This window comes from Streptomyces sp. NEAU-174 (assembly GCF_052665095.1).
In genome coordinates this window covers 625974-813577 of the sequence record NZ_JBQTCE010000001.1, presented here as the reverse complement: position 1 = coordinate 813577, position 187604 = coordinate 625974, and the positions used below count along the sequence as shown (strand labels likewise).

Below are 187604 nucleotides of genomic sequence, written 5' to 3'. Positions count from 1 at the left end.
TTAGGGCGGAGGGGAGGGGAAGGGGGGGGGGGGTGGCGTACAGAAGGGGTAGAAACACGACCCGCTGTTTGCCCAAGGGCGGTATCGGTGCAATCTCGGCACGGATACGATGCGATCAGTAGGGCGGATCCATGTGGAGGCGCCGCATGTGGAGGGCAGGGCCATGCGATCGGTGAGCCGCACCGGACTGTTGGCCACAGGATTGGGCCTGGGAGCTGTCGGCGGTTTCGTCGGCAGTCTGCTCAGGGAGCGTAGTGCGCTGTCAGCCGCCCGTGGTGCGGCTGGCCACGGAAGTGAAGGACTGGCTTCATGGGGCGTCGGCTCGTACCGCTCACGCTGGACAACCTCCCGGACATCCCCAAGCGCTGCCGCGCCTGTGTCTTCTGGGAGCTCGATCCGGTCAGCGGCGAAGCAGCCGTAAGGGCTGGCCGGCCGGAGCTGGAGAAGGAGGCATGGATCTCCGCCGTGCTGCTGGAGTGGGGTTCCTGCGGCCGGGTGGTCTATGTCGATGAGGTCCCGGTGGGCTTTGTGCTGTACGCGCCTCCGGCGTATGTGCCGCGCTCCACGGCCTTCCCGACCAGTCCGGTCGCGGCGGATGCCGTCCAGCTGATGACGGCATGGCTGATGCCCGGATACCAGGGTCAGGGGCTGGGTCGGGTGATGGTACAGACCGTCGCCAAGGATCTGATCCGCCGGGGGTTCAAGGCGGTGGAGGCGTTCGGGGACGCCACCTGGAAGGAACCGGCGTGTGTGCTGCCCGCCGATCATCTGCTGGCCGTGGGCTTCAAGACCGTACGGCCGCATCCGCGCTACCCCCGGCTGAGGCTGGAGCTGAGGACGACGATCTCCTGGAAGGAGGATGTCGAGCTGGCGCTGGACCGGCTGCTCGGCGCCGTCCAGAAGGAGCCCGCGCTTCGGCCGCTGTAGCGGTTCCACGTGAAACACGAAGGGGCTGCCCCGATGGGCAGCCCCTTCGTGTATGAGGGCGACGCGTGGCGTGCTCAGCCGATGAAGTCCGACAGGTCGCGCTCGATGGCGGCCTTGGGCTTGGCGCCGACGATGGTCTTGGCGACCTCGCCGCCCTGGTACACATTGAGCGTCGGGATGGACATCACGCCGTACTTGGCGGCCGTCGCCGGGTTCTCGTCGATGTTGAGCTTGGCGATGACGATCTTGTCGGGGTGCTCGGCCGCGATGGCCTCCAGGGAGGGGGCGATCTGGCGGCACGGACCGCACCAGGCGGCCCAGAAGTCGACGAGTACCGGCTTGTCGCTCTTGAGGACCTTCTCCTCGAAGTCGGCGTCCGTCACGGTGACCGTGGCACCGGCCATGGCAATCTCCTTAGTGAGTTGGTGCAGAGGTGGGAAGCGGAGTCAGACGGTGGCGTCGCCCTGGCCCAGCGAGGCGAGGTACCGCTCGGCGTCCAGTGCCGCCGAGCAACCGGTGCCGGCCGCGGTGATCGCCTGACGGTAGGTGTGGTCCACGACATCGCCGGCGGCGAAGACACCGGGCAGGTTGGTCCGGGTGGTGGGCGCCTCCACCTTCAGGTATCCGTCGTCGTCCAGGGCCAGCTGGCCCTTGAACAGCTCGGTGCGCGGGTCGTGGCCGATCGCGATGAACAGCCCGGTGACCGGCAGCTCGGAGGTCTCGTCCTTCTTGACGTCGCGGATCGTGAGACCGGAGAGCTTGCCGTCGCCGTGGATCTCCTCGACCACGCTGTCCCAGATGAACGAGATCTTCGGGTCGGCGAAGGCCCGCTCCTGCATCGCCTTGCTGGCGCGCAGGGTGTCCCGGCGGTGGACCACCGTGACCGACTTGGCGAACCGCGACAGGAAGGTCGCCTCCTCCAGGGCCGTGTCACCGCCGCCGATGACGGCGATGTCCTGGTCCTTGAAGAAGAACCCGTCACAGGTGGCACACCAGGAGACACCGCGGCCGGAGAGCTCGTCCTCGCGCGGCAGCCCCAGCTTGCGGTGCTGAGAGCCGGTGGTCACGATGACGGTCTTGGCCCGGTGGACCGTACCGGCGGAGTCGGTGACGGTCTTGATCTGCTCGCTGAGGTCGACCGCGGTGACGTCGTCCGGAATGAGCTCGGCGCCGAAGCGCTCGGCCTGGGCCCGCATGTTGTCCATCAGGTCGGGGCCCATGATCCCGTCCCGGAAGCCCGGGAAGTTCTCCACATCGGTGGTGTTCATCAGGGCGCCACCCGCGGTCACGGAGCCTTCGAAGACCAGCGGCTTCAAGGAAGCGCGGGCGGTGTAGAGCGCGGCCGTATAGCCCGCGGGCCCGGAACCGATGATGATCACGTTGCGGACGTCGCTCACGGATGTCTTCCTTGTCTCTGCCGACTGCCGGACTGCTGACTGGGTGGGCGGCTCCGGGTTCCCCCGGAATTCCGCTGCCATCCCACCCAACGGATCCTACGGGTCAGGCATTCCCGAGCGCTGTCAGGCAGGGCCTCGGCGTGCGGAGTGCCTCAGTACCGCGGGTAGGTCCGGGTCACCAGGAGCTCCCCGGGAGTCGTCGGGGACGCGGAGACACAGGACGCGTCGATCACAAAGGCGTCGACGCGCGAGCTGTCGGAGGGGTGCGGGAGGACGACGATATAGGCGCTCTGGCCGTCGTAGGTGTCCTGCTGCGCCGCGAGAGCGGGCTCCTTGCGGCCGGTGCCGCTCTGTACGCAGGAGGGCACCTGAGGGTCGTCGTCGGCGCGCAGTGGCACATCGGGCGAGTTGCCCTGCCCGGTGACGCCGTTCGACGCGGTGGACTTCCGGTCGGCGAGCAGTTCGTGCACGCGGTCCTTGAGCGTGCCCGAGGAGAGGGTGGACTTCGCGGTGGAGCTCTGGCTGGCGTGCGCCTGGGGGTCGCTGTCGTTGTGGTCGCCGGAGGAGCCGCTCTGGAGGAAGAAGGATCCGATGCCGATCACCGCGGCGGCGCATGCGCCGCCGAGGACGGCCTTGCGCCAGCGGCGGGCGCGGCCGGGGCGGGTGCCGGGCCCGGTGGATCCTCGTCCAGGCCCGGTGGCCCCACGCGGGCGCCCGGCGGGCCGGTCCGCCGCGATGGACGGCTTGGCCGTGGGTTCCACGGTGTCGGAGTCGGGGTCGCTGGAGGCGGCATCGGCCGTTTCACGTGAAACAGGCGTGGGCGCGGCGTCCGGATCCGGAGTTTCACGTGAAACATCGCCCACGCGCTCGGGGGCGGTCGCGTCGAGAAGCGCTTCGGCGGCCAGTGCCGCGTCAATGCGGCCCGCGACGTCGGCGGGCATCCGTACCGGTCCTGGGAGCGTCCCGAGCAGGGAGCGGATCTCGTCCAGGGACTCCCATACGTCCGTACAGAGCACGCAGCTCGCGAGGTGAGTGCGCACATCGACGGCGCGGGACGGAGAGAGCAGACCCTCGGTGAGTGCGGAGATCTCCGCGACTTCAGGGTGCTCTTCCGTGTCCGTCGAGGATGTCACGCTCGCCCACCTCCGCCCTTCACGGCATCTGTGTCGTTCGGTCCTGCCGTCGGTGGGACGGACGTCCCCTGCGTCCGGTTCCTTCCCATGCCCGAGGGTGAGCTACCCCTCCCACTGGGGTGGAGATGTGAGAGGAGTGGCAGCAGTCGTGCGCGGCCCCGGGCGCAGCGGCTCTTCACGGTGCCGGTGGGAACGTCCAGGACCTTCGCCGCCTCCGCGACGGGGTAGCCCTGCATATCGACCAGCACCAGCGCCGCGCGCTGCTCGGGAGGGAGGGTGCGCAGCGCCTGGAGCAGTTCGCGGTGGAGATCGCCGCGCTCGGCGGGGGCGGCGGCCGACTCATGGGGTTCCAGGAGTTGCTCGAGCCGCTCGGTGTCGTCGACGGGGGAGGTGCGACGGGAGGCGGCCTTGCGGGCCCGGTCCAGACAGGCGTTGACCGTGATGCGGTGCAGCCACGTGGTCACGGCGGACTGGCCCCGGAACGTGTGGGCGGCGCGATAGGCGGAGACGAGCGCGTCCTGGACCGCGTCGGCCGCTTCCTCGCGGTCGCCGAGGGTGCGCAGCGCCACCGCCCAGAGTCTGTCGCGGTGGCGCCGCACTATCTCGCTGAAGGCGTCCGGGTCGCCGTCGACGTGCCGGGCGAGGAGCTCGCCGTCGCTCGCTCCGCCGATGGTGGCGTCGTCCAACGTTGAGCCCCCTGCCCGATCAGCCGGCTCAGCCGGTGAACTTCACTTCGGTGATGGCCTGCTTGTAGCCGGGGTCGCTGTACGTGTCACCGGGCGCTTGGGGCATCGCGGTCATCCACAGGACGACATACCGGGCCGATTCCGGGCGGTTCACGGTGAGCTTGGCCGTGGTGCCCGAGGTCGTGGTTGTTGCGAGCTTCCTCATGGAACTCAACGGCGCGGAGGAGGAAAGCGAGTCCGCCGCGTACAGCGACACCGTGGTGTGATCGCCCCCATACTTCAGCCCGAGGGTGGCCGTCTTGGGCTTGTGTCCCGCACCAAGGTCGTACACCAAGCCCACACCCTTCTTGAAGGCCGGGTTGAGATCGGGGCCTTCGTCGTAGCTCTTGCTGCGCCACACCGTGTCTGGGTCGTCGTCGTAGGTCAAGGGCACCTGATTGGTGTGCTGGGGATTCCCGTCGGGGTAGTACTCCGCGGCGCCCTGGATCTTCATCGGTTTGCTGCCAACCTTTGCGCCCTTGCCGTCGTCCTTCTCACTGGTGGACTTGCCCGGGCTGGACTTGTTCTCCTCCTTGAGGAGGGTGTCCGCGAGCTGCCAGCTGCCGAGGCCGAGAGCGGCGATCAGAAGGGCGGAGACGGTCCACTTGAGGGCCTTGCCCGTGCGGCTCTGGAGCGGCGGCGGAGGCGGCACGGGAGCGGCCGGAGGGGCCGGGTGCGCGGTGCCGCCGCGGTTCGGCTGCTGGCCGTACACACCCTGCTGGTACGTCGTGCGCTGGTACGCCGGGGAAGGGGTGAACGCGGGCTCCGGCGGCCGGATGCGCGGCATCGCCGCCACGGCCTTGGCCAGCTCCTCGGGGGTGGTGCAGGGCTGGTCCTGACGGGAGGCGGTGGCCCCGTCGTTGACCAGCGCGCGCATCGCGAGCTCGGACAGTCCGCGGTGCACTCCGGCACGGACCTGGTCGGGGGCGATCAGGCCCACGCCCTTGGGCAGCCCGGAGAGGCCGTAGGCATCGGCCTCGTACGGCCAGCGCTGAGTGAGCGCCGCGTACAGCAGCGCGCCGATCGCCTCGGTGTCGGTGCGCTGGGGGTGGTCGACGCTGATACCACGCAGGGCGGCCATGACGGCCAGTCCGCGGATGCGGTACTGACCGGACTCGGTGCGCAGTACGGAGCCGGGGTTCAGCCGCAGATGGGCCAGGCCCTCGCGGTGGGCGGCGGCCATGGCCTGGGAGACCTGGCTGACCAGTTGGTACGCGTCGTGCGGCTCGAGCGGCCCGGCGGCCAGCACGGCGGTGAGTTCGGTGGCGTCGGGAAGCCACTCATGGACGACATAGACGAGATCGTTCTCCTCGACGGCATCGAGGACCTGGACGAAGCGGGGATCGCCCAGCAGGGCCGCCGAACGGGCGGCGGCGAGCACCGACCTGGCACGCGGATGGTCCGCGGGCACGACGTGCACCCCGACGGCACGCCGCAGTTTCTCGTCCACGGCACGCCAACTGCTGAATCCGTCCAGACGGGTGACGCACTCCTCCAGACGGTAGCGTCTGGCCAGCTTGTGACCGCTGTGCAGTTCCAGGGGGTTCGTTTCGGCCGCGGCGCCCGTATCGTCGGTGACCGCGGCCTCTGTCCCCTTGCCGACCTTCTGTTTCGTCCCCGCCCCGTCGGCCGTGGCCTTACCCGCCTCGGCGGTCAGCGGCTCCTCTCCACCGCTGTCGGCCACGTCGACGGCAGCCGTGCTCCGTTCCGCCACCGTCGTTCCTGCCTCCCCATCCGTTGCGCCTACTCCGAGCCAAGACAATTGTGCCCACAGTCCGCCGCTATGCACGACACACGGTGGCGGACGATGGTTGTGCTCAATGATCAGCGTCCGAGTCGTCCGCGCACCATACCGACCATGGCCGTCAGCTCATCAACGCGCATCCGTTTCGCAGCAATGTAGAAGACCGCGATAAGAACGAGACCGCCGCCCAGCAAAGCCGCTACGGAGCCGACGACGCCCATTCCGAGGGTCTGCATGATGGTGTAGGCCGAGCCGCCGCCCAGGAGGGCGGCGGGGATGCTGGCGCCGACGAGGCGGGTGTAGGTGCGCACGACGCGGGGGCCGTCCAGATCGCCGCCCAGCCGGTTGCGCAGCCGCTTCCAGGCCACACCCACGCCGATGGCGTAGGCCAGGCCGTAGGCGGCCGCCATACCGGCGACGGCCCAGCGGGCGGGGAGCAGGAGATAGGCGAGCCCGGATCCGGCGGCGTTGACCGCTGCGACGATGACGGTGTTGTAGAAGGGCGTGCGGGTGTCCTCGTAGGCGTAGAAGCCACGGAGGACGACGTACTGCACGGAGAACGGAATGAGCCCGAGACCGAACGCCATGAGGATGTAGCCCATGGCTTGGGCCGTCTCGGTGCCCGAGGTCCCGAACAACAGGGTGCAGAGAGGGATGCCGAGCGCGATGAAGCCGAAGGCGAGGGGGACGATGGCGACGGCGGAGGTGCGCAGACCCTGCGAGATGTCGTCGCGGACCGCTCCGGGCTCGCCGTCGTGGGCCGCCCGCGAGAGCCTGGGCAGCAGAGCCGCCATTACCGAGACGGTGATGATGGCTTGGGGCATGTTCCAGATCAGCTGAGCGCTCGTGTAGCCGACGTAGCTCGCTCCTGGGTGTCCCCCGTTGTCGGCTTCCGTGCCGGCCGCGGTGGCGAGCTGGGTCACCACGATGTTGCCCGCCTGGTTGGCGAGCACGAACAGCACGGTCCACTTGGCCAGCTTGGCGGCCTTGCCGAGGCCGTGGCCGCGCCAGTCGAAGCGCGGCCGGAAGCGGAAACCAGCCGCCCGGAGGTAGGGGAACATCGACAGGGCCTGGACAGCGAGGCCGAGGAGTGTGCCGATGCCCAGCAGCCGGATGCCCTCCGGCGTAATGGTCGTGACACCCATGTTGGAGTTGCTGGAGGTGCCGAACACCCAGATGAAGAGGCCGAAAGTGGCGATGACGACAATGTTGTTGAGGACTGGGGTCCACATCATCGCACCGAACTTGCCCCGGGCGTTGAGGATCTGACCGACCACGACGTGCACACCCATGAAGAAGATGGTGGGTAGGCAGTAGCGGGCGAAGGTGACCGCCACCTCGTTGGAGGGGGGATCGCTGGCGATGTCTGCGGAGAGCATCCGGATCAGCGTCGGGGCCGCGAACACCGAAACCGCGACGAGGCTGCCGAGCGCGACCATCGTCAGCGTGAGCAGACGATTGGCGTAGGCAACTCCACCGTCGTCGTCCTCCTTCATCGCGCGCACGAGCTGCGGGACGAAGACCGAGTTCAGACCGCCGCCGACCGTGAGGAAGTAGATCATCGCGGGTAGCTGATAGGCGACCTGGTAAGCCTGGCCGAGGCTGGCGGCGCCGAGTCCCGCGACGATCACCATCTGACGGAGGAAGCCGGTCAGGCGGGAGACCAAGGTGCCCGCGGCCATCAGCGCGCTGGACTGGAGCAGACCGGCCGCCCGGCCCCCTGAGGGCTTCTTCGGCTCGGGCTCGGCCGTGGGGGCGGTCACCACCGGGGCGGCCACCGTGGGGGCGGCGGCCGTCGCGCCGGGGGGCTCGGATCTGGGCGGTCCGGGGAGCGGCGCCTGCCCCTGAGCGGGCGCCTGGCCCTGCGGGTAGTTCTGCGGCGGGCCCTGCGGGTAGCCCTGGCCCTGGCCGGACCGGGGCTCATAGGGCTGCTGATCGCGGTAGAGGTGCGCGAAGGCGTCCCGCTGCGGCTGCTCCCCCGCCCCGTAGGCGTCGCCGGCTCCCGGATAGCCCTGGCCCGCCTGATCGGCCGTGTACGGCTGCTGTACGGCGCCCTGGTGGCCGGCGGCGGCCTCGGGGGACCAGGCGCGCGGGTCGGGGCCCTGCGGCGCGGGGGGCTGCTGGTAGTACTGCTGCTGGTAGCCGTCCTGCTGCGGGGCGTGGGAGGAGCGCCGGTCGTACAGGGGGTCCGTCAGCGGATCGTGGGCGTACCGATCCTGCGTCGGATACGGGTAGGGCGTGAAGCTGCCCGTCGCGTACGAGTCGTCCAGGTAGGGATCCGGGGCGTAGTACTGCTGGCCGTACGACTGGCGTGGATCGGCCGGGGGCGCCTGCTGGGCGTCGCCCAGATACGGATCCCGCTGGTGCGGTTCCTGTCCGTAAGGGTCGTGGGGGCCGTGAGGGGACGGCTGTGGCGGCGGTGGCACTCGGCCATCACCGTCATACGGCGCGTTCATCGCTACCCCACCTCATCGTCCACTGCGGCCCACCGGCCCCGGCATTGCTCAATGGTCCACTTTCTCACCCGAGCCGGACGGGCCAGCGCTTTGCGATCCGGTGTCCGGCGCCGGGTCACTCGGCTGCTCGGGCACGAGGGCGTGTGCGGGGTCACACCGGTCGGTCTCCGGGGCCTCGCCGTCGTCCTCATCATCCTGCCCGTGCGCCTCCTCGGCGTCTTCCCCGTCCCCGCCGTCCTCACCGCTCCTGGCGGCCGCGCGCTTGCGCTGGACATAGATCCGGACACCGGCGAGGACCAGCAGCAGCACACCGCCGGCGATCACCAGAATCACGGTGGACGTGATTTCGGTGACATTCACCTCGAACAGCATCTCGTCGCCGTACGGCTGGCCGTCCGGTGTGTAGAGCTGCGCCGAGACCCACACCGGGCCGTTCGCGTTGGCCGTGGTGCCGAACTTCACGGACTGGCTGTGGCCGCCCTCCACATTGACCAGCTGGGGGTCGCTGACCTCCAGCCGGTTGCCCTGCTGGGAGCGCAGGACGAGCCGCAGGTCGACGCTCTGCACCAGGTTGTTCTGGACGGTCACCGGGACGGTCGCGCTGCGCCCGGAGAGGGTCATGTCCGTCTTCGGGACCAGGCGCACCTTCTTGGTGAGCCCGGAGAGATAGGTCTGCACATCGTGCCGGAAGCCGGTCGCGTTCTGCGCCTCGCTGCGCCACGAGGTCGACATCTCGCGCCTGATCGCGTTCCCGAAGGGGGTGACCACCCGGTATTTGGCGGTCAGGATCGGCTCGAAATTGTCCAGGGTCTTCTGGGTCTTCTGGATCCGGTCGAACGCCTCGGTGGGCAGCTCCCGTGCGCGCAGCGACCGGGGGTACGAGCGGGTGCTCGGCACCCGCTGGGTGGCGCTCGGGTCGGGCTTGGCCTTCGCGGCCTGTCCCAGGCTCAGCGGCTGCGTCCACTGCCCGGAGAGGCCCTCCATGGCCGCCGCCATCGCCTGCGCCTGGCTGGTGGTGGGCGTCCGCTGGGGGGCGACCACGATGCTGCGCTGCCTGTCCGGCGCCTGGAGGTTGATCATCTGGCTCTGGGCCAGGAAGCGCTGGATGGCGAGGGTGGAGTTCTCCGCCTTGGACATGTCGCCGGTGAAGGCCGTCGACAGCCGCGCGTCGGCGACCACCGCCGTGTTGCCGCCGCCGATCTGGCGGGCCGCGGTCGGGGTGTAGGAGAGCCCGCCGGTCTCGCGCAGGCTGTCGCTGCGGGCGATCACGTTGTGGGCGCCCGCGGAGGAGGCGACGTCCACGATCGAGGAGTCGACCGCGCCCTCGACGGGCCAGGCGAAGTCCGTGCGCGGCCGTACCCCGAGGATGGTCTCCACGGTCGTCGAGGCGAGCTCGGTGGAGCCCTGGAGGTGGCTGAGGGCGCCGGTGACGTTCTTACCGCGGTGGGCGAGCGAGGCGAGGTCGGGGTCGGCGAACGGCAGCGCGACCACCTGCTTGCCCTCCACGGCCTTCTGGAGGGCGTCCAGCCACTGCTTGGCGACGGTCTGGCCGCGGCCCGCCCTGGTCCCGTTGCCCGAGGGGTTTTGGACCTCGTACTTCTTGGTCATGGCGTCGACCGTGGCGAGCAGGTCGGGGTCGATCACCCAGGTGATGGGGAGGTTCTTCCCCAGGGCGACCATCTGCTGAAGCCGGCCGCCCGGGGCCAGCTCCTTGGTCAGGCGGTCGTCCCGGAAGATCGGGGTGCGGTCCTCGTCGTTGTCCGTGCGGGCGGTCACATGGGTGGCGGAGATCAGCGGCCACAGATAGGTGAGCTGGGACTTCTTCTGGGACGGGCCCGACTGCCAGGGCAGGAAGGTTCGCTCGATGCCCAGCACCTGCGGCCAGGGCTGATGGGAGGTGCCACCGGTGAGCGATACGCCGAGCTGATAGACGCCGTTCTCCCCCAGGTCCAGCTGATCCACCGGTATGGAGAGGGAGAAGTCGCGGCTGGTGCCGGCCGCCAGCTTGCCGATCTTCTTGGCGTATTTGCCGTCGAGCTCGGTGCCGTCGAGCCCCTCCGTATAGCCGGTGCGGTGGGCCGTGGTGTCGATCGCGCTGCGGCCGCTCATGGTCGGGCCGACACGGAGGCCCACCCGCGCCCCCGAGACGGTGCCCTTGGTGTCGTTGGTGACGGTGCCACTGACGGTGAGGGTGTCGCTCTTCTTCGGCGCGGTGGGGGTCAGTGAGGTGATGGAGACGTCCACCGATCGCGAGCCCGTGGCCTTGCTCTCGGCGTGGGCGGCGGGTGCCGCCGGAATCTGTGTCAGGCCCGCGAGCATCGGCGCCGCGGCCAGCAGGGCCGCCGTGCGCCGCAACCATCGCCGGGCACGAGCGGAAGTTGTCCCCCGGAGGTCTGCCGCATCGGCCACGCGCTCGCCCGTCCCTTGTCGTCAGTAGGTCGTCAGTGGTCGTCGCAATGTGCGTCCACGAAATGGTAACGATGCCCGCTGTGACGAAGTGCTGCGGACGGCTCCACAAGATCGTTACGCAGTGGTGGCCGCATTGGGGGTGGAGTCTCGGGGGCGCACGGCCACGTACCCTGTTCTGTTGTGCCGAACGCCAACAATGACAGCCGATCCCCGCAGTCGACCAACGAGCTCAGCCAGGTGCAGCGCCGCGCCGTGGGCGAACTCCTGCGGGTCTCTCCCGTTGCCGACGATCTTGCCCGTCGCTTCCAGCAGGCCGGTTTCCGCCTGGCCCTGGTCGGCGGCTCGGTACGGGACGCGCTGCTCGGCCGGCTCGGTAACGATCTGGATTTCACGACGGACGCGCGGCCGGATGAGGTACTGAAGATCGTACGGCCCTGGGCGGACGCGGTCTGGGACGTCGGCATCGCCTTCGGTACGGTCGGCTGCCGAAAGGGCATGTCGCCGGGAAGCGGGTCGGAGCAGAGCTTCCAGATCGAAATCACGACTTATCGGTCAGAAGCCTATGACCGGACATCTCGGAAGCCGGAGGTGTCCTACGGCGACTCCATCGAGGAGGACCTGGTCCGTCGGGACTTCACGGTCAACGCGATGGCGGTCGCCCTTCCGCAGAAGGAGTTCATCGACCCGCACCACGGTCTGGAGGACCTCGCCGCCCGGGTGCTGCGCACTCCGGGGACGCCCGAGGAGTCCTTCTCCGACGATCCGCTGCGGATGATGCGTGCCGCGCGCTTCGCCGCGCAGCTGGACTTCGAGGTGGCACCCGAGGTCGTCGCCGCGATGACGGCGATGGCCGAGCGCATCGACATCGTCTCGGCGGAGCGGGTGCGTGATGAGCTCAACAAGCTCGTCCTGGCCGATCACCCCCGCAAGGGGCTGCGGCTGCTGGTGGAGACAGGGCTCGCCGACCGCATCCTGCCGGAGCTCCCGGCGCTGCGCCTGGAGCGCGATGAGCACCACCGCCACAAGGATGTCTACGAGCACTCGCTGACGGTGCTGGACCAGGCCATCGACCTGGAGACCGAGGGCCCCGATCTGACGCTGCGGCTGGCCGCGCTGCTGCATGACATCGGCAAGCCCAAGACGCGCCGCTTCGAGAAGGACGGCCGGGTCTCCTTCCACCACCACGAGGTGGTGGGGGCCAAGATGACCAAGTACCGGATGACGAGGCTCAAGTACTCCAACGAGCTGATCAAGGATGTCTCCCGCCTGGTCGAGCTGCATCTGCGCTTCCACGGCTATGGCACGGGGGAATGGACCGACTCCGCGGTCCGCCGCTATGTCCGTGACGCCGGGCCGCTGCTGGACCGGCTGCACAAGCTGACCCGCTCGGACTGCACCACGCGCAATCGACGGAAGGCGGTGGCGCTCTCGCGTGCGTACGACGGCCTCGAGGAGCGCATCGCCCGGCTCCAGGAGCAGGAAGAACTGGATGCGATCCGCCCGGATCTGGACGGCAACGAGATCATGAAGATCCTCGGCATTCCCCCGGGGCCGCAGGTCGGCAAGGCGTACAAGCATCTGCTGGAGCTGCGGCTGGAGCACGGCCCCATGGATCGGGACACCGCGATCGCCGCGCTCCAGGAGTGGTGGGAAGCCCAGTCGGAGGGCTGAGCCCCTCACGTTTTGGGGCCCAGTCGGAGGACGGAGCCCCTCACGTTTCACGTGAAACATCGACCCGCTTGGCGCCCTGCCGGTCATGTTTCACGTGAAACCTCACCAGGGCCGCGGTGGCCGCGTAGAGCAACGCCACAGAGATCAGCAGTGCGGCCGATGTGCCGTCCGGTGGCAGTATCACCGCGGCGACCGCCGCGGCTCCCACGAAGGCGACATTGAACAGCACGTCGTAGAGGGAGAAGATCCGCCCGCGGAAGTCATCGGCGATGGCAGACTGCACCACGGTGTCGGTGGCGATCTTCGCGCCCTGGGTGATCAACCCGAGCACGAACGCGGCGATCAGCATGGGAGCGGGCTCGAAGGGCAGTCCGAGCCCCGGTTCCAGGAGGGCCGCGCTCCCCGCGCACACCATCACCCAGGAGAGTCGGCCGTCCGGCCGGGAGGGCGTACGGGCGGCGAGCCGGGCCACCGCCCATGGCGTGATCACCGCCGCCGCGAAGAAGCCCGCGCCCGAGACGCCGACGGCCAGCCCCAGCAGCGCCAGCCCCTGGGACTCGGTGTCGGCCCATGCGTAGCGGCAGAGCATCAGCACCGTCACCGTGAGCGCGCCGTAGCAGAAGCGCATCAGCGTCATCGCGGTCAGCGCCACGGTGGGATCCCGGCGCTCCAGCAGATGGCGTACGCCCGCGACCAGACCCCGTGCGGTGCTCATCAGGGCCGCCGAGAGACGGGGCTGAAGGGCCGCGGGATCCGGCCCCAGCAGACCCGGTGCCATCAGCAGGGCCGTGAGCCCGGCGATGAGATAGAGCACGGCGCCCACCAGGACGACCAGCGCGTCCGATGAGGTGCCTCCCGGGCCCGACAGCCGGACGATGAAGGCGAGGCTGCCGCCGGCCGTGGCGGCGAGCGTTCCGGCCGTGGGCGAGAGGGAGTTGGCCATGACCAGACGCTCCTGGCTGTCCACGACCCGGGGCAGGGCCGCCGAAAGACCGGCCAGTACGAAGCGGTTGACGGCCGTCACCGACAGGGCCGAGACATAGAAGAGCCACTCCGGCACCTGGCCCAGCACCAGTACGGCGGTTCCGGCGGCCAGTCCCGAGCGCAGCAGATTGCCGTAGAGCAGCACCTGCCGCCGGCGCCAGCGGTCCAGCAGCACCCCGGCGAAGGGACCGAGCAGGGAGTAGGGGAGCAGCAGGACGGCCATGGCGGAGGCGATGGCCGCGGCGGAGGTCTCCTTCTCCGGGGAGAAGACCACATAGGTGGCGAGCGCCACCTGATAGACGCCATCGGCCGACTGGGACAGCAGCCGGATGGCCAGAAGGCGGCGGAAGTCCCGCAGTTGCAGCAGTACGCGGAGATCACGCACAACAGGCATGGCGTCAGCCTCACACACCACACGGGCCTCCGGGTGTATTACCCGGAGGCCCGTGATCACGCGGCGGGAATCAGCGCATGGCGCTTCAGCGCTCGACCTCGCCCTTGATGAACTTCTCCACGTTCTCCCGCGCCTCGTTGTCGAAGTACTGCACCGGAGGCGACTTCATGAAGTACGAGGAGGCCGAGAGGATCGGGCCGCCGATGCCGCGGTCCTTGGCGATCTTCGCGGCGCGCAGCGCGTCGATGATGACACCCGCGGAGTTCGGGGAGTCCCACACCTCGAGCTTGTACTCCAGGTTCAGCGGGACATCGCCGAACGCGCGGCCCTCCAGGCGGACATACGCCCACTTGCGGTCGTCCAGCCAGGCCACGAAGTCCGAGGGGCCGATGTGAACGTTGTCGGCGCCCAGGTCGCGGTCGGGGATCTGGGAGGTGACGGCCTGGGTCTTGGAGATCTTCTTGGACTCCAGACGCTCCCGCTCGAGCATGTTCTTGAAGTCCATGTTGCCGCCGACGTTCAGCTGCATGGTGCGGTCCAGGATGACGCCCCGGTCCTCGAACAGCTTGGCCATCACGCGGTGCGTGATGGTCGCGCCGACCTGCGACTTGATGTCGTCACCGACGATCGGCACCCCGGCCTCGGTGAACTTGTCCGCCCACTCCTTGGTACCGGCGATGAAGACCGGGAGCGCGTTGACGAAGGCGACCTTCGCGTCGATGGCGCACTGGGCGTAGTACTTGGCGGCGTCCTCGGAGCCGACCGGGAGGTAGCAGACCAGAACGTCGACCTGCTTGTCCTTGAGGACCTGGACGACGTCGACCGGGGCCTCGTCGGACTCGTCGATGGTCTGGCGGTAGTACTTGCCGAGTCCGTCGAGCGTGTGGCCGCGCTGGACCGTGACACCGGCCGTCGGCACGTCGCAGATCTTGATGGTGTTGTTCTCGCTGGCGCCGATGGCGTCCGCGAGGTCCAGGCCGACCTTCTTCGCGTCCACGTCGAAGGCGGCCACGAACTCCACGTCCTTCACGTGGTAGTCGCCGAACTGCACGTGCATCAGACCCGGCACGCGGGTGTCCGGGTCGGCGTCCTTGTAGTACTCGACGCCCTGCACCAGCGAGGCGGCGCAGTTGCCCACACCGACGATGGCTACACGAACCGAACCCATTCCGGTTGCTCCCTGTGTGTACTGGACGAGGCCCCGCGGATGCCGGGCCTCACTTGGCGGTGTCATCGGACGGATCCGGCCGGGAACCACCCCGGTGCCGGGGCGGGCCGTCCGCATCTTCTGACTGGTCCTGCGGTGGCGGCCGGCCCTCGTCCCGCTCGGTCGTCCGGTCCTGCCCGGCGGTGCCGTCGCGCCGATCGCGCCCGGCCCGCTCGCTCTCGATCAGCTCGTTCAGCCAGCGCACCTCGCGCTCCACCGACTCCATCCCGTGCCGCTGGAGCTCGAGGGTGTAGTCGTCCAGGCGCTCGCGGGTGCGGGCCATGGCGGCGCGCATCTTGTCCAGGCGCTCCTCCAGGCGGCTGCGCCGCCCCTCCAGCACCCGCATCCGAACGTCTCGTGACGTCTGGCCGAAGAAGGCGAAGCGGACGCCGAAGTGCTCGTCCTCCCAGGCGTCCGGCCCGGTGTGGGTGAGCAGCTCCTCGAACCGCTCCTTTCCCGCGGCCGTGAGCCGGTAGACGATCTTCGCCCGGCGGCCGGAGAGAGGTGCCGCGAGAGCGTCCTGGGAGGTGCTGCCGGATTCCTCGATCAACCAGCCGTTGCCGACCAGCGTCTTGAGGCAGGGATAGAGGCTGCCGTAGCTGAACGCGCGGAACACCCCGAGTGAGGTGTTGAGCCGCTTCCGCAGCTCATATCCGTGCATCGGTGACTCGCGCAGCAGGCCGAGAACGGCGAACTCCAGGACGCCAGAGCGTCTGCTCATTCCCCGCCTCTCCTCTCCTCCGGCCCCGCTATGTCGAGCTGATGTATCGACTCGATACATCCAGACGATAGAACCCTGCTCGGGAAGGGACAAGAGGGACCACGGTGAACGCCGTCACATCACCAATTCGAGACACTCAATCTGACGGTTATGGAGCGAAGGTGGCGGCTGGGCGGGTTTTGACCGTGCGTACTCTGTTCGCCATGCAGACCTATGGGAACCAAGTGACGCCGCGATGCGTCCTCGTCCCGGATGCAGTGCGTCCGGTTGCCTGGTGCGACCGGATCGCACATTGGGGGGACCGGAAGCCATCTGCCGCTTTCAGGCGATAGCGCCTGCCCGAGGAGAAGTCGTTCCATGAGCGAGCACCGTCGCAAGCCGCCGCAACCCCAAGGCGGCGGACGAGCAGCGGCCCGGCGAGCCGGACAGCAGTCGTCCGGGCGCCGCGCAGCACCGACGCACAACGCCGCAGCCGGGTCGGACGCCACCCCGCAGGGGGAAGAGCGCCCTTACGGCGGCCGCGCGGCGGCCCGCCGTGCCGCCCAACGCAGTGGTGGCCGTAGACGAGGATCCGATCCGAGCGCGGCCGGCGCGGGCCCCGGCGGTCGCGGAGGCGGCCGGCGGGGGACCGGCGGCGGCCGTGGACGCGGTCCGGGGGGCGATGGGACCCCCGGCAAGAAACGCTTCATCGACTACCCGCGCAGCGGGCGGTCGGGCTTCCGGCGCTGGGTTCCGTCCTGGAGGCTGGTGACGGGCACCTTCATCTTCTTCTTCGCGGTGCTGCTCGGCGCCGTCGGCATAGGTCTGTGGCTGGTGGAGGTGCCGACCGCCCAGGCCGCGTCCCAGACCCAGAAGAACGTCTACTACTGGGCGGACGGCAAGCAGATGGTGGTCTCCGGCGGTGGTGACCTCAACCGCCAGATCGTCCCCCTCAGCAAGATCCCGAAGTCCATGCAGAACGCGGTGATCTCCGCGGAGAACGCCAGCTTCTACGACGACAGCGGCGTCGACCCGATGGGTATCGCCCGCGCGGTCGTCAACATGGCGAAGGGTGGAGCGACCCAGAGTGGTTCGACCATCACCCAGCAGTTCGTGAAGAACACCTACCTCGACCAGTCACAGACGCTCACGCGTAAGGTCAAGGAGCTGTTCATCTCCATAAAGGTGGGCGCGACCAAGGACAAGGACTACATCCTCGGGAGCTATCTGAACACCGCGTACTACGGACGCGGTGCCTACGGCTGCCAGGCGGCGGCGCGCGCCTACTTCGACCGGGACTGCTCGAAGCTGACGCCCAGCCAGAGCGCCTTCCTGGCCTCGACGCTCAACGGCCCCAACCTCTACGACCCCAACGGCGGCTATGGCGCCGCCGCCACCAAGGAGGCCAACACCAAGCGCGCCAAGCAGCGCTGGGAGTGGACCCTGCGGCGTGAGGTCGCCGTGCACAGGATGAGCAGGACCGAGGCCCAGAAGTGGATCGCCAAGGGCTTCCCGATGCCGCAGAACCCCAAGGTGGCCACGAACAAGCAGGGCCAGATCGGCTACCTCACCGACCTCGCCGACAACTACATCATCGCCAACACCGGCATCAGCAAGTCAAAACTGGACAAGGGTGGCTATCAGATCCACACCACCTTCGACCGGAAGAAGATCAGTGAGCTGACCCGGGCGGTCGAGAAGGTCTCCAAGGAGAACATCAAGCCGAAGCAGCGCGTCGAGGACAAGCACGTCCAGTTCGGCGGCGCCTCGGTGGAGCCCAAGACGGGCAAGATCCTGGCCATCTACGGCGGCAAGAACGCGCTGGAGCACTACCGCAACAACGCCGACTACACCGGTGTCCAGGTGGGCTCGACCTTCAAGCCCTTCGTGATGGCCGCCGCGATGACCAATGGCGCCCGCGATCCGAAGGGCCCACGGGACCAACCCGATTCCGAGCGCACCCTCGTCTCGCCGAGCAGTGTCTACAACGGCGACAACAAGGTGACCCTGCGGGACTACGACGGAACCGTCTGGCACGACAAGGACGGCAAGGAGTGGCACCAGCGGAACGACGGTGACGAGGACAAGGGCCCGATCAGCCTGCGCACCGCGATGCAGTATTCGGTGAACACCCCGTTCATCCAGCTGGGCATGGACGTCGGCACCGACAAGGTGCGGGACGCGGCCCTGGCCGCGGGCCTCAACAAGGAGCAGCTGTCGTCGATCACCCCGACGTTCTCGCTCGGCACCTCCGCACCCAGCGCCATCCGGCTCGCCGGGGCGTACGCCACCTTCGCGGCCAGCGGTCAGCAGGCCGAGCCGTACTCGGTGGAGCGGGTCGAGGACAAGAACGGCACCGTCTACGACCACAAGCAGGACGCCGAGGTCAAGCGGGCGTTCGACTCGAACGTGGCGAACAACGTCACCGACGTCCTGGAGAACGTGGTCCAGCGCGGCACCGGCACCTCGGCCAAGATCGGCCGTCCGGCCGCGGGCAAGACCGGAACCACCGACGAGAACAAGTCGGCCTGGTTCTCCGGCTACACCCCGCAGCTGTCCACGGCGATCGGCATGTGGCGGGTGGACGACCAGGCCAAGAGCCAGAAGTTCCTGTCCATGCGCGGTGTGGGCGGCCAGAAGACGATCCACGGTGCGTCGTTCCCGGCGGAGATCTGGGCCGACTACATGCGCGGTGCCCTGAAGGGCGTGCCCGTCAAGGACTTCCCAGCGGCCACTCCGATCGGCCAGAAGGTCTTCGGCGAGGACGCCAGCCCGAGCCCGACCCCGACGACGGACAAGCCGTCCGAGTCCCCGTCGGAGTCGCCTTCGGAATCTCCGTCGGAGTCCCCCTCGGAGTCGCCGTCCGGCAGCCCGACCCCGACCGGCACCTGTGACCCGCTGGACCTGAACTGCAACGACAACGGCGGTAACGGCAACGGCGGCAACCAGAACGGCGGCGCGAACGGCGGTCCGGGAGGTCCGTCCACGTCGCCGACCACGGAGGACCCGGGTGACCCCGGTGGCATATTCGGCGGCCCGACCGGGGGCCGCAGGGAGGAATAGCCGGCGGTCCCGTACGACCCGTTCACCCCTCGTCGGCCGCGCCGGAGCGAACCCGCTCCGGCGCGGCCGACGCCGTTCCAGGCCCTGGACGGCTCTCTGCGCCTCTGGTACGCCTCCCCCCGCCTCAGGGCCCGGCCGGGCGTCCGCGGCGCGCTCAGCGGCCGCTGAGGCGGTCCTGACTCCTCCGGAGTGGCTCGTACGGCAGGATGGGGGCCATGAGCGTGCGCGAGGACCCACAGGCCCAGCCCGTCAGGCCGACCGCCGAGGACCCGGTGGCCGCGTCCGGCAGCGAGCTGATCGGTGGGCCGACCGGGCGCCGGGCCCTGCTCGGCACGAGCTGGTGGACCCCGGTGCGGATCGTGGCGATCATCGCCATCGGCATGTTCGCCCTGGGCATGGTGCAGAAGCTGCCGTGCTACGACGGAGGCTGGTTCTACGGGGCCACCGCCCAGTACACCCACGCCTGCTACTCCGACATACCGCACCTCTACAACGGCCGCGGCTTCGCCCTCGATCTCGTCCCGTACTTCAACCGGATACCGGACAACGTCTCGGGCGGGATGCAGTACCTGGAGTATCCGGTCCTCACCGGCCTCTTCATGGAGGTCGCCTCCTGGATGACCCCGCACGGCGGCTCCATCCAGGACCGCGAGCAGATCTACTGGCTGGTCAACGCGGGCATGCTCATGGTCTGCACCGCGGTCATCGCGGTCTGTGTGGCCCGTACGCACCGCCGCCGCCCCTGGGACGCGCTGCTGGTCGCCCTCGCCCCGGCCTTCGCGCTCACGGCCACCATCAACTGGGACCTGTTCGCCGTCGCCCTTACGGCCGCCGCCCTGCTGATGTGGTCCCGCAGCCGGCCGCTGGCCGCCGGTGTGCTGCTGGGGCTCGCGACGGCCGCCAAGCTCTATCCCGGGCTGCTGCTCGGCGCGCTGCTGGTGCTCTGCCTGCGGGCGGGGCGGCTGCGGGCCTTCTGGACGGCCGCGGGCGGGGCTCTTGCCGCCTGGCTCGTGGTGAACCTGCCCGTGATGGTCAGCACGCAGGGCGGTGTGCACATCCGCGAAGGCTGGAAGACGTTCTACACCTTCAGCCAGGAGCGCCCGGTGGACTTCGGCTCCGTGTGGCTGATCATCTCCCAGCGCACCGGGAACTCCCTGGAGGACGTCAATACCTACGGGACCGTGCTGATGGCCCTGGCCTGCCTCGGGGTGGCGGTGCTCGCCCTGTGCGCCCCGCGCCGTCCGCGCCTGGCCCAGCTGTCCTTTCTGATCGTCGCGGCGTTCGTGCTCACCAACAAGGTCTACTCACCGCAGTACGTGCTGTGGCTGATCCCGCTGGCCGCACTGGCCAGGCCGCGCTGGCGGGACTTCCTGGTCTGGCAGGCGTGCGAGGTCATGTACTTCCTGGGGATCTGGATGTACCTCGCGTACACGGGCAGCGGCGACCAGCACCGGGGGCTGCCCGCGGAGGGCTATCAGCTGGCGATCGCCGTGCATCTGCTGGGGACGCTGTATCTGTGCGCCCTGATCATCCGGGACGCGCTGGTGCCGGAGCGGGACCCGGTGCGCCGGGACGGGTCGGACGACCCCGGAGGAGGCGTGCTGGACCGGGCCCCGGACGCGTTCGTGCTGGGAGAGGCGCGGCGCGCGTCCCGGTACGAGGGCGCGGCGCTGGTGGACTGGGGCGTCCACCGGGAGTGAGCCCCGGGCCGGAACCTCTCCCGGCGGTGCGGAGCCCCTCCCGGAGGCGTGGGGTCAGCGGTCGAAAAGCCGGTCGAACTGCGTCGTGGTGTGCCGCAGATGCGCCACCAGCTCATCCCCCACCTGGGGCGCCTGGACATCGCTGGGCACGAACAGAATGGACACCTGCATATGCGGCGGCTCGGCGAACCACCGCTGCTTGCCCGCCCACACGAACGGCGAGAGATTGCGGTTGACGGTCGCCAGACCGGCGCGGGCGACCCCCTTCGCGCGGGGCATCACCCCGTGCAGCGCCTTGGGCGCCTCCAGGCCGACGCCGTGGGAGGTGCCGCCCGCGACCACGACCAGATGGCCGTCGGAGGCGGCCTTCTGCTGGCGGTAGCCGAAGCGGTCGCCCTTCGAGACCCGGGTGACGTCGAGCACCGAGCCCCGGTACTCCGTCGAGTCATGATCGCCCAGCCACAGCCGGGTGCCGATCCGCGCCCGGAAGCGGGTCTGCGGGAACTGCTGCTGAAGCCGGGCCAGTTCCTCGGCCTTGAGGTGGCTGACGAACATGGTGTGCAGCGGCAGCCGCGCCGCCCGCAGCCGGTCCATCCAGGCGATGACCTCCTCGACCGCGTCCAGGCCGTCGGTGCGGTCGAGCGGGAGGTGGATGGCGAACCCCTCCAGCCGGACGTTCTCTATCGCGGCGTGCAGCTTGGGCAGGTCCTCCTCGGTGACGCCGTGCCGCTTCATGCTGCTCATGACCTCGATGACCACGCGCGCGTTCACCAGGCCGTAGACGCCGTCGACCGACGAGACCGAACGGATCACCCGGTCCGGCAGCGGCACCGGCTCCTCACCGCGGCGGAAGGGGGTGAGGACGAGCAGGTCACCGCTGAAGAAGTCCTTCATCCGGGCGGCCTCGTACGTGGTTCCGACCGCGAGGATGTCGCTGCCGAAGCGGGCGGCTTCCTCGGCCAGCCGCTCATGGCCGAAGCCGTAGCCGTTGCCTTTGCAGACCGGGACTATCCCCGGGAACTGCTGGATCACCGTTTGCTGATGCGCCCGCCAGCGAGCGGTGTCGACGTAGAGGGTGAGCGCCATTGACCGGTCCCGGAACCTTTCTCGTAGCCGCGGTGTATTGGAGGTATGGGAGACAGCGAATCGTGGTCAGCGGCGCGACATGTAGATGTCGAGCGCCTTGTGCAGGAGCTTGTTGAGCGGGAAGTCCCACTCGCCGAGGTATTCGGCAGCCTGCCCGCCGGTGCCCACCTTGAACTGGATCAGGCCGAAGAGATGGTCCGTCTCATCGAGGGAGTCGCTGATGCCGCGCAGGTCATAAACGGTCGCGCCCAGTGCGTAGGCGTCGCGGAGCATCCGCCACTGCATCGCGTTCGAGGGCCGGACCTCGCGCTTGTGGTTGGCGGAGGCGCCGTAGGAGTACCAGACATGGCCGCCGACGATCAGCATCGTGGCGGCGGCCACGGCCTCGTTCTCGTGCATCGCGAAGTACAGCCGCATCCGGTTGGGGTCCTCGGTGTTGAGGGCCGTCCACATGCGCTGGAAGTAGCTGAGCGGGCGGGGCCGGAAGTGGTCGCGCTCCGCGGTGATCTCATAGAGCCGCTGCCACTCGGCAAGATGCTCGTAGCCGCCCTGGACGACCTCGACACCGGCCTTCTCGGCCTTCTTGATGTTGCGGCGCCACAGCTGGTTGAAGCCCTTGTGGACATCCTCCAGGGAGCGGTTCTCCAGCGGCACCTGGAAGACGTACCGCGGCTGGACGTCACCGAAGCCGGCCCCGCCGTCCTCGCCCTGCTGCCAGCCCATGCGCCGCAGCCGCTCGGCCACCTCGAAGGCGCGCGGCTCGATAAAGGTGGCCTCGACATCGCGCAGCCGCTTGACGTCGGGGTTCTGGATGCCGGACTTGATCGCGGCGGAATCCCAGCGGCGGATGATGACCGGCGGGCCCATCTTCACGGAGAAGGCGCCCTGCTGCTTCAGATGCGCGAGCATCGGGCGCAGCCAGTCCTCGAGGTTGGGGGCGTACCAGTTGATGACCGGGCCCTCGGGGAGATAGGCGAGATAGCGCTTGATCTTGGGCAGCTGACGGTAGAGGACGAGACCGGCGCCGACGAGCTGACCCGTGGCGTCGAACCAGCCGAGGTTCTCCGAGCGCCACTCCGACTTGACGTCAGCCCATGCAGGCACCTGCATGTGGCTTGCCGCCGGCAGGCTCTGGATGTACGCCAGATGCTGCTCTCGGCTGATCGTCCTCAGGGTCAGGCTCATGTGGGGCGCTCCTCGGCAGGTTTGTCCCCAGGGTCGGGGCTCCGGCTCTCGCGCCGAAGCCTACTGCGACCGGGACACGCCCCGTTCGGGCCCGGGGAGAACCGGGCTCCGCGCGGGCTCAGCCCAGCACGCCGCCGAAGAGCCCGCCATGTGCCATGCCGAGATAGAAGCCGACCGCGGCTGCACCGAGCCCGATGATCAGCAGGAACCGCTCACCGGTGGTCACCGACCTCAGCTGGCCCCAGGCCCCGCTGATCATCCCGATCAGTCCGACCCAGGAGCTGACCAGGTGGAGGTGGGGGAAATGAGCCGTGACAAAGGCGATCACGCCGATCACCACGGTCGCCACGGCGACCGTGTTCTCTACGGGATGCGACTTGCCGTCGGTGTCCAGGAAGGTGAACAAGCCGTGGTGGGATCGTGCTGCCTGTGCCATGGGGCACCTCCAGGTAGGCACATAGAGCAAGGCGGCGAAGTGTTACGCCGCTCACACCCGATGTGTACAGATTGCGGGCCAAGACGCCCGGATTTCAAGCGGGCGGCAGGAGCCGGGTACTGTGTACCGTCCGCGGTGGTGTCTGTACTGACGCCGAAGCGGATACGCATCACGACCCTCCTGCCACGGAACGACCGTGGCCGCTGAGTCCAAAGGAGGTGGGTTCCACATGCGTCACTACGAGGTGATGGTCATCCTCGACCCCGATCTCGAGGAGCGCGCTGTCTCCCCGCTGATCGAGAACTTCCTTTCCGTCGTCCGTGAGGGCAACGGCAAGGTCGAGAAGGTCGACACCTGGGGCCGTCGTCGTCTCTCGTACGAGATCAAGAAGAAGCCCGAGGGCATCTACTCGGTCATCGACTTGCAGGCCGAGCCCGCGGTCGTCAAGGAGCTCGACCGCCAGCTGAACCTGAACGAGTCGGTCCTCCGGACCAAGGTCCTCCGTCCCGAGACCCACTGACCGCATAAGCGTTCAGCGGTCATCGGGGCCGAATCGCAACGAGTAGCAAGCAGCCCAGCAGTACCCGCCGAGAGGTTCCCCCAATGGCAGGCGAGACCGTCATTACGGTCGTCGGCAATCTCGTCGACGACCCCGAGCTGCGTTTCACCCCGTCCGGTGCGGCGGTCGCGAAGTTCCGCGTCGCGTCCACTCCCCGTACCTTCGACCGGCAGACCAACGAGTGGAAGGACGGCGAGAGCCTCTTCCTCACGTGCTCGGTGTGGCGGCAGGCCGCGGAGAACGTGGCCGAGTCCCTTCAGCGCGGCATGCGCGTCATCGTGCAGGGCCGTCTGAAGCAGCGGTCCTATGAGGACCGCGAGGGGATCAAGCGCACGGTCTATGAGCTGGATGTCGACGAGGTCGGCGCCAGCCTGCGCAACGCCACAGCCAAGGTCACCAAGACCACCGGTCGCGGTGGTCAGGGTGGTTACGGCGGCGGTGGCGGTGGTGGCCAGGGCGGTGGTGGCTGGGGCGGTGGCCCCAGCGGCGGCGGCCAGCAGCAGGGCGGCGGCGCTCCGGCCGACGACCCGTGGGCGACCGGCGCTCCGGCCGGCGGCCAGGGCGGCGGTGGTGGTGGCTGGGGCGGCGGCTCCGGCAACTCCGGGGGCTACTCGGACGAGCCGCCCTTCTAGGCCCGAGGCGTTGTTTCACGTGAAACAGCGCGCGGTCTGGTCAGGGCGACCAGCACACACTTCTTGATCACACTGGAGAGAGACAATGGCGAAGCCGCCTGCTCGCAAGCCTAAGAAGAAGGTTTGCGTGTTCTGCAAGGAGAAGATCTCCTACGTCGACTACAAGGACACGAACCTGCTGCGGAAGTTCATCTCCGACCGCGGCAAGATCCGTGCCCGCCGGGTCACCGGCAACTGCACCCAGCACCAGCGTGACGTCGCCACGGCCGTGAAGAACAGCCGTGAGATGGCGCTGCTGCCCTACACCTCCACCGCGCGATAAGGGAAGGGGACTGACTCATGAAGATCATCCTCACCCACGAGGTCTCCGGCCTCGGCACTGCCGGTGACGTCGTGGACGTCAAGGACGGTTACGCCCGTAACTACCTGGTCCCGCGTGGTCTGGCGCTCCGCTGGACCAAGGGCGGCGAGAAGGACGTCGAGCAGATCCGCCGCGGTCGTCGCATCCGCGAGATCGCCACGATCGAGCAGGCCAACGAGGTCAAGGCTCAGCTCGAGGGCGTCAAGGTGCGCCTGAAGACCCGTGCCGGCGACGCCGGTCGGCTGTTCGGCTCCGTCACCCCGGCCGACATCGCTTCGGCGATCAAGGACGCGGGTGGCCCGGAGGTGGACAAGCGTCGCATCGAGGTGCAGTCCCCGATCAAGACCCTGGGCGCGCACCAGGTCTCGGTCCGGCTGCACGCCGAGGTTGCCGCCAAGGTCGGCGTCGAGGTCATCGCCGCCTGACGACGGCCGTGACGGTCGCCGCAGGCACCGTGCACAGTGCACCGGAGGGCCGCACCCCTGTGGGGGGTGCGGCCCTCCGCCATGTCGGCCCTCCGCCGGTCGGCTTTCCGTCGTGTCGGTCTTCCGCTGGTCGGCCTTCCGTCGCGTTGCCCTCCCCCGCGCCGGGGGTCGGCCGGGCGGACGTGGGCTCAGCCTCGTACCGCGCCGGTGACGATCCAGCGGCCGGAGCGGGTGCGCAGCCACAGGGTCGCCATCCGGACCGACATCATCAGCGCCATGGTGCACCACAGCGCGGTCAGGCCCCCGCCGAGCGAGGGCACCAGCAGCGCCACCGGGGCGAAGACGGCCAGGGTGGCGATCATCGCCCAGGCCAGATACGGCCCGTCGCCCGCGCCCATCAGCACGCCGTCGAGGACGAAGACCACGCCCGAGACCGGCTGGATGAGGGCCGTGACCAGCAGGGCGGGCAGCAGGGCGTCCCGTACCGCGGAATCGGTGGTGAACAGGGGAATGAACAGCGGCCGGGAGGCGACCACCAGCAGGCCCAGCGCCACGCCCGAGGCGATGCCCCACCGCACCATGCGACGGCAGGCGGCCTGGGCCCCCTCCTCGTCGCCGGCGCCCAGATAGCGTCCGATGATCGCCTGTCCCGCGATGGCGATGGCGTCCAGGGCGAACGCCAGCAGGCTCCACAGGGTGAGCACGATCTGATGGGCGGCGATATCGGTGTCGCCGAGGCGGGCCGCCACGGCCGTCGCGATCAGCATCACGGCGCGCAGCGAGAGCGTACGGATCAGCAGCGGTGCCCCGGCATGGGCGCAGGCCCTGATCCCCGCGGCATCGGGCCGCAGCGAGGTGCCATGGCGCCGCGCGCCCCGGATGACCACGGCGAGGTAGACGGCGGCCATGGCGTTCTGGGCGATCACCGTGCCCCAGGCCGAGCCCGCGATGCCGAGCCCGGCCCCGTAGACCAGGGTGGCGTTCAGCGCGGCGTTGGCGCCGAAGCCGCCGATGGCGACGTACAGCGGGGTGCGGGTGTCCTGGAGGCCGCGCAGCACACCGGTGGCGGCGAGCACCACCAGCATCGCGGGGATGCCGAGGGTGCTGATCCGCAGATAGGTGATGGCGTAGGGCGCGGCGGTGTCCGAGGCGCCGAAGAGGTCGACCAGGCCGGGGGCGGTGGGAAGGGCCACGGCGATGACGGCGGCGCCGAGCAGCAGGGCCAGCCAGATGCCGTCCATGCCCTGCCGTATCGCCCCGGCGAGGTCGCCCGCGCCGACCCGGCGGGCCACCGCCGCGGTGGTGGCGTAGGCGAGGAAGACGAAGATGTTGACCGCGGTGGTGAGGAGGGCCGCGGCGACGCCCAGACCGGCCAGCTGGGCGGTGCCCAGATGGCCGACGACGGCACTGTCGACCATGACGAAGAGGGGTTCCGCCACGAGTGCGCCGAAGGCGGGAAGCGCGAGTGCGATGATCTCGCGGTCGTGGTGGCGCGGGGTGTTCCGCACGCTCGTGGGGGCCTGTGTCATGAAGGCAATGTAATCGTCCACAGGTAAGAGACACAAGCTGCTGCTGGTCCTTACAAGGCGGCGCGCGGGACGATCTTCTCTGCGCCCTTTGTCGTGATCTTGCGCTGGGGGCGGAAGTTTTTCTTCTGCACAGCCACTGGATAGAGAAACCGCAGGTCAGGCGTGGATTCTCAAGGTGATTGTGTGTTTGTCCACAGCACTGTCCCCCGGCCCGTGCACAGGTTCGCGCGACTTACCCACAGGATGGATCCCATCATCCACATGCCCTGTGGATAACCAAGTTGGCTGGCGGTCCAGACGGGCCTAACGTGGTCCGGCGCCCGCCACTCGATCCGGCCCTGGAAACCCCAGACTTCGATGCGCCGTGTCCGGAAAGCCGGCCGCTCAGTTGTGTCATAGCCGTGCCGTAAGAAGGACGGGCACGGCGAGGTTCGCTTCGCGGACGGGAGGAGGTGGCGGGGTGAGCGTGCCCGAGCCCATGGACGACCCATGGGCGGACTCCGGCCCGTCCGACCGGTTCCCGTCCCCCCGCTTCCGCCGCGGTGAGGGCGGCGGCCGGGGCCGCGACGGCCAGGATCGCGACGGGGGCGGTGGCTCCCCCTGGGAGGGCTCCGGCTTCGAGCGCGTTCCGCCCCAGGACCTCGACGCCGAGCAGTCCGTCCTCGGCGGCATGCTGCTCTCCAAGGACGCCATCGCCGATGTGGTGGAGGTCCTCAAGGGCAATGACTTCTACCGGCCCGCCCATGAGACCGTCTACCAGGCCATCCTGGACCTCTATGCCAAGGGCGAGCCGGCCGACCCGATCACCGTCGCCGCCGAGCTGACCAAGCGCGGCGAGATCGCCCGGGTCGGCGGCGCCTCCTATCTCCACACCCTCGTTCAGTCGGTCCCCACCGCCGCCAACGCGGAGTACTACGCGGAGATCGTCCACGAGCGCGCCGTGCTGCGCCGCCTCGTCGAGGCCGGCACCCGCATCACCCAGATGGGATACGCGGCGGACGGGGACGTCGATGAGATCGTCAACAACGCCCAGGCCGAGATCTACGCCGTCACCGAGCAGCGCACCAGCGAGGACTACCTGCCGCTCGGCGACATCATGGAGGGCGCGCTCGACGAGATCGAGGCGATCGGCTCGCGCAGCGGACAGATGTCCGGCGTGCCCACTGGCTTCACCGACCTGGACTCGCTGACGAACGGGCTGCACCCGGGCCAGATGATCGTCATCGCCGCCCGCCCCGCGATGGGCAAGTCCACCCTGGCCCTCGACTTCGCGCGCGCCTGCTCCATCAAGCACGCCATGCCGAGCGTCATCTTCTCCCTGGAGATGGGCCGCAACGAGATCGCCATGCGTCTGCTCTCCGCCGAGGCCCGAGTGGCGCTCCACCACATGCGCTCCGGCAGCATGACCGACGAGGACTGGACCCGGCTGGCCCGCCGGATGCCGGACGTCTCCCAGGCCCCGCTCTACATCGACGACTCCCCGAACCTGTCGATGATGGAGATCCGCGCCAAGTGCCGCCGCCTCAAGCAGCGCAACGACCTCCAACTGGTCGTCATCGACTACCTCCAGCTGATGCAGTCCGGCGGCGCCCGGCGCCCCGAGAGCCGTCAGCAGGAGGTCTCGGACATGTCGCGAAACCTGAAGCTGCTGGCCAAGGAGCTGGAAGTGCCGGTCATCGCGCTCTCCCAGCTCAACCGAGGCCCCGAGCAGCGCACGGACAAGAAGCCGATGGTCTCGGACCTCCGAGAGAGTGGATCCATCGAGCAGGACGCCGACATGGTCATCCTGCTCCACCGCGAGGACGCCTACGAGAAGGAGTCGCCGCGCGCGGGCGAGGCGGACCTGATCGTGGCCAAGCACCGTAACGGCCCGACGGCCACGATCACGGTCGCCTTCCAGGGCCACTACTCCCGCTTCGTGGACATGGCCCAGACCTGACAGCCGCTGCTGTGGGGTCTCAAATCCAGCCTCATCATCGCGACTTCCCGAGCACGTCAGGCTCCACCAGAGGACTCGGTGTACGCGTTCCAGATTCCGGTTACGGCGGTTTCGCGGACATATTCCGTGAAGTCGCGGGGCGGTCGGCCGAGAATTCGCGCGCAGCGCCGCTTTCAAGCGAGCCCGTGGGATGAGTCCGCAGCGCTATCGCGCCCACGCCCGCGATCGTCCTTGACGTCGGAACGTGGCTGCCCGGCCCGCGCTTTGCTGTTCTCGCAAAGAAGTTTGTCAGGTTGCCCCGGGGCGGGGGAGGTTGGTGGGTATGGACAGACAGTTCTGGGACGACATGTACGGCAGTCGTGATCAGCTCTTCAGCGGCGGGCCCAACGGGGTGCTCGTCAGTGAGGTCGCCGAGCTGTCGCCTGGGCAGGCGCTCGATGTGGGGTGCGGGGAGGGCGGCGACGCGATCTGGCTGGCTCGGCGGGGGTGGCAGGTGACCGCGGTGGACATCTCCCGGGTCGCCCTGGAGCGCGCCGCCGCGGCGGGCGCGGACCTCGCGGGCCGGGTGGCGTGGACGCGGGCCGATCTGACCAGCAGGCGGCCCCCGGCCGCGGCGTTCGACCTGGTGTCGGTCCAGTACTTTCCGCTCAGGCGCCGGCCGGATCACGCCGCGCTGCGTGGGCTGCTGGACGCCGTCGCGCCCGGGGGCACGCTGCTGTTCGCCACGCATGACCTCGCCGATCTGAGCCCGCGCCCGGAGCAGGACTTCGACCCCCGGGACTACTACCAGCCCGACGACATCGCGGGAGTGCTCGACGACGACTGGGCGGTTGTGGTCAACGAGACCCGTCCACGCACCGCTCCCGCCCCCGCCGGCACCCACCACACCCATGACACCGTGCTGCGAGCGCGACGGCTGCGATGAGCGGCGGCCGGGTCGCGGTGGCGGTTGGCGGTGGCCGGGGCCGGTCAGGGCTGGAGCTGGTGGCCCAGGGCCGTCGCCTTCTCCACGCGCCGGGCGAGGACCTCCTCATGACGGTCCGCCATCTGCCGCAGCGCGTCCTTGCGGTCGCGCTTGGAGAGCCGGTCGATGTAGAGGTGCCCCGAGAGATGGTCCGCCTCGTGCTGTAGACACCGGGCGAAGTAGCCGGTGCCCTCGATCACCAGCGGGTTGCCGTCCTTGTCGACGCCGCGGACCACGGTGCGGTCGGTGCGCGGTACGTCCATCCGCGCGCCCGGTACGGACAGACAGCCCTCGGTCTCCTCGATGAGCTGCCGGTGGGCCGGGTCGGGCTGGTCCAGGACGGGGTTGATGATGTGGCCGATGTGCCGTACGCCGTGGTCGTCCGGGCAGTCGTAGACGAACAGCCGCAGATCGACGTCGACCTGATTGGCGGCCAGCCCGGCGCCCTCCGCGATGTACATGGTGAGGAACATGTCGTCGATGAGGGCGCTCAGCTCGGGCGTGCCGAACTCGGTCACCTCGCGGCAGGAGCGGCGCAGCACCTCCTCACCGACCTCGGTGATCCGGCGCGGGGAGCCGCGCTCGGCCTCGGGAGACAGCGCCGGATAGGAGTCGACGGGTTTTCCCTGCACCAGGACGCGCACCGCTGACCTCACCACTTCCGCCCCCACTGCCCACCGCCCGATGGCCGCTCACGGCCGCTGAGGCCGCCCCCGCTTATGGTCATGTCCGGCCAACGTAGCAGGGGCGGTTCGGCCGCGGCTCCGGTGCGCGTCAGATCGCGTCAGGTACGGGGGCAGGACACGGGGTCAGAGCGCTTCGCCGAGCTCCTCCAGCAGCCGCCGCTTGCTGCGGGCCCCGACCAGCGACCGCACCGGCTCGCCCGACCGGAACAGCATCAGGGTCGGCATCGAGAGCACCCCGTACGCGTTGGTGGTGGACGGGTTCTCGTCCACGTCCAGGGACACCACCTTCAGCCGGTGGCCCTCCTCCTGGGCGATCTCCGCCAGCACCGGCGCGATCATCCGGCACGGGGGGCACCACGAGGCGGTGAACTTCACCAGCACCGGCAGCTCGGCCGCCAGCACCTCCTCGGCGAAGGTGGCGTCCGTGACCGTGGCCACTCCCCCGGTGTGTGTCAGTGCCATGTCATATCTCCCTTGGCGTCTTGGTCGTGCGTGTGGAGCTGTCGCGGTTACGGCGCGCTCAGGGGCCGGGTGGTGTCAGCTCGCAGCGCGGCTCCGGGGCCCCTTCGGGCGCCGTCGCCGCGGCCTCCAGCTCCGCGCGGGCCCGCTCCGCCTGGACGAGCTGTGTCCCGACCCGCTCCCGGATGGCGCTCAGCCGGGCGATGCACTCGTCCAGCTCGGCGAGCTTGCGCCGGTAGACGTCCAGCGAGGCGGGGCAGGAGTCACCGGCCGGATGGCCGGAGCGCAGGCACTCGACGAACGGGCGCGTCTCCTCCAGCTCGAAGCCGAAGTCCCGCAGCGTGCGGATCTGCTGGAGCAGCCGCAGGTCCTCCTCGTCGTACGACCGGTAACCATTGCCGGTGCGGCGCGCGGGCAGCAGCCCGAGCGACTCGTAATAGCGCAGGGTGCGGGTGGTCGTACCCGCCCGTTCGGCCAGCTCTCCGATCCGCATGACCTGACGGTAGACCTTGACCCTGGCGTAAAGGCCAGAGCGCGGTGCGGGGCTGGGGGCCGCGGCCGCCGGCCGATGACTGACCGTTGTCGGACCCTCGCCGTAGAGTGCCGATATGAGCACACCCGACGTGGATGAGTTCGCCGAGCCGCTGCCCACCACCCGCCGTGCCCTGCTGCGGCGCCTTGCCCGCGGCCAGGCCGAGGGCCGTGCCCCGTCCCTGGTGGGGGCCGTGGTGCGGGAGGGTCAGCTGGTGTGGACGGGTGCGCGCGGCTCTGTGGACGGATCCGCGCCGGACGCCGACATCCAGTACCGCATCGGCTCCTTGACCAAGACCTTTGTGGCGGTGCTGGTGATGCGGTTGCGGGACGAGGGGCTGCTGGACCTCGGCGATCCGCTGGCCAAGCATCTGGACGTACCGGAGGCCGAGGGCGCCACCGTGGCCCAGCTCCTCGCCCACACCTCGGGCCTCGCCGCCGAGGCCCGCGGCCCGTGGTGGGAGCGCACGCCCGGGGCGCTGCGGCCCGAGACCGCCGATATCTTCGGCGAGCGCCCGCTGATCCACCCCGCGGGCCGCCGTCACCACTACTCCAACCCCGGTTTCGCGCTGCTCGGCGCGCTGGTCGAGCGGCTGCGCGGAGCGCCCTGGGGCGAGGTGCTCGCGCAGGAGGTGCTGGAGCCGTTGGGGATGGGGCGTACGTCGCTCGAGCCGCGGGCGCCGCACGCCGGGGGGTGGGCCGTGCACCCCTGGGCGGATGTGCTGCTGCCCGAACCGGCCGAGGACACAGGGCGAATGGGCCCGGCCGGACAGCTCTGGTCGACCGCCGGGGATCTGGCCCGCTTCGCCGCCTTCCTGCTGGACGGGGACGGGCGGGTGCTCGGCGCGGAGTCGCTCGCCGAGATGCGGGCGCCCGCCGTCGCCCCGGAGGCGGGGGACTGGGACGGCGGCTATGGCCTGGGGACGCAGCTCGTCCGGCACGGCGGGAGGTTCCTTTACGGCCACACCGGCTCCATGCCCGGCTTCCTGGCCTCGCTGTGGGTGAGCGCCGAGGAGCGGCTGGCCGGGATCGCGCTGGCCAACACCACCTCGGGGCCGGCCATCGGCGCCATCGCCGCCGACCTCATACGGATCGTGGCGGAGCACGAGCCCCGTATTCCCGAGCCCTGGCGGCCGCTGACCGAGGCCGATCCGGCGCTGCTGGCGCTGACCGGACCCTGGTACTGGGGCCCGCGCGCCTACCACCTGCGGCTGCGCGCGGACCGCGGACTGGAGCTGGCCCCGGCCACCGGGGGAGGCCGGGCCTCCCGCTTCAGGGCCGAGCCGGACGGCACCTGGACGGGGCTCGACGGGTATTACGCGGGGGAGACGCTGCGGGTGGTCGAGGGGGAGGGCGGCGCCCCGGCCCATCTGGACCTGGGCACCTTCGTGTTCACCCGGGAGCCCTACGCCCCGGGAGACGTGGTGCCCGGCGGGGTCGACCCGGAGGGCTGGCGCGCGCTCTGAGGGAGAGGTGGCGCGCGCTCCGAGGGGGCGGGGCGGGCGGGGCGGGAGCGGGGTGCCGTGTCCGGCGAGGAGTTCCGGCGGCGTGTTCCGGCGGGGTGCTGAGGATCCGGCGGCCATAGCCTGACCCTGCCAGTGGTACGCACGGCTGGGGGCTGGGTCGGCGGTGCGGCGGGCGGCAGGTTGGTCTCCGATCCCATCCGCCCCTCCCCCAGGAGCCCCGCCGTGCGCCCGTCCACGCTTCGTCTCAGCGCCTCCCTGCTCGCCCTCACCACCGTCATGGCCGCCTCCGTGGGCGCCTCCGGGACGGCCACTGCCCGGCCCGGCGGTCCGGCGGCCGGCCGGGACCGGACGGGGACCGTCTGGTCGGCCGGGTGGGCCGCCCCCGTGCAGCGCCCCAGCTCGGGCTTCGAGAAGAACTGGGCCGAGACCGGCTTCGCCGAGCGCACGGCCCAGACCCTGCGTCAGGTCGTCCGGGTCACCGGCGGCGGCACGGCCGCCCGGATCAGGTTGTCGAACCGCTACGGCACCGCCCCGCTCCGGATCACGGGCGCGACCATCGCCCGTACCGCGCACGGCGCCGCCGTCCACGGCGCGAGCCTGCGCACGCTGACCTTCGGGCACCGGCGTTCGGTGGAGATCGGGGCGGGCGGGGAGACGGTGAGCGACGCGGCCCCGCTGCGCGTGGCGGCCCGTCAGCCGGTCACGGTCACGCTGTACTTCGACCGCCCGACCGGCCCCGCCACCTTCCACGCCCAGGCGTACGCCCGCAGCTTCCGCGCGGACGGCGACCACCGCGCCGACCGCGCCGGGGCGGCCTTCACCGAGACCACCCACTCCTGGTACTACCTCTCGGATGTCGAGGTCACCGGCGGCCCCCGGCGGCCGGGGGCGGTGGTGGCCTTCGGCGACTCGATCACCGACGGCTTCGGCTCGACCTACGACGCCGACCACCGCTGGCCGGACCTGCTGGCCGGGCGCCTCGCGGCAGCGGGCACCCCGCGTCCCGTCCTCAACTCCGGGATCGGCGGCAATCTGCTGCTGCACGACTCGGCCTGGTACGGGGAGAGGGCGGGCGCCCGCTTCCGGCGCGATGTCCTGGACAAGCCGGGCGTACGGTCGGTGATCCTGCTCGAGGGGCTCAACGACATCGGCTTCAGCGAGGTCGAGCTGCCCACCTACAAGCCCAATCCGCAGGTGTCGGCCGATGAGGTGATCGCCGGTTACCGGGAGCTGATCGCTCTCGCCCACTCCCGTGGGATCAAGGTCATCGGCGGGACGATCCTCCCGTTCAAGGGCGCCGAGTACCACACCCCGCGCTCGGAGGCGAAGCGCACCGCGATCAACGAGTGGATCCGCACCTCGGGCGCCTTCGACGCGGTCGTCGACTTCGCCGAGGTCATGGCCGCGCCGTCCGATCCACTGCGGCTGAACCCGGCGTACGACTCGGGCGACTTCAAGCACCCGAACGACGCGGGCTACCGGCGGATGGCCGAGGCCGTCGACCTCGCGACCCTGTGAGACCGCCGACGGGGAGGTGAGACCGGGTCAGTTCAGGCCGGCGGCAGTTCAGGCCAGCGGCAGTTTGAAGCCGATGTGGCTGGCCTCGAAGCCGAGCCGCTCGTAGAAGCGGTGGGCGTCGATACGGGTCGCGTCCGAGGTGAGCTGCACCAGCGCGCATCCCTCGCGGCGCGACTCCTCGACGGCCCATTCGATCAGCTGGGTGCCGAGCCCGCCGCCGCGCTCCTCGGAGTGGATCCGGACGCCCTCGATGATCGAGCGCGTGGCGCCGCGCCGCGACAGCCCGGGGATCACGGTCAGCTGGAGGGTGCCGACGGTGCGGCCCTCCCGGACCGCGACGACCAGCCGCTGCTGGGGATCCGACTCCAGCCGCTCGAAGGCGGCGCGGTACGGGGCCAGGTCGTCCGGGGACTCCCGGCCGGCGCCGAGCGGGTCGTCCGCCAGCAGGGCCACGATCGCCGGGATGTCATCGACGGTCGCGCGCCGTATCTCGAAGTCGCTCATGCGGTGGAGCCTACGCCGGGGCCCGCGAGCCACGGACGGCGGCGACGGGCCCACGGCGCACCGGGGAGCAGCGCGTTCCGGGAGCAGCGCGTCCGGCCCGTCAGCCCGTCCGGCCCGTCAGCTCGTCCGGCCCATCAGCCCGTCCGGCCCGTCAGCACGTGGTGCCGGTCAGACCCTCGACAGCGGCGACGAGGGGTGCCAGTTCCGGCCGCTTGGCGGCCTCTGCGAGGGCCTCGCGCAGCGCGGTGTCATGCGTCGGCCGCGCCTCCTCCAGGAGCTTCAGCCCCTCGTCGCTGACGTTGGTGTAGATGCCGCGGCGGTCGCCGGGGCAGATGTAGCGGGAGAGCAGACCGCGGTCCTCAAGCCGGGTGACCAGCCGGGTCGTGGCGCTCTGGCTGAGTACGACGGAGTCGGCGAGCTGCTTCATCTGTAGATGTCCGCCGTCGCCGTCGTGCTGCCCGCTGAGTACGTTGAGCACGGAGAATTCGCGGACGCTCAGATCGTGCCCGGCCTGCAACGCACGCTCGATATGCGTCTCGATCCGGCCGTGCAGGGAGGACAGGGCGCACCAGCCCTGGGCCAGGGCCTGTTCTGCGGGCGGGGCGACGGCGCCGTGCGGTTCGTCCGGCATGGAACCCCTCCTTGGTGGGTGAGCGGATTCCAGGATAGTCCAGGGATGAAAAAGACCGCGTATGCAATTATCGGCGCTTTGTCGCCCGCAGTCGCCGTCCCCTGGCGGTCAGCCCCCAGGGCTTGATCACCGAGATCGCGGTGAGAAAGGTATAGACGCCCAGGCTGACCGACGGCGCCAGGATCAGATCCGTGGTCGCCCCGACCGCCCGCCCCGCCACCACATCGGCCATCGCGGAGTCGACCCGGGCGCGCAGCGCGAGCGCCGTGGCGGCGGTGGTGATCATCGTCAGCCAGAACTTCACATACACCCACCGGTGGCGCGCCAGCCCCCAGGGCGTCCCCAGCGACAGCACGATCCCGCTGACCAGCGACAGCAGGCTGATCGGGATCAGCAGCCAGTCGCCCAGCACATTCATGGACCGGTAGGCCGCCCCGGCCTCCTCGGCCGAGCCGGCCGTGGCGCCGGTGATGCCCAGGGCCAGCACCCCGAGGGTCAGCCCGAGCCATCCGACGGAGACGACGACATGAACGACGAGGAAGCCCCGGCGCGCGGGGCGGGTGAGTTGCCGCATGCCCTCACCGTGGCGGCGCCACGGCCCCCGGGGCGTCTGACGGCGGGAGTATCCGCGCGTACTCCCATCGGCGCGGGCGCGGCGGTGCGACGGCTCCGGGCCGGTGCGACGGCTCCGGGGTGGGCCGTCGGTGCGGGGCCGGGGAGGTGATGGCCGGAAGGTGCATCTACGCTCGGCCGGTATGACCAGACTGCATCTGTTCGATCTGGACGGGACGCTCATCCACGGCTCGGCCGCCGCGATCGAGATCTCCCGGCAGCTCGGTCTGGAGCGGGAGATCGCCGCGCTGGAGCGGGCGTTCGCGGGCGGGGAGCTGACGACGGCCCAGTTCGCGGAGCGGGCCTGTGCGCTGTGGGAGGCGCTGACGGAGGAGCATGTGGCGGCGGCGTTCGAGGGGGCGCCGTGGCTGGCCGGGATCCGTGAGGTGTGGGCGGACATCCGGGCGCGGGGCGAGCGCTGTGCGGTGATTTCGCTCTCGCCGGGCTTCTTCGTGTCGCGGCTGCTGGAGTGGGGCGCGGACGCCACGTACGGCTCGACGTGGCCCGCCGTACCGTTCCGGGAGCCGGTGGATCCGGCGGGGATCCTGACCCCGGCCGCGAAGGTCCGGATCGCCGATGAACTCTGTACGAAGTTCGGCTTGACCAGGGATCACTGCGTGGCTTACGGGGATTCCCTCTCGGACGCCGAACTGTTCACCGTGGTGCCGGTCTCGGTCGCCGTGAACGCCGACCACCATGTGAGCGAAATCGCATCCCACGCCTATACCGGTCGTGATCTCCGAGAGGCATACGAATTGATGGGTAACCGCTTGTAACTATCGGTAATTACATGAGTTGGTGGGTGTAACAGATGTGGGGCACTTGGGGCTTGTGAATTCATCCGGGGCCGGTAGGGTCGGGTCCGGTTCCGTGCGGCGTGCTGTAACGGGGTCAGAACGGGCATCCCAGGCCAACCAGCATAACGGGAACACAGTTCCCGTTTCCCGGACTTCGGGGTATGCGCCCGGTGCGGGGAACGAGCATGGCATGCTGCCCGGAAGAGAGTCGCAGAGAAGGTCGGCACGACCATTCTCGCTTGAACCAGTGCACCAGGACGGGGAATTGCGGGCACATTCCGGCAGCGGAAGTGCGAAGACCGACAGAAAGATGTTCGAGGCGAGGCAACCATGGACGCTCCGACCACCACATCGTCGGCCGGCAGCGACGGCTCCGGCGGAAACAGTGGCGACTGGGGCTGGTTCACCCCGAGCAGGAAACCGGCCGACGACCGCAGGGCCCCGGACCAGCAGAGCGAAGAGCGCGCGCCCAGCCGCCCGGTGAACCCGATACGGCCCGTCGGTACCGAAGCCGACCGCCGTGCGCCCGCGGAGCCGGCCCCCGTGCCCGGCCCGGGAGCGGGCGACCGCCGTACGGACGGCCGCCCCGACGACCGCCGTACGGACCGCCGCCCGGACGACCGCCGCCCCGACGACCGCCGGGCCCCCGACCCCGCGGAGCACCGCCCTGCCGCCCCCGGCCCTGCCCCTGCCGCCCCCGGCCCCGCCGCCCGCGGGCGCGAGGAGCATCAGCGCCCCGACGAGGTGGCCCCGGCCCCGCAGGACGTCCGGCCCGGCCCCGACTCGCCGTTCGCCGTCCCCGAGACCGCCTCGCCCGACGCGATCCTGCTGCGCCGCACCATGGCCGAGGTCGAGCCCATCAGCGACAAGGTCACCTCGTACTTCTACGCGCTGCTCTTCGTCCAGCACCCCGAGCTGCGGCCGCTCTTCCCCGCCGCGATGGACGCCCAGCGCGACCGGCTGTTCAAGGCGATCCTCACCGCCGCCCGGCTCATCGACGACCCCGACATCCTCACCGAGTTCCTCTCCCGGCTCGGCCGCGGCCACCGCAAGTACGGCACCCAACCCGAGCACTACCCCGCCGTCGGCGAGTGCCTGATCGGCGCGCTCACCCGCTACGCCGTCACCACCTGGAGCGACGAGGCCGAGGCCGCCTGGGTGCGCGCCTACACCCAGATCTCCCAGATCATGATCGACTCGGCCGCCGAGGACGAGCTGATCGCCCCCGCGTGGTGGCAGGCCGAGGTGGTCGGGCATGAGCTGCGCACCAACGACATCGCCGTGATCACCGTCCGCCCGGACCAGCCGTACCCCTTTCTGGCGGGCCAGTACACCTCACTGGAAACGCCCTGGTGGCCGCGGGTGTGGCGGCACTATTCATTCGCCGCCGCGCCACGCTCCGACGGGCTGCTCTCCTTCCATGTGAAGGCCGTCCCGGCCGGATGGGTGTCCTCCGCGCTGGTGCACCGGGCCCGCCCCGGCGATGTGATCCGCCTCGGGCCCCCCGCCGGTTCCATGACGGTCGACCACGCCAGCGACAACGGGCTGCTCTGCCTCGGCGGCGGCACCGGTATCGCGCCGATCAAGGCGCTGGTCGAGGACGTCGCCGACCACGGCCGCAACCGTCCGGTCGAGGTCTTCTACGGCGCCCGCAGCGATCACGATCTGTACGACATCGACACCATGCTGCGGCTGGCCCAGAAGCATCCGTGGCTCGCGGTCCGTCCCGTCGTCTCCGACGGCCCGACCAACGGCCTCAGCGGTCGGCTGCCCGACGCCGTGCGGCAGTACGGCCCGTGGAACGCGTTCGACGCCTATCTCTCCGGGCCGCCCGGGATGATCCGCAGCGGTGTCGACGCCCTGATGGGCATCGGCATTCCGTCGCACCGCATCCGGCACGACTCCATCGAGGAACTCGCCGCGGCCGCGGAATAGGACGCGGGCACGGACGGCATACGACGAAACACCAACACTAGGCAGGCATTCCGGCGATTCCGGACGGCGAATCAGGACGGGGACGAGAACCGTGGACAGTGCGGAGCACCTGGACGACCGCGCGTGGCGTCCCGGGAGCGACGGCGAACACCATCTACAGCGGCGACTGGGCACCGTCGGCCGCGCCGACCGCTTCTACGACGATCAGGTGCTGGATCACCTGAATGTCCGGATGCGGGAGTTCATCGAGCGCCAGGAAATGTTCTTCCTGGCCACCTCCGACCGGCACGGGGAGTGCGACAGCACGTTCCGGGCCGGTCCGCCCGGCTTTCTGAGAGTGCTCGACACGCGCACGCTGGCCTATCCCGAATACCGGGGAAACGGCGTCCTGGCCAGCCTCGGCAATATCCAGGAGAACCCCCACCTGGGCATTCTCATGGTCGACTTCTTCCGGGACCGGATCGGGCTGCATGTGAACGGCCGGGCCCGGGTGGTGGAGGACGCCGAGATGCGCGCGGCACACCACGGGCTGCCGGTGGACCCGGTGCCGGGGCGGCGCGCGGTGGTGTGGGTCGAGGTGACCGTCGAGGAGGCGTACATCCACTGCGCCAAGCACATTCCGCACCTCCAGAAGGTCCCGGCGCAGCGGCGCACCGGCGGTGGCGACGCCGCCCGGAGCCGGGGGGCCTCCGGTGACCAGGCCCTGGAGCACGACCGGGAGCGGGACTGGGGGACGGACGACGTCAAGCGGAAGGGCGGCGACTTCTTCGGCGCCGCGGCGGAGGCGCGCGAGGGCCGCAGGGTCCCGCCCGCGCCGCCTGCGCCGCCTGCTTCGTCTGCTCCTCCTGTACCGCCTGCTCCGTCCGCGTCTCCTGCCCCGCCCGTTCCGTATGCCCCTCCTGCCCAGCCCGCTCCGGCTGCCCCGCCCGTCTCTCGGCCCTCCTGGGCGGTGGATCTGCCGGGCCAGGCCGCCCGGCCTCTTCCGGCCGTTCAGGCGGAGCTGGAGGTCTCGGTCCCTCAGGCTCCGGCTGCCCCGGCTGCCCCGGACCCTCAGCCCCTGACAGACTCGGACACTCAGGTTCTGGCCATCCCCCCTGCCCCGCCCACATCACCGGTCTCGTGGCCGGTGGGCCTGCCTGCCCAGACCGCCCCGACGGCCCCGGCTGCTCAGGGCGTCCTGGGCGCCCTGAGGCCTCAGGCTCCGGCCGCCGAACCGGCGCCACAGCCCCAGCCGATCGCGCGGCCCGAACCGGCGGCGCAAGCCGACGCGGTGGCCGACCCCGCTCCGCGGGCCGCTGAGCCCTCCGTCGTGCGTGATCTCAGCCCGGCCATCCGGCCGCCGGTCCGGCCCGACGCGGGGCCCGAGGACTGGCGGGAGGAGGCCGAGCGGGTGCTGGCCGAGGCGCGTCAGCGGGCGGCCCGGAAGACCCAGCAGCCGTTCAGCGGCTGGTTCCGTTAGGTCCTGCCCCGATAGAGGCCAGCGATAGAGGTCAGCCCTGTCGGCCCTGTTCGCGACGATCCGTCCGGCAGGGCTTCGCCTCGCTCAGCCGAGGTCGTCCGCGAGCAGGGCCAGCACGCCCTCGATGTTGGCGTCGAGATACGCCCGCAGCGAGGGCGGCACCACCTCGACCGAGGCGATCCCCTCGCGGGTGAACGGGATGCTCACCACCTCGTACTCCCCGCACGGCTCGTCCACCTCCGGGCCGTGCCGCCGGGTGAGGTCCATCGAGGCGAGTCTGCACACGAAGAAGTGCTGCACCTTCACACCGGCACCGGCACCAGCACCAGCACCGGCCGCGCCCGCACCCTCAGCACCCGCTGCGCCCTCAGCGCTCCCATCGGGATGCGGGACGGTGTCGACGAAGGCGGGCACCACATCCGTCACCTTCGCGCCCAGCTCCTCGTCCACCTCGCGGTACAGGGCCTCGACGACGGTCGCGTCCTCGGGCTCCATCCCGCCGCCCGGAGTGATCCAGTACGGCGCCTGGCCGGGCTTGGTGCGCTTGATCAGGATCATGCGCGGCGCGGTGTCGCCCTCGAGGAGAATGGCGCGGGCGGTGCGCTTGACCACGGGTCGTTCGGTCATGCAGGACATCTGCCGCACCCGTGGTCCCGCGAAACCACTTACTCACCAATCGACAGCCGCGCGCAACAGCCACTCGTGCGCCCGCGCGATATGCGGCAGCGCGAGTGCCCCGGTCCGCACCACCAGGAAATAGGTGCGCAGCGGCGGCACCGGCGGGTTGAGCAGCGCCACCACCTCCCCGGCGTCCAGCGCGTCCATGCACAGATAGCGCGGCAGAACGCCGAGCCCCGCGCCCTGCGCGACGCAGGCGAGCACCGCGCGCAGATCGGGCGCGATGATCGTCCCGGCGGTGACCGGCCGGGTGTCGAAGACGGCCGACCAGTAGCGGGTGACCAGCGGCAGGCTCTCGTGCACCTCGACGACGGGCAGCGCCTCCAGCGCCCGTACGCCCTTGACCTGGAGCACCGCTGGGCCGCCGAGCCGGGCGGCCCAGCGCGGGGCCGCGACCAGCACATGCTCCTCGTCGCACAGCGGGGTGGCGGCCAGCAGCCGCCCCCGGGGCCGGGCGGTGGTGATGGCCAGCTCGTGATGGCCGGCGCCCAGCCCCTCGAACAGCTCCTCGGCGCTGCCGAAGGCGCAGCGCACCGCCAGCCCCTGGGTGACCAGGGTGGTCAGCGCGGGCAGGGCGCGCAGCGCGGTGAACTCCGGAGGGCCCGCGAGATGCAGGGTGCGCAGCGCCGAGCGGTCGTCCAGACCCGCCTCGGCGATCTCCACCAGGGCGTCGAGATGCGGTGCGGCCTTGTGGGCGAGTTCGTCCCCGACGGTGGTGGGGACGACGCCGCGCGCCGTACGGAGGAACAGGGGGCGGCCGAGCTGCCGCTCCAGGGTGCGTATCTGGCCGGTGACGGCGGGCTGGGAGAGCCCGAGCAGTCCGGCGGCGCGGGTGAAGGACCCCGCGCGGTGAACCGCGACAAAGGTGCGTAAGAGGGCCAGATCCATGCGGTTCCCCTCGCCTCGTCGAGCCCCGAACGCATGCCAACTATAAATATGCCGATAGGTCCATGTCGCTACTGTGATTGGACACTGACGCTGAGTCAACTAGCCTTGTTCGAGCGGTTCTCCACGAGAAGAACCGGGGCGTCTCAAGCCACGAGGGGGGAGGCTTGAGACGCCCGCACAGGCATACCCGGCCGCTTTCAGCCACCCGCCCCGGTGCTCGCCGTGCCCGAAGACGTATCTGCGCCCGATGGCGTGTCCGCGCCCGATGGCGTGTCCGCGCCCGATGCCGCGTCCGTGTCGGGGGCCGAGTCGGATGCCGTGTCGAGCGCCCGCAGCACATCGGCGATCAGATCGTCCGCGTCCTCCGCGCCCACCGAGAACCGGATGAAACCCTCGGGGACCGCGTCGCCGCCCCACCGTCCGCGCCGCTCGGCCGTGGAGCGCACCCCGCCGAAGCTGGTGGCGTCGTCCACCAGCCGCAGCGCGGTCAGAAAGCGCTCCGCGTGGTCCTTGTCCGGGAGGGTGAAAGAGACCACACAGCCGAAGCGCCCGCCGCGCATCTGCCCGGCCGCCACCCGGTGGGAGGGATCGGTCGGCAGACCGGGGTGGCGCAGCCCGGTGACCTCGGGGCGGTCGCGCAGCGCCTCGGCGAGGGCCAGGGCGGTCGCCGCCTGGCGGTCGACGCGCAGTTGGAGGGTGGCCAGGGAGCGGTGGGCGAGCCATGCCTCCATGGGGCCGGGGATCGCGCCCACCGTTTTGCGCCAGGCCCGCACCTCGGCGGCGAGCCGTGGATCGTGGCAGGTCACATAGCCGAGCAGCACATCGCCATGGCCGGTGAGCGCCTTGGTGCCGCTCGCCACGGCGAAGTCCGCGCCGAGCTCCAGCGGGCGCTGGCCGAGCGGGGTGGCCAGGGTGTTGTCGACGGCGACCAGCGCGCCCCTGGCGTGCGCGGCCTCGGCGAGCCGGCGGATGTCGCAGACGTCCAGTCCGGGATTGGACGGGGTTTCCAGCCACAGCAGCTTCGTCCGCTGGCCCAGGGCGTCCAGGTCATCCAGAGGTCCCAGCTGGGCGTCCTCGCCGGTCGGGGCGGTGCGCACGGTGACCCCGTACCCCGTCAGCCGCTCGATCAGTGCCGGGAGCAGCTGATAGCCGTCGGACGGCAGGACGGCCGCGTCGCCCTGGCGCAGCTGGGACAGCAGTACGGCCGAGATCGCGCCCATCCCGGACGAGAAGGCGACCGTCTCGGCGTCGGTGCCCGGCGACTCCAGCTCGCTGATCGCCCGCTCCAGCAGGGACCAGGTGGGGTTGGCGTCCCGGCCGTAGGTGTAGGGGCCGACGGCGTCGCCGGGGAGGTGGTAGTGGGCGGCGAAGACCGGGCCCGGCAGCGTCGGCTCGTACGCCTCGGCCTCGGGCAGTCCGGCCCGTACGGTGCGGGTACCGTCGCCGGTCATACGGACTCCTTCCCCGCGCCCGGGCCGTCGGCGGCCGACGCGTTCTCGACGGTGGCGCTCTCCGAGGCCTTCCCCGAGGCGTCGATGGCCTCGGCGACCGCGTCCAGCAGCCCGCCGCTCGCGGCCTCGATCATCTCCAGGCACTCCTCGAAGTCGTCCAGCCCGCCGAAGTAGGGGTCCGGCACGTCGAGGCCGCCCAGCGCGTCGTGGTCCGCGTCCGGGTCGTAACTCCGCAGCAGCCGCACCTTCGCGGCGTCGTGCGGGGTCGGCGCGAGCGCGCGCAGCTCGTGCAGATGGCCGCTGTCCAGGGCGATCACCAGATCGAGGCGATCGAACCACTCGGCCCGGAACTGGCGCGCGATGTGATCCTGCTCATAGTCGTGGGCGGTCAGTACGTCGATGGCGCGGCGGTCGGCCCCGTCGCCCTCGTGCCAGGGTCCGGTGCCCGCGCTGTCCACCTCGAGGCGGCCGTCCAGCCCGGCCTCCACGGCATGGGCGCGGAAGACGGATTCGGCCATCGGCGAGCGGCATATGTTGCCGGTGCAGACAAAGCAGACACGGTAGGGCGACGGGTCTCTCATGCCTTCCATCATCTCCGGCCGTGATCAGTCCTTGTCATCGGGCAGTACGACATGCAGGGCCCACGCGACTATGGAGACGATCAGGCCACCGAGCACCGCCGTGCCGAAGCCGTCGACCTCGAAGCTCAGGTCCAGCTTTCCGGCCAGCCAGGAGGTCAACAACAGCATCAGGGCGTTGATCACCAGCGTGATCAGCCCGAGGGTCAGGATGAACAGCGGGAAGGCCAGCAGCTTGACGATCGGCTTGACCACCACGTTCACCACGCCGAAGACCAGCGCCACGAGAATGAGGGAGAGCGCTTGGCGGCCGGTGTTGTCACCGGTCAGCGTGATGTCCTTGAGCAGCCAGATGGCGACGCCGAGGGCGCCGGCGTTCGCGATCGTCTTGACGAGAAAATTCTTCATGGTTGAGATCGTCGCAGACAGGCCCCGGCGCAGGCAGGGGCACCGTAGGCATGGGTCAGGCAGGGGTGGAGAGGCGAATGAAGGCGTTCCGGCTGGATGAGCTGGAGGCGGAGCGCGCCGCGAACGACGGCGCGTATTTGCAGTTCCTGCGGGAGCGGAACATGTCCGTGGGGCTGTACGCGCTGAACGCGGGCCAGCCCGACCCGCAGTCGCCGCACGGCCAGGACGAGGTGTACGTCGTGATGAGCGGCCGGGCGTCGGTCACGGTGGGGATGGAGACGACACAGGTGGCGCGGGGCAGTGTGGTGTACGTCCCGGCGGGCACGCCGCACAAGTTCCACCACATCACCGAGGACCTGAGGGTGCTGGTGGTGTTCTCGCCGCCGGAGGGCTGAGACCGTCCCGGGGCTTGATGCCGCCGGTGCCGGCGAGCCGATCCCGGTCGACGGCTTGTCCATCGCGGAGCCGATGTGTGGCCGGCCGGTCCCGTAGGGGTCCGGTCAGGGGAGGACGGGGGGCGCGGGCCGCCCGCGCGCCGCCGTCCCGTCCTAGCATCGACGGCAGGGAAGAGACCGGCCGTCGGCGTCCGGACCCACGGCTCGGAGAGAAAGCAGGGAGTCACGTGACCACGAAGGGGATATTCCAGGGCTTGCCGTGGTGGGTGACCTGGATCGCGATACCGGTCCTCGTCCTCGCCGTGTTCGGCGGCCTGATCATGAGCGTGATCGGGTTCGTGGTGGGCCTCGTCTTCAAGGCGCTGCTGCTGGTGGTGCTGATCGCCGGGCTGATCTACGTCGTACGGAAGTTCACTTCCTGACCCGCCGCGCGGCGCCCGCCGCGTCACCCGGGGCCTGACGCGTCACCCGGCGCCCGCCGCGTCCCCGCAGGCCCCGAGGCCCCTTCCGCGCGCGGATACGCCGCGCGAGGGATACCGCCGGGGCGGGAGCACCGCCCGGCGCCACCCCTGCCGTTACAGTGCGAGTCCTCGGCGTTCTTCCTTCGGCGTCCGCCTCGCAACAACCCCCCGGGGGTGCCTGTTGACGACAGCGATCTTCGATACGGCCGGTGCGCCGGCCCCGATCTCCCGCCCACCGGGCCCGCGCCGTCCGCGCCGCCCGGCCCCATGGGTCTCCGCACGGCAACACTGGCCATTTTCGTTCCCTCACACGAGGCAAACCGACTCCGCACCGCAATCGAGTCGCTACGCTCCAGAGTCGGCGAAGCGCAAACAACCCGGGGCGGCGAACGATGCGTGAGATGCGTGACACAGTTCAGGCGGAAGTGACGATGACCTTCCTGGTCTCGCAGGATCTCTCCTTCCGGATCCCGGTCGAGCTGTCCTACGACAGCAGCGACCCCTATGCCGTCGAGATCACCTTCCATTTGCCCGGTGACGCGCCCGTGAGCTGGGCCTTCGCACGGGAGCTGCTGCTGGACGGGTTGAGCAAACCCACCGGCGAGGGGGATGTGCGGATCGCCCCCGCCTCCCCCGAGGGGCTTTCGGACGTCTTCATCAGACTCCAAGTGGGTTGTGAACGGGCTCTGTTCCGGGCCGGGGCCGCTCCGCTGGTGGCCTTCCTCGACCGGACGGACCGAGTGGTGCCTTTCGGCCAGGAGCCGGCGGCCTGTGACCCGGTCGGCGACCTCGACGCCGAGCTCCACCGCATCCTGGCCGAGGACCGGTACGCGGGCTGAGAGCCGGATGCGCGGCGGGCCGAGGCCCGGTGCTGTGTCACGGCCGAGCTGACGGGTGGCGCGCCCGTCGCCTCAGCGCCCGGTTGCCTCAGCGCCCCTTCGCCCGGCGGCGCCGCCCGCGTCCGCCCCGGCCGGTCCGGGCCGCCTGTGGAGCCTGGGCCGCCTGTGGCGCCTGGGCGCCGCCCGCGACGGCCACCCGCTCCGCGCCGCCGTCCGCCGCCGGGGTGCGGTCCGCCGAGACCACGAGCACCGCCAGCGCGGTGGTCACCGGCACCGAGGCGACGAGCCCGATGCTGCCCACCAGCGTCCGTACGATCTCCTCCGCGACGATCTCGCTCGTGGCGACCGTGCCCACCCCGCTGTCCGCGATGGAGAACAGCAGCAGCAGTGGAAGCGACGCGCCCGCGTACGCCAGCACCAGGGTGTTCACGACGGAGGCGATGTGGTCCCGCCCGATCCGCATCGCCGCTCCGTAGAGCTTGCGCCGGGACGTGGTCGGGTCCGCGTCCCTCAGCTCCCACACCGCCGAGGTCTGGGTGACCGTCACATCGTCCAGCACGCCCAGCGAGCCGATGATCACGCCTGCGAGCAGCAGTCCTTGTATCTCGATGTTCGGATAGAGGCCGTGCACCAGCCCGGTCTGGTCGTCCGTGTTGCCGGTCAGGCTCGCCCAGCCGATGAACAGCGAGCCCAGCACCCCGATCAGCAGCAGTGACACCAGTGTGCCGAGCACGGCGACCGACGTACGCGCCGTCAGCCCATGGCACATGTACAGCGCGAGAAGCATGATCGCGCTGCCCCCGACGACCGCGACCACCAGCGGATTGGAACCCTGGAGTATCGCCGGGAGGATGAACAGCGTCAGCACCCCGAAGCTGATCGCCAGCGCCACCAGCGCGAACACCCCGCGCAGCCGCCCCACCACCACGACGGCGAGCGCGAACAGCCCCGCCAACAGCGCCATCGGCATCGACCGGTCGACGTCGGACACGGAGTACTGGAGTTCCTTGGGTGCCTTGGGGGCGTACGCCAGCTTCAGCTCCTGCCCGGCGCTGAGGTGGCGCGAGGCGTTGGGCTGGACGATTTCGGGGAAGGTGCGGCCTTTGTCCTTGCCCGAGGTGACCTCGATCGTGGCCTTCTCGCAGACGCTCTTCTTCCCGCCCTGCCCGGAGGGCCCGGAGCCCCCGCCCTGCCCGGGAGCGCCGTTCTGGGCGGCGCCGTCCTGGCCCGGCTCGGTGGGCGCCTGCGGCTGGGCGTTCACATCGGCGCAGTTCACCTCCTCGATCTTCACCACCCGTCCGGACACGGTCGTCTGGTCGAAGCCGAGACCGCTGCGGCCGTGCGCCTTGTGGTCGGGCGTGCCGCCCGGCCAGAGCACGATCAGACCGGCCACGACGGCGACGGTGAACGGGATGAGCACCGCCGCGATGATCTTGCGGAGGCGTGCGGAGACAGGGGTGGCGGGGCCATGGCCGTGGGAGTGGCCATGGGAATGGCCGTGGCCCTGTGCCTGCTCGGAGGGGTGGGGCTGCTCGGGCGGGTGGTCCTGCTGGATGGCGGTCACGGTCGCATCATCGCAAGAGATGTGGGCCCCCTGTTCAGCGCTGTGGATAAACCGTTAGCGTGGTGACGAACCTTTGCAATCGCGGGAGCTCGGAGCACCGGGCTGAGAGGGCGCTGACGTTGATCGCTGCGCCGACCGCTGAACCTGTTACCGGGTAATGCCGGCGTAGGGAGTGGGTCTCATGACTCAGCAGGATGCACTATCGCGCGCCGAGACGGCCGAATTCGGCTGGCATAAGGGATATGTCACGGGTTCGCGCCCGGACCTCCAGGTCCCGGTCCGCCGCGTGCACCTCACCAATGGCCAGGATGTGACGCTGTACGACACCTCCGGCCCGTACACCGACCCCACCATCGAGACGGATGTCCGCCGCGGCCTGGCGCCGCTGCGGCAGAACTGGATCGTCGCCCGCGGCGACACCGAGGAGTACGCGGGGCGTCCCGTCCGCCCGGAGGACGACGGGATCAAGCACACCGCGCCCCGCGGGGGACTGCGCAACCTCGACGCGGTCTTCCCCGGCCGTCCGCGCCAGCCGCGGCGCGGCCGCCCGGGCGCCCCCGTGACCCAACTCGCCTATGCGCGGCGGGGCGAGATCACGGCGGAGATGGAGTACGTGGCGATCCGCGAGAACGTCTCCCCCGAGGTGGTCCGGGAGGAGATCGCGGCCGGCCGCGCCGTCCTGCCGGCCAATGTGAACCACCCGGAGATCGAGCCGATGATCATCGGCAAGCGGTTCCTGGTGAAGGTCAACGCCAACATCGGCAACTCCGCCGTCACCTCCTCCATCGAGGAGGAGGTCGAGAAGATGACCTGGGCGACCCGCTGGGGCGCCGACACGGTCATGGACCTCTCGACCGGCCGCAACATCCACACCACCCGCGAATGGGTGCTGCGCAACTCCCCGGTCCCCATCGGCACCGTGCCGCTCTATCAGGCGCTGGAGAAGGTCGACGGCAGGGCCGAGGAGCTGACCTGGGAGATCTACAAGGACACGGTCATCGAACAGGCCGAGCAGGGCGTCGACTACATGACCGTCCACGCCGGCGTCCGGCTGCCGTACGTCCCGCTGACCGCCCGCCGCAAGACCGGCATCGTCTCGCGCGGCGGCTCCATCATGGCGGCGTGGTGCCTCGCCCACCACCAGGAGTCCTTCCTCTACACCCACTTCGAGGAGCTGTGCGAGATCCTCGCGGCGTACGACGTCACCTACTCGCTCGGCGACGGACTGCGCCCGGGGTCGATCGCCGACGCCAACGACGAGGCGCAGTTCGCGGAGTTGCGCACTCTCGGCGAGCTCAACCGCATCGCCAAGGAGCACGGCGTCCAGACGATGATCGAGGGTCCGGGCCATGTCCCGATGCACAAGATCAAGGAGAACGTCGACCTTCAGCAGGAGGTCTGCGAGGAGGCCCCGTTCTACACCCTGGGCCCCCTCACCACCGACATCGCCCCCGCCTATGACCACATCACCTCGGGCATCGGCGCCGCGATGATCGCCTGGTGGGGCACGGCGATGCTCTGCTACGTCACCCCCAAGGAGCACCTGGGCCTGCCGGACCGCGATGACGTCAAGACCGGCGTCATCACCTACAAGATCGCCGCCCACGCGGCCGACCTGGCCAAGGGCCATCCGGACGCCCAGGCATGGGACGACGCGCTCTCCGACGCGCGCTTCGAATTCCGCTGGGAGGACCAGTTCAACCTGGCCCTCGACCCGGACACGGCCCGCTCCTTCCACGACCAGACCCTCCCGGCGGAACCGGCCAAGACGGCACACTTCTGCTCGATGTGCGGGCCCAAGTTCTGCTCGATGAAGATCTCCCAGGACATCCGCCGCGAACACGGCGGCGCGATGGACGCAGTGGAGGCGGAGGCAGAGGCCGGTATGGCCCAGAAGTCCAAGGAGTTCGCCGAGGCGGGCAACCGCGTGTATCTGCCGATCGCGGACTGAGGCGCGGACGCGTAGGCCGAAATCGCGGGTGGAACCCGGCAAAACAGCGCCCGCGGAGTGAACCAGGCGATACGCTGCGGGGCGGGTCCGAAGCCGCAACTTGGATTTGCGACTTCGGACCCCTTCCCGTGCGGCTACGCGGGCGGAAGCTCAGCCACGTAGACCGGGTTGCCGCTGTCCGTCATTCCGCTCTGACGGATGCAGCGATGCTTCTGGAGAAAGCGCAGACAGTCGTGCACCCGCTGCCGGGTGAGCCCCGTCTTGGCCGAGAGCGTCTCCAGCGAGTGGCCGACCTGCCCGGCTTCGGCCAGTGTGGGGAGGATGTAGACGGCCACCGCCCACACATCCTCGGTGATGCTCAGCCGGGCCTTCCACTGTGCGAACAGGTCCTCCGTCCTGAGCCTCAGCTCCCGCTTGTCCGCCTCGGGCTCCGCGCCCGGTCGGCAGCCCAGAGCGTCGAGGATCTGTGACCAGGCCTGCTCGGACCGGTGCAGGGAATCCAGCACCTCCGTATGGAAGCGTTCGGTCCGCATCTCCAGTCGGACGATCGCGTCCATGAGCTCGCTCGGTGGAGCGGGGCGCGAGACCTCGGAGACCTCCAGCGCGTATGAGCCCTCGCGCTGGACGGTGGCGATCACTCTGGACACCCACTGTTTGAAGGGCAGGCACGCGGGCTTGGTGCAGCCGTTCACCAGGAGGATAAGTCCTTCGAGATCGACGAGCTGCAAGTCTCGGCGCCACTCCCTACCTGCGGGAATGCTGAGACTGTGACTTCCAGTCACAGTCTCAAGAGACTCTCGCCGCTCCTCCGGCACATGGTCCAGCAGAGCCTTTCGCGTCGTGGTGTAGCCGAGCTCGCGGCACACATCGGCAGCGGGGAACCAGTGCTCTCCGTTGGGCAAGGTCAACCTTCGGACCCGGGCCCCCGTGGCCGCGTAGACGAAGTCGTTGACGTCCATGGCGTCGTGCCGGGCAGACGGGCCCGGCGGTGTGCTGTGTTTGCGCATCGCGCATCACCTCCACTGACGGACGCTAAACATCACCGCCCATCAATTCCCCCGAATAGGCGGAAGTTCGCTCGATCGGTGGGTAATCCACCAATTCGATGGCGAACCAGGCGCCTGACGGTGACGTGATCGTCTTCGGCGACGGTCGGTTGTCGGTGATGCGGTTCTGGACCACCGAAGCTCCCGGCCGGACGGCTGGGTCTGGCAGGACGAGCGCAATACCCCGGGAACGGGGCAGTAGTCCTGGCCCGTGAAGAACGGTGCGGACGCGGCGGCTGCCCAGTGACGCAAGCTGCGGCAGTTGTGGCGCACCAAGGGCCGGGGTTGTTGAGCTTCCGCTGTGTTTCACGTGAAACGTGCCCTCGAGTGCGGCTCGTCTGCTGGGGCCGGGGTGGATTCATGTGGTGAGTACGGCGACGACCCGGTTGGTCATCTCCTCCTGTGTGGTCAGTGGTGTCGGGGTGTAGGACAGGGCGAAGCGGAGGCCCAGGTCGCGGGTGGCGAACATGCGGGTGCGGTAGCCGGCGGTCTCGCCGGTCTTGCCCCAGAGCGTCATGCCGTTCACGGTGGCCGTCTGGAGGCCCAGGCTGTAGCGGGCGGGGCTGCCGTCCAGCATGCGTACGGAGTCCGGGGGCAGGGTGAAGAGCTTGTCCAGGGCGTGGGGCGGCAGCAACGCGCCGGAGAACAGGGCGTGCTGGAAGCGGAACAGGTCGTCGAGGGTCGAGACCAGCTCGCCTTCGCCCCAGGCGGAGGACTGGTTGTATACGGTGACATCGCACAGTGAGCCGTCGGTCATCCGTAGATAGCCGTGCACATGCGGGCTATGGAGGCGGGGGTCCTGGCCCGGCAGCAGAGTTCTGGTGAGGCCCAGCGGATGCAGGACGCGGGACGCGATGGCCTGGCCGTAGGGGTGGGCGGTCAGCTTCTCGATGAGCAGGGCGAGCAGCACGTAGTTGATGCCGCGGTACTCCTGTTTGGTGCCCGGAGCGAACTTGAGCGGATCATGCGTCACCGTCTCGACCCACTCCCGCGGTGTCCACCGGTCCCATCGGTGCCGCAGGACTGCTTCCGGGGTGCTGTCGTCCGGGATTCCCCGGTGGTCGGGGAGCCCGCTGGTGTGGTTGAGCAGCTGGGCCACGGTGATGCGGCGGGCGAAGGCGGCGGGCAGCAGGTCCGGGACGTAGCGCCCGATGGGGGCGTCGAGCTCCACCCGACCTTCGGCCCACAGCTGGAGGACCACGGTGGCCACGAACGCCTTGGTGACGCTGCCCGCGCGGAACTGGTCGTCCGGGCGCACGGGCCGTCCGCTGTCGATGTCGGCCGTCCCTGCCGTGCCGTACCAGCCGTCTCCCCGGCGGTCGACGCGCAGTTGGGCCGAGGTGGCGGGCGGGTGGGAGAGATCGCTGATCGCGGCCTGGAGGGCGGCGTCGTCGGACGTGGCGCTCGACGCGGTGGTCCTCGTCGTCGCGCGGGCGCCGGTGCTCCCGGCCACGGCCAGCAGCGTTCCGGCCGCGCAACCGCCCATGAGGGTACGTCGGGTCAAGGAAGTCATGGTCAGCCATGCTGCCGAGGTCGCCGCGCCCGGCCATCCGGGATGACCCGCACCCGTACCCCTACCGCACCCGCACGGTGCCCGGACCCGCACCCGCACCCAGGCCCGGATCCTGGCTAGTCCGGCTGGTGCTCCGGACCGCCGTAGTCGGGGCTGGTGTAGTCCGGGCTGCTGTAGCGGGGGCGGGCCTTGGGGCCTTCGCCGTCGGTGCTGAAGCCGGGGCGGCTGTAGCCGAGGTGGGGCGTGCGGCTGATCGCCTCGGGGTTGATCGGGACGTACGCGGAGGGGGACGGGGCCGAGGGGTTGGCCAGGGCCTCGCGGAGGAACGGCAGGATGCCGCGCTCCAGCAGGGCATCGCGCCAGACCTCTCTGGCGCGGTCCACCTCCTCCAGCCGCTCGCTGCGCGCCTCGCCGCGGATCGCGCTGGAGCCGTTGCGCAGTGCGGCCAGGAGGAGTCCGACCGCGGCGATCAGGATGGCCGCGGCGGTCAGCGCGGCGAAGAACCAGCCCGCGGTGATCATCGGCTGGGCGATGGAGGGGGCCGGGTCGAGGACGTTGAGGACGTAGCCGACGATGAGGAAGATGATCGCGGCGGTGCCGGCGAGCACCGGGGCCAGCACCGCGAGCATGGCGACGAGCCCAGCCCCCGCGGCGTCCTGCATCGCACCGGCGAGCCCCACCGTGCCGTCCGGCTGCTCGCGCTCGCCCACGTCCCCGGCGAGCGGGAAGAGCGGCGCGGGCTCGCGCAGTTTGGCGCGTGCCTCGCGGTAGATCTGGTACTCGTCGGCCGCGCATGCCGCTATCGCGGCCGATGCCCCGAGCGCCATCGTGCGCAGCTGCTCGGCAGTGAGCCGCTGCCCGAGACCGCTGAGGTCCGGGCGACGGTCCGCGGTGCGCAGTGCCTCGTCGAGAACCCGCTCGAACTCCGGGCGGTCCTCGGTCAGCAGGTGCGGAGCGCTTTTCATGGTGCATCCCCCGATGCTCCGTAGGGCCGTGACGACCGGCTTTCGCCGGGCAGTCGGGCGGAAACGGAGGAGAGCCTGCGACGGATAAGCCGATGGTAGAGCCGATCCGGCGCGGGGTGACAGCAAGTTTCCCGAATTGCTCCCGCGCCGGTGAAACTCTCTATCTGCCCCGGACAGCGTCCGCTGAATCCTCAGTTCGGCAGGGGAAGTTGAACGACCAGCAGTTTTCCGGCCATCGTGATGCCGCCGTCCATGGCCACGGCGAGATTGTCCGCGTAGACATGCGGGCCCTCGACCGCGGGCGCGCCGCCGTCCTCGCCGTCCTCGGAGCCGACCTCGCCGAGCAGATACGGGATCGGGCTGTGGCCGTGGACGATGCGCTCCCCGCCGTAGGTGTCGAGCAATTCGCGGGCCGCCGTGGGCCCGGCGTCCTCGTCGCGGAAGGCGAACCGCTTGGTGAATTTGCGGAACAGGTCCCAGCACTCGTCGGCGTCGCTGCGCTGAAGCGTCTCGGTGACGGTGTCGTTGACGGCCTCGATCGAGTCGCCGTACTCCAGATAGGCGGTGGTGTCGGAGTGGACCAGCAGATGGCCGTCCTCCTCCGCCATCGCGTCCAGCCGGGACATCCACTGGAGGTGGTGGTCCTCGAGCCGCTCCATATCGCTGCGCTGGCCGCCGTTGAGCAGCCAGGCCGCCTGGAAGGATGCCGTTCCGGCACCGGAGTTGACCGGCGTGTCGCCGAACCGCTTGGCGCCGATCAGCAGCAGCTCGTGATTGCCCATCAGCGCCTTGCAGTAGCCGCCCGCGGCGGCGGCCTCGGCGGAGAGCTGCATGACCAGGTCGATGACGCCGATGCCGTCCGGGCCGCGGTCGGTGAAGTCGCCGAGGAACCACAACCGGGCGTTCCCCGCCGACCAGTTGCCCTTGGCGTCGATCAGGCCCTCGGCGGCGAGCGCCTCGCGCAGCTCCTCGTGGTAGCCGTGGACATCGCCCACGACGTACAGCGGGCCGGGGCCCTCGTCCTGGGCCAGCGGGCCGTCCTCGGGCTCGGGCACCGGGGTGAGCGCCACGGTGGGGCGGTCCTGCGGCGGGACGAGCTGGGTGTCCTTGAGGGTGTGCCCCGGGCCCAGGATCGGGAGCCGCTCGGTCGGGGTGTAATCGGCGGGCAGGGGCGCGGGCGTATCCGGCGCGGGCGCCCCGGGCGCCGGTACGCCAGGGACGGGTGCGCCGGGAGCGGGCGCTGCCGGAGCCGGTGCGCCGGGCGCCGGCCCCTCCGGCGCGGGCACGGGCGCGGGCTCCGGCACGGGCGCGGCGGTGCCCGGCGCGGCGGGCACGGACCCGGGCTCCACGGCTCCGGGCGCGACCAAGCCGGGCGGGGTGTACGCCCCGTACGCGGGCACAGGAGGGATCGCAGCCGTGGTCCCTGCCGTGGCTTCCAGACCGGCCCCCTGAGTCATCGACCCCTCCACCATCACGCCGCCGTGCCACCTTGTGGACCTTGCCTGGTCGACGGCGGTCCGCGGTGTCGTCCGCCCATCATAGGAATGACCGTGAGGGCTTGTGACGCACCAGGGTGCCGTCAATCGCAGCTCGCTCCTGCTTCGTCGGACTTTTATCCCGGATTGGCCCAGTAGGGGAAGCCCATTGGCCTCAGGTCCTCCTCGGGTCATCCTTGAGTCGCCCTCAGGTCAGCCTCCAGCTCGGCTGCGCGGGGCGCTGACCGTCGTACGCGGCGGACGGCGCTGTGAGGACGTCCGCACCATCAATTCGGTGGGTATGACCTGCTCAACGGGCTGGTCGGTGTCAAGGCCCTCGATGGCGTCGATGAGCAACTGGACGACCGCCGTGCCGATCCGGCGGGGTTTGAGTGAGAGGGTCGTGATGGGCGGCTCGGTGGTGCGGTAGACGGTCGATTCGCTACAGCACACCAGTAGCAGATCGTCGGGGACCCGCAGTCCGTAGCGGCGGGCGGCGGCGAGCAGATCGGTGCCGTTGGGGTCGAAGAGGCCGTAGACCGCGTCGGGGCGGTCGGGGCGCGCGAGCAGCCGGTCGGCGGCGACGGCACCGGCACAAGGGTCGTGGGCCGGGTACGCCTCATAGACCGGATCCTGTCCCACCCGTTCGCACCACTGGAGGTACGCCGTGGTGGACAGCCGGGTGTAGGTGTCGGTGGAGGTCCCGGTGAGCAGTCCGATCCGGCGGGCGCCGGCCTCGGCGAGATGGTCGAGCAGTCCCAGCACCGCCGCCTCGTGGTCGTTGTCGACCCAGGCGGTGACGGGCAGGGCGCCGGCGGGGCGGCCGTCGCTGACGACGGGGATGCCCTGGCGCAAGAGCTCGGTGACGACCGGATCGTGGTCGGAGGGGTCGATCACCACGGTGCCGTCGAGGGCGACGTTGGACCACACGTCGTGGCGGGAGGTGGCGGGGAGGATGACGAGGGCGTAGCCGCGGGCCAGCGCGGCGGAGGTGGCGGCCCGCGCCATCTCGGCGAAGTAGGCGAACTCGGTGAAGGTGAAAGGTTCATCCCCGTACGTGGTCACGGTCAGGCCGATGAGGCCGGACTTGCCGGTACGGAGCGTGCGGGCCGCTGCGGACGGGCGATAGCCCAGCCGCTCGGCGACCTCGCGGACATGGCGGCGGGTGGCCTCCGGGAGCCGGCCCTTGCCGTTGAGCGCGTCGGAGACGGTCGTGATGGAGACCCCGGCGGCGGCGGCCACGTCCCGGATGCCCGCCCGCCCTAACCGGCGGCCGGCCGACCGGCTCACCTGGTGCTTCCCTGCTGCTGTCATGGCCAGCCGATAGTAGGGCGCGGGTGGGCGGGTTGCGCGATTCCGCCATCGGTATTCGGAAGGCACGTTTCTGCATGAGCGCCTTCCCCAATTCCCTTGGAAGTGAAGCCAGTTGGGGGTTCAACTGGGCCTCTGATCGCCCCTGGCATATCCATGCCTGGTGATTGATACATGTCTCGAAGAGGTCTCAACTCACCTGCACGGGTGATGCGCGCCACGGCGCTCGCCACCGGCGCGCGGGGAAAAGCGGGGCGCTCCCCCCGGCGGGCACGCGGGCGCCGGGGGCGGGTACGCGGCGGCGCCCGGCGGGTACGCGAGACGGGGGAATCCTCATAAGGTGTGCAGTATTGCCGTGTGCGAACGCTGTGCACGGCCCGGGACAGGATGGGTCGAGGAGGACTGTCGGTGACCGAGAAGAGCCCCAAGCTGCGCGCCGCGCTGGACGGCATTCCGACGTACAAGCCCGGTAAGCCGGCGGCCGCGGGCGGCCCCCAGGCCTTCAAGCTCTCCTCCAACGAGAACCCCTATCCGCCGCTGGCCGGGGTGCTGGAGACCGCCGCGAACGCCGCCGCCTCCTTCAACCGCTATCCGGACCTCGCCTGCACCGCGCTGATCGCCGAGCTGGCGAGCCGCTTCGACGTACCGCTGGAGCATCTGGCCACCGGGACCGGCTCGGTCGGCGTGGCCCAGCAGCTGGTCCAGTCCACGGCGGGGCCGGGCGACGAGGTGATCTACGCCTGGCGGTCCTTCGAGGCATATCCGATCATCACTCAGATCGCCGGCGCGACGTCGGTGCGGGTCCCGCTGAACGACGCCGAGGAGCACGACCTGGAGGCGATGGCGGACGCCATCACCGACCGCACCCGGCTGATTTTCGTCTGTAACCCCAACAATCCGACCAGCACCGTGGTGCGCCGGGCCGCGCTGGAGCGGTTCCTGGAGCGGGTGCCGTCCGATGTGCTGGTGGTGCTGGACGAGGCGTACATCGAGTTCATCCGGGACGAAGCGGTCCCCAACGGGATCGATCTCTATCGGGACCGGCCGAATGTGTGTGTGCTGCGCACCTTCTCCAAGGCGTACGGCCTGGCCGGGCTGCGGGTCGGCTTCGCGATCGCCCATGAGCCGGTGGCGGCGGCGCTGCGCAAGACCGCGGTGCCGTTCGGCGTCAGCCAGCTCGCCCAGGACGCCGCGGTGGCCTCGCTGCGCAGCGAGGACGCGCTGCGGGAGCGGGTGGACGCGCTGGTCACCGAGCGGGGCCGGGTGTGGGAGGCGCTGACCGCCCAGGGGTGGACGGTCCCGGACTCCCAGGCGAACTTCGTCTGGCTGCGGCTGGGGGAGCGCACCGCCGACTTCGGAGCGGCGTGCGAGGCGGCGGGTGTGGTGGTCCGTCCCTTCCCGGGTGAGGGGGTGCGGGTGACCATCGGCGAGCGCGAGGCGAACGAGATCTTCCTGCGGACGGCGGAGGAGTACCGCAAGGAGCTCTGAGGGCCCCGTCGGCAAGGGCCCCGTCGGCAAGGCCCCATGGGCAAGGGGCCCAACGGCCCCTCCGAGAGGTGCGCAGGATACCCATACGTGCCCCATTCGCCCCCTACCACCCCCGGTGGGAGGGGGCGAAGCCATGTGCGTATCATTGCTTGTGAATGTGAATACGTTCACAAGCTCGCTCCGCGGGCAGGCACGACCGTAAGGAGAGATTCAGGTGAATCTGGCTCTGGCGCCGGAGACGCTGGCCCGATGGCAGTTCGGCATCACGACCGTCTACCACTTCCTCTTCGTGCCGCTGACGATCTCTCTCGCCGCGATCACGGCGGGTCTGGAGACGGCCTGGGTCCGCACGGGCAAGGAGAAGTACTTCCACGCCACCAAGTTCTGGGGGAAGCTCTTCCTGATCAACATCGCGATGGGTGTGGTCACCGGCATCGTGCAGGAGTTCCAGTTCGGCATGAACTGGTCGGACTACTCCCGCTTCGTCGGTGATGTCTTCGGCGCTCCGCTCGCGATGGAGGCCCTGCTGGCCTTCTTCTTCGAGTCCACCTTCATAGGTCTGTGGATCTTCGGCTGGGACAAGCTGCCCAAGAAGATCCACTGCGCCTGCATCTGGATCGTCTCGCTCGGCACGATCCTCTCGTCGTACTTCATCCTGGCCGCCAACTCCTGGATGCAGCACCCGACCGGCTACACCATCGACAAGGCCACCGGAAAGGCCCAGCTGACCGACATCTGGGCGGTGCTGACCCAGAACACCACCCTGGTCGTGGTCTTCCACACACTGACCGCGGCCTTCCTCACCGGTGCCGCCTTCATCATCGGGATCTCCTCCTTCCATCTGCTGCGGGCCAAGCGCCGCCAGGAGCGCGGCGAGGAGCTGGGCGAGCGGCGGAAGAAGCAGATCGGGGCGATGCGGGCCTCGCTGCGGGTGGGTCTGGTGGTCGCGGTGATCGCGGGGCTCTCCACGGCGATCAGCGGTGACCAGCTCGGCAAGGTCATGTTCGAGCAGCAGCCGATGAAGATGGCGGCGGCCGAGGCCCTCTGGGACACCCAGGCGCCCGCGCCCTTCTCGGTCTTCGCCGTCGGCGATGTCAGCAAGGGGCACAACAGCGTCGAGCTGGAGGTCCCCGGGGTGCTCTCCTTCCTGGCGCACAGCAACTTCACCGACTCCGTCCCCGGTATCAACGACATCGCCCAGCGGGAGGCCGACGCGTACGGCGGTCAGCCCGATGACTACATCCCCAGCATCTTCATGACCTTCTGGGGCTTCCGGCTGATGATCGGCTTCGGGATGACCTCGTTCGTCGCCGGGCTGATCGGGCTGTGGACGACCCGCCGCAAGCGGTGGCTGGCGCCCGCGTTCCGCACCGGCGAGTACGAGGTGCCCCGGCTCATGCTCACCAAGAAGCGCGAGATGAGCCCGCTGCTGTCCACCTGGTCCTGGCGGATCGGCATCCTCACCATGGGCTTTCCGCTGATCGCCAACTCCTTTGGCTGGATCTTCACCGAGATGGGCCGGCAGCCGTGGGTGGTCTACGGGCTGATGAAGACCGCCGACGCGGTCTCCCCCGGCGTCAGCCGGGCCGAGGTGCTGATCTCGCTCGGCGTCTTCACGCTGCTGTACGGGGTGCTCGCGGTGATCGAGGTGCGGCTGCTGACCAAGTACGCCAAGGCCGGACCGGACACCGACGAGAAGCCGCCCGCCAAGGACCCGAAGCTGCGGCTGCCGTCGAGCGGCCCGGGGGGCCGGGGCGGTCCGGGGGGTCCTGACAGTCCGGACGGCGGGGCCTCCGCCGAGGACGAGGACGCCGACAAGCCGCTGACCTTCGCGTACTGACGGCCGGAGAGGATCATGCACCTTCACGACTTCTGGTTCCTGCTGATCGCCTTCCTGTGGACGGGCTACTTCTTCCTGGAGGGCTTCGACTTCGGCATCGGCGTACTGACCAAGCTGCTCGCCCGCGACCGCACCGAGCGCCGGGTCCTGATCAACACGATCGGGCCGGTGTGGGACGGCAACGAGGTCTGGCTGATCACGGCGGCCGGGGCGACCTTCGCCGCGTTCCCCGACTGGTACGCGGCGCTCTTCAGCGGCTTCTATCTGCCGCTGCTGGCCATCCTGGTCTGCCTGATCCTGCGCGGTGTCGCCTTCGAGTACCGGCACAAGCGCCCCGAGGACCGCTGGCAGCGCAACTGGGAGCATGCGATCTTCTGGTGCTCGCTGTTGCCCGCGTTCCTCTGGGGAGCGATCTTCGCCAATCTGGTGCACGGGGTGCCGATCGGCCGGGACGGCAACTACGCGGGCGGTCTGTCGGATCTGCTCACGCCGTACGCCCTGCTGGGCGGTGCGGTCACGCTGGTGCTGTTCACCTTCCACGGCGCCGTCTTCGCCGCGCTCAAGACGGACGGGGACATCCGGACGCGGGCGCGCCGGTGCGCGGCCCGGCTCGGGCCGGCCACCGTCGTGGTCGCGGTGCCGTTCCTGCTCTGGACGCAGGGCGACAGCGGGAACGTCCGGAGCCTGGTGGCGGTCGTCATCGCCGTCGTGGCGCTGGCCGCGGCGCTGATCATGAACCAGCGGGGGCGTGAGGGCTGGGCGTTCGGGCTGTCCGGGGTGGCCATCGCGGCGGCCGTCGGGATGCTCTTCCTGGCGCTCTTCCCCGACGTCATGCCCTCCTCGCTGGACCCGGCGTGGAGCCTGACGGCGGCGAACGCCGCCTCCAGCCCTTATCCGCTCAAGATCATGACATGGGTCGGCGTCATCATGATGCCGCTGATCATGGCCTACCAGGCGTGGACGTACTGGGTCTTCCGTAAGCGCATCGGCACCCGGCACATCCCCGCCGCCCACTGACACGGGTGCGGTGTTTCACGTGAAACCAATCGATCCTCGGCTGCTGCGGTACGCACGGGCCACCCGCTTCTTCCTCGCCGCCTCCGTGGCGCTGGGCCTGGCCGGAGCGGGGCTGGTCATCGCGCAGGCGATGCTGATCGCCGAGATCGTGGTGGGCGCCTTCCAGCGGGGCGACGGCGTGACGGCGCTGACGCTTCCGCTGGGGCTGCTGGCGCTGGTCGCCGTCGGCCGGGCGGTCGTCTCCTGGCTGACCGAGCTGGCTGCCCATCGGGCCGGTGCGGCGGTCAAGTCGGAGCTGCGGCTGCGGCTGCTGGAGCGGGCCGTACGGCTGGGGCCGAGCTGGCTGGACTCCCAGCGGACCGGTGAACTCACCACCCTCGCCACCCGTGGCATCGATGCGCTGGACGACTACTTCGCGCGCTATCTGCCCCAGTTGGGGCTGGCCGTGGTGGTGCCGGTGGCGGTGCTCGCCCGGATCGTCACCGCGGACTGGATCTCCGCGCTGATCATCGTCGTCACGCTGCCGCTGATTCCGCTGTTCATGATGCTCATCGGCTGGGCCACCCAGTCCCGGATGGACCGTCAGTGGCGGCTGCTGTCCCGGCTGTCCGGGCACTTCCTCGATGTCGTGGCCGGACTGCCCACCCTCAAGGTCTTCGGCCGGGCCAAGGCCCAGGCCGCCTCGATCCGCGCGATCACGGGCGACTACCGGCGGGCCACGCTCAAGACGCTGCGGCTGGCCTTTCTGTCCTCCCTGGCCCTGGAGCTGCTCTCCACGGTGTCGGTCGCGCTGGTCGCGGTCGACATCGGGATGCGGCTGGTGCACGGCGAGATGGACCTCTTCACCGGGCTGGTGGTGCTGGTCCTCGCCCCCGAGGCGTATCTGCCGCTGCGGCAGGTGGGCGCGCAGTACCACGCGGCGGCGGAGGGGCTGACGGCGGCGGACGAGGTCTTCGAGGTGCTGGAGCGCGAGCCCTCGGGGGCGGGCGGCTCGCCCGCCCCCGACGCCCGGGGTGCCGGGCTGGCGCTGGACGGGCTGGTGGTCCGCCACCCCGGACGCACCGAACCGTCCCTCGCCCGGACCTCGTGCGAGATCCGCCCCGGGGAGACGGTCGCCGTCGTGGGCCCCAGCGGCGCCGGGAAGTCGACCCTGCTGAACGCCGTGCTGGGCTTCGCGGCGCCGCACGAGGGCCGGGTGCTGATCGGGGACCGGGACCTGGCCTCCCTGGACCCCGAGAGCTGGCGGCGTCAGATCGCCTGGGTGCCCCAGCACCCGTACCTCTTCGCCGGGACGATCGCGGAGAACGTCCGGCTGGCCCGGCCGGACGCCGACGGCGAGGCGGTGCGGGCCGCACTGCGGGACGCGGACGCGCTGGGTTTCGTCTCCGCGCTGCCGGACGGGATCGAGACCCGGCTGGGCGAGATGGGCGCCGGGCTCTCCGCGGGCCAGCGGCAGCGGATCGCCCTGGCCCGCGCCTTCCTGGCCGACCGCCCGGTGCTCCTCCTGGATGAGCCGACGGCGAACCTGGACGGCGAGACGGAGGCGTCTGTCGTCGAGGCGGTGCGCCGGCTCGCCGAGGGCCGCACGGTCCTCCTGGTCGTCCACCGCCCGGCGCTGCTGCCGCTGGCTGATCGGGTGCTGCGTTTGCCGGGGGCGGGGTTGGGTTCCGGGCCGGGTTCGGGGGCGGGTTCGGGCCGGGGGGCCGGGGACGCCGCTCCTGGTGGGCCGGCCGCCCTGCCTGCGATGGGGCGTGCGTTGGCGGTGGGCGGCGTCCGCCCGGGGCCGACGGTCGCTCTCCGGTCCGCGCACGACGGGGACGGCGTCCGTCGGTCCGTCGCGTATGCGGACAGGCCTCTGGGTGCCGAGGCGCGCGCCTCCGCGTCAGGGGTGGGTGCGGAGGCGCGGTCCGGCTCCGGGGCGGGCGGTTCTGGTGGGCTGTCCCCGCTGCCCGTGGATCAGCCTGCCTCGGTGGTGGACGTCGCGCGCGCGGCCGGGCGCCCGCGCGCGGGGGCGCGCGAGTCCACGCAGGAGGCGGCCGCGGGCGTGGAGCGGACGCCCGCCGCGCATGAGCCGACGGCGGACGCCGGAGCCGGTGGGCTGTTGGGCGAGGTGCGGTACGGGCCGGACGGTACGGGCTTGAGCGCGTCGGGTGGCCCGGCGGCGTCGCATGGCGTGGCCGTGTCGCACGGCTCGGCCGTGCCGTATGGCTCGGCCACGCGTCCCCGCCGGGGCGCTTTGGCGCGGGTGCGCGGGGCCGCGCGCGGGAGTCGGGGGCGGTTCGGGCTGGCGTTGTTGCTCGGGAGCCTCGCTCTGCTGAGTGCCGTCGGGCTGATGGCCGTCTCCGGGTGGCTGATCTCGCGGGCCGCGCAGCAGCCCCCGGTGCTCTATCTGATGGTGGCGGTCACCGCGACCCGGGCGTTCGGGATCGGCCGGGCCGTCTTCCGCTACGCCGAGCGCCTGGTCTCGCACGACGCCGTGCTGCGGGTGCTGGCCGAGCTGAGGGTCGCCGTCTACCGGAGGCTGGAGCGGCTGGCGCCCGCCGGGCTCGGCCGGACGCGCCGCGGCGATCTGCTCTCCCGGCTGGTGGCCGATGTGGACACCGTGCAGGACTACTTCCTGCGCTGGCTGCTGCCGGTCGGCACCGCGCTGACCGTCGGCGCGGCCTCGGTGGGCTTCCTCACCTGGGTGCTGCCCGAGGCCGGGGCCGTGCTGGCGGCGGGGCTGCTGGTGGCGGGGGTCGTGGTGCCCGCTGTGTCCGGGGCGCTCGCGCGGCGCGCGGAGCGGCGGCTGGCACCGGCGCGCGGTGCCCTGTCGGCGCAGGTCGTGGATCTGCTCGCGGGGGCCGCCGAGCTGACCGTCGCGGGCGCGCTGCCGCGCCGGCTGGACGCGGTGCGCCGGGCCGACGGGGTGCTCACCCGGATCGCCCGGCGGACGGCGGCCGCCGCCGGTACGGGTGCCGGGCTGTCAGCGCTGGTCTGCGGTCTTACCGTGGCGGCCGCGGCGTGGGTGGGGGTACCGGCCGTGGCGGACGGCCGGATCCACGGGGTGTGGCTGGCGGTCGTGGTGCTGACCCCGCTCGCCGCCTTCGAGGCCGTCGCGGGGCTGCCGCTCGCGGTGCAGCACCGGCAGCGGGTGCGGCGGGCCGCGGAGCGGGTGTACGAGGTGCTGGACGAGCCGCTGCCGGTGCGCGAGCCGGACGAGGCGGGGCGGGAGCCGGACGAGGTGGGGCGCGAGACGGATGAGGCGGGGCGCGAGGAGGCGCCGAGCGCGCCGTATCCGCTGGTGCTGCGCGGGATCACCGCCCGCCACCCGGGTCAGTCCGTCCCCGCCCTGGACGGGTTCGGGCTGGAGCTGCGCCCGGGCCGCCGGGTCGCGGTCGTCGGCCCGTCGGGGGCGGGCAAGACCACCCTCGCCCAGGTGCTGCTCCGCTTCCTGGACACCGAGGGCGGTACGTACACCCTGGCGGGCCGGAACGCTGCCGCCCTGGACGGGGACGCGGTACGGCGGCTGGTCGGCCTCTGCGCCCAGGACGCCCATGTCTTCGACAGCTCGCTGCGCGAGAACCTGCGGCTGGCGCGCCCCGGCGCGAGCGACGACGAGCTGCGCGCGGCGCTGGCCGCGGCCCGGCTGCTGGACTGGGTGGACGGGCTGCCGGACGGCCTGGACACGATGGTCGGCGAGCAGGGCGCACGGCTGTCCGGCGGTCAGCGGCAGCGGCTGGCACTGGCCCGGGCGCTGCTGGCGGACTTCCCGGTGCTGGTCCTGGACGAGCCCGCCGAGCACCTGGACCTGCCCACGGCCGACGCCCTGACGGCCGACTTGCTGTCGGCGACCCGGGGGCGCACCACCGTCCTGATCACCCACCGGCTGGCGGGCCTGGACGCGGTGGACGAGGTGATCGTCCTCGATGGCGGACGCGCCGTCCAGCGCGGGACGTACGCGGAACTTGCCTCGGTCGCGGGTCCGTTCCGCCGGATGCTGGAGCGCGAGGCGGTGGAGGGCGGAGTCCTGGTGGGTGCGGGGTAGCGGGGCGCCTGCGGCGGGCTGCTCCCCTCCCCGCCCCTTCCCACAACTGGGGCTCCGCCCCAGTCCCCGGCGGTCCAGGGGCGAAGCCGCATATCGACGCTGCGGGAAGAGGCGGTGAGGGGAGCAAGATCCGCTGGACCCTCGGTAGGGCCCGTCCGGCGGATCCTCGCGGGGCGCTCACGACAGGGCGTTTACCTGCGGGATTCATTAGGCTCGACGCATGGCGGCCGCTGCCCCCTCCCCCGATCCCCTGGATGTGGCCGCGGAGGCGACCCGCGGTCTGCGGGGGCTGTCCACCGAGCTCACGGCGCGGCTGCCGCGACTGCTGGAGGCTATGCGCTCGCTCGGCACCGGGCCGGACGCGCACACCGTCCTCGACCGGATCGTCCGTACCGCGGCCGAGCTGGTGGGCGCGCGCCGTGCCGCGATCGGGGTGCACCACAGCGACGGCGACGCCGCCGCGGGCCAGGGGCTGGCCGATGTGGTCACGTACGGCGTGACAGAGGCCGACCGGGAGCGGTGCGCGGAACTGCTCGCCGACGCACGCCGCACCGGAAAGCCCTCGGCCGCCGAGCCGCCCGGCCCGTCCCAGCAGTCGGGCTCGTATCTCACCGTTCCGCTGCGCGTCGGTGAGGAGATCTTCGGCATCCTCTGCCTCGCCGAGAAGCGGGACGGCGGTCCGTTCACCGAATCCGATCGGCATCTGGTCGAGGTGCTGGCGACCGAGGCGGGGATCGCCATCGGGCACACCCGCGTCCAGGGGGCCACCCGGCAGCGCGAGCGCTGGATCGAGGGGTCGGTGGCCGTCACCCAGGCGGTGCTGTCCGGCGGCGCCGGGGATGGACCGGCCGTGGTCGCCGAGAAGGCCCGGGAGCTCGCGGACGCGGCGGTGGGGATCGTGCTGCTGCCGGAGGACGGCGGTGACGGGCTGAAGGCCGTGGCGGTGGCCGCCGATGAGCGGTCCGGGCTGCTCGGCGCGGTGCTTCCGGCCCGCTCCCCGGCCGTGCCGAGGCTGCTGGCCGGGCAGCCGGTCCTCATCGAGGACCCGGCCGCCGACCCGCTGCTCGGCACCGGCGTCCCCGGGCGCTACGGACCGAGCATGATGGTGCCGCTGAGCAGCGGGGACCGGGTGCTCGGCGTGCTGGCCACCGCGCGGGAGCGCGACGCCGACCCGTTCACCGCGGCCGAGCGCACCCTGGCCGCCCAGTTCGCGGCGCAGGCGGCGGTCGCGCTGGTGCTCGCCGAGGCGCAGCGCGACCGGGAGCGGCTCGCGGTCCTCGAGGAGCGCGACCGGATCGCCCGCGACCTCCACGACCTCGTCGTCCAGCGGCTCTTCGCGACCGGGATGCTGCTGGAGAGCGCGGAGCGCCAGTCGGACGCGCCGGAGGTACGGGAGCGGATCGAGCGGGCCGTCGAAGAACTGGGCGCCACCATTCAGGAGGTACGGACGGCGATCTTCGCGTTGCAGCAGACCCCGCCCGAGACGCCACCCGGGCTGCGCGGCCGGGTGCTGCGGGAGGTCAGGGCCGCCGCCGTGCCGCTGGGCTTCCAGCCGTCGCTGACCTTCTTGGGCCCGGTGGACGACCTGGTCGTGTCGGTGACCGGCGCCCATCTCGTCGCGGCGCTGCGCGAATCGCTGTCCAACGCGTTCCGGCATGCCAGGGCCGAGCGGATCGAGGTGGTCGTGGACACCACCGCCCGGCTCGCGGACGGGCGCCCGGCGGTCCGGCTGACCGTCGCGGACGACGGGGTGGGCGTGCCCGCGGACGGTCGGCGCAGTGGTCTGGCCAACCTGGTACGGCGGGCCGAGGCGCTGGGCGGATCGAGCACCTTCGGCCCCGGCCTCGGGGAGGACGGCCGCGGCACGACAGTGGCGTGGGAGGCACCCCTGCCGAGCGAGGACGCCTGACGGCCGTTACCGAGTGAGGGGCCTGAGGCGCCACTGGCGGGGCCGGGGGGCCTCATGCCCGCCAACCGTGAGAGGTCTGGGGCCTGTTGCCGAGCGAAGGTGCTTTACGGACCGCTGCCGGGCCGGGGGCCTGACCGGCCGGGGCCTGACCGGGCGGTGGCCGGGCCAAGGGCTCGACACGGCGCTGGGCCGGTGACAGGGCGTCGTGGCGCGGGGGTTGTCGCCCGCCCGGCCCAACCGCTCACCTACGCGGTCCAACTATCGGCTTGTCAGAGTGCGGATCACTTTAACCGTGGGTGAGATGAGGCTCGCGGGCCGCTCGGTCCTTCGTATCCCTTCGCACTCCGCGACAGCTTGTTGGCCCGACGCGGGGAAGGAAGTCATGACGTGAACAGCCAGAGCCCTACTCCTCATCGTTCCCGGGCGCGCCGCCGGGTCCTCTTCGCCTCCGTCGCGACGGCGGCGGCTCTGTCCAGCCAGCTGCTGACCATGTCGCCCGCCGCCTCGGCGGATGACCCCGCCGGGTTCGGCCGTCCCAAGCCGCCCAAGCCGCCGACCGTTCTCCACGGGGTGCAGGAGTTCACCGCGGACGGCACCTTCACGCCGCCCCCGGGAGTCACCTCGGTGCACATCCAGGCTTGGGGTGCGGGCGGTGGCGGTGGCGGCGGTGGTGGCGGCAGCAGCGCCGCCGTGGGCGGCACTGGCGGTGGCGGCGGGTCCGGCGGCTTCACCTGGTGCGTCATCTCGGTCGTGCCGTTCGCCACCTACACGGTGGACCTGGGTACCGGCGGCACCGCCGGTACCGGTGGTCCCGGTGGCACCACGACCGGCACCGCGGGTACGACCGGCGGCAACGGCACCTCGACGACCCTGGCCTCCACCAGCGGTAACCAGCTCACCGCCACGGGTGGCACCGGCGGTGGCGGCGGTGGCGGCGCCACGACCGCCCCGGGTACGCCGGGCGCCGGCGGTATCGGCGGCACGGGTAGTAGCTGCAACAGCATCTACGCGGTCAACCGGACCGGCGAGAACGGCGAGTCCGGCGCGCTCGGCGGCGAGGGCGGCGACGCGGTCGACGGCATCGTGCAGCTGCCCCCGACGAACACCAGCGAGGGCGGTAACGGCGGCGCCGGCGGCGGCGCGGGCGGTGGCACCGCCCCGGGCGGCACGGGCAGCAACGGCACCGCGGGCGGCAACGGGTACGCCGTCATCTTCTGGTAAGCCGACTCCGGTCGGACACGAACGCCCCCGGCCCCGCGGCCGGGGGCGTTCGCGGTGCCGTCCCGGCTATCCGGCCAGCATCCGCTCTATGACGACGGCGACGCCGTCCTCGGTGTTGGCGCCCGTGCGGTGGGTGGTCGCGGCGAGCACATCCGGATGGGCGTTGGCCATCGCGTACGAGGTGCCCGCCCACATCAGCATCTCCAGGTCGTTGGGCATGTCCCCGAACGCCACGACCTCCGAGGCCGAGATCCCGCGCTCGGTACAGCACCGGGCCAGGGTGCTGGCCTTGCTGACCCCGAGACCGCTGACCTCCAGCAGGGCGGACGGGCTGGAGCGGGTGAAGTCGCCGTGGGTCCCGGCCACCGAGCGCGCCAGCTGGAGGAAGTCGTCCGGCGTCAGCTCGGGGTGGTGGGCGAGCAGCTTGAGGACCGGCATGTCGGCGTGCGCGAAACCGTCGTGGAGCAGCTTCTCGGCGGGCGCGACGATCGCGCCCGGGTCGAGGTGGAAGGGCGGGTACCGCGGTTCGTAGAAGATCCCGCCGCTGCGTTCGACCGCGAAGGACGTGCCCGGGGCCGCCTCGCGCAGCGCCTCCACGATGGCGAGGGCCCGGTCGGTGGCGAGCGGACGGACCTCGATCGGCAGCCCGCCCTGGTGCAGATCGACGACGGCGGCGCCATTGGCGCAGATCGCCAGGCCGTGGCCGTGCACATGGGCGCTGACGACGTCCATCCAGCGGGCCGGACGGCCGGTGACGAAGAACACCTCGATGCCCGCCCGCTCGGCCGCCGCGAGCGCCGCCACGGTGCGGTCGGAGACCGTCTTGTCGTCCCGCAGCAGGGTGCCGTCGAGGTCGGTGGCGATCAGCCGGGGCCGGGCCGGGGCGGGGCGGAAACGCTCTGGGGCCGGGGTGTTCGGCCGGTCGGTCGCAGGAGTCACGGCAACCATCCTCCCGCATATGCCGCTCATCGGTGAGGGCACGGTGCTCGGGTGGGCCCGCCCAAGCGTCCCGTCGGTACGGCCCGGAGCGGCGTCGGGTACGGCTCGGTACGGCGTCGGATGCGGCGTCGGTACGGCTCGGTGCGGCGTTGTCACACCCACCGCATAGGCTCGCGGTATGCGAGTGAGCACCGTGATCCTGCCCATCCACCGCTGGTCCGAGGGCGGCCGGACGACATGGCAGCGCGCCGAGGAGCTGGGTTTCCACGCCGCGTACACCTATGACCACCTGTCCTGGCGCAGCTTCCGCGACGGCCCCTGGTTCGGGGCGGTGCCCACGCTGACGGCGGCCGCCGCGGCGACCTCGCGGCTGCGCCTGGGCACCCTCGTCACCTCCCCGAACTTCCGGCATCCGGTGACCCTGGCCAAGGAGCTGATCACGCTGGACGACGTGTCCGGCGGGCGGATCACCCTCGGCATCGGCGCGGGCGGCTCCGGCTTCGACGCGACGACGCTGCTGCGCGGCGGCGAGGAGCCGTGGTCGCCCCGGGAGCGGGCGGACCGGTTCGGCGAGTTCGTCGAGCTGCTCGACCGGCTGCTGACGCATGACGTGGTGACGTACGAGGGCACGCACTACAGCGCGTACGAGGCGCGCGACATCCCCGGCTGTGTGCAGCGGCCGCGGCTGCCGTTCGCGGTGGCCGCCACCGGTCCGCGCGGGCTGCGGCTCGCGGCGCGGCACGGCCAGGCGTGGGTGACCACGGGCGATCCGAAGATCTCCGAGACGGGCACCCCGGCCGATTCGCTGGCCGCCATCGGCGGTCAGATCGACCGGCTGGGCAAGGCGTGCGCGGAGGCCGGGCGGGACGCCGACGACCTCGACAAGATCTTCCTCACCGGCTTCACCCCGGACGGCACAGGGCCGCTGAGCTCGGTGGACGCCTTTGTGGACTTCGCCGGACGCCATGCCGAGCTGGGCATCGAGGAGATCGTGCTGCACTGGCCGATCCCCGACTCGATCTTCGCGGCCGACCTCGGGGTCTTCGAGAAGATTGCCACGGAGGGCGCGGCCCAGATAGCGGGGTAAGCGGTACAGCTCGCCGTACAAGCCGCATAGCCATACAAGCCGCATAGCCGTACAAGCTGCGTAAAGGACGCCGGCGCGCGGCGCGGATCGCCCGATAAGCGGCAGAATCGGGTATAGAGCCTTTGGCGTCGCGTCACTGGGGAGGCATCCCATGCCGCATACCCGCTATGCCCCGGACCGTGGGCTGACCACGCGCATGGTCACGACGATGTTCTTCATCGGGCTGCTCTATGTGGTCTTCATCGGCGTGCTGCTCGCCCTGTTCAAGGGCGCCTGGCCGCTGATCGTGATCCTCGCGGGAGGGCTGTTCGTGGCGCAGTTCTGGTTCAGCGACCGGATCGCGGCGTTCAGCATGGGCGCCCGGGAGGTCACCCCGCAGCAGGCCCCCGAGCTGCACGGTGCGGTGGACCGGCTGTGCGCGCTCGCGGACATGCCCAAGCCCCGGGTGGCCATCGCCGACACCGATGTGCCGAACGCCTTCGCCACCGGCCGCAATCAGCGCAACGCCCTGGTGTGCGCCACCACGGGCCTGCTGCGGCGGCTGGAGCCGGAGGAGCTGGAGGGCGTGCTCGCCCATGAGCTGTCGCATGTGGCGCACCGCGACGTGGCGGTCATGACCATCGCCTCCTTCCTTGGGGTGCTGGCGGGCATCATGACCCGCGCGGCGCTGTGGGGCGGGCTCAGCCGTGGCAGCCGTAACAACAACGTGGGCATCGCGGTGCTGCTCATCCCGCTGATCAGCGCCGTGGTCTACGCGATCAGCTTCCTGCTGACCCGGCTGCTGTCCCGCTACCGCGAGCTGTCCGCCGACCGCGCCGGCGCGCTGCTGACCGGGCGGCCCTCGGCGCTCGCCGCCGCGCTCACCAAGGTGACGGGGCAGATGGCCCGGATCCCGACCCGGGACCTGCGCAAGGTCGAGCCGTACAACGCGTTCTTCTTCGCGCCCGCGCTCTCCGGCGAGAGCGTCAGCCGGCTGTTCTCCTCGCATCCGACGCTGGAGCGGCGGCTCGACCAGCTCGCCCGCATCTCCACCCAGCTGGGCCAGGCGGGAAGGGGCTGAGGCATGAGGCTGCTGGACGCCATCCTGGGCCGCAGCAAACCGGTGCGCCCCGACCTCGACCGGCTCTTCGGGCTCCCGGGGGCCGCGGTCAGCCTGGAGGCGGGGGCCGGGTTCACCCCGACCGGCCGGGGCTCGGTCTGCTTCGCGAGCGTGGAGGGCGGCGCCTTCTCTCAGCTCCAGCGCGATGTGCGGGAGCTGCTGGACGCGGACACGGAGCGGGGCGGGGTGCCCGTGGAGTTCAGCCAGGACGCGTACGGCTACACCTGGCTGCTGGCCCGGCAGCGGCCGGACGATGTGGCCTCTCTCGTCAACGATCTGCACGCGGTCAATTCGCTGCTCCAGGACGGGGGGTTCGGCCCCCAGCTGCTGTGCTCGCTGATCGGCTTCCAGGACGCGGCGGGGCGTTCGCTCGCGCTCGTGTACCTCTACAAGCGCGGCACCTTCTACCCCTTCGCGCCGCTGCCGGGCGCCGCGGAGAAGCGGGACAACGCGCTGGAGCTCCAGATACGGGCGCTGCTCGGGGACGATCTGCGGATCGAGGAGGACCTGAGCCGCTGGTTCCCGGTCTGGGGCGCACCAGGTCTCTGACGGTCCCGTTCCCGGCCGGACAGCGAGCGGTCCCGTTCCCGGCGGACGGCCCATCAGGCATAGGACCGGCCTCGCAGGGCACGCAGGGTCAAATGAGTTACTTGCGCGGATTCCTGCCGTGGATCGCCCTCGCGATCGTGTCCACGCTGGGCTGGCAGTGGGGCGCCCTGGCCGGGCTGGTGCTGGGGGCCGCGATGCTGATCCGGGCCCGTAAGGCGGGCCTGGCCGCCGACGCCCTCATCCTCGAGTGCAGCACGGTGGCCTTCTTCACCGCGCTGACGACCTTCGCCTTCGCCCGCCCCGACAGCGGGCTCAAGGACTACGTCGGCGCGCTGGCGCTGAGCTGGCTTGCCGTCACCGCCTGGACGACCCTCGCCGTCGGGCGGCCCTTCACCACCGGTATCGCCCGGCGCCAGGCGCCGCCCGAGGTCTGGGACACCTACGCGTTCCGGCACATCAATGTGGTGATCACCCGGGCCTGGTCCATCGCCTTCACCCTCTCCGCCGCGGCCATGGTCGTGGTCGTCTCCGCCGGTCTGGGCGTGGTGGCGGCGCTGGCGGCGCAGTTCGCCGGGTTCGTCCTTCCGGCCCTGTTCACCGCGTGGTACCCAGGATGGGCACGGTCCCGGCTGACCCCCGCGGCACATCGGGCATAAGCCCCCGGATCGGCTGTGGATACCCTTGGTAACCCCCTCCGGTCGGGGCCTGCCCCCTACGGGCGCGTCAGACCCGAGGACGAGGCGAATCCCACCGTCTGGAGTGACGCCGCCTGTGTCTCACACCACTACCGTCGAACGCGTGACTGTGATCGCCACCGAAAGTCTGAGCAAGCGGTTCCCCCGCGTCACCGCGCTCGACCGGCTGTCCGTCGACATCGCACCAGGGGTCACCGGCCTGGTGGGTGCCAACGGCGCCGGTAAGTCCACGCTGATCAAGATCCTGCTCGGGTTGTCCCCCGCCAGCGAGGGGCGCGCTTCCGTGCTCGGCCTCGATGTGGCGAAGGACGGCAGCGCCATTCGCGAAAGCGTCGGCTACATGCCCGAGCACGACTGTCTGCCGCCCGATGTCTCGGCGACCGAGTTCGTCGTCCACATGGCGCGCATGTCCGGGCTGCCACCCTCCGCGGCCCGCGAGCGCACGGCCGACACCCTGCGCCACGTCGGGCTGTACGAGGAGCGGTACCGCCCCATGGGCGGCTATTCCACGGGCATGAAGCAGCGGGTCAAGCTCGCCCAGGCCCTGGTGCACGACCCGCGCCTGGTGCTGCTGGACGAGCCGACCAACGGCCTCGACCCGGTCGGCCGCGACGAGATGCTCGGGCTGATCCGCCGCGTGCACACGGACTTCGGCATCTCGGTCCTGGTCACCTCGCATCTGCTCGGCGAGCTGGAGCGCACCTGCGACCACGTCGTGGTCATCGACGGCGGCAAGCTGCTCCGCTCCAGCTCCACCAGCGACTTCACCCAGGCCACGGCCTCGCTCGCGGTCGAGGTGACCGACACCGCCGACCACCCGGACGGCACCACGGCGCTGCGCACCGCGCTCGACCGGGCGGGGCTCACCGTCCAGCCCGCCGGCCGTGGCGCCGACGGGTCGCCCGGCTCCGACCATGTGCTGCTGGTCGACGTCGCGGGCGAGGAGACGTACGACACGGTCCGCGACACCATCGCCGACCTCGGCCTCGGACTGGTCCGCATGGAGCAGCGCCGCCACCGCATCGCGGAGATCTTCCGGTCCGACGACGAGGACGCGAACGCCGCGGAGACCGGGAACGCCACGGAGGCCGCGAACACCGCGAACGCCGCCGCAAGCGCACACGGGAAGGGAGGTGCCGTCGATGCCGCCTGAGACCGTGGCCCCGCAGCGCGCCGACGTCATTCACAACATCGGCTACCGCCACTACGAGGGCCCGCGCCTCGGCCGCGCCTACGCCCGCCGCTCGCTCTTCTCCCAGAGCCTGCGCGGCGCCTACGGCCTCGGTCGCTCGGCCAAGTCCAAGGTCGCGCCGATGCTGCTGTTCGCCGTGATGTGCATGCCAGCCGCGATCATCGTCGCGGTGGCCATCGCCACCAGCGCGGACGAGCTGCCCGTCAAGTACACCCGCTACGCGATCATGCTTCAGGCCGTCATCGGCCTCTACACCGCCTCCCAGGCGCCGCAGTCCGTCTCCCGGGACCTCCGCTTCAAGACGGTCCCGCTCTACTTCTCGCGGCCCATCGAAACGGTGGACTACGTGGTGGCCAAGTTCGCCGCCATGGCCTCCGCGCTGTTCATCCTCACCGGCGCGCCCCTGCTGATCCTCTACGCCGGGGCACTGCTCGCCAAGCTGGACTTCGCCGATCAGACGAAGGGCTTCGCACAAGGACTGGTCTCCGTGGCTCTGCTCTCGCTCCTCTTCGCCGGCATCAGCCTGGTCGTCGCCGCGCTCACCCCGCGCCGCGGCTTCGGCGTCGCCGCCGTCATCGCCCTGCTGACCATCTCCTACGGCGCGGTGTCCGCCGTCCAGGCCATCGCCTGGGACCAGGGCAACACCGGCCCGGTGAGCTGGATCGGGCTGTTCTCGCCGATCACCATCATCGACGGGGTGCAGACGGCGTTCCTCGGTGCCACCTCCTCCTTCCCCGGCGGGGTCGGCCCGGGCACCGGGACCGGGCTCGTCTACGTCCTCGTTCTCCTCGGCCTGATCGCCGGCTCGTACGGGCTGCTGATGCGCCGCTACCGAAAGGTCGGCCTGTGACCACGATCGCCATCGACAACGTCTCCCGCTGGTTCGGGAACGTCGTGGCCGTCAACGACGTGACCATGGACATCGGCCCCGGTGTCACCGGGCTCCTCGGCCCCAACGGCGCCGGCAAGTCCACCCTCATCAACATGATGGGCGGCTTCCTGGCCCCCTCCACCGGGTCGGTGACCCTCGACGGCGCCCCGATCTGGCGCAATGAGCAGGCGTACCGCCACATCGGGCTCGTCCCCGAGCGGGAGGCGATGTACGACTTCCTCACCGGCCGTGAGTTCGTGATCGCCAACGCCGAGCTGCACGGGCTGCCCGATCCCCGCGCCGCCGCCCGTAAGGCGCTCGACACCGTCGAGATGGACTACGCGGGCTCCCGGAAGATCGCCACGTACAGCAAGGGCATGCGCCAGCGCGTGAAGATGGCCTCCGCGCTGGTGCACGAGCCGTCGGTGCTCCTCCTGGACGAGCCGTTCAACGGCATGGACCCCCGGCAGCGGATGCAGCTGATGGATCTGCTGCGGCGGATGGGCGCCGAGGGCCGCACCGTGCTGTTCTCCTCGCACATCCTCGAGGAGGTCGAGCAGCTGGCGGCGCACATCGAGGTGATCGTCGCGGGGCGGCACGCCGCCTCCGGCGACTTCCGCAAGATCCGCCGGCTGATGACGGACCGTCCACACCGCTATCTCGTACGGTCCAGCGACGACCGCGCGCTCGCGGCCGCCCTGATCGCCGACCCGTCGACCACCGGTATCGAGGTCGACGCGAGCACCGGCGTCGACGGCGGGCTGCACATCCAGGCGGTGGACTTCGCCCGCTTCACCGAACTGCTGCCCCGCGTCGCCCGTGACCAGGGCATCCGGCTCCTCACGGTCTCGCCATCCGACGAGTCCCTGGAGAGCGTCTTCTCCTACCTCGTCGCGGCCTGAAAGGAGCCCACAGCGATGTCCTCGCTCTACCACCCCACCGTCGCGCGGCTCACCTACCGGGCCCTGCTCGGCCGCCGCCGTGCGCTGATCCTCTTCACCCTCCCCGGTCTGCTGCTGATCATCTCGCTCGCCGTACGGCTGCTGACCGGCGCGGACGACGACACGGCCGACGCGATCCTCGGCGGCTTCGCGATGGCCACCATGGTCCCGCTGATCGGCGTGATCGCCGGTACGGGCGCGATCGGCCCGGAGATCGACGACGGCTCGGTCATCTATCTGCTGGCCAAGCCGGTGAAGCGGCCGACGATCATCATTACCAAACTGATCGTGGCGATCGGCGTCACCGTCGCCTTCTCCGCGATCCCCACCCTGCTCGCGGGCTTCGTGCTGAACGGCAACGCGAACCAGCTGGCCGTCGGCTACGCCGTCGCCGCCGCCGTGGCCTCCGTCGCCTACAGCGCGGTCTTCCTGCTGCTGGGCACCGTGACCCGGCACGCGGTGATCGCGGGGCTGGTCTACGCCCTGGTCTGGGAGACCTTCTTCGGCAGCCTGGTCGCCGGGGCCCGCAAGCTCAGCGTGCAGCAGTGGGCGCTGGCGCTCGCGCAGAAGGTCGCGGACGGCGATGTGATCACGTCGGACGTCGGCCTGGCGACCGGCGTCATCCTGCTGCTGGCCGTGACCGTGGCCGCGACCTGGTACGCGGGTCGCAAGCTGCGCACGCTGACGCTCGCGGGAGAGGAGTGACCACGGAGTGACCACCCGCGCGAGGTGATTCCCGCGGGGCCGCCAAGTGTTCCGTACACGCCTTACGGTCGCCATCGCGCCGGGACGGCGGAGCGGCCGCCGGTGGTCTCCGCGGTGGCGGCGGCCGTCGTGACGGCCGCCGCCGCGGTGTGCGGGAGGGACCTTCCGGACCGCTCAGGCGCGGATCTTGCGGTCGCGGCCCGCGCCCAGGCCCAGCAGCGCCAGCGCCCCGCACACCGCCAGCATCAGCGTGAGCGGCAGCGCCCAGCCGCCGGTGGTCTGGTGCACCGCGCCGAGCGCCAGCGGACCCACTGCGGCCAGCAGATAGCCCCAGGTCTGCGCCATGCCGGACAGCCGCGCCGAGGTATGGGCGTCCCCGGTCCGCAGCACCATCATGGTCAGCGCGAGCCCCACGGACCCGCCCTGGCCGACGCCGATCAGCGCCGCCCACACCCACGCCCCGGCGGCGGGAGCCACCAGCAGGCCCGCGATACCGGCACCCATCAGCGCCGCGACGGCGACGGCCAGCGTCCGCTGGGAGCGCATCCGCCCGGCGAGGGTGGGCACCACGAACGAACCGACCATCTGCAACATGGTGCTGAACGCGAACACCAGCCCGGCCGCGCTCTTGCTCATACCGTGGTCGGTGAAGATCGTCGGCATCCAGGCGATGCAGACGTACGCGATCGACGACTGCAACCCCATGAACAGCGTGACCTGCCAGGCCAGCGCGGAGCGCCCCAGCCTCGGCTCCGCCCCCGACGTCGTCCTTACGGGCGTCCTTACCGGTGTCGCCGCGGGCTCGCCGTGGTGCGTGCCACGCCGCGCGAGCACCGTCTGCGGTATCCAGACCAGCGCCGCGACCGCCGCCAGCAGCGACCAGGAGGCGAGCGAACCCCGCCAGCCGCCGAGCGCGTTCTCCAGCGGCACGGCGGAGGCGGCGGAGACCGTCGCGCCGCCGATCATCGAGGTGGTGTAGAGCGCGGTCATTCCGGCGGCCCGGTGCGGGAAGTCCCGCTTGACCAGGCCCGGCATCAGCACATTGAGGAACGCGATCCCGCTGCCGACGAGGGCGCCCCCGGCGAAGAGCGCCATCACGGGCGGCGCCACCCGCAGCAGTATGCCGCCGAGCAGCAGCACCAGCGCGCTCAGCAGCACCGCCTCGGTGCCCCGGCGCCGGGCGAGCCGGGGCGCGAAGGGCGAGGCCAGGCCCATGAAGATCAGCGGAATGGTGGTCACCAGGCTGCCCGTGGTCGCGGACAGCCCGAAGTGGCCGCTGATCTCGCCGAGGAGCGGGGAGACCCCGGCGAGCGCGGCCCGCATGTTGAGCGACGCCAGCACGATGCCGATCAGGAGAAGCGCCGGGTGGGCCCGCAGGGTACGCCGCGCGGCGGTCACCTCGGGGGTCGGCCGCAGATCCGTCTCGGCGTCCACGAGCAGGGGCTCGGCCTCCGGGCCTGGGGTGTGCGGGCGTGGCAAGAAGAACTCCGTTCACGTAGTGATGAGATGAGGCGGCCGGGCGCCATGACACCCGCCGGGAGGGGCCTCAGCCGGTGGCGAGCAGCGCCTCGATGGCGCGTTTCGGCGCCTCCAGCAGCGCCCGGGCCGCCGCCTCGGCGGCCGCCGGGTCACCGGAGGCGATCGCGTCGACCAGGGCACGGTGGTCGGCGGGGACGATGCTCGGCACCTCGCGGTCGCCGAGCGAGGCCACCAGCGAGTCCCGCACCGAGCTGCTGAACCAGCCGTAGGTCGCGCTCAGCGCGGCATTGTGCGCGGCGTCCACCACGGCGGTGTGGAACTCCAGGTCATGCGCGGCGTGCAGCTCATGGTGGCCGACGGCGGGCCGCTCCCCGCCCGGCACGAACGCCTCGAGCGACTCCAGCGCCGCCCGCATCCGCCGCAGATCGGCGGGGCTGTGCCGGAGCGCGGCCAGCCGCGCGCCCTCCGCCTCCAGCGCGATCCGCAGCTCCAGCACATCCCGGATCCCGGCGCGCCGCACATCCCGCATGACCTCGGAAGGGTCGGTTGTGGACACCACGAAGGTGCCCTCGCCCTGCCGGGACTGCAACATCCCCGCGTGCACGAGGACGCGGACCGCCTCGCGGACCGTGTTCCGGCCGACCTGGAGCTGCTCGGCGAGGGCATGCTCGGTGGGCACACGGTCCCCGACCCGCCACTCACCCTCGGTGAGCTGCGCGCGCAACTGCTCCACCACGGTGTCGACCAGCGACCGCCGCCCCGCCGCCCGCAACGCCATCCCTCTCGGCTCCCTCACGTGGATTCACCCGGTTGCCCAGTCATCCTACAACTCGGCACCCGGAAGCCCGGTGGGCAGGCGCCCCGCCCACCGGGCTCCTCCGGTCCGCTCCCCGCGCCGCCGCTTGACGCGCCGTGCCCGCCGCTGAGCCGCCTCGGCCCGGACGTCGGCCCCAACGCCGCGAGGGGCGGGCGCCGTCGGGCGCCCGCCCCTCGTTTCGCACGCCGCCCCCCGGCTCATACGTGGACCGGCTCCGGCGGGGACTTCTCAGGGGTCGGCTTCCGGGGTGTGCCGCCGGGGCCGCCGCGGACGACGGTGAGGACCAGCAGGCCCGCCGCCAGGGCCGCGATGCCCGCGATGACGCAGATGCGGTCGAGACCGGCCGCGAACGACTCGTGGACCAGGGCGCGCGCCGCGTCCGCCCGGGCCGGGGGTGCGGCGGCGATCACGGCGTCGGCGTGGCCGCCGCTGATGGCCTCGGCGGCCTGCCCGGCCGCCCGGGCCGGGACGGTGTCGCTGCCGTCCACCATGTCCCGTACCCGCGTCGCGAACACCGTGCCCAGGACGGCGATCCCCAGCGCATAGCCCATTTGCCGGAAGGTGTTCACCGCGCCGCTGGCCATGCCCGCACGCTCCGGCGGGGCCGAGCCGAGGGCCGCCGAGACCAGTACCGGCATGGCCAGGCCGATCCCCAGACCGGCCAGGGCCAGGCCGGGGACGAAGGCGGTCCAGTCCGCGTCCGGGGTCACCATCGCCGCGTTGACCAGCGCGCCCGCGCCCACCAGCAGCAGTCCGCCGCCGAGCGCCCGCCCGGGGGCGACCTTGTTCAGCAGCCGTCCGCCCGCCGCGCCGACGACCAGCGAGACGCCCGCCATCGGCGTCACCGCGAGCCCCGCCCGCACCGGGCTCATCCCCAGCACCGACTGGAGCCACAGCCCGGCGTAGGTGAGGTACGGGAAGGCGGCCGCCTGGAGCAGCAGGGCCGCCGCCATCAGCACCGCGAACGTCGGGCGGCGCATCAGACCCAGGTCCAGCAGCGGCTGCCGCTTCCCGCGCTCCAGCAGGACGAAGGCGAGCAGCGCGACCGCCGCCGCCACCAGCGCGGTGACCGTGCCGGTGTCGGCCCAGCCCTCCTCTCCGCCCCGCATCAGCCCGTACGTCAGCGCCCCGGCGCACACCGTGAAGGAGGCGGCGCCCGGCCAGTCGATGCGCACCCCCGCCGCGCCGCGCGACTCCTCGATGGAGCGGACCGTGATCCACACCGCGATCGCCGTCAGCGGCAGATTGACCAGGAAGATCGCGCGCCAGTCGACATACTCGGTCAGCACCCCGCCCAGCACCGGGCCGACCGCCGCGGCCGCCCCGCTCGTACCGCCCCACACGCCGAAGGCGATTCCGCGGTCGCGTCCTGAGTACGTGGCCATCAGCAGCGGGGTGTTGGTGGCGAACATGGCCGCGGCCCCCACCCCCTGCACGGCGCGGGCCGCGATCAGCACCCCGGCGTCCGGGGCCAGACCGCAGACCAGGGAGGAGATCGCGAACACCGCGAGGCCGACGAGATACAGCCGCCGCCGTCCGAAGAGGTCCGCCGCCGATCCGGCCACCATCAGCAGCGCGGCCAGCGCCAGCGCGTAGATGTCCATCACCCACTGGAGAGAGGTGAAGGACGCGTCCAGCCCCCGCGCCACCTGGGGCAGCGCGGTGTTCACGATCGTGACGTCTATCAGCAGCATGAAGTTGCCGAGGGTGATGGCGGCGAGCGGCCACCATGATCTGCGCATGACTGACTCCGGGATCCGGCACATTCCGACAAAGGGATGCGGGGCCGGCCCCGAGGGCGGTACCCGCGGCTCCTACGGTCGCCCCGGCCCGGCCGTTTCTCCCAACCGGGCCCCGATCCGGCGGCGATATCCGACAGCCACTAGTTTGGTGCGGTGGAATCCGACGCGTACGACGACCTGGACCGGGCGCTGGTGCACGCCCTCCAGCTCGACGGCCGGGCCCCCTTCAGCCGACTGGCCGAGGTGCTGGGCGTCTCCGACCAGACCGTGGCCCGCCGCTACACCCGGCTGCGGACGACCGGAGCGATCCGGGTGCTGGGGCTCACCGACCCGGCGGCGGTCGGCGACGTGGTCTGGATGGTCCGGGTGCGGTGCCTGCCGGACGCCGCCCTGCCGGTGGCCGAGGCGATGGCCCGGCGGCCGGACACCTCCTGGGTGCATGTGCTCTCCGACGGCACCGAGGTCGCCGCGTCGACACGGGCGGCGTCCGACCAGGACAGCGACGCCCTGCTGCTGCGCAAACTCCCGCAGACCCCACGGGTGGTGGGGGTGAGCGCGCACTGCGTGCTGCATGAGTTCTTCGGCGGCGAGCAGGGCCTGGTCAACAAGTCCGAGGCGCTGACGGCCGAGCAGATCGCGCGGCTGCGCACGCCCGCCCCGGACCGGTCGAAGGGTCCGCGCGGACCGGTGAGCGCGGGGGACCGCAAGCTGCTGGACGTCCTCGCGGGGGACGGGCGGGCGCCGCTGGCCGAACTGGCCGCCGCCACCGGCTGGTCGCAGTCGACGGTGCGCCGCCGGCTGGCCGATCTGCGCGCCGACGGCACCCTGTACTTCGATGTCGACTACTCCCACCGGCTGTTCAGCCAGGGCGTCACCACCGCGATATGGCTGTCGGTACGGCCGTCGGAGCTCGCCGCCACCGGGCAGACGCTCGCGAACCACCCCGAGGTGGCGTTCGCATGTGCGACCACCGGAACGAAGAATCTGCTGGCGACCGTGGTCTGCGCCGATGTCCCGGCCCTCTACACCTATCTGACCACCCGTATCGCCGAGCTGACCTCCGTACGGGACATGGAGACCACCCCGATCCTCCGCCGGGTCAAGGGCCCGGGGCCGCTGCTCACCCCTCCCTCCCGGGTGCCCCGGCGACCCTCCTGAACAGCCCGTTCCGCGGCGGTAGTTGGAGGAAACTCCGAAACTCAGGTGGTTGAACTCTGTTCATCTCTACGTCGATGTAGATCTTGACGGTTGTCAGGGACCTGGCGAACTCTTGGTGTGCGCTGGATCACACTCGCGCCGCCCCCTCCCTTCGCCACGAGCTTTTGAGGGGGTGTCAGAAGTAAAAACGGAGGGAACCCGAATGCGTCGCCTCGTCACGAGTCTCGCCGCCACCGCCGTCACCGCGGCGGCCACCGTCGCCCTGGCCGCGCCCGCCCAGGCGGTCCCCGCGGACAAGCAGCAGGTCCTCGCCAGCTGGACCCAGACCAGCGCCAGCAGCTACAACACCTGGCTCGCGGCGCGGAACAACCAGGGTGCCTGGGCCTCCTACCAGTTCGACTGGTCCACCGACTATTGCAGCAGCTCCCCCGACAACCCGTTCGGCTTCCCCTTTCAGACCGCCTGCGCCCGGCATGACTTCGGCTACCGCAACCACAAGGCGATGGGCATCTTCGACGCCAACAAGGCGCGCATCGACAGCGCCTTCTACGAGGACCTGAAGCGGGTGTGCAACGCCTACAGCGGTGCCACCAAGACGTCGTGCGACGGCACGGCCTGGACGTACTACCAGGCGGTCAAGGTCTTCGGCTGACGATCCCCGCCGCACGCTGACGATCCCCGCTGCCGAGCCCGGATGCCGGGCGGTCCGCCGAGGCGGCCGCACCGGCGTCCGGCCGGTTCAGCCGCTCGCCGCCGCCGCCGGGAAGAGCCGCTCCAGCACCACGGCGATGCCGTCCTCCGCGTTGGACGCGGTGATCTCGTCGGCGACGGCCTTGAGGTCCTGGTGCGCGTTCGCCATCGCGACCGCGTGCTTCGCCCAGCCGAACATCGCGATGTCATTGGGCATGTCGCCGAAGGCGATCGCGTCGTCGGCGGTCATCCCCAGCCGGCGCGCGGCCAGCGACAGGCCCGTGGCCTTCGTCAGCCCCAGCGGCAGCAGCTCCACCAGCCCGGTGCCGGCCATCGTCACCCCGACCAGCCCCCCGGCGGCCGTCCGGGCGGCGTCCGCGAGCGCGTCGTCGCCCAGCTCGGCGTGCTGGATGTAGAGCTTGCTGATGGGCTGCGACCACAGCTCGGCCGGCTCCGTGAACGGCACCAGGGACATCCCGTCGTGGTCCATCCGGTACCCCTCGCCGAAGAGCACCTCGCCGTCCAGCCCGTCGCGGGCCGCGGCCAGGAACAGCGGGCCGATCTCCGCCTCGATCTTCTCCAGCGCCAGCAGCGCCACCTGCCGGTCCAGCGTCACGGAGGTCAGCAGCCGGTGCTCGCCCGCGTGGTAGACCTGTGCGCCCTGGCCGCACACCGCGAGCCCCTCGTAGCCGAGGTCGTCGAGTATGTGCCGGGCCACCGGGACGGTCCGCCCGGTGACCACGATGTGCGCGGCGCCCGCCGCGGTGGCCGCGGCGAGCGCGTCCCGGGTCCGCGCCGAGACGGTGTGGTCGGGGCGCAGCAGCGTCCCGTCGAGATCGGTCGCGACCAGGCGGTACGGAAGACCGTCGGGGTACGGACGACCGTCGCCGTACGGAAGCTCGTCGCGGTACGGAAGCTCGTCGCGGTACGGAAGCTCGTCGCCGCCGCTCACCGGGCGACCGGTTCCAGGACCTCGCGTCCACCGAGGAACGGCCGCAGCACCTCGGGCACCCGCACCGAGCCGTCGGCCCGCTGGTGGTTCTCGAGGATCGCGACGATGGTCCGGGTGATCGCGCACAGCGTGCCGTTGAGCGTGGCCAGCGGACGGACCCGCTTGCCCTCGCGCATCCGGATCGACAGCCGACGCGACTGGAACTCGGTGGTGTTGGAGGTCGAGGTCAGCTCGCGGTACTTGCCCTGCGTCGGGATCCACGCCTCGCAGTCGAACTTCCGCGTCGCCGACGAGCCCAGGTCACCCGAGGCCAGGTCGACCACCCGGAACGGCAGCTCCAGCGAGGTCAGCCACTGCTTCTCCCACTCCAGCAGCCGCTGGTGCTCGGCCTCGGCCTCCTCCGGCGTCGTGTAGACGAACATCTCGACCTTGTCGAACTGGTGAACCCGGAAGATGCCCCGGGTGTCCTTGCCGTACGACCCCGCCTCGCGGCGGAAGCAGGAGGAGAACCCGGCGTAGCGCCGCGGCAGCTGGTCCGCCTCCAGGATCTCGTCCATGTGGTACGCGGCCAGCGGCACCTCGGAGGTGCCCACCAGGAAGAGGTCGTCCTTGTCGAGGTGGTAGACGTCCTCGGCGGCCTGGCCGAGGAAGCCGGTGCCCTCCATGGCCTTCGGCTTGACCAGCGCCGGGGTGAGCATCGGGGTGAAGCCCGCCGCGGTGGCCTGCGCCATCGCCGCGTTCACCAGCGCGAACTCCAGCAGGGCGCCGATGCCGGTCAGGTAGTAGAAGCGGGAGCCGGAGACCTTGGCGCCGCGCTCGGTGTCGATCGCGCCGAGCAGCTCGCCGAGCTCCAGGTGGTCCTTGGGCGCGAAGCCCTCGGCCTCGAAGTCGCGCGGGGTGCCGATGGTCTCCAGGACGGCGAAGTCGTCTTCGCCGCCGACCGGGACCTCGGGGTGCACCAGATTGCCCAGCTGGAGCAGGAGCCGCTGGGTCTCCTCGGCGGCCACGTCCTGCTCGGCGTCGGCCGCCTTGACGGCGGCGGAGAGCTCGCCCGCCTTCTTCAGCAGCTCGGCCTTCTCGTCACCGGAGGCCTTGGGGATGAGCTTGCCGAGCGCCTTCTGCTCGGCACGCAGCTCGTCGAAGCGGACACTGGAGGACCTGCGCCGCTCGTCGGCGGTCAGGAGCGCGTCGACGATGCCGACGTCCTCTCCACGAGCGCGCTGGGAGGCGCGCACACGATCGGGGTCCTCACGGAGCAGGCGAAGGTCAATCACCCCCCCAGGTTACCGGTGTGACCTCGGGTGCTCGACGCGATATTCCTTTGCGTCCGGTTTTGCCCCCTTTTGGGCCTGTGGGTAAACCGGGGAATTCCTGTGACGGTCGCCGTCAAGGAATGCATCCGCAATCCCCGAAAAGGGGCAAAGAGGCGGCGCCGAGTCGACCTTCTTCCCTTGTGCACAGGGTGAGTTGGAGGTTGGTTGTCCACAGGTGTGGGGGGAATCCCCGAAGTTATCCACAGGCTGTGTGTGAGATCTGTGGATGTCGCAGTGATCGTTAAGGCCGCCCAGATGCTCGGCGATGGATTCCCCTGTCAAACCGCGTTCACACACTCCACAAGAGAGGAATCCCTCACTCCAAAGAGTTGGTCGAGCGAATTGAGGTGACAAGTGAGCGATGTCCGATGATGGCGATCAATGCGAAGAGGGTCGTGATATGCCCGTTGTGCCGGATTGGGGATGTCGACTTATCCCCAGCGTGGACCATCAGCCTGTGGATAACTTTTCCGCAGCGATTGTGTTGACGAGCTCAGGTCCGGCCGTCCTGGCAGCGGGCCAGCCACTCCGCCGCCTCCGTGAACGCCTCGTCCGACGTCCCGTGCCGCAGCGGTGCCATGTCCTCGGCCGTCACACCCGCCCGGGGGTACGAGCCCAGGAACCGCACCTTCGGGCAGATCCGCCTCAGCCCCATCAGGGCCGAGCCCACCCGCCGGTCGGTGATGTGCCCCTCACAGTCCACCGAGAAGCAGTAGCGGCCGATGCCCTCGCCGGTCGGGCGCGATTCGATACGCATCATGTTGACCCCGCGCGCGGAGAACTCCTGGAGCAGCTCGAGCAGCGCGCCCGGGTGGTCGTCACCGAGCCAGATCACCACGGAGGTCTTGTCCGCGCCCGTCCGGGCGGCGGGCCGGGCGGGGCGTCCGGCCAGCACAAAGCGGGTCATCGCGTTCTGCGCGTCATGGATGTCGGTGACCAGCGGCTCCAGACCGTACCTGGACGCCGCGAACTCGCCCGCGAACGCCGCGTCGTACCGCCCCTCCTGCACCAGCCGCGCCCCGTCCGCGTTCGAGGCGGCCGACTCCCACACGGCGTCCGGGAGGTTCGCCGCCAGCCAGTTGCGCACCTGGGGCTGGGCCACCGGATGCCCGGTCACCGTCTTGATGTCGGTGAGCGCGGTGCCCGGCCGCACCAGCAGCGCGAAGCTGATCGACAGCAGCACCTCGCGGTAGATCATCAGCGGTTCGCCGGTGGCGAGTTCGTCGAGGGTCGCGGTGACCCCGCCCTCGACCGAGTTCTCGATGGGCACCAGGGCGGCCGCCGCGGCTCCGGAGCGCACCGCGTCGAGCGCCACCGGCACGGAGACCATCGGCACCAGCTCCCGGGTGGCGGCCTCCGGCATGGACCGCAGCGCGGCCTCGGTGAAGGTGCCCTCGGGGCCGAGGTAGGCATAGCGGCTGGCCGACATCACGGTCGCTCCCTGTGATCAGACGAGACCGCCACGATACCCGCGTCGGCACGGGCCGCCGACCCGCATGGTGGACACCCGTATGGACGCCCGTATGGACACCCGCATGGACGCCCCTTGGACGCGATGCCCCGGGGCGGCTCGTCCCCTTTCCTATGCCTCCAAGAGTGCCTGACCCACGTACTCCCCCGGGGCGCAGCCCGGAGGCACCGCGAACAGCGCGCTGGCCTCGTGCCGCAGGAACCGCGACAGATCGTCGCCCAGGTCCAGCTTCCGCTGCACCGGCACGAACCCCTTCATCGGATCCGCCTGCCAGGCGATGAAAAGCAACCCGGCGTCCGGCGCCCCGTCGTCGCGGAAGCCGTCGTGGTACGAGAAGGGCCTGCGCAGCATCGCGGCGCCCTGGTTGGACGCGGGCGCCGCGACCCGTACGTGGGCAGCGCCCGCGATGGCCAGCGCACCGTTCTCATCGACCTTGTCGAGCTGAACCGGGGTGGTCTCGGTGCCGCCGGACAGCGGGGCGCCGTCGGACTTACGGCGGCCGACCACCTTCTCCTGCCGCTCCAGGGAGAGGTGGTCCCAGGAGTCCAGCAGCATCCGGACGCGCCGGACGACCGCGTAGGAACCGCCCGCCATCCACGCGGGCTCGCCCTTATCCGGTACGAAGATCCGCCGCTCGAAGTCGTCGTCGGTCGGCTTGGGGTTGTTGGTGCCGTCGATCTGGCCCATGAGGTTGCGGGTGGTCATGGGGTGGCCGGTGGCGCCGGGGGACCGGTTGAAGCCGCTCATCTGCCAGCGCAGCCGGGCCGTGTCGGCGGCCTCGCGCTGTAGGGCGCGCAGCGCGTGGAAGGCGACCAGCGCGTCATTGGCGGCGATCTGGATCCACAGATCGCCGTTGCTGCGCTTGGGGTCGAGCGCGTCGGAGACGAAGTCGGGAAGCGGGGCGAGTGCCTCCGGCAGCTGGTCCTCGACTCCCGCCTTGCCGAAGAAGGTCCGGCCGAAGCCGAAGGTGACCGTAAGGGACGAGGGACCGGCGTCGAGCGCGATCCCCGTGTCGTCCGGTGGGGCCTCGCCCGCCATCAGCTCCTTCGCCGTCCGCGACCAGCGGCGCAGCAGTGCGGCGGCCGCCTTACGGTTCGCACCGGGCGCCAGGTCGAAGGCGAGGAGATGGCCGTGGGCCTGGAGCGGGGTGGTGATGCCCGCCTGGCGCCTGCCGTGGAAGGGCACGGCGGTCGAGCCCAGCGAGCTGAGGGGCGCGGGTGCCTCCCGCGTCGCCTCGGACGCGTAGGCTCCGGCGGCTCCGCCGGCGACCAGTCCGGCCGCTCCGGCGGCGCCCGCCGAGCCCAGCAGACGCCGCCGGGAGATGCCGGACGAGGGTGCTTGCTCTGTGGTCATTGAGCGACTTTCACGTTCCTGGTCTCCGTCACCTGGTCGATGTCGGAGGTACGTACGGTAAGGGAGAGCTGCCAGGTGCCCGCCATGGGGAGCTGGACGGTCTTGGCGCTCCAGTGGCCGGTCGAGAGGCGCTCGAGCGGGATGCGCAGCGGCCCGATTCCCTTGCCCTTGAGCGTCAGCGACAGCTTGACCTCGGGCACGTCCACGGGACGGTCCGCCAGGTCGGTGGTGAAGACGTGCAGCGCGTTGTCACCCGGCAGGGCGGGTTCGATCATCACCACGGCCTTGCCACGGCCGCTCTTGGGACCCGTGTTGTAGGGGATCAGCACGCTCACCGGGTCGACGTTCAGCCGGTCGACGGGTTTCGTGGCCCGGGCGCCGGCCTGCTCGGTTTCGGCCCGGCCGGGCTGGGTGCCGCTGAGCACGGTGGCCACCGCGAGCAGCGCTACGGCCACGATGGTCTCGGCGAGTACCGAACGGCGCAGCCCGCTGCGCTCGCGGTCGGCGTCGCGCTCCCGCAGGGTGGCGGTCTTGTCCTTGGCGGCCCGCTGACGGGCGAGCTGGGCGCTGCGTACGGGGTCGCCGTCTGCTGCGCCGGTACCGGAGTCGCCGCCGGGTCGCCCGTCCCCGGACTCGGTTCCGGCGTCGGCCAGGGTGTCGGCGGGCGTGTCGGCACGGGTGTCGACGGCCGCGTCGGCCGCACCGGTGCGGACCGGCCGCGCGGCCTGCACCGCCGCCTTGGCCCCGGCCTTGGTCTCGTCGGCCGTGGCCGTGGCCGCGACATCGGCCTCGGCACCGCTCCCCGCCTCGGCCTCCGCGTCCGCCTGGGCCCCCGCGCCCGCCTCGGCCTCCGCGTCTGCTTCCGCGTCTGCTTCCGCGTCCGCTTCCGCCCCGGCCGCCTCCGTGGCATCCGTAAGGCGCCCGGTCCAGCGGCGCGAGACGGCGGCGATGCCCACGAGCACCGTCACCAGACCGACCTTGACCAGCAGCCATCGCCCGTACTCGGTGTCGGTCAGCGCGCCCCACGAGCCCACCTGACGCCACGACTGGTACAGCCCGGTGACCACCAGGGCGACGACCGAGCCGAAGGCCAGCCGCGAGAAGCGGCGCACGGCCGCCCGTTCGATCGGCTCGCCCGCCCGGAGCGTCACCGCGAGCGAGGCCAGACCGCCCAGCCAGACCCCGACCGCGATCAGATGGATCACGTCCACCGGCATGGCCAGCTGCCGTTGCAGGCCCACCGAGGCGTGCTCGGCCATCGCCCAGGTCGCGGCGAGGCCCACGGCCATCACCGTGCCGCCGAAGCCGAGCCCGAAGGCGAGGTCCTGGCGGCGCCGCGCGTCCGCCTCCCCCTCCCCGGTGCGCCGGGTGTACGAGCCGAAGAGGACGGCCAGGAACACCGCCGCCGCGCCGAGCAGCAGCAGCCGGGACAGCAGCGCCGCGCCCGGCTTGGTGGACAGCACATCACCCAGCCTGCCGAGGTCGAGGATCCCGCCGATCCCCTCGCCGTCGGTGTACGGCCCGCGCAGCAGCAACAGCAGCAGGCTGGCCGTGAAGACCGTCACCCAGCCGCCCACGGCGATCTTCCGCACCGGGCGCGAGGACCGGCAGAGCCCGGCGAACACACAGCCGCCCACGAGTGCCGCGAAACCGCCGTAGGCGGCGTACCGGCCGATCCCGTAGAGCGTGCTGACGGTGGAGTCGGACGCCTCGCCCGTGGGCACCTTCGCCTTGGTCTTGGACGGGGCGCCGATGGAGAAGGTGAAGGCGCCGCTCACCGGGTGGCTGTCCTCGGAGACCGCCTTCCACGCCACCGTGTAGGTGCCGTCCGGCAGTCCGGAGTGCAGCCCGGCGGCGGCCGTCGACGACTTGCCGTCGACATGGGCGGTCTTCCCGGTGTCCACGCGCTTGCCCTTGGGGTCGAGCACGCGCACCGAGTCGCCGGAGAGCAGCACGCCCTCCGAGAAGTTCAGCGTGACCTCCCTGGGAGCGGTCTTCACCACCGAGCCGTCGGCGGGGTCGGTCGAGGTGAGCGCGGCATGCGCGGACGCGGGGCTCGCGCCCACGCTCAGCGCGCACAGCAGCGCGGCGAGCAAGGTGCCGCAGATCGCCATCAGCCGCCGGGTGGTCGCGGTGGTCCGGGTGGGAGTCGCGGTGGGCCCGGTGGGGGCCAGGGAGGTCAGCGAGGGCATCGGGCGTCAGTCCTTGGGGCGGTACGTCGTCGGCTCGACCGGGACTTTGATCTCGATGGGGTCGGAGGTGGCGAAGTGAAGGGTGAAGCTGACCCTCTCACCGACCTTCGGCCGGTGGGTGAGATTTGTCAGCATCAGATGATCTCCGCCGCTGGTCAGCTCGAGGCGGCCGTCGGCGGGGACATCGAGCGAGCTCACCTGCTTCATCCGGTTGCCCTTGGTGGTGTGCAGGGTGACCTCGGAGGCGAGCGGGGTGGTGACGGACGTGAGCTCGTCGGCGCCGCCACCGGCGTTCCGTACGGCCAGGTAGCCCGCCGCCATGTCGTCCATGGGCGGCTGCGAAACGTAGGCGCCGCTCACGGACAGCTTCGGGGCGCCCTTGTGGCCCGCGTGGTCCCCGCCGTCCCCGCCGCCGCCGTCCTCGCTCCCGCAGGCGGCGAGCGTGGCGGACAGGCCGACGGTGAGGACCACGGCGGCCGCCTTACGGATGCCGGGGCCCGCCGCCGTCACGGGTTCCGTCCCTCGACGATCTTCGGCAGATCCTTGGCGTAACGATCCGCCGTGGCCTCCGTCGTGTAGATCCAGTGGCCCTTGTCGTCCTTGGGCGAGAAGCCGATCACCTCGGCGCCGTGGCTGACGGTGACGCTGCCGTCCTTCTCCTTCTTCGGCTTCTCGATGTAGATGCCCAGCGGCCGCGCGGCGGCCTCGATGGTGTTGAAGTCGCCGGTGAGGCCGACGAAATCGGTGCCGCCCTGGGCGTCCAGCCAGGAGCGGATCCGCTTGGGGGTGTCCCGGGCGGGGTCGGTGCTGACGAAGACGACCCGCAGCTTCTCCCGCTCGGCCTTGGGGAGCTTCTTCACGGCGATGCCGACGTTGCTCATGGTCAGCGGGCAGACGTCCGGGCAGTGGGTGTAGCCGAAGAAGAGCAGGGTGGGCCGGCCCTTGGTCTCCTTCAGCAGGTCGTACTTCTTGCCGTCGGTGCCGGTGAGGACGAGGTCCGGCTTGGCCTTCGCCTGGTCGAGGACGATGGCCTGCCCCGACCGCTGGCCGCCCTTGACCTCGGCGGCGGCGTTGTCGCCCTTGCCCCCGTCGTCCGAGCCGCCACAGGCGCTGAGGGTGAGCGTGGCGGCGGCGACGAGCGCGGTGGCCAGGATTTTGGTGCGCATGGAGCTGTTCTCCAAAGAGGGGAGGGGTGGATCGGTGGCGCGCGGGGGCGGCGGGCGTGGGGGCCCGCCGCCCCGCCGGGATCACGCGGTCGGTTCAGGACCCGTGGTCACCGGCGGTACACGCATGCGGAGGAGTGGACGGTGGTCAGGCGGAACGGCGGCGGCTGGCGACCACGCCGAAGACGACACCGGCAGCGCCGATGACGATGCCCGCGATGCCCAGCACCCGGGCGGTGGTGTCGCTGCCGCTCTCGTCGTCCGAGGTGTCCTTGGAGGCGGAATTCTCCGCTCCGGCCTGCTCGGAGTCCTTGTCCTGGCCGGATGCCGCGGCGGCGCCATCGCCGTCCGAGCCCTCGGCCGGGGCGACCAGCTTGAGCACCGGAGCCGGGTTCTCGGGCTCGGCGGCGCCCTCCTTGGGCTCCTCGATCCAGCGCACGACCTCCTTGTTGTCGTACGTCTGGAGGGCCTTGAAGGCGAGCTGGTCGGCGTCGTCGGGCAGCTGGCCGACCGAGAGCGGGAACTGCTGGAACATCCCCGGCTCGATCTTGCCGCCGGTCCAGGTGACCTTGGTGACCGCCTCGCTGATCTTCTCGCCGTGCATCTCCATGGGCTTGGGGAGCTTGGACTTGGTGACCTTGACGTCCCAGCCGGGCACCGGCTGGGGCATCACCGAGGCGAGCGGGTGGTCGGCGGGGAGGGTCACCTCGAGCTTGACGGTGGAGGAGTCGTCACGCTCGTTGGGCACCTTGAAGTTGATGGTGCTGTAGCCGCCCTTCTCGGCCTGGCCGGGCTGCACGCTCACGTGCGCGAAGGCCGGGCCCGCGGTGAGCAGCACCAGGCCGCCCGCGGTCAGGGCTCCGAGGACCGGCAGACGGCGGAGACGCATGGCGTTCATGTCAACACTCCAGGAACAGGAATGATCAGATGGGTGGGCGCGCGTGCGGCGACGTCACGGCCGCCCTCCGGTCCCGCTGGAGGAGCGTCGCGTCGGTCAGGCCGCGAGGTCGCAGACCGGCGGTCCCCGCCTGATCACGCTGTGCTGGAGGACGAGGGCCGTCGTCCCGCCCTCGTCCCGCTCGGCCGTGCGCGGACGGCATGGCCGACCGTAAGGCGCCTGCGAAGGGGCCAGGAGCACCCGTACGAGCCTCAGGGCGGCGCGCAGCGCCCGTACGAGCGCGGCCTCCGCGACTCCCCGGGCCCCGTCCACCGACAGCCGTACCGCCCGCCATACGGCCATCTCGCCCCGGCGCAGCAGCCAGCCGATGGCCAGCGCGGCGAGCAGATGGCCCAGGGTCATGGGCAGCGACGGCAGCAGGCTCTCCATCCCGGCCGCCTGCCCCGCCGGGGCGGTGGACGCCGGCATGGCGTGCGGGCCGCCGTGCGCGGCGGACGGGTCGATGCCCGCGTGGGTGACGATCCGATGGGCCGTCGCGGCGTCGAGCCGTCCGGGGCCCGACGCGCACAGCAGCCTGGCGGCCAGGCCGATCACATGGCCCTGGGCGGCGTCGGCCCGATGGGCGGCCTCCTCGGCCGCCGCGGCCCGGTCCTGTCCGAGCGCGAAGAGCGCGTGCAGCGCCAGCTGCCCGACGGCCAGCACGGCCGCGATCCCGGGCAGCGACCGCTCCCGCCCGGCCAGGGACAGCGCGACGGTGAACATCGCCGCGCAGCCCACGCCCAGCGTCCACAGCGGCACGGTGGCGCAGGAGCCCAGCACGTGCCCCGTCGCGGACAGCACGACGCAGACCGCGGTGAACACCGCGGCCCGCAGCATTCGCAGATCGGCGCCGGCACGGGCGACAGGGGAAGCCATGGCCGCGCCATCATCCCACTGGGTGGACGCGTTCCCTACGGCGGGTGGGGCGTACCGGCGCACACCGGGACAGGCCCATACACCGGTTCGCGCATCGAGCGCGTCCGCTGAATGAGCGGAGTCACGTCAATAACACGCTTACGGACCATGGACCCAGGCAATACGTAACGGTATGTCGAGCCGCGGCCGGGAGGCTGGAGCATGAGCATCTGGTGGTCACTCCATTTGCCCCGCGAGGCGGCGAGCGTTCCGCTCGCACGACGACTGCTCCTCGGCACCATGGAGACGGCCGGAGTGGATCCGGAGATCTCCTACGATCTGTCGGTCGCCCTCTCCGAGGCGTGTGCCAATGCGGTGGAGCACGGGGGTCGCGACGGCACGGGCGGGGATTATCGAGTCACGGCCTATATCGACGGCGACACCTGCCGTATCGAGGTCACCGATTCCGGTCCCGGCTTCGCCGGACGCGGCACCGTCCGCCGCGAGGCCCGCACTCGGAACGAGCGGCGTCCGGCGGGCGCGCCGAGACCACAGCAGCCGCGCAGTCCGGCCCCGCCACAGGCGGAGCACGGACGGGGGCTCTTTCTCATCGAGGCCCTCACCGACCATGTCCGCTACCGCGACCGTCCGGGCCGCGGCGGGGTGGTGGTGAGCTTCGACAAGATTCTCAAGTGGCGTGAAGGAGCGCTGCTGAGGGCGTCATAACCGCCCCAAATATCAGGGAAGTCTTTCCGGGCGGCCCGACGTCAGGTGGTCGCCTCGGCCTCAGGGGCCCTCGGCCTCAGGGGCCGTCTGTTCGGGCGGCAGGGCGCGGCACAGCGCGTCCAGCGCCCCCGCGAACGAGTGCTCGGGCGGGGTCGCGTAGCCCACCACGAGCCCGTCGCGATGCGGTGTGGTGGCGTCCGGATGGCGGTAGCCGCCGAGGCCTTCGAGCGCCAGCCCCTGCCAGGCGGCGGCGCGCAGCGCGGCCCGCTCGGTGCCGGGCGGCAGTTCCAGTACCGCGTGCAGACCGGCCGCGATCCCCGAGACGCGGATATGGGGCGCGCGTTCGGCGAGGGCGGCGACGAGCTGATCCCGCCGACGGCGGTACTGCTGGCGCATACGGCGCACATGGCGGTCGTACCCGCCCGATTCGATGAAGTCCGCGAGGGTCAGCTGGTCGAGGACGCCGGTCCATCCCTCGCGCTCCCCCTTGGCCGCCAGCAGGCCGTCGACCAGGTGGTCCGGCAGCACCATCCAGCCCAGCCGCAGCGCCGGGGAGAGGCTCTTGCTGACCGAGCCGAGGTAGAGCACCCGGTCGGGGTCGAGGCCCTGGACGGCGCCCACCGGAGTGCGGTCGTAGCGGAATTCCCCGTCGTAGTCGTCCTCCAGCACCAGACCGCCGCTCTCCCGCGCCCAGGCGACGGCCGCGGCCCGCCGCTCGGGGTGCAGCGGACCGCCGGTGGGGAACTGGTGGGCGGGGGTGAGCAGGGCCGCCCGTACGCCGTCGAGGTCGGCCAGTGCGTCCGTAAGGGCGCCATCGGCGTCCAGGGGGAGCGGGACCGTACGGATCCCGGCGGATCTCAGCAGCGAGCGGTGGAAGTCCAGGCCGTAGGACTCGACGGCCATCCGGGGCCGCAGCAGCCGGGTGCCGCTCAGCAGCCGCACCGCGTGCGCGAAGCCCGCGCAGACGACGATCCGCTCGGGGTCGGTGCGTACGCCGCGGACGCGGGCGAGGTAGTCGGCCAGGGCGCGGCGCAGCTCCGGGCGGCCGCGCGGATCGCCGGGGCCGAACGCCTCGTGGGGCGCGGCGGTCAGGGCGCGGCGGGCCGAGGCGAGCCAGGCGGTGCGGGGGAAGGAGGCGGCGTCCGGCTGGCCCTGGAGCAGGTTGTGCACCGGGTGCGGGGCGGGCCGGGGCCCGCGGCGGCCGCCGGTCGCCCCGGACGGCCGCCCGCCGTGCTCCCGGCCGGGAGCACGGCGCCGGGGCGGGGGCGACGCGGGCCGGGGCGCCACCCGGGTCCCGGAGCCCTGGCGGGCGGTGAGCCAGCCCTCGGCGACCAACTCGGCGTAGGCGTCGGCGACCGTGTTCCGGGCGATGCCCAGGTCGACGGCGAGCGAACGGTAAGGCGGCAGCCGGGTGTCCGGGGCGAGCCGCCCGTCGCGGATGGCCTCGCGCAGCGCGGCCATCAGGGCGGTTCTGCGGCTGCCCGCGCGGGTCAGCTCCAGATGGAGGTCACTGCCGAGGATCTCCGCCGAATTGACCCATGAATCCGCCATGGAAATGCACCCTACAGAGGGTCGCTTAGCGGCCTAATTTCATTCCCATGACGACTTCGACACCGACACAGACGGCGACCACACAGACGGCCCCGACGACGGCGCGGCAGACGACCGGACGGGTCGACTTCGCGAAGGCCGCCCCCAAGGCGTTCAAGGCGCTGATCAACCTGGACGCGGCCGCCCGCGAGGGCCTGGACCCGGCCCTGGTGGAGCTGGTGCAGATCCGCTCCTCCCAGCTCAACCACTGCGCCTACTGCCTCCATATGCACACCACCGACGCCCATGAGGCGGGCGAGAGCAAGGAGCGCATCGCCCTGGTGGGGGTCTGGGAGGAGGCCGGGGAGGCCGGGTTCTACACCGAGAAGGAGCAGGCCGCCCTGGCGCTCACCGAAGCGGTCACGCTGCTGCCCGGCGGCGTCCCGGACGAGGTCTACGAGCGGGCCGCCCGGCACTTCGAGGAGCGGGAGCTGGCCCAGCTCATCGCCCTCATCTTCACGATCAACTCCTGGAACCGGATCGCGGTGACCACCCGCAAGGTGCCGGGGCGGAACTGAGCGCGCAACCGTGGGGAGCGGCGCCGCCGCTCCCCACGGGACTCACACGATCGGGTGATGAGCCGCCGCCGGATGGCTGTCCTCAGCCGGTGAGGCGGGCCATCCACGCCTCGACGTCATCGGCGGTACGCGGCAGCGCGGCCGACAGCACGCGGTTGCCGTCCTCCGTCACCAGGATGTCGTCCTCGATCCGGACGCCGATGCCCCGGTACTCCTCCGGCACGGTCAGGTCGTCGGGCTGGAAGTACAGCCCCGGCTCGACCGTGAGGCACATACCGGGCTCCAGGGTGCCGTCCACATAGGTCTCGGTGCGGGCCACGGCGCAGTCGTGGACGTCCATGCCGAGCATGTGGCCGGTGCCGTGCAGCGTCCAGCGGCGCTGTAGCCCCAGCTCCAGCACCCGCTCCACCGGGCCCTCGACCAGGCCCCACTCGACGAGCTTGGTGGCGAGGACGTGCTGGGCGGCGTCGTGGAAGTCGCGGTACTTCGCACCCGGCCGGACCGCGGCGATGCCCGCCTCCTGGGCCTCGTAGACCGCCTCGTAGACCTTGCGCTGAAGCGGGCTGTAGGTGCCGTTCACCGGCAGGGTGCGGGTCACATCGGCGGTGTAGAGGGTGGTGGTCTCCACGCCCGCGTCCAGCAGGAGCAGATCGCCGGAGCGCACCGGGCCGTCGTTGCGCACCCAGTGCAGGGTGGTGGCGTGCGGGCCCGCGGCGGCGATGGTGCCGTAGCCGACGTCGTTGCCCTCGACCCGGGCCCGAAGGAAGAACGTTCCTTCGATATAGCGCTCCGATGTCGCCCGCGCCTTGTCCAGAACCTTGACGACGTCCTCGAAGCCGCGGACCGTCGAGTCGACGGCCGCCTGTAGCTGCCCGATCTCGAACTCGTCCTTGACCAGGCGCTGCTCGCTGAGGAAGACCCGCAGCTCCTCGTCGCGCTCACCGGTGACCTTGTCGGTCAGGGCGGCCTCCAGCCCGGCGTCGTGACCGCGCACGATACGGACCGGGCCGGTGGCGTCCCGGAGCTCGTCGGCGAGCTTGCGGACGTCCCTGGCGGGCAGGCCCAGCCGCTTCTCGGCCTCCGTGAGGCTGAGCCGGCGGCCGACCCACAGCTCGCCCTGGCCGTCCAGCCAGAACTCGCCGTTCTCCCGGTCGGAGCGCGGCAGCAGATAGAGCGTCGCGGTGTGGCCGCCGCCCGCCTCGGGCTCCAGCACCAGGACCCCGTCCTCGGTCTGGTCGCCGGTGAGGTACGCGTACTCGGTCGAGGCGCGGAAACTGTAGTCCGTGTCGTTGGAGCGCGTGCGGAGATTGCCCGCGGGGACGACCAGGCGGTCGCCCGGGAAGCGCGCGGAGAGCGCGGCGCGGCGGCGGGCGGTGTGCGGAGCCTGCGCGAGGGGCTCCAGGTCGTGCTGCTCGGTGTCCGCCCAGCCGGACTGCATGTTCGCGGCGAGCTCGTCGGAAACGCCTGGGTACAGGCCGTTCTTCCGCTGCTTGATGGGCTCCTCGCCTTCCGGGGTCTCCGGGGCTTCGGAAGTGGGCTCCTCGGTCACGTCTTCCTCCTCGAACTGGACCCCTCCCATCGTATGTGCGGGGCCAGACGGCGGGGAGGGCCCGAGGTACCGGGCGACCACGGCTCCAGCGGGGGCGTGGTCGCGCTCGAGCCGCGGCCGTGAGCACCCGTAAGTGCCCGTAAGGGGGCCACGGTGTCCATAAGGAGGTCACAGTGTCCGTAAGGGGGCCACGGTGGCCGTAAGGGGGCCACGCGTCAGTCGAAGTGCGCCACGAGCAGGACGAGGTCCTCGGTGCCGTCCGCCGAGGGCCGCCCCACGGAGGCCGCAGGACCGTCGGGAAGCACCGTACGGAGCACATGGTCGGCGAAGGCGTCCGGGTCGCCGCGGACGCCCTTGGGAGCGCTCGCCGCGGCCGTGTGCAGCCGGGCGAAGGCCCGGTCCATCGGCTCCCCGGTGCGGTGGAGCAGCCCGTCGCTGTAGAAGAGGAGGGTCTCTCCGGAGGACGGTGCGACCTCCACGCTGGGCGCCTCCCAGCACGAGAGCATCCCCAGCGGCGCGGACAGGGTGGTCTCCACGAACTCGGTGCGCCGCTCCCCGGTGAGCAGCGGCGGGCAGTGCCCGGCCCCGGCCAGCACCACCTTGCGCGTGCCGGGCTCGCAGTAGGCGAAGAGGGCGGTCGCCGAGCGGGCGGGCTCGGTGAGCCGCAGCAGCAGCTCCAGGTCGGACAGCACGGCGACCGGGTCCTCGCCCTCCATCACCGCGTACGCCCGCAGCGAGGCCCGCAGCCGCCCCATCGCGACCACGGCGCTCGGCCCGGAGCCGGAGACCCCGCCCACCGAGAGCCCGAGCGCCCCGTCCGGCAGCGGCAGCGCGTCGTACCAGTCCCCGCCGCCGTGCGGGCCGGGGTGGTGGCGGACGGCCAGGCGCACCCCGGGGACGCGGGGCAGCCGGGTGGGCAGCAGCTCCTCCTGGACGGTCGCGACGGCGGCGCGGGCACGGGAGAGCTCGATCAGCCGGACGATGTGGGCGGCGGCGTACTGGCAGTACAGGCCCACGAGATGGCGCTGGCGCTCCGCGGGCTCGGCGGGTTCGTCGTAGAGCCAGGCGGCTCCGCCGAGCCGCCCGGAGGGGCCGCCGGCGCCCATGGCGGCCGTAAGGCCGGACGAGGGCGTGGCGGCCGGTGCGGTATCGCGCCCCTGGCCGGTGCCGGGGACGCTCGGGGCGTCGGCGACGCTCGTCGTTCCGGCCACGCTCGTCGTTCCGGATCCGGGGACGCCGGGGCCGCCCGGGGCGCCGGGGGCCGGGTGGTCGCCCGCGTCCGCCGGGGTGCCGGTGCCGGTGCCGGTGCCGGTGCCGGACCCGTCCGCGCCGGGGGCGGGCGCGGGGATGGCGGAAAGGCCGGGTGTGGTGCACGGGGTGGCGCGGAACGGGTCCAGCGGTACGGCGTAGCTCGCGGAGAAGCCCAGCCGCGCGGCCACCTCGCGATGGCGCGGGTCGAGGTCGGCCTCACTGGCGATATCGGGGTGGGTCACATCGGCGCGCCGCTCGCCGCCCGCCTCGGGCAGCCCGTCCAGGAGTTGGCCGGCGGAGGCGGAGCCGCGCGGGATGGTCTCGATCTGGCCGAGGTCGGCGTGGCCGAGACCGAGCCCCACGGTGATCACCGGGCCGAGCCCGTCGGCCGGTTCGAGCGCCACCAGTCCGCGCCGGGCGCCGACCAGGGACGCGCCCGCGCGCAGCAATTCGCGCAGCGCCTCGTCGAGGGAGCCGGTCCGGACCAGCCGCTCGGTGAGCTCATGAAGGGTGGTGAGGTCCGAGACCCAGCCCGCGAGCCGGTCCTGGACGCCGGAGTTGGGCGCGGCCAGGGGTGGTGTGACGGGGTCGGCAGTTTGCGTGGGCGAGGGGAGGGAAGGATCGATTCCAGCCACTTTCGGCGCGTGGGGCGCGTTCATGGCCCGCTGCCTTCACCCGCCGGGTCCGGCTCGCTCAATAGCATCGCAAACCCCCTGTCGTGCTGCGCCGCTACTGTGCCGCTACTGTCTCCAGATGTACACGGAGCGCAGATGCGATGTCCAGCATTGTCCCGGTGGTCTTGTTGGTGTCTGGGGGGAATTGAACTTGGCCGAAAAAAAGTCGTTAGGCTGTCCCTTCGAGGTCGACTGACGTCGTTCGACAGCGCGTCGTCTCCACCGCGGCGGGTACACATCGGAGAGGGGCAGGGGCAGTTCGGATCGCCCCGGAACCCCGCGGCCGGTCCAGGCGTCATAGACCACAACGGCCGCGCCCCATCCCCGAGTGGCGAGGAAGGCACCAACCGGACGGCAAGCGCCATGCGCGCGCCACCCCTCGCCACGTTCCACGCTCGGCCTGCCGCGTGATGCGCTGCCTTGTACGCGCAGTGACTTGTGATCCACCTGCTGTGACGGGCCGAACGATGCCGGACAGCGCCACGTAAGTCCAAGTGAAGTGCCATCTGAAGTGCGATGTAGTGCGACGGACAGCCCTCGGCGTTAACGGAAAGGAACGAGCGCTCATGCGCGAGATCCTCGGAAGGCGACGCAAGTTCTCGCTGCGGCGCGGCGCGCGGTCGCCGCTGCTGCGCGCGGCGCTCACCTGCGCCACCGAGTGGCAGTGGCCCGTGGTCCCTGGCGTCGGGCTCCGGTCCGGCGGCGGACGGCCGCGCGTATGCGGCTGCCCCGACCCGGAATGTGCGGTTCCGGGTGGACATCCGTTCGACCCTGTTCTCCTTGCCGCCACCACGGACGAGCGCATGGTGCGCTGGTGGTGGGGCAACCGGCCCTCCGCGCCCCTCCTGCTGGCCACCGGCGGCCACGCGCCCTGCGCGGTGAGCCTGCCCGCGGTCGCCGGGGCGCGGGCGCTGACGGTCTTCGACCGGGCGGGCGTACGGCTCGGCCCGGTGGTCGCCACGCCCACCCGCTGGTCGCTGCTGGTGGAGCCGTACTCCCTCGAAGACCTCGGCGAGCTGCTGAACCAGCAGGACTGGGTGCCCAGCTCGCTGCGGTTCCACGGCGAGGGCGGCTATGTGGTGCTGCCGCCGTCGCAGACCGGCTCCGGGCGGGTGCGCTGGGAGCGGCCGCCGCTGCGCCGCTCCGGGCGGCCCTGGCTGCCCCAGGTGGCCACGGTGGTGACCGCCTTGGTCGAGGCCAGCACCAGCGCGCCCGACGGAGGCAGTCGGCTCGCCTACTGAGGCGGGCCCCGGGTGCGGGGGTTCGGGGGCCGCTGAGCGCGGCGGACCGCTGAGCGCGACGCTCGCGGGTGTGTGAGGGCTCGGAGGCCCGAGTGTGAGAGCTCGGAAGCCCGGGTGTGTGAGGGCCCGGAGACCGGGGAGGCGACTTCCTGGGCTCCGGGCCCGTACTTCTTCCGGTACTTCTTCTCGCTTCTTCCGGTACTTCTTCCCGCGAGGGCGTGTGCCGCGCACCGTGGGCGGGCTCCGGAGCAACTTCCTTGCCGCCGCGGGCGTTTGGTCCGTACCTGTCCCGCCGTCCCGCGCCGCCGTCCGGACGCGGACATGGAAGCGCCCGGTCGCTGGCGACGGGGGATGCACCAGCGACCGGGCTTTTAGAACCGTAACAAGAGATCGGCCGATAGCAAATTCGATCGCGGATTTCCGGACGTCGATTTGCAGGGCGTAACAGTGAGTTGTGAGCGGCGTCACGTGCCCCTGCGGCGCCCTCCGGCCGTCCCGGGGACGTCAGCTCAGCGTCACCTGACGGTTGGTGAGACCGCCCCGGGCGCGCCGCTGCTCAGGTGTCAGCGGGGCGTCGGAGGCGAGCGCCTCCGCGAGCCGTTCGGCGAGGTCCACGGCCGGCTTCTCCGTGTCCTCGGCGGTCATCCCGCGTGGCAGATCCCACACCGGCACCGTGAGCCCATGGGCCCGGAAGGAGCCCACCAGCCGGGTGTTCTCGCCGAGCGAGGAGGCACCCGCGGCGTGCAGCCGGGCGAGCGCGTCCAGCAGCTTCTCCTCGGAGTGGGACATCACCCAGCGCAGGTGGTTCTTCTCCGGCGTCTCGCACCAGTAGGCCGCCTCCACGCCGGTGAGCCGGGCGGTGGGGATCGCGGCCGCGTTGGCCCGTTCCAGGGACGCGGCGACCTCTCCGGTCGCGTTCGCGGCGTCCTCGAGCCAGAACTCGAACCCCTCGTGCAGAGTCGGCGAGAAAGTGCCCTTCGGGTCGAGCAGATCCTGGAGCCGCGGACCGTCGCCCGGAGCCCGCTCGGCGGCCACCGGGGTGCCCGGCTCGGCGGTCAGCGCGCGGCGCAGGGTGTCGGCCAGGTCGCGGCTGATGTCGCCGGAGGGCGTGTCGTTCTGGAGGCCGAGCAGCACGGTGCCGTTGTCGCGGCGCAGCGCGGGCCACGCCATGGGCAGCACGGTCGCCAGGGTGACCGACGGAACCCCCTCGGGCAGCCCCTCGGCGAGGGTCAGCTCGACGGTCGCGGCGGGCACCAGCTCGCGCAGGGCCACCCAGTCGCATTCGCCGGGGAGCCCCTCGAAGGGGCGCTGTACCAGCTCGGTGACGGCGTGTGCGGCTTCCCTGCCGTGACAGGCTTTGTAGCGACGGCCCGAGCCGCACGGGCAGGGCTCCCGCGCGCCCACCACAGGGATCTCGCCGTTGGCGACCCGTGGGCCTGTGGCCTTCGTCTGGGGGCGGCGCTTCTTGGCCATGGTGAGGCTGTCTCCCGATCGTGCGGCTCAGGGCTTGCTCGTACGCCCGTGACGGTCTGCGTACGGCCGCGGTGATGCTCTCCTTACGGCGCGTACGACTGGTACGGGCGCGAGCCTAGCCCTTTGGCCGAACCGCGTCGGCTCCCTGCGCCGCGTCGGCTACGCGAGCTCGTCCAGATCGGCGAAGTCCAGCTCGCGATCGAAATCGGGGTCGATGTTCGCCTCGATATTCGAGCCGAGGCCGGGGGCCAGATCCGAGCCGAGGTCGGCGCTCAGGTCGCCGTCGAGATCCGAGCCGAGATCCGAGCTGAGGTTCGGACCGAGGCCCGGGCCGACGTTCGGGCCGAGATCCGGGCCGACGTTCGGGCCGAGATTCGCGTCGAGACCGGCCTCGAGATGCGCGTCGAGGCCCGGACGCAGCCCGGAAGCCAGCTCCGCACCCAGGGTGGGGCCCAGCTCGGGGGAGAGATCCGAGGGAATCGTGACGCGGCGGGCGAATTCGTCATCGGGCGGGAGAAGAGCCCATACGGTGACTTCGCCGATCTCGTCCCGCACGCCCCATTCCTCGGCCAGCGACATGATGATATTCAGCCCGCGGCCGCCGCGTGCGGTCACCGACGGGTTGGCCGGAAGTGGCCTTGTGGGTCCGCCGCCATCCGTCACCTCGACCGTCAGCCGGTCGTCCTCGTCGACGGTCCATGCAGCCCGGACCGTGCCGCCACCATGGTCGGAACGCCAAGGGCGGCCATGTCGCCATGCGTTGCTGAGCAGTTCTGAAAGGATCAATACAGCGTCGTCTATGACCGAATCCGATACCCCAGTCCTGCTCAAATCGAGGCGCATCCGCTGTCTTGCCGCGCGGACGCCCGCAGGACCATGGGGTACGGCCATGGTCGACGACTTCGGCACCTGCCGTGCCACCACCAACGCCACCCCCGAGACCTCCTTAGCCCCACGCCACGGGTTGAATGCCCCGCGGTGCTGGAGCGGAAACCGGCCAAGTGGCATCGCGTGACGCACTCGTCACGATCGAATACGTACCGAACGCGCCGGTGCACGCCTTGTAATGCCCATTATGAGCGTCCGAGTTGGGACAGTACCTGTTTGGGGCGATTGGTGATCAGCGCGTCAACGCCCAGGCGGACGCACAATTCGACGTCCTCCGGTTCATCGACGGTCCAGACGTGCACTCGGTGCCCCTCGCGCTGTAGCCGCGCCACATAGCCGGGGTGGTTCCGTACGATCCGGATGCTCGGCCCCGCGATCCGCACCCCGGGCGGCAGCTGCCCGTCCCGGTGGCGCGGCAGAATGAACTGCATCAGGTAGACGGTCGGGATGGCGGGGGCTCCGCTGCGGATCCGGTGCAGGGAGCGCGCTGAGAAGCTCATCACACGGATGGGTGAACGTTCGCCGGGTGGCGGCGCGTCCAGGCCGAAGCGGCGCAGCAGCCCGAGCAGCCGGTCCTCCACCTGGCCCGCCCACCGGGTGGGATGCTTGGTTTCGATCGCCAGTTCGATTCGGCGTCCGGCGTCCGCGACGAACCCCAGGAGCCGTTCCAGGGTGAGGACGGAGGTGCTGTCCCGGCTGTCGCGGTCCGGCTCCTCCCTGTCGGTGGCCCGGCCCTTCCAGGAGCCGAAGTCCAGAGTCGCCAGATCGGACAGCTCCAGCGCCGAGACCGCGCCCCGGCCGTTGGAGGTGCGGTCGATGCGGCGGTCGTGCACACAGACGAGATGGCCGTCGGCGGTCAGCCGGACATCGCACTCCAGGGCGTCGGCACCATCCTCGATTGCCTTACGGTAAGCGGCCAGGGTGTGCTCCGGGGCATCCTCGGAGGCCCCGCGGTGAGCGACGACGGAGACGATGTGCGGCCCGGGGCGGCCGTCCCGGGCAGGGCGCGCATAGGTCACCGCGTTATGGTGCCACCGCCCGGTGTGAGCCGTTGGACTCGGCCCCTCCGTTCGTTCGCACGGAATGGCGGTAGGGCGAAATGTCCGGGATAAAGGGTGGTAGTCCGCGGGGCTGTCGCTCCTTACGGCGGTCTGACGCGCTGTGGGAAAAGCTGACGACGGTAAGACGTAACGGTTAAGACGTACACGCAGGCCGTCGAGGAAATCTGTCGTGCACCTGAGGAGAGAGCTGTGAGCACCGAGAACGAGGGCTCTGCCGTTCCGCCCGCGCCCGGGCCGCATCCGGCCCCTCCGGCGCCGCACCCGAACCCGGCGGTGCCGCCAGCGCCGGACTACGAGCCCACCGCGGGCGCCGCACCGGACGGGCCCATAGGCACGCCCGACGCCGCGGGCTCGCCGGGAGCCCCCGGGCCCGCGCCGTCGGCCATGCCGCCCGCCCAGCCCCCGTCGACGCCCCCGCCCGCGCCACCGGCCGCTCCCGCGGCCGCCTCGGCGTCGGCCGGCGCGGGCGACGGGTCAGGCGGCGGCGCGCCCGGCGCCCCGGGCCCCGGTTCGGGCCCCGGTTCGGGCCCCGGCCCGGACGCCGGGCAGTCCGGCGCGTGGTGGCCGGCCGAGGGCGGAGCGCCGCACGGCGGCCAGGGCGACGGCCAGGGCGGGCAGGGAGGACCCGGCGGTCCGGACGGACCGGACGGACCGGGCGGACCGGGCGGACCGTGGGGGACCGCTCCCGTGCCGCCGTCCTCCGGCCCCTCCGAGCGCAAGCCCCGCGGGCTGGTCGCCGCCGTGCTGGCCGCCGTCCTGGTCGCGGGCGGCATCGGCGGAGGCATCGGCTTCTGGGCCGCCGACCGGGAGAGCGACAGCGGCGACACCACCACCGTCTCCGCCTACGGCAACCCCAAGACGGAGAGTCGCGCGCCCGGCTCGGTCTCCAGCATCGCCAACAAGACGCTGCCCAGCGTCGTCACCATCGAGGCGCAGGGCAACAACGGTGAGAGCGGCACCGGCACCGGCTTCGTCTACGACAAGCAGGGCCACATCCTCACCAACAACCACGTCGTCGCCTCGGCCGCCGACAACGGCAAGCTGACCGCCACCTTCTCCAACGGCAAGCGGTACACCGCCCAGGTCGTCGGCCGCGCCCAGGGCTACGACGTCGCCGTGGTCAAGCTCAAGAACGCCGCGGACGCCAAGCTCGACCCGCTCCCGCTCGGCAACTCCGACCGGGTCGCCGTGGGCGACGCCACCGTCGCCATCGGCGCCCCCTTCGGCCTCTCCGGCACCGTCACCACCGGCATCGTGAGCGCCAAGAACCGCCCGGTCGCCTCCAGCGACGGAGGCGGCGGCAACGCCTCGTACATGAGCGCCCTCCAGACCGACGCCTCCATCAACCCGGGCAACTCCGGCGGCCCGCTGCTCAACGCGGACGGCGGCGTCATCGGCATCAACTCCGCCATCCAGTCCGCCGGCAACGGCAGCGGCCTCGGCGAGCAGCAGCAGTCCGGCAGCATCGGCCTCGGCTTCGCGATCCCGATCAACCAGGCCAAGAACGTCGCCGAGCAACTGATCAAGACGGGCCAGCCCGTCTACCCGGTCATCGAGGCCACGGTCAACATGAAGGACTCCACCAGCGGCGCCACCATCGCCTCCAACGGCTCCGGCGGCAGCCCCGCCATCGTCCCCGGCGGCCCGGCCGACAAGGCCGGCCTCAAGTCCGGCGACGTGATCACCAAGCTCGACGACACGGTCATCGACAGCGGCCCCACCCTCATCAGCGAGATCTGGACCCACCAGCCCGGCGACAAGGTCACCCTCACCTACAAGCGCGACGGCAAGGTGTCCAAAGTGGACGTCACCTTGGGGAAGCGCAAGGGTGACAGCTGACGCGCTAGGCTGATCCCCGCGCCCTCACAAACGGCGCGGGGAGGCTTGCCCGAGCGGCCTAAGGGAACGGTCTTGAAAACCGTCGTGGCAGCGATGTCACCGAGGGTTCAAATCCCTCAGCCTCCGCGCAGGTCAGCGAACTAGCTGGTCAGAAGGGGTGCCCCGAGTCGAGGGGCACCCCTTCTGCGTGCATCTTGTCTCACCCTGTCTCGCCCATGTCCCAGGTTTGACCAGTGCGTATGGGCCATCTGTGGGCCAGCGGTGGGACCGTCAGCCCTCGTTCAGACCCTGTGCGATGAGCTGATTGGAACGAGACTGATCACCGCGAAGGATCTTGGCGTAGAAGCGGAACAGAACGGCGATGCTGTGTCCTGCCCGCCGGGCGACTTCCACCGGATCGACTCCCGACTTGATCCAGAGGGACACCCCCGCGTGCCGAAGCGAGTACGGCACCTCGGCGAGGGGAGTTGCTGCTTCCTCCTCCGAGAGAACCGCCGTCCGGGCCTCCTCCCACAGGTCGCAGTACTCGATAGACCGGACGCGCCCGCCCTTGCCGCGCGGAACAGACGGCCGTCCGAAGCTGTCCCGTACCGCTCGATGTGCTCCCGCAGCATCTGGACCAGCACCGGGGGAATCGGGACCGATCGTGTCGCCCCGCGGGCCCGCCGCTTGAGGCTGCGGGATTCGTACGACGCGCCGTCGTCCGTCCATCCGCCTCCCACCTCCGGGCGGCTCTCCCCGAGCAGTAGCTCCCCCCACTCCTCATCCTCCGGGGGCAGGGTGCAGTCCGCGGCTTTCAGGGAGGCAATCTCAGCGGGTCGCATCGCGGCGTAGTACAGGCACCCGAAGAAGCGGCTACCCCTGAAGCTGGTGGAGGGATGGACCGCCGGTGCTGTGCGCCTCGACGGCAGACGAGCGACCGGAGCGGTTCATGTGGGACCTGCCGTCGCGGCGCTGGAGCTGCGGTTGATACGGGCGGTGATGGACGCGGACAAATCTCGCCCGACTTCCTGCGCCGACGCGTATGGGCGGGCTCGAAGGCGTCAGTCCTCCTCGATCAGCGCCCCCGCGAACCGCAGCATGACGTCCACCCGGTCTTCTCGGCTCAGCCGTTGCCACTCGGCGAAGATCAACTCAACTTCATCTCGCTCCAGGCGCCCGGATTGCATGAGCCGGTAGAGCCGACGTTTGTCCTCTCGGGTGCTGAGGCTGGATGCGCGCATCAGCACTTCCTCAGGTGCCGGCGCCGCCCTTCCAGCGCCTCTGGTTCCGGCGTTGCATCGCTGGCACTCGACGCGGAGGTTCGACAGCTCCGTGTTCACCGGAGGGCCAGGGTCGGCGAGGTGGACACTTAGGACAGCCCTGTGGCTGTCCTCATCCGCGTACGCCTCGCCGGCGCCTATGCCGCATGACTGGCAGACGAAGCCGGCCCGCTCAAGAGCTTCTCGCCGACGAGCGGCAGTGATCCGTGGCCGCGGAGCTTCCTTGGGCTGTTCCCCTAGGTCGATACGGGTCCCAATCGCCGTCAGGCGGTATTCATCGGGATGCAGCCGTGGATCACTCTTGTAGTTGTCGATTTGCCAACCCAGGTCACGCAGGTCGCGCATACGGCGATCCGCCTGAGCTACGCCGGGGACACCTTCAAAGAGCTGCAACTTCGTAAAAACGTTGCCTTCCCCCACAGCCGCTAGAAACTCGGCCACCTTCACCTTCGATGACCGCCGCACGGGGCGCTCGTCGCTCAACGCTTCCTCCTGTCCGGCCCGCCGATGGGTACTGCCGTCGCGAATTATAGCAGCGACGGCATCAAGTAGCATGTGGACGGCCTGAAGGTCTAATGTGGCCGTCAACGTTCGGCAGCGTCCGGCAAAAACCGCGAGTCAAGGAGGTAGAGCGGTACTGATGGAAACGGTTGGCTGGGCCACCGCGCTGGTGGGCTCACTCGGCGGAGGCGCCCTTGTGCTGGGTTACGCCCTCGATCAGGTCCCTGCCTTGTCAGCCAAGGCGGAGAAGGCGATCACCGCGCTCCGTCGTCTTCGGGCTGCCTGGCACGGCAAGGAGGGGCAGGAAGACCTGAAGGACGACGAGCCGAAGGGGGATGAGAGCCGCTGATGACGACTGGCGCCGAGGGCACAGGCGTCTGTCCCCTGTGAGCTTCGGACACCGGAATGATGAGGCGGCCGTGTGGTTTGACGCGTGCCTCACAGTGGCGTTCGCCAAGGACACCCGCTGCGGCGGCCTCAGCTCCGGTCCTACCTGCCCGGTCCCCACCACTGTCACTCCCGAGCCGTAGCCTTCAGCCATGCGCAGAGGAGCGATCACACGGGAGTCCGTGCTCAAGGCAGTGGTAGAACATGACGAGTTAGGGCGTGAGGCCTTCCTGTCGAAGTACGGATTCGGCGAGGCCCGTTCTTACGTTCTCGCGTACGAGGGTCGGGAGTACGACTCGAAAGCGATCGCTGGAGTGGCACATAAGTGGACCCAAGGGCGAGCACTGGCCCCCGGCGAGTTCAGCGGTGGCAAGGACCATGCGGCTGCCTGGTTAAAGCGTCTCGGCTTCCAGGTCAAGGCCGTCAAGAACCCCGACTGGGCACGCGACGAAGTCATCCTCGCCTGCCATCTCGTCATGACGAACGGCTGGAAGGGGCTGGACGCGCAGGACAGCCGGGTCATCGAGTTGTCTGCGTTACTTCAGCTGCTGCCCATCCATGCTGACGCGGACCGCAACGAAAAGTTCCGGAACCCCAACGGGGTGGCTCGCAAGACGTTCGACATCGCTACCCGGCACCCTGACTACCGCGGCAAGCCCACCAACGGCGGTGCCGTTGATGTCGAGGTCCTGCACGAGTTCCTTGCACGACCGGATCAGATGACCGAAGTCGCCCGCCTCATCCGGGAAGGCACCACCACGGGCGAGCTTCAGGCCCTCCCCCAGACGGATGAGGAAGACCCTGACGACGATTTTGGTGCGCCCGAAGGACGCCTGCTTTTGCGTCGGCACCGAGCTCGGGAGCGCAACAAGGGCCTGCGCAAGAAGAAGATCGACTCTGTTCTACGTAAAGGCGGAAGTCTCGCCTGCGAGGTATGCGGATTCGACTTCGAGGAGGTCTACGGCGAGCGCGGTGTCGGCTACGTCGAATGCCACCACGTCGTGCCCCTGCACGAGGCCGGCGAAGGGACGACCAAGCTCAGCGACCTGGCACTCATCTGCGCAAACTGCCACCGTATGATCCATCGCCGCGCACCCTGGCCAACCCCCGCAGAGCTGAGAACCTCCATCGAGCACCGCCGATCCATGCGGAGCCACACCTCAGCCGGCATCGTGCAGCAGCGTGGCAAATCGGCAGCACGTGCCGTCGCTCGGGAGGACCAGTGATGACGGAGCCCGCAGACCCTGTACTCCTCTTCGACGAAGACGGGCGCATGTTCGTCCTGCACGATCCGGCCCTGGCCAGTGATCTGATCGAGTCTGAGAACGAGTTCGTGGAAGGCTACGACGGCCGGGGGCGTCCAGTCCGATCCTGTGGAGAACCCGGACAGGTCGGCCTGACTTTGGTCGCAAAAGCCCCTCACGACCAGGAACTTCGTAAACGCGTAGAGCGCTATTACTCGATTTTCGCTGTTCGCCATCCCACGCGTATACCTCCGCAAGAAACCGATCTGGTGGCCTTCATCCGCGCCGTGGCAGAGGATTGGGTCGAGGAGTAGTGAGTACGCCGACCTGACCCCCGTGCTCCCGGGAATGGTTAGCGCCCTCGCCAACGATGCCGCATACTTAAAGCTGCTGGACCTGCAATAATTTCTAGGAGGGCGTGTTGTAATTTCGGGCTTCATCTAGGAGCCGACGCACCTCTTCTCTGAGCGAGCCATCCCGGCCCTTTCTCTGCGCAAGTGCCGCGGATGAACCATCCCCACGCCAACTCTTGCTTGGTTGCCCCAGAGGCACTGCGAGCGCGAATTGTTCCCGGACGGGAAGGTCAAAGTATCCCAAATGCTCAAGAGCTTCAGCGACTTGCGCATAGTCGCCATACTTATGGAATTTCTTCGGGTCGCTTCTATATGCTTCAACGCGGTCGACGGCAGAATGTTCGTCACGCAACAGATGAATCATTGCTTGCCGCCGGTAACGAATTGCGCCGGGTGAGCGATTCAGAACGCGCGCAACATCCTCGTAAGTCTCGTCTGGAGTAGCAAGGATTACCGTGAGAGTGGCAAGCATAGTCCAACGCATGCCGAACTGGCTCGCAATATTTATCTCGACGTCTTCTGCGAGCTTCTCCCAGAATTCACGCTTCTCTGCTGGGACGAGTCGAAGTGCGTCCGGATTAACTTGCAGCCGCCGCTTGGAGTCGCCTTGATGGCCCGGCCTTTGCATTCCGCTCACTGGGCGGTCTTCCGGGAGGTGGGAAGCTTAGACAGTCGCTCATTGGCGAAGTCGTCGAGCGACTGCACGGAATCGTAAAGGCGCTTAATCAGGTCACCCTTGTCGCCGGCGTCGATATCCTTAATGGATTGGACGTCAATGTCACGGAGACTGCGTGCGGCACTCTCCACAGCTTCAACCGCCCTGAAGAGGACCTTGACTGGGTCAGCCTGCGTCTTCTTGATCTTTTCCTTTTCGTTCTTGGCACGCTCCTGCTCGCGCCGGAGCTTGACGACGCTCTTGACGCGCTCTTCGAGCTTGCGCGGGTCTGCTGCGATGAGCTTGTCTTTCTGTTCGGCAACTTCTCGTGCCACTCGAAGTTGCTCATCCGGCTTCATCCGCCAAGCTCGTTTGTCGGGAGAAGAGAAATCGGCGAGTACGCGAATGTGACCCTCGGAAAACTTCTCCGGATGGGCAGAAATCACGTCGAGCACTACCTGATCGATGGCAAGATATTTCATTGCCTCCGCCACGGATTCCGCGGTTTCTCCCTCGAAGCAATTCGCAACCTGCTCGACGGTCATGCTGTACTGCTGAATCAGCGCTTCGAACATCCGCGCACGTTCCACTGGGATGAGCGGCTCAGCCATGTTTGCCGCGTACAGATGCTGCTGGATCAGCAGATCTTTGTTCTTCTCCTGCCCTGCTGGGATGCGGTAGATGTTAGCCCGCAGCGTTGCCATGCTTCCGCGGCGTGCTGCCTGAAAACGGCGGTGCCCATTGATTAGCTCGTACTTGTCACTGCCGTCCTGGAGAAGAGAGACGGCGTGAATCTGACCGTGTTCCTTGATGCTCTTCGCGAGGTCGTCAAGTCGTTGCTCCACAGTTTCCCGGCGAACCTTCTGGGGAGATTCAGCGATCTCGTCCAGAGGGACGTGCCGACCGGTTTCAATTGCTTCGAGGGCCATTGCCTGCATCTCCTAGATTGGGTTTATGTTGTGGGGTGGCACACTGGGCATTTCGCCACCCTCTTGAGTGATACGGGCCTCCAGCTGGTGGGCTGCCCGAATGACGCCGACGATGTACGGCCCTGACTTCCCGGTGTAGATCCGCAGGAGCTGGTCCTTCGGCATCCTCGCGTATCGCGTCAAAGCACGCTCCGTGCTTCGCATCGCATCTGGGCCACCGGACCGCTCCACCATCTCCGTAGCTCGGTCGGCCACTTGTCGTCTGCCTCGGAGTCCAGCTGCCCGCTTCCTGAGATCCCGGACGGACAGCCGCTCCTCGGCTGCCGTTGTCAGGAGCGGAACTCGGAGGTGCTCCAACTGCCCTGCGATTGCTTCCAGATGTGTGATCCGGAGACGCGCCAGGTTCTCGGCCCCTATCTTTTCGCGGTCAGCAGCCGTGAAGGTTCGCGACAGCCACGCGAGCTTCGTGGCCCACTTGGGGGTGATCCCCAGCTGTGTCGCGGCGGCGTCCAGGGAGATGCCGGCGTTCAGCTGCTCGTTGATGGAGTCGCCGGTCGCGAGGTGGTCCTCTGCAGTGACTGTCACTGTCATACCTACGACGATAGCCACTCGATAAGCTGAGAGTGCTGACTTCCGAGAATCACATACTTGCAGGTCAGGGCGATCTTCAGGCGATGGATACCGCGCTGACCGACCCTTTGTAAGCGTCGATAAGTGTCGAGTCGGCCTCGATGAGCGGTGACGAGTAGGTCACCTATAGGCAGCGCTGAGACCTCGGTTCAGCCCGCTCGTCGTCCTTGTCTTTGTCCAGTGCGCTGACGGCCGCCACTGTTCACCGCCGTACGCGCTCCCCTCTGACCTGTCGCACGAACCCCCGCGAACGGCCCCTGACAGCCACGCGAGCAGTTGGGCTTCAAGCACGTCCGCAGGGAGGCACCCGTCCCACAGGCGGTCCGGGTGGCTTGCCCAACGACCGACGGGTGAGCTTGCCATGCCGCAAGAACTGCTGTCGGTCGGGCCTGTCGAGAGGCGGCGCGGAGACACAGAGGCTCGGTTCGAACCGCTTGCTAAGAAGCGCGGAAGTGGTTGTGCCCCACTTTTTGGGGGGGGGGCCACAGCCCTGGTGCTGACTACGCACTCGCCCATGCTCGGCGGAAAGACTTCCAGGCCTTTACAGCGCCTGCCGCTTCGTTGAGAAACGCACGAACGCTCGCGAGAACAACTGTGATCAACTCGAACGCTTCAACGATCGTCGACGCGGCAGAGGAAATCCGCCCATCACTCTGATCTTCCCTGCCACTAGAAGCTCTGGATGCCATTGCACCAATCTATCCATCTGACAGTGATGCCATCTGCAAGTTCCTTGACGTGGCTTCCTGTTGTCCATCGGCACAGCTCGTTGTCCTGGTCCTTGTCCGGTGCGCCGACGGCCGCCACCCGTTCACCGGCGTACGTGCACCCCGTCTGACCTGCCGCGTGAACCCCCACGGACGCACCCCGAACGGTCATGCGGACAGTTGGAAAGCGTGATCCCGGGGCTTGTGGGCCATGTGTGGGCCAGCCGCTCAGTGGCGACGTGTGACCCTTGCATCTGCGCAGTTCAGAGTCTGGATAGGTCCGGGGACCGCACCGCTCTTGAAAACCGTCGTGGCAGCGATGTCACCGAGGGTTCAAATCCCTCAGCCTCCGCCGAGGTAAGAAAAGCGCAGGTGAGAGGGGCCCCAGAGAATCCGGGGCCCCTCTCACGCGCTTCCTGTCTCAGCCTGTCCTACCTGAATCCCAGTGTTGACCAGCGCGTGTGGCCAAGCTGTGGCCAGACCGAGTACCGATGTGGATGGCTAGACCAGGGCGCTGCCGGTGTTCCGCAACATCTGCCGGAGCACCTTCAGGGCTGTGACGTAGTCGGCGTCGTCGATGCCCTGATGGATGAGGTCGCGGATTGCTGGCGCATGCTGTTTGAGGCTGATGCGAGCGTCCTCACCCGACTCGGTGATCCACAGCCGCCCCTCGTCGTCGCGAGTGAGCCAGCCGCTCTCCAACAGCACGCTCGCCTCGGTCTCCAGGTCGTCCTCAGCCCGGATGTAGGAACTCATGGCCTGCTGGAGTTCGGGGATGGTCATGCCGTGGCCGTCAGGGAAGATGTCGTTCTTCGACAGATTGCGCAGTAACCAGTACTGGGGCTGGGTGAGGCCGAGCTCGGCGATCTGGGCTCGGGTGAACGCGATGAGAGCCTCATAGGCCAATCCGGTCCAGTACGCGGCCGGTTGTGCGGCGAGGTCGGCATCGGCGATCTGCTGGGACGTCATATGCGGTGCTCCTATGAATGATCGCTGGTGCAGGCACCGTAGAACTTGAAGTTAAGTTGAAATCAAGGAGCCGGGGTGGCGTGTCTGTTTTTGGGAGGACGAGGACCGCAGGTAGTACCGGAGGTCTACAGGCGCGCCGTACGGGCCTCGACGCTGGCCTAGAAGCAGCTCCTGGGAGCCCTTGTGACTCCGTCACCCTTCCTCGTCAGATGTGGCGTTGAGCGCGTCATCGATCAGTTGGTTCGCCCGGTGCTGCTGGCCCCGCAGCAGCTTCGCGTAGAACTTCCAGAGCACGGCGATGCTGTGCCCTGCTCGCCGGGCGACTTCCACCGGATCCGCGCCCGCCTTGATCCACAGCGAGATGCCCGCGTGCCGCGCCGCGTACGGCACCTCGGCGAGCGGCGTATGGACCTCGGCGGCGGGAAGGGCCTTGCGTCGGGCGTCCTGCCAGAGCTCCGTGTACTCCGTCGAGCGCACCCGACCGCCGCGCACGGCGCGGAAGAGTCGCCCGTCCGGGGCGGCCCTGTATTCGTCCAGGTGCCTTCGGAGCAGCTGCACGAGCGTCGGCGGTATGGGCACCGGCCGGGTGGTCTTCCGGGCTCGCCGCTTCAGCCCGCGTACCTCGTACGACTTGCCGTCGTCCGTCCACCCGGCTCACACTTCCGGGCGGCTCCCCGCGAGGATCAGCTCGCCCCAGCCGGACTCCGGCAGCTTGCAGTCCTGCTCGGTCAGCGCTGCCGCCTCGGAGGGGCGCATCCCTGCGTAGTACCGGCAGCCGAAGAACCCGTGAAGATGCTCCCCACCGTCGTGGCAGCGATGTCACCGAGGGCTCAAATCCCTCAGCCTCCGCCGGGGTCAGCGAACTAGCTGGTCAGAGAGGGTGCCCCCGGTTCGGGGGCACCCCCTCTGCATGGCCTCCGTCTCGCCTGTGTCCCAGGTTTGACCCGTGCGCATGGGCCATATGTGGGCCGGCGGCGGGCCGTCAGTCGGCGCTCAGTCCCTGTGCGGTGATCAGCCGGCCAGGGCGTCGAGTTCCGCGATCTGTTGCGGGCTCAGCTGGACGGTTGCCGCGGCGACGTTCTCTTCGAGGTGAGCCATCGAGGCGGTGCCGGGGATGGGTACCAGGTTTTCGGAGTGGGCCAGTTGCCAGGCGAGCGCGATCTGGGCCGGTGTGGCGCCGGTCTGTGCGGCGATGGCGTCGAGGGGGCCGCCGGGTTGGGCGAGCGCGCCGATGTCGAGGGGGAACCAGGAGATGAAGGGGATGCCTTCGCGCGTGCAGTAGTCGAGCACGTTCTCGTGTTTGCGGGTCGTGACGCTGTACTGGTTCTGGACGGAGGCGATGTCGACGATCTGGCGGGCGGCGACGATCTGGTCGACCGTGACCTCGTTGAGGCCAATCGCGGCGATCTTGCCCTCGTCCTTGAGTTCCCTCATCACGCCGATCTGATCCTCGAACGGGACGGCGGGGTCGACCTGGTGCAGCTGGTACAGGTCGATGTGGTCCACGCCCAGGCGGCGCAGGCTCAGGGCGCATTCCTGCCGCAGGTATTCCGGGCGGCCGAGCGTGGCGTAGGAGCCGGGGCCGGATTGCGTCTGGCCGCCCTTGGTGGTGATCAGCACATGCGCCGGATAGGGGTGCAACGCCGTGCGGATGATCTCCTCGCTGACGTGGGGCCCGTAGACGCTGGCGGTGTCGATGAAGTCGACGCCCAGCTCGATCACGCGCCTCATGAGCTGGATGAACGGGCCGCGGTCGGCGGGCTCGCCCCAGACGCCGGGGCCGGTCAGGCGCATGGCTCCGAAGCCGAGCCGGTGGACGGTCTTCCCGGCGATCTCGATCGTCCTGGACGCGACGCCGTCGCCGGTGCTCGCGTGGTCGGAAGAGTGCAGATCCATGTTTCCCTTTTCTTCTCCGGTTCTTACCGGCTCTTTCTGGTTCTTTCCCGGTGGTGCCGGACGGTTCGGCATCGCCCTTTTCCGAGCAACGTAGGATGCCCGGCCGGCGGCCCACTTGGACGACAGCGTCCTAGGATCGGAAGATCTGTGCCACAGGGTGGCGCGGTAGCAGCGAGCACGAAACGCGTGTGACGCGAGCGTGAGGAGTGTGGCCCGCCGATGACCAACGCGGGGCAGCAGGCGGACGAGTCGCGTGGCGCGTTCTCCTTGGACACCACGGCCCGGCGTGCCGTACGGCAGGGATTCGACGCCTTCCTGGACGCGTGGGAGACGCAGATCGGCGATGATTTCCCGTTGCCTGCCTTCAGCCCGGCCATGGCCGGTGATTACCGGGTCAGGACCCGTGCCGCCCGGGTGCGCGACGTGGCGATCGTCCACGCCCACAGTGAGTCGGCGATGCGGACCGCGGATGTGCCGCACGGCGTTGAGGACCGGGTACGGATGTACGTCGTGCGGCGCGGCTCGTGGACGTTGGGCGGTTCGCGGGGCCATGGCGAACAGACCGTGTCGGCAGGGCAGTTCCTGCTCCGGCATGTCGGGCGGTCGACGCCGTTCGAGACGGTGCCGCATACGGCGGCGATGATCGCGGTGCTGCCCGCGCCCCCGCTGGTGCCGCTGCTCGGGAACCGGATGCTGACCGGGTCGGCGGACGCGGCCGAGGTACGGCTGCTGGTGGCCCACGCCAAAATGGTCAACACCACCGTGAACGATCTCGGCCCGGCCGGTGTGCGGGCCGCCCACAGCACCTTGATCGAGTTGACCAAAGCGGTGGCCGGGGGCCGGTTCGACGACGCGGAGCCGCTGCTGGCGCCCGCGCTGGCCCAGGCCGCGAAGGATCTCGCCCAGCGCCGGCTCGCCGATCCCGAGCTGTCGCCGGCGATGCTGGCCCGTGAGCTCCACGTCTCGGTGCGCACCCTGCACAGGGCGTTCGCCGCGGTGGGGGAGTCCGTGGCCGCGTATATCCGGAACCGGCGGTTGGAAGAGGCGCGGCTCGCCCTGACCTCGCCGTCCAACGGCGTGAGCATCACCGAACTCGCCGCCCACTGGCAGTTCGCCGACAGCAGCCATCTCACGCGGGCCTTCAAGGCGCGCTACGGCCAGACCCCCACCGAATACGCCCGCTCCACCGACCCGGCCGGCAGGCGCCCGCGGTCGTAGCCGTGACCGAGGGCTCGGTTCAGCTAGTCGGGTGTCGCTGGCGAGGTGGCGAAGAAGTGGTCGCCCGCGGCGATGGCCGCGGCGAACCGCTGGGGCACTCTCCAGCCGGACCGGGAAGGTCCGCATGGCGGGCTGTCCTTGGCCGGGGCTGCTGTGGGGGCTTTCTGAGCCGGAGGGGCTGCGATGAGTTTTCGTCGTCTGGTCGGTCTGCCCTCGTATGGATGAGGATTTCGGCGTGACTGGCGCCCGTGCGGAGGTCGAACTATGCGTCGACGCGACGGTGGACCAGCTCTGGGAGGCGATCACGGACCTCTCGCGGATCGGTGACTGGAGCCCGGAGTGCACCTACTCGGGTTGGCTGGACGGCTGGAGCGAACCAGCGGTCGGGGCGCGCTTCGAGGCCCGCAACCGGTTCCCCAACGGGCTTGTCACGCAGGTCGTATGCGTGGTCGTCGCGGCGGACCGGCCGTCTTCGTTCGGCTGGAGGGTGTTCGGGGGCTCCCCGGAAACCGAGGATCACTTCGCCACCTGGACTTACGATCTACGGCCCGGCGCACGGCAGGATCAGACGGTGGTCCGTCAGTCGTTCATCCATGGACCGGGTGACAGCGGAGCCCGCGCGGCGGTGCGGGCCGACCCTGAGAACGCCGCGGCGCTCCTGCGAGGACGGCTGGACCAACTCCGGCGCAACATGACGGCGACGATCGAGGCGATGGCCCGCGACATCCGAAGCCGGAGCATATGAGCACCTGCTCCCCGGCGCGACCGCTCGCGTGGCGTAGCTGTCAGAAGGGGTGCCCATGGTTCAAGGGGCGCCCCTCCTGCATGTCGTGCTCCGGGCGTCAGGAGATGGAGACGGCCGTGCGGCGACTTCACATCTGGTCGGGCTCTTCGCCGGCCCCGCTGCCGCTCTCGTGCGGCACCACGACGATCTGGTACGCGTCCTCGTAGACGATCCTCCCCGGATTCGACGACCGGATCATCCGGCACTCGATGCCATGAGCGGCAAGGATCTCCAGGTAGCCGTCCACCCGCTTGATCAGGTCCTGGGACGTGGACTTGAACCAGGCCGCCGCGCCGGGGTGGAGCTCGTGGTCGTAGACCGTCGGATCCACGGTCGAGGGGTCTGGATAGGCCGCGTTGTACCAGTCATTGTTGGCCCGGCGGAAGCGTTCCTGCTCGGGGCTCAGCTTTCCGTTTTGTGCCAGGCCGTTGACCAGGCCGAACACCCCGGAGAAGTGGCCGCGCTCGTTCCGGAGCGGGCTCTGGAAGCGTACGTAGGGGGCTTCGGCAACGAATTCCCTTGCTTTGTCGATCTGCACGGTGCGGATGGTAGGGACGGGGGCGTTGTCCGTTCGGTGGGGCTGGTGGGTGGGCAGATCTGGCCGAAAAGCTGCGGGTGGGGTGTTGGGGCAGGTCAGGGGCATGGGATCGGCTGTTTGGGGGGTGGGTGGTGGGTGGGAAGGCGGGAAGTGGGCTTTTAGTTGTAGCTAAAGGTGGGAAGCTCTGAGTGAGGGCGTTCGAAGCCCGAGGTCGGCACCATGCGCTGGGAGGTTGATTGAGCGTGCCGTGGAAGAGCAAAGGTGCGAAGGCGGAGGCTGCCGACCACTCGGGGGCGCGGTTGGCGCGTCAGGCGACTGTGGAGGTCGCCGGGTTGCTGGGCAAGCGTGGCATGAGCCGCACTGACCTCGCCCGGCTCATGGACGTCAGCCCGGGGAGAGTGAGCCAAATCCTGTCTGGGGACGAGAATCTGACGCTGCGCAGCCTCGCTGCCGTGGCCGATGCGCTGGAGCTGGACATCAAGATCAGTTTTGTGGAGCCCAAGGAGGACGCGGCTCGGCGGCCGCATGGGCCGCATGGGCTTGGCGATGGGTCCGATGCCTTTGTCTACGCTCCTTGAAGGCATCGAGGTGCGTGGGGCGCGCGGGGTACGCGGGGTGCGCGTCCTGCGTCCCTGACGGGCGGCGTCGTCGTGGTGTGCGCGGTGCGGCGTCACGTCAGGGGTGCGAGGCGCCCGTCGTGGCGAGGGGGCGTACCGCCAGCGCCTCGTCCCGCAGCCGCGCGAGCTCGCGGTCGCCGCTCCGCTTCCCGGTGCGGTAGCCGAACTCCAGCATGCGTACGCAGGCGTCCATGGCCATCGCCAGGGTCTGACGGCGGTCCTCCGACTCCTCCCGGGTCGGGGCGTGCAGCTCCGGCGGGAACTCCTGGACCTCGCGCTGTCGGCATTTCGCCTCGATGTCGGCCTCGACCTTGGCCGCTTCGTCCAGGAGCTGGTCCACCTCCTCGTACAGGGTGTTGATCGTCGTCCTGTCCTTGGTGGCGGGGGCGCAGCCGCGCAGGTGGAGGCGGGCCTCGAAGGCGAACATGCGCAGCTGGGCCACGTTCTCGAAGTCCCTGACCAGGCGGTGGCAGTGGAGGTACATGTCGTGGACCAGCCGCCGCTCCAGCTCGTTCAGCAGCACCGCGATGCCCAGTGTGATCACGGCCACGAAGGGCGGTGTGGACTGCTGGTTCTGCTGTTGACGGACGCGAGGCGCCAGGGCCCCGCCCGCGGCGGCAGCGGCCACGGCGGGTGGCACATCGGCGGCGTGCGGCAACAGCAGGGCGATGGTGAGCAGCGCCGCCGCGCAGGTGCAGGCGATGATTCCGCAGCACAGCGACGCGGACCTTACGGTCCCCAGCAAGCGGCCCTTGTCGGCGAAACGGTGGACCAGCGAGATCCACGTGACCAGCGCGCAGACACCTATGGGTAACGCGGCGTCCGCGAACCACCTCTGTGCGTAGAGCTCGTGCAATGCTCCCCCCTGATCGCGCCTTGGTGCCGGTGCGCCGGAGGCGGTCGGCCGGTCACCGGGCGCCGGTCACGGAGCACCGGTGCCGAAGCACCGGTCACGGGGCACCGATCGCGGGGAGAGCGGGAATCCCTTACTGTCCGCCTCGGGGGCGGAAGCACCGGCGAGTGGGCGTGTGGTTCCTGCGCCGTTCGGTCCCCGCGCCGCCTGGTTCCTACGCGTTTCGGTCCCTGCGCCTTCCGGTTGCTGCGCCTTCCGGCTCCTGTGCGGAGCGCCTCGTCGCGTGGTCACGATAGTGCTCCTCGTTCCCGTAGCGCACGGGTCACCGTCCGTGTACCGCTGGATCGCGCCGCCTCTGGCGTCCTGCGATACGTCTGGCGCCTCTGCTCCGTTCATCCCGCCCAGGGGGCATACCGGGCATCAGGCCAGGCGTCAGGCACAGGCGTCAGGCACGCGCGTCCGGGGGCTCCTCGGTCGGGGGCTCCTCGGTCGGGGGCTGGAGGTGGCGGGCGGCGCTGCGGGCCGCGGAGGCGACGGTGGCGCGGGCCTCGCGCGGGGGCAGGCCGGTGTCGAGCGCGGCCTCGATCAGGGCGGGGGCCAACTCCGGCCCCGCGCCCGCCTCGTAGGCGCGGCAGGCGGCCCAGAACAGCCGGTCGTTGCGCTGGCCCTCTCGTGAGGCGCGGACGAACCGTACGAGCCCCTCCAGGGCCGCCGGATGCGGATCGGCGAACGGCGGGCCGGGGCGGTACGAGCGGGGCGGGGCCGGGCGCGGGGGCGTGAGCAGGCGCAACAGGGCGGACGGTACGGGGGCCGGGGCCCAGGCGGGGGAGCCGGGCGCGAGGCGATAGCTGCCGTGCGAGGCGTAGGAGCCGGGGCCGACCAGATAGCCGCCCAGTCCACGGATGTCGATGCCGGGGGCCAGACGGCCGGCGGAGTTGGGGACGGCGAGCCCGGGCGGGCCGCACAGCCACAGATGGCGGCCACCGCTCGGGGTGAGCACGGTGACCGTACGGGGGATGGCGAAGGCGTGCTCGCGGGCCAGCCGGGCGAGGGCGGCCAGACCGTTCGTGCCGTCCTTACGGCTTGCATCGGGACTCCCGGCCGCCTCGGGCTCCCCGGTCTTCCCGGCGGTTCCGGTCGCCCCGGTCTTCCCGGTCGCCCCCGTCACCCCGGCGGTTCCGGACCTCTCGGACCTCTCGGGCCTCTTGACTCTCTTGGCCGTCCCGGTCCTCTCCGGCCTCTCGGCCGGGCCGTCCGTGTCGTCCGCTCCCCCAGGTCCCTGGGGCCTGCCGGGCGCTCCCGGCTCACTGGGCCGCACGCCCCTGAGGTCGAGGTCGATGCCGATGAGGTGGTACGGGGCGCATCCGCAGGCGATGCCGTAGCCGGTGGCCCAGGGGGCGGCGGCGAACAGGGCGCGGATCGCGTCCGGGTCCGCCGAGGCGTCATGGACCCCATGGCCCAGCCGCCCGCATTCGCCATGGCATGGCAGCGGCGCGGGGTCGTGGTGGTGCGGGGAGCGCACGGCGGGCAGCTTCGCGCGGGTCAGCGGGATCACGCGGAAACCGTGGGCCGCGGCGGTCAGGGCGTGGGCAAGAGCATGGGCGAGTGAGGGGTTCGCCATGTCACTCATTTTCGGACAAGTGTTCGGTAATGGGAAGAGGGCCCGGCAAGTCGCCGAGGATGGCCGAAATTATGCGGAACGGAATCTCTCGTAAGGCTCGCCCTATGGCCGGGTGGGGCGGTGTGCGGGGCGCACCGGCGCGATGCGCGGAGTGGGGGTGCATGGGGTGTTTAAAACAGGTTCATCATGCTTGCGTGGTAATTCCAGTGGCCCGCGCGCATCGTCCGGGAATCGGTGGGCAACTCTGCTTCCGCGGCCCTTCCGAGCATCGGGGAGGCCGCGGGAGTCGGAGAGTCGGAGGATCGGAGGAATCGAGATGGCGGACATCCGGACGGGCCCCGGTCGCACCTTCGCCGCGCCAGCGTTCTCCGCGTCCAGACCGCTCTCCGCGTCCAGGGTGGTGCGCGGCTCCTGGGAGCTGGCCCGCTCGCACGGGGGCAGGTCGCCGCCATCGCGAGCCCCCGCCCCCGCGAGCGCCCGTAGGGGAAACACGGGGAACGCGAGGAGCGCGGGGAATGCGGGAACGCCGAAGCGGTGCCATGTCCGATCGATCTGAGCGAGCTGTGGTGATTCATTGAGCGAAACGGGACGGGTGAGGTCGTACGGTCGCGCGGTGGCGTAGCAACGCCGTCGCGCGACCGTGCGTCATGCCGTGCTTCAGCGTTCGTTCTTGACAGCGTCGATTTATCTGACGGATAGTCAGATTGCTTTCTACGGCAGACATGCGGCAGGGGAAGCGATGACGCGTGATGACCTGGACGTTGACCCGGACGAGCTGTACGGACGGCTGAAGGCGTACGAGGGGCGGACGGCCGCGAGCGGCGGCGCGGGCAGGGACCCCGTCAACGAGCCCATGATCAGGCACTGGTGCGAGGCGATGGGCGACACCAACCCCGCCTATCCGGCTGTCGCACCGCCCACGATGCTCCAGGCGTGGACGATGGGCGGGCTGGCCGGGCACCCCAGCGGTCCCGACGGTTCGGCCCGCTCCGAGGCGTACGACGAGCTATTGGCGTTGCTCGACGACGCGGGCTGCACCTCGGTGGTGGCCACCGACTGCGAGCAGGAGTACCTGCGGCCGCTGCGCCCCGGTGACCTGGTCACCTTCGACGCGGTCATCGAGTCGGTGTCACCGCGCAAGACCACCAAGCTGGGCACCGGGTACTTCGTCACCACCCGCATGAACGTCCGCGCCAGGGGCGGGGTCGGGGGCGGGGATGGGGCCGGGGCCGGGGAGCTGGTCGGCACCCACCGCTTCCGCATCCTCAAGTACGCACCGGTGCGCCCCAAGAAGGCGGCGAAGCCGGAGCCGGAACCGGCGCGAAAGCCGGAGCCGAAGGCCGACCGTCACCGTCGCCCTCGCCCCGTCATCAACCGCGACAACGCCGGTTTCTGGGAGGGGGTCGCCCGGCATCAGCTGCTCATCCAGCGCTGCCTGGACTGTGCCACCCCGCGCTTCCCGTGGCTGCCGGGGTGCGGGGCGTGCGGCTCCCAGCGGTGGGAGGCGTTCGAGGCGTCCGGCGCCGGCACGGTGTTCAGCTATGTGGTCATGCACCATCCGCCCTTCCCCGCCTTCGACCCGCCCTACGCGGTGGCCCTGGTCGAGCTCGCGGAGGGCGTGCGGATGGTCAGCGACATCACCGGGGTGCCGTACGACAAGGTGCGCATCGGCATGCCCGTCGAGCTGGAGTTCCTGCGCGTGGACGAGGAGCTGGAGCTGCCGGTGTTCCGGGGCGCGGAGGCGTGACCGATGTGCGGCGCGGAGGCGTGACCGATGACGCGAGGAGGCGATCGTATGACGGTGCGTACGGGCGATGAGCTGCCCCCACTGCGCATCCCGATCACCCGGACCCTGATCGTTGCCGGTGCCCTCGCGTCCCGGGACTACCAGGATGTGCACCACGACGCCGAGGCGGCCAAGGAGAAGGGCTCCCCGGACATCTTCATGAACATCCTCACCACCAATGGGCTGGTCGGCCGGTACATCACCGATCACTTCGGGCCGCGGGCCCGGCTCCGTAAGGTCGCGATCCGGCTCGGGGCGCCCAACTACCCAGGTGACGAGATGGTGCTGACCGGCAAGGTCACCTCGGTCGCGGAGGGCATGGCGGAGGTCGCCGTCATCGGTAAGAACGGCATCGGACACCATGTGACCGGCACGGTCACGGTGCGGCTCCCCAGCGACGCCCCAAAGACCGCCACCGCCCTCACCCCCAGGACCCCGGACACCCCGGACACCCCGGACACCCCCCGATGAGCGCCCGCAAGCCGGACACCCTGGGCGGCCGGGCCGCCATCGTCGGTATCGGCGCCACCGAGTTCTCCAAGGACTCGGGCCGCAGCGAGCTGAAGCTGGCCGTCGAGGCCGTCCAGGCGGCCCTGGACGACGCCGGACTCGCCCCGGCCGACGTGGACGGGCTGGTCACCTTCACCATGGACACCAGCCCCGAGATCACCGTGGCACAGGCGTGCGGCATCGGCGATCTCACCTTCTTCTCGCGCGTCCACTACGGCGGCGGCGCTGCCTGCGCCACCGTGCAGCAGGCCGCCCTCGCCGTCGCGACCGGCGTCGCCGAGGTCGTCGTCTGCTACCGCGCGTTCAACGAGCGCTCCGGGCGCCGCTTCGGCTCCGGCGTACAGCACCGCGAGCCGTCCGCCGAGGGAGCCGCGCTCGGCTGGTCGCTGCCGTTCGGGCTGCTGACCCCGGCATCGTGGGTCGCCATGGCCGCCCAGCGCTATCTGTACGCCTATGGGCTGACACCGGAGGTTTTCGGCCATGTGGCCGTCACCGACCGCCGCCACGCGGCCACCAATCCGGCCGCGTACTTCCACGGCAAGCCGATCACCCTCGCCGAGCACGCCGCCTCCCGCTGGATCGTCGAGCCGCTGCGGCTGCTCGACTGCTGTCAGGAGACGGACGGCGGCCAGGCGATCGTGGTCACCAGCGTGGAGCGGGCGCGTGACCTGCCGCGACCGCCCGCCGTGATCACGGCCGCGGCACAGGGCGCGGGCCGTGGCCAGGAGCAGATGACGAGCTTCTACCGCGACGATCTGACCGGCCTCCCCGAGATGGGGGTGGTCGCCGGTCAGCTGTGGCGCGGCAGCGGGCTGACTCCGGCCGATATCGACGTGGCCATCCTCTACGACCACTTCACGCCGTTCGTGCTGATGCAGTTGGAGGAGTTCGGCTTCTGCGGGCGCGGCGAGGCGGCCGGATTCGTCGCCGAGGACGCGCTGCCGCTCAATACCCACGGCGGTCAGCTCGGTGAGGCGTATCTGCACGGGATGAACGGGATCGCCGAGGCCGTCCGCCAGATCCGCGGCAGCTCCGTCAACCAGGTGCCGGGCGCCGCCCGCACCCTGGTCACCGCGGGCACCGGAGTACCGACATCCGGGCTTCTCCTCGGCGCAGACGGCTGACTCGCGCGCGTGTCGGCGGTATCGGGCCGCCGAGGTCCACCTTCACTCGTCATATGACCCGAAGTAAGCAGAGCAGCAGATGGCAGCTCACGGGCTGGGCCACCGGTCTGGCCGCGGCCCTGGCCACCGCGATCGCCGGTGCCGCCCCCGCCGCCTCGGCTGGCGCCCCCGCCGCCTCGGCTGCCGCCCCCGTTGCCTCGGCGGAGGTCCTGCCCGACCCCCGCCCCCTGGGCGCCAAGGTCTTCAAGGGCTGGGCCTTCGACACCTGCCATGCGCCGTCCCTCGCCACCCTGCGCGCGTGGAACAGCTCCCGCTACCGCGCCGTCGGCGTCTACTACGCGGGCCGCGGCCGGGCCTGCGCCAGCCAGCCCAACCTCACCGTCTCCTGGATGCGCGGCGTCAAGAGCATGAAGTGGCAGGTGCTGCCCATCTTCGTCGGATCCCAGTCGCCTTGTGTCCGCAACACCAACAAGAAGCACGTGCCCATCGGCAGCAAGCCGTTCTCCCAGGGGCAGGCGGAGGGCAAGGACGCGGTGGCGCGCGCCAAGGCGCTCTCCCTGAAGAAGCGCAGCGCGCTCTACCTCGACATGGAGGCGTACGACCTGAAGCGGACGAGCTGCGCGGCCAAGACGCTCTCCTTCATCCGCGGCTGGAACCGCGAGGTCCGCTCGCGCGGCTTCTTCCCCGGCTTCTACAGCAGCGCCGAGTCCGGGGTGCGCCATGTGGAGCAGGCCCGCCGGGCCGGGGTCCATGACCTGCCCTCCGTGATGTGGTTCGCGCGCTGGAACGGGAAGCCGTCGCTGTACGGGGAGTCGACGCTGGCCAAGAGCGCGTGGAATCCGCACCGCCGCATCCACCAGTACCGGGGCAACATCGATGTGACGCACGGCGGCCGGAAGCTGCGCATCGACCGCAACAAGGTGGACGCACCGGTCGCGATCATCAAGTGAGCACCCGCGGGGGCGCCTCGGGAAGAACTCGGGCCGCCCTCGGGAGGAACTCGGGGTCGCCCTCGGGAAGAACCCTGACCCTCCGACCACCCCCTCCCCCCGCAGGAGGTGGTGCCGGCACCACCCGTACAACCTGAGACTGACTGCGCTTCGGCACTTATGGCCGATCCGCTCCGACCTGCTCGCTCCTAGCGTTGAGCCATGACCACGACCGTGTGCACAGGCGTCTCCGCCGCCGCGTTCCCGTCGTTCACCTCGTACGTACGGGCGCGGGGGCCCGTGCTGCTGCGCACCGCCCGCTCGCTGACCTCCAACGCGTGCGACGCGGAGGATCTGCTGCAAACCGCGCTCGCCAAGACGTACCTGGCGTGGGAGCGCATCGAGGACCACAACGCGCTGGACGGCTATGTGCGGCGCGCCCTGGTCAACACCCGGACCTCGCAGTGGCGCAAGCGCAAGATCGACGAATTCGTCTGCGAGGAGCTGCCCGAGCCCGAGGCGGTGCCCGCGCCGGACCCCGCCGAACGGCAGGTGCTCCGGGACGCGCTGTGGCGGGCCGTACTGCGGCTGCCGGACCGTCAGCGGGCGATGGTCGTCCTCAGGTACTACGAGGACCTGAGCGAGGCGCAGACGGCGGAGGTGCTCGGGGTGTCCGTCGGCACCGTCAAGAGCGCGGTCTCGCGCGCCCTCGGCAAACTCCGGGAGGACCCGGAACTCGGTCACGCGGCATGATCGCCTGATCGACGCGACGGCGGCCGACGGGGGCTGACCGGCGAAACGGCGGGGGAAACAGCGGGCGAAACGGCCGCGGAAACAGCAGGGGAAACGGCAGGCGAAACAGCAGGGGAAACGGCAGCGGGACCGACGGGTCCGGGGGTAGTGACATACCAGATGGTCGGTTGCAGAATCGGCGGAACCTCTACCCGCGCGTAACCGGAACCCCTGGAGGCCCCGGTGCTCAGCACGATGCAGGACGTACCGCTGACCGTGACCCGCATCCTCGTACACGGGACCCTCGTGCACGGCCGCACGGCCCATGTGACCACCTGGACCGGCGAGGGCGAGCCCCAGCGACGCAGCTTCCACGAGGTGGGGGTGCGGTCGATCCAGTTGGCGAACGCGCTGCGCGATGAGCTCGGGGTCGAGCCGGGGCAGGCCGTGGCCACCTTGATGTGGAACAACTGCGAGCACCTGGAGGCGTATCTCGCGGTCCCCTCCATGGGCGCCGTGCTGCACACCCTCAACCTCCGGCTGCCCGCCGATCAGCTCGGCTGGATCGTGAACCACGCCGCCGACCGCGTGATCATCGTCAACGGCTCCGTACTGCCGCTGCTGGCCCCGCTCCTCCCCACCCTCACCACCGTGAAGCACATCGTGGTCGCGGGCCCCGGTGACCGTTCCGTCCTGGACGGCTGCGCAGCCCGGGTGCATGAGTACGAGGAGCTGATCGAGGGGCGGCCGCAGCGTTACGCCTGGCCGGAGATCGACGAGCGCCAGGCCGCGGCCCTCTGCTACACCTCGGGTACGACCGGGCACCCCAAGGGCGTGGCCTACAGCCACCGCTCCATCTATCTGCACTCGATGCAGGTCAACACCGTCGAGTCGTTCGGGATGGCCGGGGGCGACATCCTGCTGCCGGTGGTGCCCATGTTCCACGCCAACGCGTGGGGCACCCCGCACGCCGCCTTCATGGCGGGTGCCTCGATGCTCATGCCCGACCGCTTCCTCCAGCCCGAGCCGCTCGCCGAGATGATCGAACGCGAGCGCCCCACCATCGCCGCCGCCGTCCCCACCGTCTGGCAGGGGCTGCTCGCCGAGCTCGACGCGAGGCCGCGGGAGGTGAGCTGTCTGCGGAACGTCTTCATCGGCGGTGCGGCCTGTCCGCCCTCCCTGATGAAGGCGTACGGGGAGCGCCACGGCATCCACGTCGTCCACGCCTGGGGCATGACGGAGACCTCTCCGCTCGGCTCCGTGGCCCATCCGCCGGGCGGCCTCCCGGCGGACGAAGCCTGGCCGTACCGGCTGACGCAGGGCCGCTTCCCGTCCTCCGTCGAGTGCCGCTTGATCTCGGCGGACGGCGAACTCGTGCCGTGGGACGGGAAGACGCCGGGTGAGCTGGAGGTACGCGGTCCGTGGATCGCGGGCGCGTACTACGGAGGGGCGGACGGCGAGCCGTTCCGCCCCGAGGACAAGTTCACCGAGGACGGCTGGCTGAAGACCGGCGACGTCGGCACCATCAGCCCCGACTGCTATCTGACGCTGACGGACCGGGCCAAGGACGTCATCAAGTCGGGTGGTGAGTGGATCTCCTCGGTCGAGCTGGAGAACCAGCTGATGGGCCACCCGGAGGTCGCCGAGGCTGCGGTGGTGGCGGTGCCGGACGAGAAGTGGGGCGAGCGGCCGCTGGCCACGGTGGTCCTGACGGACGGCGCCACGGTCGGCTACGAGGACCTGCGGGCCTTCCTCGCCGAACGGGTCGCGCGCTGGCAGCTGCCGGAGCACTGGGCGGTGATCCCGGCGGTGCCGAAGACGAGCGTGGGGAAGTTCGACAAGAAGGTCATCCGAAAGCAGTACGCGGACGGGGAGCTGGATGTGACCACGCTGGGCTGAGGGAGCCCTATTGGCAACGCGGCCACCGTAAGGAGGCGGATGTCTCCTTACGGCGGCCATACGTAACCGGTGCGCCGCCGCGGGCGTCAGACGTAACGGGTGCGCGGGTGTCGGACGTGACCGGTGCACGCGCGTCAGACGTGACCGTTGCGGGCCGCGGGCGTCAGTTGGTGCCGATCTTGGCCAGCAGGTCCACGATCCGCGACTGCACCTCCGCGCTCGTCGAGCGCTCCGCGAGGAACAGCACCGTCTCGCCCGCGGCCAGCCGGGACAGATTCGCCGGGTCGATGTCCGCGGAGGTGTAGACGACCAGCGGGGTGCGGTTGAGCAGCCCGTTGCCGCGCAGCCAGTCGACGATCCCGGCCCGCCGGCGGCGTACCTGCATCAGGTCCATCACCACCAGGTTCGGCCGCATCTGGGCCGCGAGCGAGACCGCGTCCGCGTCCGTCGCCGCGCGGGCGACCTGCATCCCGCGCCGCTCGAGCGTCGCCGTCAGCGCCATCGCGATCGGCTCGTGCTCCTCGATCAGCAGCACGCGCGACGGATGCTGCTCGCTGTCGCGCGGCGCGAGCGCCTTGAGCAGGACGGCCGGGTCGGCGCCGTACGCCGCCTCGCGCGTCGCCTGGCCGAGCCCGGCGGTCACCAGCACCGGCACCTCGGCGGCGACCGCCGCCGTACGCAGCGACTGGAGCGCGGTCCGGGTGATCGGCCCGGTCAGCGGGTCGACGAACAGCGCCGCCGGGTACGCGGCGATCTGCGCGTCCACTTCCTCACGGGAGTTCACGATCACCGGACGGTAGCCGCGGTCGCTCAGCGCCTGCTGGGTGGACATGTCCGGCGCGGGCCACACCAGGAGGCGGCGCGGGTTGTCCAGCGGCTCCGGCGGCAGCTCGTCGTCGGGCGGCGGGGTGCGGTCGTCGACGATCTCGACGGCGCCGTTGGGCCCGTCCAGCGGCTCCGGCCCCTCCGCGCCCTCGTCCGGCGCGCCGATGGCGAACGTACGGCCTGAGCCCTGCGACGCGCCCACCGCACGCTGCGGCTGCGCCCCCGGCCCGGGCTGGGGGCGGGGCTGGGCGCCGGTCTGCGGTCCGGTGTGGGGCTGGGGTCCGGTATGGGGCTGCTGGCCGCCGTGCGGGGGCTGGCCGGTGTGGGGCTGCGGTCCGGTGTGCGGATGCGCCCGGTTGCCGGCCGGCTGAAGTTCGGCCGAGCCGCCCTGGTCCGTCATCTCGGGCCGGGCGGCCAGCTTGCGCCGTCTGCCGCCCCCCGTGCTGGTGCCTCCGGAGGGCGTCTGCGGCTGACCCTGTGGCGGGCGGCCCTGCGGCTGGCCTTGTGCGGGCCGGCCCTGGGGCTGCTCCCCCACCTGCTGGGCGAACGGCACCCCTTGGCCCAGAGTGCGCACGCTGATCGCGCGCCCCTGGGTGGTGTCGGCGTTCGGCGGGGCCTCGGCGGGCAGCGGCTGCGGACGAGGCTGCGCGGGCGCGTCGGGCCACGGCGCGGGGGGCTGCGCCGGCTGCTGGGCGGGTGGACGCCCGCCGGTCTCCGCGGGCTGCGGCCGCCCAGGGGCTTGCGCCTGGGCCTGGGGCCCTTCCGGCGGTTCCTCGGCGAGCGGCCGCCGGGCGCGGCGGCGTCCGGTGGGTGGGACGTCCTGGGGTTGGCCGCCGCTGGTGTCCTGGCCGCCCCAGTGGGGCTGCTGTTCCTCGGGGGTGCGGGCGGCGGGCAGCGCGGACATGCCCGAAGCGGCCGGCTGGGGGCCTTGACCCTGCGGCTGGGGCTGGGACCGACGCGGGTCCTGGCCCTGGCCCTGAGCGGGGTCGGACGGCCAGCCACCGGGGCGCGCCGCGCCATTGGGCGGTACGGGCTCGCCTCGTACGGCCAGCCCGCCGCCCTGCTGCGGCTGGGGCGCGCCGCCCCGCGCCTCGCGGGGGCCGTGCTGCGCGGGGACGAGCCCGGCCGGGCCGAGCTCGGGCGGCAGCGCGCCGGGCTGTGCCCGGTCGGCGGCGGCCGGAGGCAGCGCGAAGGGGGAGCGGACGAGTCCGGGGTCCCCCGCGGGCTGCGGCCGGCCTGGGGCTGGTGTCTGGGCCTGGGGCCCTTCCGGCGGTTCCTCGGCGAGCGGCCGCCGGGCGCGGCGGCGTCCGGTGGGTGGGACGTCCTGGGGTTGGCCGCCGCTGGTGTCCTGGCCGCCCCAGTGGGGCTGCTGTTCCTCGGGGGTGCGGGCTGCGGGCAGCGCGGACATGCCCGAAGCGGCCGGCTGGGCGGGCTGCTGGGGGGTGTCGGAAGAGGCCGCGGGCAGGGCGAGGGCAGGCCGGCCGCCCGCACCCTGCGCGGGGGCGGGGGCACCGGCGGTCTGAGGGTCGCCCTGCTCCTGCGCCGGGGCGCCGCGCCGGGCCCGGCGGCCCTGGGGCTGCTGCTGGGCGGGGATGCCCTGAGGCGGCACAACGCCCATGGCGGCGGCGCCCGTCGGCTGCGGACCGGCCGCTTCCGGTGCGCCGCCGCGCGCGTGGCGATGGCTGCCGGTCGCGGCTCCCTCGGCGTTCTGGCCGGGGTTCGCGGCCGCGGCCGCCGCCGGGTCCTCGTCGGGGTGGGGGCGCGCTCTGCGCCGCCCGGTGGGCCGTGGCGGGTTCGCGGACTCGGCCGCGCTCTGCTGCTGGGCCGCGGCACTCTCGCCGACGACCGCGGGCAGCGCGGCGGGCGCGGGCGCGCCGGGTGCGCCCTGCTGAGCGGCGGTGCGCGGGTCGGCCGTACGGGGATCGGCCGTACGCGGGTCGGCCTTACGGAGGTTGGGCGGGGGCGTACCGCCCTGAGTGCCATTGCCGGGCGTGCCGTTCCCCTGCGTACCGCCGCCGACGGTGTCGCCGGGCGTGTCGCCGGGGGCCCCTCCGTGCCGGGCGCGGCGTCCGGTCGGGGTCTGGCCGGAGGCGTTGCCGCCCGCCGTGCCCGTACCCGCACCCGCGCCCGTACCGGCACCCGTGCCCGAGCCCGAGGTGCCCTGTCCCTGCGTACCGTCGCCCGGTCCGGCGGCGTCGGCGTCCAAGCCCTCCTGCTCGGCGGCGGCCACCGCCGAGATCGGCACCTCCAGGACGTACGCGTGCCCGCCCATGCCCGGCATCTCATGGGTCTGGAGCACGCCCCCGTGCAGGCGCACGATCCCGCGCACGATCGGCTCGTGCACCGGGTCGCCGCCCGCGTACGGTCCACGGACCTCGATCCGTACGACATCGCCGCGCTGCGCCGCCGCGACCACGATCGTCGAGTCGCTCGCCGCGACACCCGAGGCGGCGTTGCCGGTGGAGTCGACCCCGGCCACGTCCGCGATCAGATGGGCGAGCGCCTGGGCGAGCCGCTCCGCGTCCACCTCGGCGTCGATCGGCGGGGCGTGCACGGCGAACTGCGCGCGCCCCGGCCCGATCAGCTCGACCGCGCCCTCGACAGCGGCCGATACGACCTCGTCCATCGAGACCGTACGGCGGGCCAGCCCCTCGCCGCTCGAGTCGAGCCGCTGATAGCTCAGGACGTTGTCGACGAGCGTGGTCATCCGGGTGTAGCCGGCGGCGAGGTGGTGCAGGATCTGGTTGGCCTCGGGCCACAGCTGCCCGGCCGGGTCGTCCGCGAGCACGCCGAGCTCACTGCGCAGTTGCAGCAGCGGGCCGCGCAGGGACTGGTCCAGCACGGCGAGCAGCTGGCCGTTCCGGGCGGTGACGGACTCCAGCTGTGCCGCGTACCGCGCGCGCTCCTCGGCGAGCTGCGCCCGCAGCTCCTCCAGGGCCTTGGTGTGCTGGGCGGTGAGCCCCTCCAGCTCCTCGGCGTGCTGGGTGGTGAGGCTCTCCACTTTCTCCGTGTGCCGGGTGGTGAGGCTCTCGACCTCCTCGGCGTGCTTGGCCGCCATGGCCTTCTCGGCCCGCCGGTCGGTGAAGGTCAGCACGGCGCCGACCAGTTGCTCGCCGTCACGGACGGGCGCGGTGGTCAGATCGACCGGGACCTGGCTGCCGTCCTTCGCCCACAGCACCTGGCCGCGCACCCGGTGCTTGCGGCCGGAGCGCAGGGTGTCGGCGAGGGGCGACTCCTCGTACGGGAAGGGGGAACCGTCCGGGCGCGAGTGGTGTACAAGAGAGTGAAGCTCCTGACCGCCCATGTCGCTGGCCCGGTAGCCGAGGATCTGCGCGGCGGACGGGTTGACGAGGACCACCTTGCCCTCGGTGTCCACGCCGACCACGCCCTCCGCCGCCGCGCGCAGGATCATCTCGGTCTGGCGCTGCTGACGGGCGAGTTCGGCCTCGGTGTCGAGCGTCCCGGTCAGGTCGCGCACGATGAGCATCAGCAGCTCATCGCCGGTGTAGCTGTACTGATCGGCGTACGGAGTCCGCCCGTCCTCCAGATTCGCGCTGGTCACCTCGACGGGGAACTGCGCCCCGTCGGTGCGCCGGGCCATCATCCGGGTCGGTTTGCTGCCGTCCCCCTGCGACGCGTCGGGGCGCCGCATCGACCCGGGAATGCGATTGGGATCGAAGGAGGGGAGCAGATCGAGCAGACCACGGCCGACCAGGGCGGTGCCCGGAGCCTCGAAGGACTCCAGCGCGTGGTGGTTGGCGTTGACGATCGTGCCGTTGCAGTTGACCAGCAACAGCGCGTCCGGGAGGGCGTCGAGTATCGCCGCGAGGCGAGCAGCGCCTCGGGATGGCCTGCTGCTCACGACGACGCTTCCTCCCTGACTACCGCACCTTGCTGACACCCGCGGTCATTCTGCCGTCCCATCTGCGGAGTGTCTCTAGGGGAGTCTACGGGCACCAGCGCCGGACGCGACGGCGGATGAGAGGGAGGTCGCAGCGCGACGTACGCGTCTCGACGCACGCCCGGACAAACTTCACCGGGCTCTTCTCCTCTCACTCCCGGCCCAATCCGCAGGTCAGCTCCCAGGCATGCGCAAAACGACGGAGAACCGATTCCAACGGGCGATTTCACACCCGTTGGTGCGGTTGAACCAGGCGTTGACGGGACGCCCCGCCCAGTGCCCCGTCACCCGAGCCGTGGCTGGCCCGCCGTACTGTCCGGTGCACATCGCGTCCGGCGACACCGGCGCGAACGGATCCCGGCCCCATACGGTCTGCGCGTCCAGCTGCCCGCACGCGGCCCGCGCCCGGGGGTGCGTACCCCCGGTCGGGTGGCAATTCAGTACAAACGTCGCGGCGTCGTCGGCCTCACCCGTCTCACTCACGGTGATCACAAGCCGGTCGGCGCTCTCCCCGTCGAACGGCAGGGGCAGCGGCAGCGGCGTGGCCGCGGCGGGGGCCAGCGCGCCCGCGGTGGCGGCGGTCGTCAGCGCGGCGGTGACGGCGAGGCGGTGCAGCAGGGGCATGGGGGCACTCCCGGGTGTGATCAGTCGGGGGCGCGCTGCCCCCGCCCCGTCTAACGCGCCGCCGCCGCGCGCGTTGCTCCGCCGTAAGGGGCTGTGCTCGCCGTAAGGGCTCCCTCGGCCATAAGGAGCGCGCTCCGCCGTACGGGCCGCGCTTCCCCCACCCCCTATGAGGGCTTTGCGATGGGCCCCGCCCGCCGAGTACCGTAGTCCGCGATTGGTGACATCCCACTGGGCTGTGACATCATCTGCACACGCCACCTCGCGCTCGCGCGAGTGACCCGGCGTGTTGGAGGCTTCGCCTAGTCTGGTCTATGGCGCCGCACTGCTAATGCGGTTTGGGCCTTAAAGCCCATCGAGGGTTCAAATCCCTCAGCCTCCGCTCTCCAGCAGGGGGCCCGCGCCTTGAGCGCGGGCCCCCTGCGTCGTTCCCGGACCCGCCGTGAATGATCACGCAACCGCACCGCCGGTGGGGTGTAACGCACGGTGACTCTCTGGTGCCTTTCCGTGGCAATCACCCTCGTTCCGCAAACACCGTGCGACGCGAAGACGGACTCCCCGAGGCCTCGCGAGAGCAACCCCGCAAGCCTCCGAAAATGGAGTTTTCGCAGGTCAGTGGGGGTGAGGGAAACGGATTTCGCCTGACGGCGCAGGTCATGTAATGTTGTCCCCGCAACGCCGACCGGCAAGAAAAACCGCCGGGAAGCCAAGCGCTCGTAGCTTAACGGATAGAGCACTTGACTACGGATCAAGAGGTTGCAGGTTCGAATCCTGCCGAGCGCGCACCAGCTCAGAGGTCCCTTCCAATCATCGGAAGGGACCTCTTGCGTATGCGGTGACATCAGCTTCCGGAGCGATCAGTCTGCTGGTGCGGTGGGACGGAACCGTGCCAGGAGGCCGCCGAGCAGAGCGAACGCGAGAAGGAACAGCTCCGTTTCCGCCCTGCTGATGCTGCCCCTGGTCAGCTGGAGCCCGAGAATGATCCACGTCGCTGATCCCATGCTCACCAGCAGCTGATTGTCTCGCTCCCGCAGCAATCGCATCCCTGCCCACAGCAGCAGGGGCACCAGTGTCAACCAGGCGAGCGTGGCCAGCGCACCTTCGATGAACCCTGCGCCGATCCCCGCGTCCGGATTGGCCCGTTGCGCTTCCGACTCCCACCGCTTGGCGGATTCCCAGACCCAGTACGTCGCATGGGCCGCGGCCGCCGAGACGACGATGCCCTTTGCCCAGCGGCCTAATCTGCTGCTCAACATGGCTTCACCATGCACAGCACGGTCCTCGCATGCCTGAGTACCCGTACTCAAAGCGGACCAGAAGGAGCCAGAAGGGGTCCGGCGATCACCACTGCCGGCTACGTTGAGGGGTGGTCCGGCTTCGGGTCTGAAGTTGTTGAGGGCGGGGGCCGCCGGTCCCTCCACGACTGCGACCCTCGCCCAGCCTTCGGGGGCTACGCGCCAGGCGTCGCCGTCCGGGCTCGCGCAGCCGTCGCGGAAGATCCCATGTTCGCCATGGACGCGCGGAAGAAGCTCGTGATGATCATCCGGAATCCCGTGTGGCCCGTCTGGTTCGCGTGACGCAGACACCACACCTCCGGCTGCTTGGCCTCTTCAGTCGCCCCGGATGAGTCGTCGCACGTCGTGCATTCGGCCTCCAAGATCGGCGGACTCCCGGTGACGTCTGCGCTCAGGGTCCACAGGGTCCAATCGCCCTGCCGTATTACGGAGTCTCCGGCGGTCGTCACGACTGTCCCTCTCTACACTCTCCATCGGGCAGTGAGATCCGTTCGTCGGCAGGAAGTGCGAAGACGGCCCAGACCGCCTTGCCCACCGCTGGCCGTGGGGTGACGCCCCACTGATCGGCGAGCGTTTCCACCAGGACCAGCCCTCGGCCGTGTGCCGATTCGGGGGTCGGAGTCCTCAGCTTTGGCAGCTGGTCGGCCGCGTCGTGAACCTCGACCCGCACCTTGTCGCCCTGGTGCAGGTAGCGCGTCTCGATCTGGCGTCCCGGCACCCGTGCATGACGCACGGCGTTCGTTATCAATTCGGACAGCACCAACAGCGCGACCTCTTCGACCGCGATCGACCCCCAACCAGCCAGAACGTTTCGCAAGTCGGCTCGGGCCAGGGCGACACAACGGGGGTGGCGGGTCCAACGCCTCACCACCACGCGTCCATCCGGGCCTGTCAGCTCTGGCTTCATGGCCATAAGCGTGCAGGTGAGACGCCATCATCGGGACAGGCAACGGGGTACCCCGTGCGGTGAAATGGGGTACCTCAATACTCGGCGCTGTCTACGTTGGACGTGACGCACGTCCCTACACCTCGTGAGCAGCCGATGAGTGAACGTGAAGCCAGGCGCAGCGGATACCCCCTCACCATCCCGGACCGGTTGCTCCACAGCGAGGACATGAAACGGGCCTGCAAGCGACGGGACTTCGGGGAGATCTTCCGTCTCGTCAACCGACGAGCCCCAGCGAGCTACGCGGCGATGGCCGCCGCTGTCGGGAAGATGACCAGCGCGCGTGTCGGCGACGTGATCCGGGGTGATCGGGGTATCCGCGGCGTCGCCGTTATGGAACGCATCGCTGATGGACTGGGCATTCCTGGCCACATGCTCGACCTGCCCGAGCGGCCGTGGGAGGGTACCCCGTCGCCGGCCGCCGCTGCCCAGGACCAGGCTTACGCTTCCAGTAGCCCAGACGGCCCGAACGAACCCCTGTCCTTACCCGTAACGGGGCCGATTCCTGGTCTGCCGATCGTGCACGTAGACCCCTCGAATTCGGCGGACGCAGATGCGCTACCCGAAATCTTTCTGGTTTCGGTGTACGTCGATGGAAGAGAGCAGATCGTGCCGATAAATCGCCGCAGCCCTTCTCGGGCACGCAATTGGTGCCGCCCTGCAAGGAAGTGCACCCCTCCGTGCCGTCAACGCTTCCGCTGAGATCGTGCGTCCCAAGCCCGCCAGACCACACCGACTCCCCGCCGGACGAGGCGAAGCAGCCATCGAGCACTTCCGCGACATGTGGCACACCCTGGTCAGGGCCGACAACCTCTTCGGCCCGCGTCACGCCCTCGCGGGAGTCCATCAGCAGCTCGACATGTTGCAAGGTCTTCTGGAGGACAGCCGGGGCGAGCACCGCCAGGAGCTGCTGAAGCTCTCGGCCCAGTACGCCGAGTCCGCAGCATGGCTGCACGAAGACTCCATGGACGTCTCCAGCGCGGAGACATGGACGAGTCGGGCCATGGAATGGGCCATGGAGGCCGGAGACGAAGCCATGCTCTCGTGGACCCTGTTCCGTCGCAGCCAGCTTGCGGCGGGGAAGAAGAACGCAGGCCAGGCCATCGGACTCGCCCAGGCCGTGCAGCGCCACGAACGAGCGCTCTCCCGGCCGATGAAGGCGGCTGCCATCCAGCAGGAGGCGCAGGGACTTGCGCTCGACGGGGACGAGATCGCCTGTCATCGGAAGCTGGACGAGGCCCACGAGTTCGCCGCCCTCGCCGAATCCTCCGGTGACGCCCGATCCGGGCACGGAGATTTCTGCACGCCCAGCTATATCGAAATCCAGCGCGCGAATTGCTGGCTCAACCTGTCCCGGCCCGACCGGGCAGTCTCCACCTTCCAAACCGCACTGGCGGAGCTCCCGGACGTCTATCAGCGTGACCGGAGCTTTGCCCAGGCGCGGCTCGCCATGGCCTACGTCGGAATCCAGGAGTACGAGCAGGCCGCCGCCGAGGCCGCAGCCGTTCTCGACATGGCCCGCGGCTCCGGTTCCGGCCGCACTCTGCAAGAGGCAGTGACGGCGGTCAACGCTCTCGCAGCGGCGAGTAATGTTCCCGCTGTGCGGGAGCTACTCGACGCAGTCAAGGAGAATGCGGGGTTCTGATGGCCACGCCGAACGAACTGACGGCCATGCGGCGAGCAATCGCCATCTCTGCCCAGGGACTCGGAACCACGAGCCCCAACCCGCCCGTCGGGTGCGTGATCCTCGACCGCGACGGCATACCGGTCGGCGAGGGCTACCACCTCCGCAAGGGCGACCACCACGCCGAGGTGAACGCGCTCACCGCAGCGGGGGAGCGGGCCGAGGGCGGGACGGCGGTCGTGACCCTGGAGCCCTGCAACCACCACGGCCGGACCCCACCGTGCCGCCAGGCACTTATCGACGCGAAGGTGTCCCGCGTCCTGATGGCCGTCATGGACCCCACCTCGCGCGGAGAGGGCGGCGCGGTGGTGCTGGAACAGGCTGGCATCGAGGTGGAGCGTGGCGTCCTGGAGCAGGAAGCGCTGCTTGTCCTCGGACCGTGGCTACACTCGCTGTGCACGGGAAGGCCGTACATCACGTGGGCGTACACCGTTGGTGCCGACGGGGACGACGGCGCCCAGGCTGTGAAGGAGCTCCGACGCACACACGATCTTGTGATTCGACGGAACGGGGCGATTGAGGAAGGTGTGCCAGGCGGCCACGGTAAAGATTCCTTCCGCGTACCGCTTTCCCCGCTTGGCGACGAGCCCAGAAAAGCGCTGCATGGTTTGAACGAGTCGGGGGCGCGAACGGTGCTGATCGAAGGCAGCTCCAATGAAGCGGCGCGATTGCTTGCTGACGCTGTGGAACGCGTGATCATTGATGGCCCAGGCACTCCGCCGTCCTCAGCGCCCATAGCAGCGAGTGCGTTGCTTCCGGATGGATTCCGGCTGGTGAACGCTGGGTGTTTCGATCTGCGGACGCGTCTAGTAGCCAGGCGAGATTATTAGTCGCTGTCCAGGCAACTTCTAAAGAGCGTCTCGAACACCGCGGTCTGACACCTTGTGCTCCGCCTACCGCGGCGAATGCTGCCCCCGAAGGCCTCCTGAACGGAGAAACTCGACGTCGCGAGTTTTACGTTGGAGAGGCTGGCGTCAGGCGTCCGTGCCGACACGTTCGAAGGCCAGTGTGGGCAGGTCGACCGCGTGCGCGCCGCCGTCGGCGACCAGTACCGCGCCGGTGATGTACGACGATTCCGGCGAGCCGAGGAACCGAACGATGGAGGCGATCTCGTCCGGTTCGGCCGGGCGTCGGAGCGGGACCTCGGCGGTGGCCCGGCGGTAGCCCTCGTCGCGCCCTCCGGCAAACCCTGCCGCCTCGGCGAACTGTTCCATTGCGCCGTCGGCCATCGGGGTGCGGACCCAACCGGGGCAGACCGCGTTCGCGCGGACACCGTGGGGCCCGTAGTCCCGGGCGATCGACCGGGTGAGGCCGATCAGCGCATGTTTCGCGACGGTGTACCCCGCAAAGTTGGGGCCCGCGAACAGACCGGCCAACGAGGACACGATCACCGCTTGTCCCCCGGCTTCCACCAGCGAGGGCAGCGAGGCCCGGCAGAACACGAACGCGCTCGAGAGGTTCGAACGCAACGCCAGCTCCCACTCCTCGTCGTCGGTGTCGGTCACCGACGACAGCCCGTGCCCGCCGGCGTTCGCGACCACGACGTCCAGCCGCCCGAACCGGCCGACGATCTCCGCGACCGCGTTCTCCGCGTCCGAGGTCACGCTGGCATCACACGCGATGACGTGCGCGCCGGTTTCCTCCGCCACCTTCTCCAGCGGTTCACGCCGGCGTCCGAGGACCACCACCTTCGCGCCCTCGGCCGCGTAGCGGCGGGCCACCGCCGCGCCAATGCCCGTACCGCCGCCGGTGACCGCGACGACCCTGATCTCTGTACTCACCCGGAGTCCTTTCCCTTGTCCTGAGCTGACTGCGTCCGTGCTGGAGCCACGTCGCGGAGTTGCGGTCATGCGGCCAGGTCCAGCCAGCCCCGTCGTCGTACTCGCATCTCGCGCTCCTTCGTCTCGGTGGTTGCGGCGAAATTTAGCGTACGACCGTACGTTAAATCAATAGCGAACGAACGTACGCTATCCTCGTCCCATGTCACTCCGACGCTCAGCGACCGAAGCGCAGGCCACCAGGGGCCGGATCCTCGGCCGCGCCGCCGAGATCGCCTCCGAGGAGGGGCTGGACGGCATCACCATCGGCCGGCTCGCCGAGGAGCTGGAGATGAGCAAATCCCGGGGCCGGTACTGGCAGGCTCGCGTGATCAACCGTCGCGTGTTCGGTAGGTGTTCGGGTGGGCTGGTGACCGAGTGTGGTCACCGGGGGCGTCGCTCTTCCAGAGGGCTCCGGCCTGGCTGGCGATGAGCTCGGCGTGGACCTCGTGGTAGCCGAACATCCGGGCAACGACCGGCGCGGGGTCTTCGAGCAGAAGCTGGCGGATCGCCGCGGTCCGGCCGTTCACTCCGGAGATGCCGATCCGGCGTAGCCGTTGCTGGAAGGTGACCGGGTTCATCAGCCTGCACGTCACCGCGATGCCCGACGTGCACCAGGCACTGCTCACCGCGGCGGCCGCGCTCAACACCGACGGAGCATCCTCAGCGGAGCGTAAGCTGATGGGCTTGCCGATTCGCACCGCCGGATGCCCTACTCCCCGACAACTCCGTCGATCGCTTCACGCAGCAGGTCAGCATGGCCGTTGTGACGTGCATACTCTTCGATCATGTGCGTAAGGACATAGCGCAGCGAGATGGTCTCGCCACGGAACTCCACAGTGTCGTCGAGAGACTCGAAGCCGTCCATAACCGCGCGAGATCTCTGGCACGCCTCCTGCCAGAGCGTGAACGCCTCGCCCACATCGGCATCGTCTACGAGGAATTCGCCGTAGACGCCGTCGACATCGGGCCATCGGGGCGTGATCTGTTCGTCCTTCAGCACTTTACGGAACCAGATGGTCTCGACTACAGCCGCATGCCGGACGAGGCCGAGGAGCGTCAGGCCCGAGGTCGGAACCGCACTCCCCTTCAGTAACTCATCGGTCAAGCCCCGGCACTTTATGGCTAACGTGGCGCGCTGATAGTCGAGGAACGAACTCAAAGACATACGTTCGTCGGCCACCTTGGATGGGTGTACGCGTAGGTCATCACTCACCGAGAGATCATCGCAAAGACCGGTCCGTCAGGACACCGTCAGCCCAGAAGCAGTACGTCAGCCCTTCAACACCTGAGCGCCTGGCACCGACGTGGGGGAACCCATACGGGACAGCTATCAGGCGGACCGTAAGGTGCGAGCTTGAGTCTTTGACGGCAACGTTGACGGCAACGACGGCACATGACGCCTCCCAGGGGCCCAGCACGATCACCAGGCCGGGCCATCGCTGAGGCCCGCACCAGCACCCTGCCCGAACCTACGGATCAAGAGGTTGCAGGTTCGAATCCTGCCGAGCGCGCATCGGCTTAGAGGCCCCTTCCGATCAACGGAAGGGGCCTCTGGTGTATGCGATTGGATGCCCCGGTTCAACCGGGCTTGGCTTCGGTCGTTACGAAGGCGGCCGGCAGGGCGTGCGGGGGCCGCGTCCTACATGCCGGTTGGCGTTTCCCGGGGGGTGGTTCGGTCGGCCGTGCCGCCGCCGCCAGTGCTTACTCCGCCGTGCGGGGGCCGCGGGGTGTGGCCGTCGGGCTTGAACTTTCCGTCTCGCAGCTCGAAGCTTTGGGGCGGTGAGCAGCCGATGGCCGGGGTGATCAGCAGGCTTGTGGTGACGGGGGCGGGGTTGGTGCTCGCCGTTGAGAACTCGCAGATCGCGCCCTTTCCGGTGACCGGGAACCAGAAGAAGCTGTCCACCGCACCGACCCGTACCTCGTCCGACAGCTCGAGCCGGCCGTGCTGCCGGACGAATGCCTTCAGGCGGACGGTGGCCTTCAGCGGGTCGACGGTGGATCGGATCGCGGTCAGGGTGAACTTGACGTTCTGGTCCGCGTCCAGGACAGAGGACGCGATCTGCCTGGTCTCGGCCGCCCGCCCGTCGCTCGGCCGCCCGCCGTGGGCTTCGGCTTCGGTGGTTTCGGCAGGGGTGGCCAGCATGGCGACGGTCGCCGCGGCGGTTACCAGCACCGAGCTGCCGCGCACGAGCGCGCTCGCTTGTATCGGCATGTTTCCTCCCTGGTGCTCATGCGTGTTATTCGCGCATGAATGCCACTTTTTCCTTTCCACCTGGCAACAGGAAAAGCACCTGAATCACCCGTTCGCGCGCGGCGTCACCCGGTCGGACCGGACAACCGCTCCATCGGTCGCCGGCCGCCTATGGTGGGGCGTGGTCGGCCCTACTGCGGTGCCTGGAAGCCGCCGATCTTCTGCTCGAGCAGTTCGGCCAGCCGCAGCGGGGTGCGGTCTTCGAGTGCCGGGCCGATGAGCTGGACTCCCACCGGTAGGCCCTCGGGGGATCGGGTCGCCGGTATGGCGGTGGCGGGTAGGCCGGGCATGGTGGCCACACCGGCCCAGACGAGTTGGTCGAGGTACGGGTAGTCGGTGCCGTCGATGTCGATTCGGCGTGCCATCAGATCGGGGTTGTGGTCGTGGGGGAACGCGGGGGTGGGGGTGATGGGGCACACCACGGCGTCGAACTCGGCGAAGAGTTGCCGCCAGCCGTGGCGGTGGAGTTCGCGGCGGTTGTCGGCCTCGATCCAGTCGCGGTGGCTGAACGCCATGCCGCGCAGCCGTGCCGCGTCGAGGCTCTGGTCGTCCGCGTCCAGTCCGGCGGCTTGGGCCCGCAGCCGCTCGTAGGCTTCGAGGGGGAAACTTCCGCTGAAGCCCGAGAACAGCAAGTGCGTGTAGAGGACCGCGGCTTCGGTCGGGTCGGGCAGCAGCGGGCTGTGCCGTTCGACGCGGGCGCCGCCGTCGACGAGCGCGTCGGCCACCCGGTGCACGCCCGCCCGCACGGCGGACCCGGTCGGGATGAGCGGATGGTCGTCGAGGACCAGGACCCGGAAGTCGCGGAGTCGCTCGTGGCGGGCGGGCGGCAGGGTCACCTCGTGCGCCACACCGAGCGTCAGCGGGTCAGGTCCGGCCATGACGTCGAGCAGGAGCGTCAGGTCGCGGGCGGTGCGCGCCATCGGGCCGACGACGGCGAGGTCGAGTGCGGCCGGCAAGGCCGGTGCGGTCGGCGGGACCATACCGCGGTTCGCCACCAGCCCGAGTGTCGGCTTGTGTGCGTAGACACCGCAGAAATGCGCGGGGGTGCGCAAGGAACCGGCGATGTCGGAGCCGATGGACAGCGCGCCGAACCCGGACGCCAGGGCCGCCGCCGATCCGCCGGAGGAGCCGCCCGCCGTACGACCGTGATCCCACGGGTTATTGGTGGTTCCGTAGATCTCGTTGAAGCTCTGTATATCTTGCAGCCCCATGGGCACGTTGGTCTTACCGAGCACCACCGCGCCCGCGGCCCTGAGCCGCGACACCTGCACCGCGTCCTCGGCCGGTAGGTAGTTCCGGTGTGGTGGCATGCCCCAGGTCGTGGGCAGCCCAGCGACGTTGTAGGACTCCTTGACCGTCACCGGAACGCCGAGCAGCGGCCGGTCCTCACCGCGGGCGCGCGCCTGGTCGGCATCGCGCGCGGCGGCCCGAGCACGGTCGAAGTCCGGCACACAGATCGCGTTGATCGCCTTGTCGTCCCGCTCAATACGGGCGATCGCCTCGTCGGTCAGTTCCGCCGAAGTCACTTCACCGGCACGCAAAGCAGCCGCGAGTTCTTCGGCCGTCAGAAAATTCCACTCCATGAATCCGACCGTATAGGCCTGTGGAGCGAGCCATAAAACGCTGTTTCGCACAATGGGGTGGAGGGCTCAATGCTCATGGTTTTCCGTTCTGGCCGCGGATAATTCGCCCGACCGTCTGCCGTCCTCGGTCGGTCGTCCGGCCATCAACGGGAAGGCGCTGCTGTCCGTGCCGCTGCGCCACTTGGGCGGTCAGCGACTCGCTGCGCCGTGACCCGGTTCGGCGGGAGACCTGGCCTCGGGGCCACCGCATGCGCCGCCGCTGCGACGTATTAGTTGTCCGTTAGCGGAACGCCAACGCGATCTTAGTAGAACGCCAACGCGATCTCCGAAGCTGATTGTCGTCCGGGAGCGAGACGACAGAACACAGCAACGCGAGGTCACGATGAACACCACCACCACCAACCGCTTCCGCGGCCGCGCCGGCCGCCGTATCGCCGCCGCCCTTGTCGCGGCCGCGGCGCTCAGCCTGGGGGCCACGGCCTGCGGGCCGGAGGACTCGGGGGCCGACTCCTCCGGCTCCTCCAGCTCCTCGGCCTCGGCCCAGCCCACCAGCGGCTCCTCCTCGGACACCTCCGGTTCGCAGGGCCAGCACGGCGGTCAGCAGGGCCACAACGGCGGGAAGCAGGGCCAGAACGGCGGCCAGAACGGCGGCAAGGGCGGCGGCAACGGGGGTGGCAACGGTGGCGGCGCCGCCAACGCGGGGAACCACCGTATATACGTCGGCACGCTGAAGTACCTCGCGCCCGGCAAGATGACCATCAAGCCCGAGAGCGGCGGCATGGAGCAGGCCTTCCTGGTCTCCAACGCCACGCGGATCCTCGGCGCGGCCGCGATCTGCTCCGACGACGGCGGCACCGTGTCCATCGGCGACGACGGCTACGGCACCTCCAAGTGCACCGTCGAGCAGCTGGAGAAGGCCGCGAAGACCAACAGCGTGACCGTCCGGGTCACCATGAACCCCAAGTCCGGCGGCGCCGAGACGGTCGAGGAGAAGTACCACCCGTAAGCCACGGAATCCCGCGGTCACGGAACTCCGCGGCCACCGAACTCCGCAGCACGGAACTCCATACTCCCGCGCGCCCGGTGGGCACCCGCCCACCGGGCGCGCGGGCGCGCGTGCCTGCGCGATCACGCACACGTCGTGACGGCCGTCGTACCAGCGGCGGATCCGATCGGCCGGTGCGTACTGCGTTCTCAGTAGTGCGAAGTGTCGGCAGGCGCACGACGACAGGGCGGCCCGCATCCGGAGAGTCTGGGCGGACGGTCGGCACCAGATGCGGACAGTCGGCACCAGATGTGGAGACCTCCTGTCGTGGCTACATTCCTTTACCAAGTGGGCCGCCTGGCCTTCCGGCGACGCTGGTACGTCGCACTGGTCTGGGCGGCCGTCCTGGCCGCCGTCGGGCTGGGCGCGCTCAAGGCTTCGGGGGCGTCCGACGAGGAGTTCTCGATGCCGGGCATCGAGTCCCAGAAAGCGTTCGACCTGATGGAACAGCGCTTCCCCGGAGCCTCCGCCGACGGCGCGACCGCCCGGGTCGTCTTCGTCGCGCCGAGCGGTGAGAAGGTCACCGCCACCGAGAACAGGGAGGCCGTCGAGAAGGCCGTGGCCGACCTGGGCGACGGGGCACAGGTCGCGAGCGCCGTCGACCCGTTCCGGGCGAAGGCCGTCAGTAAGGACGGCACGACGGCGTACGCGACGGTCACCTACAAGGTCGCCGCCAACGACCTCACCGACGTCAGCAAGGACCAGTTGGACCGGGCCATCCACACGGCCCAGGGCTCCGGGCTGACCGTCGAGGCCGGTGGAAGCGCGATGGACGACGGCGCCGGGCCCGGCGGCGCGGCCGAGGTGATCGGTGTCGCGATAGCCGCCGTCGTACTGCTGATCACCTTCGGCTCGCTGGCCGCCGCCGGACTGCCGCTGCTGACCGCCGTCATCGGCGTCGGCGTGAGCATGGCCACCATCCTGACCCTGTCCCAGGCGCTGGGCCTGTCCACGACGACCGGCACCCTGGCGATGATGCTGGGGCTCGCGGTCGGCATCGACTACGCCCTGTTCGTCGTCTCCCGCTACCGGGAGGAGCGCGCCAGGGGCCGGGTGCCGCGGGAGGCGGCCGGTCTGGCGGTCGGCACGGCCGGTTCCGCGGTGGTGTTCGCCGGGCTCACCGTCGTGATCGCGCTGGCCGGACTCGCGGTGGTCGGCATCCCGATGCTCACCAAGATGGGCCTGGCCGCGGCGGGCGCGGTCGTCGTCGGCGTACTGGTCGCGCTGACGCTGGTTCCGGCGTTCCTCGGTTTCTGGCCGAACGCCGTGCTCCGGCGGCGGGCCCGCAGGAGCGGACGGATCGAGGACGAGGGGACCCGGGACAACGGGGGCAGCCGCTGGGCGCGGTTCGTGCTGCGGCGTCCGCTGCCCGTTCTGCTGCTCGGCGTGGTGGGCCTCGGGGCCCTCGCGGTGCCGATGACGGACCTCCAGCTCGGCATGCCCGGGGACGAGGCCAAATCGACCTCCACCACCGAGCGCCGGGCCTACGACGCGCTCGCCGAGGGCTTTGGGCCGGGCTTCAACGGGCCGCTGACCGTCGTCGTGGACGCGAAGGACGCGAAGGACGCGAAGGACGCGAAGGACGCGAAGGGCGGGAAGGGTGCGGAGGGCGCGAAGGATGCGACGGGCGCGAAGGGGGCCACCGGTCCGAAGGGCGCCGCCGATGCGGTCGCGAAGAAGATCGGCGGCACCGAGGGCGTCGTCTCCGTCTCCCCGGCCCGCTTCAACGAGGCCGGTGACACGGCCGTCTTCCAGGTCGTGCCGTCCACGGCGCCGACCGACGAAAGGACCAAGGACCTGGTCACGACCATTCGGGGCGAGCGGCCCGGGGTCGAGTCCGAGACCGGGGCGACGTTCGAGGTCACCGGTACCACCGCGCTGAACATCGACGTCTCCGACAAGGTGCAGTCCGCGCTGATCCCCTACCTGGTCGTCGTGGTGGGCCTCGCGATCGTGCTCCTGCTGGTGGTCTTCCGGTCCCTGTTCGTCCCGCTGAAGGCGGCCCTCGGTTTCCTGCTGTCGGTGCTGGCCTCCCTCGGCGTGGTCGTCCTCGTCTTCCAGCAGGGCCACGGCGCCGGACTCCTGGGCGTGGAGCAGACCGGTCCGATCATGAGCCTGATGCCGATCTTCCTGGTGGGCATCATCTTCGGCCTGGCCATGGACTACGAGGTGTTTCTCGTCTCGCGGATGCGGGAGGCGTACGTCCACGGCGAGGGGCCCGGCCAGGCGATCACGTCCGGCTTCCGGCACAGTGCGCGCGTGGTGGTGGCCGCCGCGCTGATCATGATCGCGGTGTTCGCCGGGTTCGTCGGCGAGAGCGACTCCATGGTCAAGATGATCGGGTTCGGGCTCGCCTCCGCCGTCCTGTTCGACGCCTTCGTCGTACGGATGGCGATCGTGCCTGCCGTGCTCGCCCTGCTCGGCGACCGGGCCTGGTGGCTGCCGAAGTGGCTGGACCGGCTGTTGCCCAAGGTCGATGTGGAGGGCGAGGCGCTCGGCCGCCGGTCGGAATCAGGACCGGAGGCGGGATTGCGGTCGGGACCGGATGCGGGATCGGGGTCCGGGTCGGATGTGGGATCGGGATCGGGTGCGGAACCGGCCGGGGCGACCGGTCGGGAAGTGGCCCGCACCTGATCGACGGCCCGACCCGCCCCCACCGGGGCCGCCCGTGGCGAACGACACGGGCGGCCCCGGCGGCGGTCCGCGCAGGGAACGGGTCGCGGTCGCTCCGGAGTACCGAATCGGTCCCGGCGGCCCACAGAGCCCCGAATCCGTCACAGTGGCTCACAGAGCACCGAATCGGTCACGATGGCCCACAGCACCGAGCGGAGAGCCCAGCCGATGAGCACCAGCCTTGAGCGTTACACGGACCGTTTCGAGCAGTACTCCGACCGCTACCCCCACGTCATCGACGTGGTGCTGGTCCTGTCGCTGATGGGCTGTGCGGCCCTCGGCAGCAGCCTCACCCTGCCCGGCGTTGAGCCACCCGACGAGGACAGGGCCGCCACCGCCCTCATGGGCGTGTCCTGCCTCGCCCTGCTGAAGTACCGCAGCCATCCGCGCACCGCGGTCGTCGTGACCGCGGTCTGCACCGTGATCGCGATCTCGCTCGGGTACCTGCTGACCCCCCTGCTGCTGGGACCCGTCATGGCGGCGCTCTACTGGCTGGCCACGCTCACCGACCGCAAGACCACACGCGTCTTCGGTGTCGCCGTCATGGCGGCGGTGATGGTCGCGTCAGCGGTCTCCGACTCCATGGACAGCCTGTCCCTGGTGCTCCGGACGATCGGCCCCTTCTTCTGGCTGCTGCTGCCGCTCGCCGCCGGCAACATGACCCGGCTGCGGCGCGCCTATCTGGCATCGGTGCAGGCCCGCGCCGAACACGCCGAGCGCACCCGGGAGGAGGAGGCACGGCTGCGCGTCACCGAGGAACGCATGCGGATCGCCCGCGAGCTGCACGACGTCGTGGCCCACCACATGGCCCTGGCCAACGCGCAGGCCGGTACGGCCGCCCACCTCGCGCTCACCAATCCGCAGCAGACGAAGAAGATCCTCACCGATCTGACCGGCACCACGTCCTCCGCGCTGCGCGAGCTGAAGGCCACGCTGGGGCTGCTGCGCCACAACGACGACCCGGCTTCGGCGTCGCTGGAGCCGTCCCCCGGTCTGGCCCGACTGCCCGAACTGGTCTCGGCGTGCGCGTCCGCGGGGCTCGCCGTCACTGTCAGCACGACAGGTGAGGTCCGGCCGCTCTCCCCCGGGGTGGACCTGACCGCGTTCCGGATCGTGCAGGAGTCGCTCACCAATGTCTCCAAGCACGCCGCCGTGGACTCCGCACAGGTACGTCTGGCCTACTCCGGATCTCGCCTGCTGATCACGGTCAGCAACGACGGCCCGGAGACCACCGGCACCAACGGGACTACCGGCACCACCGGCACCACCGGCACTACCGATGCCGCCAAGGCCGTGCCGGGCCGGGGCTTCGGCGTCATGGGCATGCGTGAACGCGCCCGCACCATCGGCGGCGAACTCTGCGCGGGACCGCGCCCGGAGGGCGGCTTCGAGGTCACCACCGCGCTGCCGCTCCAGCCCTCAGCCCCCACGGCTCCCTCGGTATCCGAAGCGGCCGTAGGCGCCACAGACGCTCCAGCGCGAGGAGAAGAGTCATGACCATCAAGGTGTTGCTCGCCGACGACCAGACCCTGCTGCGGGCCACCTTCCGGATCCTGATCGACTCCTGCGAGGACATGACGGTGGTCGGCGAGGCGTCGGACGGCGCGGAGGCGCTGGAGCTGACCCGCGCCCACCACCCCGACATCGTCCTCATGGACATCCGGATGCCGGGCACGGACGGTCTCGCCGCCACCTCCGCGATCTGCGCCGCCCCGGAGTTGGCCGCCACCCGCGTCCTCATCCTGACGACGTTCGAGACCGAGGACTACGTCGCCCAGGCGCTGCGCGCCGGTGCCAGCGGCTTCCTGGGCAAGGACGTCACCGCCGACACCCTGCTGGCCGGTCTGCGCACGGTGGCCTCCGGCGAGGCGCTGCTGTCACCCGCCGCGACCCGCACCCTCATCACGAACTTCCTCATGTCCCCCGCCCCCGACGCCCACCTCGCGCCCCCAGAACGCCTGTCGGAGCTCACCGGCCGCGAGCGCGAGGTGATGGGCCTGGCCGCCGAGGGCAAGTCCAACACCGAGATCGCCGAGGTCCTCACGCTCAGCCCGCTGACCGTGCGCACCCACATCCACCGCGCGATGACGAAGCTGGGCGCCCGCGACCGCGCCCAACTGGTGGTCATCGCCTACCAGACGGGCCTGGTACGGGCGACTCCGCCCGCACCGTGACCGCGACCGTGGACGCCGACCGGCGGCGTCACGGCGGGAGCTCACTTCTCGATCGGCGGGCAGTAGCCGGTGTCGTTGCCGATGGAGTTGATCTCGGCGTTGGACCTGTGGTCGCCCGCGTAGTTGATCTGGTTCGTGCACCTCATGCCGGGCTTCCTGGGGGTGCCCTTGGGGGTTTCGCCCTTCTCGATCGGCGGGCAGTAGCCGGTGTCGTTGCCGATGGAGTTGATCTCGGCGTTGGACCTGTGGTCGCCCGCGTAGTTGATCTGGTTCGTGCACCTCATGCCAGGCTTCCTGGGGGTGCCCTTGGCGGTGTCCTTGGCCTGGTCCTGGCTCTGGTCCTGGCCTTGGTCCTGGTCGTTCGCCGTGGGTGCGGAGGACTGCGGGGCGCTCGCGGAGGCGGAGGGTGAGGACGAGGAGTCGGTCTCACCGTCCTGGCATGCGGTGAGCCCGAGCGCGGCCACGGCGATGATCATGGCGGCGGCGGCCTTGCGGGCGTGGCGGTTGTGGCGGAGGGCGGTGCGGTGCGACATGGTCTTCCCCGTTTTCGTGACGTGGTGTCCCGCGACGTGATGTCTCGCGACGTGGTGGTTCGGGCTCGTGAGAACAAGGCTGTCGGTCACCGCTGTTGATCCATCGCCGTACGGCTAACGCTCCGCTAATGCCCGGGGCGGGCCCTCGGAAGGGGCCGCTGAGCTCAGTTAGGTTAGGCAAACCTAAACTCCTGCTCTATGCTGCGTGCCATGAGCTGGTGGCAGCTGGTCGGGGTGAGCCTTGTCTGTGCTCTTGTGCTGGTGGTGCTGTTCGCCACGGTGATCGTCGGCGGGCTGCTGGTGGCCAGGGACGCGCTGGTCGACGACTATCCGCCGGCGATCCAGGAGCGCTATGGCGCGCAAAGCGCGCGGGGGAAGCGGGCGGCCGGGGTCATGGGGGCGTTGAACGCGGTGGTGTTCATCGCCGTGCCGGTCGTCGGTCTGATGGATCTGCGCGGCCGGGCCGATGGCGGGCTCGGCTTCTGGCGCGCGTTCGTCTTCGGGGCCCTCGTCTGGCTCGCGCTCGTCGTCTTCGATCTGGTGGTTCTGGACTGGTGGCTGTTCTGCACGGTCCAGCCCCGGTTCATGGTGCTGCCCGGGACGGAGGGGATGGCCGAGTACCGGGACTACGGCTTCCACTGGCGGGTGCTCGTTCCCCGGCCCGTTCCCTGGCCGCTGTTGACGGTCCTCGGGTACGGGGCGGTCGTCGGTTCTGTCTCGGCCCTGGTCGAGGCGGTTTTCTGAGAGGTGGTTCTCTGAGTGGTCGGCCGGGGCGGCGGTATGGATTTCCCTTAGCGGCGAGAACGACGTAGAGTCATGTTCACCGACGCGGGGTGGAGCAGCTCGGTAGCTCGCTGGGCTCATAACCCAGAGGTCGCAGGTTCAAATCCTGTCCCCGCTACTCAGGTATCGAGGGCCCGGCACTTCTTCAGTGCCGGGCCCTCGGTCGTTTCTCCAGTGCCGGGCCCTCGGTCGTTCGGTCGCGCCGAGGGCCCCGCCGCCGTCAGCGCGCGACCTCCCAGCCCACAGGGCGCTTGGTGTCATCGCCTGTGCTGTACGTCACCACCGACGGCCGTATGCCGTTGGGCACCAGGAACACCTTGCACAGGGAGATCTTCGCCCCCACCGCGAAGTCATCCGGGTCCTTGCCCGGGCAGGCCGCCACCTCGGTGTCGCCGGTGATCAGCGGCTGGTCGTCCACGCCGCTTGTGTCCTCGAGGCCGGTGGGGGTGTTGAGGAAGGGGTAGTGGAGGGAGTTCTCGCCGATGTTCTCGAAGGTCATCGTGACGTAGTACGGCTGGGTGGTCCGTACGTCGGACGGCTCCGCGCCCGCCGTCCGCAGCTCGGCATGGGAGCCCTTGCGCACGCTCACCGCCGTGACCCGCAGGGCGCCGCGCATATGGTCCGAGCCGCGCTTGTAGGTGACCGACGTGGGCTCGCCGAGCCGGAGGGTCTTGCCGCCGTCGCTGTCGGCCGCCATGTCGGCACGGGTCGCGGGCTGCCGTCGGCCGGACGCGGCGGTGTCGTCCTCGCAGCCGGCGGTGGCGAGGGCGAGGACGGTGACGCCGAGGGCGCAGACGAGGGCGGTCCCGGATCGGGCGGCGGTGCGCGGCGGGCGGTTGGGCATGGACGGTCCCCCGGTGGTCGGTGATGGTCGAGCGGTGACGACGTCGAGCGAGCGGTGACTGCCGTAGTTGGAAACGCCGGTCACGGAGCGTCAGTTCACCCTCTCGGTTCCCGTTGTGGTGATCTTGCTGCCGCAGATCATCATGGGCGTGACAAAACCACTGGTCGAGGCTGTGATCAACTCGGGGCGAGAGCTTGAGACGAGGCTGTAGCAATACGCCCGGGGCAACTACCGTGATCCGCATGGACGATCCAGCAGTGGTGTCGGTGCGGCGGTTCTGGCAGGACCTCGGGCTGCCCGGACTCATCGATGTGCACACCCACTTCATGCCCCAGCGCGTACTGGACAAGGTCTGGGCCTTCTTCGACGCCGTCGAGCCCCGCTGGCACATCACCTACCGCGAGGAGGAGGACGAACGCCTCGCGGCGCTAAGGGAGTTCGGGGTGCGGGCCTTCACCTCGATGCTCTACCCCCACAAGCCCGACATGGCGCGCTGGCTGAACGGCTGGGCGGCCGATTTCGCCGTCCGTACGCCCGACTGTCTGCACACCGCGACCTTCTTCCCCGAACCCGGTGTGGAGGGGTACGTGCGCACGGCCCTCGAGGGCGGGGCGCGGGTGTTCAAGGCCCATGTGCAGGTGGGGGCGTACGACCCGGGCGACGCGCTGCTCGACCCGGTGTGGGGCATGCTCGCCGAGAGCGGGACGCCGGTCGTCATCCACTGCGGCTCGGGCCCGCACCCCGGCAAGTACACCGGACCGGAGCCGGTGGGGCGGGTGCTGGCCCGTCACCCTCGGCTGCGCCTGATCGTCGCGCATATGGGGCTGCCGGAGTACACGGACTTCCTGGGGCTGGCGGAGCGGTACGAGGAGGTCCACCTGGACACCACGATGGCCTTCACCGACTTCACCGAGCGCCAGTGGCCGTTTCCGCGGTCGGAGCAGGGACGGCTGGCCGCCCTCGGGGACAGGGTGCTGTTCGGGAGCGACTTCCCCAACATCCCGTACGGATACCGGCATGCGCTGGACGCGCTGACGCGGGTCGGGCAGGACGAGGAGTGGCTGCGCGGGGTGTGCTACGGGAACGCGGCGCGGCTGTTCGGGATATGACGGGGTGCGGCCGCTCCGGATGCCCCTGCTCCGGATGCGCCCGTTGTGGATGTGCCTGCTCTGGACGCGCCCGTTGTGGATGCGCCCGCTCCGGACGCGCCCGTTGCGGATAGCGCGCGGCCGCTCCGGATACGGGGCTCGCCCGGCGCGCGTCTGCGTCGGCGCCGGGCGAGGGGGCTGAGCCGACCGGTCAGCTCTTGTCCAGCGGCAGCGCCTCGGCCAGCGTGCGCCACTGCTCGCGGGGGAGCGCCTGGTCGTCGCTCACCACCTGGATCGCGAGGTGGTCCGCGCCCGCGGCCAGGAACTCGTCCACGCGCGCCCGGATCGTCTCCGCGTCGCCGAGGGCGTACATGGCGGAGAGGAGACGGTCGCTGCCGCCGTCCGCGAAGTCCGCGTCCTCGAAGCCCAGTCGCTTGAAGTTGTTGGTGTAGTTGGGCAGCGCCAGGTAGCGGCCGAGGTAGTCGCGTGCGGTGGCGTGGGCGCGGTCCAGGTCCGTGTCGAGGACGACCTTCAGCTCCGGCGCGAGCACGGCCTCCTTGCCGAGGACGTCACGGGCCTCGGCGGTGTGCTCCGGGGTGACGAGGTACGGATGCGCGCCGGCCGCGCGGTCACGGGACAGCTCGAGCATCTTGGGGCCCAGGGCGGCCAGCACCCGCTGGGCCGCGGGGACCGGGGTCGGGGCGGAGTCCAGCGCGGTCAGGTACTCCTTCATCGCCGTGTACGGGCGCTGGTAGCGCTCCCCGGCGAGCGCGCTGTGGCTCACGCCGAGGCCGAGGAGGAAGCGGCCGTCGTGGGCCGCGTTGAGCGCGGTGTGCCGCTCGGCGACGTAGGCCGCCTCGTGGTCCCAGATGCTCAGGATCCCGGTCGCGACGGTGATCCGGGAGGTGGCGTCCAGCAGGACTCCGGCCTGATCCGGGCTGGGGCTGCCACCGAGCCAGACGGCGCCGTACCCCAGCTCGTCCAGCTCGGCCACCGCCTCGCCGACCTGCTCCAATGGGGCGTAGTCCGTCTTCAGGGTCGCGGTCCAGATACCGATCTTGCCAAGTGCGGGACGAGAAGTCATACAGGGGGAAGCCGGGGAGCCCTTCCGGTTATTCCGTGGTCCCCACAGCTGTTCCGCGCCCCGGATCCGCTGTTGCGCCTCCCGGCCGGTCCCGTCCCCGCCGCCACAGGATTCTCAGGTAATTCACAGGCGGCCGAAAGGGACCTCTCAGGGCCCGCTCCGAGGGTGGAGGCCATGATGCCGACCTCGCCTCATGGGCGTACCGAGCTGCTGCGCCCCGACGGGAGCCCCGTTCGGGTGCTGGTTGTGGACGACGAGTCGGCGCTCGCCGACCTGCTGTCGATGGCCCTGCGCTACGAGGGGTGGGAGGTGCGCACCGCGGGCGACGGCGCCGAGGCGATCCGGATCAACCGTGAACTGCGCCCGGACGCGGTGGTCCTGGACATCATGCTGCCCGATATGGACGGGCTCGCGGTGCTGGGGCGGCTGCGCCGTGAACTGCCCGATGTCCCGGTGCTGTTCCTGACCGCGCGGGACGCGGTGGAGGACCGGATCGCGGGGCTGACGGCGGGTGGCGACGACTACGTCACCAAGCCGTTCAGCCTGGAGGAGGTCGTCGCCCGGCTGCGCGGACTGCTGCGCAGGTCGGGGGCGGCGGCCGCGCGCAGTGAGTCGGTGCTGGCCGTCGGCGATCTGATCCTGGACGAGGACAGCCATGAGGTGTCGCGCGGGGGACAGGAGATCCATCTCACCGCGACCGAGTTCGAGCTGCTGCGCTATCTCATGCGCAATCCGCGCCGGGTGCTCAGCAAGGCGCAGATCCTCGACCGGGTCTGGAGCTATGACTTCGGCGGCCAGGCCAACGTGGTCGAGCTCTACATCTCGTATCTGCGACGCAAGATCGACGCGGGGCGCAGCCCGATGATCCACACCCGGCGGGGCGCCGGGTATCTGATCAAGCCCGGGGAGTAGGGACCGTGGCGCACCCCCCGCCCCGGCCGCCCCGGGGCCCCGAGCCGGTCGGCGCCCACGGGGCGCCCGGCGTCCCCGGGACGCCCGATGCCCACGGGGTGCCTGGTGTCCCCGAGACGTTCGATGCCGCCGCGGCGCCCGATGCCGTCGCAGCGCCCGGCGCCTCCACGGTGTCCGGCGCGCCCCAGCCGCCCCCGGGCGCGGGAGCGGCGCGGGGGCGCGCGCACGCCCGGCGCGCCCAACGGGCGGGACGCGCTCAGCGGGCGGGGAGCGCGCAACGAGCCGGGACCGCCCAGCGGGCCGGAACCGCCCAGCGGGCGGCAACCGCTCAACGGGCCGGAACCGCCCAGCGGGCGGGGACCGCTCAGCGGGCCGGGCGCACTCAGCGGGCCGGGCGCCGTCCCTGGTCCCTGCGCACCCGCCTGGTCGTCTCGGCCGTCGCGCTGATCGCGGTGGTCTGCGCGGTGATCGGCACGGTCACCACCCTCGCCCTGCACTCGTACCTCCAGGGCCAGGTGGACGACGATCTGCGCGCGTCCGTCGGGCGGTTCCTGAACAAGCCGGGTCCGGCGGGCGGGCTCCCCCGGGACGATGTGCTCTTCGTCGCTTCGCCCGGTCAGCCCATCGGCACGGTCGGGGCGCGGTTCGGCCAGAACGGCGAGATCTTCCTGTCCGGCAAGAGCAATGACTCGCCCATGACGAACGAGGTCGACGCCGAGAGCCGGGTGGACCCCCTGACCAGCGGTCAGCAGAAGGCGATCGCCGCCGTCCCCCTGGACGGAGACGTGCACACCATCGATCTGCCCGGCCTCGGCGGCTATCGGGCCGTGGCCCAGTCGGACCACCGGGACGGCGGCATCATCCTCGCCTTCCCGCTCGACCAGACGCAGGAGACGGTCAACACCCTCATCCTCGTGGAGGTCTGTGTGGCCGCGGCCGGGCTGGTCGCGGCCGGGATCGCCGGGGCCGCGATGGTCGGCATCTCGCTGCGCCCGCTGCGCCGGGTGGCCGCGACCGCGACCCGGGTCTCCGAACTCCCCCTGCACAGCGGCGAGGTGGCGCTGCGCGAGCGCGTCCCGGCCTCGGAGGCCGATCCGCGCACCGAGGTCGGTCAGGTGGGCGCGGCGCTCAACCGCATGCTCGGCCATGTGGAGTCGGCGCTCGCGGCCCGCCAGGAGAGCGAGACGCGGGTGCGTCAGTTCGTCGCCGACGCCAGCCATGAGCTCCGTACGCCGCTCGCCTCGATCCGCGGCTACGCCGAGCTGACCCGGCGCGGCCGGGAGGAGATCGGGCCCGACACCCGGCATGCCCTCGGCCGGGTCGAGTCCGAGGCCGGGCGGATGACCGGGCTGGTCGAGGATCTGCTGCTGCTGGCCCGGCTGGACGCGGGACGGCCGCTGGAATGCGCGGAGGTCGATCTGTCCCCGCTGGTCGTGGACGCTGTCAGCGACGCGCGGGCGGTCGGCTCGGACCACGAGTGGCGGCTGGAGCTGCCCGATGAACCGGCGATCGTCCACGGCGACGACGCCCGGCTGCGCCAGGTGCTGGTCAACCTCCTCGCCAACGCGCGGACGCACACCCCGGCCGGCACCACGGTCACGGCGCGGGTGCTGTGGGGCGGGCCGCAGGCGTCGCCCTACCCCTCGCCGTACGCCCAGCCGTACGTCTCGCTGGAGATCGAGGACGACGGTCCGGGCATCCCGCCCGAGCTGCTGCCGCATGTCTTCGAGCGGTTCGCGCGCGGCGACGCCTCGCGCTCCCGCGCCGCGGGCAGCACGGGGCTCGGCCTGGCCATCGTGCACGCGGTCGTGGCCGCGCACGACGGGCAGGTGACGGTGGACAGCGTGCCCGGGCGCACCGTGTTCGGCGTCCACCTGCCCGTGCACCGGGTCGTTCACCAGGGCGTGACGGACTCACAGGCAGGCCACAGGCTGACCACACAGCCGTGACAGCGCGGCTCGCGACTGTCGACCCCATGCGAACCGACACCCCTCTCGGGGCTCCGCCCGAGACACCTCTCCAAACCTTGCCCGTGCGCGGGCCGGTGACGGTCGTGCGCGGCCGTCCGGTGCTGGACGTCGTCATCCCCGTCTACAACGAGGAAGCGGACCTCGAGCGGTGCGTACGACGGCTGCACGACCATCTGGCCCGCACCTTCCCGTACGGCTTCCGGATCACCATCGCCGACAACGCCAGCACGGACCGCACGCCCGACCTCGCGGCCTACCTGGACGAGAGCATCGAGGAGGTGACGGCGGTCCGGCTGGAGCAGAAGGGGCGAGGGCGGGCACTGCGCACCGTGTGGTCGCTGTCCGAGGCGCCCGTGCTCGCCTATATGGACGTCGATCTGTCCACGGACCTCAAGGCGCTGCTGCCGCTGGTGGCCCCGCTGATCTCCGGGCACTCCGACCTGGCCATCGGATCGCGGCTCTCCCGCAGCTCACGGGTGGTGCGCGGGCCCAAGCGGGAGTTCATCTCGCGGGCGTACAACCTGATCCTGCGCGGCAGCCTGGCCGCCCGCTTCTCCGACGCCCAGTGCGGATTCAAAGCGATCCGTAAGGACGTCGCGGAGCGGCTGCTGCCGCTGGTCGAGGACACCGGGTGGTTCTTCGACACCGAGATGCTGGTGCTGGCCGAGCGGGCCGGGCTGCGCATCCACGAGGTGCCGGTGGACTGGGTGGACGACCCCAACAGCACGGTCCACATCGTGCGAACGGCCACCGAGGACCTCAAGGGCGTGTGGCGGGTGGGGCGCGCGCTGGCCACCGGTGCGCTGCCGCTGGACCGGGTGCGCCGTCCGTTCGGCGACGATCCGCGCGACCGGGAACTGAGCGGGGTGCCGAGGGGGCTGGCCCGCCAGCTGGTCGGGTTCTGTGTGGTCGGCGCGCTGAGCACACTGGTCTATCTGCTGCTGTACTCCCTCTTCCGGATGGGCACGGGGCCGCAGGTGGCCAACGCGCTGGCGCTGCTGCTGTCGGCGCTCGGCAACACCGCGGCCAACCGGAGGCTCACCTTCGGCGTACGCGGCCGGGACCGTGCGATGCGCCATCAGGCCCAGGGGCTGGTCGTCTTCGGCATCGGCCTGGTGCTGACCAGCGGCTCCCTCGCCGCCCTGGACGCCGTCCCCGGCACCGCCTCGCACGGCACCGAACTGGCCGTGCTGATCGCGGCGAACCTCGCCGCCACCGTACTGCGCTTCCTGCTCTTCCGGGCCTGGGTCTTCCCGTCGGACAGCGGGGCCACGACCGACCACGACCCGAGGACCGATCGATGACCACCTACGACTACGGCACCCGTGAAGCCGGGCCGCCGCCGACCCCCGACGCCGCTCCCCGGCCGGGGCAGCGGGCGCCGGGCGGCTCGCGCCTGGTGCGGGCCTGGAGAGGACGGCCGGAGGACCCGCGCTGGGCGCGGCCCGCCCTGTGGGCCCTGCTGACCGCCACCACCGTGCTCTATCTGTGGAGCCTGGGCGCGTCCGGCTACGCCAACCAGTTCTACTCGGCCGCCGTGCAGGCGGGCGGCGAGAGCTGGAAGGCGTTCTTCTTCGGCTCCTCCGACGCCGCGAACTCCATCACCGTGGACAAGCCCCCGGCCGCGCTGTGGCCGATGGCCCTGTCGGTGCGGCTCTTCGGCCTCTCCTCCTGGGCGGTCCTCGTCCCCGAGGCGCTGATGGGCGTCGCGACGGTCGGGGTGCTGTACGCGGCCGTACGGCGCAGGTTCGGCGCGGCCGCCGGGCTTATCGCGGGCGCGGCGCTCGCGGTGACCCCGGTCGCGGCGCTGATGTTCCGCTTCAACAACCCCGACGCGCTGCTGTGCCTGCTGATGGTCTCGGCCGTCTACTGCGTGCTGCGCGCCCTGGAGGACGCGCGCACCAAGTGGCTGCTGCTGGCCGGGGTCTGCTTCGGCCTCGGCTTCCTCACCAAGACGCTTCAGGCGTGGCTGATCCTGCCGCCGCTCGCGGTGGTGTACGCGGTGTGCGCCCCGGCGAAGTTCGGCCGGCGGATCGGGCAGCTGCTGCTCGCGGGGCTCGCGATGGTGGTCTCCGGCGGCTGGTGGGTCGCGATCGTCGAGCTGTGGCCGGCGTCCTCGCGCCCGTACATCGGCGGTTCGCAGCACAACAGCTTCCTGGAGCTGACCTTCGGCTACAACGGTCTGGGCCGGATCAACGGCGATGAGACCGGGAGCGTCGGCGGCGGCGGTCCGGGCGGCCCGGGCGGCGGCGGTGGCGGCCGGTGGGGCGAGACCGGGATCGACCGGCTCTTCGGCTCCGACATGGGCGGTCAGATCGCCTGGCTGCTGCCCGCGGCGTTCATCCTGCTGGCGGCGGGGATCTGGCTGACCTGGCGGGCGAAGCGCACCGACACCCGGCGCGCGGCCTTCCTGGTGTGGGGCGGGTCGCTGCTGATGACGTTCGCCACCTTCAGCTTCATGTCCGGGATCTTCCACCAGTACTACAACATCGCCCTGGCGCCCTACATCGCGGCGCTCGTGGGCATGGGCGCGGCCCTGCTGTGGGAGCGGCGGAGCGAGGGCGGCCGGGCGGGGGCGGTGGCCTCGGCGGTGCTGGCCGTCACGGTCGCGGTCACCGCGTACATGTCGTACGTCCTGCTGGGGCGGTCGCCGGACTGGCACCCCTGGCTGCGCTGGGCGGTGCTGATCGGCGGGCTCGCGGCGGCGGCCGGGCTGCTGCTGACGGCGCGTCTGGGCCGGAGGGCGGCGCTGGCCGCGGCGGGCCTCGGCCTCGCGGCGGGGCTGGCCGGACCGGTCGCGTACACGCTCAACACGGTGGAAACCCCGAAGCACGGCTCCATCGTGACGGCCGGTCCGTCGGTGGCGGGCGGTATGGGCGGCCCCGGCGGCGGCTTCCCGGGCGGCGGCCGGGGCGGTCCGCCGGGGATGCAGAACGGACGCCAGGGCGCGGGCCAGCAGGGGCAGGGCCAGGGTCAGGGCAATCAGCAAGGTGGTCAGGGCCAGCAGGGCCAGGGCGGTCCGCAGGGCCTGCCGGGCGGCACCGGCGGCGGCACCGGCGGTGGCACCGGCGGCGCTCAGCCGGGTGGCGGCCAGAACGGCTTCCCCGGCGGTGGCTTCCCGGGCGGCGGCCAGTCCCCGCGGAACGGCACGGGCAACGCGCAGGGCGGTCAGGGGCAGAACGGCCGGCCGGGCATGCTGCCCGGCGGCGGCATGGGCGAGGGCGGTCGCCGTGGCGGCGGCATGGGCGGGCTGCTCGACGGCCAGCAGGTCGACGCCGAGGTGGAGGCCAAGCTGGCGAAGAACGCCGACGACTACACCTGGGCGGCCGCCGCGATCGGCTCCCAGAACGCCGCGAGCTACCAACTCGCCACCGAGAAGCCCGTGATGGCCATCGGCGGCTTCAACGGCAGCGACCCGTCCCCGACGCTCGCCCAGTTCAAGGAGTATGTGAAGCAGGGCAGGATCCACTACTTCATCTCCTCGGGCACCGGCATGGGCGGCGGACCGGGCGGCGGCCAGGGGACCTCGTCCCAGATCACCTCCTGGATCGAGTCCACCTACAAGAAGGTCACCGTGGGCAGCTCCACGCTCTATGACCTGACCCAGAAGGCGACCAGGACCGCGAAGTCCTCCGGCTGACGCCGGAGCCCTGTAGGGCACGGGCCGGTGGTCGCGGGTTCATCCCCGCGATCACCGGCCCGTACGCGTATGCGACGCGCGCACATAATTCGCTGTACGCCGTACAGCGACACTTGTACGGTGTAAGACCCAGTACGTCGCCATACACCGTAGAAGCCCCTGCCCCGCCTGGAGTCCCCATGACGGTCTCGACCGCCGACGCCGCCTCCGCGCCACCCGATCAGTCCCCGGGGGGCCATCCCCAGCGCTGGCTGATCCTCGCCGTGATCTGCCTCGCCCAGCTCACCGTGTTGCTGGACAACACGATCCTCAATGTGGCGGTCCCCTCCCTGGCCAGGGAGATGGATGCCCGCACGGCCGACATCCAGTGGATGATCAACGCCTATTCGCTGGTCCAGTCGGGGCTGCTGCTCACCGCGGGCAGCGCCGCCGACCGCTATGGCCGGAAGAAGCTGCTGGTCGCCGGGCTCGCGCTGTTCGGCATCGGCTCGTTCGCGGCGTCGATGGCGCAGGACCCCGGCCAGCTGATCGCCGCCCGCGCGGGCATGGGCATCGGCGGGGCGCTGCTGATGACCACGACGCTCGCGGTCGTGGTGCAGGTCTTCGACGAGGGCGAACGGGCCAAGGCCATCGGGCTGTGGGGTGCGGTCAGCTCGCTCGGCTTCGCCGCGGGGCCGCTGATCGGCGGCTCGCTGCTTGAGCACTTCTGGTGGGGCTCGATCTTCCTGATCAATATCCCGGTGGCGCTGCTCGGGCTGGTGGCCGTGGTCTGGCTGGTGCCGGAGTCGAAGGCGCCGACCAGCGACCGCCCCGATCTGCTCGGCGCGCTGCTGTCCACGGTCGGCATGACCGGCATCGTCTTCGCGATCATCTCCGGGCCGGAGCACGGCTGGACCTCCAGCCGGGTGCTGCTGTCGGCCTTCATCGGCGTCACCGTGATGACCGGTTTCGCGCTGTGGGAGCGTCATATCCCGTATCCGATGCTGGACATGCACTTCTTCCGCAACCGCCGGTTCGTGGGCGCGGTGGCGGGCGGCATCCTGGTGGCCTTCGGGATGGGCGGTTCGCTCTTCCTGCTCACCCAGCATCTCCAGTTCGTGCTCGGCTATGACGCGCTGGACGCGGGGCTGCGCACCGCGCCGCTCGCGCTGGTGATCGTCGCGCTCAACCTCACCGGTGTCGGGGCGCGGCTGCTGCCCAGGCTCGGGACCCCGGTGACCATCGTCGGCGGGATGGGGCTGCTCGCGGCCGGTCTCGCCGCCATCGCGACGCTCGGCGCGCATGGCTATGGCGGGATGCTCTTCGGGCTGGTGGTGATGGGGGCCGGTATCGCGCTGGCCATGCCCGCGATGGCGAACGCCATCATGTCGGCCATCCCGCCGGAGAAGGCGGGGGTGGGCGCGGGGGTCAACGGCACGCTCACCGAATGCGGCAACGGGCTCGGCGTCGCCGTCCTGGGCGCCGTGCTCAACTCCCGCTTCGGCTCGCTGCTGCCCGCCGTCGCCACCGGAGCGGGCTCGCTCCCGGCCGCCCTCGCCGCGGCCCGTACCCCCGAGGACCGCGAGGCCGTCGCGGACGCGTTCGCCTCGGGTGTGGAGACCAGCCAGCTGGTCGGCGCGGCGGCCGTGCTGGCGGGTGGAGTGCTGGCCGCGCTGCTGCTCAGCAGGGCCGAACGATCTTCACAGGAGGCCCCGGCGGCATAGCATCTTCAGGTAGTGAGGTGCCGCGTGCCCGGGCCCGGGACGTATGCGGCGCCAGCGCACCGGAGAAAGAGAGGCGCCGCCATGGCAACCGGCAGCCGCACCGCCCGCCCGCGGTCCAGCGTCTGGCTCTCCGAGCGCAAAACCACCAAGCGCAAGGGCGACCAGCAGCCCGTCGGGCTCGACCATCTGAAGATCGTCGCGGCGACGATGCGGCTGCTGGACGCCGAGGGCCTTTCGGGCTTCTCGATGCGACGGCTCGCGGCGGAGCTCGGGGTGACCGCCATGTCGGTCTACTGGTACGTGGAGACCAAGGACCATCTGCTCGAACTCGCCCTCGACGCGGCCATGGGCGAGATAGCGCTGCCCATCGAGGCCGTCGGCCCCGCCGAGGGGCTCGAGCACACCCCGGCCGAGCCGCGGGACTGGCGTGAGCAGCTGCGCCAGGTCGCCTCCGAGTACCGGCGGGTGCTGGTGCGCCATCCCTGGCTGTCGGCGCTGCTGGGGGAGTATCTCAACATCGGGCCCAACGCGGTGGTCTTCCAGAACGCCGCGCTGGCCGTGATGCGCAACAGCGGACTGCCGGACGACAGGATCACCAGCGGGCTGGCCCTCGTCTATCAGTTCGTCTACGGCTTCGGCACGATCGAGGGCCGCTTCGCCGCCCGCTGCCGGGCGTCGGGAGTCACCCAGGAGGAGCTGTTCCACGAGATGATGGGCACCGTCGAGGACCGTATGGAGTTCGACGAGGCGCGGAAGATCATGGAGGCTCGGGGCGGCGTCACGGTCCAGGAGATGCAGGACCGCGACTTCAGCTTCGCCCTGGACCTCGCGATCGCCGGTATCGAGGCACTGAGAGAGCGATAGCGCGCGGCGGCGGGCGGGCCGGGCGTCAGGCCGTGGGGAGCTCCTCGCCCTGCACCGCCTGTATGTCCAGCTCCACCCGCAGGGTCGTGCCGATCGCCGCGATGCCCGCGGCGACCACCTGGTTGTAGTTCATCGCGAAGTCCTCGCGGCGCAGCTCGGCGACGGCCCGGAAGGCCGCCCGCACCCCGCCCCAGGGGTCGGGGCCCGTGCCCAGGTACGTCAGGTCCAGATCCACGTCCCGGACCACGCCGTGCATCGACAGCTCGCCGTGGACCGTCCAGCGGTCGGCCCCGGCCGCGCTCAGATGCGTGCTCCGGTACGTCAGCTCCGGGAACTCCTCCACATTGAGGAAGTCGGGCGACTTCAGATGGCCGTCCCGCATGGCGTTTCCGGTGTCGATGCTGGCGGCCCGCATGACCGCCTCGACGCGCGACTTCTCGATGTCCTCGGCGACCTCGATCCGCCCGCTGAACTCCGTGAACCGGCCGTGGACGCTGGAGATCCCGAGGTGCTGGGCGACCGCGGCCACCGTCGAATGCGCCGGGTCGATCGTCCACGCCCCGGGCGGCGGAAGCTCCACCCCGCCCTGGCGCGCCAGCACCACCGTGCCCACGTCGGCCCGCCCGGAGGCCGTGACGATCGCCGTGGACGCGACCGGGGCGTAGCCGACCGCGGTGGCGATGATCGTGTACGGCCCCGGCGGCAGCGGCTCGTCGGTCCGCACGGCGCCGTCCGGGTCGGCCTGCGCGCGCAGCACCTGGGCGCCCGTCATATCGGTGACGGTCAGCACCGCGTGCTGGACCGCCCAGCCGTCGCGGGTGTGGATCCGGGCCCGCAGCCCCGCTCCCCCGCCTGCTCCTGCTCCTGTGGTCGTCATGCCGCGTTTCGCTCCCGCTCGGGTGTCGCCGTGTTGCTCGTCCTGCTCGGCGCGTTGCTCGTGTTGCTCGTCTTGCTCGTGTCGCTCATGTCGCCCGGCGCGCTGGTCGTGCGCGCCGTGCTGTTGTGCTGTCGTGCTGGTGGTACTCGTCGGGCTGGTGGTACTCGTCGTGTCCGTGCACCGGATCCGGGCGGCGGCGTCAGGCCGTCCCCTGCCTTCACTACACCGCCGCCGGGATCCGGGTTCCGGGTCCGGCCGAGAAATCCGCCGCCCGGCCGGGCCCGGGGCGCGTCTCCGCTCTTGCGCGCCCCGGGCCCGGGGTTCGGTCACTCGCCCGGGTGGGCGAGCTCCACATCGTGGCCGTCGACGCCGGGCCCGGAGACCGTCAGCGCCCCCGCGACCGGCGGGTAGCCGCTCGCGATGACCGTGTAGTCGCCCGCGTCCAGGTCGGTGAAGGCGTACGCGCCGTCCTCACCGGTGGTGGCGGTGGCGACCACGTTCCCGGCCGAGTCCACGAGGGTGACCCGCGCGTCGGGCAGCGGCCGCCGGTCGGCACCGGCCCGGACTATGCCCTGCACCCGGGCGCCGGCCTGGAGCGCTATCTCCACCCGGGTCAGCCCCTGGGCGCCCACCTCGACGGGCAGGGCCGCGGGCCGGTAGCCCGGCGCGTTCACCGCGACCGTGAAGGTCCCGGAGACCAGCTCCTCGAAGCCGAAGTCGCCCTGCTCACCGGTCTTCCCGGTGGCCAGCACCTCACCGCGGACATCGGTGACCACGACCATCGCCGCGTCCACCGGCCGGCCGTCGGCGGCGCCGCGCACGGTGCCCACCAGACCGCTGGTGGCCGCCAGGACGATGTCGAAGCCGAGCGGCTCGTCCCCGACCACGACCGTGGAGGCCTGCGGCTGGTGGCCGTCGGCCGCCGCGATCAGGACGTACGAGCCGGAGCCCGGCGCGTCCAGGGCGTACGAGCCGTCGGGGTGCGCCACCGAACGGCCCAGCTGCCGCCCGGCGAGCGAGATCAGCGTCACCGCGGCGCGGGCGACGGGGCCGCCCTCCGCGTTCCGCACGAAGCCGTGCACACCCTGCCGGGGCTGACGGTCCGTGCCGTCGCCCCCGGCGGAGGCGAAGGCCGCGAGGCGCTGCGGCGCGATGGCCGGCTGCGAGGCGGTGGCCGCGAGGGCACCGTCGGCGTCCGGCTCGTGCACCTCGGCGGCCGGGGCGCCCACGAGCGCCGGTTCGAGGTCGGCGACCTGCCCGGTGGCCGCCGTGGCCGCCACCGAGTCGGCCGGGGCCGTCGCGTCGGCGGCCGGGGCGTCCGAGGTGGCCGCGGCGGCCTGCTGGGAGCCGGAGTTGGTCTTCAGGGCGACCTCCTTGATGAACAGGGTCAGCAGCAGACCGAGGAACGCGGCCGGGGCGGCGAAGAGGAAGACGTCCGCGACACCGTGTCCGTAGGCGCTCTCCATGATCGTGCGCAGCGGTTCGGGCAGCGCCTTGACGTTGGGGATGCCACCGCCGCCGGTGCCGCCGTGGCCCAGCGCGGCGCCCTTGGGGCCGAGGTCGGCCAGGCCGTCCTTGACGTAGTGGGTGACGCGGTTGGCGAGCACCGCGCCGAGCGCCGAGACGCCCACCGCACCGCCCAGGGAGCGGAAGAAGGTGACGACGGCGCTGGCCGCGCCGAGGTCCTGCGGGGCCACCTGGTTCTGGGTGGCCAGCACCAGGTTCTGCATCATCATGCCGACGCCGAGGCCCATGAGCGCCATGTAGATCGCCATGTGCCAGTACGGGGTGTCGTACCGGATGGTGCCCAGCAGCCCGAGGCCCGCGGTCACCAGCACACCACCGATGACCAGCCATGCCTTCCAGCGACCGGTCTTGGTGATGACCTGACCGGAAACGGTCGAGGAGATAAACAGGCCACCGATCATCGGGATGGTCATGACGCCGGACATCGTGGGCGTCTCACCGCGCGCCAGCTGGAAGTACTGGCTGAAGAACACGGTGCCGGAGAACATCGCGATACCGACGAAGAGCGACGCCAGCGAGGCGAGAGTGATCGTCTTGTTGCGGAACAGCCGCAGCGGGATGATCGGCTCGCTCGCCTTGGACTCGATCAGCAGGAAGATCAGACCGAGCGCGATCGAACCGCCGACCATGGCGTAGGTCTGCCACGAGATCCAGTCGTACTTGTCGCCCGCGAAGGTGACCCAGATCAGCAGCAGCGAGACCGCGGCGCTGATGAAGAAGGCGCCGCCCCAGTCGACCTTGACGTCCCGCTTCACCACGGGGAGCTTCAGGGTCTTCTGAAGGACGATCAGCGCGATGACGGCGAACGGCACGCCGACGTAGAAGCACCAGCGCCAGCCCAGCCAGTCGGTGTCGGTGATCACGCCGCCCAGCAGCGGACCGCCGACGGTCGCGACGGCGAAGGTCGCGCCGAGGTAGCCGCTGTAACGGCCGCGCTCACGCGGGGAGATCATCGCCGCCATGACGACCTGGGCGAGGGCGGACAGACCGCCGACGCCGATGCCCTGCACCACCCGGCAGGCGATCAGCATGCCGGGGTTCTGCGACAGACCGGCCACCACGGAGCCGGCGACGTAGATCAGCAGGGCGATCTGGACCAGCAGCTTCTTGCTGAAGAGATCGGAGAGCTTGCCCCACAGCGGGGTGGCGGCGGTCATGGCCAGCAGGGTGGCGGTGACGACCCAGGTGTAGGCGGACTGGCCGCCGTGGAGATCGGAGATGATCTCGGGCAGCGCGTTGGAGACGATCGTCGACGACAGGATCGCGACGAACATCCCCAGCAGCAGCCCGGAGAGCGCCTCCATGATCTGCCGGTGGGTCATCGGCGCCGAGGAGCCCGCGTCGTGGCCCTGCTGGCCTCTGTGGCCTCCTCCGCCGTGCTTGGCGTGGGCGGGGTGCCCCGCGGGTCCCCGCACACCGCCGTCCGGTGTGGTCGTTGCCATGAAGTTCCTTAACGTTGCGAAGGTGTACGGGTGATGCTGGTCTCCGCCTGATGCGGCAGGGCCCGGGAACGGGTGTCCCCGAAACTCGACCGCAACCGGGCGAGAAGTTCGTTGAGGCGGTCGACGTCCTCGTCCGACCAGTCGCTCAGACAGCTGGCGAGCGCGTTCGTGTAGCGCTCGGAGACCTGACCGAGCAGGGCTCGACCGCTGGGGTTGATGCTCAGCAGCCGCGACCGCCGGTCGAGCGGGTCGGGCTTGCGGTCCACCCAGCCGCGGTTCGCGACATGCGCCACATGCCGGCTGGTCACCGACATGTCGATGTCGAGCAGTTCGGCGAGCCTGCCCATGCGCATCTCGCCGTAGCGGTCGAGGAGCATCAGGACGACGGCGGAGCCCGACGGGCAGTCGGCCGGCAGAGCGCGCCCGAGCCCGCGCTTGACGGTGCCGATGGCGCTGAGCTGCCGGGCCAGCTCCTCATAGTGGCGCTGCGTGGCCACGGCACCCCCAGTGGGATTGATCAGAAGGGTCGGTTGCTTAAGGCAACCATAGAAGAAGTTAGTTGCTACAGGCAAATGAAAGGGCGGTCTGGGCGGTAAATTGCCGTTAAAGAGTCGTCCTGGAGTCGGTCAAGCGGGGCGGCTGAGGTGCACGGGACTGCTGAGACCCGGGGGTGTCCCGGAATCCGCTCGTTCGCTAGGGTCGGGGCTCATGGCGAACAACCCCCAGAGCCCCAACGGGAACCAGGACCCGGCCGGCTCCACGCAGATGTTCCGCGCCTTCGTCGACGAGGGCGCTCGGCAGCCTCAGACGTCCACCGCATCGGGCGGCGGTTCGCGCGTCGGCCTGATCGTCGGTGTGGTCGCGGCGGTCGTGATCGTCGCGGCGGTGGCCTGGCTGGCGCTGGGCTGAGCTCGGGGCTGCCGGGTCGGCCTTACGGCTTCCAGCTGACCGAGACGTCCTGTGTCTCGATATGCATGCCCAGCGGCACCCGCCAGTCGTCCACGCACACCGTCCAGGTCTTCTCCTTCTTCTGGCCCGCGCCGATCGGCGCGGGCAGCTTTTCCTTGGACTCCAGCGTGGCCCAGTCGATGCCGAGCGCGTCGATCACATGCGTGCCGAAGGTGACGGTGCCCGAGGCGATCGGCGCTCCTCCGGTGTTGCGGAACTCGACCTTCACCTTCTCGCACCAGCGCTCATCGGTCGCCGTGCGCTCCGGCTTGCCGACCTTGAGGGCGGCCGGTCCGGTGGGCGTGGGGGTGCCGGAGGGGTCCGAGGAACCCGAGCCCGGGCCGGAGGGCGAGGGCTCGCCGGGTTCGCCGCCCTTGGGGCCGTCGTCGCCCTTGGGGCCGTCGTCCGTACGCCCCGGGGCCCCGGATCCGCCCTTCCCGCCGCCTGAGTCGCCCGAGCCGTCCGTGCGGCCGGGAGCCTTCGCGGACGCCGAGGGCGCCCTTGAGGCCGGTCCGTCCGTTCCGCCGTCCGTGCTGGCGGTGGGTCCGGCCGCGCCGCGATCGCGCTTCCCGTCCGTGCCGCCCTTACCGCCGCGATCGTCGTCCGTACCGCCCTCGTCCAGGGGCACCAGGTCGACGTCGCCCTTGGGCGGCACGGCGTTCGCGGTCGGCCGGCCGTCGGGTCCGGCTGCTCCGGCGGCCACATAGCCGTCGCCGCCACCGCCGCAGCCGCTGAGGAGTGCCCCCAGGCACAGCGCGGCCGCCGAGGAGGCGATTGCCGTGCCTCGGCGGCCCGTTGTCCGGCTCCATGCGTATCGCATCGGGCCAGTGTGGCTGACGACCCGTCAGGTGTACAGGGATCCGGCAGGGGGACCGGCCGGTGACGGCTCAGTCCGAGATCAAGCCCTCGCGCAGCTGGGCCAGGGTCCGGGTGAGCAGCCGGGAGACATGCATCTGGGAGATCCCGACCTCTTCGCCGATTTGCGACTGCGTCATATTGGCGAAGAAGCGCAGCATGATGATCTGGCGCTCGCGCGGCGGCAGTTTGGCCAGCAGGGGCTTGAGCGACTCGCGGTACTCCACGCCCTCCAGCGCGCTGTCCTCGTACCCCAGCCGGTCGGCGAGCGACCCCTCGCCGCCATCGTCCTCGGGGGACGGGGAGTCCAGCGAGCTGGCCGTGTAGGCATTGCCCACCGCGAGCCCGTCGACCACGTCCTCCTCGGAGACGCCCAGCGCCGTGGCGAGCTCCGTGACGGTCGGGGAGCGGTCGAGCTTCTGGGACAGCTCGTCACTGGCCTTGGTGAGGGCCAGGCGCAGCTCCTGGAGTCGCCGCGGGACCCGCACCGACCAGCTGGTGTCGCGGAAGAACCGCTTGATCTCGCCCACGACGGTCGGCATGGCGAACGTCGGGAACTCCACGCCGCGTTCGCAGTCGAAGCGGTCGATCGCCTTGATCAGGCCGATGGTGCCGACCTGGACGATGTCCTCCATCGGCTCGTTACGGCTGCGGAACCGGGCCGCCGCGTAGCGGACGAGCGGGAGGTTCAGCTCGATGAGGGTGTCACGGACATAGCCGGCCTCCGCACTGTCCTTGTCGAGTGTGGCGAGCCGCAGGAAGAGGGAGCGGGAGAGGGTGCGGGTGTCGATGGCGTCGCAGTCGTCAGGCATGAGCGGTGCGTCGTTGTTGAGCACCTTCGAGCTGCCCAGTTCTACGGACATGCCACCCCCTAGAGGTCGCGGACGGATCCCAGCTGCGCGGTTCGCGTCCGACGCAGCCTCCCCCTGAATACCGGAGGTCGGGCCGCGGCAAACGCGGTTCACGCAGAATGTCACATGTCGGCAACACGCTGTAGCGCCATGTCGACATTACAGCCTTGAGGCTCCGGGACGGAGGTCCCTCGCAAGGATCAGGACTCGATCCGGTTTGCGGATCTCAGCCTGGCGAAGCTCCGGGACAGCAGCCGGGACACATGCATCTGGGAGACGCCGAGCTCGGCGCTGATCTGAGATTGCGTCAAGTTGCTGTAGTAACGAAGCAAAAGGATACGCTGCTCGCGCTCGGGCAGTTGTACGAGCAGATGGCGCACCAGATCGCGGTGTTCGACTCCGGCGAGTGCGGGATCCTCGTAGCCGAGCCGGTCGACGAGACCGGGCAGCCCGTCGCCCTCCTGGGCGGCCTCCAGGGAGGTGGCGTGATACGAGCGGCCCGCCTCGATGCAGGCCAGCACCTCCTCCTCGCTGAGCTTGAGCCGTTCGGCGATCTCGGCCGTCGTCGGGGAGCGGCCGTGCAGCACGGTCAGGTCCTCGGTCGCGCCGTTGACCTGCACCCATAGCTCGTGCAACCGGCGCGGGACGTGGACGGTGCGGACGTTGTCGCGGAAGTAGCGCTTGATCTCGCCGACGACGGTCGGCATGGCGAAGGTCGGGAACTGCACCCCGCGGTCCGGGTCGAACCGGTCGATCGCGTTGATCAGGCCGATGGTGCCGACCTGGATCACGTCCTCCATGGGCTCATTGCGGCTGCGGAAGCGGGCCGCGGCGTAGCGGACCAGCGGCAGATTGGCCTCGATCAGCGCGGCGCGCACGCGGGCGTGCTCGGGGGTTCCGGGGGTGAGGCCCGAGAGCTCGGCGAAGAGCACCTGGGTGAGCGCTCTGGCGTCAGCCCCGCGGCTTCTGCCGCTTTCGCTGCCGCCATCGCCCTGGGGCGGGGTTCTGGGCGCGGTACGGGCCGACACGGTCACGCCACCCCTTCACGATGTACTCACCCGGCAAAAGCGGTCATAGCATCACAAGACATGTGCACTGTGTGCAAGCACCGCTTTACCACGTGTTGGTGGAGAAATCGCCAGATAAGGGATGGAAGGGGGTGGGGGTTCGAAGGCGGGGGCGGGAGGGGCGCGAGGCTAGTTGGTCAGTTCCGTCATGAACTCGCCGACGCTCTTGGCGGCGTCCGATATGCCCTCGAAACCGACCTGGACGAGGTCGGCTGCCCGGGCCGGCGTCTTGATGATCGTGTACAGCACGAAGACGATCAGCATATAGAGCGCGATTTTCTTCGCCTGGGCCATCTGTGCTGCCTCTCCCCGCTGTGCCCTTGTGCAGTTGCGAGAGTCTATCCACACCTCTGGCGCATCAGTCGTATCAGTCCGATGAACAGATCGGTGTTGTGGGGACACCCCTACGCCGCTGTGGGCGCCGCGCCACATATGGGTGGATTCTGGAGAAAGAGGGGGAGCAAGGATGGCGCCGGAAGGAGCGGCGACGGCAGCGGCGAGCGCCGTCGGCGGAGGGAGCGGAGATGCGTGTCGGTGTGCTGACCGGCGGCGGTGACTGCCCCGGGCTCAACGCCGCGATCCGCGGCATCGTCCGGAAGGGCGTGGAGGTCCACGGCTTCGAGTTCGTCGGGGTGCGGGACGGCTGGCGCGGTGCGCTCGAAGGAGCCATCGTGCCGCTGGACGTCCCGGCCGTGCGCGGCATCCTGCCGCGGGGCGGCACCATCCTCGGCTCCTCCAGGACCAACCCCCTGGCCGGCGAGGGCGGGGTCGACCGGGTGCGGGAGACGCTCGCCGAGTACGAGGTGGACGCGCTCATCGCGATCGGCGGCGAGGACACGCTCGGGGTCGCCGCGGCGCTGGCGGGTGAGGGCATCCAGGTGGTCGGGGTGCCCAAGACGATCGACAACGATGTGGCGGGCACCGACTACACCTTCGGCTTCGACACCGCCGTCAATATCGCCACCGAGGCGATCGACCGGCTGCACACCACCGCCGAATCCCACACCCGCACCCTGGTGGTCGAGGTCATGGGGCGGCACTCCGGCTGGATCGCCCTGCACTCGGGCATCGCGGGCGGTGCCAACGTCATCCTGATCCCCGAGCAGCCCTTCGACATCGGCCAGGTCTGCGCCTGGGTGGAGAACCGCTTCACGATCAGATACGCACCGATCGTGGTGGTGGCGGAGGGGGCCGTGCCGAAGAAGGGCCAGATGGTGGTCAAGGACTCCAGCCTGGACGAGTTCGGCCATGTCCGGCTGTCCGGGATCGGCGAGTGGCTGTCCCATGAGATCGCCGATCACACCGGTAAGGAGGCCCGCACCACGGTCCTGGGCCATATCCAGCGCGGTGGGACGCCCAGCGCCTTCGACCGCTGGCTGGCCACCCGCTTCGGGCTGCGCGCGATCGACGCGGTCAAGGACCGGGACTTCGGCACGATGGTGGCGCTGCGCGGCACGGACATCGTGCGGATACCGCTGGCGGAGGCCACGGTGGGCACCAAGGGCGTCGATCCCGCGCTGTACTCGGAATTCGGGGTGTTCTTCGGCTGAGCGCCTGCGGGGTGCGGGCTCAGGGCGCGGGATGCGGGCTCAGGGCCCGGGGTGCGGTACGACCGCCACCGGGCAGCGGGCGTGGTGCAGCACCGCATGGGCCACCGGCCCCAGCCGCAGCTGGGTGGGCCGGGTGGCCGTACGGCGCCCGATCACCAGCAGGTCGGCCCGCTCCGAGGCCCTGACCAGCGCCTCCGCCGGATTGAGCAGTACGACATCCGGCACCACGGTGACCTCGGGGCAGCCCTCCCGCCACGGCCGCAGGGCGTCGGAGACCACCTGGCTCTCCTGGTCCTCCCACATCGCGCGGTCCTCCTCCAGCACCGTGAGCATCCAGGCCGACGGGGAGGCCGGGGGCAGCGCCCACGCGTGCACCACCCGCAGCGGGACGCCCCGCTCCTGGGCGGCGCGGAACGCGAAGGCGGTCGGCGCCTCCGCCGGGGCGTGCGCGTCGAAGCCGAGCTGCACCTCGTCCGCGTCCGTACCGTCCCACCCGGCGCCCGTACGGCGCTCGTCCGGCACCGTGACGACGGGGCAGTCCGCCATCGCCGCCACCCGCAGTGCCACGGAGCCCACCGCCAGCCCCTCGAAGCCGCCCCAGCCACGGGCCCCGACCACCAGCAGCCCGGCGCTCGCGGCGGCCGTGAGCAGGGCCTCGGCCGGTTCGGTGGCGGTGTGCTCCCCGTCGATCGCGAGCTCCGGAAGGCGTGCCCGGAAGTCGGCCACCGTCTGCCCGAGCATCTGCTCACCCACGTTCTGCCAGGCGTCCACCCCGGGCACCGGCGAGACCCTGAGCGGCAGCGGCGGACAGGCGTGCACGAGGCGCAGTGCGACGCCGCGCCGCGCCGCCTCCCGTGCGGCCCACTCGGCCGCCGTAAGGCTGCGCCGGGAGCCGTCGACCCCCGCCACGACAGGGCCGCTCATCCGGTCCTCCTCGGCTGCCGTCCGGAACTCCGGTCCGTCACTGCGGTTCGTCACTGCGGTTCGTCACTCCGGTCCGTATCTTCTGTCCGTTCTGATGCCAACTGGAGCACGTCCGTTTAGTCTAGATACGCGACGAAGATCCGACATGGTCGGAGGATTCGCCGCGCATGGACCGCGAGGGGTAGTGACCGCCCCCGGTCCGGGTTTGCGCCCGGACCGGGGGCGGCTCTGCGAGCGGCGGCGGGCAAACGCGGCCCAAGTCCCCCAAAGGTGGGGTGAGATGTCAAGGTTTCGGGGGAAGCGGGGGTGCGTGGAGCGAGCGCAGGATGGGGGGCGAGGTAAGGGAAGGAGAGGGAAATGCGCTCGATCTCATGGCACCTCACCTCGCGTCGTTCAGCATTCGTCGTCGGTTTCGTCGTCGTGGTCGCCGTCGTGGTGGTCCTTGGGATGGTCTCCTCCTCCGAAAAGGCATCCGGGGAAGCCTCCAAGGAGGCGCCCGGCGAAGCCCCCGGATATGCCTCGACGGTCGAATACCGGCGGGAACCCGTCGGAAAGACCTCGGTCCCCGCGTTCACCTCCTCCGTGGGCCGGGACCGCAAACACGTGGTCTCGCCGTCCAACGGGGGCCGCGCCTTCCGCGGCAACACCCCCGGTCTCTACGCCGGCGTCCGGAACCGGCAGCCCTGTGACCGGCAGGGACTGCTCCATGACCTCGACGCCGACAAGCGGAAGGGCGCCGCCTGGAGCAAGGTTCAGCACATCTCGCCCGACGGCATCCCCGATTTCGTCAACCGGCTCACGAGCGTCACTCTGCGCTCCGACACCTACGCGAAGACCTACGGCTACCGCGGCGGGGTGAAGCCGGTGTCCGCCGTTCTCCAGGCCGGAACGGCGGTATTCGTCGATGAGCGCGGTCTGCCCGTCGTGAAGTGCGACTCCGGAAATCCGGTAAGGGTCTCGGCCCCGCCGCGCAATGCCAAGCCGACCTTCACCGGGCCCGAGTGGAACGGTTTCTCCCGTAGCACGGTGACCGTCATCCGGCCGGCCACGAAGAACGCCAAGCACCTCGTCCTGGTGGGGATCGGCAAGGCCGAGCTCCTGAAGCGCCCGCTCGGTGACGGCGACGGCAGCGGCGACCCGCGGGACACGGTGCTGGCCCGCGCCGACTACCCCAAGTACCTGGCGATGCCGGGCGAGCAGCACGCCCCGCGGCTGCGGGAGGCGCCGAAGGTCACCATGAAGCCGTCGGACCGGTTCACCCCGCTGGAGACCGAGCGCCCGTCCGGAACCCCCTCGCAGCAGTCGCAGCCCTCCGACGAGCCGTCGGACCCGGGCCAGCAGCAACCGCAGGACCAGCCCTCGGACCCCGGCCAGCAGCCCCAGGACCAGCCGCAGAACCAGCCGCAGGATCAGCCGTCGGACCCGGGCCAGCAGCAGCCCCAGGATCAGCCCTCTGACCCGGCTCAGCAGCAGCCCCAGGACCAGCCCTCTGACCCTGGCCAGCAGCAGCAACCGCAGCCCCCGCCGAACCAGCCGCCGCCCAATCAGCCGCCCCCGAACCAGCCTCCGCCGAACCCGCCTCCGCCGCCCCAGCCCCCTCCGAACCAGCCCCCGCCCAACCAACCGCCCCCGAACCAACCGCCCCCGAACCAGCCCCCGCCCCAGCAGCCCCAGCCCGACCCCAACCAGCAGCAGCCCCCGCAGCAGCCGCCCCCGTCCGGCCCCTGACGGGGCCGCCCCCGGGGCCAGCCCCGGGGGCGGGCCGGGGTCACCCCACCCCGCCGTCCAGCAGCCAGTGGTAGCGCAGCCGCAGTGCCCGCTCGGTGCTGGCCGCCACGGTGATGAGCCCGACCGCGGTGTTGCCCCACGCCGACAGATCGATGGGCGAGGTGAAGGTCCCGACGTACTGGGCGAGGCCCTCCGGGTCCCGGGTGACCTGTTCGGCAAGCTGGAGGATCAGGAGAACCAGGCCGATGACGAGCACGAGCACCGAGAGGAAACCGATCCAGCGGCTCAGCGCGGGGTGTGACCGTTCGAAGCGCGCGCGGCGCCCCTCGGCCGAGGCGGGGTCGGGGACGAGCTGGAACTCCGACCCCTCGGCGGTGACGTAGTGGCAGCGCTTGAGCCCGAAGCCGCTCGCCTTCACTTCGACGGTGCCGCCCTGGACGGGGAAGACGGCGGGGACCCTGGACTCGGCGTGATGCCTGCCATCGAGGTACAGATGGGCCTTGACGTAGCCGTCCGCCGCGCTCTGATGCTTGACGTCGACGGCGTAGACCATCTGCCGGCCGTCGTCGTTCATCAGCCGGAGATGGAACAGTGCGCGGGTAAGCATCTGCCACCAGCGGAAACGCTTCAGCGGTCGCCCGTCCCCGGGCTTGACCCGCTGTACGGCCCGACGATGCCGCCACTCCTTGAACATCCCTCCCCTCCCGTTACTCGCTCGGCTCCGCCGCGCAGGCGAGGTCCCGCGACGGGCGCTGCCCGGTGGTCAGGAACGCCGTCACCGCGTCGTTCGCGCAGGTGTTGCGGCCGAACGGATAGACACCGTGTCCGCCCTGGTCGGCCGTCACCATCGTGGCCCGCTTCCCGAACGCCCGCCGCAGCTCCTGGGCTCCGGCGAGCGGGGTCCCCGGGTCGCGCTCGTTCTGCACCATGAGCACGTTCGACGGGCCCCGGTCACCGATGCGCACCGGCGGCTCGACCCGCTTGTCCGGCCAGAACGCGCACGGCCCGATGTTGGCCGTGAACCCGCCCAGCATCGGGTACCTCAGCCGGTCGACCGCGACATCCCGCTGATACTCCCGGACCGTCCCCGGCCAGCGCGAATCACCGCACATCACGTAAAGGTTACTGGCCAGGGTGTTTTCCGGGGGCTTTGGCAGCTTGGACGGCAGTGGCCTGCCCTTGTCGAGCGCCTGCCAGTTCCCGGCCAGCGAGGACATGGTCGCATCGCTGTAGAGGAGATCGAACGTCATCCCGCGGAACACCGTCCCGTCGATGCCGTGGACCGGTTTCCTCTCCAACCGCTCCGCGAGGTCGAAGAACTTCGCGGTCACCCGCTGTGGTGTGGTGCCCAGACCGTACTCGGGGTGCGCGGCCGCGAACGCCGCGAAGTCCGGGAACCGGTCCTCCATTCCCCGGGCGAACAACCGCTTGGCCGTGACGTCGTAGCCGCCGGGGCCCAGGTTGCTGTCGAGCGTGATCCGGTCGCTCCGCTCCGGGAACAGCGTCGTGTACACCGCGCCGAGGTAGGTGCCGTAGGACCCACCGAGGTAGGAGAGTTTCGGCTCGCCCAGTGCCGCCCGGATCCGGTCCATGTCGCGCGCGGTGTTCGCGGTGGTGGTGTGCGGCAGCATCCACGCCGTCCGCGAGGTGGCGCACTGCTTGGCGACGGTCCGCGCGTTCCCCGCCTCCCGCGCGACATCGGCCGCGGTGTGCGGGTACGGCGGGAAGTTGACGCGGTTCAGCTGTTCCGGCGTCAGATCGCAGGTCACCGGCGTGCTGCGGCCGACGCCACGGGGGTCGAAGCCGATCACGTCGTAGGAGTCCAGCACCTTACGGGGCAGCCCTGAGGCGGCGAGAAGGGCCGGGTAGTCGAGTCCCGCGTGGCCTGGGCCGCCCGGATTGGTCAGCAGCACACCGCGGCGCTTCGAGGGTTCCTTGCTCGCCAGCCGGGAGATCGCGATCTCGATCTGCCGGCCGTCGGGATCGCGGTAGTCCAGCGGGACTTCGAGCGTGGCGCACTGGAGACGGGGTGAGTCGGCCTTAAGGGGGGAGGCGGTCTTCTCCGGGCACGGGCCCCACTCCACGGTGTCCGGCCTCGCGGCCGCCCTGTCCGGCGTCGCCACCGCCGACACTCCCGTGATCGCGGTCGCCGCCACCGCGGTGGCGGCGAGGGCGAGGGGCAGAGATCTGCGCATCTGATGTCCTCCTGTGGGGCACGTACGGCCGTAGACGCGGGTCTGTCGTCCCGATGGGCGTCAGGTCGTTCCCCGGTCGCGGATTCCCCCGGGATGTCCGGCCCGTTCGGCGGCCGGTTCCTTGCGGGTGTGTGCCCAGCCACCGGACACCATGGCGACGAGCGCGATGAGTCCGAGGAGGATCATCTGGCCGGTGAGGCCGCCGGGGACCCAGCTGAGATTGCCCCACAGCGGCTCGCGACCCTGGTCGAGCAGGGCGCGGATCATGGCTTGGACGGCCAGGGCCGTGATCACCATCCCGACCGCCTCAAGGGCCGCATAGCCACCCTTGCGCATCGCGCTGCTCCGCCTGGTGTTCGGTCGTCTCGGCACGTGAACGAGTCTGTCCGCGCGGCCCGGCAGGCACATCGGCCCGGCGGCTCGCATCGCCTCCGACCCCAGGCGGGGTGGTGATTCGACTCTGGTCGGGGGTGGGTCATTCCGCGGCCCGACTCACCGTCCGCACCGTGTCGCGATACTGACCAGGTGAACACGGACGTCGCGCCACGGCTCGGGTGGTGGCAGCAGACCTGGCGGCTGATGGCGGCCGCGGCGGTGGGCATACCGCTCTGGCTCTCCACCGGTGTGGTGATGCGGGGACAGTCGACCGAAACCGGCTCGTGGTTCTTCATCGGTGATCCGCTGGTGGCTCTCGGCTGTCTGACGGCGCTTCTGTGGCGGCGGCGGTTCCCGCTCGGCGTCGCCATGACGGTCGCGATCGCCTCGACCGCGTCGGCACTCGCCTCCGGCGCCGCGTTTCTGGCGCTGGTCTCGCTCTCCACGCGTCGTCGTCCGGTGGAGAGCGGGGTCGTCGGGCTGGCCCTCGTGACCGCGTCACAGTTCGCCGGCGGGTTCTACCCGACCCCGACCGGCCCGTTGTGGCTCGCACTCGCGTTCCCGGCGCTGATCGCGGGCATCGCCGTGGCCGTGGGCATGGCCATCGGTGCGCGGCGCGTCGAGGTGCGGTCCTTGCGGGACCGGGCGGAGAGCGCGGAACGGGAACAGACCGCACGGGCGGCGCAGGCACGGGCCCTGGAACGGAACCGGATCGCCCGCGAGATGCACGACGTGCTCGCGCACCGGATCTCCCTGGTCGCCATGCAGGCCGGAGTGCTGGACCACCGCGGCGACCTCACCGCCGAGGAGAACCGCGTGCTGGTCCGCGGCATCGCCGAAGGCTCCCACCGGGCCCTGGAAGAACTACGGGACGTCCTCGGGGTGCTCCGGGCCGACCCGGGCCGCCCGGAGCCACCCCAGCCCTCCTTCGACCGCATCCCCGACCTGGTGGCCGACGCCCGCACCTCCGGACTGGACGTCACGCTCACCACCACTGTGCCGGGAACACCCTCCGACGTCGTCGGACGCACCTGCTACCGGATCGTCCAGGAAGGGCTGACCAACGCCGCCAAACACGCCCCGGGCGCACATGTACACATCACCCTCGAGGGAACCGTCGGCGACAGTCTCAATGTCAGCGTCCGCAACTCCCCGGCCACCACGGCGACCGCACCACCACCGGCATCGGGATTCGGCCTGCTCGGCCTCACCGAACGCGTCGCCCTCGCCGGCGGACAACTCGACCACCACCCCACGCCCGACAGCGGATACCTCCTCACCGCGCGGCTACCCTGGCCGAACCCCACCCACGAAAAGAGAGCATGAGTGGATACCGAGCGGCAGCCGGTGCGCGTCGTCATCGTCGACGACGACCAACTGGTGCGGATGGCGCTGCGACTCGTCATCGACGGCGAACCGGACCTGACCGTCGTCGCGGAGGCGGCCGACGGGGACGCCGCGCTCACCGTGGTGGACGAGCAGCGGCCGGACGTGGTCCTGATGGACGTGCGGATGCCCGGCCGCGACGGTCTCAGCGCGACCCGGGAACTCCTCACCCGGCCGGCGCCGCCGCGGGTGCTCATGCTGACCACCTTCGACTCCGACGATCTGGTGCTCGGCGCACTGCACGCCGGAGCACTCGGGTTCGTCCTCAAGGACACCCAACCGCCGCGGCTTCTCGACGCGGTGCGGACCGTCGCGGACGGCAACCCCGTGCTGGGCCCGGCCGCCACGGCACGGGTGATCACCGCGGCCACCAGCCCGCGGTCCTCGCACGCTCGCGACTCATCCCGCGAAGCCGCGCGGAAACGGCTGTCCACCCTGACGACACGAGAACTCGACACCGCCCGGGCCATCGCGGACGGGCTGGGCAACCCGGAGATCGCCGAGCGGCTGTACATCAGCGTCGCGACCGTCAAGGCGCACATCGGCAGCCTGTTCGCCAAGCTGGCGGTCGACAACCGGGTGCAGATCGCGCTCCTGGTCCGTGACGCGGAGGAATGAGGCCAGTTGGGGGCGTACGGGCTCACATAGCTGGACGTGTCCACACGGCTGGTGGACACGTCCCCCATGCAAAACACCCCCCTGACCTGCGTTTCCGCGGATCAGGAGGGTGAGTGAGCGGTAGCGGTGGGATTTGAACCCACGGAGGAGTTGCCCCCTCACGCGCTTTCGAGGCGCGCTCCTTCGGCCGCTCGGACACGCTACCGAGGGAGAGCCTAGCGGACGGGTGGCCGGGAACCGAAATCGGTTCCCGGACCTGCCCGCGCGACGGGGCTCGGGGCGGGGCTCAGGGCTTGCGGAAGAAGGCGGTCAGGGGGGCCGCGCACGCCTCCGCCAGGACGCCCCCTATGACCTCGGGGCGGTGGTTGAGGCGGCGGTCACGGACGACGTCCCAGAGGGAGCCGACCGCACCGGCCTTCTCGTCCACGGCGCCGTAGACCAGCCGGTTCAGGCGGGACAGGACGATCGCGCCGGCGCACATCGTGCACGGCTCCAGGGTGACCACCAGGGTGCAGCCGGTCAGCCGCCAGCCGCCGAGGTGGTGGGCGGCGGCTCGGAGGGCGAGGACCTCGGCGTGGGCCGTGGGGTCGCCGTGGGCCTCGCGCTCGTTGCGGCCGCGGCCGAGTACCGAGCCGTCCGGGCCCAGCACGACGGCGCCGACCGGCACATCTCCCGTCTCGGGTGCCCGTACCGCCTCCGCCAGCGCCAGGCGCATCGGTTCGCGCCAGGGGTCGCGCAGGGGGTCGGGGTCGGGGCCGGGCAGGAGGCCGGTCAGCGGATCGGTCATGACATCAGTGTGCGGCGGTCAGCGCACCGCCTCCAGCCCCTCCATGCTGCACCCGAGCATCTCGGCGATCGATTCGAGGGCGTCCCCGTCGAGGGCCTTCAGCTCCTTCTCGTCCATGCCGAGGTCGGCCAGGATGTCGGCGTCGCCGAGCGGGCCGATCGGGACCGGCGCGTCGTCCGCGTCCTCGTCGTCCCGGTCCGGCTCGCCGTCCTCGGTGCCGTCCAGGTCGACCAGGCTGTCCAGATCGTCGTCGGGGTCCCGGCCGAGCAGCTCGTCGGTGAGCATCGAGCCGTACGAGGTGCGGGCGGCGGCTGCCGCGTCCGATACATAGATGTGCGGGTCGTCCTCGCCGTCCACGCGGACGACGCCGAACCACGCGTCTTCGTGCTCGATGAAGGCCAGTACCGTGTCGTCGTCCTTGGAGGCCAGACGGGCCAGTTCGATCAAGTCCGTCAGGGTTTCCACGTCATCGAGCTCTGTGTCGCTCGCTTCCCACCCTTCTGCGGTGCGCGCGAGCAATGCGGCGAAGTACACCGTGACTCTCCCACTGGTCATAGGCGTGCCGGGGGCGGGCGGGACAGTGTCCCGCCCCAATCGGAATCGTGGCAGAAACCGTCGCTTCGCGAGAGGTCTTCCACGCTGCGTCGTGCACCAGTCCAAAGAGATGTGGCTCACGCGGACGGAATCGAAACACGCGGAAACCGTCTCCGGCGGTTCGGCGGAAGCTCACCAGGGCTCACCAGGAGAACGTCCGCATGTGTATCGCCCGGCGCATCCGGGCCGCGCGGGCCTGCCGGGGACGCACCTGGTCCCGCACCGCCCGGGCCTCGTTCAGCGCGCGCAGGAAGCGGTCGCGACGGCGGCGGCGGTCCGCGGCGGTTTCCCTCGCGGTCGCGTCGGCCATGGTCACTCACTCCTCGGGGCCGAGGTGTCGCCCGGTGGGAGCCCGGGCGCTGTTGCCCACTTTCCCCCGAATCAGCGGTTTGATGCCACTACGGCGGCAGACGGTCGAGCGCGGGGCGGCGCACGGAGGGCGTCACCGGCGGGAGCCGGGCTCCGGGCGCTCGGTTAGTGTCGTTGCCATGCGGATCCACGTCGTCGACCACCCGCTGGTGGCGCACAAACTCACCACGCTGCGCGACAAGCGCACCGACTCCCCCACCTTCCGGCGGCTCGCCGACGAACTGGTGACCCTGCTCGCGTACGAGGCCACGCGCGATGTGCGCACCGAGCAGGTCGACATCGAGACCCCGGTGACGGCCACGACCGGGGTGCGGCTGTCCCATCCGCGCCCCATGGTCGTGCCGATCCTGCGGGCCGGTCTCGGGATGCTCGACGGCATGGTGCGGCTGCTGCCCACCGCCGAGGTCGGCTTCCTGGGCATGATCCGTGACGAGGAGACGCTCCAGGCGTCCACCTACGCCACCCGGATGCCCGAGGACCTCTCCGGCCGTCAGGTCTACGTCCTGGACCCGATGCTCGCCACCGGCGGGACGCTGGTCGCGGCGATCAGGGAGCTGATATCGCGGGGCGCCGACGATGTGACCGCGCTGTGTCTGCTGGCGGCGCCCCAGGGCGTCGAGCTCATGGAGCGCGAGCTCGCCGGGGCGCCGGTGACGGTGGTCACCTCGTCCGTCGACGAGCGGCTCAACGAGCAGGGGTACATCGTGCCGGGGCTCGGCGACGCGGGCGACCGGATGTACGGGACCGCGGGCTGAGCCCCACCCGGCTCAGGAACGGCAGGGCGATCCGGAGGGCGCGGGCGAGGGCTTGGCCAGGGCGGCCAGCGCCTTGTTCGCGTCCTTCTGCTCGACCAGGTCCTTGAAACCGTTGCCGATGATCAGGTCGATGTCCTTGCCGCGGCGCGCGTCGTTCTTGGTCTGGGCGCCGGCGAGCTGCGTGCCGAGCACATTGAAGGCCCCGTCGCCGGCGCCGGGCGCGCCGAGCAGTATCCCGGTGGCCTTGACCTTCTTGTCGTACTGGGTCGGGGCGTTGCCCACCTTCCCGATCTTGAAGCCGCGCTTCTCCAGCTCCTTGGCGGTGTCCTTGGCGAGGCCGGAGCGCGTGGTCGCGTTGTAGACGTTGACCGTGATCTGGGAGGGCTTCGGCAGCTTCCCGCCCGTACGGCCGCCCTGGCCGCTCTGGCCGCTGTCGGACCGGCCGGACTTGGCGTTCCCGTCGGGGTGCTTGTCGCCGCGCTCGCAGTCCCCGGTGCCGTGCGCCGCGCGGACCTTCTGGCCACCGCCGCCGTCGCCGGAGAAGACGTCGATGAGCTGAAGCGTTCCCCACCCGACCAGGCCGAGCGCCAGCACCGAGCCGAAGGCGGTGAACATCAGCCGCCGGCGGCTCCGGGGCCGGCTCATCCGCGGGTAGCGATCGCCCGTAATGCGGTACTTTCCGCCCATGCCGGGAGGGGTCAGCATGCTCATGTGCGCAGCGTAGTGCGGCCAGGTGGCGATGCCTACTAAATGATCAATGGTTGGTGCTCAGACCAACCCGAAAGGGCCAACACAGATCGGAAGTCGATCAACGGCGATCGGTCGCCGGGGCGGGGGCGCGGTCAGCCCTCGAGCTCGCGGTCAGCCCTCGAGCTCCAGGACGCGCGCGTGCAGCACCTGACGCTGCTGGAGGGCGGCGCGCACCGCCCGGTGCAGCCCGTCCTCCAGATAGAGGTCGCCCTGCCATTTCACGACATGGGCGAAGAGGTCCCCGTAGAACGTGGAGTCCTCGGCGAGCAGCGTCTCCAGGTCGAGCTGCTGCTTCGTCGTGACCAACTGGTCAAGACGTACCGGGCGTGGGGCGACATCCGCCCACTGGCGGGTGGATTCCCGGCCGTGGTCGGGATAGGGCCGACCGTTTCCGATGCGCTTGAAGATCACACGGAAAGCCTACCGGGCAAGCCCCTCCCGGCGCAGCCAAGGCGCCCGAGTGCCGGGCCGGAGCCGGGCCCCGCCGAACTCGGAAAATAGGAAAAAATTCCCGAAAGGGGCTAGGCGCTCACGGGGGCCCGGAGTAACGTAAATAACAGCCTGCGGGGCGAGCGAGGGAGCTCGACCGGAGAGGCGTTCAGGACAGAGGACGTGAGTCCTCTGAAGAGAACGTCTTCTAGATGGTCGGGCTGAGAGGCTCGAAGGTCGGGGAGACCTGAGAGCGACCTCCAACACCTGATGCGGACAATGCCGCCGAAGGGAGCCCACCTCGCAGGTTTTGTCCTGCGCGGAAATCCCACCGCGCAGGTCCTGTCCTGCGAGCGAATCCCCGCCTCGCGGGTTCCGTGCCGCCCGCGCACCATGGCCTCATGGCTGTTCCCCAGCGCCCGCCGGGCCCTCACGGCGCGCCGGAGCCGCTCCGCTGTCTGGTCACCGGCGCCACCGGCTATATCGGCGGCAGGCTCGTCCCCGAGCTGCTGGCCGCGGGCCATCAGGTGCGGTGTGTCGCCCGCTCGCCCGGGAAACTGCGCGACCAGCCCTGGGCGGGGCGGGTGGAGACCGTACGCGGCGATGTGACCGACGAGGAGTCCGTGCGCGCCGCCATGGAGGGCGTGGACATCGCGTACTACCTGGTCCACGCGCTGGGCACCGGCTCCGGCTTCGAGGAGACCGACCGCCGCGCCGCCCGGATCTTCGGCGAGCGGGCCCGCGCCGCCGGGGTGCGCCGGATCGTCTATCTCGGCGGGCTGACCCCCGAGGGCGTCCCCGAGCGCGCGCTCTCGCCCCATCTGCGGTCCCGGGCCGAGGTGGGCCGGGTGCTGCTGGACTCCGGGGTGCCGACGGCCGTGCTGCGGGCCGGGGTGATCATCGGCTCGGGCTCGGCCTCGTTCGAGATGCTGCGCTACCTCACCGAGCGGCTGCCGGTGATGGTGACGCCCCGCTGGGTGCGCACCCGCACCCAGCCCATCGCCGTCCGCGATGTGCTGCGGCTGCTGGTGGGCTGCGCCTCGCTGCCGGACGAGGTGCACCGGACCTTCGACATCGGCGGCCCCGACGTCCTCACCTACCGCGCCATGATGCGGCGGTACGCGCGGGTGACCGGGTTGCGGCGGCGGCTGATCGTGCCGGTGCCGGTGCTCACCCCCGGTCTTTCCAGTCTGTGGGTCGGCCTGGTCACCCCCGTACCCGGCGCCATCGCCCGCCCGCTGGTGGAGTCGCTGCGCCATGAAGTGGTCTGCGCCGAACGGGACATCACCCGCTATGTGCCGGACCCGCCGGGCGGGCCGCTCGGCGTGGACCGGGCGCTGGAGCTGGCCCTGCGGCGGATCCGCGACGCGGAGGTGGCCACCCGCTGGTCCTCCGCCGCCACCCCCGGCGCGCCCAGTGATCCGCTGCCCACCGACCCCGCCTGGTCGGGCGGCAGCCTCTACCAGGACCGCCGCGAGCGCGCGGTGGACGCCTCGCCGGGGGACGTCTGGCGGGTGGTGGAGGGGATCGGCGGTGCGAACGGGTGGTACTCGCTGCCGCTCGCGTGGGCGCTGCGCGGCTGGATCGACACCCTGGTGGGCGGCGTCGGGCTGCGCCGGGGCCGCCGGGACGCGGCGCGGCTCAGAGTGGGGGACAGCCTCGACTTCTGGCGGGTGGAGGAGGTCCTGCCGCCCCGGCTGCTGCGGCTGCGGGCCGAGATGCGGCTGCCGGGCCTGGCCTGGCTGGAGATGGTGGTCGACCGGGACGCGCGGGGCGGGACGGTGTACCGGCAGCGGGCGCTGTTCCATCCGCGCGGCCTCGCCGGGCATCTGTACTGGTGGTCGGTGGCCCCGTGGCACGCGCTCGTCTTCGGCGGCATGGCCCGGAACATCGCCGCCCGGGCCGAGAGGGGCGGGGCCGGGACGGGCAGGGGCGGGAAGGGCGCGGCCGGGACGAGAGCGTCCGCGTTCCGCGTACGGTGAGCCCCGCTGGTCCGGGGCGCTTGGACCACGCGATCGGCCCCGCCGGTCCGGGGCCGTTGAACCCCGCCGTCACCGGAACCCGTTCGGGGAGCGGTTCCTGGACCCGTTCGGATAGCGGTTCCGGGATCCGTTCGGGGACCCGCTCGGCCGCAGCCCCTCGAAGGCGAGCGGCAGATGCCGTGGCCCGCGCAGCACCGCGTTGCGCCGGTAGGTCGGCGGGTCCTCCAGCAGCCGGGGCTCCTCCAGCCGGCGGACCAGCTCGGTCAGCGCGATCTGCGCCTCCAGCCGGGCCAGCGGGGCGCCGAAACAGCTGTGGACGCCGCTGCCGAAGCCGAGGTGCTGGTTGTCCCTGCGCTGCGGATCGAACCGGTCGGGGTCGGGGAACCGCTGCGGATCGCGGTTGCCCGAGGCCAGCAGCAGCCAGACCGACGCCCCCTGGGGGATGGTCACACCCGCGATGTCGATCTCCGAGAGCGGGGTGCGCCGGGGGAGCATCTGCACCGGCGGATCGAACCGCAGCAACTCCTCCACCAGCGGGACGACCAGATGGGGATCCTTGCGCAGACGGGCGAGCACATCGGGGTTGCGCAGCAGGGTCAGCATCCCGTTGGTGATCAGGTTGACGGTGGTCTCGTGCCCCGCCACCAGCAGCAGCGCGGCGGTGCTCAGCAGCTCCACCCGGCTCATCCGCCCCTCCGGCCCTTCCCCGCCCGGGCCCTCCCCGCCGACCAGGGCCGAGAGCATGTCGTCGCCGGGTGCGCGGCGGCGCTCCTCGATCAGCTCGGACAGATACGCGGCCAGTTCCGTACGGGCCTGCCGGGTGATCCGCCCCCGCTCGGCGGCGTCCGCGTCCGGGTCGGGGTCGGGGTCGGGGTCCAGACTGGCGGCGAGGGTGTCGGCCCAGGCGTGGAAGCGCGGCTCGTCCTCCCGTGGCACCCCGAGCAGCCGGCAGATCACGGTCACCGGGAAGGGGTAGGAGAAGTGGTCGACGAGATCGATCCGGTCCCGCCCCTCGAAGCCGTCGATCAGCTCGCCGACGATACGGGTGAGTTCACCGCGCATCTCGTGGAGCCGGCGCGGGGTGTGCGGCGGGCCGAAGGGCGCCGTCGCGAGCCGCCGCAGCCGGTCGTGCTCGGGCGGGTCCAGCCTCAGGAAGCTGGGCGGCAGCCCCGGGTCGTCGTCCTCCTCGGGCAGCTCCGAGGCGGCCCGGGGGTCCAGGTTGCGCGCGTCGGAGCTGAGCCGGGGGTCGTGCAGCAGACCGTGGATCTCCCAGTAGGTGGAGACGATGTACGGCCCCTCCTCGTCGTGCGCCACGGGCGTCTTGCGCAGCTCGGCGTAGATCGGGTACGGATCGGCTCGATGGGCGTAGTCGGTGATCCGCCGTACGAGCGAGCCTTGCGTCTGCGTCATGGCTGAGTGCGTTCCTTCGTCGGGGTCGTCCCCCTGCTCAGCATCGGTGAGGCGGCCCGGGCCCGCGCGTACAGCCAGGCCAAAGGGGCGAACGCGCGACCGTGGCCCGCTCGCTACGATGGAGCGCCGCGCGCCGGGCGCGTGCGGTGGGGAAGGAGACGGTGTGATGGACCACGACCGGACCGGCGGGCCCGGCTGGCCCCGCCGCCCCCGTCGGCGTGGCCAGGGCGAGCTGGAGGCGCAGGTGCTCGTGGCGCTGAGCCGGGCGCCGGGGCCGGTGACCGCCGCATGGGTGCAGGAGCGGATCGAGGGAGAGCTCGCCTACACCACGGTCATGACCATCCTGTCCCGGCTGCACGCCAAGCAGGCCGTGACCCGTGAGCGCGCGGGCCGCTCCTTCGTCTGGCGGGCGGCGTCGGACGAGGCGGGGCTCGCGGCGCTGCGGATGCGCCGGGTGCTGGACGGCCAGGACGACCGCGAGGCGGTTCTGGCCAGCTTTGTGACCGGGCTGACCCAGGACGACGAGCGGCTGCTGCGCGACCTGCTGAGCGACGTGGCGGAGGAGCCGGAGGACTGACCGATGGGCGTCTTCGTCTTCCTCCCGCTGGTTCTGCCCCTGACGGCGCTGCCGATCGCCCGGCTCGCCGAGCAACATCTCCATCCGCGCACCGCCACCCGGCTGCTGACGCTCGTCGGCACCGTCCTCGCGGTGTGCTCCACGCTGTGCCTGGGGCTGCTGATGGTCGTCGGCACCGCGCAGCTGCCGGGCAACCCGCTGCCGGACAGCTGGTCGGACCCCGAGGTACGGGCGGCGGTGCCCTTCGACGTGGTGGCCGGTAAGGCGGCGATCGGCGCGCTGGCGGCGGTGGCCGTCTCCTGCGCGGCCACCTGTCTGCGGCATGGCCGGGTGCGGCGGGAGGCCCGGCTCGCGCTCGCCGGGCTGCCGGAGTCGCCGGTCGCGGTGCTGCCGGACGACAGGGCGTACGCGTACGCGCTGCCCGGGACCTCGGGGCGGACCGGGAAGCCGGGCCGGATCGTCGTCTCCACCGGGATGCTGGACAGCCTTGAGCCCCGTGAGCGGCGGGCCCTGATCGCGCATGAGCGCGCCCATCTGACCGCGCACCACCACCGCTATCTGCTGGCCGCACGGCTCGCCGCGCGGGCCAACCCGCTGCTGCGGCCGCTGCGGGCCGCGGTGGACTACTGCGCCGAGCGCTGGGCGGACGAGGAGGCGGCCCGGGAGGTCGGCGACCGCAGGGTCACGGCGCGGGCGGTCGGCAAGGCCGCCCTGGTCTCCCGGGGCACGCCGGGGCCGGCGCTCGCCGGGTTCGCCGCGCCGGGGCCGGTGCCGCGCCGGGTCGCGGCGCTGCTGGAGCCCGTTCCGCCGTCCCGGCACTGGCCGCCGACGTGGACGGCCGCGGGGCTGGCCCTGTGGATCGCGGCGGTGGGCACCGCCGCGTCCGCGCTGTCCTCGGCGAACGCGGCGGTCGCCCTGGTCCTCGTCCTGCATGCCGCGACCCCGCTCTAGCTCCGGGTCGCGGCGCCCTTACGGCCGCCGTGGCGGCCGTAAGGCTGCGGGTTATGGCTTGCGGGGCTATCCGCCTCGCCCCGTCTTACAGGTCGAACTCGGCCGGCGGGAGCTCCAGCGTGAAGCACGCCTCGCGGACCATGGCCTGCTCGGTCTTGTCGAAGTTGCCGTCCGCGCCACCGATGACGATGCCGATCTGGATCACGGCGCGCGCCTCGGCGGGCTTCTTCTTGGCCTTGGCGACCTCCTGCATCACGCTCACCTTGCCGAAGGCGAAGTCGGTGGTGAGCTTGTTGACGTAGTCGTTGAAGCGGCGCTGGAGATCGTCGGCCGGGAAGTTCTGCAACACCTCGTTGGTGGCGATCAGCTGGGCGACGCGCTGCCGCTCGGACGGGTCGACCGAGCCGTCCGCCGCCGCCACCAGGGCACACATCGCCATGCTGGCGTCGCGGAAGGCGCCGCTCTTCAAGTCGTTCTTCTTCGAGACGAGCTGAGTCTGCATCGTCTGGGCGGACTCCCTGATGCGGTCCCACAGGGCCATGGCCACTCACACTCCATAGGGTCGTTAGGATCTACAGTTGTGTAGAAGCTAGCAGGCGGGGTCGGTCAAGGCCGGGCGGATCGGCCCCTCTTCAGCACTCTGTGAACTGACCGGAGAGGTAAAGAAGTTCCCAAGTTGAGGAGGTGACCGATGCGCTGGACTGGACCTAAACCCTTGTGCGCGAGAGCTGAGCCTTTTGGGGCGCGGGCTCGCGAGCGCCACTATGGTGCGTGGAATGTTCCACTCCGCAACCCTCCGCCGAAACTCGGAAAGAGCCCGGGCTTTCCCCGCAGGTTTCCCGGGAGGGCATATGTGATGAACGTCTCGCACTTACTGCCGACACTGCCCGCGCGGCGCGCACCGGCGTCCCCGCCCGCCGAGGCGGCACCGGCTCCGTCCCCCGCACCGAAACAACGCGACGCGTTCTTCGACAACGCCAAATATCTGGCGATCGTGCTGGTCGCCATGGGTCATGCGTGGGAGCCACTGCGGGGCGGCAGCAGAGCGGCATCCGCGCTCTATGTGACCGTCTACACGTTCCATATGCCGGCGTTCATTCTCATCTCCGGGTACTTCTCGCGGAATTTCGATCTCCGGCCGGACCGGCTCAAGCGTCTGATCACGGGTGTCGCCGTTCCATATGTCCTCTTCGAGGTCGCGTACACCTTCTTCAAACGGTGGGCGGACGACGATCCGTCCTATCCGATCAGTCTGCTCGACCCCTGGTATCTGACCTGGTTTCTGATCGCGCTCTTCGTCTGGCGGCTGACCGCGCCGCTGTGGCGGATCGCGCGGTGGCCGGTGGCGCTGGCCCTCACCATCGCCGCGCTCGCCGCCTGTTCACCGAATATCGGTGACGACCTCGATCTCCAGCGGGTGCTCCAGTTCCTGCCCTTCTTCGTGCTGGGCCTGCACATGCGGCCGGAGCACTTCCGGCTGATGGGGCGGCGCGCGGTCAGATGGCTGTCGGTGCCGGTGGTCGCGGCCGCGGTGGTCTTCGCCTACTGGGCCGTGCCGCGGATGAACCCGGCGTGGTTCTACCGTCGGGACAGCGCGCAGGAGCTCGGCGCGCCGTGGTGGGTCGGGACGGTCATGACATTCGCCCTCTTCGGCTGCTCCATGGTGCTCACCGTGTGCTTCCTCGCCTGGGTGCCCCGGCGCCGGATGTGGTTCACGGTGCTCGGTGCCGGGACGCTGTACGGCTATTTGCTGCACGGCTTCCTCGCCAAGGGCTCCCGCTTCTGGGACTGGTACGACCACCCGTGGCTGCACCGGCCGCTCGGGGAGATCGTGGTGACGGCGGTGGCGGTGGCCGTGGTGACGGCCTTGTGCGCGACGCCCGTCCAGCGGGCGTTCCGGTTCGCGATGGAGCCACGGATGGAGTGGGCCTTCCGCAGACGCGACGGGTGATCCGCGCACTCGGTCACGGGAGCGCATTCGTGTGACTAATTGGGCTTTCGGATAGGCCAGTTGT

Annotated in this window: 165 protein-coding genes, 5 tRNA genes and 2 pseudogenes; 80 read left to right on the top strand and 92 right to left on the bottom strand. The window is 70.7% G+C overall.

The features are described from left to right. Positions 1-309: 309 nt before the first annotated feature. Positions 310-927, top strand: coding sequence for a GNAT family N-acetyltransferase (locus ACT2CW_RS03450; protein WP_037954609.1), 618 nt, complete (start codon positions 310-312; stop codon positions 925-927). Positions 928-1001: 74 nt separating this feature from the next. Here the strand turns inward: ACT2CW_RS03450 and trxA (ACT2CW_RS03445) are convergent, their stop codons facing one another. The 7 genes from trxA (ACT2CW_RS03445) to ACT2CW_RS03415 form a co-directional block, all read right to left on the bottom strand. Next, positions 1002-1331, bottom strand: a complete 330-nt coding sequence (trxA, locus tag ACT2CW_RS03445; RefSeq protein WP_069861217.1) for a thioredoxin — start codon at positions 1329-1331, stop codon at positions 1002-1004. A 42-nt stretch (positions 1332-1373) separates the two neighbouring features. Continuing rightward, positions 1374-2324 (bottom strand): thioredoxin-disulfide reductase, encoded by a 951-nt coding sequence (trxB, locus tag ACT2CW_RS03440; RefSeq protein ID WP_445515442.1) that lies wholly within the window; start codon positions 2322-2324, stop codon positions 1374-1376. Positions 2325-2476: 152 nt separating this feature from the next. Further along, positions 2477-3457 carry a hypothetical protein gene (locus ACT2CW_RS03435; RefSeq protein WP_445515441.1) on the bottom strand — a complete coding sequence of 327 codons (981 nt, stop codon included), beginning with the start codon at positions 3455-3457 and terminating at the stop codon, positions 2477-2479. Further along, the gene (sigM, locus tag ACT2CW_RS03430; RefSeq protein WP_037954618.1) at positions 3454-4143 is read right to left on the bottom strand and encodes an RNA polymerase sigma factor SigM; all 690 of its coding nucleotides are present in this window, start codon (positions 4141-4143) and stop codon (positions 3454-3456) included. Before sigM ends, ACT2CW_RS03435 begins: the two co-directional genes overlap by 4 nt. Positions 4144-4171: 28 nt before the next feature. Continuing rightward, on the bottom strand, positions 4172-5896 hold the full coding sequence (locus tag ACT2CW_RS03425; protein WP_445515440.1) for a protein kinase family protein: 1725 nt from the start codon (positions 5894-5896) through the stop codon (positions 4172-4174). 110 nt (positions 5897-6006) lie between these two features. Further along, a complete protein-coding gene (gene murJ, locus ACT2CW_RS03420) occupies positions 6007-8382 on the bottom strand; it encodes a murein biosynthesis integral membrane protein MurJ (protein ID WP_445515439.1) in 2376 nt (791 codons plus the stop codon). 48 nt (positions 8383-8430) lie between these two features. After that, a complete protein-coding gene (locus tag ACT2CW_RS03415; RefSeq protein WP_445515438.1) occupies positions 8431-10791 on the bottom strand; it encodes a DUF6049 family protein in 2361 nt (786 codons plus the stop codon). 180 nt (positions 10792-10971) lie between these two features. Here ACT2CW_RS03415 and ACT2CW_RS03410 point away from each other — a divergent pair, with 180 nt between their 5' ends. Further along, the gene (locus ACT2CW_RS03410) at positions 10972-12462 is read left to right on the top strand and encodes a CCA tRNA nucleotidyltransferase (RefSeq protein WP_445515437.1); all 1491 of its coding nucleotides are present in this window, start codon (positions 10972-10974) and stop codon (positions 12460-12462) included. Between the two features lie 40 nt (positions 12463-12502). Here ACT2CW_RS03410 and ACT2CW_RS03405 read toward each other — a convergent pair whose 3' ends face one another. The 3 genes from ACT2CW_RS03405 to ACT2CW_RS03395 all read right to left on the bottom strand — a co-directional run bounded on the left by ACT2CW_RS03405 (position 12503) and on the right by ACT2CW_RS03395 (position 15768). Continuing rightward, entirely contained in the window at positions 12503-13840 is a 1338-nt protein-coding gene (locus tag ACT2CW_RS03405; RefSeq protein ID WP_445515436.1) for an MFS transporter, read from the bottom strand. An 85-nt stretch (positions 13841-13925) separates the two neighbouring features. Next, the gene (locus ACT2CW_RS03400; RefSeq protein ID WP_037954631.1) at positions 13926-15008 is read right to left on the bottom strand and encodes an inositol-3-phosphate synthase; all 1083 of its coding nucleotides are present in this window, start codon (positions 15006-15008) and stop codon (positions 13926-13928) included. A 49-nt stretch (positions 15009-15057) separates the two neighbouring features. Beyond that, entirely contained in the window at positions 15058-15768 is a 711-nt protein-coding gene (locus ACT2CW_RS03395) for a PadR family transcriptional regulator (protein WP_086879295.1), read from the bottom strand. 357 nt (positions 15769-16125) lie between these two features. Between ACT2CW_RS03395 and ACT2CW_RS03390 the strand changes: the two genes are divergently transcribed. Continuing rightward, entirely contained in the window at positions 16126-18810 is a 2685-nt protein-coding gene (locus tag ACT2CW_RS03390; protein ID WP_445515435.1) for a transglycosylase domain-containing protein, read from the top strand. A 215-nt stretch (positions 18811-19025) separates the two neighbouring features. Next, entirely contained in the window at positions 19026-20510 is a 1485-nt protein-coding gene (locus ACT2CW_RS03385) for a glycosyltransferase family 87 protein (RefSeq protein ID WP_445515434.1), read from the top strand. 54 nt (positions 20511-20564) lie between these two features. On the opposite strand, the gene ACT2CW_RS03380 is transcribed toward ACT2CW_RS03385, so the two are convergent. From ACT2CW_RS03380 to ACT2CW_RS03370, 3 genes are all read right to left on the bottom strand, one after another. Next, a complete protein-coding gene (locus ACT2CW_RS03380) occupies positions 20565-21596 on the bottom strand; it encodes an alanine racemase (protein WP_164435752.1) in 1032 nt (343 codons plus the stop codon). Positions 21597-21662: 66 nt separating this feature from the next. Then, positions 21663-22781, bottom strand: coding sequence for a lipid II:glycine glycyltransferase FemX (locus ACT2CW_RS03375; RefSeq protein ID WP_037954643.1), 1119 nt, complete (start codon positions 22779-22781; stop codon positions 21663-21665). Positions 22782-22899: 118 nt separating this feature from the next. Further along, complete coding sequence (locus tag ACT2CW_RS03370) at positions 22900-23217, bottom strand: hypothetical protein (protein WP_164435762.1); 318 nt, start codon at positions 23215-23217, stop codon at positions 22900-22902. 229 nt (positions 23218-23446) lie between these two features. Here ACT2CW_RS03370 and rpsF point away from each other — a divergent pair, with 229 nt between their 5' ends. From rpsF to rplI, 4 genes are all read left to right on the top strand, one after another. Then, a complete protein-coding gene (rpsF, locus tag ACT2CW_RS03365; protein ID WP_030827724.1) occupies positions 23447-23737 on the top strand; it encodes a 30S ribosomal protein S6 in 291 nt (96 codons plus the stop codon). An 83-nt stretch (positions 23738-23820) separates the two neighbouring features. Next, positions 23821-24408: a single-stranded DNA-binding protein gene (locus ACT2CW_RS03360; protein WP_037954647.1), complete on the top strand. Its 588-nt coding sequence runs from the start codon at positions 23821-23823 to the stop codon at positions 24406-24408. Positions 24409-24493: 85 nt separating this feature from the next. After that, the gene (rpsR, locus tag ACT2CW_RS03355; RefSeq protein ID WP_003978893.1) at positions 24494-24730 is read left to right on the top strand and encodes a 30S ribosomal protein S18; all 237 of its coding nucleotides are present in this window, start codon (positions 24494-24496) and stop codon (positions 24728-24730) included. Between the two features lie 17 nt (positions 24731-24747). Next, positions 24748-25194, top strand: coding sequence for a 50S ribosomal protein L9 (gene rplI, locus ACT2CW_RS03350; RefSeq protein ID WP_037954649.1), 447 nt, complete (start codon positions 24748-24750; stop codon positions 25192-25194). Positions 25195-25382: 188 nt separating this feature from the next. On the opposite strand, the gene ACT2CW_RS03345 is transcribed toward rplI, so the two are convergent. Then, entirely contained in the window at positions 25383-26723 is a 1341-nt protein-coding gene (locus ACT2CW_RS03345; protein ID WP_445515433.1) for an MATE family efflux transporter, read from the bottom strand. A 460-nt stretch (positions 26724-27183) separates the two neighbouring features. Here ACT2CW_RS03345 and dnaB point away from each other — a divergent pair, with 460 nt between their 5' ends. Next, positions 27184-28662 (top strand): replicative DNA helicase, encoded by a 1479-nt coding sequence (gene dnaB, locus ACT2CW_RS03340; protein ID WP_037954653.1) that lies wholly within the window; start codon positions 27184-27186, stop codon positions 28660-28662. 322 nt (positions 28663-28984) lie between these two features. Beyond that, complete coding sequence (locus ACT2CW_RS03335; RefSeq protein ID WP_164435767.1) at positions 28985-29587, top strand: class I SAM-dependent methyltransferase; 603 nt, start codon at positions 28985-28987, stop codon at positions 29585-29587. A gap of 44 nt (positions 29588-29631) precedes the next feature. Here the strand turns inward: ACT2CW_RS03335 and def are convergent, their stop codons facing one another. From def to ACT2CW_RS03320, 3 genes are all read right to left on the bottom strand, one after another. Beyond that, positions 29632-30270 (bottom strand): peptide deformylase, encoded by a 639-nt coding sequence (gene def, locus ACT2CW_RS03330; protein ID WP_445515432.1) that lies wholly within the window; start codon positions 30268-30270, stop codon positions 29632-29634. A 165-nt stretch (positions 30271-30435) separates the two neighbouring features. Beyond that, on the bottom strand, positions 30436-30774 hold the full coding sequence (trxA, locus tag ACT2CW_RS03325) for a thioredoxin (RefSeq protein WP_445515431.1): 339 nt from the start codon (positions 30772-30774) through the stop codon (positions 30436-30438). 58 nt (positions 30775-30832) lie between these two features. Continuing rightward, on the bottom strand, positions 30833-31264 hold the full coding sequence (locus ACT2CW_RS03320) for a MerR family transcriptional regulator (protein WP_037954660.1): 432 nt from the start codon (positions 31262-31264) through the stop codon (positions 30833-30835). A gap of 115 nt (positions 31265-31379) precedes the next feature. On the opposite strand from ACT2CW_RS03320, the gene ACT2CW_RS03315 reads away from it, so the two are divergent. Continuing rightward, positions 31380-32768, top strand: a complete 1389-nt coding sequence (locus ACT2CW_RS03315; RefSeq protein WP_445515430.1) for a serine hydrolase domain-containing protein — start codon at positions 31380-31382, stop codon at positions 32766-32768. Positions 32769-32990: 222 nt separating this feature from the next. Continuing rightward, entirely contained in the window at positions 32991-34286 is a 1296-nt protein-coding gene (locus tag ACT2CW_RS03310; protein ID WP_445515429.1) for an SGNH/GDSL hydrolase family protein, read from the top strand. Positions 34287-34334: 48 nt separating this feature from the next. Here ACT2CW_RS03310 and ACT2CW_RS03305 read toward each other — a convergent pair whose 3' ends face one another. From ACT2CW_RS03305 to ACT2CW_RS03295, 3 genes are all read right to left on the bottom strand, one after another. Beyond that, positions 34335-34790 carry a GNAT family N-acetyltransferase gene (locus ACT2CW_RS03305; protein ID WP_182471939.1) on the bottom strand — a complete coding sequence of 152 codons (456 nt, stop codon included), beginning with the start codon at positions 34788-34790 and terminating at the stop codon, positions 34335-34337. Between the two features lie 151 nt (positions 34791-34941). Then, positions 34942-35421 (bottom strand): MarR family winged helix-turn-helix transcriptional regulator, encoded by a 480-nt coding sequence (locus ACT2CW_RS03300; RefSeq protein ID WP_445515428.1) that lies wholly within the window; start codon positions 35419-35421, stop codon positions 34942-34944. Positions 35422-35488: 67 nt separating this feature from the next. Then, a complete protein-coding gene (locus ACT2CW_RS03295; RefSeq protein ID WP_445515427.1) occupies positions 35489-35995 on the bottom strand; it encodes a DUF2269 domain-containing protein in 507 nt (168 codons plus the stop codon). 181 nt (positions 35996-36176) lie between these two features. Between ACT2CW_RS03295 and ACT2CW_RS03290 the strand changes: the two genes are divergently transcribed. The 3 genes and pseudogenes from ACT2CW_RS03290 to ACT2CW_RS03280 form a co-directional block, all read left to right on the top strand. Beyond that, complete coding sequence (locus ACT2CW_RS03290; protein WP_445515426.1) at positions 36177-36809, top strand: HAD family hydrolase; 633 nt, start codon at positions 36177-36179, stop codon at positions 36807-36809. Positions 36810-37160: 351 nt separating this feature from the next. Continuing rightward, a complete protein-coding gene (locus ACT2CW_RS03285) occupies positions 37161-38765 on the top strand; it encodes a globin domain-containing protein (protein ID WP_445515425.1) in 1605 nt (534 codons plus the stop codon). Between the two features lie 166 nt (positions 38766-38931). Then, positions 38932-39606: pseudogene (locus ACT2CW_RS03280) on the top strand (pyridoxamine 5'-phosphate oxidase family protein); the annotation flags it as partial. 702 nt (positions 39607-40308) lie between these two features. On the opposite strand, the gene ACT2CW_RS03275 reads toward ACT2CW_RS03280, so the two are convergent. The 5 genes from ACT2CW_RS03275 to ACT2CW_RS03255 all read right to left on the bottom strand — a co-directional run bounded on the left by ACT2CW_RS03275 (position 40309) and on the right by ACT2CW_RS03255 (position 44227). Continuing rightward, on the bottom strand, positions 40309-40851 hold the full coding sequence (locus tag ACT2CW_RS03275) for an NUDIX domain-containing protein (RefSeq protein WP_445515424.1): 543 nt from the start codon (positions 40849-40851) through the stop codon (positions 40309-40311). Between the two features lie 42 nt (positions 40852-40893). After that, the gene (locus ACT2CW_RS03270) at positions 40894-41790 is read right to left on the bottom strand and encodes a LysR family transcriptional regulator (RefSeq protein ID WP_138914824.1); all 897 of its coding nucleotides are present in this window, start codon (positions 41788-41790) and stop codon (positions 40894-40896) included. 197 nt (positions 41791-41987) lie between these two features. Next, positions 41988-43241: a cystathionine gamma-lyase gene (locus tag ACT2CW_RS03265; protein ID WP_445515423.1), complete on the bottom strand. Its 1254-nt coding sequence runs from the start codon at positions 43239-43241 to the stop codon at positions 41988-41990. Next, positions 43238-43759 carry a low molecular weight protein-tyrosine-phosphatase gene (locus ACT2CW_RS03260; protein WP_445515422.1) on the bottom strand — a complete coding sequence of 174 codons (522 nt, stop codon included), beginning with the start codon at positions 43757-43759 and terminating at the stop codon, positions 43238-43240. Before ACT2CW_RS03260 ends, ACT2CW_RS03265 begins: the two co-directional genes overlap by 4 nt. Positions 43760-43846: 87 nt before the next feature. Further along, on the bottom strand, positions 43847-44227 hold the full coding sequence (locus ACT2CW_RS03255; RefSeq protein WP_138914826.1) for a phage holin family protein: 381 nt from the start codon (positions 44225-44227) through the stop codon (positions 43847-43849). A gap of 77 nt (positions 44228-44304) precedes the next feature. On the opposite strand from ACT2CW_RS03255, the gene ACT2CW_RS03250 reads away from it, so the two are divergent. The 3 genes from ACT2CW_RS03250 to ACT2CW_RS03240 all read left to right on the top strand — a co-directional run bounded on the left by ACT2CW_RS03250 (position 44305) and on the right by ACT2CW_RS03240 (position 45922). Then, the gene (locus ACT2CW_RS03250) at positions 44305-44622 is read left to right on the top strand and encodes a cupin domain-containing protein (RefSeq protein ID WP_164435782.1); all 318 of its coding nucleotides are present in this window, start codon (positions 44305-44307) and stop codon (positions 44620-44622) included. Between the two features lie 227 nt (positions 44623-44849). Beyond that, complete coding sequence (locus ACT2CW_RS03245) at positions 44850-45044, top strand: DUF5326 family protein (RefSeq protein ID WP_037954685.1); 195 nt, start codon at positions 44850-44852, stop codon at positions 45042-45044. Between the two features lie 440 nt (positions 45045-45484). Beyond that, positions 45485-45922, top strand: coding sequence for an SsgA family sporulation/cell division regulator (locus tag ACT2CW_RS03240; RefSeq protein ID WP_037954688.1), 438 nt, complete (start codon positions 45485-45487; stop codon positions 45920-45922). Between the two features lie 88 nt (positions 45923-46010). Here ACT2CW_RS03240 and ACT2CW_RS03235 read toward each other — a convergent pair whose 3' ends face one another. Next, positions 46011-47486, bottom strand: coding sequence for a YibE/F family protein (locus ACT2CW_RS03235; RefSeq protein ID WP_445515421.1), 1476 nt, complete (start codon positions 47484-47486; stop codon positions 46011-46013). 181 nt (positions 47487-47667) lie between these two features. On the opposite strand from ACT2CW_RS03235, the gene thiC reads away from it, so the two are divergent. Continuing rightward, the gene (gene thiC, locus ACT2CW_RS03230) at positions 47668-49437 is read left to right on the top strand and encodes a phosphomethylpyrimidine synthase ThiC (RefSeq protein WP_445515420.1); all 1770 of its coding nucleotides are present in this window, start codon (positions 47668-47670) and stop codon (positions 49435-49437) included. Between the two features lie 134 nt (positions 49438-49571). Here the strand turns inward: thiC and ACT2CW_RS03225 are convergent, their stop codons facing one another. The 5 genes from ACT2CW_RS03225 to ACT2CW_RS03205 all read right to left on the bottom strand — a co-directional run bounded on the left by ACT2CW_RS03225 (position 49572) and on the right by ACT2CW_RS03205 (position 55750). Then, the gene (locus ACT2CW_RS03225; protein ID WP_414081728.1) at positions 49572-50396 is read right to left on the bottom strand and encodes a BRO-N domain-containing protein; all 825 of its coding nucleotides are present in this window, start codon (positions 50394-50396) and stop codon (positions 49572-49574) included. 445 nt (positions 50397-50841) lie between these two features. Then, positions 50842-51996, bottom strand: a complete 1155-nt coding sequence (locus tag ACT2CW_RS03220) for a serine hydrolase domain-containing protein (RefSeq protein WP_445515419.1) — start codon at positions 51994-51996, stop codon at positions 50842-50844. A 116-nt stretch (positions 51997-52112) separates the two neighbouring features. Continuing rightward, entirely contained in the window at positions 52113-52961 is an 849-nt protein-coding gene (locus ACT2CW_RS03215; RefSeq protein WP_445515418.1) for a hypothetical protein, read from the bottom strand. 191 nt (positions 52962-53152) lie between these two features. Beyond that, positions 53153-54418, bottom strand: coding sequence for a metallophosphoesterase (locus tag ACT2CW_RS03210; RefSeq protein ID WP_445515417.1), 1266 nt, complete (start codon positions 54416-54418; stop codon positions 53153-53155). A 231-nt stretch (positions 54419-54649) separates the two neighbouring features. Beyond that, entirely contained in the window at positions 54650-55750 is a 1101-nt protein-coding gene (locus ACT2CW_RS03205) for a LacI family DNA-binding transcriptional regulator (protein WP_138914833.1), read from the bottom strand. A gap of 405 nt (positions 55751-56155) precedes the next feature. Here ACT2CW_RS03205 and hisC point away from each other — a divergent pair, with 405 nt between their 5' ends. From hisC to ACT2CW_RS03175, 6 genes are all read left to right on the top strand, one after another. Beyond that, positions 56156-57235 (top strand): histidinol-phosphate transaminase, encoded by a 1080-nt coding sequence (gene hisC / locus ACT2CW_RS03200; protein WP_325118881.1) that lies wholly within the window; start codon positions 56156-56158, stop codon positions 57233-57235. Between the two features lie 214 nt (positions 57236-57449). Further along, positions 57450-59075 carry a cytochrome ubiquinol oxidase subunit I gene (locus tag ACT2CW_RS03195; RefSeq protein ID WP_445515416.1) on the top strand — a complete coding sequence of 542 codons (1626 nt, stop codon included), beginning with the start codon at positions 57450-57452 and terminating at the stop codon, positions 59073-59075. A gap of 15 nt (positions 59076-59090) precedes the next feature. Further along, positions 59091-60092 (top strand): cytochrome d ubiquinol oxidase subunit II, encoded by a 1002-nt coding sequence (gene cydB / locus ACT2CW_RS03190; protein WP_445515415.1) that lies wholly within the window; start codon positions 59091-59093, stop codon positions 60090-60092. Between the two features lie 19 nt (positions 60093-60111). Then, positions 60112-64119 carry a thiol reductant ABC exporter subunit CydD gene (gene cydD, locus ACT2CW_RS03185; RefSeq protein ID WP_445515414.1) on the top strand — a complete coding sequence of 1336 codons (4008 nt, stop codon included), beginning with the start codon at positions 60112-60114 and terminating at the stop codon, positions 64117-64119. Between the two features lie 220 nt (positions 64120-64339). Next, entirely contained in the window at positions 64340-66028 is a 1689-nt protein-coding gene (locus ACT2CW_RS03180) for a sensor histidine kinase (RefSeq protein WP_445515413.1), read from the top strand. Between the two features lie 387 nt (positions 66029-66415). After that, positions 66416-67249, top strand: coding sequence for a hypothetical protein (locus ACT2CW_RS03175; protein ID WP_445515412.1), 834 nt, complete (start codon positions 66416-66418; stop codon positions 67247-67249). Between the two features lie 66 nt (positions 67250-67315). Here ACT2CW_RS03175 and ACT2CW_RS03170 read toward each other — a convergent pair whose 3' ends face one another. Beyond that, the gene (locus ACT2CW_RS03170; protein ID WP_445515411.1) at positions 67316-68197 is read right to left on the bottom strand and encodes a Cof-type HAD-IIB family hydrolase; all 882 of its coding nucleotides are present in this window, start codon (positions 68195-68197) and stop codon (positions 67316-67318) included. Positions 68198-68366: 169 nt separating this feature from the next. Between ACT2CW_RS03170 and ACT2CW_RS03165 the strand changes: the two genes are divergently transcribed. From ACT2CW_RS03165 to ACT2CW_RS03130, 8 genes are all read left to right on the top strand, one after another. Next, entirely contained in the window at positions 68367-69275 is a 909-nt protein-coding gene (locus tag ACT2CW_RS03165; protein WP_445515410.1) for an LLM class flavin-dependent oxidoreductase, read from the top strand. Positions 69276-69426: 151 nt separating this feature from the next. Further along, the gene (htpX, locus tag ACT2CW_RS03160) at positions 69427-70335 is read left to right on the top strand and encodes a zinc metalloprotease HtpX (protein WP_164435617.1); all 909 of its coding nucleotides are present in this window, start codon (positions 69427-69429) and stop codon (positions 70333-70335) included. Positions 70336-70338: 3 nt separating this feature from the next. Next, a complete protein-coding gene (gene pspAB, locus ACT2CW_RS03155; RefSeq protein WP_445515409.1) occupies positions 70339-70923 on the top strand; it encodes a PspA-associated protein PspAB in 585 nt (194 codons plus the stop codon). A 92-nt stretch (positions 70924-71015) separates the two neighbouring features. Then, entirely contained in the window at positions 71016-71579 is a 564-nt protein-coding gene (locus ACT2CW_RS03150) for a hypothetical protein (protein WP_445515408.1), read from the top strand. Between the two features lie 115 nt (positions 71580-71694). Next, complete coding sequence (locus ACT2CW_RS03145) at positions 71695-72771, top strand: ABC transporter ATP-binding protein (RefSeq protein WP_445515407.1); 1077 nt, start codon at positions 71695-71697, stop codon at positions 72769-72771. After that, positions 72761-73660, top strand: a complete 900-nt coding sequence (locus tag ACT2CW_RS03140; RefSeq protein ID WP_445515406.1) for an ABC transporter permease — start codon at positions 72761-72763, stop codon at positions 73658-73660. The genes ACT2CW_RS03145 and ACT2CW_RS03140 overlap by 11 nt, the downstream gene beginning before the upstream one ends. Then, a complete protein-coding gene (locus ACT2CW_RS03135) occupies positions 73657-74583 on the top strand; it encodes an ABC transporter ATP-binding protein (protein WP_164435607.1) in 927 nt (308 codons plus the stop codon). The genes ACT2CW_RS03140 and ACT2CW_RS03135 overlap by 4 nt, the downstream gene beginning before the upstream one ends. Positions 74584-74598: 15 nt before the next feature. Further along, positions 74599-75327: an ABC transporter permease subunit gene (locus tag ACT2CW_RS03130; protein WP_037957473.1), complete on the top strand. Its 729-nt coding sequence runs from the start codon at positions 74599-74601 to the stop codon at positions 75325-75327. 174 nt (positions 75328-75501) lie between these two features. On the opposite strand, the gene ACT2CW_RS03125 is transcribed toward ACT2CW_RS03130, so the two are convergent. The 3 genes from ACT2CW_RS03125 to ACT2CW_RS03115 all read right to left on the bottom strand — a co-directional run bounded on the left by ACT2CW_RS03125 (position 75502) and on the right by ACT2CW_RS03115 (position 79365). Further along, entirely contained in the window at positions 75502-76806 is a 1305-nt protein-coding gene (locus tag ACT2CW_RS03125; protein ID WP_445515405.1) for a CynX/NimT family MFS transporter, read from the bottom strand. 67 nt (positions 76807-76873) lie between these two features. Continuing rightward, entirely contained in the window at positions 76874-77584 is a 711-nt protein-coding gene (locus tag ACT2CW_RS03120) for a FadR/GntR family transcriptional regulator (RefSeq protein WP_414084338.1), read from the bottom strand. A gap of 236 nt (positions 77585-77820) precedes the next feature. Further along, the gene (locus ACT2CW_RS03115; RefSeq protein WP_432048392.1) at positions 77821-79365 is read right to left on the bottom strand and encodes an MFS transporter; all 1545 of its coding nucleotides are present in this window, start codon (positions 79363-79365) and stop codon (positions 77821-77823) included. 153 nt (positions 79366-79518) lie between these two features. Here ACT2CW_RS03115 and ACT2CW_RS03110 point away from each other — a divergent pair, with 153 nt between their 5' ends. Together ACT2CW_RS03110 and ACT2CW_RS03105 are read left to right on the top strand one after the other, a co-directional pair. Then, positions 79519-80523 carry an Lrp/AsnC family transcriptional regulator gene (locus tag ACT2CW_RS03110; RefSeq protein ID WP_182471962.1) on the top strand — a complete coding sequence of 335 codons (1005 nt, stop codon included), beginning with the start codon at positions 79519-79521 and terminating at the stop codon, positions 80521-80523. 202 nt (positions 80524-80725) lie between these two features. Then, entirely contained in the window at positions 80726-81175 is a 450-nt protein-coding gene (locus ACT2CW_RS03105) for a phospholipase (protein WP_182471963.1), read from the top strand. Between the two features lie 87 nt (positions 81176-81262). On the opposite strand, the gene ACT2CW_RS03100 is transcribed toward ACT2CW_RS03105, so the two are convergent. The 9 genes from ACT2CW_RS03100 to ACT2CW_RS03060 all read right to left on the bottom strand — a co-directional run bounded on the left by ACT2CW_RS03100 (position 81263) and on the right by ACT2CW_RS03060 (position 91470). After that, a complete protein-coding gene (locus tag ACT2CW_RS03100; RefSeq protein ID WP_445515676.1) occupies positions 81263-82063 on the bottom strand; it encodes an HAD family hydrolase in 801 nt (266 codons plus the stop codon). Between the two features lie 98 nt (positions 82064-82161). After that, positions 82162-83439: a serine--tRNA ligase gene (gene serS, locus ACT2CW_RS03095; protein WP_164435599.1), complete on the bottom strand. Its 1278-nt coding sequence runs from the start codon at positions 83437-83439 to the stop codon at positions 82162-82164. Between the two features lie 532 nt (positions 83440-83971). Then, entirely contained in the window at positions 83972-84907 is a 936-nt protein-coding gene (gene pheA / locus ACT2CW_RS03090; RefSeq protein WP_182471965.1) for a prephenate dehydratase, read from the bottom strand. A gap of 153 nt (positions 84908-85060) precedes the next feature. Beyond that, complete coding sequence (gene efeB / locus ACT2CW_RS03085) at positions 85061-86302, bottom strand: iron uptake transporter deferrochelatase/peroxidase subunit (RefSeq protein ID WP_445515404.1); 1242 nt, start codon at positions 86300-86302, stop codon at positions 85061-85063. Next, positions 86299-88494 (bottom strand): copper resistance CopC/CopD family protein, encoded by a 2196-nt coding sequence (locus ACT2CW_RS03080; protein ID WP_445515403.1) that lies wholly within the window; start codon positions 88492-88494, stop codon positions 86299-86301. The genes efeB and ACT2CW_RS03080 overlap by 4 nt, the downstream gene beginning before the upstream one ends. A 6-nt stretch (positions 88495-88500) precedes the next feature. After that, a complete protein-coding gene (locus tag ACT2CW_RS03075) occupies positions 88501-89004 on the bottom strand; it encodes a copper chaperone PCu(A)C (RefSeq protein WP_445515402.1) in 504 nt (167 codons plus the stop codon). Next, the gene (locus ACT2CW_RS03070) at positions 89001-89660 is read right to left on the bottom strand and encodes an SCO family protein (RefSeq protein ID WP_445515401.1); all 660 of its coding nucleotides are present in this window, start codon (positions 89658-89660) and stop codon (positions 89001-89003) included. Before ACT2CW_RS03070 ends, ACT2CW_RS03075 begins: the two co-directional genes overlap by 4 nt. Before the next feature lie 145 nt (positions 89661-89805). Continuing rightward, entirely contained in the window at positions 89806-90555 is a 750-nt protein-coding gene (locus tag ACT2CW_RS03065; protein ID WP_375792350.1) for a YcnI family copper-binding membrane protein, read from the bottom strand. Positions 90556-90651: 96 nt separating this feature from the next. After that, entirely contained in the window at positions 90652-91470 is an 819-nt protein-coding gene (locus ACT2CW_RS03060; RefSeq protein WP_445515400.1) for a hypothetical protein, read from the bottom strand. A gap of 201 nt (positions 91471-91671) precedes the next feature. Between ACT2CW_RS03060 and ACT2CW_RS03055 the strand changes: the two genes are divergently transcribed. After that, positions 91672-92175 (top strand): ATP-binding protein, encoded by a 504-nt coding sequence (locus tag ACT2CW_RS03055; protein WP_121824507.1) that lies wholly within the window; start codon positions 91672-91674, stop codon positions 92173-92175. A gap of 60 nt (positions 92176-92235) precedes the next feature. Here the strand turns inward: ACT2CW_RS03055 and pdxR are convergent, their stop codons facing one another. Beyond that, positions 92236-93726: a MocR-like pyridoxine biosynthesis transcription factor PdxR gene (gene pdxR / locus ACT2CW_RS03050; RefSeq protein ID WP_445515399.1), complete on the bottom strand. Its 1491-nt coding sequence runs from the start codon at positions 93724-93726 to the stop codon at positions 92236-92238. A 47-nt stretch (positions 93727-93773) separates the two neighbouring features. Between pdxR and ACT2CW_RS03045 the strand changes: the two genes are divergently transcribed. Then, positions 93774-94283, top strand: coding sequence for a carboxymuconolactone decarboxylase family protein (locus ACT2CW_RS03045; RefSeq protein WP_445515398.1), 510 nt, complete (start codon positions 93774-93776; stop codon positions 94281-94283). 82 nt (positions 94284-94365) lie between these two features. On the opposite strand, the gene ACT2CW_RS03040 is transcribed toward ACT2CW_RS03045, so the two are convergent. Continuing rightward, on the bottom strand, positions 94366-95862 hold the full coding sequence (locus ACT2CW_RS03040) for an aminopeptidase P family protein (protein WP_051573490.1): 1497 nt from the start codon (positions 95860-95862) through the stop codon (positions 94366-94368). 185 nt (positions 95863-96047) lie between these two features. Next, positions 96048-97742, bottom strand: a complete 1695-nt coding sequence (locus tag ACT2CW_RS03035; RefSeq protein WP_445515397.1) for a GAF domain-containing SpoIIE family protein phosphatase — start codon at positions 97740-97742, stop codon at positions 96048-96050. Between the two features lie 581 nt (positions 97743-98323). Between ACT2CW_RS03035 and ACT2CW_RS03030 the strand changes: the two genes are divergently transcribed. Then, the gene (locus tag ACT2CW_RS03030; RefSeq protein ID WP_182471973.1) at positions 98324-98998 is read left to right on the top strand and encodes a bifunctional DNA primase/polymerase; all 675 of its coding nucleotides are present in this window, start codon (positions 98324-98326) and stop codon (positions 98996-98998) included. A gap of 504 nt (positions 98999-99502) precedes the next feature. Here the strand turns inward: ACT2CW_RS03030 and ACT2CW_RS03025 are convergent. The 3 genes from ACT2CW_RS03025 to ACT2CW_RS03015 form a co-directional block, all read right to left on the bottom strand. Then, positions 99503-100471, bottom strand: coding sequence for a DUF5926 family protein (locus ACT2CW_RS03025; protein ID WP_414084346.1), 969 nt, complete (start codon positions 100469-100471; stop codon positions 99503-99505). Between the two features lie 159 nt (positions 100472-100630). Then, positions 100631-101404 carry an ATP-binding protein gene (locus ACT2CW_RS03020; protein ID WP_445515396.1) on the bottom strand — a complete coding sequence of 258 codons (774 nt, stop codon included), beginning with the start codon at positions 101402-101404 and terminating at the stop codon, positions 100631-100633. Positions 101405-101544: 140 nt separating this feature from the next. Continuing rightward, complete coding sequence (locus ACT2CW_RS03015) at positions 101545-102378, bottom strand: glycerophosphodiester phosphodiesterase (RefSeq protein ID WP_171072668.1); 834 nt, start codon at positions 102376-102378, stop codon at positions 101545-101547. Between the two features lie 231 nt (positions 102379-102609). Here ACT2CW_RS03015 and ACT2CW_RS03010 point away from each other — a divergent pair, with 231 nt between their 5' ends. Both ACT2CW_RS03010 and ACT2CW_RS03005 read left to right on the top strand, forming a co-directional pair. After that, positions 102610-104259 (top strand): S1C family serine protease, encoded by a 1650-nt coding sequence (locus tag ACT2CW_RS03010; RefSeq protein ID WP_445515395.1) that lies wholly within the window; start codon positions 102610-102612, stop codon positions 104257-104259. Positions 104260-104298: 39 nt separating this feature from the next. After that, positions 104299-104385: transfer RNA gene (locus ACT2CW_RS03005), tRNA-Ser, on the top strand. Between the two features lie 917 nt (positions 104386-105302). Here the strand turns inward: ACT2CW_RS03005 and ACT2CW_RS03000 are convergent. Continuing rightward, positions 105303-106004, bottom strand: coding sequence for an HNH endonuclease (locus ACT2CW_RS03000; RefSeq protein WP_445515394.1), 702 nt, complete (start codon positions 106002-106004; stop codon positions 105303-105305). A 157-nt stretch (positions 106005-106161) separates the two neighbouring features. On the opposite strand from ACT2CW_RS03000, the gene ACT2CW_RS02995 reads away from it, so the two are divergent. The 3 genes from ACT2CW_RS02995 to ACT2CW_RS02985 all read left to right on the top strand — a co-directional run bounded on the left by ACT2CW_RS02995 (position 106162) and on the right by ACT2CW_RS02985 (position 107967). Then, the gene (locus tag ACT2CW_RS02995; RefSeq protein ID WP_445515393.1) at positions 106162-106371 is read left to right on the top strand and encodes a hypothetical protein; all 210 of its coding nucleotides are present in this window, start codon (positions 106162-106164) and stop codon (positions 106369-106371) included. A 190-nt stretch (positions 106372-106561) separates the two neighbouring features. Further along, entirely contained in the window at positions 106562-107635 is a 1074-nt protein-coding gene (locus ACT2CW_RS02990) for an HNH endonuclease (protein WP_445515392.1), read from the top strand. Further along, the gene (locus tag ACT2CW_RS02985; RefSeq protein WP_445515391.1) at positions 107635-107967 is read left to right on the top strand and encodes a hypothetical protein; all 333 of its coding nucleotides are present in this window, start codon (positions 107635-107637) and stop codon (positions 107965-107967) included. The genes ACT2CW_RS02990 and ACT2CW_RS02985 overlap by 1 nt, the downstream gene beginning before the upstream one ends. A 94-nt stretch (positions 107968-108061) precedes the next feature. Here the strand turns inward: ACT2CW_RS02985 and ACT2CW_RS02980 are convergent, their stop codons facing one another. From ACT2CW_RS02980 to ACT2CW_RS02955, 6 genes are all read right to left on the bottom strand, one after another. After that, on the bottom strand, positions 108062-108643 hold the full coding sequence (locus tag ACT2CW_RS02980) for a hypothetical protein (protein WP_445515390.1): 582 nt from the start codon (positions 108641-108643) through the stop codon (positions 108062-108064). Continuing rightward, the gene (locus tag ACT2CW_RS02975) at positions 108640-109590 is read right to left on the bottom strand and encodes a ParB/RepB/Spo0J family partition protein (protein WP_445515389.1); all 951 of its coding nucleotides are present in this window, start codon (positions 109588-109590) and stop codon (positions 108640-108642) included. The genes ACT2CW_RS02980 and ACT2CW_RS02975 overlap by 4 nt, the downstream gene beginning before the upstream one ends. A gap of 12 nt (positions 109591-109602) precedes the next feature. Continuing rightward, positions 109603-110181, bottom strand: a complete 579-nt coding sequence (locus tag ACT2CW_RS02970; RefSeq protein WP_445515388.1) for a hypothetical protein — start codon at positions 110179-110181, stop codon at positions 109603-109605. Positions 110182-111428: 1247 nt separating this feature from the next. Continuing rightward, a complete protein-coding gene (locus ACT2CW_RS02965) occupies positions 111429-111896 on the bottom strand; it encodes a MarR family transcriptional regulator (protein WP_445515387.1) in 468 nt (155 codons plus the stop codon). Positions 111897-112088: 192 nt separating this feature from the next. Continuing rightward, positions 112089-112475 (bottom strand): hypothetical protein, encoded by a 387-nt coding sequence (locus tag ACT2CW_RS02960; protein ID WP_445515386.1) that lies wholly within the window; start codon positions 112473-112475, stop codon positions 112089-112091. A 432-nt stretch (positions 112476-112907) separates the two neighbouring features. Next, positions 112908-113792 (bottom strand): aldo/keto reductase, encoded by an 885-nt coding sequence (locus ACT2CW_RS02955; protein ID WP_445515675.1) that lies wholly within the window; start codon positions 113790-113792, stop codon positions 112908-112910. A gap of 219 nt (positions 113793-114011) precedes the next feature. Between ACT2CW_RS02955 and ACT2CW_RS02950 the strand changes: the two genes are divergently transcribed. Together ACT2CW_RS02950 and ACT2CW_RS02945 are read left to right on the top strand one after the other, a co-directional pair. Continuing rightward, on the top strand, positions 114012-115010 hold the full coding sequence (locus ACT2CW_RS02950; protein ID WP_445515385.1) for a helix-turn-helix domain-containing protein: 999 nt from the start codon (positions 114012-114014) through the stop codon (positions 115008-115010). A gap of 217 nt (positions 115011-115227) precedes the next feature. Further along, a complete protein-coding gene (locus ACT2CW_RS02945) occupies positions 115228-115755 on the top strand; it encodes an SRPBCC family protein (protein WP_445515384.1) in 528 nt (175 codons plus the stop codon). 127 nt (positions 115756-115882) lie between these two features. On the opposite strand, the gene ACT2CW_RS02940 is transcribed toward ACT2CW_RS02945, so the two are convergent. Beyond that, on the bottom strand, positions 115883-116332 hold the full coding sequence (locus ACT2CW_RS02940) for a hypothetical protein (RefSeq protein ID WP_445515383.1): 450 nt from the start codon (positions 116330-116332) through the stop codon (positions 115883-115885). Between the two features lie 242 nt (positions 116333-116574). Here ACT2CW_RS02940 and ACT2CW_RS02935 point away from each other — a divergent pair, with 242 nt between their 5' ends. Then, complete coding sequence (locus ACT2CW_RS02935) at positions 116575-116910, top strand: helix-turn-helix domain-containing protein (RefSeq protein WP_445515382.1); 336 nt, start codon at positions 116575-116577, stop codon at positions 116908-116910. A 97-nt stretch (positions 116911-117007) separates the two neighbouring features. On the opposite strand, the gene ACT2CW_RS02930 is transcribed toward ACT2CW_RS02935, so the two are convergent. Then, a complete protein-coding gene (locus tag ACT2CW_RS02930) occupies positions 117008-117805 on the bottom strand; it encodes a hypothetical protein (protein ID WP_445515381.1) in 798 nt (265 codons plus the stop codon). A gap of 442 nt (positions 117806-118247) precedes the next feature. Further along, the gene (locus tag ACT2CW_RS02925) at positions 118248-119423 is read right to left on the bottom strand and encodes a bifunctional DNA primase/polymerase (protein WP_445515380.1); all 1176 of its coding nucleotides are present in this window, start codon (positions 119421-119423) and stop codon (positions 118248-118250) included. 739 nt (positions 119424-120162) lie between these two features. On the opposite strand from ACT2CW_RS02925, the gene ACT2CW_RS02920 reads away from it, so the two are divergent. From ACT2CW_RS02920 to ACT2CW_RS02895, 6 genes are all read left to right on the top strand, one after another. Then, entirely contained in the window at positions 120163-121170 is a 1008-nt protein-coding gene (locus tag ACT2CW_RS02920; protein ID WP_445515379.1) for a bifunctional MaoC family dehydratase N-terminal/OB-fold nucleic acid binding domain-containing protein, read from the top strand. A 48-nt stretch (positions 121171-121218) separates the two neighbouring features. Next, entirely contained in the window at positions 121219-121680 is a 462-nt protein-coding gene (locus tag ACT2CW_RS02915; protein ID WP_445515378.1) for a MaoC family dehydratase, read from the top strand. Further along, the gene (locus ACT2CW_RS02910; RefSeq protein WP_445515377.1) at positions 121677-122843 is read left to right on the top strand and encodes a lipid-transfer protein; all 1167 of its coding nucleotides are present in this window, start codon (positions 121677-121679) and stop codon (positions 122841-122843) included. The genes ACT2CW_RS02915 and ACT2CW_RS02910 overlap by 4 nt, the downstream gene beginning before the upstream one ends. A 53-nt stretch (positions 122844-122896) precedes the next feature. Then, complete coding sequence (locus tag ACT2CW_RS02905; RefSeq protein WP_445515376.1) at positions 122897-123793, top strand: DUF1906 domain-containing protein; 897 nt, start codon at positions 122897-122899, stop codon at positions 123791-123793. 201 nt (positions 123794-123994) lie between these two features. Beyond that, on the top strand, positions 123995-124525 hold the full coding sequence (locus ACT2CW_RS02900; protein ID WP_164437049.1) for a SigE family RNA polymerase sigma factor: 531 nt from the start codon (positions 123995-123997) through the stop codon (positions 124523-124525). Between the two features lie 222 nt (positions 124526-124747). After that, positions 124748-126403, top strand: a complete 1656-nt coding sequence (locus tag ACT2CW_RS02895; RefSeq protein WP_445515375.1) for a long-chain fatty acid--CoA ligase — start codon at positions 124748-124750, stop codon at positions 126401-126403. A gap of 163 nt (positions 126404-126566) precedes the next feature. Here ACT2CW_RS02895 and ACT2CW_RS02890 read toward each other — a convergent pair whose 3' ends face one another. Both ACT2CW_RS02890 and ACT2CW_RS02885 read right to left on the bottom strand, forming a co-directional pair. Beyond that, positions 126567-131090 carry a PAS domain-containing protein gene (locus ACT2CW_RS02890; protein ID WP_445515374.1) on the bottom strand — a complete coding sequence of 1508 codons (4524 nt, stop codon included), beginning with the start codon at positions 131088-131090 and terminating at the stop codon, positions 126567-126569. Positions 131091-131303: 213 nt separating this feature from the next. Beyond that, positions 131304-131753 carry an SSI family serine proteinase inhibitor gene (locus ACT2CW_RS02885; protein WP_164437321.1) on the bottom strand — a complete coding sequence of 150 codons (450 nt, stop codon included), beginning with the start codon at positions 131751-131753 and terminating at the stop codon, positions 131304-131306. A 288-nt stretch (positions 131754-132041) separates the two neighbouring features. Between ACT2CW_RS02885 and ACT2CW_RS02880 the strand changes: the two genes are divergently transcribed. After that, positions 132042-132132: transfer RNA gene (locus tag ACT2CW_RS02880), tRNA-Ser, on the top strand. Between the two features lie 328 nt (positions 132133-132460). Further along, positions 132461-132533 (top strand) — tRNA-Arg (locus ACT2CW_RS02875). Between the two features lie 74 nt (positions 132534-132607). On the opposite strand, the gene ACT2CW_RS02870 is transcribed toward ACT2CW_RS02875, so the two are convergent. The 3 genes from ACT2CW_RS02870 to ACT2CW_RS02860 all read right to left on the bottom strand — a co-directional run bounded on the left by ACT2CW_RS02870 (position 132608) and on the right by ACT2CW_RS02860 (position 133952). Further along, on the bottom strand, positions 132608-133006 hold the full coding sequence (locus ACT2CW_RS02870) for a hypothetical protein (RefSeq protein ID WP_445515373.1): 399 nt from the start codon (positions 133004-133006) through the stop codon (positions 132608-132610). Between the two features lie 194 nt (positions 133007-133200). Further along, positions 133201-133494, bottom strand: coding sequence for a DUF7848 domain-containing protein (locus tag ACT2CW_RS02865; protein WP_445515372.1), 294 nt, complete (start codon positions 133492-133494; stop codon positions 133201-133203). Beyond that, on the bottom strand, positions 133491-133952 hold the full coding sequence (locus ACT2CW_RS02860) for an ATP-binding protein (protein WP_445515371.1): 462 nt from the start codon (positions 133950-133952) through the stop codon (positions 133491-133493). Before ACT2CW_RS02860 ends, ACT2CW_RS02865 begins: the two co-directional genes overlap by 4 nt. Positions 133953-134697: 745 nt before the next feature. Between ACT2CW_RS02860 and ACT2CW_RS02855 the strand changes: the two genes are divergently transcribed. Together ACT2CW_RS02855 and ribD are read left to right on the top strand one after the other, a co-directional pair. Further along, positions 134698-135636, top strand: coding sequence for a hypothetical protein (locus ACT2CW_RS02855; RefSeq protein WP_445515370.1), 939 nt, complete (start codon positions 134698-134700; stop codon positions 135634-135636). After that, positions 135636-136505, top strand: a complete 870-nt coding sequence (gene ribD / locus ACT2CW_RS02850) for a bifunctional diaminohydroxyphosphoribosylaminopyrimidine deaminase/5-amino-6-(5-phosphoribosylamino)uracil reductase RibD (protein WP_182471994.1) — start codon at positions 135636-135638, stop codon at positions 136503-136505. The genes ACT2CW_RS02855 and ribD overlap by 1 nt, the downstream gene beginning before the upstream one ends. Before the next feature lie 144 nt (positions 136506-136649). Here the strand turns inward: ribD and ACT2CW_RS02845 are convergent, their stop codons facing one another. Beyond that, positions 136650-137456 (bottom strand): SDR family NAD(P)-dependent oxidoreductase, encoded by an 807-nt coding sequence (locus ACT2CW_RS02845; protein WP_414084857.1) that lies wholly within the window; start codon positions 137454-137456, stop codon positions 136650-136652. Between the two features lie 199 nt (positions 137457-137655). On the opposite strand from ACT2CW_RS02845, the pseudogene ACT2CW_RS02840 reads away from it, so the two are divergent. Further along, positions 137656-137796: pseudogene (locus ACT2CW_RS02840) on the top strand (TetR/AcrR family transcriptional regulator); the annotation flags it as partial. A 28-nt stretch (positions 137797-137824) separates the two neighbouring features. On the opposite strand, the gene ACT2CW_RS02835 reads toward ACT2CW_RS02840, so the two are convergent. The 4 genes from ACT2CW_RS02835 to ACT2CW_RS02820 all read right to left on the bottom strand — a co-directional run bounded on the left by ACT2CW_RS02835 (position 137825) and on the right by ACT2CW_RS02820 (position 141329). Next, on the bottom strand, positions 137825-138193 hold the full coding sequence (locus tag ACT2CW_RS02835) for a hypothetical protein (protein ID WP_414084867.1): 369 nt from the start codon (positions 138191-138193) through the stop codon (positions 137825-137827). An 11-nt stretch (positions 138194-138204) separates the two neighbouring features. Next, the gene (locus ACT2CW_RS02830) at positions 138205-138675 is read right to left on the bottom strand and encodes a DinB family protein (RefSeq protein ID WP_445515369.1); all 471 of its coding nucleotides are present in this window, start codon (positions 138673-138675) and stop codon (positions 138205-138207) included. Between the two features lie 459 nt (positions 138676-139134). Further along, positions 139135-139707, bottom strand: coding sequence for a hypothetical protein (locus tag ACT2CW_RS02825; protein WP_445515368.1), 573 nt, complete (start codon positions 139705-139707; stop codon positions 139135-139137). Positions 139708-139877: 170 nt separating this feature from the next. Beyond that, positions 139878-141329, bottom strand: coding sequence for an amidase (locus ACT2CW_RS02820; RefSeq protein WP_445515367.1), 1452 nt, complete (start codon positions 141327-141329; stop codon positions 139878-139880). A gap of 382 nt (positions 141330-141711) precedes the next feature. On the opposite strand from ACT2CW_RS02820, the gene ACT2CW_RS02815 reads away from it, so the two are divergent. The 4 genes from ACT2CW_RS02815 (at position 141712) to ACT2CW_RS02800 (ending at position 147221) form a co-directional block, all read left to right on the top strand. Then, positions 141712-142335 carry a hypothetical protein gene (locus ACT2CW_RS02815; protein ID WP_445515366.1) on the top strand — a complete coding sequence of 208 codons (624 nt, stop codon included), beginning with the start codon at positions 141712-141714 and terminating at the stop codon, positions 142333-142335. Between the two features lie 306 nt (positions 142336-142641). Continuing rightward, positions 142642-145008, top strand: a complete 2367-nt coding sequence (locus ACT2CW_RS02810; protein WP_445515365.1) for an MMPL family transporter — start codon at positions 142642-142644, stop codon at positions 145006-145008. A gap of 207 nt (positions 145009-145215) precedes the next feature. Further along, positions 145216-146544 (top strand): sensor histidine kinase, encoded by a 1329-nt coding sequence (locus ACT2CW_RS02805; RefSeq protein WP_445515364.1) that lies wholly within the window; start codon positions 145216-145218, stop codon positions 146542-146544. Further along, entirely contained in the window at positions 146541-147221 is a 681-nt protein-coding gene (locus ACT2CW_RS02800; protein ID WP_445515363.1) for a response regulator transcription factor, read from the top strand. Before ACT2CW_RS02805 ends, ACT2CW_RS02800 begins: the two co-directional genes overlap by 4 nt. A gap of 41 nt (positions 147222-147262) precedes the next feature. On the opposite strand, the gene ACT2CW_RS02795 is transcribed toward ACT2CW_RS02800, so the two are convergent. Beyond that, complete coding sequence (locus ACT2CW_RS02795) at positions 147263-147754, bottom strand: hypothetical protein (protein ID WP_445515362.1); 492 nt, start codon at positions 147752-147754, stop codon at positions 147263-147265. Positions 147755-147964: 210 nt separating this feature from the next. Here ACT2CW_RS02795 and ACT2CW_RS02790 point away from each other — a divergent pair, with 210 nt between their 5' ends. Next, positions 147965-148498, top strand: a complete 534-nt coding sequence (locus ACT2CW_RS02790) for a hypothetical protein (protein ID WP_445515361.1) — start codon at positions 147965-147967, stop codon at positions 148496-148498. An 83-nt stretch (positions 148499-148581) separates the two neighbouring features. Then, positions 148582-148655: transfer RNA gene (locus ACT2CW_RS02785), tRNA-Met, on the top strand. A 102-nt stretch (positions 148656-148757) separates the two neighbouring features. Here ACT2CW_RS02785 and ACT2CW_RS02780 read toward each other — a convergent pair. Next, a complete protein-coding gene (locus tag ACT2CW_RS02780) occupies positions 148758-149381 on the bottom strand; it encodes a hypothetical protein (protein ID WP_445515360.1) in 624 nt (207 codons plus the stop codon). A 242-nt stretch (positions 149382-149623) separates the two neighbouring features. On the opposite strand from ACT2CW_RS02780, the gene ACT2CW_RS02775 reads away from it, so the two are divergent. Further along, positions 149624-150490: an amidohydrolase family protein gene (locus ACT2CW_RS02775; RefSeq protein WP_445515359.1), complete on the top strand. Its 867-nt coding sequence runs from the start codon at positions 149624-149626 to the stop codon at positions 150488-150490. Between the two features lie 190 nt (positions 150491-150680). Here ACT2CW_RS02775 and ACT2CW_RS02770 read toward each other — a convergent pair whose 3' ends face one another. Continuing rightward, positions 150681-151553 carry an LLM class F420-dependent oxidoreductase gene (locus ACT2CW_RS02770; RefSeq protein ID WP_445515358.1) on the bottom strand — a complete coding sequence of 291 codons (873 nt, stop codon included), beginning with the start codon at positions 151551-151553 and terminating at the stop codon, positions 150681-150683. A gap of 174 nt (positions 151554-151727) precedes the next feature. Here ACT2CW_RS02770 and ACT2CW_RS02765 point away from each other — a divergent pair, with 174 nt between their 5' ends. From ACT2CW_RS02765 to ACT2CW_RS02740, 6 genes are all read left to right on the top strand, one after another. Further along, on the top strand, positions 151728-152465 hold the full coding sequence (locus tag ACT2CW_RS02765; RefSeq protein WP_164427250.1) for a response regulator transcription factor: 738 nt from the start codon (positions 151728-151730) through the stop codon (positions 152463-152465). A 410-nt stretch (positions 152466-152875) separates the two neighbouring features. Beyond that, complete coding sequence (locus ACT2CW_RS02760) at positions 152876-154414, top strand: sensor histidine kinase (RefSeq protein WP_445515674.1); 1539 nt, start codon at positions 152876-152878, stop codon at positions 154412-154414. 26 nt (positions 154415-154440) lie between these two features. Next, positions 154441-155739 (top strand): bifunctional glycosyltransferase family 2/GtrA family protein, encoded by a 1299-nt coding sequence (locus ACT2CW_RS02755; RefSeq protein WP_037956742.1) that lies wholly within the window; start codon positions 154441-154443, stop codon positions 155737-155739. After that, positions 155736-158075: a glycosyltransferase family 39 protein gene (locus tag ACT2CW_RS02750; RefSeq protein WP_445515357.1), complete on the top strand. Its 2340-nt coding sequence runs from the start codon at positions 155736-155738 to the stop codon at positions 158073-158075. The genes ACT2CW_RS02755 and ACT2CW_RS02750 overlap by 4 nt, the downstream gene beginning before the upstream one ends. A 179-nt stretch (positions 158076-158254) precedes the next feature. Beyond that, positions 158255-159778 carry an MFS transporter gene (locus ACT2CW_RS02745; protein ID WP_164427244.1) on the top strand — a complete coding sequence of 508 codons (1524 nt, stop codon included), beginning with the start codon at positions 158255-158257 and terminating at the stop codon, positions 159776-159778. Between the two features lie 81 nt (positions 159779-159859). Further along, a complete protein-coding gene (locus ACT2CW_RS02740) occupies positions 159860-160642 on the top strand; it encodes a TetR/AcrR family transcriptional regulator (RefSeq protein ID WP_164427242.1) in 783 nt (260 codons plus the stop codon). 25 nt (positions 160643-160667) lie between these two features. On the opposite strand, the gene ACT2CW_RS02735 is transcribed toward ACT2CW_RS02740, so the two are convergent. The 3 genes from ACT2CW_RS02735 to ACT2CW_RS02725 all read right to left on the bottom strand — a co-directional run bounded on the left by ACT2CW_RS02735 (position 160668) and on the right by ACT2CW_RS02725 (position 164985). Further along, positions 160668-161519: a YceI family protein gene (locus ACT2CW_RS02735; RefSeq protein WP_164427240.1), complete on the bottom strand. Its 852-nt coding sequence runs from the start codon at positions 161517-161519 to the stop codon at positions 160668-160670. Between the two features lie 326 nt (positions 161520-161845). After that, positions 161846-164488, bottom strand: a complete 2643-nt coding sequence (locus ACT2CW_RS02730; protein ID WP_445515356.1) for an MFS transporter — start codon at positions 164486-164488, stop codon at positions 161846-161848. 8 nt (positions 164489-164496) lie between these two features. Continuing rightward, positions 164497-164985 carry a MarR family winged helix-turn-helix transcriptional regulator gene (locus tag ACT2CW_RS02725; protein ID WP_037956757.1) on the bottom strand — a complete coding sequence of 163 codons (489 nt, stop codon included), beginning with the start codon at positions 164983-164985 and terminating at the stop codon, positions 164497-164499. 211 nt (positions 164986-165196) lie between these two features. Between ACT2CW_RS02725 and ACT2CW_RS02720 the strand changes: the two genes are divergently transcribed. Next, a complete protein-coding gene (locus ACT2CW_RS02720) occupies positions 165197-165397 on the top strand; it encodes a hypothetical protein (RefSeq protein WP_445515355.1) in 201 nt (66 codons plus the stop codon). A gap of 22 nt (positions 165398-165419) precedes the next feature. On the opposite strand, the gene ACT2CW_RS02715 is transcribed toward ACT2CW_RS02720, so the two are convergent. The 4 genes from ACT2CW_RS02715 to ACT2CW_RS02700 form a co-directional block, all read right to left on the bottom strand. After that, entirely contained in the window at positions 165420-166256 is an 837-nt protein-coding gene (locus ACT2CW_RS02715) for a hypothetical protein (RefSeq protein ID WP_445515354.1), read from the bottom strand. Between the two features lie 67 nt (positions 166257-166323). Next, the gene (locus ACT2CW_RS02710; protein WP_020870119.1) at positions 166324-167154 is read right to left on the bottom strand and encodes an RNA polymerase sigma factor SigF; all 831 of its coding nucleotides are present in this window, start codon (positions 167152-167154) and stop codon (positions 166324-166326) included. 188 nt (positions 167155-167342) lie between these two features. Then, complete coding sequence (locus tag ACT2CW_RS02705) at positions 167343-168176, bottom strand: RNA polymerase sigma factor SigF (protein ID WP_037956765.1); 834 nt, start codon at positions 168174-168176, stop codon at positions 167343-167345. 162 nt (positions 168177-168338) lie between these two features. After that, positions 168339-168503 carry a hypothetical protein gene (locus ACT2CW_RS02700; protein ID WP_165556256.1) on the bottom strand — a complete coding sequence of 55 codons (165 nt, stop codon included), beginning with the start codon at positions 168501-168503 and terminating at the stop codon, positions 168339-168341. 230 nt (positions 168504-168733) lie between these two features. Here ACT2CW_RS02700 and ACT2CW_RS02695 point away from each other — a divergent pair, with 230 nt between their 5' ends. Beyond that, positions 168734-169759, top strand: a complete 1026-nt coding sequence (locus ACT2CW_RS02695; protein ID WP_164427234.1) for a 6-phosphofructokinase — start codon at positions 168734-168736, stop codon at positions 169757-169759. Between the two features lie 39 nt (positions 169760-169798). Here the strand turns inward: ACT2CW_RS02695 and ACT2CW_RS02690 are convergent, their stop codons facing one another. Beyond that, entirely contained in the window at positions 169799-170683 is an 885-nt protein-coding gene (locus tag ACT2CW_RS02690) for a universal stress protein (RefSeq protein WP_445515353.1), read from the bottom strand. A gap of 357 nt (positions 170684-171040) precedes the next feature. On the opposite strand from ACT2CW_RS02690, the gene ACT2CW_RS02685 reads away from it, so the two are divergent. After that, a complete protein-coding gene (locus ACT2CW_RS02685) occupies positions 171041-172411 on the top strand; it encodes a DUF6777 domain-containing protein (RefSeq protein ID WP_445515352.1) in 1371 nt (456 codons plus the stop codon). Between the two features lie 40 nt (positions 172412-172451). Here ACT2CW_RS02685 and ACT2CW_RS02680 read toward each other — a convergent pair whose 3' ends face one another. Genes ACT2CW_RS02680 through ACT2CW_RS02670 form a run of 3 tightly spaced genes read right to left on the bottom strand, consistent with a single transcriptional unit; the run spans position 172452 to position 174978 of the window. Further along, on the bottom strand, positions 172452-173105 hold the full coding sequence (locus tag ACT2CW_RS02680) for a hypothetical protein (protein ID WP_445515351.1): 654 nt from the start codon (positions 173103-173105) through the stop codon (positions 172452-172454). Positions 173106-173118: 13 nt separating this feature from the next. After that, a complete protein-coding gene (locus ACT2CW_RS02675; RefSeq protein WP_445515350.1) occupies positions 173119-174606 on the bottom strand; it encodes an alpha/beta hydrolase in 1488 nt (495 codons plus the stop codon). 60 nt (positions 174607-174666) lie between these two features. Then, positions 174667-174978 carry a hypothetical protein gene (locus ACT2CW_RS02670; RefSeq protein WP_445515349.1) on the bottom strand — a complete coding sequence of 104 codons (312 nt, stop codon included), beginning with the start codon at positions 174976-174978 and terminating at the stop codon, positions 174667-174669. 153 nt (positions 174979-175131) lie between these two features. Between ACT2CW_RS02670 and ACT2CW_RS02665 the strand changes: the two genes are divergently transcribed. Then, positions 175132-176307 carry a sensor histidine kinase gene (locus ACT2CW_RS02665; RefSeq protein WP_445515348.1) on the top strand — a complete coding sequence of 392 codons (1176 nt, stop codon included), beginning with the start codon at positions 175132-175134 and terminating at the stop codon, positions 176305-176307. After that, a complete protein-coding gene (locus ACT2CW_RS02660; protein WP_445515347.1) occupies positions 176308-176985 on the top strand; it encodes a response regulator transcription factor in 678 nt (225 codons plus the stop codon). 118 nt (positions 176986-177103) lie between these two features. Here the strand turns inward: ACT2CW_RS02660 and ACT2CW_RS02655 are convergent. The 4 genes from ACT2CW_RS02655 to ACT2CW_RS02640 form a co-directional block, all read right to left on the bottom strand. After that, positions 177104-177190: transfer RNA gene (locus ACT2CW_RS02655), tRNA-Ser, on the bottom strand. Between the two features lie 81 nt (positions 177191-177271). Further along, positions 177272-177772 carry a tRNA adenosine(34) deaminase TadA gene (tadA, locus tag ACT2CW_RS02650; RefSeq protein WP_164427223.1) on the bottom strand — a complete coding sequence of 167 codons (501 nt, stop codon included), beginning with the start codon at positions 177770-177772 and terminating at the stop codon, positions 177272-177274. Positions 177773-177790: 18 nt separating this feature from the next. After that, the gene (locus ACT2CW_RS02645; RefSeq protein ID WP_165556255.1) at positions 177791-178327 is read right to left on the bottom strand and encodes a tRNA adenosine deaminase-associated protein; all 537 of its coding nucleotides are present in this window, start codon (positions 178325-178327) and stop codon (positions 177791-177793) included. Between the two features lie 181 nt (positions 178328-178508). Further along, positions 178509-178676: a hypothetical protein gene (locus ACT2CW_RS02640; RefSeq protein ID WP_020870137.1), complete on the bottom strand. Its 168-nt coding sequence runs from the start codon at positions 178674-178676 to the stop codon at positions 178509-178511. A 178-nt stretch (positions 178677-178854) separates the two neighbouring features. On the opposite strand from ACT2CW_RS02640, the gene upp reads away from it, so the two are divergent. Next, positions 178855-179490: a uracil phosphoribosyltransferase gene (gene upp, locus ACT2CW_RS02635; RefSeq protein ID WP_037956795.1), complete on the top strand. Its 636-nt coding sequence runs from the start codon at positions 178855-178857 to the stop codon at positions 179488-179490. 12 nt (positions 179491-179502) lie between these two features. On the opposite strand, the gene ACT2CW_RS02630 is transcribed toward upp, so the two are convergent. Together ACT2CW_RS02630 and ACT2CW_RS02625 are read right to left on the bottom strand one after the other, a co-directional pair. Next, complete coding sequence (locus ACT2CW_RS02630; protein WP_445515346.1) at positions 179503-180201, bottom strand: LytR C-terminal domain-containing protein; 699 nt, start codon at positions 180199-180201, stop codon at positions 179503-179505. Between the two features lie 150 nt (positions 180202-180351). Beyond that, positions 180352-180651, bottom strand: a complete 300-nt coding sequence (locus ACT2CW_RS02625; protein WP_014061825.1) for a type II toxin-antitoxin system VapB family antitoxin — start codon at positions 180649-180651, stop codon at positions 180352-180354. A 419-nt stretch (positions 180652-181070) separates the two neighbouring features. On the opposite strand from ACT2CW_RS02625, the gene ACT2CW_RS02620 reads away from it, so the two are divergent. Continuing rightward, on the top strand, positions 181071-182651 hold the full coding sequence (locus ACT2CW_RS02620; protein WP_445515345.1) for an SDR family oxidoreductase: 1581 nt from the start codon (positions 181071-181073) through the stop codon (positions 182649-182651). 69 nt (positions 182652-182720) lie between these two features. Here the strand turns inward: ACT2CW_RS02620 and ACT2CW_RS02615 are convergent, their stop codons facing one another. Continuing rightward, positions 182721-184061, bottom strand: a complete 1341-nt coding sequence (locus ACT2CW_RS02615) for a cytochrome P450 (RefSeq protein WP_445515344.1) — start codon at positions 184059-184061, stop codon at positions 182721-182723. A gap of 166 nt (positions 184062-184227) precedes the next feature. Here ACT2CW_RS02615 and ACT2CW_RS02610 point away from each other — a divergent pair, with 166 nt between their 5' ends. Together ACT2CW_RS02610 and ACT2CW_RS02605 are read left to right on the top strand one after the other, a co-directional pair. Continuing rightward, positions 184228-184638: a BlaI/MecI/CopY family transcriptional regulator gene (locus ACT2CW_RS02610; protein WP_037956803.1), complete on the top strand. Its 411-nt coding sequence runs from the start codon at positions 184228-184230 to the stop codon at positions 184636-184638. A gap of 3 nt (positions 184639-184641) precedes the next feature. Continuing rightward, entirely contained in the window at positions 184642-185589 is a 948-nt protein-coding gene (locus ACT2CW_RS02605) for a M56 family metallopeptidase (protein ID WP_164427219.1), read from the top strand. A gap of 85 nt (positions 185590-185674) precedes the next feature. Here the strand turns inward: ACT2CW_RS02605 and ACT2CW_RS02600 are convergent, their stop codons facing one another. After that, entirely contained in the window at positions 185675-186130 is a 456-nt protein-coding gene (locus ACT2CW_RS02600; protein WP_445515673.1) for a tellurite resistance TerB family protein, read from the bottom strand. A gap of 315 nt (positions 186131-186445) precedes the next feature. On the opposite strand from ACT2CW_RS02600, the gene ACT2CW_RS02595 reads away from it, so the two are divergent. Beyond that, on the top strand, positions 186446-187540 hold the full coding sequence (locus tag ACT2CW_RS02595) for an acyltransferase family protein (protein ID WP_445515343.1): 1095 nt from the start codon (positions 186446-186448) through the stop codon (positions 187538-187540). Positions 187541-187604: the final 64 nt, after the last annotated feature.

Excerpts from the sequence above, each read along its gene's own strand:
- ACT2CW_RS03450 (WP_037954609.1), top strand. The coding sequence starts at position 310 with ATGGGGCGTCGGCTCGTACCGCTCACGCTGGACAACCTCCCGGACATC.
- trxA (WP_069861217.1), bottom strand. The coding sequence starts at position 1,331 with ATGGCCGGTGCCACGGTCACCGTGACGGACGCCGACTTCGAGGAGAAG.
- murJ (WP_445515439.1), bottom strand. The coding sequence starts at position 8,382 with ATGAACGCGCCGTATGACGGTGATGGCCGAGTGCCACCGCCGCCACAG.
- ACT2CW_RS03405 (WP_445515436.1), bottom strand. The coding sequence starts at position 13,840 with ATGCCTGTTGTGCGTGATCTCCGCGTACTGCTGCAACTGCGGGACTTC.
- ACT2CW_RS03400 (WP_037954631.1), bottom strand. The coding sequence starts at position 15,008 with ATGGGTTCGGTTCGTGTAGCCATCGTCGGTGTGGGCAACTGCGCCGCC.
- ACT2CW_RS03395 (WP_086879295.1), bottom strand. The coding sequence starts at position 15,768 with ATGAGCAGACGCTCTGGCGTCCTGGAGTTCGCCGTTCTCGGCCTGCTG.
- ACT2CW_RS03390 (WP_445515435.1), top strand. The coding sequence starts at position 16,126 with ATGAGCGAGCACCGTCGCAAGCCGCCGCAACCCCAAGGCGGCGGACGA.
- ACT2CW_RS03385 (WP_445515434.1), top strand. The coding sequence starts at position 19,026 with ATGAGCGTGCGCGAGGACCCACAGGCCCAGCCCGTCAGGCCGACCGCC.
- ACT2CW_RS03380 (WP_164435752.1), bottom strand. The coding sequence starts at position 21,596 with ATGGCGCTCACCCTCTACGTCGACACCGCTCGCTGGCGGGCGCATCAG.
- ACT2CW_RS03375 (WP_037954643.1), bottom strand. The coding sequence starts at position 22,781 with ATGAGCCTGACCCTGAGGACGATCAGCCGAGAGCAGCATCTGGCGTAC.
- ACT2CW_RS03370 (WP_164435762.1), bottom strand. The coding sequence starts at position 23,217 with ATGGCACAGGCAGCACGATCCCACCACGGCTTGTTCACCTTCCTGGAC.
- rpsF (WP_030827724.1), top strand. The coding sequence starts at position 23,447 with ATGCGTCACTACGAGGTGATGGTCATCCTCGACCCCGATCTCGAGGAG.
- ACT2CW_RS03360 (WP_037954647.1), top strand. The coding sequence starts at position 23,821 with ATGGCAGGCGAGACCGTCATTACGGTCGTCGGCAATCTCGTCGACGAC.
- rpsR (WP_003978893.1), top strand. The coding sequence starts at position 24,494 with ATGGCGAAGCCGCCTGCTCGCAAGCCTAAGAAGAAGGTTTGCGTGTTC.
- rplI (WP_037954649.1), top strand. The coding sequence starts at position 24,748 with ATGAAGATCATCCTCACCCACGAGGTCTCCGGCCTCGGCACTGCCGGT.
- ACT2CW_RS03345 (WP_445515433.1), bottom strand. The coding sequence starts at position 26,723 with ATGACACAGGCCCCCACGAGCGTGCGGAACACCCCGCGCCACCACGAC.
- ACT2CW_RS03335 (WP_164435767.1), top strand. The coding sequence starts at position 28,985 with ATGGACAGACAGTTCTGGGACGACATGTACGGCAGTCGTGATCAGCTC.
- trxA (WP_445515431.1), bottom strand. The coding sequence starts at position 30,774 with ATGGCACTGACACACACCGGGGGAGTGGCCACGGTCACGGACGCCACC.
- ACT2CW_RS03320 (WP_037954660.1), bottom strand. The coding sequence starts at position 31,264 with ATGCGGATCGGAGAGCTGGCCGAACGGGCGGGTACGACCACCCGCACC.
- ACT2CW_RS03315 (WP_445515430.1), top strand. The coding sequence starts at position 31,380 with ATGAGCACACCCGACGTGGATGAGTTCGCCGAGCCGCTGCCCACCACC.
- ACT2CW_RS03305 (WP_182471939.1), bottom strand. The coding sequence starts at position 34,790 with ATGAGCGACTTCGAGATACGGCGCGCGACCGTCGATGACATCCCGGCG.
- ACT2CW_RS03300 (WP_445515428.1), bottom strand. The coding sequence starts at position 35,421 with ATGCCGGACGAACCGCACGGCGCCGTCGCCCCGCCCGCAGAACAGGCC.
- ACT2CW_RS03295 (WP_445515427.1), bottom strand. The coding sequence starts at position 35,995 with ATGCGGCAACTCACCCGCCCCGCGCGCCGGGGCTTCCTCGTCGTTCAT.
- ACT2CW_RS03290 (WP_445515426.1), top strand. The coding sequence starts at position 36,177 with ATGACCAGACTGCATCTGTTCGATCTGGACGGGACGCTCATCCACGGC.
- ACT2CW_RS03285 (WP_445515425.1), top strand. The coding sequence starts at position 37,161 with ATGGACGCTCCGACCACCACATCGTCGGCCGGCAGCGACGGCTCCGGC.
- ACT2CW_RS03275 (WP_445515424.1), bottom strand. The coding sequence starts at position 40,851 with ATGACCGAACGACCCGTGGTCAAGCGCACCGCCCGCGCCATTCTCCTC.
- ACT2CW_RS03270 (WP_138914824.1), bottom strand. The coding sequence starts at position 41,790 with ATGGATCTGGCCCTCTTACGCACCTTTGTCGCGGTTCACCGCGCGGGG.
- ACT2CW_RS03265 (WP_445515423.1), bottom strand. The coding sequence starts at position 43,241 with ATGACCGGCGACGGTACCCGCACCGTACGGGCCGGACTGCCCGAGGCC.
- ACT2CW_RS03260 (WP_445515422.1), bottom strand. The coding sequence starts at position 43,759 with ATGGCCGAATCCGTCTTCCGCGCCCATGCCGTGGAGGCCGGGCTGGAC.
- ACT2CW_RS03255 (WP_138914826.1), bottom strand. The coding sequence starts at position 44,227 with ATGAAGAATTTTCTCGTCAAGACGATCGCGAACGCCGGCGCCCTCGGC.
- ACT2CW_RS03250 (WP_164435782.1), top strand. The coding sequence starts at position 44,305 with ATGAAGGCGTTCCGGCTGGATGAGCTGGAGGCGGAGCGCGCCGCGAAC.
- ACT2CW_RS03240 (WP_037954688.1), top strand. The coding sequence starts at position 45,485 with ATGCGTGACACAGTTCAGGCGGAAGTGACGATGACCTTCCTGGTCTCG.
- thiC (WP_445515420.1), top strand. The coding sequence starts at position 47,668 with ATGACTCAGCAGGATGCACTATCGCGCGCCGAGACGGCCGAATTCGGC.
- ACT2CW_RS03225 (WP_414081728.1), bottom strand. The coding sequence starts at position 50,396 with ATGGACGTCAACGACTTCGTCTACGCGGCCACGGGGGCCCGGGTCCGA.
- ACT2CW_RS03220 (WP_445515419.1), bottom strand. The coding sequence starts at position 51,996 with ATGACTTCCTTGACCCGACGTACCCTCATGGGCGGTTGCGCGGCCGGA.
- ACT2CW_RS03215 (WP_445515418.1), bottom strand. The coding sequence starts at position 52,961 with ATGAAAAGCGCTCCGCACCTGCTGACCGAGGACCGCCCGGAGTTCGAG.
- ACT2CW_RS03210 (WP_445515417.1), bottom strand. The coding sequence starts at position 54,418 with ATGACTCAGGGGGCCGGTCTGGAAGCCACGGCAGGGACCACGGCTGCG.
- ACT2CW_RS03205 (WP_138914833.1), bottom strand. The coding sequence starts at position 55,750 with ATGACAGCAGCAGGGAAGCACCAGGTGAGCCGGTCGGCCGGCCGCCGG.
- cydB (WP_445515415.1), top strand. The coding sequence starts at position 59,091 with ATGCACCTTCACGACTTCTGGTTCCTGCTGATCGCCTTCCTGTGGACG.
- ACT2CW_RS03180 (WP_445515413.1), top strand. The coding sequence starts at position 64,340 with ATGGCGGCCGCTGCCCCCTCCCCCGATCCCCTGGATGTGGCCGCGGAG.
- ACT2CW_RS03170 (WP_445515411.1), bottom strand. The coding sequence starts at position 68,197 with ATGGTTGCCGTGACTCCTGCGACCGACCGGCCGAACACCCCGGCCCCA.
- ACT2CW_RS03165 (WP_445515410.1), top strand. The coding sequence starts at position 68,367 with ATGCGAGTGAGCACCGTGATCCTGCCCATCCACCGCTGGTCCGAGGGC.
- htpX (WP_164435617.1), top strand. The coding sequence starts at position 69,427 with ATGCCGCATACCCGCTATGCCCCGGACCGTGGGCTGACCACGCGCATG.
- pspAB (WP_445515409.1), top strand. The coding sequence starts at position 70,339 with ATGAGGCTGCTGGACGCCATCCTGGGCCGCAGCAAACCGGTGCGCCCC.
- ACT2CW_RS03150 (WP_445515408.1), top strand. The coding sequence starts at position 71,016 with ATGAGTTACTTGCGCGGATTCCTGCCGTGGATCGCCCTCGCGATCGTG.
- ACT2CW_RS03140 (WP_445515406.1), top strand. The coding sequence starts at position 72,761 with ATGCCGCCTGAGACCGTGGCCCCGCAGCGCGCCGACGTCATTCACAAC.
- ACT2CW_RS03130 (WP_037957473.1), top strand. The coding sequence starts at position 74,599 with ATGTCCTCGCTCTACCACCCCACCGTCGCGCGGCTCACCTACCGGGCC.
- ACT2CW_RS03120 (WP_414084338.1), bottom strand. The coding sequence starts at position 77,584 with ATGGCGTTGCGGGCGGCGGGGCGGCGGTCGCTGGTCGACACCGTGGTG.
- ACT2CW_RS03115 (WP_432048392.1), bottom strand. The coding sequence starts at position 79,365 with ATGCGCAGATCATGGTGGCCGCTCGCCGCCATCACCCTCGGCAACTTC.
- ACT2CW_RS03105 (WP_182471963.1), top strand. The coding sequence starts at position 80,726 with ATGCGTCGCCTCGTCACGAGTCTCGCCGCCACCGCCGTCACCGCGGCG.
- pheA (WP_182471965.1), bottom strand. The coding sequence starts at position 84,907 with ATGTCGGCCAGCCGCTATGCCTACCTCGGCCCCGAGGGCACCTTCACC.
- efeB (WP_445515404.1), bottom strand. The coding sequence starts at position 86,302 with ATGACCACAGAGCAAGCACCCTCGTCCGGCATCTCCCGGCGGCGTCTG.
- ACT2CW_RS03080 (WP_445515403.1), bottom strand. The coding sequence starts at position 88,494 with ATGCCCTCGCTGACCTCCCTGGCCCCCACCGGGCCCACCGCGACTCCC.
- ACT2CW_RS03070 (WP_445515401.1), bottom strand. The coding sequence starts at position 89,660 with ATGCGCACCAAAATCCTGGCCACCGCGCTCGTCGCCGCCGCCACGCTC.
- ACT2CW_RS03065 (WP_375792350.1), bottom strand. The coding sequence starts at position 90,555 with ATGAACGCCATGCGTCTCCGCCGTCTGCCGGTCCTCGGAGCCCTGACC.
- ACT2CW_RS03060 (WP_445515400.1), bottom strand. The coding sequence starts at position 91,470 with ATGGCTTCCCCTGTCGCCCGTGCCGGCGCCGATCTGCGAATGCTGCGG.
- ACT2CW_RS03055 (WP_121824507.1), top strand. The coding sequence starts at position 91,672 with ATGAGCATCTGGTGGTCACTCCATTTGCCCCGCGAGGCGGCGAGCGTT.
- pdxR (WP_445515399.1), bottom strand. The coding sequence starts at position 93,726 with ATGGCGGATTCATGGGTCAATTCGGCGGAGATCCTCGGCAGTGACCTC.
- ACT2CW_RS03045 (WP_445515398.1), top strand. The coding sequence starts at position 93,774 with ATGACGACTTCGACACCGACACAGACGGCGACCACACAGACGGCCCCG.
- ACT2CW_RS03040 (WP_051573490.1), bottom strand. The coding sequence starts at position 95,862 with ATGGGAGGGGTCCAGTTCGAGGAGGAAGACGTGACCGAGGAGCCCACT.
- ACT2CW_RS03035 (WP_445515397.1), bottom strand. The coding sequence starts at position 97,742 with ATGAACGCGCCCCACGCGCCGAAAGTGGCTGGAATCGATCCTTCCCTC.
- ACT2CW_RS03030 (WP_182471973.1), top strand. The coding sequence starts at position 98,324 with ATGCGCGAGATCCTCGGAAGGCGACGCAAGTTCTCGCTGCGGCGCGGC.
- ACT2CW_RS03025 (WP_414084346.1), bottom strand. The coding sequence starts at position 100,471 with ATGGCCAAGAAGCGCCGCCCCCAGACGAAGGCCACAGGCCCACGGGTC.
- ACT2CW_RS02995 (WP_445515393.1), top strand. The coding sequence starts at position 106,162 with ATGGAAACGGTTGGCTGGGCCACCGCGCTGGTGGGCTCACTCGGCGGA.
- ACT2CW_RS02990 (WP_445515392.1), top strand. The coding sequence starts at position 106,562 with ATGCGCAGAGGAGCGATCACACGGGAGTCCGTGCTCAAGGCAGTGGTA.
- ACT2CW_RS02985 (WP_445515391.1), top strand. The coding sequence starts at position 107,635 with ATGACGGAGCCCGCAGACCCTGTACTCCTCTTCGACGAAGACGGGCGC.
- ACT2CW_RS02975 (WP_445515389.1), bottom strand. The coding sequence starts at position 109,590 with ATGGCCCTCGAAGCAATTGAAACCGGTCGGCACGTCCCTCTGGACGAG.
- ACT2CW_RS02970 (WP_445515388.1), bottom strand. The coding sequence starts at position 110,181 with ATGACAGTGACAGTCACTGCAGAGGACCACCTCGCGACCGGCGACTCC.
- ACT2CW_RS02965 (WP_445515387.1), bottom strand. The coding sequence starts at position 111,896 with ATGACGTCCCAGCAGATCGCCGATGCCGACCTCGCCGCACAACCGGCC.
- ACT2CW_RS02955 (WP_445515675.1), bottom strand. The coding sequence starts at position 113,792 with ATGGATCTGCACTCTTCCGACCACGCGAGCACCGGCGACGGCGTCGCG.
- ACT2CW_RS02950 (WP_445515385.1), top strand. The coding sequence starts at position 114,012 with ATGACCAACGCGGGGCAGCAGGCGGACGAGTCGCGTGGCGCGTTCTCC.
- ACT2CW_RS02945 (WP_445515384.1), top strand. The coding sequence starts at position 115,228 with ATGGATGAGGATTTCGGCGTGACTGGCGCCCGTGCGGAGGTCGAACTA.
- ACT2CW_RS02925 (WP_445515380.1), bottom strand. The coding sequence starts at position 119,423 with ATGGCGAACCCCTCACTCGCCCATGCTCTTGCCCACGCCCTGACCGCC.
- ACT2CW_RS02920 (WP_445515379.1), top strand. The coding sequence starts at position 120,163 with ATGACGCGTGATGACCTGGACGTTGACCCGGACGAGCTGTACGGACGG.
- ACT2CW_RS02915 (WP_445515378.1), top strand. The coding sequence starts at position 121,219 with ATGACGGTGCGTACGGGCGATGAGCTGCCCCCACTGCGCATCCCGATC.
- ACT2CW_RS02910 (WP_445515377.1), top strand. The coding sequence starts at position 121,677 with ATGAGCGCCCGCAAGCCGGACACCCTGGGCGGCCGGGCCGCCATCGTC.
- ACT2CW_RS02905 (WP_445515376.1), top strand. The coding sequence starts at position 122,897 with ATGACCCGAAGTAAGCAGAGCAGCAGATGGCAGCTCACGGGCTGGGCC.
- ACT2CW_RS02900 (WP_164437049.1), top strand. The coding sequence starts at position 123,995 with ATGACCACGACCGTGTGCACAGGCGTCTCCGCCGCCGCGTTCCCGTCG.
- ACT2CW_RS02885 (WP_164437321.1), bottom strand. The coding sequence starts at position 131,753 with ATGCCCCTGCTGCACCGCCTCGCCGTCACCGCCGCGCTGACGACCGCC.
- ACT2CW_RS02870 (WP_445515373.1), bottom strand. The coding sequence starts at position 133,006 with ATGTTGAGCAGCAGATTAGGCCGCTGGGCAAAGGGCATCGTCGTCTCG.
- ACT2CW_RS02860 (WP_445515371.1), bottom strand. The coding sequence starts at position 133,952 with ATGAAGCCAGAGCTGACAGGCCCGGATGGACGCGTGGTGGTGAGGCGT.
- ribD (WP_182471994.1), top strand. The coding sequence starts at position 135,636 with ATGGCCACGCCGAACGAACTGACGGCCATGCGGCGAGCAATCGCCATC.
- ACT2CW_RS02825 (WP_445515368.1), bottom strand. The coding sequence starts at position 139,707 with ATGCCGATACAAGCGAGCGCGCTCGTGCGCGGCAGCTCGGTGCTGGTA.
- ACT2CW_RS02820 (WP_445515367.1), bottom strand. The coding sequence starts at position 141,329 with ATGGAGTGGAATTTTCTGACGGCCGAAGAACTCGCGGCTGCTTTGCGT.
- ACT2CW_RS02815 (WP_445515366.1), top strand. The coding sequence starts at position 141,712 with ATGAACACCACCACCACCAACCGCTTCCGCGGCCGCGCCGGCCGCCGT.
- ACT2CW_RS02805 (WP_445515364.1), top strand. The coding sequence starts at position 145,216 with ATGAGCACCAGCCTTGAGCGTTACACGGACCGTTTCGAGCAGTACTCC.
- ACT2CW_RS02800 (WP_445515363.1), top strand. The coding sequence starts at position 146,541 with ATGACCATCAAGGTGTTGCTCGCCGACGACCAGACCCTGCTGCGGGCC.
- ACT2CW_RS02795 (WP_445515362.1), bottom strand. The coding sequence starts at position 147,754 with ATGTCGCACCGCACCGCCCTCCGCCACAACCGCCACGCCCGCAAGGCC.
- ACT2CW_RS02790 (WP_445515361.1), top strand. The coding sequence starts at position 147,965 with ATGAGCTGGTGGCAGCTGGTCGGGGTGAGCCTTGTCTGTGCTCTTGTG.
- ACT2CW_RS02780 (WP_445515360.1), bottom strand. The coding sequence starts at position 149,381 with ATGCCCAACCGCCCGCCGCGCACCGCCGCCCGATCCGGGACCGCCCTC.
- ACT2CW_RS02775 (WP_445515359.1), top strand. The coding sequence starts at position 149,624 with ATGGACGATCCAGCAGTGGTGTCGGTGCGGCGGTTCTGGCAGGACCTC.
- ACT2CW_RS02770 (WP_445515358.1), bottom strand. The coding sequence starts at position 151,553 with ATGACTTCTCGTCCCGCACTTGGCAAGATCGGTATCTGGACCGCGACC.
- ACT2CW_RS02765 (WP_164427250.1), top strand. The coding sequence starts at position 151,728 with ATGATGCCGACCTCGCCTCATGGGCGTACCGAGCTGCTGCGCCCCGAC.
- ACT2CW_RS02755 (WP_037956742.1), top strand. The coding sequence starts at position 154,441 with ATGCGAACCGACACCCCTCTCGGGGCTCCGCCCGAGACACCTCTCCAA.
- ACT2CW_RS02750 (WP_445515357.1), top strand. The coding sequence starts at position 155,736 with ATGACCACCTACGACTACGGCACCCGTGAAGCCGGGCCGCCGCCGACC.
- ACT2CW_RS02745 (WP_164427244.1), top strand. The coding sequence starts at position 158,255 with ATGACGGTCTCGACCGCCGACGCCGCCTCCGCGCCACCCGATCAGTCC.
- ACT2CW_RS02740 (WP_164427242.1), top strand. The coding sequence starts at position 159,860 with ATGGCAACCGGCAGCCGCACCGCCCGCCCGCGGTCCAGCGTCTGGCTC.
- ACT2CW_RS02735 (WP_164427240.1), bottom strand. The coding sequence starts at position 161,519 with ATGACGACCACAGGAGCAGGAGCAGGCGGGGGAGCGGGGCTGCGGGCC.
- ACT2CW_RS02730 (WP_445515356.1), bottom strand. The coding sequence starts at position 164,488 with ATGGCAACGACCACACCGGACGGCGGTGTGCGGGGACCCGCGGGGCAC.
- ACT2CW_RS02720 (WP_445515355.1), top strand. The coding sequence starts at position 165,197 with ATGGCGAACAACCCCCAGAGCCCCAACGGGAACCAGGACCCGGCCGGC.
- ACT2CW_RS02715 (WP_445515354.1), bottom strand. The coding sequence starts at position 166,256 with ATGCGATACGCATGGAGCCGGACAACGGGCCGCCGAGGCACGGCAATC.
- ACT2CW_RS02710 (WP_020870119.1), bottom strand. The coding sequence starts at position 167,154 with ATGTCCGTAGAACTGGGCAGCTCGAAGGTGCTCAACAACGACGCACCG.
- ACT2CW_RS02700 (WP_165556256.1), bottom strand. The coding sequence starts at position 168,503 with ATGGCCCAGGCGAAGAAAATCGCGCTCTATATGCTGATCGTCTTCGTG.
- ACT2CW_RS02695 (WP_164427234.1), top strand. The coding sequence starts at position 168,734 with ATGCGTGTCGGTGTGCTGACCGGCGGCGGTGACTGCCCCGGGCTCAAC.
- ACT2CW_RS02690 (WP_445515353.1), bottom strand. The coding sequence starts at position 170,683 with ATGAGCGGCCCTGTCGTGGCGGGGGTCGACGGCTCCCGGCGCAGCCTT.
- ACT2CW_RS02685 (WP_445515352.1), top strand. The coding sequence starts at position 171,041 with ATGCGCTCGATCTCATGGCACCTCACCTCGCGTCGTTCAGCATTCGTC.
- ACT2CW_RS02680 (WP_445515351.1), bottom strand. The coding sequence starts at position 173,105 with ATGTTCAAGGAGTGGCGGCATCGTCGGGCCGTACAGCGGGTCAAGCCC.
- ACT2CW_RS02675 (WP_445515350.1), bottom strand. The coding sequence starts at position 174,606 with ATGCGCAGATCTCTGCCCCTCGCCCTCGCCGCCACCGCGGTGGCGGCG.
- tadA (WP_164427223.1), bottom strand. The coding sequence starts at position 177,772 with ATGACCGATCCGCTGACCGGCCTCCTGCCCGGCCCCGACCCCGACCCC.
- ACT2CW_RS02645 (WP_165556255.1), bottom strand. The coding sequence starts at position 178,327 with ATGACCAGTGGGAGAGTCACGGTGTACTTCGCCGCATTGCTCGCGCGC.
- ACT2CW_RS02640 (WP_020870137.1), bottom strand. The coding sequence starts at position 178,676 with ATGGCCGACGCGACCGCGAGGGAAACCGCCGCGGACCGCCGCCGCCGT.
- upp (WP_037956795.1), top strand. The coding sequence starts at position 178,855 with ATGCGGATCCACGTCGTCGACCACCCGCTGGTGGCGCACAAACTCACC.
- ACT2CW_RS02630 (WP_445515346.1), bottom strand. The coding sequence starts at position 180,201 with ATGAGCATGCTGACCCCTCCCGGCATGGGCGGAAAGTACCGCATTACG.
- ACT2CW_RS02620 (WP_445515345.1), top strand. The coding sequence starts at position 181,071 with ATGGCTGTTCCCCAGCGCCCGCCGGGCCCTCACGGCGCGCCGGAGCCG.
- ACT2CW_RS02615 (WP_445515344.1), bottom strand. The coding sequence starts at position 184,061 with ATGACGCAGACGCAAGGCTCGCTCGTACGGCGGATCACCGACTACGCC.
- ACT2CW_RS02610 (WP_037956803.1), top strand. The coding sequence starts at position 184,228 with ATGGACCACGACCGGACCGGCGGGCCCGGCTGGCCCCGCCGCCCCCGT.
- ACT2CW_RS02605 (WP_164427219.1), top strand. The coding sequence starts at position 184,642 with ATGGGCGTCTTCGTCTTCCTCCCGCTGGTTCTGCCCCTGACGGCGCTG.
- ACT2CW_RS02600 (WP_445515673.1), bottom strand. The coding sequence starts at position 186,130 with ATGGCCCTGTGGGACCGCATCAGGGAGTCCGCCCAGACGATGCAGACT.
- ACT2CW_RS02595 (WP_445515343.1), top strand. The coding sequence starts at position 186,446 with ATGAACGTCTCGCACTTACTGCCGACACTGCCCGCGCGGCGCGCACCG.